Genomic DNA, 223679 nt, shown 5'->3' with positions numbered 1-223679 from the left:
TTGTCCGAATCGTACAAAGGAGATTCGCCCATGCACATCCCGATTTCCCGCGCCCGCGAGCAGCTGGGCCAGCTTGTCACCCGCGCCCAGGACCCGCGCGAGGTGATCATCCTGACCCGGCGCGGACAGGCGCTGGCGGCGCTGGTCTCGGTGGCGGAGGCCGAACGCATCTGGGACCTGACGGACAACGAACAGATCGGCTGGCGCCACCCGCTGAGCGGCATCCGGGGCTGGTGGTCGCGCGGCAAGGGCATTCCGGGGATGGAGCCGGGGCCGGACGGCACCTATGTCACCGCGCGCGAAGCGGCGTGGCAGATGCGCGAGGTGCAGATGACCCGCGCCGAGGAACGGCGCATCCTGCAGCGCGGCGGGCTGGAACCGGTGGAGGGCGGCGAGGTGATGGAGCGGGCCGAGAGCGCGTGGTGGGCACGGCTGTTCGGTCGGCCGCAACAAAAATGAGCGGTGCGCGCCCACACCGCTCATTGACCTGACAGAACCGGGATGCGTCAGCTTGCGACGCGTTCCAGCACGGTGCTGTAGGTCGTGCCGCTCCGCAGGCTGCGGAAATCGGCATAAATCTTGCCATCTTCATACCTGGCGTCGATCAACCCGTTGGCGCCGCTGATCGAGGGCGCGGTTTCGACGATGCCGATGGCGTTCGAGCCATCCATGCGGATGCTGCCGGTGGCCTGATACTCGGTCCATTCGGTATCCCCGTCACGGCGCCACTTGCTGGGCCCCCAGAAGACGTTGCCCTGCTGCTCGGCGATTTCCAGTGTCCATTCGGCCTGATTGAAACGCGGGCCCTCACCGGTGAACGCACGGTCGGGGGACACGGTGGTGTAACTTGCCGACCAGACACCGCGCAGGTCGGGGGTGGTATCGGCGATTGCAGCGGTTCCAAGGGCAAGGCTGGTGGCCAGGGCGGCGGCACCCGCAGTCATGAATTTGGTCATTTGGTTTCCTCCGTTTCAGGACCTTTCCGGTCTGGTTCAGAGGTGGGCGGTAATCACAAAAATTGCAATTAACCTAAGGGAAACTTCACTGGTCGTTAATTAAAGCTTTAGGGTTGAGGAGGAGTGGGGTGGAACCCCGTTCTATGTTTGCAGGCATGTTTTAGCGCGCCCGGAGCCCGTCCGGGCCACGCCGTTCTTGTGGATTGGCCGGGTGTCAGTCGATCGTGATACTGCCGGAAATCGTGTTGACGAACTTTTGGGTGTCCGGATCGGTGAGCGACGAAAACGTCCCTTCACCCGTTGCACTGGCCCAGTTTCCGGTGCCGCCCGAGACGGTCCAATTCCCCGTCAGCGCACCATCCGCGCCCAAGCCGGTGGCCACCCAGCTCATCACCGCCTTGTCACCCGACGCGGTTTCGAACACGCAGTTCCCGGTGCCCGAGACCCCAGCCCCATTGATCAGAACCGAACCGAAACAAGGCCCGCTCGCCCCTTCCAGCGGGTGCCCGGAGGTAACCTCGAAACTGTCATAATCGGTCTGCGTCTTCACCACGGCGTGGCCGTCCGATATGCCAAAGACCGTGTTGTTATTGACACCCATCCCCTTGGAGGTTCCGTCAAACGTCTCGGCCTGAGCCGAGAGGGTCAGGCCGCTGATCAGGACGGTGACTGCGGTCGTCAGTAAACACTTGTGCATAGTAACCTCTCGTTTCTGAGGGTCTGGCGTTGCAAGCACCTAAACAATATGGCCGCCTCAACGCGGTCCCCCCCGCAGAGAATAACACATTGTGATGTGTGCGTCTAAGCTGGGCTTCTGTCGCCGAGGGCCTGATCAGTAGAGCCGAGGGCAGCGCCGGCCCCGGGGGGGGGGGGGGGGTGAGGTCCGTCTCGGAAACTGTCCAGTAAACGATTTCAGCCGCGAACGGGCGGAGCCCCGGGGCGCAAACGCGTTTGTAACGGTTGATCAACAGAGCAGAGGGCCGCGACCGACCCGAGGGGTGGCGCAAACGCGCCGCCCCATGGGAGCGGGTCGGCGCGGCCCGGCGGTGCCGCCGGGCGGGTGGCTACAGAGTGTCAATCACCTTGGCACTTTCGCAGCCGTAGTTGAAACTGGATTTCAGTGCGTTGCAAGTTCGCCTATGCACTCTTACTTTGATCAAAACCCAGTTGATTCAAACCAATATACTTAGCTTTTGATAGGAGAAATCGTGGCGTTCAGGTTATCTTGCCCGTATTGCGGCACCAATTCAATTATGCGGGTGAAGTCTGTGCACGTAAGGCCACAGGACAGTCTCAACCAACGGAACTTTTGTTTTATGACCTGCGACAACTGCAACAACGGGTCGCTGTTGAGTTTCCATGTAAATTCAGGTTGGGCGCACGAAATCGAAGAGTTTTGGAAAGATGAAGTAGTTTTTGATCATTCGGCTTTGAGAGAGTGTACACTCTTGCCCAAAAACGAGCTATCGGTTCCCGGCTACATGCCCAACCTTCTGGAAGAGACGTATCAAGACGCTGAATTCAATTTTTCTTCAAAACGCTGGAAAGCCTCCGCCCAATTGTATTTGCAAGCACTAGAGTTTGCATGCGTTGCCGCCACTGCAGGGACTGACGAGAGCGAAGCACTAGAGGAGTCATCGCAAAAGATCGACCTTACACGCAGAATTAATGAGCTTTTCGACTCAGGAACGTTGACTCAATCAATGAAAGAATGGGCCCACCAAATCCGTGTAATTGGTCAATACCACAAACACAGGTACGTTGACGCGGATGAGGTTGAAACTAGGGAGCTAAGGGCCTTCTGTGACATGTTTATGCAATACCTTTTCACGATGCCCGGGTTGCTAAAGGCGAGGCGTGAACGATTACAGGCCAAGAAAGCATAGTTTTCAGCATAAACACAAAGAAGATCGAAGCATGTCCGACCATATTGGCTCGGCAACACTCAAGATGGACAGCCTTAGCTGTCCATTTTTAAGGCGCTAATAAACGCCTCCTGCGGGATATCCACCTTCCCGAACTGGCGCATCTTCTTCTTACCCGCCTTCTGCTTGTCCAGCAGTTTGCGTTTCCGCGTGGCGTCGCCGCCGTAACATTTGGCGGTCACGTCCTTGCGCAGGGCGGACAGGGTCTCGCGGGCGATGACCTTGCCTCCGATGGCGGCCTGGATCGGGATCTTGAACATGTGGCGCGGGATCAGGTCCTTGAGCTTTTCGCACATCGCCCGGCCCCGCATCTCGGCCCGGTCGCGGTGAACCATGGTGGAAAGCGCGTCGACCGGCTCGTCATTCACAAGGATCGACATCTTGACCAGCGCGTCCTCGCGGTAGCCGGTCATCTGGTAGTCGAACGAGGCATAGCCCTTGGTCACCGATTTCAGGCGGTCGTAGAAATCAAAAACGACCTCGTTCAGCGGCAGGTCATAGACGACCATGGCGCGGCTGCCCGCATAGGTCAGGTCCATCTGGATGCCGCGGCGGTCCTGACAAAGTTTCAGCACGTCGCCGAGATATTCGTCGGGCACCAGAATGGTCGCCTTGATGCGCGGCTCCTCAAGGTGGTCGACCTTGGAGAGGTCGGGCATGTCGGCGGGGTTGTGCAGTTCGATCACCTCGCCGTCTTTCATGTAGACGTGATAGATCACCGACGGCGCGGTGGTGATGAGCTCGATATCGTATTCGCGTTCGATGCGGTCTCGGATGACCTCAAGGTGCAAGAGACCGAGGAAGCCGCAGCGGAAGCCGAAGCCGAGCGCGGCGGAGGTTTCCATTTCGTAGGAGAAGGAGGCGTCGTTCAGCGCCAGCTTTTCGATTGCGTCGCGAAGGTCTTCGAATTCGGCGGAGTCCACCGGGAAGAGGCCGCAGAAGACCACCGGCTGCGCCGGTTTGAAGCCCGGCAGCGCCTTTTCACAGCCGTTGCGGTCATTGGTGATGGTGTCGCCGACGCGGGTGTCGCGGACCTGTTTGATCGAGGCGGTGAGAAAGCCGATCTCGCCGGGGCCAAGCTGGTCGACCACCTGCATGGCGGGACGGAACACGCCGATGCGGTCGACATGGTGCAGGGTGCCGTTCGACATGAACTTGACCCGCATGCCCTTTTTCAGCGTGCCATCCATGATGCGGACCAGAACGATGACGCCGAGATAGCTGTCATACCACGAATCCACCAGCATCGCCTTGAGCGGCGCATCAAGCGTGCCCTTGGGCGCGGGCAGGTGCGCGACGATGGCCTCGAGCGTTTCGTGGATGCCGACGCCGGTCTTGGCGCTGACCCGGATGGCGCCGGATGCGTCGATGCCGATCACGTCCTCGATCTGTTCGGCCACGCGGTCGCAGTCGGAGGCGGGCAGGTCGATCTTGTTGAGCACCGGCACGATTTCATGATCGGCGTCGATGGCCTGATAGACGTTGGCGAGCGTCTGCGCCTCGACCCCCTGGGTGCTGTCCACGACCAGCAGCGAGCCCTCGACCGCGCGCATGGAGCGGCTGACCTCATAGGCGAAGTCGACGTGACCGGGCGTGTCGATCAGGTTCAGCACATAGGCCTCGCCATTGTCGGCGGTATAGTCGATGCGGACGGTGTTGGCCTTGATGGTGATGCCACGCTCGCGCTCGATATCCATGGCGTCGAGCAGCTGTTCCTTCATGTCACGATCCTGCACCGTCCCGGTCTCCTGGATGAGCCGGTCGGCAAGGGTGGATTTGCCATGGTCGATATGGGCGACGATGGAGAAATTGCGGATATGAGCGAGGTCTGTCATGGTCCGCGTATTAGCGGGTTTTTTAAGGCGGTCAAGGTGGAGAACGACGGCGCACGGAGCCTGAGCAACGAAACGATTGATACTTGGCTGCTGAGCGCCGATGAAATCAAGCTGCGCGATGTTCTAAAGCGCAATGCCCTCAGGTCGGTGCCTGCGGCGGCGGCTGTTGCGTCCCGTCTGTCGGACGACAACAGGGTGCAACGCCTGCATGACTTTCTTTGCCTATACCTGCGCCTTCTTGTCAGCGTGGTCGGATACGAGGGCAAGGAACTGCCAAAAGTGTTGGGGCGTCGTGGCGAAGAATTCGACCGTGCCTTTAGGGAAGAGGTCGGCGCATTTGATTTTCGGTTCGGCGCGCTTGACGAGGCCGTTTCTGCAATGAGCGACGAGCGCGCGCCGGAGCCTTGCTGCCGTGCTTCAATCAGCAGATTGAACAACTACTTTCGCGGCGCGGCCAATGCCGATGGTGATCTTCGCAACCTGGCCACAGAATACCTGCACAACTCGCTTAACGACGATTTCAATTCAAACAATCCCTTCCTTCTGAAACTGTGGTTTCAGGACAACCCTCATGCATCCAAACGCGCGGCAATCTTCTTTGACATTGTCGCACGTGAATTCGGGACCGACTGGTTTCAGAACTGGTACGCCGGGTTCCTTGCCGGCAACCCCCTCGACTGGGACGCACAGCGCCGCGTCGCGCTGATTGACGATGCCGTTTGGGAGGCCGGTCCCGAAGCCGTCGCTGCCGAAATCGAACGTATCCGGGTGGAAATGGCTCTGGGCGACATCACCGGGCGTAACCGGGTCGAAATTGCAAACCGCCACGGCATTGGCGGGAACAACCCGCCGGAAGGCATTGAACAGGAACAGCTTGTGCACTCTGTCACACTGATCTGGAGTGCCGTTGAAGACCTTGAAGTTGAAGTTGCCAGAGAAAGCCCGGGCAAGGACCGGGTCGCCGCAATCCTAGAGGCACTGACGTCCGGCCTGGCGGGAGTGCTGAAATGGTGCGCATCCAAGGGTGATCTGGCGGTTGATACGGTGATCAAGTGGGGTGTTCCTGCCAGCGGCGCGGCCTATGTCGCCAAACATCCCGAAAAAATCGAGGCCCTGATCAAAGCGGTGGAGCGGTGGTTGCCCTTTCTGTCGTGACAAGTCCGGGGAGGAAGCCCTGCCTACGAACAACGCTGTTTGGTGCTTGTATGCGTCGCTTTCTGACCGAAAACGGTGCGGTTCAGAAATCGTGAATTGATTGCACGCTCCAGTTGCGTCATACTTCGCCCACGACCGAGAGGGGCGCAAGACCCGTCCGGGCAGGCAAAAACGAGGCATGAGCATGAAACAGTTCCTCTTAATCGCATTTTGTGCGGCTTCTCTGATGGCGGTGGCTCCGGTCGCGGACGCGGCGCAGATCAAGCGGGCGTGTCTGGCGTCCGACCGCACGGCCGCAACCCGGGACCGGTGCAGCTGCATCCAGCGCGTGGCCGATCAGGCCCTAACCCGCGGTGATCAGAAGACGGTGGCCAAGTGGTTTACCGATCCGCATCAGGCGCAGGAGTTGAAGATGTCGAAAACCGCACGCGACGATGCACTGTGGGATCGGTATCAGAACTTTGGCCAGATGGCGCAGGCGATCTGTAGCTAAGCCGGACGCAATCCTTGACCTGATGCACGCTGCGCCTCAGAAATGGCGCAACGACAAGGGGTGGTTGCATGGTGATCAAGGGCGTGACCCTGAGAGGGCTGGAGGTGTTCGCGGCGCTGGCGCGGACCGGCTCGGTCGCGCAGGCGGCTGAAATCACCGGGCTCAGCCAGCCTTCGGTTAGCCAGCAGCTGCGCAATCTGGAACAGGCGCTGGGCACCGATCTGGTCGATCACGGACGGCGGCCGATGCGGCTGACGCAGGCGGGGCGTGGTTTTCAGGCCCGCGCCGAGGCGATTTTGTCGGAATTGCAGCTGGCGCAAAGCGAACTGATGGTGATGGATCTGGGCCATCTGAGCACGCTGTCGATCGGGCTGATCGACGATTTCGACAATGACCTGACGCCGCGGTTGGCGACGTTGCTGGCCGACAGCCTGACCCGCAGCAAGTTCAAGCTGGTCACCCTGCCCAGTCTGGAAATTTTCGAGGCGCTGGCCTCGCAGCGGCTGCATATCGCGGTATCGGCCCATAGCGGCGAGATGCTGGAGGGGGTAGTGGAATATCCGCTGGTCAACGACCCCTTCATTCTGGTGGCTCCCAAGGGTGCGGTTTCCGAAGGGGGCGACGTGACTGGCGCGCTGGAGGATCTGCCGTTTCTGCGCTATGCCCGCGAGCAGTTGATCAGCCGCCAGATCGAAGCACAGCTGGCGCGCCACAAGCTGGAATTCGAGGAGCGGTTCGAGATCGGCTCGCATCTGGCCCTGATGGCGATGGTCGGGCGGCGGCTGGGCTGGGCGCTGACGACGCCGCTGGGTTATATGCGCGCCGAACGGTTCCACGGCGAGATCGACGCGTTCCCGGTGCCGTTCGGAGATTTCTCGCGCCGGATCTCGTTGTTTACCCGGTCTGACTGGTCCGATCAGGTGCCGCGCGACGTGGCCGAGATGATGCGCCGTCTGATGCAGGCCCATATGATCGACCCGGCGGTGGCGCGCCTGCCGTGGCTGAGCGACCGGTTGACGGTCATCCCTGGATAGGCTCAGGCGAGGTGAAGTTTCAGCCCCTCGATGGCGGTTTCGATCAGGTCGAGCGCGCCGTCGAAATCGCGGGTGTAATACGGATCGGGCACGTGGTCGGCGCCAGTTTGGGGCGCGAAATCGGTGAGCAGGCGAACGGGCGTGGCGTTGCCCGGCGGACGTAGCGTCTCGATATCGGCCATGTTGGCCGCGTCCATGCCAAGGATCAGGTCGAAGCGGTCGAAATCGGCGACGCAGAACTGGCGGGCGCGCAGGGGGCTGAGGTCGAGGTTGCGGGCGCGGGCGGCCTGTTGCATCGGACCGTAGGGTGCTTTGCCCACGTGCCATCCGGCGGTTCCGGCGCTGTCGGCGGGGATATGCGGAACGCGGGCGCGAAAGACGCCCTCGGCGGCAGGAGAGCGGCAGATATTGCCGAGGCAGACAAACAGGATTCGCTGGGTCATGATGATCCGGTTTTAGCGGCTGAGGGAGACATGGGAAAGATCGTGATACTGACCGGAGCGGGGATTTCGGCGGAAAGCGGGCTGGGCACGTTCCGCGACGAGGACGGGTTGTGGGCGCGGCACCGGATCGAGGATGTAGCCACGCCCGAGGGTTTCGCCCGCGACCCGGCGCTGGTGCATGGGTTCTATAATGCCCGCCGGGCGCAGGCGGCCCGGGCCCGGCCCAACGCCGCGCACCGGGCGCTGGCACGGCTGCAACGCGACTGGCCCGCAAAGGTGGTGATCGTCACGCAGAATGTGGACGGGTTGCACGAGGCAGGCGGTGCGGCGGACGTGATCCACATGCACGGGACATTGGCCGGGGCGCTCTGCGGGGCTTGTGGCCATCGCTGGGCCGCGCCTGATGAGATGCAGAAAGGTCACCCCTGCCCGGCCTGCGCCACCCCGTCCGCGCGCCCCGATGTGGTGTGGTTCGGCGAGATGCCCTATCGCATGGACGAAATCTATGACCATCTGGCCGGGGCATCGCTTTTTGCCGCCATCGGCACTTCGGGGCAGGTCTATCCGGCGGCCGCTTTCGTGCATGAGGCAATGGCGGCAGGCGCGCGGACAGTGGAGCTGAACCTGGAGCCGTCGGTTTCGGTATCCAGCTTCGACGAGACGCGGTTCGGCCCGGCCACCGAGATCGTTCCGGATTGGGTGGCGGAGCTGCTTGGTGAAAGGCGGCCATCTCGGTAAACCGGTCCGGGCCTTTGGAAAGGCACTCACCTGTCTTGCCGCAGGATCTTGATGACGGCCGCTGTTTCCTGCTTGCCGTAACCGGCGGCTTGCGCCCGCTTGATCCATTCGCGCATCAACGCAGGCAGTTCGGTGTTGATGCCCGCGGAAGCCGCGTGATCATAAAGACCGGCAACCGCCTCACCCGCCACGTCGACCGACGCGCCGCCGCCCGAAATTTTGTCAAACGTCCCCGCATGGATGGTCTCGGTCAAAGGGATCGCCCTGTCGCCGGGAGGCAGGATCGCGGTGAACTCTGACACGGGCACGCCTTCGGCTTCGCAGGCCAGCGCACCATGGATTGATCCGAATATGATCCCCAGCAGGCGCGACAGGAACGCAAGTTCCAGGGTCGCGGCGGCTCTGACATTGACTCCCATGTATCGCAGGTCGCCCGCGAGTATCTTCAGGTCACCCTCGCAATCTTCGAAAGACGCCTGTGATCCGGCGACCGCGATCCGTCCGGTGGGAGTTCCGATATTCCCGGGCCAGCACATGATGGTGCCATCGACATATCCCGCATCCCAGCTGTTGAATTGCCTTTGGCTGTCTTCGGATTCCTGCGGCGTGGAGGTGCCGAGTTGTATGACGTTGCGCCCGGACACCGCGCTGGAAACCCGCGGCGTTCCGAACAGGGCTTTTGTGACCGTGTAATTCATCAGGCAGACAATTGTCCGGGGACTGGCGGCGACCGCCTCGCCCAGGTCGGATGCGGCCTGTGCGCCTCGGTCCACCAGTGGCTGCGCCTTGTCGGGCGAGCGGTTCCAGACGGTTACGGCCCGTCCGGCGTCCAATAACGCACCTGCCAGCGCCGTCCCCATGGCACCCAGTCCAACAACCGTGACATCGCTTGCCATCATGAAACTCCCTATCAAACTACCCGACACCAACATGGCGACCGCTTGCGCTCACGGCGCCATGGCGGTGGACTCGCTGAAGGCCGCGCTGGCCCTAGGGCCGGTCGCTGTTGAAGATTGAGACGGCGACCTTCCAGGTGCCATCCGGCTGGCGTTTCAGGACGTTGACGAACTTGCCCTCTTCGGACGGGGTCGTGCCAGTGACGGCATAGGTTCCGATCTGGTAAGCCATATCACCCTCGACCCCGTATTCGATCAACGCATTGCTGTGGGTGCCACCGCCGGAGACCTCCATCCGTGACCGGTAGACTTCCTCAAAGGCGTCTCTGCCGCGGATCATGGGCTGGCCGGGCGCCAGCAGGACGACATCTTCAGTGAAGAACGCAGCGCAGGCGGCGGCGTCGCCCCGGTTGAAGGCGTCATTATACGCGTCATCGAAGTCTTCGAGTATCTTTTTCATATCCATGGTCAAAATCCTCGATCACCAATCCCGGCGCGCGGGCGCAAGTGCTGCGGCACCGCCATCACAACCCATCCTAGCACGAAACGGGCGGCCTTCAGGCCGGTTGAATGCAATTGCCTGAGGGCGCAACGGCAACAGGCCGGGTCCAACCCGGCCTGACGCATGGATGAGGGCCGCAGCGCGGCCTGAAGACAGGCGTTGGCGCCTGCGGTCAGCGGTTCAGATCGACAGGGATCTCGACCTCGATTTCGCCGGCGTTCTCGAATACCAGCGTGACCGGGACCATGGCGCCCTGTTCGAATGGCTGCTTGATCCCCATGAACATCACGTGATCGCCGCCACGCTCGAGGGGGTGGGTTTCGTTCGCCGGGATGGCAAAGCCCTCTTCGACATGCACCATCTGGGCCACGCCATCGTCGTTGATCCGGTGGGTATGCAGTTCGACCCGGGCGGCCACATCCGATTTCGCGTCGATCAGCCGGTCATCGGCGTCCGAATGGTTCATGATCATCATGAAGGCCGCCCCGGCCTTGGCGTTCTTGCCCGAGGAGCGGGCATAGGCGTCTTCGATCATGATCATGCCGTCGGCCAAAGCGGCACCGGCGAGGGTCAGGGTTGCGACTGCGGCGAGCAGGGTGGATTTGAGCGACATGGCGTCTCTCCTATTCATTTGATGTCTGTTTTTCAGGATGGATGCGAATTTCAGACAGCGGACGGAGGCGCACGCGCCGCAGCGTGCAAATGCAGCTGGGGCGCGCCGAGGTCTGCCGCACGCAGGGGCGCGGGGCGATCGTGCTTGGGTGCAACAGGAAGCGGCGGCTGGTCCGGCAGAACCGCCCCAAGCAGCGCCAACGCATAGTCGGGGCAAAAATGCGGCGGGCTCGCTGGCTGGCCGTCTTCGTCGAAATAGACGATCACGGGGCCTGTGCCGGTGCAGATCTCCATCTGCCCCACGGCGGCGCTCATCCCGCGCGAGGCGGCAAAGCTCTGACCGGTGAGGACCAGCAGCAGGGACAGCGCAAGCGCCAGATATGAGCGGAACAGGCGGGCCATTTCCCGCAATCTATACGTCGTGAGAAAGACCGGCTTCAAGCGCGGATCACGGGCCTGCGACAGCACAGCGCTGGAGTTTGAACCCACCCCGCATCGGCATTCGATGCCGAAATGCGGTGGAATATGGTAAGATCGTTCCATCACGGAGGATGAGATGAAACGTTTGATATCATGCCTGTCGGGCTTGGCATTCACGTTTGGCGCCAATCATGCATATGCCCAGTCAGTAGAGTATGAGCTTGGTCAGATCGTCGTGACACGCAAACCGATGATGTTCGACCTGCAGACCGCATACTGGACGCTGCTGGCCGTCAAGAACGGCGAGAGCGACGACTATCAGGGCGCGGCCGAGGTTGCACGAACCATGTCGGAGATCATGGGCGAGTTCGTCCTGTTGATGGAGCCCGGCACAGCTAGGGGAGAAGCGCCGGGAAGCCGGGCGAAACCCGAAGTCTGGAGCGACGCCGCCGGTTTCGCAGCCGCTGCCGAAGCCTTTCAAACCAGTGCCGCAGCCTTTGCCGACACCGCCGCCACCGGGGATGCAGAAGCCTACTCCGAAGCGTTCGACGACTTTACAGCCGCATGCACGGCGTGCCATGGGTTCCGACCCTCCAGCGGGGGTCCGTTTCGCTTTGCCAAGGGTGAATAGCGGCACCGGAAATACCCCGGGCTTTCAACCGCTGATATAGCGCTCCAGTTGCTCGATGACGAATTGCTGGTCGCTGATGATGCTTTTGACAAGATCGCCCATCGACACGATGCCCAGCAGCCGCCCCTGATCCATCACCGGCAGGTGGCGGATGCGCAGATCGGTCATGACAGCCATCGCTTCCTGCACGGTCTGGTCGGGCGGCGCGAAAGAGACTCTGGTGGCCATGACGTCCCCCACCCGTGTTTTCGGCGAGGATCGGCCTTTCAGGAACACTTCGCGCGCATAGTGGCGTTCGGTGAAGATGCCTGTGACCTTGCCGCCCTGCACCACAACGATGGCACCGACATTCGCGTCGGCCATCTTTTTAATGGCGTCCAGAACCGTCGCATCAGGGGGAATCGTCAGAACATCCTGACCCTTGGCGTTGAGTAATTGCTGAAGTGTCGGCATGGTCCTCTACCTCGCTCAGCAGATGGTGGCCCGATGAAAAATCATCTCCACAAACCGCGACAAACACAATGATTCAGATCAATTAATGACCATTCTTTTCAATATTATGTCTAGGCTAAAAACGAGGCTGGAATTCCCCGGTAGGTGATAGGCCTACTCCAGACCCTTCCAGAAATTCCGCCGATACTCGGCTTCGGTGGTTGTCTCGCCGCTTGCCGCCGCCTTTCGGCGGTCTTGTTCCGGCAGCAGCTCCTGCAGGTAGTCGACGCGTTTCCAGTCCGGGACGGGTGTTTCGGCACCGGGCCGTGGCACGTATTCCGAAGCAGCCGTGCGCCGGTGTCGGTGGATGTAACGGGGGCAGTTGGTGAAGATGTTTTCCAGTTCGACCTGCACCACCATCAGCGCCTCGGGATAGGTGCCGAGCAAGGGCGATGACGTCGACCCTTGCGCCCGACCGTGCAGACGCAGGCGACGGGGCTGTTCGAGATCGATGAACAGCATGCCAACCCTGGCAGTATCGGCGATGTTTCCGACCGAATAGAACATGCCGTTTCCATCATAGATCGGGAAACACAGCGTGCGATCGTCGAGGATGCGCACGAATCCGGGTGCGCCGCCCTTGTAGGAAACCGAAGGAAAACCAGTGTGATCTATGGTGGACAGGAAGAAGAAGTCGCTGGACGCGATGAACTTGCGATCCATCAGGGTCAATTCCGAGCGCATGACATTGTCGCGCAGCGCGTCGGCCAATCTTCGGGTCTCGAACCGGTCCTGCAGATGCCGGTGTGCGCTGGAATAGAACTCCGCCATGGGCCACCTCCCTTTGGGGGCGCAGCCTAGCAGATTTGTGGTTGTCCGTCGCGCTGGCAGCGCACACGCAAAAAACCCCGTACCGGCACAGGACGGGGTTTCAAAATCTGATTATCGAAAGCGATCAGGCCGAGGCTTGGGCCTTGGCGATCTCTTTTTTGACTTTCAGCGCGTTGGCGGACAGATCTTCGTCCTTGGCCTTGGCCAGGAACGCATCCAGACCGCCGCGGTGATCGACCGAGCGCAGGGCGGATGCCGAGATGCGCAGCTTGACGCCGCGGCCCAGGGTTTCCGACTGCAGGGTCACGTCGTTCAGGTTGGGCAGAAAACGACGCTTGGTTTTGTTGTTGGCATGGCTGACATTGTTGCCAGTCATCGGGCCTTTTCCGGTCAGTTCGCAACGGCGCGACATGGTTACTTCCTTTGTTTCTGGTGGCAGGGCTTGCGGCCTTCTGCCAAATCACAAGGGGCGCGGCCCGTGGGCGCGCCCGAAAACTGGTTGGATGCGTTTAGGAGGAATCGCGGGAAGGGTCAAGACAGGCGATGCGGAATCTTTGCCAAACCTCGCAAAGAGTGCATGTGCAGGTCGTATCTGCCGACGGCTGGACGCGCGGTCAAGCCTGCAACAGAGGTTTGTTGTTCCTCAGATGCCGGGCGACCAGTTGCGCCTGTTGCCGTCCGCGCGGGATGTAGCGGGCCGGGTCTGGACTGTAGCCCGTGTTCCTCAGCTCCGGGAAGATGTCGAAAATCTCGCGCCGTGCATCATGGCTCAGCGATCTGAGCGCCTCGGGCCCGGTAAAAAGGCTTTCGGTCGGGGCATCTTCGGCGAAGATGACTTCGTGCCGGTCAAAAAGCAGATGGAAATATTCGACGCTCTCAACGGCTTCATCGACGAAAATGCCCGGAAGCGCAGTCAGCTTGATCGCCGGAATCAGAACTTCGGGCGCACCGAACATGCGCATGGCGATTCGGGAGTTGACGAGCATGCGGTGCTGCCGGGACACCAGCAAATCGCGTCTCGGCAGCCCCCTGCCCAGGGTTCCCGACAGAATGCGGACGGGATACCGCTTGTGATCGACCTGCAAATCCGCCGCATCGAACCGTCTGCGGCCCGTCCAGCGGATGCGTTGCAGCCCGTTGCCTCGGGTCAGGATCAGGTCGCCGGGTTTGAGGTTTTGTACTTTGGTGGTCCCTTGTTTCGCCTGAATCCGCGTGTGCCGGGAAAAACAGGGAAAGCCGGCACCGGATTCGAAATTCGTGTAGTTGACCGTTGTCCCGGACGGCAGGGTGAACGAACCGGCGGACAAGGTATAACTGACCCCTTCCTCGACCGTGATCGTACCGAACGTGTCGTCGCTGATGACGGTGCCCACCGGCAGGTTGAGAGCGTCGTTGCCAGCCCCTCCGCGCAAGCGGCCGGTTACGTCTGTGCTGATGAAATTGAGAGTATCGTCGCCACCGCCGAGTTGAACATCGTCGACCATCGATCCCTGTATGGTGACCGTGTCGGCATCGTTCCCGGAATTGACCTGCCCAATGACGGTGCTACCCGAAATGTTGATGGTATCGGAACCGTTATCCCCACGGACGCTGCCGGAAATCGTGCTGTCGGTCACGTTTATGGTGTCGTCACCCTGCCGACCGCGCACGTTGTCGATCGGTGTCCCCTGCGGCGTACCATTCAGGGTGCCGCTGTCGTTCGTGACTTCGATGTCGTCGGGACCATTGGTCCCGTTGATGTCGGGCATGATCGGCTATTCCCGTCGCTTCAGTCAGCTCGGCGCATGACCACCCATGTCAAGCGCATTCGACATGAGCTTGCAGTCAACACAACTCATAGCTGCATCAAATCGAATGATACACGATCAGCGACAGTGATTCCACCTCAGACCCAAGGCCGCATTCAGCCTGTTGCAAGCGCAGCCAGCATCCGATCGGCGGCGGCGGACGGGCTGAGGTTTCCCTGAGCCACTTCGGCATTGAGTCGCGCCATTTCTGCCTTGGCGGCCGCGGTATCGAGACGGGACAGGAGCGCGTGGCGCACCTCCTGGTCGAACCAATAGCGTGCCTGGGCCGAGCGGTTGGCCTCCCAGTGGCCGTTTTCCTTGCGCCAGTCCGCCAGGGCCTGCATTTCGGCCCAGGCCTCCGCCAGTCCCTGTTCGGCGGCCGCCGAAACGGTGAGCGCCTTCGGATAGTGCGGCGGGTCCTGCGGGCGCTTGCGCAACAGCCGCAGCGCACCGGCATAGTCGGCGCAGGTGCGGATGGCGGTGTCTTTCAGCGCGCCGTCGGCCTTGTTGACCAGTATGAGGTCGGCCATTTCCATGATGCCGCGCTTGACGCCCTGCAATTCGTCGCCGCCTGCGGGTGCCAGCAGCAGCAAAAACAGGTCGGACATTTCCGAGACGACGGTTTCGGATTGCCCGACGCCCACGGTTTCGATCAGGATCACGTCAAAGCCTGCTCCCTCGCACAATGCCACCGCCTCGCGCGTGCGGCGGGCGACGCCACCCAGATGGGTCTGACTGGGAGAGGGTCGGATGAAGGCGTTTTTCTCGCGGCTCAGGCGCTCCATCCGTGTCTTGTCGCCCAGAATCGAGCCGCCCGAGCGCGCCGAGCTGGGGTCCACGGCCAGCACCGCAACCCGCAGCCCTTGCCCGGTCAGCAGCATGCCAAAGCTTTCGATGAAGGTGGACTTGCCGACGCCCGGCGTGCCGGACAGCCCGATGCGCAGCGCCTGACGCTGCGCGGTCGCAAGGTGTTCGAGCAATTCAGTCGCCTGCGCGCGATGATCGGGGCGTCTGCTTTCGACCAGTGTGATCGCGCGCGCAAGGGCACGGCGGTCGCCTGTCAGTACCTTGTCGCCAAGTTCTGCGATGTTCATGCGCGCTCCCCTTCCAAAATTTGCCCTAGATGACGTGGCCGGATGCGGTTTGTCCAGAGCCGTCGGGTGACGGGATTTGCCGCAGGTGCGCTGGACCTCTGCCAAGGCTTTGGCGATAAGGCGGCATGGACCGACTGCCGATAGACGACGCCCTGCCCGATCTAATTGCCGCGCTGAAGGCGCGCGGGCGGGCGGTGCTGCAGGCCCCGCCCGGCGCGGGCAAGACGACGCGGGTGCCGCTGGCGATGCTGGAGGCCGGCCTGTGTGCGGGCCGGATCGTGATGCTGGAGCCACGCAGGCTGGCGGCGCGGGCGGCTGCCGAGCGGATGGCCGAGACGCTGGGCGAGCGGGCGGGAGAGACCGTCGGATACCGGGTGCGTGGGGATGCGAAGGTGTCAAAAGCCACGCGGATCGAAGTGGTGACCGAGGGCATTCTGACCCGGATGCTGCAATCCGAGCCGGATCTGCCGGGCGTCGGCGCGGTGATTTTCGACGAGTTTCACGAACGGTCGCTGAATGCCGATCTGGGGCTGGCGCTGGCGCTGGAAGTGGCGGGTGCATTGCGGGACGACCTGATCCTGCTGGCGATGTCGGCGACATTGGATGCGGAACCGGTGGGCGCGTTGATGGATGCCCCTCTGGTGACGTCCGAGGGGCGCAGCTATCCGGTGGAGACCCGCTGGCTGGAGCGCCCACTGGGGCCGAAGGCGCGGCGGCTGGACGCGCTGGTCGATCTGGTTGTGCGGGCCGAGCGCGAGACGCGGGCGACAGGCGGCGGAATGCTGGTATTTCTTCCCGGCGAGGGCGAGATCCGGCGGGCCGAGGCGGTGCTGACGACGCGTTTGTCCGGCGACTGCGAGGTGCGGCCGCTGTTCGGGGCGATGCCCTTTGCCGCCCAGCGCGCAGCGATCGCGCCAGTTCAGACAGGGCGCAAGGTGGTGTTGGCGACATCGATTGCCGAAACCTCGCTGACGATTCCCGATATCCGGGTGGTGGTGGATATGGGACAGGCGCGCCGGGCGCGGTTCGATCCGGGCGCAGGCATGTCGCGGCTGGTGACCGAACGGGTGACGCGGGCCGAGGCGACCCAGCGGGCGGGGCGTGCGGGACGGGTGGCCGAAGGGGCTTGTTACCGGCTGTGGTCGAAGGGGGAAGAGGGTGCATTGACGGCATTTCCGCCCGCCGAGATCGAGGCGGCCGACCTGACCGGGCTGGCGCTGGAGCTTGCCTTGTGGGGCGCGGAACCGGGTGATCTGGCCTTTCTGACCCCGCCGCCAGAAGGGGCGATGGCCGAGGCGCGGGCTTTGCTGGCGATGCTGGGGGCGCTGGACGCCAAGGGCCGGATCACCGGTCATGGACGGGCGCTGGCAGCACTGCCCCTGCATCCCCGGCTGGGACATATGCTGGTCACGGCGGGGGGCGCGGCGGCCCCGCTGGCCGCTTTGATGGCCGAGCGCGATCCGCTGAAGGGCGCGCCGGCGGATCTGGGCCTGCGGCTGGAGGCGCTCAGGGATGCGAAAGCGTTTCGGCGCAACCGGCCGTTCGCGCTGAATCCGGGGGTTCTGGACCGTATCCGTGCGGAAACCGGGCGATTGCGCGGACAGGCGAAGACGCCTGAAGGGCGGATGAGCGCAGCCGCGATGGCGGCGTTGGCCTATCCCGACCGCATCGGGCAGCGGCGCAAGGGCGATGTGCCGCGCTTTGTCCTGTCGGGCGGCAAGGGCGCGGTGCTGGAGGGCGGCGATACACTGGCCGGAGCGCCCTATCTGGTGGCGATCGACACTGACGGGAACCCGCGCGAGGCGAAAATCCGGCTGGCCGCGCAGATCTCGGAGCGTGAAATCCGGGATCTGTTTGGCGATCAGACCGGCTGGGATGATGTCTGCGCCTGGTCGAAGCGCGAGCGCCGGGTGGTGGCGCGGCGGCAGGAGCGGTTCGGGGCGATCACGCTGGAGGACCGGATTTGGAAGGATGCGCCGGATGCGGCGGTGGCAGCGGCGATGCTGGACGGGGTGCGCGATCTGGGTCTGCGGCTGAACGGGGCCGCCGCGCGGCTGGCGGCGCGGGTGGAACTGGTACGGGCAAACGGCGCCGATTTGCCGGATTTTTCCGCACAAGGCTTGCTGGAAACGGTGGAAAGCTGGCTTCTCCCGATGCTTTCGGGCGTGAAAAACGCCGAGGACTGGAAGCGGTTCGACCTGCTGCCCGCGCTGCGGGCGGCGTTGAGCTGGGAGCAGATGCAGGAGCTTGACCGAAGCGCACCGGGATCGTTCGTCACACCGCTGGGACGGAAGGTACCGATTGATTATGGCGGAGCGGTTCCGGAGATTTCGGTGCGGTTGCAGGAGCTGTTCGGTCTGACGCGGCACCCTGTGGTGGGGGGAGAGCCGCTGAAGATCACGCTTTTGTCTCCGGCGCAGCGGCCCATTCAGATCACCCGCGATCTGCCGGGATTCTGGGCGGGTTCCTATGCGGATGTGCGCAAGGATATGCGGGCGCAATATCCCAAACATCCTTGGCCGGAAGATCCGACCGAGGCCGATCCGACGTTGCGGGCGAAACGGCGGGGGAGTTGAGGTTGCGTTCTTTTTCCCTACGGATGAATTCTTTCATCTAGAGGCCCGTAGACTCCGAACAGATATTTTGCTTGCTATTTCACCTTTTGTCGTTTTCCTGAGCGCATGGTGAAACTGGTTCTTTTGCACAAAGCCAATTCTATTTACGATGACGAACCCGATGTCCGATACGATTTCCCACGCACCTATCTGAAAGCAATCCAGCAGGCGATCGGGGACTGGATCATCTACTATGAACCAGTCAAGGCCGGACCCAGAGGATATTTCGCCGTCGCACAGATATCGGACGCTATTGAAAATCCTGCCGTCAAGGGGCGCTTTCTGGCGTTGATCAAACCGGGCAGCTATCTGCCATTCGATCAGGATGTCCCGCGGCTCGCTGGTGGACGCCCCTTGGAGGCGGCGCTCGCAGAACCCGACGGAACACCCAAGAAAGGCGGCTTGGTTCAGTCGGCAGTACGTGTCCTGCCGGAAGCGGAGTTTACCCATATCGTCAATCTGGGGCTACCGGAGGACTTGGAACAGATGGAAGCCGGTCGCTATGGTCACGCGCCAATCGCGTTGGAGGAGGAGGCGCAAATCTTCAGGCGGCCTGTTATCGAGCGACTGACCCGACGCAAATTTCGGGACGTGGCCTTTTCTCGCAAGGTTCGAGTTGCCTACGGGTATCGCTGCGCAATGTCGGGACTAGGATTGCGGAACGGCGGTGGACGACCCGAGGTACAGGCCGCCCATATCATTCCCGTCGAGAAGAATGGCAGTGACTCGGTTCGGAACGGCCTGGCTTTATCAGGAACATTACACTGGATGTTCGACCGGGGCCTGATCTCGGTGGCGGAAGACTGTGAGACGATCCTGATTTCGCACAACAAGGTACCTGCAGAGGTGGTTGACCGCCTGTTGCTGCCCGGGCGCAGGTTGATCCGACCTGATGATCCGCGCAACTTGCCACATCCTGAAAACCTGCGATGGCACCGGGAAAACGTGTTCGGCCAAATGGCGCCGGATGGGCCTTACCCAGTAATATGAAGGGACAGGCCGAGGATGCTGCCCGTCGCCATTGTCACTCCGATCAATGGCGTTTCAATGGTGATCTTCGGGATATTTTCAGCCGGATGAAGTGCGGATCATGTCGGCGGCTTTCTCGGCGATCATGATGACCGGAGAGGCGGTGTTGCCGCTGACGATTTTCGGCATGATCGAGGCGTCGATCACCCGCAGGCCGCCCACGCCATGGACCTTGAGGTCAGGCGCGGTAACGGCCATCGGATCGGTGCCCATCTTGCAGGTGCCGACCGGGTGAAAGATCGTGGTGGCGATATTGCCCGCCTCGCGCAGCAGCTCGTCATCAGTGGCGATTTCGGGGCCGGGCAGGAACTCTTGCGGGGCGTAGGGCCGCAACGCCCGTGCCGTCATGATCCGACGGGCCTGCTTGACGGCGGCGACGGCGACCTGTTTGTCGCGCGCGGCGCTGAGATAGTTGAGGCGGATATCGGGCTGCGGGTCGGGCTGGCTGGTGGTGATGTGGCAGTGGCCGACGCTTTCGGGGCGCAGGTTGCAGACCGAAACGGTGATCGCCGGAAAGGCATGCAGCGGGTCGCCGAGCCGGTCGGTCGAGAGCGGCTGGACGTGGTATTCCAGATCCGGTGTGGAAAGCGACGGATCGGATTTGGTAAAGAGGCCGAACTGACTGGGCGCCATGGAAAGCGGGCCGGACCGCCTGAGCGCGTATTCCACGCCGATGCCGATACGCCCCGTCAGAGAATTGGCCTTTTCGTTGAGCGTTTCGGTGTTCTGTACCTTGAACACGGTGCGGATCTGCAGGTGATCCTGTAGGTTTTCGCCCACGCCCGGAAGGTCGTGGACCGGCGCAATGCCCAGCCCGGACAGGCGGTCGGGCTGGCCAATGCCCGACAGTTCCAGCAGTTTGGGCGAATTGATGGAGCCTGCGGCCAGCAGCACCTCGGCCCGAGCGGTGACGGTCATGGGGCGGCCCCTGTGGCGGAAGGCGACGCCGGTGACACGTTTGCCGTCAAGGATCAGCCGGTCGGTCATCGCATGGGTCAGCACCCGCAGGTTGGGGCGTTTGCGGGCGGGACGCAGGAAGGCTTTGGTGGTGTTCCAGCGCATCCCGTTGCGCTGGTTCACTTCGAAGAAGCCCGAACCTTCGTTGTTGCCGGAATTGAAATCCGGGGTCGGCAGGTATCCGAATTCCATGGCCCCGTCCTGAAAGGCGCGCAGGATGTCCCAGCTGAGGCGCTGAGTGGTCACCTTCCATTCGCCCCCTGCCCCGTGCTGGTCGGTCTCGCCCTTGTGGTGATCCTCGGATTTGCGGAACCAGGGCAGCACATCGTCCCAGCCCCAGCCCACATTGCCCATCTGCCGCCAGCCGTCATAATCGGCGGCCTGCCCGCGCATGTAGATCATGCCGTTGATCGAGGTGCAGCCGCCCAGCACCTTGCCGCGGGGATAGACCAGCGACCGGCCGTTGAGGCCAGGCTCGGACGCGGTCTTCATCATCCAGTCGACGCGGGGATTGCCAATGCAATAAAGGTAACCCACCGGGATATGGACCCAGTGATAGCGGTCGTTGCCGCCCGCTTCGAGCAGCAGCACGCGGGATTTCGGATCTTCGCTGAGGCGGTTGGCCAGCACGCATCCGGCGGTGCCGCCGCCGATGATGACATAGTCATAGTCGCCTGTCAGTTGCTCGGTCATATCGCTCTCCCCTACCCGCCAGCTTGCCGATTGAGCTGGGGGATGCAATGGGTGAGGGTCGCGATCCGAGAGCTACGCGCAACAAGATTGTGAGAGCGCTGCTGTCAAAGGGCCAAATGCGCGCGCCCTATGTGCAACGCCTAGATTTGCAAGCGGGACGCAACCGGTTCGGTTACATCATGGGGGTTTTCGACGATTGCCGAGATGCTCACCCGAAGGCCCCTGACTGCGGTATCGGCGGACATGCTGGGTGCGCCAAGGTTTTGATCCATTGCAGCCACTTCCGGCAAATGCGGCAGGTGCACCCAACCGACCGGAATGTTCAGGTTCGCGGTCGCTGCGTGATGCAGTATTCCGTACATGAGATGGTTGCAGCAAAATGTACCCGCGGCATCCGAAATATCCGAAGGAATGCCAGCCTGGCGCATCGCCAGCACCATCGCCCGGATGGGCAGGGTTGACCTGTATGCTGCTGGCCCGTCCGGCGCCGTCAGTTCATCCTGCAAAAGCTTGCCAGCGTTGTCACGTAGACCGTAGCGTGCGCCGTCGTTGAGGTTTTGCGCCAGTCTCTCGACGGTGATCATCGACCGCCCACCATATTCACCCATCATCACAACCGCCATCGGTTGAATTTCGGAAATAGCCGCTTTGACGACTTCAATACACGTGAAAAAGGTATTGGGAATGATACGGGCCACGATCCTGGCGCCGCTCAGCGTTTCACCATCGAGGGCTCGTGCCACCTGTTCCGCCGGGTTGATAGGCGTTGTTCCGTAGGCTTCGAATCCGGTCAACAATATCTTTTGCATGATTTGTCCCTTTGGGATCAGCTTTGGGTGCCCTCACGATAGATCACTGCTGGAACGGGAACAATTATGGTGACCTGAATGCGTGAAAACGCATTTGGAGGTGAAGCTTCTGGTGTTTCGGAACGGCAATCTGTCGCATGAGATCAGATGTTTGCCTGGCACCTCACCCCCATTCGGCATGCGCCTTTCCCGATCGGTCAGTGCGTTCGAACCCGTGGTGGCCGAAGAAATCGCGCTGGGCCTGGATCAGGTTAGCGGTGCCGGTGGCCTGGCGGATGCTGTCGTACCAACCCAGCGCGCTCGCCAGCGCCGGGACTGGCAGGCCGGAGGTTATGGCCTGTGCCACGGTGGCGCGCAGGCCTGGCAATACGGGGGCGAGCAGGTCGGGAATGGCCGGGGCCAGGAATGCGGGGCGCTCGGGGGTTGCGCGCAGCGCCGGGGCAAGGTCGTCAAGCAGGGATGAGCGGATGATGCAGCCCGCGCGCCAGATTTCGGCGGTGCGGGCAAGATCGAGCGGCCAGCCATACTCGGAGGCGGCGGCACGCAGGATCTCGAAGCCCTGAAGATGGGCCAGCAGGCGGCCCGCATAAAGCGCTTGCGCCAGCGTGTCGGGTTCAGGAATTGACCCCTTGTCTCCTACGGGCGGCAGTTGCGTGGCGGCAGCGAGCCGGGCGGGTTTGGCCGATGACCAGGCGCGGGCACCGACGGCGGCCTCGATGGCCGGAGCGGACTGGCCCAGCTTGAGCGCCTCGATCACCGTCCAGCGCCCGGTGCCCTTCTGACCCGCCTGATCGCGGATCATGTCGACCATCGGTCGGCCCGAGAGCGGATCGGCGGTTTGCAGGACGCGGGCGGTGATCTCGACCAGGAACGAGGCCAGCGGGCCGGAATCCCAGCGCTGAAACAGCGCGCCGATGCGCGGGGCCTCCCACCCTGCCCCGTCGCGCAGCAGGCCGTAGATTTCGGCGATCATCTGCATGTCGGCATATTCGATGCCGTTATGCACGGTCTTGACGAAATGCCCGGCTCCGTCGGAGCCCAGATGCGCGATGCAGGGGTCGTTGTGGAACCTGGCGGCGATCGGTTCCAGCACCGGGCGCAGGTGACGCCAGCTGTGATCCGAACCGCCCACCATCATCGAGGGGCCGTGCCGCGCGCCTTCTTCACCGCCCGAGACGCCCATGCCGACGAAATGCAGCCCGGTGCCCTCGAGTTCGGCCGAGCGACGGCGGCTATCATTGAAATTGGCGTTACCCGCGTCGATCAGCGTGTCGCCGGGTGACAGCAGGGGGCGGAAGGCGGCGAGCATGGCATCCACCGGTGCGCCGGAAGGGATCATCAAGAGGATCAGGCGCGGGGTTTCGAGCTGCGCTACGAATTCCGGCAGGGATTGTGCGGTGCTGATCCTGTCGGCCAGCGCCCCGGCACGGGCCACGAAGGGTTCGATCCAGTCCGGTTCGCGATTGGTGACGCAGACGGGGATGCCGTGTTCGGCGAAGTTCAGGGCCAATGCGCTGCCCATCGTCCCAAGACCGTAGACCCCGATCCGTGCCTTGCCCATGCCTGTCCCCGCGCTGTTCGACCGGCGCAGAATGCGACATGGCGGAATTCGGCGCAACCCGGCTATGGCTGTGGATAAAATTCCCGCGGCCAGTTGAATCCTCCGGCTGAATTGCTAAGTAGAGCCAAATCGGATTTCACGCGCGAACAAGAAATCGGCAAAATGAACAAACGGTTACGCAAAGCCTGGGAAGAGGTCGTCCGACCTTTGGTCCGGCGCCCCAACGGGGTGCAGGTCGCGGCCCTGTGCACGCGCCCGTCCAGGCGCGGCGACGAAGTTTTGCTGATCACCAGCCGGGGATCCGGCAGGTGGATTGTACCTAAGGGCTGGCCCATCGATGGTCTCGACGGCGCGCAAAGCGCGTTGCGGGAAGCCTGGGAAGAAGCCGGGGTTCGCAAGGCCGATGTCTTGCAGGACCCGGTCGGGCAGTATTCGTATGACAAGACGCTGAACAACGGGTCGTCGCAGACCGTTCTAACCAGTGTATATCGGGTATTTGTCGACAGCATTTCCGATGACTATCCCGAAGCGCACGAGCGTGAACGGGAATGGGTGACACCGCTGGATGCCGCCAATCGCGTGAACGAGCCCGAATTGCAGGCCTTACTGCGCCAGTTGTAGGCCGTTCACGAAGGATTTGCGATGTTACCCTTGCCAGTCGGGTTGCAAGGGATTAGTCGCTGGCGCGACGTGACTCTCTCCGACGAAAGACCATGACCGAAACACCGACGCCAACCCGCTGGAAATCTCTGGACAAGGACCTCAAGCGCATTTCGCGGGTCGAGCAGGCGACAACCTATGTGTCGCGCCCACTGGTCGCGCCAGGGATCTCATTGGCCTTTATCGTTCTGGCCGGGCTTGTGGCCTCGGTGTTTTTTGGCGGCGGTGGCGGAAATTTAATCGTCATTGCCGCTGCGACTGTCGGCGCATATATGGCGATCAATATCGGCGCCAACGATGTGGCGAACAACATGGGGCCGGCGGTTGGAGCCAACGCCCTGACCATGGGTGGCGCCATCGCCATTGCCGCCATAGCCGAGAGTGCAGGTGCGCTGCTGGCGGGTGGTGACGTGGTATCGACGATTTCCAAGGGCATCATCGATCCGGCCTCGGTTCAGGACACGCAGGTCTTCATCTGGGCGATGATGGCGGCGCTGATTTCATCGGCGCTGTGGGTCAATCTGGCAACCTGGGTGGGCGCGCCGGTATCGACCACGCATTCGGTCGTGGGCGGGGTTATGGGAGCCGGTGTCGCGGCCGCGGGCCTGTCGGCGGTCAGTTGGGCGACCATGGGCAAGATTGCCGCAAGCTGGGTGATCTCGCCGGTGCTGGGCGGGGTGATTGCGGCGCTGTTTCTGGCACTGATCAAGCACAAGATCCAGTATCAGGATGACAAGATCGCCGCCGCACGGCGCTGGGTGCCGGTCCTGGTGGCGATCATGGCCGGGGCATTTGCCTCTTACCTGGCGGTCAAGGGACTGAAGAGGATCGTCAAGATCGATCTGGAATACGCCCTGCTGATCGGTCTGGTCGCGGCCTTTGCCTCCTGGATCGTGACGGTTCCGCTGGTGCGCCGGAAATCCGAAGGAATGGAGAACCGGACCAAGTCGATCAAGACCTTGTTCGGCCTGCCGCTGGTCATCTCGGCTGCGCTGCTGAGCTTTGCCCATGGCGCCAATGACGTGGCCAATGCGGTCGGCCCGCTGGCGGCCATCGTGCACGCGACCGAGTTCGGAGGATTTTCCGCCAAGGTGTCGATCCCGAGCTGGGTGATGGTGATTGGCGCGTTCGGCATTTCGTTCGGGCTGTTCCTGTTCGGACCGAAACTGATCCGCATGGTCGGCAGCCAGATCACCAAGCTGAACCCGATGCGCGCCTATTGCGTGGCGCTGTCGGCGGCTATCACGGTGATCGTCGCCAGTTGGCTGGGCCTGCCGGTGAGTTCCACCCATATCGCCGTGGGCGGTGTTTTCGGGGTGGGGTTCTATCGCGAGTGGCATTCCGAACGGCGGTCGCGCAAAACCTCCAGCCAACGCCCGGCCGAGATGCGTTTGGCGCGTGAGGAACGCCGTCGCCGCAAGCTGGTGCGCCGGTCGCATTTCATGACCATCATTGCAGCCTGGGTCATCACGGTACCTGCGGCGGCCGCAATGTCGGCCGTGGTCTTCGTGATCCTGAACGCGCTGGCGTGAACCGACCGGCGTTGTTGGAGAACCTTGTCAGCCGTGGGTCGCCACAGATCTGTCCGTTCGTCGATTGAGCGCATCCCCGAACCTTCGGCGAGCGCCCAGAGACCGGACCCTTTGACTGCAATCAGGTTATTGGGTGTTGCCGGGTAAATCTGAACTGGAAAGCTGTCCCGATTCCTCACGGTAGAAAGCGGTTGGTCAGTTTTACGGGCAATACTCGGACAGAAAGAACCTCTTCCGAGCCATCAAGCAGGGATGCCAGGGCCGGCACGGTATTGGTAAGTTTCAGGTCGTGAACGTATTCGGGTTTGTCCAGCCCGAGGATCATGTAGGAGAGTTGTTCGATCCGGAAACCGACTGGAGGGCCTTCGATGTCGTCAGGATTGGCGACTTTGCCCTGTTGTGTCGAGAAACGCGGCGTCTGAGCGGTATATGACACTTCAAAACGAAAGGTCCCGCCGTCCTGCGACATCTCCCAGTGATCTTCCACCTCAGCATGATTTTGCCCGTCGCCAGCGCGCGAAGCAGAGCGTCGGAATTCGGCGACAGTGTCTCGAGCTGCGGAACTTGGTGCGAGCGCGTCGGTGGCAAAGCGGTGAGTGTTGAAAATTCGCCACTCGACCTCATCGGAGCGACCCCATGTGAAGAGGCGGATGCTCATATACGCGGTATCCCGTCTTGGCTTTCCTTTCGGGTCCAGATCGGAACGGGTTTCGCCCAGTATGATCAGCAGATTCGCACCGGCCCAGGCACCCTTTGCCCATGGTGCAAGCGTCCAGCCTTCTGGCAGCAACGCCTGTGCTGCGCCCGGTCGCACTTTCATGTAGAGAAACACTTCCTCCGAAATGGTCGATCCCAGAGGCGTTTCAGCCTGCGCGGAATATGCGCCGGTCACAACCACCACGATCGCCACCAGAAATCTGCGAACTGTCTTCATCTCGTTTCTCCTTCCGGCCGGAGTAGGCCCGTCATACAGTACCACACTTCTGTATCTGAACGCCGCCGGTTGCCTTCATTCGAAGACTGAGGCAATTGGCCGGTTCTATTGCGCGCAATCTCCGGTCAAAGTCGGGAACCTCAGCCCACCGCGGCGATCCAGGACGGGCTGAGGCTGGGGCTTCGGTTGCCCGAACCCGAGGCGTCGCGGATCAGCGTGGCAACCCGTTCACAGATCGGGGTCGGGACGGAGTGCGCCTCGCCCAGCCGGATAATCTCGCCCTGCAGACTGTCGATCTCGGTAGGGCGTCCGGCCCTGAGGTCATAGGCCATCGAGGCGCGGGCGCTGGGGTCGATGGTCAGCATCCGGGCCGCGACCCGGGTAAAGAGCGGCGTCGGCAGGCGCAGGATATGGGGTGCCATCCAGGCGGGGACCGGCATGTGCGAGGCCACCTCGATGCGGGCGGCTTTCAGCACGGCCAGCGCCTCGGCCATCTGGTCGGCCATCAGCCGCCGCCAGTCCTGATCCAGCAACTGCTCGCGCAGGGACAGTCCGGACAGGGCGTTGAGCGCGTTGTTGAGGTTGATTACCAGCTTGCCCCACTGCACCGCCTCGATGCGGGCGGTCTCTTCGATCGGCAGGTAGGGCACCGAGAGTTTCCAGGCCAGGTCACCCGGCCCCGCCTTTATCATGATGTCGCCCGAAGTGGCCCGGCGCCAGGTCGCGGGGCCGGTGGGCACCACGTTGAACGGCACCATCGAAGCACGGACATCCCGTTTTGGCAGACGCGCCCTGAGCATCCGGGCGTTTGCGATACCGTTCTGAAAAGACAGTATCGGAGTGATCGCCAGGGCATATTGACCGATCAGCGCGGCCATCTCTTCGGTCGCGCCCCCTTTGACGGTGACGATCACGGCATCGGCCAGCGCCATGCAGGACGGATCGGTGGACAGGGTGAGACGCCGGGACGGGACGGTAAGTTTGAGCCCCGAGAAATCGGTGACGGTCAGCCCATGCTGCGCAACCCGGTCAAGGATGCGCGGCCGGCCCAGCAGCGTGACGTCATGACCGCCCGCCGCCAACAGCCCGCCGCAAAAACAGCCGATGCTGCCCGCACCCGCGATAGTTATATGCATGACCCCGGTCTCCACCCCTTCCCCGCCGCCATCATTGGACGAAACGACGGCAAGGGCAACGGGGCTGTTGAACACAAGACGGGGAAGCGATGACATCGTCGCTTCCCCAAAAGTCATGCGGGCGTGCGCGTGTCAGGCCCCCAGGCACCAGCGCATGATGGCTTTTTGCGCGTGCAGCCGGTTTTCGGCCTCGTCGAAGATGACCGAGTTGGGGCCGTCCATGACCTCGGAAGTGGCCTCTTCCTCGCGATGGGCGGGCAGGCAGTGCATGAACAGCGCGTCCGGTCCGGCGTGGGACATCAGCTCGGCATTGACCTGATAGGGGCGCAGCAGGTTGTGGCGGCGTTCCTTGGCGGATTGGGAATCGTGCATCGAGACCCAGGTATCGGCAACCACCAGATCGGCGCCTTCGACGGCCTTGAACGGGTCGCGTTCGATGTTAATTTTCGAACCCTTCCGGCGGGCGAAGCCCATGAATTCTTCCTCGGGGTCGAACTGGGCCGGGCCGGTGAAGGTCAGATCGAAGCCGAACTGGCCCGCTGCGTGCAAAAACGAGGCGCAGACATTGTTGCCGTCGCCGGTCCAGACCACCTTTTTGCCTGCGATGGGGCCGCGATGTTCCTCAAACGTCAGCACGTCGGCCATGATCTGGCAGGGGTGGGTGCGGTCCGTCAGGCCGTTGATGACGGGCACATCCGAATATTCCGCCATCTCGGTCAGGATGGTTTCGTCGAAGGTTCGGATCATGATCATGTCGACATAGCGCGACAGCACGCGGGCAGTGTCGGCAATGGTTTCGCCATGGCCCAGCTGCATGTCCTTGCCCGACAGCACCATGGTCTGCCCGCCCATCTGGCGCACGCCCACGTCGAACGACACGCGGGTGCGGGTAGAGGGTTTTTCAAAGATCAGCGCCACCATGCGGCCCTTGAGCGGCTGATCGTCATCGGGCGCGGCCTTGGGGCGACCCAGGCGCGCCTGTTTCATCGCGCCTGCCTGGTCGATCATGCCACGCAGGTCGGTGGAGTCGGTTTTATGAATGTCGAGGAAATGGTTCATCGGTTTTCGCTTTTAGCTGGGCGGGAAGTGGGGGCCGGCCCCCACACCCACGGAGAATTCGGAAAAAATGAAGATCAGGCGGAGGTCAGCGTGGTCTCGACCTGAGCGGCGGCCTTGTCCAGACGGATCATGGCCTGGGCGATGTCGTCCTCGGTGAGCGTCAGCGGTGGCAGCAGACGGATCACGTTGTCGGCGGCGGGCACAGTGATGACCAGATTGTCATAGCCCGCTTTGACCACATCCGTATTGGCCGCCTTGCATTTGATGCCGAGCATCAGGCCGACGCCGCGCACCTCTTCGAACACGTCTGGGTGTTCGGCAACCAGCCCTTCGAGTTTCTGGCGCAAAAGGCCCGCCTTGCGGTTGACGCCTTCGAGGAAAGCCGGAGTGGCGACCTGGTCGATCACCGCGCAGCCCACCGCGCAGCCCAGCGGGTTGCCGCCATATGTGGAGCCATGAGTGCCCGCTGTCATGCCCGAGGCGGCGTCTTCGGTGGCGAGCACCGCGCCCAGCGGGAAGCCGCCGCCGATGCCCTTGGCGACCATCATGATATCGGGGGTGATGCCGACCCATTCATGGGCGAAAAGCTTGCCGGTGCGCCCCACGCCGCATTGTACCTCGTCGAGGATCAGCAGCAGGCCGTGCTCGTCACAGATCTGGCGGAGCGCCCTGAGATCGGCGTCGGGGACGGGGCGGATGCCGCCTTCGCCCTGCACCGGTTCGATCAGGATGGCGGCGGTCTGGTCGGTGATGGCGTTGGTGACGCCGTCGAGATCGCCGAAGGTCAGATGCACGAAGCCGGGCAGCAGGGGGCCGAAGCCCTTGGTCATCTTCTCTGATCCGGCGGCGGCGATGCCGGCGGAGGAGCGGCCGTGGAACGAGCCGTCGAAGGTAAGGATCTCGACCCGCTCGGGCTGACCTTTGTCATAGAAATACTTCCGGGCCATCTTGACCGCCAGTTCGCAGGCCTCGGTGCCGGAATTTGTAAAGAACACCGTGTCGGCAAAGGTATGGTCGACCAGCTTGTCGGCCAGCGCCTGCTGCTGCGGAATCTGGTAAAGGTTCGAGACATGCCACAGCGCATGGGCCTGATCCGACAGCGCCTTGACCAGCGCCGGATGGGCATGGCCCAGCGCGTTCACCGCGATGCCGGCGCCCAGGTCGAGGAAACGTCGGCCATCCGCCTCGGTCAGCCAGGCGCCTTCGCCCTTCACGAATTCTAGGGGCGCGCGGTTGTAGGTCGGCAGAACGGACGGGATCATCGGATCATCCTTTTCGGTAGGTTGAACCCAAGTGAGTGTTACACGAGGGGCGGTTTCGTCAACTGATTTGGTCGGGGGTGCGCGCATTTTATCAATGCGCAAGGATCAAACGAGCCGGTTACGCGGCAAGGCGTCGGCGTCGGAGCGTGGGGATATGCGCGTGTTTGATCATGACCGCTCTATAGCGCCGGTATACGGGACTGAAAACCCTTGAAATGCCGTCAGTTCGAATTCAGCACCGGTTCAACCGGAAATGCAGCGCCTCGGTCAGCCGGAACGCCAGCGGTCGAGCTTTCCCATGCCACGGGTAAAGGCCCATGCGAGAATGCGGGGCATCCCTTTGGCGGCAAGCGCGTCGACGCAATGGGCCTGAAACTCTTCCAATGTGGCGTCGGGGTGGCGGAACGCCCCGCCGTCGTAGCAAAGGGAGCAATAGCAGGTGCTGCGGCCGCCATCGGCCTCGGACCCGCCGCCCTCGGGGTCTTTCGACAGTGGCATGCCGCAGCTTTGGCATTTGGGACCCATGATCGTTTCCTTGCATGGAATGATTGACTGGCATAGGATCAAAACCATGGAGTTGAGTCAATGGTTTTAGGATATGCGGATCGGAGAACTGGCGCGGCGCAGCGGGTTGAGCCGCGATACTTTGCGGTTCTATGAGCGGCAGGGGCTGATCCGGTCGGTGCCGGGGCCGGACGCGACCAACAGCTATCGCGACTATCCCGAGGACGCGCTGATCACGCTGGATCAGGTCGCCGATGCCCAGGCGGCGGGGATCAGCATCGCGGAACTGGTGATGCTGCTGGGGCAGCTGGAGGCCGCCGACCCGGACTCATTCGATGGCGAGGCATTCCTGCAGGAGCGGATCGAGGAGGTCGAAGCCCGGATCGTGCGCGCCGAACGGTTCCTGAGCAGCCTGAAACAGGCCAAGGCGGCGCTTGCGGCCCCGCCGGTTCGGCGCTGAGCGAAGAATTTCGCTTGCCAATCCGGCGGTTATGACGCACCGCTTTTGCCCATGTTCACCCCCAAGGCGCAAAACCCCGCACTGGCCGCCGGGTTCATCTTTGTCGCGACCGCGTTCATTGCGGCGACCACATTGCTGGCCAAGGCGCTGGGGACGGATACGCTGGGACCGCCGCTTAACCCGATGCAGATCAGCCATGGCCGGTTCCTGTTCGCCTTTGTGGTGATCGCCCTGGCGGTCGGCGTGTCGCGACCGCGCCTGACGCGGCCGCATTGGGGGCTGCATCTGGGCCGCACCAGTTTCGGCTGGGCTGGGGTGACGCTGATGTTTGCCTCGGTCGCCTATATCCCGATGGCGGACGCCACCGCGATTTCCTTTCTCAACCCGGTCTTCGGCATGATCCTGGCGATCCCGCTTTTGGGCGAGCGCATCGGCCCCTGGCGCTGGCTCGCTGCCGGTGTGGCGTTGACCGGCGCGCTGATTCTGCTGCGGCCGACCCCGGCAAGCTTTCAGCCGGCGGCCCTGCTGGCGCTGTCGGCGGCCGCGGTGATCGGGATGGAGCTGATTTTCATCAAGAAACTGGCAGGGCGCGAGATCCCTCTGCAGGTGCTGCTGATCAACAACGCGATGGGCCTGACGATCGCCACCGTCGCGGTGCTGTTCGTCTGGCAGGCGCCGACCGCCGCGCAATGGGCGGCGCTGGCCGGGGTGGGCGTTCTGATGGCCTGTGCGCAGTTCTGCTTTGTCAATGGCATGGCCCGGGCCGACGCCTCTTTCGTGGCGCCGATCAGCTATGCCACGTTGATCTTTGCCGCGCTCTACGACTTTGCCGCCTTCTCTGTGGCCCCGGATCTGGTCACGGTGACCGGGGCCGCGATCATCCTGACCAGCGCGCTGATTCTGGTATGGCGCGAAGCGCGATCCGGATAGGCCCGGCCCTGCGGCCGGGAAAATTTTTCGCTTCGCGCACGCACGCGACGCCCATGTCGCAATTGGTAATGAAGCCGCAACGCAAATCGGCAACCTGACACGGCTTGATTAGAGAGTTTACCTTATGCACGAAAAGCGCATTCCAGAGTGGGTCCGCCACGCCCCCGCCCCTTCGGTTCGCGACTTCGGCATCCTCGCCGGTCTCGAAGCCGTAGTGCGCGGCATTCTGATCTCAGTCTTTCCGCTGGCGATGTACCGGGCGCTGAGCGATGCGGCGATGGTTTCGTTTATGTATTTCCTGGTGGGGATCATGTCGCTTGTGGCCGGGTTGATGGTGCCCTTTGCCGTCCGCTTTGTCCCGCGCCGCTGGGCTTATACCGGCGGGTGTCTGATGTATATCGGAGGTGCCGGGCTGGCCACGATGGGCAGTGCCGAGGCGGTCATCGCCGCGCTGGCGCTGAACACGATGGCGGCGGTGGTGACCTTTATCTGCTTCAACGCCTATGTATTGGACTATATCGACCGGATCGAGTTGGGCAAATGCGAGACCAGCCGGATGTTCTATAGCGCGGCGGGCTGGACCGCCGGACCGATGGCCGGGGTGTTGCTGATGGAGATCTGGCCGCCCGCCCCGTTTGTCATCAGCGGCGTGGCGGCGGTCATCATGCTTGCGGTGTTCTGGGCGCTGCGGCTGGGCAATGGAAAGCTGATTACCAAGGCGCGCAGCCCGGCCCGCAACCCACTGGCCTTTCTGCCGCGCTTTTTCGCGCAGCCGAGGCTTGTCGCCGGGTATTTGTTCGCCATGATCCGGTCCTGCGGCTGGTGGATCTATGTGGTCTATCTGCCGATTTTCGCCATTCAGAATGGGCTGGGCGAGCAGTTGGGCGGTATCCTGCTGTCGCTGACCAACGCCATGCTGTTCGCCGCGCCGCTGATCCTGCGCTGGGTGCAGGGACGGTCATTGCGCAGCGCCGTCCGCATCGGTTTTCTGGCCTGCGCGGCCTGTTACGCGGGGGCGGGCGCCCTGTCGGGATGGCCCGCCGCTTCGGTCGCCGTTCTTGTCATTGGCTCGGTCTGGCTGATCGTTCTGGATATCTGTGCCGGGCTACCGTTCCTTCTGGCGGTCAAACCTTCGGAGCGCACGGAGATGTCGGCGATCTACTCCAGCTACCGGGACGTGTCCGGCATTCTGACCCCCGGCGTCGCCTCGGTGGTCTTGCTGTTCACGCCGATTGCCGGTGTCTTTGCGGCCGGCGGCGTGGCCCTGTACGGCGCATGGCGGATCGCGGCGCGGCTGCACCCCCGGCTGGGACGGCCGCGCACGTCGCCGGGGCCGGGTGTGTTGGCGAAGCCCAATACAGCCTAGGACTTGAGCCGGTATCCGGTTCTGATCATTTGCCAGGTGACACAACAAATCGCGAACGTCGCCACCGCGCAGATCGCCAATCCGACGGTTGGGGGGCTGTCGGAAACGCCGATCATCCCATAGCGCAGCCCGTCGATCAGGTAAAAGACCGGGTTTCCATGTGACAGCCGGTTGAGAACCGGCGGCAGCGCCTCGACCGAATAGAAGGTGCCGGACAGAAAGGCCAGCGGTGTGACGATGAAATTCGTGATCGCCGCCATCTGGTCGAACTTGTTGGCGAAAATCCCGGCAAACAGGCCCAGCGCCCCCATGAAGGCGCCCCCGAGTATGACAAAGGCCAATGCAACGAACGGGTGCTGTGGCACCAGACCCAGAACCAGCGCCAGCGCCACGCTGACCGCCAGGGCAATCAGCACGCCGCGGGCGATCCCCCCTGCAAGGTAGCCCAGCAATATCTCCAGCGGCGACAGGGGTGGCATAAGCGTATCGACGATATTGCCCTGCACCTTGGCGATCACCATCGAGGACGAGGTATTTGCAAAAGCGTTCTGGATCACCGTCATCATCATGATCCCCGGCGCCAGAAAGGTCAGGAACGGCACCCCCATCACATCGGGACGGCCCGGCCCGATGGCGATGTTGAAGATCAGCAGGAACAGACCGGCGGTGACCAGAGGCGCCAGTAGGGTCTGGGTCCAGACTGCAAGAAAGCGCTGCACCTCGCGCTGCGCCAGCGTATAGAGGCCCATCCAGTTGATGCGGCCAAAGCGCGCCTCGCCCCGATCCATGAAATACTGCATCATCCGCCCACCATCTGATTCGAAGACTGCTTGTAACTCGGCTCGCAGTGATTAGAATAGGGCGCGATGACGAATTCCGAAGGCGGCCGCGTTTTAGGGGGCCGCTTTCCCGCTTTTGAAAGGCAACCGATGTCCTGGACTGACGAGCGCGTAGAACTGCTCAAGAAAATGTGGGGCGAAGGCCAGTCGGCCAGCCAGATCGCCAAGGAACTGGGCGGGGTGACCCGAAACGCGGTGATCGGCAAGGTGCACCGGCTGGGCCTGTCGAACCGTGCGACCGGCGGCGCGGCGGCCAAACCGGAACCCAAGGAGAAACCGGCCCCCGCCCCCAAGGCGGAGGCCAAGCCGAAACCCGCGCCCAAAACCGAACCGGCCCGTCCGGCCCCGGCACCCGCCGCCGAGGCCAAACCGGCTGCGCCTGCGCGCCGCCAGATCATCCCGGCGGGCCAGCCGCTGCCGCCGCAGCCCTCGGCCAATGAAATCAGCCCAGAGGCACTGGCCAAGGTCAACGAGATCGAGAAAAAGGCCAAGAAGCTGACGCTGATGGAACTGACCGAGCGCACCTGCAAATGGCCGGTCGGCGATCCCGCGACCGAGGATTTCTGGTTCTGTGGCCTGCCGGTGGAACAGGGCAAACCCTATTGCGAGGCGCATGTGGGCGTCGCCTTTCAACCGATGAGCGCCCGCCGCGACCGGCGGCGCTGAACACGCGCAGGCCCTATTGTTCAAAACCACGCCGGAACCGGCGTGGTTTTTTTTTGTGTTCAAGTTCGAACTCCTGACCCCGCTGGTCCGCGCGGAGAGCTGACGGATCGATCACAGAGCGACCTGGTACTGCTGGTGCAAAAGACCGCAGGCCACGTGCTTGGTCCAAAAAAGAAAGGCCCGGCACTTAAACCGGGCCAATTCACTGCACGGAAATGCGCCTGCTCTATTTGACCGGAGCGCTAGAGGTAAAGTTCGGGATCACGCTGGTCGACGCCGCGTCGGGTTCGATACCCGGCCAGTTGTTCCCGGCCAGATCGATATTTCCGGAAATGTCCTCCTCCCAGAAACCGACGACATTTTTGGTGATGTTCAGATACAGCTTGTCGTCCACGATCCGCCACAGGTTCGGATTGCCCGGAACCTTGCCGCCACGCGATACGCCATAGGCGCAGTGGCCGTCATATTGCGGTGAGTAATATTCGGGATTGGCGAGAAACTTTTCGCGGTTCTCTTCGCTGGCGAAAGCCCAGGTCGCGCCGTTGTAGTCGGCGGTGATGGCGGCATTGCCCTTGACGCCCTCGGGCTGTTCGCTGCCGACCGCCGACTGGTTCAGGCCGCGATAGGCGACGACATCGTAGCCCGAGACGGCATAGCCGGTTCCATCGACATATTGCGGGCCGGCATAGGCCGGAAGGGCAAGAGCGGCGGTCGCGGCCAGCGCAACAAGAAGACTTTTCATCAAATGGGTCCTTTCGGGTTTCAGTGCGCCGTGTCGCGGCGTGGTTTGAATTGCGACGACAATATGTGATTTGCCGCGATATCGAAGGGGACCTCGCGCCTCTGTGAGGGGCAACGGCATTTCGTGATCCGAAACCGGAAAATGTTACAGGATTTTTAATCTGCCTGTTGGGGTGGACTTCGAAAAATGAAACATTAACTGAACGCGGGAACAGCCGGATGGCACGACAGAACTGATGAGGCGCCGAATGAGCAATCAAACCCCCTATACACCACCAAAGGTCTGGGTGTGGGAGCAGGACAATGGCGGACAATTCGCCAATATCAACCGACCCGTCGCAGGTGCGACCCATGACAAGGATCTTCCGGTCGGCAAGCACCCTTTGCAGCTTTATTCGCTGGCCACCCCGAACGGGGTGAAAGTGACGGTTATGCTCGAGGAATTGCTGGAGCTGGGACATGAGGGGGCGGAATATGACGCATGGCTGATCCAGATCGGGGATGGCGAACAGTTCGGCACGGGGTTCGTCGAGCTCAATCCGAATTCCAAGATCCCGGCGCTTCTGGACCGGTCCGGCGATGAACCTGTGAGAGTGTTCGAAAGCGGGTCGATCCTGGTCCATCTGGCCGAGAAATTCGGAGCCTTCCTGCCCGAAGGCGGCGCGGCGCGGACCGAAGTGATGAACTGGCTGTTCTGGCAGATGGGCAGCGCGCCCTATCTGGGGGGCGGCTTCGGTCATTTTTACGCTTATGCGCCTGAGAAATGGGAATACCCGATCAACCGCTTCACGATGGAGGTCAAGCGGCAACTGGACGTGCTGGACCGGGAACTGGCGGGCAAGACCTTTGTCGCGGGCGACGACTATTCAATTGCCGACATGGCGATCTGGCCCTGGTATGGGCAACTGGTTCTGGGCCGGAACTATGGCGCGGCCGAGTTCCTGGATGTGGAAAGCTATGAGAACGTGATCCGCTGGGCCAGACAGATCGACGCCCGGCCCGCCGTGAGCCGGGGCCGCATGGTCAACCGGACCTCGGGAGAGCCGAAGTTCCAACTGCGCGAACGGCACGCGGCATCGGATTTCGAAACCCGCACGCAGGACAAGCTGGAAGACGCGGCGGAGTAATGCCCGGTCGCCGGTGGGCAGGCCGCTTCGAAACGACTGACAACGCGGTTGCAGAACCGCGTTGTGGCATTTGTGGATGCGCAGCGTGCGGCATTTGCCGCCGCGCTGACAAGGCGTTTCGACACGCCTAGTTCCATTTCACCTGAGGATCGGCGGTTTCGCGGGGTCGCTGCCCGGAGCGGGGCGTTCCAAATGCGGGACCTCGGGCTGCGGCAGATCAAAACGCAGGCCTGTGTTCGACAGTTTCTCGACCGCCCCGTCATCGGCGGAGAAAAAACCGACATCCATCGTCCCGGCTTCGATTCCGGAAAACGTCAGAGCCTCGGAGGCGGCCTTGGCCAGAGCGCCCTGCGCCCCGTCCACCGCGCCGACAAAGGCCAGCAAATGCCCCCGCCTGCCGTCTTCGTGCACCGTTGCGGCCAGAAAGGCCGACTGCGCCAGACCGGCGGCGGTCGCGAGCTTGGCGTCGAGCGCTTCGATCAATGACTCCGGCAGGCCCTTCGGGGGAAAGAACCCCGTGATCCGGGCCAGCACTTCGTCCGGTGCGTGGCGGAGCGTGTCGCTGAGCCAGGCCAGCGCCTCGGCCGGGATCAGGATCGACGACGGGGCGACTTCGAGGTTCAGTCCCAGACCAATCCCCTGCCCTGCCAGCATCGACGACAGCACCCGCCCGGACAGCGCCGCGTAGGGCGCAGGACGTCCGGCGAACCGGGCCAGCCTTTCCTCCCGGTCGAACGCCAGCACGAACCGGCCATCGGCCACGTCGAAAAGCTCGGGAGAGATATTTTCGCCCTGCGCCTCTTCGGTCAGCAACAAAAACAGCTCGCTGTCGGCCAGCCGTTCGTAGAACCGCAATCGGGCCGCATCGTTTTCGGGCGCGGCCTCCATTTCCGCATGCGCGGCATCCAGGGCGGTTGATTCAGTCATTCAGAACCTCCTGCACCCGGGCGCGCAGAACCGGTAGAAGTTCCGCCTCGAACCACGGGTGTTTCTTCAGCCATCCCGTATTGCGCCAGGAGGGATGTGGCAAGGCAAACACCCGCGGCGCATGGTCCCGCCAGTTGCGTACGGTTTCGGTCACCGGGCTGCGGGCGCGTAGATGATATTTGTGGGCGTGCCCGCCGACCAGAACGGTCAGCGGCATCTCTCCCAGTTCGTCCATGACGCGGTCGTGCCAGGTGCGGCGGCAGACAGGCGGCGGCGGCAGGTCGGCATTGCGCGCATCATATCCCGGAAAGCAGAACGCCATGGGCACCACAGCAACACGGGACAGGTCATAGAAAGTATCCGCATCCAGCCCCAGCCAATCGCGCAGCCGGTCGCCCGAGGGGTCGGTGAAGGGGCGCCCCGAGGCATGGACCCGTGCGCCGGGTGCCTGGCCCGCGATCAGGATACGCGCGCCCGGCCGGAACCAGACGACCGGGCGCGGCTCATGCGCGGTCGCGGTGGCCGCAAACGCGTCGGCACACAGGCGGCAGGCGCTGATTTCCCGGGCCACGGTCGATGTCATTGCACATTCCTCTCGGTCAGGGCGACTTGTGGCAATTGCCTCCGTAATGCCGGCGGCAAGTGACCGCATGGCTCTGTTTTCGGCAGGGCGCGTCAATCGCGCGTTGATCATTTGTTTCACATTTCGACATAATGTGGCCAAGATGAAAGTGTAACCGGCACGCGGCCAACAAAGGCAATGGTCCGCTCCGAGCCAAAACGACAAGCGCCACGCGGCAGCAGACGCACGATGTTAGAGTTCGAAAATGTCAGCAAGTCCTTCTGGACCGGAACCCAGCGCAAGGTGATCCTTGACCGGGTGTCCTTTCGTGTCGAGTTGGGCAAATCGCTGGGCATCCTGGCACCGAACGGCACCGGCAAGACGACGCTGATCAACATGATGGCGGGGCTGGAAAAACCGGATGAGGGTGTTATTCGCCGCGAATGCAACATTTCGTTCCCGCTGGGTTTCATGGGCGGTGTCATCAGCCGGATCTCGGCGATGGAAAATGCGCGCTATATCGCCAAGATTTACGGGATGGATCCGGATTATGTCGAAGCCTATTGCCGATGGCTGTGCGATCTGGGAGAGTATTTCGAACAGCCCCTGGGCACTTATTCGTCGGGCATGCGGGCGCGGTTCACATTTGCGTTGATGCTGGCGCTCGATTTCGACATGTACCTGATCGACGAAGGCATGCCCGCGACGACGGACGTGGAATTCAACAGAAAGGCGGGGTCGATTCTGCAGGAACGCTTGCGTACGACGACCATTGTGATCGTGTCCCACAGCCCCGAAATTCTGGAGAAATTCGCGCATCAGGCCGCCGTGCTGCAAGACGGGCAGCTATACCAGTTTGACACCTTGGAAGAGGCCAAGCAGCTTTATGACTACCAAACCCAAGGCTAGAAAATACCGCATCCGCCGCGAACAGGCATCCGGTGCGGGAGAGGACGGGCAGACGCCCCCGCAGGACCAGACCGAGGCCGGGCAGCTTTCCCCGGCGGAACGGATTCGCCGCGCCTTGGGCCAGCAGGAGGCCGGGATGCAGGTCGGCGAAGAGCTGGAGGCCATCAAGCGCGAAGGGCTGACCGGGCGGCAGCTGCGCATGGCCCGGCGGCTGGCGCAAAAGCACAAGCTTCCCGCGGCTTCGGACTATGACGCGGTGCGCTTGCTGCGGCAAAAGGGGATCGATCCGACCGGCCGTTCCAACGTTCTCGATCTGGTGGTTACTCAAACCCCTTCGTCCGAAGATCCGCCCCGGGACCGGATACAGTTGCCGCAAACGGTGCGCCAGCGGCGCGAAACGCTGCCCTCGACCGAGCTTAGCCCGGCGCAGCGCCGCGAGATGGAAATCGGCAAGATCCAGCGCGACATCGCGCGGCGCAGACGCCGGAAGATTTTCGGCCTTATGGCCCGTCTGATGGTGTTCGTCCTGCTGCCGACGATACTGGTCGGCACCTATTTCTATCGTTACGCCACGCCGATGTTTTCGACCAAGTCCGAGTTTGTCATCCTGCAGGCTGACGGAGCACTGGGCAGCGTTGGCAGCCTGTTTGCAGGCACCCAGTTCGCCACCAGTCAGGATTCGATCTCGGTCCAGTCTTTCCTGGAATCGAAAGAGGCAATGCTGCTTTTGGATCGCGACGTCGGGTTCAAATCGCAGTTCCAGCAATCCTGGATCGACGAGATTCAGCGCCTGCCTGTGGATGCCAGCAACGAGGCGGCCTACAAGATTTACAAGCGATCGGTGAAGCTCGGCTATGACCCGACCGAGGGTGTCATCCGGATGGAAGTGATCGCCCCCGATCCGCTGGTGGCCACGGAGTATTCCGAGAAACTGATCTCGTATGCCGAAAAACGGGTGAACGACCTGTCCGAGCAAAAGCGCGATGACCAGATGAAGGACGCGCGCGACAGTTTCGAAATGGCGCAGGCCGAACGGCGCAACGCGCAGGAGGCACTGGTCCAATTGCAGCAGGAAGGTGCGATACTGGACCCGGCCAGCGTGATTGCCAGCCTGCGCGCGCGGATCGACCAGGTCGAGGTGCAGTTGCAGGACAAGGAGCTTGAACTGGCCGCATTGCTGGACAACGCGCGCCCGAACAAGGCCAAGGTCGACGGCGCCCAAGCGGATATCCAACGACTGGAGGCGGTGCTGGCATCGCTCAATGCCGAAATGCTCGACGCGTCGAACGGCGAAAATTCGCTGGCGCAGCTGAACGTACGCATCCAGATGGCGCAGGCCGATCTGGCGTCGCGCGACCTGATCCTGCAAACCGCATTGCAGCAAATGGAAACCACGCGGATCGAGGCCAACCGGCAGGTCCGCTATCTGACGGTTTTCGTAAACCCGGTTCCCAGCGACGATCCCAGCTATCCGCGAAAGTTCGAAAATACGATTTTGGCATTCCTGCTTTTTGCTGGTATCTACCTCATGATCTCGCTTACCGCGTCGATCCTTCGTGAACAGGTATCCTCGTAAGGCCCATGAAACATTTGAAAATCGCCGATCTGATGGTCGGCAACGACCTCCCGCTCACCCTTATCGCGGGCCCGTGCCAGCTTGAGACCGCCGATCACGCGCAGATGATCGCCGGAAAGATGAAAGAAGCCTGCGATGCCGCCGGCGCGCAGTATGTGTTCAAGGCCAGCTATGACAAGGCCAACCGAACCTCGCTGGGCGGCAAGCGCGGCATGGGCATCGACGCGGGCCTGAAAGTGCTGGACGATCTTCGCAAAACCATGGGCATCCCGGTGCTGACCGATGTGCATACCGAGGCGCAATGCGCCATCGCGGCAGAGGCGGCCGATATCCTGCAGATCCCGGCCTTTCTGTGCCGCCAGACCGATATGCTGCTGGCCGCGGGCAACACCGGCGCCGCGGTCAATGTCAAAAAGGGCCAGTTCCTGGCCCCTTGGGAGATGCCCAACATCGTCGAAAAGATCGAAAGCACCGGCAATACCAACATCCTGTTGACCGAGCGCGGAACCTCGTTCGGATACAACACCCTGGTGGCCGACATGCGGTCGCTGCCGCAGATGGCGCAGACGGGTTATCCGGTGGTGATGGACGCCACCCATTCGGTGCAACAGCCCGGCGGGCGCGGCGGGTCGTCCGGGGGTCAGCGCGAATTTGCGCCGGTGATGGCGCGGGCGGCGGTGTCGCTGGGCATTGGCGCAGTGTTCATTGAAACCCACCAGGACCCGGACAATGCACCATCGGACGGGCCGAACATGATTCCGCTGGATGACATGCCACGCCTGATCGAGACACTGATGCGGTTCGACAAGCTGGCCAAGGCAAACCCGATTTCAATCTGAGTTCCCGTGAAAGAGTTTCAAATGACCAAGCCCATTGCCGATGTGACCCCGAATACATGGAATTTCCTGCGCGACCCGATGATCAGGCCCACGGGTTTTCGCGAATATGACGCACGCTGGAAATACCCCGACGAGATCAACCTACCCGGCATGACGGCGCTTGGGCTGGGGCTGGGCACCCAGATGCACAAGCGCGGCGTCGCGCCGGTGATCGCTGTGGGCAACGATTACCGCGACTATTCGCTGTCGATCAAGAATGCCCTCATCCTGGGGCTGATGCAGGCCGGCATTCAGGTCAAGGACATCGGCCCCAGCCTGAGCCCCATGGCCTATTTCGCGCAGTTCCACCTGAATGTTCCGGCCGTCGCGATGGTGACGGCCAGCCACAACCCCAACGGCTGGACGGGGGTCAAGATGGGCTTTGACCGCCCCCTGACCCACGGCCCGGATGAAATGGCCGAACTGCGCGACATCGTGCTGAACGGCGAAGGCGTGGCACGCCCGGGCGGCGCTTACGAATTCGTGGAGGGGGTGAAAGAGGCCTATATCGACGATCTGGTCGGCGATTTCCGCATGTCCCGCCCGCTCAAGGTGGTCTGCGCCACCGGCAACGGCACCGCATCGGCCTTTGCGCCCGAAATATTTGAGCGCATGGGCGTCGAAGTGGTTCCCAGCCATAACCGGCTGGACTACACCTTTCCGCATTACAACCCCAATCCCGAGGCCATGGAGATGCTGCATGACATGGCCGCCACGGTAAGGGCTTCCGGCGCCGATCTGGCACTTGGCTTTGACGGTGACGGCGACCGCTGCGGCGTGGTCGACGACGAAGGCGAAGAGATTTTCGCCGACAAGGTCGGCGTGATCATGGCGCGGGACCTGTCGAAACTGCATCCCGGCGCGACGTTCGTGGCGGATGTGAAATCGACCGGTCTGTTCGCATCGGATCCCGAATTGCGGAAAAACGGTGTTCAGGCCGATTACTGGAAAACCGGTCACAGCCACATGAAACGCCGGGTCAAGGAAACCGGCGCGCTGGCCGGGTTCGAGAAATCGGGCCATTATTTCCTGGCTGAACCGGTGGGCCGCGGCTATGACTGCGGCATGCGGGTGGCGGTCGAGATTTGCAAGATGCTGGACCGCAACCCCGACAAATCCATGTCGGATCTGCGCAAGGCGCTGCCCAGAACCTGGTCCACCCCCACCATGTCGCCCTATGCCGCCGACACCGAGAAATACGACATCCTTGCCCGCCTGGTGGACAAACTGGTCGCGAAACACGATGCCGGCGAGCACTTTGCCGGGCGTGCAATCAAGGAAATCGTTACCGTGAACGGCGCGCGGGTGATTCTGGACAATGGCAGCTGGGGGCTGGTGCGGGCCTCGTCGAACACGCCGAACCTGGTGGTCGTGTGCGAAAGCAGCGAGAGCGAGGACGAGATGCGTTCGATCTTTGCCGATATCGACGCGGTGATCCGCACCGAACCGGGGGTCGGTGAGTACGACCAGACAATCTGACGCCTTTGGTTGTTTTACGAGGCTCTGCCTCGCGCTCCGGGGTATTTGACACCAGAAGGAAGCCGGTGGATAAATCCTGCTTCGGTCTGGTCCGAATTACCCCGGGGAAGGCGGCCTGCCGCGGGCGGCGCCCCCTAATCCACACCCAGCAGTTTGAGCAGCCCTTTCTGGGCCTCGCCCTTCAGCCGGTCCTTGATCAGATCCTCGACATCCTGATCTTCGGTCACGGTGGTATCGAGTTCCTCGCTCAGCTTTTGTCGTAGCTGCTCCTTCGCCTGCGCTTCGACCTCTTCGAGGTTCTTGCCGGCCGCCGCCTTGATCACCTGGCTCAGGTCCGGTCTGATTTTGGGATCGGCCCAGGGGCCCACGATCCGCACCGGCACGGCCAGCCCGGCCCCGGCATTGGCGCGCAAGGCGACCGGGGTGAACAGATAGTCAAGATCGCGCGCGCCCAGCCCGACGCGCCCCTCGCCATCGGCACGGAAATTATCGAGCTGCATCAGCAGATCTGTGTTGAACAGGTTACCCTTGTCCATCCGGTAGCTGGCGGTCAGGCTGTTGAATACGGTGGTGCCGCCCGCGCCCTTGCCCGACCCCATCAGACTGTCCAGATCGATACCCGAAATCACCCCGCGCCCCATCTCGACGCGACCCTGCCCCGAGAGCGAGCGCATGATCTGGTCCTCAGTCTCACCGACGCCCAGAAATTCCAGTTCGGCCGATGCCAGCCCCGACAGACGTTCGACGCCGCCCAGGGTCGAAAGGGCCTGCTGCACATCTATATCCTGGCCAAGAAACTTGCCCCTTACCGAAAGGCCATTGCGGTTGTTGACGATCAGCCTCCCGGTCAGTTTGCCGGAAAACAGCGTGACCGGGTTCATCTTCAGAACCGCGCGCGAACGTTCGAGGCTGAGGGTCACCCGGCTTTGCCCCACCTCCAGCCCCGGCAAGGAAATCGATTCGGCATCCAGCCGGATGTCGCCGTCTGCAAGCGCCAGAGGCGAGGCGTCGATGGGCGTCTTCGACCAACCGTCCGTGCTGCTGCCTTCCGATGCACCGCCCCTGCCTGGCTGACCCGCCGAGCCGGTTCGCGACAGATCGAGCCGCCCCGTTCGTACACGGGCCGTGACATGCGGCGGATTGCCAAGGACGATATCGGCCTTGCCGGCAAGGCTGTTCTGATCCAGATCGGCCTTGAGGTCACGCAAGGCAAGGCGGCCATCGCGGGTATAGGTCGCCTGCGCCGAAATATCCGCCACCTGCCCCAGCCCTTCGGGAAGGCTCATGCCAGGCTGACCGAGGGCCGCCAGAAATCCTGCGCTGTCAGGGGTCGTGACCCGGATCCTTCCAGACAGTTCACCCGCGATATTGGCCGTACCGGCGAAGGTGGTGCGGCCACCCGGAGCGGTCAGAACACTGTCCAATGCGGTCGCGGCGCCGGCGGCAAAGGCGGGCAGGTCCGAGAGTGCAAGATTTGCCTCGACCCCGTCCCGTTCAGCCTGAACGGCCAGCGGAGCCTTGGTTGAGGGCCAGCGGGCCGTCAGGTTCACCTTGTCAAAGTCAAAGCGGGTCGTGCCATCCTCGACGTAGATCAGCCGCGCATTGATGAGTTGCAACCTGTCCAGCGTCACTGCCTGCCGGGCAACCGATGTGCCGGATGCGCCGGATGTGCCCGACGCGGGCCGGGACGGGACCGGGCCGAAGTCCCAGTTGCCCCGCCCGTCCGCAATTTCAAGCCGCAGGACCGGATCCTTGGCCACGATCTGCCTGATCTTCACCTGCCCCGATAGCAACGAGGCGGCGTCGACTCCGACGGCCAGACCGCTGGCGCTCAGCATCGGGGCGTCCCCGGCCCACTCGGCATTGCCCAGCGTGACCGGCCCGGTCTCGACCCCCAGCACAGGCCAGAATGTCAGGCGCACATCGCCGCCCAGCACCAATTCGCGCCCGGTCTGCGCCTGTATCTTGTCGACAAGGATTTCGCCCAGTTTGTCACCCGGCATCAGCAGCAGCGCGCCGACCGTCAAAACCACCACGGCAATCAGGATGAATACGATCCGCAACAGCCAGCGCATAAGTCCGCTCCTCTTATTTGCCCACTACCTGCATATTGCAAGCCAGCCCTGCGCGCGCAACATTTGCATGGGGCGACGTTCCCCACTATATGCGCGCCATGAGCACGAACCCACCGAACCTCCGCCCCGATCTGGCGCCTGCCGCCCGCATTTCCGACGCCCCGCGCGCAGGCCAGCCGACCATCGGCATGGTGTCCCTGGGCTGCCCCAAGGCGCTGGTCGACAGCGAGCGCATCCTGACGCGGCTCAGAGCCGAAGGCTATGGCATCTCACCCGACTATTCAGGGGCCGATGCCGTGATCGTGAACACCTGCGGGTTTCTGGACAGCGCCAAGGCGGAGTCGCTGGAGGCCATCGGTGAGGCGCTGGTGGAAAACGGCAAGGTGATCGTGACGGGATGCCTGGGTGCCGAGCCCGATTACATCCGCGAGCATCACCCCCGGATTCTGGCCGTCACCGGCCCGCATCAATACGAACAGGTGCTGGATGCAGTGCATACTGCCGTGCCGCCCGACCCGGACCCGTTCGTCGATCTGCTGCCCGCATCCGGCGTCAGGCTGACTCCGCGCCACTACAGCTATCTCAAGATTTCCGAGGGCTGTAACCACAAATGCAAGTTCTGCATCATTCCCGACATGCGTGGCAAACTGGCCAGCCGCCCCGCCCATGCGGTGCTGCGCGAGGCGGAGAAACTGGTCGACAGCGGCGTGCGCGAATTGCTGGTGATTTCACAGGATACCTCGGCCTATGGGCTGGACCGAAAATACGACATCAACCCGTGGAAAGACCGAGAGGTACGCAGCCACATCACCGATCTGGCGCGCGAGCTGGGACAGTTCGACGCCTGGGTACGGCTGCACTACGTCTACCCCTACCCGCATGTGCGCGAGCTGATCCCGCTGATGGCGGATGCGGGGTGCAATGTGCTGCCCTATCTGGATATTCCGTTCCAGCATGCGCATGGGGATGTGCTGAAACGCATGGCGCGGCCTGCAGCGGCGGCAAAAACGCTGGACGAGATCGCGGCCTGGCGCGACGTGTGCCCCGACATCACGCTGCGCTCGACCTTCATCGTGGGCTATCCCGGTGAAACCGAGGCCGAGTTCCAGACGCTGCTCGACTGGATGGACGAGGCGCAACTGGATCGCGTGGGCTGTTTTCAATACGAAAACGTCGACGGCGCGCGGTCAAACGACCTGCCCGATCACGTGCCCGCCGAGGTCAAGCAGGAACGCTGGGAACGGTTCATGGAAAAGGCACAGGCGATTTCCGAGGCCAGACTGGCCGCCAAGGTGGGGCAGACCATCGAGGTGATCGTGGACGAGGTCGACGACGAGGCCGCCACCTGCCGCACCAAGGCCGACGCGCCCGAGATCGACGGGAACCTGTTCATCGATGAAGGGTTCGAGGCGTTGAAGCCGGGGGATATCGTGACGGTCGAGGTGGATGAGGCCGGGGAATATGATTTGTGGGGGCGGGTTTCGCGCTAAGGTGTTTTTCTTGTTCATAACAATCCAATGCAGGATCACGCTGCGAACCACCGTTCAGTCGATCACGACACAATGAGATTGAACACCTACCTACTCCTGCTCCGGCGTCATATTGAAACTACCGTATCGTTTGTCGGCTCCGGCGACCAGTTCCACGCAACTATACCCAACCGACGCATGTAAATCGCTGGAATGTCTAATTTCTTTCTTTATTTTTGCGACAACGTCCCATCCTCGGTCTTCGCACTCAAAAAAATAATCAAAGCTTTCACCTGTAATCTGGCCAAAATCAGGTTCGCCAGTAAGTGAGAAAAACAATATTATCAGATAAAACTTCATTTCGTTTGATTTCCTTCGCCGCCATCATCTAAATCATTGAAACAAAAAAGCTTTCGGTCTCTCACCTGGCTAGAAAGAGTTAGCGTAAGATACATGCCATCGTCCGTCAATTGGCTCGGATAAATCGCGCCTCGACCATCACTCTCTCCAATCTTCGCGAGGCCGAGCTTCCCCAAACCGTGACCCGAATTCATTGGCCTTTCGGCTCGACTCCCCCCATCTTGGACGTGATCCGCCGACCCTGAAAAGGAGGCTTTCATGTTCAGACCAGAATCACTTGCGGCGACCGGCGCGGTGGTGGCCTTGGTGGCAAACCTCTTCGCCGGCCCGGCCACCGCCCATGACCGCGACAGCAATATCGCCGGATTCATCGCGCTGGGGGCCATCGCGCTGAGCCTGCAGGACCGCAGCAAACACCGGGTGCACCGCTATTACATCGCGCCGCAGCCCAAACCCTATGTACGCAAGCCGAAAGTGCATCACAGCAAACCTTACGCGCCGCGCCGGTACAAAGGCGCCAAGCGCCGCGCCCATGGATACTATCCCTATTACGTGCCGGTACAGCGCCCCGCCCGCAGCCACAGGTTCAACCGGGGCTATCGGTATTACGGTTTCTGACCGGGGCGTTGCACGTCAAAGCAGCCCCAGCAGCACCACCGCCCAGGCCACGCCCGCCGCAATCGCGGTGAGCGCCACACCGGCGCTGGCGGCGTCCTTGGCCTGCCCCGCCAGTTCATGGTGATCGGTCGAGGTATGATCCACGGCTCGCTCGATGGCGGTGTTGAAAAGCTCTGCCGCCAGAACCAGAACACCAAGCGCCAGGATCAGCGCGCGTTCGCCCGTGGTGATCGGCAAATAGAGCGCCAAGGCGGCCGAGATCAGGTTGGCCCAGATCCAGGAGCGAAAGGAATATTCGCTGCGCCATGTGGCCCGCAGGCCGTACCAGCTCCAGACCGTCCGGTTTTTCGTATGTTCAAGGAATTGCCGCATGATCCCTCCGCGCGGCCACTTTGGCGCGAGAGATTGCCGGATGCAACGGGCAGGCTTGCCAATCGGGTCCGGCCGGGGTGAATGTGGGCCATGGCAGTGCGGTATCTTCCCACTCTCGCGGTATTGGCGCTTTGGCTGAGCGAACCGGCATGGGCGGAGGGGCCGTTCCGGCCGGACCTCGATGCGATCTGCCGGGCCGGAGAGCAGATGGCAGAGGGGTGCGAGGCGATCCGCCGGCGCGAGGGGGTGGATGCGTCGCTGCCGCCATGGAGCGCCATCGGCCGGGTGAATTTCGCCAGCACGCAGGTACGCAGCCATTGCACCGGCACATTGGTTGCCGACCGGGTCGTTCTGACGGCGGCGCATTGTCTGTTCAACCACCCCAGAAAGAGGTGGATACCGCCGCAAAGCCTGAGTTTTGCCGCCGGGTATCAGCGCGGCGCTGCCGTGGCGGTGTCAGAGGTCGAACGTTTTGTCCTGCCACCGGACATCGACACCAATGGCCGCAAATTCGAAGTTCCTATTACCTCGGACTGGGCCCTGCTGGTACTGAAGGATCCGATCGGCAGACAGGCAGGGATTCTGGCCACGGCGGATCCGATGCCGGGCAAAACTGAACCCAAGGCGTTTCTGATGGCGGGATATGCGGGGCTCAGGCCGCATGTCCTGAGCGTCGAACGGAATTGCGGTTCACCGGTGACCAGAGAGGCGTTGATGATGCAGCGCTGCGCGGCAATGTCTGGGGATTCCGGCGCGCCGTTGCTGGTCCGGATCAACGGAGAGATGAAGGTGATCGGGGTTTTGTCCAGCGTTGCCGCGAACGACCCGCCGATCAGCTTGGGGGTCCCGGTATCACAGCTTTCGCGAGCGTTGATACGTGCAACCGCAGACTGATGTTTTCAGGCAGTGACAGCGGGCGGCCCGCAAGGACCGCCCACTTTCAGATTATTGCGTGATCGGTGCGCAGACGGTTTCGCCCGCTTCGGTGGTTGCCAGCTGATAACCAGCCGAGCAGCTGGGCGCACCATGCTTGTCATAGCTGGGCTGGACATAGACCGGCGTCGGCTCTTCCTGCTGCGAGCAGGCGGTGAGAACCACAGTGATTGCACAAAGGGCCGCGAGTTTCAGTTTCATGTCCTTCAATCCTTTTTGTCGACAACTATTATTCCCAAAATATCTTTTGGGCGTGCGGGCAGGATAGAAGGCGCGTTAGCACATTGCAATCAAGGGATTCTTTTTCTTGCCGGTGCTGGCGGAAGACTGCCGTCGCCTCCCCTACCAATTCCTGGGACGACCGCTATTGTCATCCGGTGACATCAGCCAGCAAGGAGAGCCAAATGTCAGATGCGCCCCATATCGCGCAAAAAGCGCCGTTTCCGGTCGAAGTCACCGAAGGCAAGACCTATTTCTGGTGCGCCTGCGGGCAGTCCAAAAAACAACCCTTTTGCGACGGATCGCACAAGGATACCGGGTTTTCGCCGGTCAAATACACCGCCGAGGCAGACAAGAAGGTGTTTTTTTGCGGTTGCAAACATTCCGGGAAAAAGCCGCTTTGCGATGGCTCGCATTCCAAGCTCTGATCACCGCAGACGGTCCAGGGTCTCGGCATTGGCGCAGAATCCGGGCGCGGCCTGGGCGCGGCATTGCTGAGCGGCCAGCCAAAGCTCGCATTTGTCGCGACAATGGGCGGCCCGGCAGCGTGTGACCAGTTCGGCATAGCCCTGCTCGGTCATCCTGCCTTCGGCCATCGCCTCGGATAGCGACAGACCCATGCAGCGCGCGACGGACCGCGTGAGCCAGAAGTGTTTTTCAATGTCGCCAAGCGGTATCTGGGCCATCATTCATTCCCTGTCTGTTGCTGCCTCAGCGCCGCAAATCGGGCGCGGTTGGGGCAGGTTTCCGGGGCCTCGTCCACCCGCTCATGTTCGTCCATCCAATGCGGGCAGCGGTCCGCCCATGAACAGGCACGGCAGCTTGCCACCATGTCGGCCCAGTCCGTCTGGCTGAGCCGCCCTTCACGATGTGCCCCGACGATATCGCTTCCCGTCACCCGGCCCATTCGCATGACGAGGCGAAGATGGGTCATGATTTTTCCGAGCCGGGGCATGGCGGTGTCCAATGCTATGATTTCAGTTCCGCGAACAGATCCTTGTTGCGGCAATATTCCGGCACGCGGTCCAGCCGGCTCAGTTCGGCCAGAAGCTTCGTACAATGTCCGGGGTCCGGGCAGTCGCTGCATCGCATGACAACGTCGGAGATATCGTCGATGCTCAGCTTGCCCTGAATGGCGGCTTCCTGCAGATCGATACCCCGCGCGGTCGCCATCCTGTCGACCAGATCGGCATGTTTTCGGAACTTGTCTTGGTCAGACATGTCATTTCCTTTCTGTCGCGCTTGGGACAGAAATTAGCCAATACGGCTTCCGCCGCCTTTGACTCAGGTCAAGACACCGCTCCGGCGTGGTCCAAATAGGCGCGGGTGGCGTCCTGCACCCGGCGGAACCGGTCGCCGCCCAGCTTTTTGCCGCCATACCAGCGGGTCACGATGATCACGTGGTTTTCCAGCCCCGCCCGTTCCATCATCCGCAGGATCACCATGCCGGCGCCGGATTCCCCATCGTCAGCCTTGAGCGCCCCTGTGGGCAGCATAGCCGCCCAGGTATTGTGCGTGGCCCTGGCATAGGCGCGGTCGGATTTCAGCTCGGCCAGCGCGGCATCCACTTCGGCGCGGCTGGTCACGGCGGCCCCGGCGACCGCGTATTTCGAGCCGCGGTCGGTCAGAATGACGCCCAGCCGGGTAATCCCGGTCATTGCACAAGACCCATCTGCGCGGCGGTCCGGCGCACGATGTCCACGCGCTGCGCATTCGGCGGATGCGTGCCCAGGAACCGGTCGCCGGGATCGGGGATGCGGTTGAAGAAATTGACCCCGATCAGCGGATTGTAGCCCGCGTTATAGGTGATGATGGTGCCTAGCTGGTCGGCCTCAAGTTCGAACTCCTTGGAATAGCTGCGCGCGCCCACGGTCGCGCCAAGTTGCTGCGCCGCCTCGATGGCCGCCGAATTGCCACCCGTGATACCCGCCAGCTGACCAAAGATCAGTGCCCCGGTGAGCGCGTTCTGGTTCTGGCGGCCGATGTGGCCGCGGATGTGATGCGCGGCCTCGTGCCCCATGACAAAGGCCAGCTCGTCGCCGTTGCGTGCAGAACTGATCATGGAAGACGTGAAGATGATCACCGGGTTTCCCTGTTTATCAAGGGTCTGGTACGCGTTGACCGGCGCACGAGGGTTCGGATCGACCTTGATCTGGAAATCACAGCTGGCGCCTCTTGTGCGGCGCAGGCATTCGGCTCGCGCCTGCGCACCCACCGCGCGGCTGACAGCGTTGAAATCGCGCGCGGCGGCCTGGGAATGCGACGTTACCCGGCCGGGCTGCTGCGCCGGGACGGCGACAGGTTGCGCCAGGTCGCAGCCGGCCAGTGCAAGAACCAAGAGCAGAGCGAACCGCCGCATGTGGGGGCCTTTCGTATCAAAGCATCGGAGCGGCAGACTAACCCGCCATTCGGCGCTGTGCCATACCGGATATCCGGTAGGCTCGGGTTGCATATTCAACGCGTCAGCGGCAGTCTGCGCATATGTTTAGTATCGAGCATGAATTCGACTCTACCGTCATTACCCTGATCGACGAAGGCGACACGCCTTTGCAGGAAGACGTGGTTATCAACAATTTCGCGGAATGCGTGACGCTGGAGCAATACGACCCGCGCACCAAACAGATGCAGAAGATCACGCTTTCGCCGGAACAGGTGCGCGATCTTGCGGCGGCGCTGGACCTGCCCGAAGGGGTGTATCAGATTCGCGAAACGCCGTCTCAGGGATCGTAAGCAAAGGTCTTGTCGCGTGCAGTCTGCCCGCGTTTGAGCGTCAGGTGTGACGGGGCAACCCCCATTGCCGCGGCCAGCAGAGCGCGGATTGCAGTGTTGGCCTTTCCATTCTCGGGCGGCGCGGTCACCGCAACGCGCAGCACTGTGCCGTCCCAAAACACCCGGTCGCGCGCGGCCTTTGGCGTTGCCCGCACGGTAAATTCGCCACCGGGAACGGCCAGATGCGACAAATCGGGCAGATCCCTGAGCCTGGGTTTGGCCATCGCGACATCGTGCCTTTCCTGAGGATCGGGAACCCTGCGCCCCACCCCATGCACAGTGAATGTGTATTGAATGTTTGACCATGGTGCGCGGTTGATTTTGCGGGCACAGTGCCGATGCACAAGCCAGCCGCATTCAGGAATGCCGCGAGCCCGGCACTTTTACCCTTGAAACCCCGGCCCGCCTGACCGAGATACAGGGGGCTTATGTAAAAAGGCTTCACATATGACGCTGGAAAACCCCGCCGCTCTTGAGTTTCTGCTGACGCGCCGCTCACGCCCAGCCAAGACGCTGATCGCCCCGGCACCCACCCGCGCGCAGTTGCAGCCACTGCTGACCGCCGCCGCGCGCAGCCCCGATCACGGCAAGCTGGAACCGTGGCGCTTTGCGGTGATCGAAAAGGGGGCCATGCCCCGGCTGGCAGATCTGGTCGAGCAGTGCGGCAAGGCATTAGGCAAATCCCCCGAGGATATCGCCAAGGCGCGCAGCCAGTTCGATCAGGGCCATCTGGCCGTGGCCGTGGTCGAGATACGGAAACCATCGGAAAAGGTACCATGCATCGAGCAGAGCTATTCTGCCGGGGCGGTCTGCCTGTCGCTGCTCAACGCCGCGCTGGCGGCGGGTTGGGGCGCGAACTGGCTGTCAGGCTGGCCATCGCATGACCGCGAGTTCCGCGAACGCGCTCTGGGACTGGCCGAAAACGAGCGAATCGCCGGCTTCATCCATATCGCCACCCAAGGCGCGACCCCTCCGGAACGCCCCCGCCCCGATCTGGATGCCATCACCGAGTGGGTATCGGAATGATCGTCCTCAATTCGTTCTTCATGGCACTGGGACAACTGGGCGACCCGCGGTTTCGCAAGGTGCTGCTGCTGGGAGTCGGGCTGACCTTTGCCCTGCTGATCGCGGCCTATGCCGGGTTTCTGTGGCTTATCAACGCCCTGATCGGTGAACACGTGACCGTGCCGATTCTCGGAGAAGTGACCTGGCTCAACGATCTGGCCAGCGTGTCATCCTTTCTGCTGATGATGGTGCTGTCGGTGTTCCTGATGGTGCCGGTTGCCTCGGCCATCACCTCGATGTTTCTGGACGAGGTGGCGCAGGCGGTCGAGGACAGGCACTATCCCGGTCTGCCCGACGTGCCCGGGGTTCCGTTCACGGACGCATTGACCGATACGCTGAGCTTTCTGGGCGTGCTGATTGTCGCCAATATTCTGGCGCTGATCCTCTATGCGCTCTTCACCCCGCTTGCGCCGTTCATTTTCTGGGGCATGAACGGGTTCCTGCTGGGGCGGGAATATTTCACGCTGGCGGCGATGCGGCGGCTGGGGCGCGACGGCGCACGCAAGCTCAGGTCACAGCACATGCCAACGATCTGGATTGCCGGAACGCTGATGGCCATTCCGCTATCGGTGCCGCTGATCAACCTGCTGATCCCGATCCTAGGCGCGGCGACCTTTACCCATATCTATCACGGCGTGGCGGCGACCCCGAGGTAACCGCCCGCCCTTCACTCGACCGGCGGCAACCGGTTCATCCAGTCGAAATCGCGCACCGAGATCGCGCCCGTGATGATGATGCCGGCGATGATCGCCCAAAGAACGATCGCGATCCCGGTGGTGATCCACGCTTTTTTCTTCAGGTGATGTTCCTCGGGTGCGCCCGCATGGGTGCCGGGGACGATGTTGCCCAGATCGCCCTGCGTCCTGATCCGGATCGGCAGTACGATGAGAAACGTCATGAACCAGATGACGGCGAACAGGACCAGAGCGGCAGTGATCGTCATGCGGGGGCCTCCGATACGGCTGGCTCAGACCTGTTCCAGTTCGACCAGGCAGCCGTTGAAATCCTTGGGATGCAGGAACAGCACCGGTTTGCCATGCGCACCGATCTTGGGCTCGCCCGAGCCCAGCACCCGCGCGCCGGTTTCCTTGAGGTGGTCGCGGGCGGCGATGATGTCTTCGACCTCATAGCACACGTGATGGATACCACCCGAGGGGTTCTTTTCCAGAAACCCTTTGATCGGGCTGTCTTCGCCCAGCGGATAGAGCAGTTCGATCTTGGTGTTGGGCAGTTCGATGAAGACGACGGTGACGCCGTGATCGGGCTCGTCCTGCGGTGCGCCGACGCTGGCGCCCAGCGCGGTGCGGTATTGCGCCGACGCCGCTTCCAGATCCGGAACGGCAATGGCGACATGGTTCAAACGGCCGATCATTCTTATCCTCCTCGATCCATCGGGTTGCGGCGGTTATGGGGGTTGCCGCGCCCAAGGGCAAGTGCGCCAAAGCGCCCATTAACCCCGTGTTAGCCGCTTTTGTCTAGCGTCGGAGCGTCTGCTGAAAGGAGCCCCGCCATGGATGATTCAAATCCCTTTGCCGCGCCGCATCCGATGCCCGGCGCCACTCGGCCGCTGCTCGGGCTGACAATTCTGGTGGTTGAGGACAGCAGGTACACCTGCGAAGCGTTGCGGTTGATGTGCCTGCGCAGCGGTGCGCGCATCCGGCGGGCGGATTGCCTGAAATCGGCACGCCGCCACCTGCGGACCTATCGCCCTTCGGTCGTCATCGCGGATATCGGCCTGCCCGACGGCTCCGGTGTGAGCCTGATCGAGGAGGCGGCACATGCCACCCCGCGCATCGGCGTGATTCTGGGCATGTCCGGCGACGATTTTGCCGAAGGCGTGGCCATCGCCGCCGGCGCGGACGGATTTCTGGCGAAACCGCTGACGTCACTGGCGGCGTTTCAGAAGAAAATCCTGTCTCACCTGCCCCAAGACGGCCGCCCGGCGGGACTGCGGGCAGTTCAGGACGAGGCGATCTGCCCCGACCCGATGGCCTATCGGGACGACATGGCCCATATCGCGGACGTTCTGGCGGATGCCAGCGATGTCCGGGCGCTCGACTATGCCGCGCAGTTCGTGAACGGCGTCGCCCGCGCGGCGCAGGATTTGCCGCTGGCCCGCGCCGCACAGAAGGTGACGCAGGCCCGCGCGCGCGGGGAACCTTTTGCCTCATGCGCGGCGCATTTGGCCGGGCTGGTGCAAAACCGCCTTGAACAGCGCGAGGCGATCTGACGTGGCAGTGGCGGGTCTGGCTCTGTTCGGGGCGGTATATCTGGCGATTTATCAGCGCGTACGGGCGACCGCACGGGGTATTCGGCGCAATCGTCAGCGCAATCTGCGGGATGAAAGCGGGATGTTTCTCTAGCCCAGAATGGCACGACCGGTATCCGGCGCCAGCCGGGTCCCTGTCATCTGTCCGAAAACAAACGCCGCCCTTTTAGGGCGGCGTCCTGTGGGTCAGTCCTGCGGAATCACGCGCAGGCCCAGTTCCATCAACTGATCCGAGGTCGGATCGGACGGGGCCGACATCATCAGGTCTTCGGCGCGCTGGGTCATCGGGAACATGATGACCTCGCGGATGTTCACCGTATCGGCCAGCAGCATCACGATACGGTCGATGCCCGCCGCGCAGCCGCCATGCGGCGGGGCGCCGTATTGGAAGGCGTTGACCATGCCGCCGAACCGCTTGCGCACCTCGTCCTCGCCGTATCCGGCAATCTCGAAGGCCTTGAACATGATCTCGGGCTTGTGGTTCCGAATCGCGCCGGACAGGATTTCATAGCCGTTGCAGGACAGGTCGTACTGATAGCCCAGCACCTTGAGCGGGTCGCCTTGCAGCGCAGCCATGCCCCCCTGCGGCATCGAGAACGGGTTGTGTTCGAAATCGATCTTGCCGGTTTCCTCGTCCTGCTCGTAGATCGGGAAATCGACGATCCAGGCAAAGGCGAACCGGTCTTTTTCGGTCAACCCAAGATCTTCGCCGATCACATCGCGGGCCTTACCGGCGACCTTTTCAAAGGCTTTCGGCTTACCGCCCAGGAAGAAGGCCGCGTCGCCGACGCCCAGGCCAAGCTGCTGACGGATTGCCTCGGTGCGTTCTGGGCCGATATTCTTGGCGAGCGGGCCTGCAGCCTCCATGCCATCACCCTGATCGCGCCAGAAGATATAGCCCATACCGGGCAGGCCTTCTTTCTGAGCGAAGGCATTCATGCGGTCGCAGAACTTGCGCGAACCGCCGGTAGGCGCGGGAATGGCGCGGATTTCAGTGCCTTCCTGTTCCAGCAGTTTGGCGAAGATGGCAAAACCGGAGCCACGGAAATGTTCAGAGCAGTCCTGCATCTTGATCGGGTTGCGCAGGTCGGGCTTGTCGGTGCCGTACCAAAGCGCGGCATCGCGATAGGAAATCTGCGGCCAGCCCTGCCACGTATCCACCTTGCGGCCCTCACCGAATTCCTCGAACACCTCCGCCAGCACCGGCGCGATGGTGTCGAACACGTCCTGCTGCTCGACAAAGGACATCTCCATGTCGAGCTGATAGAAATCGGTCGGCGAGCGGTCGGCGCGCGGGTCTTCATCACGAAAGCACGGCGCGATCTGGAAATACTTGTCGAAACCCGAGACCATGATCAGCTGCTTGAACTGCTGCGGCGCCTGCGGCAAGGCGTAGAACTTGCCCGGATGCAGGCGCGAGGGCACCAGAAAGTCACGCGCGCCTTCGGGGCTGGAGGCGGTGATGATCGGGGTCTGGAATTCGCGGAATTTCCGGTCCCACATGCGGCGGCGCATCGAGGCCACGACGTCCGAGCGCAGAGTCATGTTGCGCTGCATCGCCTCGCGGCGCAGGTCGAGGTAGCGATAGCGCAGGCGGGTTTCCTCGGGGTATTCCTGCTCGCCGAACACCATCAGCGGCAGCTCGGCCGCCGCGCCCAGCACTTCCAGCTCGCGCACGTATACCTCGATCTCGCCGGTGGGCAGCTTGGGGTTCACCAGATCGGCGGCGCGCGCCTTGACGGTGCCGTCGATGCGGATGCACCACTCGGAACGGACCTTTTCCAGCTCGGCGAAGGCGGCGCTGTCGCCGTCGCACAGCACTTGCGTCACGCCGAAATGGTCGCGCAGGTCGATGAACAGCACGCCGCCGTGATCTCGCACCCGGTGAACCCAGCCGGACAGGCGAACGGTTTCGCCAACATTGGCGGCGGTCAGATCAGCGCAGGTGTGGCTGCGATAGGCGTGCATCGGTCATATCCCTTCGGGCGGAGAATTCGTCGCGCCGATACACCGCGATAGGACCGGGAAGTCAAGAGTTCCACGCCATAGTGACCGGGAAGTCACCCAAATGAGGTGGAAATCACGAATTTGGTGCATATTTCCAATGCTGTGATAAGGATTCCGTGTCTTCAGATTCAGAACGCCCACTCCTCGGGCGGGGAAGAGTAGGATGATGTGGCAAAGAATTTTAGATCGTGTGTTGAATAGCTTCGTCACCCGGGGCGCATTGCGGGTGACCTATCCGGACGGCAGCAGCAAGGTCTATGGCGACCAGTCCCGCCCCTGCCCGCAGTTCCAGATCCACAGCCCGGATCTGATGCGGCGTTTGTGCCAGAACCCTGAACTGGGTTTTGGCGAAGGGGTGATGGAGGGCACGCTGACCACCGAAGGCAGCAGCCTGGACGATGTTCTGAGGGTTGCGATTCGCAACCTGTCGGCGGGCAATCTGCCGGCCTTTTATCATTGGATCGAACGGGCGAAATTTTTCCTGCGCCCGATCCTGCAACGCAACTCGCTGCATCTGGCGCGACGCAACGTGGCGCATCACTATGATCTGTCCGACGACTTCTACCGGCTCATGCTGGACCCGGACATGCAATACAGCTGCGCCTATTTCGACACACCCGACCGTACGCTGGATCAGGCGCAGGCGGCGAAAAAAGCGCATATCGCACGCAAACTGCACCTCGATCCAGGTCGGCGGGTGCTGGATATCGGCTGTGGCTGGGGCGGTCTGGCGCTGACGCTGGCACGGGATTATGACGTGCATGTCACCGGCCTGACCCTGTCGCAGAACCAGCACGACACCGCGATCGCCAGGGTCGCCGAGGCCGGTCTTCAGGGCCGCGTCGACATCCGCTTGATGGACTATCGCGAATTGACCGGGCGGTTTGACCGGATCGTCTCCGTCGGGATGCTGGAGCATGTGGGCGTGCCCCATTACGATGCCTATTTCGGCAAAGTGGCCGAGTTGCTGGCGCCCGACGGCGTCGCACTGATCCACACGATCGGGCGCAACGGGCCGCCGACCAACCAGTCGCCGTGGCTCAACAAGTATATTTTCCCCGGTGGCTATGTGCCATCGCTATCCGAACTGGTGGGGCCGATTGGCCGGGCGGGTCTGTGGAATCTGGATATCGAAAGCCTGCGTCTGCACTATGCCAAAACACTGCGTTGCTGGCGGGACAGGTTCGAGGCAAATATCGATCAGGTCCGAGCGATGTATGACGAACGTTTCGTCCGCATGTGGCGTTTTTACCTGACCATCTGCATTCTGGTGTTCGAAGAGCGCGACCAGACCGTGTTCCAGTTCCAGCTTGGGCATCAGCGCGACGCGGTGCCGCTGACCCGCGACTATCTCTATCCCGGGCGCGGTCGGTTGCGGGACGCGGCCGAGTGATCAGAACGGGCGCTGGACGTTGCCGGAATAGAAATAGATACCCAGCCCCACCGCGAACAGGATGTTGCCTGCAATCGCATGCAGCAGCACGGCGTAAAAGAACGAGCCGCGTTGGCGGTAGGCCCAGGAAAACAGCAACCCGCCCGCAAACGTCATCGCCGCGACGATCCAGCTCCAATACATCAGGTGCGCAAAGGAAAATACCGACGCGTTCAGCACGTCCGACAGACGCCCGCCCGGCAGGATCGTGTGATAGCGGCGGTAGAACAGCGGACGGAACAACAATTCCTGCGGCAGCGCCGAGAGCAACGGATAGGCAAACCAGATGACGGCCAGGAATTCGGGCCGGTTGCGGAGCAGAAAAAACGCCGCTTCGGGGCGGGTCACCTGCATGACGCCAACGCAAAGGGCCGTCATCGCCACCGCAAACCCGGCAACCTCGATCCAGGAACAGTTGCGCCAGTCATACCGCAATTCGGCCCAGGCGAAATCGCGGGTGAAATGCAGCAGCAGCAGGCCCAGCGCGGTGAAGGCGAACAGGGCCGGAAACATCCAGTCCGGAGGGAACAGAACCGCGATCAGCAGGGGCGTGGCGAGGTAGAACAGACAGAACTCGGCACGCAGGCGCGTATCCGCCGCACTGTCCCTTGCAAGTGTCCGGTCGCCACTCATGCCTTTGTCAGCTCCACCTTGATCAGCCCTCGCAACGAGTTTCCCGCTAATATATGTCGGGCGTCGTTCAGATCATTCAAGGTAAGAACCGCCTCGGAAACCTTTCCGGTTTCGAGCAGTTCCTCGCGCAAGATACCCGGCAAAAGGCCGCTTGCCAGCGCCGGGGTCAAAACCCTGCCATCGGCCATCTCCGCAAAGATGTTGGTGATTGTGCCCTCGCAAAGCTCGCCACGTTCGTTGAGAAAGATCACCTCGTCAATTCCGCCGCGCAGATTGGCGCGCATTTCATCATAAAGCGCGCGGCGAGTGGTCTTGTGGCGCAGCCAGACGTCGCCGGAATCGAGCCGGGTGTCAGCCACAGCCACCCGCCAGAACGGCGGGTTTTCGGTCAGAGGACCGGTTGTCAGGTCGAACTTTCCCTTTGCATCCAGCGTCAAACGGCACCGCAGGGGAATGTCGCCAGCGGCCCCGCTCAGCCGCACCTCTGCTGCCTTGCGGTCGAACCGGATATCCAGATCCCGCGCCGTCCGCGCCATCCGTGCAAGGTGGCGGTCGCGGCGCGCAAACCCCTGACCGGGCCGGTAGCCCAGCGTTTCGATCAGGCGGAAGTCAGGCTCAGTTGGCGGGCAAAGCGGGCTTTCCACAAGGCCTCCTCGTATTCCGATGCCGCGGTGCTGTCCCAGACGACGCCACCGCCCACATTCAGCGTGGCCCGGTTGCCTTCAACCATCAGCGTGCGAATCGCCACGTTGAATTCGGACCGGCCATCGGGGGCGGCCCATCCGATGGTGCCGCAATAAATGTCGCGCGGCCAGGGTTCGAGATCGCCCAGGATTTCCATCGCGCGAATTTTGGGGGCGCCGGTGATCGAACCGCAGGGGAACAGCGCCCTGAGGATGTCCGACAGCGCCGCACCCTCGCTCAGCTGCGCCCGCACCAGCGAAACCATCTGATGCAAGGTGGCATAAGTTTCGACTTTGAACAGTTCCGGCACCCTGACCGAGCCCGGCACCGCAACCCGGCTGATATCGTTGCGCAGCAGGTCCACGATCATCAGGTTCTCGGCCCGGTTCTTTTCGTCGGTCATCAGGAAATCGCGACGGCGGGCATCCTCGGCCGGGTCGGCGCTGCGCGGCTGTGTGCCTTTCATGGGCCGCGTTTCGATCATGCCACGGGCATCGGTGCGGAAAAACAGCTCGGGCGAGCGCGACAGCAGATCGGGCAATCCGTCCTGCCGGATCAGGGCGCCGTGGCCGACCGGCTGACACTGGGCCAGCGCCGCATAGAGCGCGGCGGAGGCGCCCTCGAGTTCCAGACCGACAGGGAACGTCAGATTGGCCTGATAGATATCGCCCGCCCCGATGGCGGCGTGAACGGCGCGGAAGGCATCCCCGTAACGAGCCTCGTCCCAGCCCGGAGCAAACCGGGTGATCCCCCCTGCCGCCATGGGCAGGCCGCATTGGCCCGGGGCTTCGTAGACACCAAAGCAGATCAGCGGCAACCGCCGCCCGGCGGGCATCCGCGCGGCCAGCCGCGGCTCCAGCGCATAACCAAGCTCGTAACTGGCATATCCCGCCAGCCAGGCCCCTTGCGCCCGGGCGGCATCCAGCGCGGCAAGGGCAGCGGGCACGTCGGCGGGTCCGTCGGCGCGGATCACGCGCGACGGGCGATCGAAACACGTTCCCGGACCGGCCGGTCCCTGATCGAAACGAATATGCAAGCGCATCCCCATTTGCCGTGGGCTGCGATATAGAGGTTTCGGGAACAAACGAAAGGGGGAAAGCGGCAAATGCGCGTCAGAATCCGATCCCCCTTGAACCTTTTGGCGCGGCCCCTATAACGCACGACAATTTGGGCGCTTGGGCAGCGCCCTCCGACTCGCGCAAAATCGAAGGAACGTGGCCATGCCGAAGAGAACCGACATCCAGTCGATCATGATCATCGGGGCGGGCCCCATTGTCATTGGCCAGGCCTGCGAGTTTGACTACTCGGGTGCCCAGGCCTGCAAGGCGCTGCGCGAAGAAGGATACCGGGTCATTCTGGTGAACTCGAACCCCGCGACCATCATGACCGACCCCGGCCTGGCCGACGCCACCTATATCGAACCGATCACGCCCGAGGTTGTCGCCAAGATCATCGAGAAGGAACGCCCCGACGCCCTGCTGCCCACCATGGGCGGGCAGACCGGCCTGAACACTTCGCTGGCTCTGGAAGAAATGGGCGTACTGGAAAAATTCGGCGTCGAGATGATCGGTGCCAAACGCGACGCCATCGAAATGGCCGAGGACCGCAAACTGTTCCGCGAGGCGATGGACCGGCTGGGGCTGGAAAACCCCAAGGCGACTATCGTGACCGCGCCTAAGCGCGAAAACGGTTCCACCGATCTGGATGCAGGTGTGCAGATGGCACTGGACGAATTGGAAGAGATCGGCCTGCCCGCCATCATCCGCCCTGCCTTTACCCTGGGCGGCACCGGCGGCGGCGTGGCCTATAACCGTGAGGATTATATCCATTTTTGCCGCTCGGGCATGGATGCATCGCCGGTCAACCAGATCCTGGTCGACGAAAGCCTGCTGGGCTGGAAAGAATACGAGATGGAGGTGGTGCGCGACACTGCCGACAACGCCATCATCGTCTGTTCTATCGAAAACGTCGACCCGATGGGTGTGCATACCGGCGACTCGATCACCGTCGCCCCTGCACTGACGCTGACCGACAAGGAATACCAGATCATGCGCAACGGCTCGATTGCCGTGCTGCGCGAGATCGGTGTCGAAACCGGCGGATCGAACGTGCAATGGGCAATCAACCCCGATGATGGCCGCATGGTCGTGATCGAGATGAACCCGCGGGTGTCGCGTTCATCCGCGCTGGCGTCCAAGGCAACCGGTTTCCCGATTGCCAAGATCGCCGCCAAGCTGGCCGTGGGCTATACGCTGGACGAGTTGGACAACGACATCACCAAGGTGACCCCGGCCAGCTTTGAGCCGACCATCGACTATGTCGTCACCAAGATCCCGAAATTCGCCTTCGAGAAGTTCCCAGGGTCTGAGCCCTATCTGACCACCGCGATGAAGTCGGTGGGTGAGGCGATGTCCATCGGCCGCACCATCCACGAATCGATGCAAAAGGCGTTGGCCTCGATGGAGTCCGGCCTGACCGGCTTTGATGAGATCGAAATCCCCGGCCTGAATGTAGGTGTCTGGGACGAGGCCGACGACAAGGCTGCCGTGATCAAGGCGATCAGCCAGCAGACGCCCGACCGCCTGCGCACCATCGCGCAGGCGATGCGGCACGGCCTGTCGGATGACGAAATTCAGGCCGTCACCAAGTTCGACCCGTGGTTCCTGTCACGCATCCGCGAGATCACCGAGGCCGAACGTCAGGTGCGCAAGGACGGCCTGCCGGTGACCGAGGAAGGCATCCGCAAGCTGAAAATGCTGGGCTTCACCGATGCCCGCCTCGCCGGGCTGACTGGCACCTCCGAGCCGGAGGTCCGCAAGGCCCGCCGCGATGCCGGCGTCACCGCCGTGTTCAAACGCATCGACACCTGCGCCGCCGAGTTCGAAGCGCAGACGCCCTACATGTACTCGACCTACGAAGCCCCGATGATGGGTGAGGTTGAATGCGAGGCACGCCCGAGCGACCGCAAAAAGGTCGTCATCCTCGGCGGTGGTCCGAACCGGATCGGTCAGGGGATCGAGTTCGACTATTGCTGCTGCCACGCCTGCTATGCACTGACCGATGCGGGTTATGAAACCATCATGGTCAACTGCAACCCCGAGACGGTCTCGACCGACTACGACACCTCGGACCGCCTGTATTTCGAGCCGCTGACTTTTGAGCACGTCATGGAGATCCTGACGAAGGAACAGGAAAACGGCACTCTGCACGGTGTGATCGTCCAGTTCGGCGGTCAGACGCCGCTGAAACTGGCCAACGCGCTTGAGGCCGAGGGCATTCCGATCCTCGGCACCACACCGGATGCCATCGACCTGGCCGAAGACCGCGAACGCTTCCAGGCGCTGGTCAATGATCTGGGCCTGAAGCAACCGAAGAACGGTATCGCCTCGACCGACGAGCGGGCGTTGGAAATCGCCGAAGATATCGGCTTCCCGCTGGTGATCCGCCCATCCTACGTTCTGGGCGGTCGTGCGATGGAAATCGTCCGCGACATGGATCAGCTGAGGCGTTACATCAATGAGGCCGTGGTCGTCTCGGGCGATAGCCCCGTCCTTCTCGACAGCTATCTGGCCGGTGCGGTGGAACTGGACGTGGACGCACTGTGCGATGGCACCGATGTCCACGTCGCGGGCATCATGCAGCATATCGAAGAGGCCGGCGTGCATTCGGGCGACTCGGCCTGTTCATTGCCACCCTACTCACTGTCGAATGAGATCATCGAGCAGATCAAGGATCAGGCGTTCAAACTGGCCAAGGCGCTGAATGTTGTCGGCCTGATGAACGTTCAGTTCGCGATCAAGGATGATGAGATCTACCTGATCGAAGTGAACCCGCGCGCCTCGCGCACCGTGCCGTTTGTGGCAAAGGCCACAGACAGCGCCATTGCCTCGATCGCCGCGCGCGTGATGGCGGGCGAGAAGCTGTCGAGCTTCCCGATGCGCCCGCCCTATCAGGAAGGTCAGGACACCAAGATCGCTGACCAGATGACTCTGGCCGATCCGAACATGCCATGGTTCTCGGTCAAGGAGGCAGTGCTGCCCTTCGCCCGCTTCCCCGGCGTCGACACGATTCTGGGTCCCGAAATGCGCTCGACCGGCGAGGTGATGGGCTGGGACCGTTCCTTCCCGCGCGCCTTCCTCAAGGCGCAGATGGGGGCGGGCATGGTGCTGCCATCCTCGGGCCGCGCGTTCATCTCGATCAAGGATGCCGACAAGGGCGCGGCCATGCTGGAAGCGGCGAAAGTGCTGGTGGAACAAGGCTTTACGCTGGTCGCCACACGCGGAACGCAAAGCTGGCTGGACGGCCACGGGGTACCTTGCGAAGTCGTCAACAAGGTCTATGAGGGTCGCCCCGACGTGGTCGACATGCTCAAGGACGGGCAGGTTCAGCTGTTGATGAACACCACCGAGGGCGCGCAGGCGGTCGAGGACAGCAAGTCCATCCGCTCGATCGCGCTGTATGACAAGATCCCTTATTTCACCACCGCCGCCGCCAGCAATGCGGCGGCGCTGGCGATCAAGGCGCAGGCCGAGGGGGATGTCGAGGTGCGCAGCCTGCAAGGCTGATACTTGCCGGTTCCCGTCTCCCCCGTTGACCTTTGGCTGGCGGGGGATAATGCTGTTTGCAACGAGCAGTATAAGGAAAATCAGCCATGCGTATCATCGTGGTTTTCGCCACCCTTCTGGCTCTCGCCGCCTGCGACGTGCCGTTTGTTCCCCTGATCTGAGGCGCACAAACCGGGTGGGGGTAACTTGTGCCGGGCTGCGGACAAAGCGCCCGTCTTTCAGTGATGCACAGGTGAATTGTGCGGTTTGTACGCGATTTCACCTCCCACTTGTCCGAATTGTACCACTCCGCGGCACCGATCCGGATCAAAGATGGAGCCGTCGCCGCCGTCGCTAATTGCCGGGTGGCGGGCTGATGTCTGCGGTTACCAAAACATTTCAGAACTGAAGCAAAATTTCACTCATCCGGGGGGATTCCCTTGGGTCACTTCCCCTTGATCAGACCGTGAGGCGGCTTCATTTTGAGCCAATCCAAACCGTTCAGGACCCGCCATGTACACGCCCGCCATAACCGGAACCGGTGTCTTTACGCCCGAAAGCGTAATCACCAACGCCGAGCTTGTCGAAGCCTTCAACGCCTATGCCGATCGGCAGAACGCCGGGAATGCCGCAGCCATCGCGGCCGGACGGATGGAGCCGATGCAGCATTCGTCGGAGGAGTTCATCGTCAAGGCGTCGGGGATCGAGAACCGGTACGTGATGGACAAGGCCGGCATCCTGAACCCCGAGATCATGCACCCCACCCTGCGACAGCGCAGCGATGACGAGCCGGGCATCATGACCGAGATGGCGGTGGAGGCCTGCCGCAAGGCACTGGCGCAGGCGGGGCGCAGCGCCGGGGATGTGGATCTAGTGATCTGTGCGGCGTCGAACCACGAACGCGCCTATCCGGCGATTGCGATCGAGATACAGAACGCGCTGGGGATCAAGGGGTTCGGGTTCGACATGAACGTGGCCTGCTCCTCGGCGACCTTCGGCATTCAGGCGGCGGCGGACATGGTGCGCTCGGGCTCGGTTCGCGCGGCGCTGGTGGTCAATCCCGAGATTTGCTCGGGGCATCTGGAATGGCGCGACCGGGATTGCCATTTCATCTTTGGTGATGTGGCGACCGCGACCCTGATCGAACGCGAAGACGAAGCCAGGGGGCCACATTTCGAGATCCTGTCGACCCGCTGCGCCACCGAGTTTTCCAACAACATCCGCAACAACAACGGCTTTCTGCGCCGCTCGCGCCCCGACGGCGTCGCGGACCGGCGCGACATGCAGTTCATGCAGAACGGTCGCAAGGTGTTCAAGGAAGTGCTGCCGATGGTCAGCCAGCATATCGCCGATCACATGGCCGCCGAGGGGATCGCGAACACCGACCTGAAACGGCTGTGGCTGCATCAGGCCAACAAGACCATGAACGATTTCATCGGCAAGAAGGTTCTGGGCCGCGAACCGGAACCGGGCGAACAGCCCAATATCCTGCAGGACTATGCCAACACTTCGTCCGCCGGGTCGATCATCGCCTTTTCCAAGTATTCGGACGACTTGCAGGAAGGCGATATCGGCCTGATCTGTTCGTTCGGGGCGGGGTATTCGGTGGGATCGGTGATCGTCAAACGGCACGGGTGACGGGTTGGGTGCGGAGCCGGTTTGGGGGTGCCGGCTTTGAGCCCATTCTTGCCGTCGATTTGCGTCAAGTGTCGGTCTCTCGGAGGTGTGACCGTCATCTTAGTCCGCAAGATGAGGGCAATTTTGAAACCAGACCAAATCTCCAATAGGAACGCTGTTCAATGAAAGGCATGGAAGAAGCGATCAAAGCCATACGAGGGGCCTGACCAGGGCTAACTCACGCAATGCTCAACTCGAAATAATCGTGAGCTTCGTGTGGGTTGGTTTCCCAGGACGCAACCATCTTAAAGCCAAGTTTTTCGTACAGCCGTCTGGCAGGAACCTGACGTTCGCCAGTCATCAGCCTGACGGAGCGATACCCTTGCTCTTTAGCCAAGCCTATCACGCGTTTGCAACGGGCCGGTGCAACCCCACTGCCTCGACAATCCTTTGTGACGAACATCGATTTTAGTTCGCAGTGATCACGATCCATGCGGCGGACAGCGACCGTTCCAACGGGCCTATCGCTGAGATAGGCAATAAGCACATCACCTTGCGGAGGGCGATATTCGGTTGGGATTTTCGGTGAGCTATCAAAAAACCACGAACCTCGATAATACTCTTCAATGCGTTGAAGATCGTCACGGTTGAGGGACCTGACGGCTTCGTACAATCCTCTCATGAGATTTGCGGCATCGTCGATCTCCCTTTGCGACCGGACTTCGAGAATTTTCATGGGCCAATCTCCAAAAGTGGTCCGAATAGTCCGATAATAACACGATCCCACGGCAGCATCCTCGCCGCGCTTGAAGGTCTGGTTTGTCAGCATACCAGACACCTATCGACAAGCGCGATGGAATCAGGCGCGGCCCCGATAGCCGCCTGCAAAAGCGAAAGATCAGCCCGCTATCAGGTGCTTTCCTCTTCGAGGTGTAGTTTCATGTCGATCAGCACCTGTTGCAGCTGCACGGTTTCGCGCAGCAGGCGTTTGGCTTCGTTCACGGTGATGATGCCGTCTTCCATCGCTTCCTGGTATTCGCTCATCAGCATGGCGAACCGCTGGCTGAGCGCGATCACGTCGGAATTCACGCCGCCGGTTCTGGGCTCGTTGGTGTTGCGGCCATTGTAGGACAGGGTGATGTTCTTGAGATCGGCCAGCGCCGAGGTCACATGCGGATAGCTGGATTGCTCTTCAAGCTTGGCAACCGCGTCCACCGGCATGAAGCGGTCGGCATGTTCGGCATTGTCGGAATAGTACCTGCCCAGGGTCGCCTTGGATTTGCCGGTGATCCTGCAGGCCGCCTCGATCCCGACATCCTTGACCAGCGCCTCGGTGTGTTTCTTCAGATAGGCGCAGATATCTGCCATTTTCGCCTCGTCGAACAACTGCCTCTGCCGACCCTTTGTTGTTTCCGGGGGAAAGGGTCAGGAAATTTCCCATTTCTGAGTTTTAATTCAAATGTCATACCTTGGCTATCCCTCAGATAAGCGGGGGATTTTGTGAGTGAGTGGCGGCAGTTCCTGCTGGTAGTGAGTGTTGGCGGGGCAGAATTGATCGCCTCGCTCCGGTAAGGTCAGATGATGACCAGCGACGTCGTCGTTGCGGTTGTGGGTTGACCATCCCCGAACGAGCGTTGGCTCAGGTCCCGTTTCCGTGGCGGCGGCGTCGTATAACCTCATATCAACACGAAAACCTTTGGCCAGCAGCGCCTTGCCCCTCTCGTGCGGGCGGTCTAGACCCGGCGCATGGCCAAGCTCTATTTCAACTATTCGACCATGAACGCCGGCAAGTCGACGGTCCTGCTGCAAGCCTCGCACAACTATCGTGAACGGGGGATGAAGACCTATCTGATGACGGCGGCGGTGGATGGCCGCGCGGGTGCGGGACGAATCGCGTCGCGAATCGGGATCTCCGAGGCGGCCGATACGTTCGGCTCCGATGACGATGTCTTTGCGATGATCACGGCGCGGCTGGCCAAGGGCGAGGTGGCCTGCGTATTTGTCGACGAGGCACAGTTTCTTTCCGAAAAACAGGTTTGGCAACTGGCCCGCACAGTGGACGATCTGAAGGTGCCGGTGCTGGCCTATGGGCTGCGGGTGGATTTTCAAGGCAGGTTGTTTCCCGGCTCGGCGGCGCTGCTGGCGCTGGCAGACGAGATGCGCGAGGTGCGAACGATCTGCGAATGCGGGCGCAAGGCGACGATGGTGATCCGCCAGGATGCGGATGGCCGTCCCATAACCGAGGGCGCACAGGTGCAGATCGGCGGCAACGAAACCTATGTCTCGCTCTGCCGCAAACACTGGCGCGAGGCGGTGGGCGATCTCCCCGCCGCCTGATCCCGAGCGCGACCGCAGCCCGCCCGTGGCGGGCTGCCCGGCCCAACCGGCGGCAGCGCATCTTTGATGCGCTTGCGGCGGGCGGGAGCGCCTGTTTTCAGGTCACCGCGTTCGGCAATGCCCCACCAGCGGCAAAGGCGGCCACATTGTCCAGCGCCATGTGGCCCATGTTGCTGCGCACCTCTTCGGTCGCGGTGCCCAGATGCGGCAGCAGGGTGACGTTTTCCATCGCGCGCAGCGCCTCGGGCACCGCCGGCTCGAATTCATAGACATCAAGCCCCGCACCGCCGATCGATCCGGCATCGAGCGCCGCGATCAGGGCTGCCTCGTCCACCACCTCGCCGCGCGCGATATTGATGAGCAGGCCGGTGGGCTTCATCGCCCCAAGAATGCCCGCGTCGATCAGGTGCCGGGTCTCGGCGCCACCGGGCACCGCGACGATCAGGAAATCGACCGCTGCCGCCAATGCCGGCAGATCGGTGGCGGGTTCGGCGGGGAAGTCCAGCTGTTTCGGGCTGCGGGCGACATAGGCCACCTGCATGGCGAACCCGAAATGGCAGCGCCGCGCGATGGCCTGGCCGATCCGGCCCATGCCGACGATACCGACCCGTTTGCCTGTGACGTGGTGGCCCAGCATCTGGGTCGGGTGCCAGCCCTGCCACTGACCCGAGCGGACCAGCCGCTCGCCCTCGCCGGCGCGCCGCGCCGTCGACAAGAGAAGGGTCATGGCGATGTCGGCGGTGGCATCGGTGACCGCGCCCGGCGTGTTGGTCACGGCAATCCCCGCCGCCGTGGCCGCCCGCACGTCGATATGATTGTAGCCGACACCGAAATTGGCCAGCAATTTGCAGCGCGGCTGCGGTACAGCAGCAAAGATATCCTCCGAGAACATATCCCCCAGCGTTGGCACCACCACGTCGAAATCGGTGAGGGCGCGGCGCATTTCGTCGCGGGACAAGGGCGTGTTGCCGTCGCGGATCTCGACATCGAACTCGGCGCGGGCGCGGGCCTCGACAGCGGGCGGCATCGGGCGGGCGATCCAGAGCTTCATCAATGCATCCGTCCGCCCAGCGGCACCTTGCCGTCCGGACCGATCAGAACGATTTCACCGGTTTCATCCGGCAGCCCCAGCACCAGTACCTCGGACATGAACTTGCCGATCTGGCGGGGCGGGAAATTCACCACCGCCATGACCTGCTTGCCCACCAGTGTGGAGGGATCGTAATGCGCCGTGATTTGGGCCGAGGTCTTGCGTTCACCGATCTCGCCGCCGAAATCGATCCACATCTTGATCGCTGGTTTGCGCGCTTCGGGGAAGGGTTCGGCACGCAGGACCTCGCCCACGCGCACGTCCACTTTCAAAAAGTCGTCAAAGGAAATTTCACTCACGCGACAACTCCCTGGATCGGTCGGTAGCGGCCTTCACCGCGCGGTGCAGCAGATCGGGAAACCCCGTCTCCTCATGCATCAAAACCTCAAGCGCGGCCTGAGTGGTGCCGTTGGGTGAGGTTACATTGACCCGCAACTGCGATGGATCTTCGTCAGCGGCCATGGCCAGTGCCCCTGCCCCGGCCACGGTGGACTTGGCCAGCTGCATCGCCAGCTCATGCGGCAGGCCCTGCGCCTCGCCCGCCTTTGCCAGGGTTTCGATCAGGTGGAACACGTAGGCCGGACCGGACCCGCTGAGCCCGGTTACCGCGTCCATCTGCGCCTCATCTTCCAGCCGCACGGTCTGCCCCACTGCCGAGAGCAGGCTTTCGGCCTGTTCCATTTGTGCTTCGCTGACATGCCCGTTGCCAATGAGCGCGGTAATGCCTTGCCGGATCGCGGCGGGGGTGTTCGGCATGGCACGGACAATGGGGGTTGTTTTGCCCAGAACCGCTTCGAACGTGGCGATGGAGGTTCCGGCGGCAACCGAGACGAACAGCGTACGCCCGCCGCCCAGCGCCTTTATCGACGGCAGGGCGTCGCCCATCATCTGCGGCTTGACGGCCACCAGCACCACGGCGGGCGCTTCGGGCAATGGTGTATTGATATTGACGCCCTGCGCCCTGACCCAGTCCGAGGGATAGGGATCAATCACCCAGACCGACGAGGCCGGAAGCCCGTGCTCCAGCCATCCGGCCAGCATGGCCGACCCCATCTTACCGCAGCCCAGAAGGACCAGCCCCTGTTCCGCGATGCGCTCCATGTGCATAAGTGCCCCTCCCCGTTTTCTCAGGTTCGGGGCGCAGGTTTACGCGCGACCGTATGCCTCTGCAATGGCGACTTGCATCGCCTCGGCGGGGGTTCGGTTGCCCCATGTCACCAGCTGGATCGCCGGATAGTAGCGCTCGGCACTCAGCACGGCGGCAGTGATCATGGTGTCGATCTGCTCGGCGCTGGCCGTCTGGCCGCCCGCAAGCACCAGACCATAGCGATACACCATCAGCTTCTGACCACCCCAATAGGTAAAGGCGCCGGCCCAGCACTGATCGTTCATCGCATTGAGCAGCTCGTAAAGCTGCGGCACGCGCTCTTCCGGCGGCTCCATCTCGAACGAGCACACCATGCGCAGCGTCTCGTCAAAGCCGGACCAGGCCAGGGTAATGGAATAGGTGCGCCACTGGCCTTCGACCGCCATGGCAATCTGATCGTCGCCGATTCGATCGAAATCCCAGTCGTGGTGTTCGGCCAGATGTTCGACAATGTCGATCGGGTGAATGTCTTCTTCCAGATACTGCTCGGAAAGTGCCATGGTACACCTCGCTGATTTCTAGCGGATCGGGGCTGGCAGCGCCCCCAGCGCTAGTTGCCTGCTCTACAAACCGGGCATTCGCCCAGAGCCTGTACCAGATATGGTGCGATGTGGCTGCATATCTGACAACCCCCATTTTTGGGGATAACAGCAATAAGTTGTGGACAGACGGCAACGGCACTCAAAATATCGGCTTCCGATGCGGCTTTTTCTTGCATTGACAGCCCGGAACAGCACAATGCACCTCACCGCGCATCCCCGACGGGTTGCACGGCACGGTTGTTTGCTCCCGAAAATCCGACAGCTATGAGGATTGATCGCCCAGTTTCGCCTCAAGCGCGGCGATGCGCTGTTCCAGCGCGGCGTTTTCCTCGCGCGCTTTCTGGGCCATCGCGCGCGCCGCGTCGAATTCCTCGCGGGTGACGAAATCGCGGTCGGCAAGCCAGCGGTCCATCAGCGATTTCATCGCCGTCTCGGCCTCTTCCCGCGCGCCCTGGGCCACGCCCATGGCGTTGGTCATCAGTTGGGAAATGTCGTCCAGAATCTTGTTGCGGGTTTGCATGTCTTTACTCCCGTGTCGCGGTTGCCCCCTATATGGGTCACAAGCGCGGCAGGCTCAAGGTTGACTTGCCCCTCAAACCACGGGCAATGAGACGCACATGCAGGCAGTTATCCCTTTTCCCGACTTTTCGCCCGAACTTTTCTCGATCACGGTCTTCGGGATGGAATTCGCGCTGCGCTGGTACGCGCTGGCCTATATCGCGGGCATCCTGATTGCCTGGCGCATGGCGCTGACGGCACTGCGGCGCCCGCCCCTGTGGCCCGACCAAGTGCCCCCGATGAGCGCACGGCAGCTTGAGGATCTGCTGACCTGGATTATCCTGGGTGTCATTCTCGGCGGGCGGTTGGGATTCGTTCTGTTCTATCAGCCCTCATACTATCTGCAGAATCCGCTGGAGGTTTTGAAGATCTGGCAAGGCGGCATGGCCTTTCACGGCGGTATGCTGGGAGTGATCGCGGCGGCGTTTCTCTTTGCCAGAAAGTATCAAATCCCGACCCTGCCGCTGGCCGACCTGGTCGCCCATGCGGTGCCGCCCGGATTGTTGCTGGGGCGGTTGGCGAATTTCGTCAATGCCGAGCTGTGGGGACGGCCCAGCGATGCGCCTTGGGCGGTGATCTTTCCCGGCGAGGCGGCACAGTACTGCCCCGGGGTCGAAGGACCGTGCGCACGCCATCCGTCACAGCTTTACGAAGCCGGGCTCGAAGGTTTGCTGTTGGGCGCATTGTTGCTGTGGCTGGTTTATCGGCGCGGCGCGTTCCGGCAGCCGGGTCTGGTTCTGGGTGCCTTTCTTGCCGGATACGGGCTGTCGCGGTTTCTGGTCGAGTTCTTTCGCCAACCGGATGCGCAATTCGTCTCGGCCGGCAACCCGCTGGGACTGGCCTGGCAGATCGGCGGCTATGGGCTGACGATGGGGCAGTTCCTGTCGCTGCCGATGATCGCTTTTGGCCTGTGGTTCGTCTGGCGGGCAAGGTGGGGTCCGGCATGAGCCTGCGGGACATCCTGATCAAACGCATCCGGCAGGACGGGCCGATGACCGTTGCCGACTATATGGCCGAGTGCCTGCTGCACCCCGAGCACGGCTATTATACCACCCGCGACCCTTTTGGTGCATCGGGCGATTTCATCACCGCGCCCGAGATCAGCCAGATGTTCGGGGAACTCGTGGGGCTTGCGCTGGCGCAAAGCTGGCTGGATCAGGGCAGCCCCGCCCCGTTCACACTGGCCGAGCCTGGTCCCGGGCGCGGCACCCTGATGGCGGATATCCTGCGCACCACACGCGGCGTTCCCGGCTTTCGCGAGGCCGCCCGCGTGGTTTTGATCGAAGCGTCCCCGGCCTTGCGGGATGTTCAGGCCAATACTCTGGCTGGGATCAACCCGCGCTGGCTTGACCGGGTCGCGGACCTGCCCGACGCGCCTCTGTTTCTGGTCGCCAACGAGTTTTTCGACGCACTGCCGATTCGGCAATTCATCCGCGACGGCGAAGGCTGGCGCGAGCGGCTGGTCGGGGCGCAGGATGGCGCGCTGGCCTTTGGCCTGGGAGCACAGGCGCCGCAAGCCGCGCTGGATTGCCGGCTGGAAGACACGCGCGAGGGCGATCTGGTCGAGACATGCCCCGCCGCCGGCCCCGTGATCGCTGCCGTTGCCAGACGGATCGCGCACTACGGCGGCGCCGCACTGGTGGTCGATTATGGCGACTGGCGCTCATTGGGGGATACGTTTCAGGCCCTTCGCGCGCATGACCGCGCCGACCCGCTGGCCGATCCGGGACAGGCAGATTTGACCGCACATGTGGATTTCGAGGCGCTGGCTCAGGCCGCCCGCACGGCGGGCTGCGCGCATAGCCGGTTGACGACGCAGGGCGTGTTTCTGGAGCGTTTGGGCATAACCGCCCGAGCGCAGGCTCTTGCGCGCGGCAAGGAGGAAAAAGACCTGAATGCGCTGATTGCCGCACATCGCAGGTTGACGCACCCCGAGGAAATGGGAAACCTGTTCAAGGTAATGGCGCTTTATCCCGCGTCAGCTTCACCGCCACCCGGATTGGACCGATGACGCTGGAAATACTGACATCAGATTTGCTGGCCCCGGCCCATCACGGTTTTTTTAGCCGTCGCGGCGGCGCGTCGTCCGGCATTTTCGCCGGGCTGAACTGCGGTGTCGGTTCTTCGGATTTGAACGAAGCCGTGGCGCTGAACCGGACTCGTGTGGCCGATGCCATGCAGGTAATGGCCCCCGATCTGGTCGGCGTGCATCAGGTGCATTCCGCCGATGCAATCATCGTGACCGAACCCATGAACGCAAAACCCAGGGCCGATGCGATGGCGACGGCAGTGCCGGGACTGGTCCTGACGATCCTGACCGCCGATTGCCAACCGGTTCTGTTTGCCGATCACGGGGCCGGCGTTGTTGGTGCTGCCCATGCCGGTTGGCGCGGTGCGCTGGACGGTGTGCTGGAAGCAACGCTGGATGCAATGGAATCACTGGGCGCGCGGCGCGAAAACACTGTTGCCGTCATCGGTCCCACGATTTCGCAACGCGCCTATGAGGTGGGGCCGGAATTTCTGGACGATTTCCTGATCGAGGATGCGGGCAACACCCGTTTCTTTGCCAATGGCAACGGCGACAGGATGATGTTCGATTTACCTGCCTACGGGTTGCACCGTTTGCGGCGGGCGGGGATCGGGGCCGCCGAATGGACACGGCATTGCACCTATTCCGACCCGGACCGGTTTTTTTCCTATCGCCGGGCCACCCATGCCGGCGAGGCTGACTATGGCCGGTTGATCTCGGCGATACGACTCTGATCGATTGTGTCTGAATTAAGGCAAAGCCGCCACGATCTCGCCCAAAAAATTTCGTCTAATTCCCTGTGAATCACGTGTGAAAACATGCCTGAGCTCAAGTGGTTAAGCGGCTGACTGGTGCCGTTGAAATCAGGCACAGAAATGAAAGGAGCCCGCAACCCGCGCAAATTTGTCCTCATTTTTTCCCGGATCGGCCCTAACGGCGCCGCAAAACCTTTTCAATGTCGAGTTATCAGAATTCGACGGGTTTAAGCCCGCTGACGGAAGGGGAAGAATGAAATCCGGTTCGCGTTTTATCAGGTCGGTGATCGCCACGGCAAAAGGTCACTTGCTGCCAATGCCCTGGAAACTGAAATCGGAACATTCAAATAGCGTCGCTCCTTTATGCGAGTAAGGCTTGAAATACTGCCTGAAGGCCAAGCTGCCGGCCTTTTGGAACGTCCGTATCGGCAATTGCTCTGGGCCGATTTGGATCAGAACCGCCCATGTTTGCGGTAATCCGGGGCACGAGTGTGGTGGGTATTTTATGCCCGCTTGTTATGAGTTCTGTTTGGGGGGTCATCGTTTTGACCAAAGTTGAGCAACATTTTGCTCGCCTTTGTGGGCATTGCCGCTGGATACCCTGCGGTTTTTGCGACCGTTTCAGGACATTAAATCTGTATGCCAATACAAGGCCGTCTGAGGGGGCTGCCCAAATATGGCAGGAATGAAGGGGACGGAAGACGTATGTCTATTCCATATTCGTTAACGCGAGCGGCGCGCAATGCTGTTGAAACCTCTGCGCTGCTGCAGGACCCGGCCGCGCTGCGCGGCCAGAACCGGCCGCATTTGAGGCGGTACGAAGTCTGCACCCAATCACCAAACGGCGAGATCCTCCAGAAGCGCCACATCGCGCCTGCCCTGCCGTTGTTCGAGGATGCGTTCTGCGCCTTTTCACGCGGCTCGCTGATCGAAACCGATCAGGGGCCGATGGCCATCGAAGACCTGCTGCCGGGCGACCGCGTCATCGTTCAGGACGACAGCGCGCAGGAGGTCTTGTGGAAAGGCTCCATCACGCTGTTGCCGGGGCGCCCCGACGCGCGGGGCCGGACCCATCCGCTGACCCGGTTCATGGCCGACACGTTCGGCATTCAAAAGCCGATGTCGGGGGTCATTGCCGGACCGTCGGCGCGCATTCTCGCCACACCTGCGCATCTGCGCCAACTTTCCGGCGGTAGCCCGATGCTGACTCCGGTGCAGGAATTCGTGGACGGTATGGGCGTGGTGGAAACCATTCCGCCCACCCCGGTCGAGTTGTTCCACATCTGCCTGAAGAAACATGCGGTGATCAATGTCGACGGTGTCCAGTTCGAATCCTATCACCCCGGCATCCACGCCGTTCGCATCCTGGGACAGACCCTGCGCGAGCTTTACCTGAGCCTGTTCGATCACATTCACACGCTCAGCGATTTCGGCCCTCTGGTGTTCCCGCGCGCCGGTGACGGCGAAATCGACGCGATCACGGCCTGAGGAGAAACCTTATGCATCTGCTTCTCAGCTGGATTTTTTCACTGACCATCGCGGCATTTCTGCCGTCTTCGACCGCGCCCTCGGGCGCAGCCGCGATCAGGCGCTTCGGCTTAAGCGTTCTTCCAGGACGTCGAACGGAACGCCGGGTTCGTCCTTTGCGCCTCGAATGACAAGTGATGTCTTGACGCTGGCCACGTTCGGCGTGGTCAGCAACTCTCCGGTCAGGAATTGCTGAAAGCTGCTGAGATCGGGCGAGACGCATTTCAGAATGAAATCCACTTCACCGTTCAGCATGTGGCATTCCCGGACCAGCGGCCAGTTGCGGCAGCGTTCCTCGAAGGCGCGCAATTCGACCTCGGCCTGGCTGTCCAGACCGACCATGGCAAAGACCTGAACCTCGAACCCCAGTTCGCGGGCATTGACGTCGGCATGATAGCCGCGGATATAGCCGGCCTCTTCCAGCGTCCGCACCCGCCGCAGACAGGGCGGAGCGGAAATTCCCACACGTTTTGCGAGTTCGACGTTGGTCATGCGACCGTCTGCCTGCAATTCGGAAAGAATCTTGCGGTCAATTTCGTCCAGCCGTGTCGCGACCATGAAATGCTCCTGGGTTTTTCGGTTCTTATAACAGCGCCCCAATCGGGCGCAATATTATTTCGTGCCCACGCAACATTCATTAATCTCAAAGGCATATTTACCCCTGTCCGATGCGGCGCCGGAATCATCTTGGGGCTTTAAGAGCGGGTTCCGCGCCGCTATATCCCCCTGCGAGGACTTCAGGTTCATTCGGGCAATACAAACGGGGGCACCATGACCGAGACACGTCACACCAAGGTTCTGATCATCGGCTCGGGGCCTGCGGGCTATACCGCCGGCGTCTATGCAAGCCGCGCCATGCTGGAGCCCATTCTGGTGCAGGGGATCGAACCGGGCGGGCAACTGACCACCACGACCGATGTGGAAAACTATCCCGGTTTCACCGAGGTGCAGGGCCCGGATCTGATGATCAAGATGCAGGAACACGCCGCCGCGATGGGCTGCGAGGTCATCGGCGACATCATCACCGATCTGGACGTGTCCGGACGCCCCTTCACCGCCAAGGGCGACAACGGCACCGTCTATACGGCGGACGCGGTGATTCTGGCCACCGGGGCCCGGGCGAAATGGCTGGGCCTGCCGTCCGAGGACAAGTTCAAGGGCTTTGGCGTCTCGGCCTGCGCCACCTGTGACGGGTTTTTCTATCGCGGACAGGAAATCGTGGTGATCGGCGGCGGCAACACCGCCGTGGAAGAGGCGCTGTTCCTGACCAATTTCGCCAGCAAGGTCACCCTGGTCCACCGCCGGGATGAGTTGCGGGCGGAAAAGATTCTTCAGGACCGCCTGTTGAAGAACGAAAAGATCGAGCCGCTGTGGTTTCACACGCTGGAAGAGGTGATCGGCACCGACGCGCCGCTGGGGGTCGAAGGGGTTCGGGTCAGGAACGTGAACACCGGCGAGATCACCGAAATCCCCTGCAAGGGCGTCTTCGTGGCGATCGGCCACGCCCCCGCCAACGAACTGGTCAAGGACACGCTGGACACCCATATGGGCGGCTATGTCGTGACCAAACCGGGCACCACTGAAACATCGGTGCCCGGGGTGTTTGCCGCGGGCGATCTGACCGACCATGTCTACCGTCAGGCGGTGACCAGCGCCGGTATGGGCTGCATGGCGGCGCTCGACGCCGAGCGCTTCCTGGCCGGGCAGGACTAGGCGGATGCCGGAATTCTCCGGCCCCGGCCCGGAGAATTCTGATTCGTTCCCTGAGCAGCGTGACCGTGGCCCGGTGACAAACTCGCGAGCGGGGCTTGACCGCCCCTTCCCCGCCTCACACAGTTGACCCGGCGCAGCGGCAAACCGGAGGCGCAAGTGGCGAGTGCTCTCTGGCGGGGCGATTGGACGACACGGCTCAGGATCGTAACCGGATTGATCCTGTTCGCGTATGCGTTTTTCCACTTCGTCAATATCGGACTGGGGCTGTTCAGCCAGGATGCGATGAACGCCATGCAGGACGCGCGGCAGGTCGTTACGCGCAGTCTGCCGGGCACGATCCTGCTGTACGGATCCCTGCTGATCCATGCCGGGCTGGCGCTGGTTTCGCTGGCGCAGCGGCGCACTCTGCGCATGCCCTTTGCCGTGGCGCTGCAGGTGGTTCTGGGGTTTCTGATCCCGCTGCAATTGCTTTCGCATCTGGTACAGACCCGGCTGGCCCACGAGCTTTACAGCGTCAATGACGAGATGAGCTATGTCATCATCCTGATGTGGCCTGGCCCGGCAGTCTGGTGGCAAAGCCTGCTGCTGCTTCTGGTCTGGGTACATGGCTGTATCGGCCTGCATTTCTGGCTGCGTCTGACGCGCTGGTGGCAAAGCGCCGTGCCGTATCTGATCGGAGTGGCGGTCCTGACCCCCGCCTTTGCCCTTGCCGGCCTGCTGACCGAGGGGCGGCGGATGTCCGATTTTTTCGCGGATGACGGGCTGCGCGCCGATTTCGCCGACTATTTCAACTGGCCGGACGAGGCGGCGTTCCTGTCCCTGTTTTCGGTCAGGGACTGGGCGCATGGCGTGTTCTGGGTGGCACTGGCCCTTGCTCTTGCAATCCATTTGGGGCGCAAGCTGTGGCGGCGCAGGCATTCGGTGCGAATCCGATATGTGGACGGGCCCGAGATCCGGTCGGAAAAGGGTATGACCCTGTTGGAAATGTCGCGCGCGAACGCGGTGCCGCATACCGCCTTGTGCGGCGGCAAAGGGCGCTGCACCACCTGCAGGGTCATCGTCGAGGAAGGCGCCGACCTGCTGCACCCGCCCGGAGAGGTCGAAGCCCGCAGCCTCGCCGCCATCGACGCTCCGCCGGGAATACGGCTGGCCTGCCAGATCCGGCCGATGGAGCCCTCGACGGTGTTCCGGGTCTTTCGCCCCGAAGGCGGACGGAGCCGTGCCCATGCCAGTCAGGGGCAGGAGCGGCAACTGGCCGTGCTGTTTCTGGATATGCGCGGGTTTACCGCACGGACCACGGGCCAATTGCCCTATGACGTGGTTTTCCTGCTGAACCGGTTTTTCGACGCCATCGTGCCCGCGATCACGCAGGCGGGCGGCGTGGTGGACAAATATCTCGGCGACGGTCTGCTGGCCGTGTTCGAAACCCGGGACACCGCCAGTTCGGCCCGCGCCGGTATCCGTGCGGCCATCGGTGTCAGCCACGCATTGCAAGCGTTCAACCTGCGGCTGACGCAGGAGGAGGCCGCCGAAATCCGGATTGGGATGGGGCTGCATATCGGCACCCTCGTTCTGGGTGAAATTGGCGCCGGCGGGCATGCGCCCCGCACGATCATCGGTGACACGGTCAACGCCGCAAGCCGGCTGGAAGGGCAGACCAAGGCGCTGAAGGCCGAGTTGCTGGTCTCAGCCGAAACATTGCAGGCCGCCGGCGTCGATACCGCCGCGCTGCCGCTGCAGGAATTCCGGTTGCGCGGCGTTCCCAAGCCGCTCGCGGCCCTTCCCGTCGCGACCGCTTCCGAGTTGGAGACCCTTCCGGGACTGGCGGAACGATGACCTCAAAGCGGGGGAATTTCGCTGATTTCGGCGAACTTTCTCCCATCATCCGCTGAAAATACGCAAAAGACGTTCCAATAGGCGGTAAAACGACACACTTCGTCCTTAGTTGCGCGCAACCATCTGGACTTCGCTCCTGCAACCGGGCACATGCCGCTCAAAACCGACCGGAAACCGAAATTTCACACCCAGGCGACACGAGTATTGAAATGACAATGTTGAGCAATCTTGCCCCGATCCCCGAGCTGTATGTGTCCTATGAATCCGCCCAGAAGCTGAAGGTCGAGGCCGCCGACCTGACCAGCTGGGATCTGAGCCCGCGCCAGATCTGCGATCTGGAACTGCTGATGAACGGCGGCTTCAACCCGCTCAAAGGCTTCCTGTCGGAAGCGGATTACAACGGCGTGGTCGAAAACATGCGGCTGGCCGACGGCACATTGTGGCCGATGCCGATCACGCTGGATGTGGGCGAGGCGTTCGCCGAGAAGATCGAGCTGGGGCAGGATATCGCCCTGCGCGATCAGGAAGGTGTGATCCTCGCCACTATGACCGTGACCGATCGCTGGACCCCGAACAAGGCGAACGAAGCCGAGAAGGTATTCGGCGCCGACGACGATGCGCACCCGGCGGTGAACTATCTGCACAACGTGGCGGGCAAGGTCTATCTGGGTGGCCCCGTCACCGGCATTCAGCAACCCGTCCACTATGATTTCAAGGCCCGCCGCGACACCCCGAACGAGCTGCGCGCCTATTTCCGCAAGGTGGGCTGGCGCCGCATCGTCGCCTTCCAGACCCGGAACCCGCTGCACCGGGCGCATCAGGAACTGACCTTCCGCGCCGCAAAGGAGGCACAGGCCAACCTGCTGATCCACCCGGTCGTGGGCCTGACCAAGCCGGGCGATGTCGATCATTTCACCCGCGTGCGCTGTTATGAGGCGGTGCTGGACAAGTATCCGGCCTCGACCACCTCGATGTCGCTGCTCAATCTGGCGATGCGCATGGCCGGCCCGCGTGAGGCGGTCTGGCACGGCCTGATCCGCGCCAATCACGGCTGCACGCATTTCATCGTCGGCCGCGACCACGCAGGCCCCGGCAAGAACAGCCAGGGCGAGGATTTCTATGGCCCCTATGAAGCACAGGACCTGTTCCGCAAATACCAGGACGAGATCGGCATCGAGATGGTCGATTTCAAACACATGGTCTATGTGCAGGAACGCGCGCAATACGAACCCAACGACGAGATCAAGGACAAGGACAACGTCACCATCCTGAACATCTCGGGCACCGAACTGCGCCGCCGTCTACGCGAGGGGCTGGAGATCCCCGAATGGTTCTCGTTCCCCGAAGTGGTACAGGAACTGCGCAACCGCTTCCCGCCGCGCTCGCAGCAGGGGTTCACCGTGTTCTTCACCGGCTTCTCGGGCTCGGGCAAGTCGACCATCGCCAACGCGCTGATGGTCAAGCTGATGGAAACCGGCGACCGCCCGGTGACGCTGCTGGATGGCGACATCGTGCGCAAGAACCTCAGCTCGGAACTGGGCTTCTCGAAAGAGCACCGCGACCTGAACATCCGCCGCATCGGCTATGTCGCCAGCGAGATCACCAAGAATGGCGGCATCGCCATCTGCGCCCCGATCGCGCCCTATGCCACCACCCGCCGCGCCGTGCGCGAAGAGATCGAGGCGTTCGGCGCCTTCTGCGAAGTGCACGTTTCGACCAGCATCGAGGAATGCGAACGCCGCGACCGCAAGGGGCTCTACAAGCTGGCGCGCGAAGGCAAAATCAAGGAGTTCACCGGCATCTCCGATCCTTATGACGTGCCGGAAAACCCGGAACTGCGCGTCGAGACCGAGAATGTGGACGTCGACAACTGCGCCCATCAGGTTCTGCTCAAACTCGAAAGCATGGGCCTGATCGCAGCGAACTGATTCCGTTCCGACCAGAAAACGGCCCCCGTATTCCGGGGGCCGTTTTCCCGGTCAGGGCAATTACGCCTGCCCGCTTCTTGATGGTTAAAAATATTTCAGAGGTTGAGGGACAGCGTCCCTCATATTCAAAAAAGCGCGCCGCAGGCGCTCAGTTTTGTGACAGCTGATCGCGCAGGGCCTGCGCCACCCGGGTTTCGAAATTCCCCAGTTCGGCGGCTGTCGGCTTCATCGCCTGTACCGACGGCAGTCTGGCTTCGAAATCCTCCACCGACAGGTCTTGGACCGCGCGCCGGATGTCGTCGGCGGTTTCGCACAGGATCATACCTGCAGGATCCAGAAAGTTTTCGATATTGGGACAACCCCAATAGATCGGTACGGTGTCGCACAGGATCGCGTCGATCAGCTTTTCCGAGAAATAATTGGGTTCCCGCACATTCTCGATCACGATGGAAAAGCGATAGGGTGCAAGCCCGTCCGATTTGTGCTCGAACGGCATGTAACCGCGCCCCATGACGTCGACATCATGTCCGGTGCCCTGCACCCAGTCGATCATCTCATGGCGCAACCGGTGACCGATCAGATCCCGCTTGGCCGAGGCGATCAGTGAACAGGATTTGGTTTTCTCAACGGACAGGTCCTGCCAGTCGGGTACCATGGTCGAGCCATAGGGCAGAAACACCGCATTGGGGATGCTGTTCAGCAGCACATCGTGAAAGGTGAACACGCGAAAAAACCGCCGCCAGCTGTACCGCAGCAGCCGGTCGTGCTTGGCATGGATTGCGCTTGGTTCTCCCATCATCAGTGAGATCCGCGCCCGCGTACCCCGGCGCAGCCGGAAATGCGCCATTGTGTTGGGATACATGATCAGGTGATCGGTCGCGGACAAATCGCCGACCGTCGCGCCGTTCAGTCGTCCGGGGCATCCCAGCGGCCAGATCAGATCGGACAGCGGCAGCGCCGCCAGATCGGGGCCAAGCCTTTTGCCATAGGGCAGCAGAGCGATTGCCGGGTCGGCCATCATGCCTGCCCCTCGGGCAGATCGGCCTGCCCGCGCATCAGGACAAAACCGCTGCCCGCCACCCTGATTCCGGTCATGTCGTCCGGCTTTCCGACGCGGGTGACCGTGGCGCGGCCGGGCCGGCCCATGTCATGGCCTTGTTCGGCGACAAAGCTGTCTTTGCTCATCAGCCCGTATTTCCACAGATAGGCCGCCATCGCGCCGGTCGCCGAGCCGGTGAACGGGTCCTCCGGAGGGCTGGGCGGCGCCATCAGCAGACGGGAAAACGTGTCGCCCTGTGCAGATGCGCCCTGCAGGGTCACCAGAAACGGCTCCATCATGTCGGTACCGGAATAGCCCTGGCTTTCGGCCATGCGGCGCAGCGCGTCGATGTTCAGACGGGCCGCGCGCAGCGCCTGATGGTCGCGCAGCACGGTGATGCAGAACGGCAGGCCGGTGGACACGATCTGAGGCGGCGAAACGATCGCCTCGGGATCCAGCCCGATACCTTCAGCCACCAGTTCGGCGGGGATCATCGCGCCGAATTGCGGCGCAATCTGGGTCATCTCGATTTCGTCGCCATCCAGACGGATCGACACCAGACCCGCCCCTGTTTCCAGCGTCAGTTCGTTGCCCGCGACCAACCCGCGCGACCGCAGGGCGGCGACGGTTGCGATGGTGGGATGTCCGGCAAATGGAATCTCGCGGCTGGCCAGGAAATAGCGCACGCGGATATCGGCAATGTCGGAGGGGCCGGTGAAGGTGCATTCAACCAGCGAGGTTTCACGCACGAAAGCCAATGAGGTTTCTTCGGACAGAACCGCGCCGCCATGGACCACGGCGCATCCGTTGCCACCAAAGGGGCGGTCGGTAAAGGCGTCCACCCAGTCAAACTCGAACCAGCTCATGCGCGCTCTCCCGCTATAGTCGGTAATTTCGGCGGGAACACGGGCCCGGCCGGTCTGCATGAATCGCCGCCACAGCGGCGAATGTCACGTCAAATCGTGGCAGGCATGCCGTCTTAGTGCACCGTCACCGGTGTCAGGTCGTTCTGCCGGGCCAGCACAAAGGCCAGTTTGCGGTCGGCAACCAGCGCCAGTTGCTGGCCGTTGGAGTCATGCACCGCATAAAGGTGATCCAGATCACCGGCCTGATCCCGGATCTCCTCGGGCAGATCGGCGACATCGACGGCCTTGACATAGACAATCCGGCTGCCTTCGTCCTTGAAATCGAATGGTGTGTGCATCGCTTACCCTTTCCTGATGTTGATCGTCTGCACCACGGCTTCGGGAATGGCGCGGGTCAGATCGATATGCAGCAGTCCGTTTTCCATCACCGCCTCGCCCACCTCGACGCCATCGGCCAGCACGAACATGCGCTGGAACTGACGTGCGGCGATGCCACGGTGCAGGAACACGCGCCCCTCGCTGTCGTCGTGTTGCCGTCCCCGGATCACCAGTTGGCGATCCTCGATGGTGATCGACAGATCTTCGTCCGCGAATCCGGCCACGGCCAGCGTGATCCGATAGGAATGATCCGAGGTCTGTTCGATGTTATAGGGCGGGTAGCCTTCGTTGCCGGCCTTGGCCGAGCGTTCCAGAAGGCGTTCCAGCTGCTCGAACCCCAACAGGTGAGGATAAGAGCCAAGTGTAAGTTTCGACACGTTCTTTCGTCCTTGTTCATCAAAGCGACGGTTCGGGCGGCCCCGTTGCGGCGACCGCTCTGGTTAGAATATGGGAAGAAACGGGGATGTCCACAAGGTCTAGGCGGATTCACCATTACGCACTATTCTGTGCGCCAAGCAGAAAGAACAAGAAGCGAGTCGCCCATGAACGCGCCCACGGACCTGTCGATGAAATCCGACGACGTACTGAAGGTGGAACTGGAAGTCTTTCGCCGCCAGCACCGAGATCTGGACGAAGCCATCGAAGCGCTGGAGGACAAAGGAACGGCGGATCAGCTGACGATCAAGCGCCTGAAAAAGCAGAAACTTCGCCTCAAGGATATCATCCGGCTGATCGAGGACCGGCTGACCCCCGACATCATCGCCTGACCCGCGCATGGCGGAAGGCAGGTCGCGCCCGGACAATTCGCAATTCGGGCGCAATTCCGGTTTTTTTCATATCTGTTGGTTTGTCCTGAATCCGGACCGGATTGCGACGTGTTGCCAATTGCAACGTTGTTTCATTTGGTTATAGTGCGCGCTCTTTCAAAAGCCGGGGGTCGCAGCGGATGAGCGGTATCAAGGTAGGGATCATCATGGGCAGTCAGTCCGACTGGCCGACGATGAAGGAAGCGGCCGACATTCTGGACGAGCTGGGCATCGCCCATGAGGCCAAAATCGTCTCGGCCCATCGCACGCCTGACCGGTTGTGGGACTATGGCAGGACTGCAGCGGAGCGTGGTCTGCAGGTGATCATCGCGGGTGCGGGCGGGGCCGCGCATCTGCCGGGCATGATGGCGTCGAAAACGCGGGTGCCGGTAATCGGTGTGCCGGTTCAGACCCGGGCGCTGTCGGGGGTCGACTCGCTTTATTCCATCGTGCAGATGCCCAAGGGGTTTCCGGTCGCGACCATGGCAATAGGTTCGGCGGGCGCGGCCAATGCCGGGCTGATGGCGGCGGGCATTCTGGCGTTGCAGGACGACGCGCTGGCGCGGCGGCTTGACGACTGGCGCGCGGCGCTTTCCGCCTCGATCCCGCAAGAGCCGCAGGAATGAGCCGCATTGGCTTTATCGGCACCGGCCACATCGCGGCCCCGATGGCGCGCTTTCTGGCCGGCAAAGGCCACGAGATCACCGTGACCCGGCGCAGCGCCGAAACCTCGGCCGCGCTGGCTGAAGAATATGGCGTGCGTGTCGGCGATCCGCAGGACGTGGTCGATTGCTCGGACATCGTGTTTCTCTGCCTGCGCCCACATCTGGCGGCTGACGTGCTTGAACCGCTGCGCTTTCGGGCGGATCAGCAGATCGTTTCGGTCATGGCGGCGATTTCCGCCGCGCAACTGGCCACGATTTGCGCCCCCGCAACCGATTTCGTGCAAACGATCCCGCTGGGTTTTCTCGAAACCGGCGGCTGCCCCCTGCCCGCCTTTGGCAACGAGCATCTGCTGGCCGAGCTGTTCGAACCCGAAAATCCGGTGATCAAGGTGGCAGGCGAGGCCGAGCTCAACGCTCATTTCGCGATCTGCGCCATGGTTCCGGGCCTGCTGGATCTGATGGCGTCCGGCGCCGGGTGGCTGGCAAAGCGCACCGGTGACGCAAATGCCGCCGAATTTTACACGACACAGCTTGTTTCCGGTTTTTTGTCCGCTATGGACAAGGGCGAGGCAGGACAACTGGCCAGCGAGCGCGACGCGCTTGCCACGGATGGCACGCTGAGCCTGCAGATGACGGAAACGCTGCGCACGGGCAACGCCCATGAGGCGCTGGAAACGGCGCTCGGCGCGATTGGCGAAAGGCTGGAGAACACCAATGACTGACATGCTGCCCCCCGGCGCGACAATCGGCATTCTCGGCGGCGGGCAACTGGGCCGGATGCTGTCGGTGGCTGCCGCACGGCTGGGTTTCACCACCCATATCTACGAGCCCGGAGCCAACCCGCCCGCCGGACAGGTCTCCGACAAGGTGACAACCGCCGCTTACGAGGATGCCGACGCTCTCGCCGCCTTTGCGGCTTCGGTCGATGTCATCACCTACGAGTTCGAAAACATCCCAACGCAAGCACTGGACCTGCTAGAGGCGCATCGCCCGATCCGTCCGGGCCGCGAGGCGTTGCGTGTCAGCCAGGACCGCCTGACCGAAAAGACCTTTCTGCGCGATCTGGGTCTGCTGACTGCGCCATTTGCCGATATCACTGGGCTGGACGACCTGAACGCGGCGGTCGACAAAATCGGCACGCCTGCGATCCTGAAAACCCGCCGCTTCGGCTATGACGGCAAGGGGCAGGCGCGGCTGCGCGCGCCCGGCGATGCCGGGGCCGCGCTGGCGGATATGGCGGGGGCGCCCGCGATACTGGAGGGGTTCGTGGAATTCAGTCACGAGGTTTCGGTCATTGCGGCGCGCGGGCTGGACGGTCAGGTGGCCTGTTTCGATCCGGGCGAAAACGTGCATCGCGACGGTATCCTGCACACAACCACGGTGCCCGCGCGGCTGTCTCCGGCCCAGCGCACCGACGCTGTGCTGCTGGCCGCCAACATCCTCAACGCGCTGGACTATGTCGGCGTCATGGGCGTGGAACTGTTCGTGACGCCACAAGGCTTGATCGTCAACGAAATCGCGCCGCGCGTGCACAATTCGGGCCACTGGACCCAGAACGGCTGTGCCGTCGACCAGTTCGAGCAGCACATCCGCGCCGTGGCGGGCTGGCCGCTGGGCGACGGGCAACGCCATTCCGACGTGGTGATGGAGAACCTGATCGGCGCGGATATGGACCGGGTGCCGGATCTGGCCCGCGAGCGCGACGTGGCGATCCACCTTTACGGCAAGGCCGAGGCCAAGGCCGGGCGCAAGATGGGTCATTTCAACCGGGTCACCCGCTGATCGATACTGTGCCCAGGGCGTTTTAGCCCACAAACCGCGCCGCAATGTCGCCAGACATATAGCTGACGCGCCCTCCTGACAGGGTCGCGGCGACCCGGTGAGTGGCCGCCTCCAGGATCACCAGGTCCGCGCGTTGTCCGAGTGCCAGCGTGCCGCGATCCGTCAGGCCAAGCACGCGTGCCGGACCTTCCGAGATCAGAGTCCAGGCGGCGGCGAAATCCAGCACGCCGGTTGCCGCAAGCATCAGTGCCGCCCGGCGCGGGCTGGGATAGTGATAGTCCGAGGCCAGGGCGTCACACAGTCCCATCGCGATCAGATCCACTGCGCTGGCATTGCCATTGTGCGATCCGCCGCGCACCACGTTGGGTGCGCCCATGATCACCGGGTCGCCGGCTGCCTTGGCGGCTTCGGCGGCCGCAAGGGTTTCGGGAAATTCGGCAATGCCCACGCCGCGGCCGCGCCACAGACCACGCCCCTCGGCTGTGGCGTCGTCATGGCTGCCCATTCGCACGCCCTGTTCGGCCAGACGCGCGCAAAGCATGTCCAGCGCGGCGGGCACTTCGGCGCGTCGTGCATGCAGGCCCTGCATCAGCGCAAGATGCGACTCGGGGCTGCGCCCGGCCTTCAGCGCCTGCCCGGTCAGGCGCGGCGGTTTGCGGCCCTGCGCCAGCCGGTCATGCGGCAGATGATCGTTGAAGACGACATAGGGAATGTTCCAGTCGGCCACGTATTCCGGCAGCGTTGCATAGTCGTCCAGCAAATGGGTTTCGAATCGCAATTGCGGAATCAGGCAGGTCACCACCTGGTCCCGGGTCTGAGCGATGGCGCGAAACACCTGCGCGGCGAATTCCGGCCCGCGCAGCCCCCCTTCCCAACTGTAGAACTGGGCCAGAATGGCGGTGGTGATGCCGTTCGCCGCAAGCTCGGCTTCGGCGGCCAGCACGCCTTCGTTCATCTGTTTCATCGCGCCGCGTCGCGGCGCCAGATGCCGTTCGAACCCGTCCCCGTGCAGATCGACGATGCCGGGCAGGATCAAATAGTCCGAAAGATCGACGCAACGCCCGCGCGCGGGGGCACAGATCACGCCCTGTGCAATGCCAAGTTCCGCCCCAGCCAACCCTTCGCCCGGCAGCAGCACCTGTGCGCCGTGAAACCGCAGTTCCAGTGCCGTCATTGCGTCGGCTCCGACTTCGGCTGGGCGCAGTCCTCGCCGATACAGATATCGTCGATCACCTGGGCCACCGCTTCGGACCACGAGATATCCGGCCCGAACCGCCCATATTCGATGAAATGCAGGACCTGCGCCACCACGCGGGGATTGTTCATCATGAACGTATGAGTGACCGGCAACACGGTATGATCCGCCATGCCCTGCACCCGCGTGCTCTGGATCGAGACCTTGCCGTCATCCGGCCCATCGATCAGCGACGAAAACAGCGGATTCAGTGAATTCTTCCCGGCGATCACGCCCAGCTCGAAATTCACCGGCGGCAGCTGGCGCGGCACACTGTCCGGCCCGGTCCCCAATGCCAGACCGGCGGGGCCGTTCAGCAGGCCGAACACTTCCCAATCGCCAAGCTCATCCACCAGTTCGCTGCCCTGGTTCGGCGGCCCCAGCATGACGACGCGGCCCAGGTTTTCCGGCTTGCTGTCCTGCAGCCAATAGCGGATGAGGATGCCGCCCATCGAATGCGCCACGAAATGGGTGGTCTGGTCGCCGCATTCGGCCATCGCCGCAGGCAGAGTCTGGTTCGCAAGCTCGGGGATCGGCAGATCGGTCGAGGGGTATCCCGGCCGCACCACGTCATAGCCACGATGCCGCAACAGCTGTTCCATCACCGCAAACGAGGCCTCGGTCCGCGCCAGCCCGTGCAGCAGCACGACACATTCCGCACGCAGGGCGGCGGGCCAGAGCAGCAAAAGAAGGAGCAGCAGATACCTCATGTCAGCCAGATAAGCGCATTTGGCGCGCAGGAAAAGCCTCAGCCCGACCGACGCCGGGTCACCGCCAGCGCAATCCCGCCCAGAACCAGCACCGTGCCAGTGATCAGTTTCCAACTCAGCCCCTCGCCCAGCAGCAGAACGCCTGCCAGTATCGCGATTACCGGAACACTCAGTTGCGCTGTGGCCGCGACCGGGGCGGCCAGATTGGGCAGAACGCGATACCATAACGCATAGCCCAGACCGGATGTCACCGCCCCGGACAGGATCGCCAGCAGGTATCCCGGCAGCGCCATGCCCCAGCCGCCGCCAAGGGCAAGGATGGCCAACGCGGTCACCGGCAGGGCAATGACAAAATTCGCGCCGGTCCCGGCCAGCGCGTCCGGTTCGCTGCGACCGGCCAGCGAATAGGCACCCCAGCCGATCCCGGCGGCAATCATCAGGGCGGCGCCTTCGGGGTCCACCTGCACCGCCCCTGCGGGCCACAGAATATAGGTCAGCCCGCCAAAGGCGATCCCCGCCCCGGCCAGCTGCCGCGCGGTGGGCGGTGTGCCGGAAATGGCGGTGGCGGCGAACATGGTGATCTGCACCACTCCGAACAGGATCAGCGCGCCGACACCCGCATCCAGCGTCAGATAGGCGGCCGAAAACCCGATCATGTAAAGCGAAAGCGACCCCGCACCGACGATTCGGCGGCGCGAGCGCAGGGGCAAGCCGCCGCCTCGCAGATGCACCAGAACGGCCAGCGTGATGGCCCCCGCCAATACCCGCACCACGGCAAACCCGCCCGGTTCGCTGGCGCCAATGTCAATGGCCATGCGATTGAGGATCGAGTTGGCCGCGAAAGCGACCATGGTCAGAGCGGTCAGAAGAAACAGTCTCATCTCAACCGCATAGCGCGTTCGGGGACTCTTGGACACTTACTTTTCCACCTCCCCCGGGCGAAGCCGCACACAACACCGCATTTGAGCTTGCGATTTATCCCATCGCCAGCCGCAGGTCACAACCATTCACGACCCGCCACCGCTCAGTTCTTCAATTTCTTAAATACTCCGGCCTGAGGCTTGTCTGCAAATAAGACAAAAGAAACGGGGTCGCCCAAAGGCGACCCCGTTCAATTGGCACAAAGGCCAGGCAGATTACATCATGCCGCCCATGCCGCCCATGTCGGGCATTCCACCGCCAGCAGGCCCGTCTTTCTGCGGCTTGTCGGCCACCATCGCTTCGGTGGTGATCAGCAGGCCGGCAACCGAGGATGCATCTTCCAGAGCGGTACGGACAACTTTGGCCGGGTCGATCACGCCGAAAGCGAACATGTCGCCATATTCTTCTGTCTGCGCGTTGAAGCCGAAGGCCGGGTCTTTCGACTCGCGCACCTTACCGGCAACCACGGCACCGTCGACGCCTGCGTTCTCGGCGATCTGGCGCAGCGGCGCTTCGATGGCCTTGCGCACGATGTTGATGCCTGCGGTCTGGTCAGCGTTTTCGCCTTCCAGATCGATCAGAATCTTGCCGGCCTGAACCAGAGCGACACCGCCGCCCACGACCACGCCTTCCTGAACGGCCGCGCGGGTTGCGTTCAGAGCATCGTCCACACGGTCCTTACGCTCTTTCACTTCAACTTCGGTCATGCCGCCGACGCGGATAACAGCAACACCGCCTGCCAGTTTGGCAACGCGTTCCTGCAGCTTCTCACGGTCGTAATCCGACGAGGTTTCTTCGATCTGAGTGCGGATCTGAGCAACACGTGCTTCGATCTCGGCCTTCTCGCCAGCACCGTCGACGATGGTGGTTTCGTCTTTGGTGATTTCGATCTTCTTGGCGGTGCCCAGCATGTCCATGGTGACGGACTCGAGCTTCATGCCCAGATCTTCGCTGATGACCTGACCGCCGGTCAGGATTGCGATGTCCTGCAGCATGGCCTTGCGGCGATCGCCGAAGCCCGGTGCCTTGACAGCAGCAATTTTCAGGCCGCCGCGCAGTTTGTTGACAACCAGAGTTGCCAGCGCTTCGCCTTCGACGTCCTCGGCGATGATCAGCAGCGGTTTCTGCGACTGGATCACCTGCTCGAGCAGCGGAACCATCGGCTGCAGCGAGGACAGTTTCTTTTCGTGCAGCAGGATCATGCAGTCGTCGAGTTCTGCGATCATCTTGTCTGCGTTGGTGACGAAGTAAGGCGACAGGTAGCCACGGTCGAACTGCATACCTTCGACAACGTCGGTCTCGGTTTCCAGACCTTTGTTTTCTTCGACGGTGATGACGCCTTCGTTGCCAACCTTCTGCATCGCGTCTGCGATCTGCTGGCCGATTTCGGCTTCGCCGTTGGCCGAGATGGTGCCAACCTGAGCAACTTCTGCCGAGTCTTTGACTTCGCGCGAAGCGGCCCTGATGCCTTCAACAACCTTGGCAGTCGCCAGGTCGATGCCGCGCTTCAGGTCCATCGGGTTCAGACCGGCTGCAACCTGCTTGAGGCCTTCTTTGACGATGGCCTGTGCCAGAACGGTTGCAGTGGTGGTGCCGTCGCCGGCCTCGTCATTGGTGCGCTGGGCGACTTCTTTCACCATTTGCGCGCCCATGTTTTCGAACTTGTCTTCCAGTTCGATTTCCTTGGCAACCGAAACACCGTCCTTGGTGATGCGCGGCGCGCCGAAGGATTTGTCCAGAACCACGTTGCGGCCTTTGGGGCCCAGGGTCACTTTGACAGCATCGGCCAGGATGTTCACGCCGGCCAGCATGCGGTTGCGGGCATCGGTCGTAAATTTGACGTCCTTAGCAGCCATGTTCTTTCTCCTTGAGAAATTTGTTTGATTTAAAGCGTAGATGGGCCAGAGAAGCGCGCGGGCTTACTCGATAATCCCCATGATGTCGCTTTCTTTCATCATCAGCAGTTCTTCGCCGTTGACCTGAACTTCGGTGCCCGACCATTTGCCGAACAGGATCTTGTCGCCAGCTTTTACAGCCATCGCGATCAGTTCGCCGCTGTCCTTGCGTGCGCCTTCGCCGGTTGCAACGACTTCGCCTTCGCTGGGCTTTTCTTTTGCGCTGTCGGGAATGATCAGGCCGCCTGCGGTTTTCTCTTCGCTTTCCACGCGACGAACCAGCACACGGTCATGAAGCGGTTTCAATGCCATCTTTGCAGCTCCTTGGGCTCAAAGTTTGTTATTCCTCCCCCCGCATCTGCGGGAGCGTTAGCACTCATCAACGTCGAGTGATAACGGCGAATAGCTAGGCAGTAAAAATCGGCATGTCAACAAGTCGGCGATTTTTTTTTCGGCGGGCTGTATCGGGGCATTCCGAAATGCGAGCTTGCCTCGCGCCACGTCGGAAATAGGGTGGGAAGGGCGGCATCTCAAGTGCCGCGATGAACATGCGGGCGACGGGGGGACAGAATGCAGATAAAAGCAAACGATATCGCGCTGGAAGTCGAAGAGCACGGGCCCCGCGATGGCAAGCCCCTGATCCTGATCAGAGGACAGGGAAGCCAGCTGGCCCATTGGCCGGATGAACTGATTGGCGGCTTTGCGGACACCGGTTACCGGATGGTTCTTTTCGATAACCGCGATGTGGGCCTGTCGCAACGTTGTCCTTCCCCCGACGCCTCAAGCAGCGCGGATGCGGTTCTCGACCTGATCCGGCGGGGTGGCCCCCTGCCCAAAGCTTACGGGATCGAGGATATGGCGGCGGATGTCGTTGGCGTGATGGATGCGCTCGGGATTGCCCGGTCGCATGTTTTCGGAATTTCGATGGGGGGCGCAATCGTACAGCAGCTTTGCCTTGACCATCCCGACCGCTTGCTAAGCGCGACGATGGTCATGACCGCTTGCCGGCCGTTTGCCGAACGCACGAGCGACGGCGCTGCCGGGTTTCTGAGGCTAGCAGAAAGCCTGCTGGTGAGGCCCCGCACGCTGGAACAATATCTCGACGATCAGGTCGAGGAGCATTTCATGTGGGGCAGTCCCGGCTATCCGATGACCGAAGACGACATTCGCGCCATGGCGGCCCGCGCCTATGCCCGCGGGGTCGATGACCAGGGCATGAACCGGCAGGTCCTGGCAATCGTCAACGCGCCCGACAGGCGCAGCGCGCTGCGAGAGGTCACATTGCCCTGCCTGATAATCCACGGAACCGACGACGCCCTGATTCCGTTGGAACTGGGTGAAGAGATCGCTGCCTGCATTCCCGACAGCGAATTTCATGCCATCAAAGGTATGGGTCACATAATCACGCCTGCCTTGTCCCCTCTCATCGCGCATCTTGTCGCGGATTTCATTTCACGACGGACTGCCTGAAACCCCGAGGAGCTACAGCGCCAGCAATCGCCGCTGTACCGCATAACTTGACTGATGCAGAGCTTGACCAAACCACCCGGCTTAACGGTCACCCATCATCTTCCCAACTGTAGGCCCAGTGCCGGAGGCCGTCCCTGCCCGCCTCGGTCAGGCTGTAGACACCTTTTTCCACCTTTTCGAACCAGTCATAGTGATTGTCCCGCATGATCCGGGTTGCCGGAGGGACACCGGTCGCTGCGGCGACCGCCGCACCCTTGGTGGCACCGTGCTCGGCCAGATGGGCAGCGCAGCGCAGGGCGTCCTGACGATAGGCCGTGACAATGCCGTGACGGGTCGCGCCGCCGGAATTGGGGTCGCCCTGCAACCGATCGAATTCCCGCAGCAATCTTGCCGTGCGCTTGGCGGATTTGCGCGGCGCATAGGGTCCGGGATCGCAATGGACCTCGACGCGGCCATCAGAGCGGACCGTGATCAGGCCAAGACCCAGGCGGCGGCAGAGGCTCAGATTGTCGCGCAGGGCGCGCCGCGCCGTCTTTCCACGGGGCTTGACCACGGCAACATAGACATGATCGCTAAGCTTCAGCCGCGCCACGGCCTGATGGAACAGCGACAGCGAAAACCGCAGTTTCAACTCGACGATCACCGGCGGCTCATCCGCGCGCCGGGCGACGACATCGGCGGCGCCGACCTCGCCCTTCACCTCATATCCCTGCTGTTCGAACAAGGCCTTGATCGGGGTATAGAGATCCTGTTCGCGCTCCATGCCACATGCTTGCCTCAATCCGGCGCGGTGCGCAATTTGCATTTGCGGCCCTTCCCGGCCACGGGCCACAATGGGGCCGGAACACCGCTTCGGGAGACACTTCATGATTCGCGCGCTTTTCGCCCTGATGCTGCTGGTTTCGGCATCTGTGGCGCAGGCGCGGTGCACCGGCAGCGATTTGCGGCACCGCCTGACGCCAACCTATGAACAGCGCCTGCAACAGGAAATCCGCAAGGTACCCTTCGCCTATGGCAACCACTGGGTCGCCAGCCGCGGCGAACGGCGCATTCACGTGATCGGCACGCAGCACAACGGTGACAGCCGCATGCGGCGCGTCATGCGCAATCTGCGCCCGATCATCCGTTCTGCCGATGCGGTGTTGCTGGAGGTCACCAGGGCCGAAATGAACCGGCTGGATGACGTGCTGCGGAATAACCCCGACCTCCTCCTGATTCCGCGCGGCCCGACGCTGGCGGACATGATGTCCGCCGAGGACTGGAGCATGCTGAAACTTCGCATGCGCCCCGAAGGTCTGGAGCCCAAGGTGCTGGCGCGGCTGCAGCCATGGTACATTTCGCTGGCCCTGTCGCGCTCGGGCTGCGGCGGGCGCGGAATCGCCGCCTATGCCGGTCTGGACGAGCGCATCGAACGCATGGCCATCCGCAGCGGCGTCCCGGTGGGTTCGCTCGAACATGTCGGTGACGGTATGCGCGCCCTGTCGGGTCAGCCGGTGCGCGATCAGCTGCGCCTGCTGGAGCTGGATATCAAAAGCAGTCTGAACTATGACGATCAGGTCGTCACCCTCGGCAACGCCTATTTCGAGGAACGGCTGGCCGAAGCCATGCTGATCCAGAAATGGACGCTCTATCGCGACATCGACATCCCGCGCCGCGAGGTGACGCGCCTGTTGCAGCAATATGACCGCCTGATCCTGGTGGACCGGAATCGGTCCTGGATGCCGGTGATCCTGAACACCCGGGGACAGACGGTTGTGGTCGCGGTGGGGGCGGGGCATCTTCCGGGTCGGCACGGGGTTCTGAACCTGCTCAAAAACAGCGGCTACACCCTGACCCGCGCCGAGTTCTGAATACTACAACATGGATGGTTTCATGCGTTTTCTTCTTGCGTTTCTGATTGCCTGCCTGTCGCCGCTGGCGGGTATTGCCGCCTGCGAGGGGCGCGATCTGCGGCTGGATCTGACCCCCGTGGAACGCGCCGCGCTTGATGCGGATCTGGCGACGATCCCCTTTGCCGAGGGCAACCACTGGATAGCGCGCAAGGGCGACACGACGCTGCATCTGGTCGGAACACTCCACACCAGCGACCCGCGCATGGATGCGATTATCGAACGGCTGACACCCACATTGTCGCAAGCCGACGCGTTCTGGTTCGAAGTCAAGAAAACCGACATGGAGGCTTTCGAACGGGGACTTGCCACCGATTTCAGCCCGGTCCTGATCACCTCGGGCCCGACTCTGATCGATCTGCTGGATGAGGAAAGCTGGGCCGCGCTGTCCAAGCGGCTGGCCGAACGCGGCATCGCAAGCTGGATGGCGGCCAAGATGAAGCCGTGGTTTCTGAGCATGATGCTGGGCATCCCGCCCTGCATCGTGCAAACGCCGGGTGCGGACAGGGGCATGGACCGGCGCCTGACCGAACTGGCCGAGGCGCATGACATCCCGCAGCATTCACTGGAGCAGGTGGATGACCTGATTGCGATTTTCGAAAGCCATCCGATCGAGGAACAGGCGCAATCCATCGTCCGCATGACCGACGCTTTCGCGGCCGGTGACGACCACATGGTGACCATGGCCAACGCGTATATGGAAGAAAGACATGCCGAGATTCTGCTTGTGGCGCGGCTGCTCGGGCAAGAGACTTCCGGGATTTCGCAGGACGAATTCGACACCGAATGGGCGACCTTCGAAGATCAGCTTGTCGTGCAGCGAAACCGGAACTGGCTGACCCATATCCTGGACATTCAGGATCAGACCGCTGTGATCGCCGTGGGCGCCGGCCACCTAGCCGGGGAAGAAGGGTTGCTCCATCAGCTCGAACAGTCCGGGTATGACCTGAAACGCGCCGAATTCTGACATCTGAGTGCCGGATCAGACCAACCGTCGCATGCCGCGTTCTGCCGGGTGACAAGCCGATGCGACCGCCCTATAAGGCGCGCAAAATTCCAATTCGCAGGACGCTGACATGACCACCCAAGTTTTTGGCCACAAATCCCCCGACACCGACTCGACCGGCTCGCCCATCGTCTGGGCCTGGTACCTGAACGAGGTCAAAGGCGTCGCCGCGACCCCGGTTCTGCTGGGCGAGCCCAACACCGAGGCCGCCTTCATGCTGGAGCGCTGGAACCTCGACAAACCGGCCATCATCACCGATGTCGAAGACGGCGCGCCGGTGGTGATCGTGGACACCAATAACCCCGCCGAACTGCCCGCCAATATCAACGGTGCCGATATCCGCGCCATCATCGACCACCACAAGCTGGTCGGCGGACTGGAGACCAAGGGCCCCATCGACATCACCGTGCGCCCGCTGGCCTGCACCGCCACCATCATGATCGACCTGATGGGTGATGACGCCGCCAAAATGCCCGAGGCCATCAAGGGCGCGGCGCTGACCTGCATCCTGTCCGACACGCTGGAATTCCGTTCACCCACCACCACCGACCATGACCGCGAAGTGGCCGAGAAACTGGCGGCCGATCTGGGTCTCGACATCCCGGCCTATGCCGCCGACATGTTCGCGGCCAAATCGGATGTGTCCTCGTTCTCGGACGCTGAACTGATCCGCATGGACAGCAAGGAGTATGAGGTCGACGGCACCAAATTCCGCGTCAGCGTTCTGGAAACCACCGCGCCGGGCGTGGTGCTGGACCGCAAGGCCAGCCTGACCGGCTCGATGGCCGAAGTCGCCCAAGAAGATGGCGTCGATCAGGTGTTGCTGTTCGTGGTGGACATCCTGAACGAAGAGGCGACCCTGCTGGTTCCCAATGATCTGGTCAAGGGCGTGGCCGAGAAAAGCTTTGGCGCCACCGTCGACGGCGACGCCGTGGTTCTGCCCGGCATCATGAGCCGCAAAAAGCAGATCATTCCGAACCTCAAGGTCTGATCGCAACGCATATCCAGACAAAAGGCGCCCGGACGGGCGCCTTTTTCTTCGGGGCCAAGGATTTGCAGGAACCGAATCCCTTGGTAGTTTGGCCTTGTTGGCCCCTGTGCCATCCCGAACCAGACACCTGACATGAGCGTTCGCAAGTTCAGTACAACGCGGGATATCCTGCGATTTGAGGGCCGGGACAAGGCAGCCTACTGGCGGCGCTTTGCCATGCTGCTGACCCTGTCCGTCGTGATTGCCACGATGGGATTGCTGCGCAATTCCGGGGCCGTGGTCATTGCCGCCATGCTGGTCGCACCCCTGATGACGCCAATTCTGGGCGTGGCGGCGGCCATGGTCATGGGGTGGCTAAAACGCGCATTGGTTCTTGCCCTGACGGTCTGCGGCGCGGCGTTTCTGTGCGTTCTCTTGGCCTGGCTTCTGGTCTACGTCGCGGATGTTCCGCGTGGCGTGCTGATCCCCGATCAGGTACTCGCCCGCACCGATCCCGGGACCGAGGATCTGATCGTTGCGCTGGCCGCCGGCGTGGCGGGGGCCTATGTCCAGATCAACCGGTCGGAACTCAGCCTGCTGCCCGGTGCCGCAATTGGCGTTTCGCTTGTTCCGCCGCTCTCGGCCTCGGGCATCTTGCTGTATTTTGGCGAACCCGCCGAAGCCTATGAGGCCGGGCTGTTGTTCGCCACGAACCTTGGTGCGATTATCCTTTCGGCCTGTACGGTCTACATTATCTATGCCGCGCGTTCGGTCATTTCGGGCAAGGGCAAGCGCAAGCTGAACTTTACCGCCAGTGTTTTCGTGACCTTGGCGTTTCTGACCTTGGTAGTCATCCAATTGGGAAAATCCACCTATAATCGCTATCTGGAAACCCGCACCGAGGCGCAGGTTGCGCAGGCCATTCGCGATTGGGCCGATCCCATTTCCGTGGAAATCATCCGCATCGATGTAAACGCCCAACGCAAACAGGCCGAAGTCTGGCTGATCGTCGATCTACCCGTCGAAGCACAGTTCAAAACGTCATCGGTCGCGGACCTGCTGCCAGACAAGCTGAGAGAGACGCCCCTGGTCGATGTGCTGCACACCGAGCTGGGGCCGGGATATCTGGCCATCATCCGGTATCAGACCAGAATTGGCGCACAGATCATTCTGGGAACTGAAAATGTCCAGCAGGCGCCCGACGTCGAAGAAATCATCAACGACGACTAGGGGCAGGATCGATCCCGGATTCGCGTTGCGGGATGGTCAACCGGCAAAAGCTTTGCCATAGCTGTCAGAACTCCGATTTCAGACCCAGAGGCCCACATGACCCAAATCGTCACCTCGCTTGCCGAGATTTCCGACCGCTACAAGGCGCTGTTCGTCGACCTGTGGGGCTGTGTGCATAACGGCATCACCGCTTTTCCCGAAGCGGTCGCGGCGCTCAGGGACTATCGCGCGACGGGCGGCAAGGTGGTTCTGGTGACCAATTCACCCAAACCGCGGGCGGGCGTTGCAGTGCAGTTGGGGCATTTCAACGTGCCCGACGATTGCTATGACACCATTGCCACCAGCGGCGATTCCGCGCGTTCGGCGATGTTTCTGGGGGCTGTCGGGCACAAGGTCTATTTCATGGGAGAATGGCAGCGCGACGAGGGGTTCTTTGAGCCGTTGAAACTGCTGGACCATCCCATTCACATCGATCGCGTGCCGCTGGACGAGGCCGAAGGCATCGTCTGTTGCGGCCCGTTCGACCCGCAGGCGCATCCAGATGTGAACCGTCCCGATTTTCTCTATGCCAAGCAAAAGGGCCTGAAACTGCTCTGCGCCAACCCGGATATCGTTGTCGACCGGGGCGAGGTGCGCGAATGGTGCGCGGGCGCGTTGGCGAAGCTTTACACCGAGATGGGCGGCGAGAGCCTTTATTTCGGCAAGCCGCATCCGCCGATCTATGATCTGGCCCGCCGCAGGTTGGCCGCGCTGGGCGTCGATATCCCCGATTCCGAGATTCTCGCCATCGGCGACGGCCCCCATACCGACATCGCCGGAGGCATGGGCGAAGGCATCGATTCCCTGTTCATCACCGGCGGACTGGCCGCATCCGAGACAAAAACATCGGTCCAGCCTCACCCCGAGGCGCTAATGGATTATATTACAAAGGAAAAAATGAGCCCGACCTATTCGATCGGGCGTTTGCGCTAGCGGAAATAAGGCTTGATTTTCTGCGAGTGCGAAGTAATAAAGTTGCCAGCTACAGGCCGAAAATGACGCTTTGTTACCCGGCCACAATATCGAGAGGGCGACATGTTGGACAATCTTCCGCGCGGAACCATCTGCATCGAAGACATCGAGATGGGTATGACCCGGCACCTGCGCAAAGTGGTGACGGATGAAGATATCGAGATGTTCGCCCAGGTCTCGACCGACCGGAATCCGGTGCATCTGGACGATGACTATGCCCGCGACACGATTTTCGAGGGGCGCATCGCCCATGGCATGCTCACGGCGGGCCTGATCTCGGCGGTGATCGGCGAGCAACTGCCGGGCCACGGCACTGTCTATATGGGGCAGACCCTGAAATTTCTCGCTCCCGTGCGCCCCGGCGACATGGTTTATGCCGAGGTCAAGGTGGTTGACATCGACATCGGCAAGCGCCGGGTAAAGCTGGATTGCCACTGTGCGGTCGACGGCAAGAAGGTGCTGGTCGGCGAGGCCATGGTGCTGGCCCCGTCGCGCAAATTCGACTGAACCACAAGATTTGGCGAAAGCCTGCAAGTAAGATACAGTTTTCCTGTCGTTACTGCGGACAGGAGAAGACATGCAGCGCAGGCTGGCTACGATACTGGTCGGCGATATCGTCGGCTCCACACGCCAGATGGAGCAGGACGAAGAGCGTGCCATTCGCAGTTTTTCGGATCGGCTCGCGGTGGTTTCCGAAACCGTAGACCGGCATGATGGTCGGGTTTTCAACCAAGCCGGCGATGCCGTTCTGGCCGAGTTTCAGAGTCCTGTGAACGCGTTGCGGGCGGCGATGGCTGCGCGTGGCGCGATCAACGCAGCACAAAAATCGACCGTTTCGGACATGCGGTTTGGCCTGCATCTGGCGGATGTTGTCGATGTCGGCGGAGATTTACGCGGCGATGGCGTGAATATCGCGGCCCGCATTCAATCTGCGGCCGATCCCGGCGCAATTGACACTAGCCAAAGCCTGTTCGATCAGGTCCGTCGCAACTCGCCCTGTGTGTTCGACGATCTGGGTGAGCGTCGGTTCAAAGGTATTTCAGAACCGATCCACGTGTTTCGCGTCCGGGAAGAAATCGTTCGTTTCCGGGGCCGGGCCAGCGAGCAGTTCAAATTGGGTGTACACACGAAACGTCCGCATTCGATTGCGGTTCTGCCCCTGCTCTCGGCGAGTTCCGCCGATACCGACCAATATACGCTTGCCGACGGGCTGACCGAGGATCTGATCCTCGATCTTGGGCGAATGAAGCAGTTGTTCGTGGTATCGGCCACCGCCTCGATGGGCCTTTCCAATCGGGATCCTATAGCGGCGGGCCATCAGTTGGGCGTCCGGTTCATATTGACCGGCTCCATACGGTCTTTGGGGTCGAAGCTGCGACTGAACCTCAACCTTGTCGAAACGGAGAACGGACAGGTTCTTTGGACCGACCGCATCCAGCGCCCCTTCGATGAATTCGTCGAAATGATGGAAGAGATTACTGCCCGTGTAACCGCAACCGTAACAGGGCGCGTTCTGGAAGCTGATACCCAGACTGCCCGCCGGCGACCGGCAGGTTCTCTGACCGCCTACGAATACTACCTGCGGGGGCTGGACTATCACCGACGAGCAGGTGTCACCGAACAGAACGTTCACAAGGCGTTGCATTGGTTTGAGAAGGCTATCGATATCGACCCGAATTTTGCCAGGGCTCAGGCGATGTGGGTGTGTTCGGCATCCGGGTTGCCCGACTATGACTGGGACGACGGGCGGCGGCGTACTGAACGGGCTCTGGAACTCGACCCCAACGATCCTGAAGCCAATCGCATCATGGGCTCGATCCTGATGTTGGAGCACAAGTTCGACGCCTCGCGCCCCTATCACCGCAAGGCAATCCAACTGGCCCCAAACGACGCATATGTCATTGGCCGATGCGCTGCGTTTCACAATTTTGCAGGCGAGCCCGACACCGCATTGTCGCTGCTCGACCGCGCCGGAACGCTTGACCCATTCCTGCCCCCGTGGATTTCCGAAGAACGGATTGCGGCGCTGTATCATCTGAAAAGGTATGACGACGTTCTGAATGCCGCCCGCAATCTGCCATTTCAGACGCGGCGGAGCTTGCTGTACAAAGCTGCCTCAAGGATCGCCATGGGCGACATCCCGCAAGCCCGCGCGAACGTGGCCGAAGCGATGGGGCATGATGCCGAACTGACTGTCGAATTTGTTCGTTTCAATGAATGCTACCAGGATCGCAGCACAGCGCAGACGCTAATAGATCGGTTGCAGCAGGCAGGATTGCCGTCTTAAATTGTCGGGTGATCCGCGCCGCGAAGACATACTATTTTTTGCGTGACTTCGCCCGCCCTTTCAGCGCTCCGGATTCCAGAATGATCTCGGAAACCAGGTGTTCGCGCCGATAGGCCATCACGTGCACGCCGGATACGCCCGCAATTTCCTTAATCTGCTGGATCAGTTCGATACAGATTTTCTTGCCCTCGACGGCAGGTTTCTCGGCCTTTTCCATCCGCTCGATAAGGGGGTCCGGGATATGTATGCCGGGCACGTTCGACCGCATCCAGCGCGCGGCCTTGGCCGAGGCGACCGGGCCCACGCCAGCGATGATATAGACCTGTTTGTCCAGCCCTTCGTCACGCACCCGCGCCATGAATTTCTCGAACAGCGGAATATCGTAGATATAGTTGGTCTGGATGTACTCGGCCCCCGCCTCGATCTTTTTCGCCAGACGGTTGGGGCGCCAGTCATAGGGCGGGATACAGGGGTTTTCGGCCGCGCCCAGGAACAGTTGCGGCGGGCGGGTGATCTTGCGCCCGGACAGGAACTTGCCCTGGTCACGCATGGTCCGGATGGTGCGCAGCAATGTGAGCGAATCAAAATCGAAGACTGGTTTCGCCCCCGGCTGATCGCCCGTGCCGACCCCATCACCGGTCAGGCACAGCACATTGCTGACCCCCAGCGCCGCCGCGCCCAGCACGTCGCCCTGAATGGCGATCCGGTTCCGGTCGCGGCAGGAAATCTGGTAGACCGGCGAATAGCCCGCCCGCGTCAGCAAGGCGCATATTCCGATCGAGGACATGTGACAGTTCGCCCCCGAGGCGTCGGTTGCGTTGATCGCGTCCGCCACCTCGCCCAGCGGCTGGGCCGCCTGATACACATCCTCGGGGTCGGCGCTGTCGGGCGGGTTCAGTTCCGCCGTCACCGCGAACCGGCCCGAACGCAAGACCCGCTCCAGGCGACTGTGCGAGACATAGCCTTCGGGTGTGGGAACATAGCCGGACGGCTCGACATCCTTGCCAGACGCTGCACTCATTTTCCGTCTCCCTGATGCGTTGTCGCGCGCGGTGGTTCCTTGGCCAGCGGAGCCGAGGACGGCTCGTTCCTGCGCGCCTCGGGAAAGGCCTGCGCCAGGGTCAGGCGCGCGGCGTCGCGGGCCTCGCGCCGTTTGGAGGCGATCTCGCGGCTGACCCGCAGCCACGACGACGATCCTTTCAGGGTGTGCTCTACCGGCGGCAGCACCTGCTTGATCTTTTCCGGGCCGTGGCGCATCCGGCTCGACCCGTCCCAGGCCAGCGCCCAGACGCATTTCATCTCGGGTTTCACCTCGCAATACGCTCCCGGCCTGACCCCGCCGCACGGCCCGTTTCGCAGTTGCTTGGGACAATTCATCGGACAGGACATGCCAGTCGAGGACAACACGCATTGGCCGCACATCTTGCAGTCAAAAAGCAGCGTCTTTACGCCTTTCTCGACCAGCGCAATTGGGCGTTCGACGCGGTTATAGCCGATCCTGACGAACACCGGGTCAAGCGCGACCATCCCTTGTTCGACGCGCTTGTAGACCCACTCGAAGAATCGGGCATGACGAATAGCGAAAAGGCGCACTCTGTACATGAGGCCCTACCTCCGGACAGGCCCGTCAACAACAGGGACCGGAACTCAAATACCTTTATCTGACGGGCGGTTACATCAACCGGAGTTCCAGTCTACACCCCGAGTTTTTCGCGGATCAAGACATAGATACGACAATGCACCTTCCGCGCACGACAGCGGCGGGCGCGGATGCCGTTCCGGGTTGCCATGGGAGACGTGCGAATGCGGTGTACACGAATCGGGAACTCATGCTTGAACATGGCCCGATGTCCCGCTACGCAGGCGCTCATGCGGATCATTCGGGATTACCAGTTCGTCGAGGATCAGGATCGCGGCGCCAGCGTCGCGATCGGGAATTTCGACGGCGTTCATATCGGCCACCGGTCAGTGATCGAGCTTGCCCGCGACGCCGCCCCCAACGCGCCGCTGGGCGTGCTGACATTCGAACCGCACCCGCGCGAGTTCTTTGCCCCCGACAGCCCTCCGTTCCGCCTGATGCGTGGCAATACCCGTGCCCACCGGCTGGAAAAGCTGGGGGTCAAAAAGCTGTATGAACTGCCATTCAACGCCGCGCTGGCCGGGTTGACGCCCGAGGAGTTCGCCCGCGGCGTCATCTGCGAAGGTCTGGGATTGGCGCATGTGGTCGTCGGCGCGGATTTCTGTTTCGGCAAGGGCCGCAGCGGTGACGCCGGGGACATGGTGCGTTTTGGCCGCGAGATGGGGTTTGGCGTGACTGTCGCGCCGCTGATGGAACGCTCGGACAATGTGGTGTCATCGACCGCGATCCGCACCGCCCTGACCGAGGGCCGCCCCCGCGACGCTGCCACCATGCTGGGCCACTGGCACCGGATCGAGGGCGAGGTCGTCGGCGGCGAACAGCGTGGGCGCGAACTGGGCTTTCCCACCGCAAACATGTCGATCGAAGGTCTGCACCAGCCAAAATTCGGCGTTTATGCCGTGCTGGTGGACGTTCTGGACGGCCCGCACGAGGGCAGCTATCACGGCGCGGCCTCGGTCGGCACCCGCCCGATGTTCCGGGGCGAGCAGCCCAATATCGAAACCTTCCTGTTCGATTTCTCGGGCGATCTTTATGGGGCCACACTGTCGGTGGGTTTGGTCGACTATCTGCGCCCCGAGATGACCTTTGAAGGGCTCGACGCGCTGATTGCGCAGATGGACACCGATTGCACCAAAGCCCGCGGCATTCTGGCGGCGCTATGAACAGGGACCCCATCGACCGCACCGGCCTTGCCCCGCGTTTCTGGGAACGCACGCCGCTGCGCAAGCTGAACCCGCAGGAATGGGAGGCGCTGTGCGACGGCTGCGGCAAATGCTGCCTCAACAAGCTGGAAGACGAGGACAGCGGCGAGGTGGCGCTAACCTGCGTCGCCTGCCGCCTGCTTGATGACGAAACCTGTCGCTGCACCCAATACGATATCCGCCACCAGTTCGTGCCCGAATGCATCGTGATGCGCCCGGACAATATCGACACCCATGCCTATTGGCTGCCGGCAACCTGCGCCTACCGCCTGCTTTGGGAAGGCAAACCGCTTTATGACTGGCACCCGCTGATCTCGGGCACCCCCGACAGTGTGCACGAGGCCGGCGTGTCGGTGCGCTATAAGACCGTCTCGGAATTCGAGACGCCCGAGGAAGAGTGGGAAGACCACATAATCGAGGAACCGACCTGATGTATTTCGCCTCCGACAACTCCGGCCCCGCACATCCCGAGGTCCTGCAGGCGCTGACGGACGCTAATCAGGGCTATGCCATGGCCTATGGCGCGGATGCGCTGATGAACGAGGTGCGCGATCACATCCGGGGCATCTTCGAGGCCCCCGGTGCAGCGGTCTATCTGGTGGCGACCGGCACGGCGGCCAATGTGCTGGCCCTGGCCACGCTGTCAAAGCCGTGGGAAACCGTGTTCTGCTCGCCCGTCGCGCATATCCACGAAGACGAATGCAACGCGCCCGAATTCTACAGCGGCGCCAAGCTGACCCTCGTTCCTGGCGGCGACAGGATGACACCCGAAGCCCTGCGCCGTGCAATCGCGGGTGAAGAGACGCGGGGCGTGCACGGACCGCAGCGCGGACCAGTGTCGATCACCCAGGTCACCGAACGTGGATCCGTCTATTCGGTGGACGAAGTGCAGGCGCTGTGCGCGGTGGCCCGAGAGTATGGCCTGCCGGTGCATATGGACGGCGCGCGTTTTGCCAATGCGCTGGTGGCGCTCAACTGCTCGCCCGCCGAAATGACATGGAAGGCGGGCGTCGACGCCGTCAGTTTCGGCGGCACCAAGAATGGCTGCATGGGGGTCGAGGCGGTTGTGTTTTTCGACGAAAGCAAAGCCTGGGAATTCGAACTGCGTCGCAAGCGCGGGGCGCATCTGTTCTCCAAGCACCGCTTTCTGTCGGCTCAGATGGCGGCCTATCTCAAGGACGACCTGTGGCTTCGCTCGGCGCGTCGGGCCAACGCCAATTGCGCCCGGCTGGCCGAGGGTCTGCGCGCGGCGGGGGCCGCGTTCCTGCACGAACCGCAGGCCAATATGATCTTTGCCAGCTTCCCCCGCAGCACCCACAAACGCCTGCATGACGCGGGCGCGGTCTATCACCTGTGGGGCGCAGAGCTTGAGGGGGCGGACGATGCCGAGGCGCTGGCCTGCCGTCTGGTTTGCGACTGGTCGATCGACGACCGGCAAATCGACCAGTTCCTGGCACTTCTCGCCTGATCAGATACGCGCCCAGAAGGCCGCAATCCGCTGCGCCGTCTGCTGCGGGTGCGTGATCGGCACCATGTGCCCTGCCCCGCCGATCACCTCGCTGACGGCGTCGGGCAACCGGCGCGCCAGCCCGTCATTGATGGTGGCGATCACCGGATGCGTCAGCGATCCCCGCAACAGCAGCACGGGCATCGCGGCGCGGTCCGGAACGCCCGGCTGCAACAGGCCTGCGCGGTCCCGGAACAGGGCTTCATCGACCTTCGGCACCACGTGAAAGCCGCGGATCATCGCCGCCCGTGTGCTTTCGGGCAAGTCGGGCCAGCGCGGGCTGTCATCGGTGCTCCACATCCGGTTGAACAGCCGCGCCGCCAGCGCCTCTTCCCCTGCCGCCAGCGCATCCATATAGGGTTTGGCATCCTCGTCGTGCCGTTCGATCAGCCCGGGTGCATCCTGAACGGCGACGGCAAAGAAAACCGGCTCGATCAGCACTGCACTGCGCACGAGATCGGGGCGTTCGACGGCCAGACGCAGGGCCACCGTCGCCCCGAAGGAATGGCCGATCAGGTCCATCGGCGCACTCAGTTGCGTCTCGGCAATCTCGACGATCCGGTCCTGAAAATCGCCCTCTTCGTCCCAGTCCGGGCTGCGGCCATGCGACAGCATGTCGGGGGCGGCAAATGTCGCCTGCCCCCCGAGGTACCCCGCCAGCCCCCGCCACGCGCCGGAATGGGCGATGGTGCAATGCAGCGCGAGAACCTGGCGCGGACCCTGCCCCAGCATGCGCAGATGGAATGCCTGACGCAGCGTGGCGTGATCTCTCACCCCTTCATCTCCGCCAGATGGGCGTCGAGATCCTCCAGCCGGTCCTGCCCCCAGAACCGCTGCCCGTCGGACGTGATATAGAACGGCGCACCAAAGACGCCGCGATCGACCGCCTCTTCCAGATTGGCGGCATAAGTCTCGGCCCCGGTCAGCAACCCGCTATCTGCAAGCCCGGGATCGAACCCGGCCTTTTCCAGACAGTCGCGGATCACCTCGTCCTGGGCGATGTCCCTGTCCTCGGCCCAGCAGGCCCGCACAAACGAATGGCACAGCTTGCCCACATCACCGGACCCGTCCCTTACCGCCGCAACGATCGCGTAAGAGGACGGCGCGGCATTGGTCGGCCAATGCGCGGGCTGCAGGTTGAATTCCATGTTCAGCTTCTTTGCCTGCCGCACCAGTTCCTGCGCCCGGTATTCGATACGCGATATATGACGGTCCTTGGGCGGCGTGCCCCCCGTCCGGCCGAACAGGGCGACAATGTCCATCGGTTTATAGTCGATGGTCGCGCCGTGCCTGGCCGCTATCTCCTCCAGCCGTTGGCCCGCCAGATAGGTATAGGGCGACAGTGTCGCAAAAAAGTAGTCGATATCGGCCATGTTCACTTTCTCCGTTTCGGAACCTTTGCGGGACGGTAAGCCCATGTTAAGCGGTGTCAACATCACGAATCTGTCACTTAGCCTGTCGCTGCCCCGGGGATCACGAACAATGCCGACACTCAACGAACCCAAGCTCATCGCTGGGAACGCCAACCTTCCGCTGGCCGAAACCATCGCACGCCGCATGAGCCTGCATCGCGGCGTTGACCAGGGTCTGGTCGATGCGCGCGTCGAGCGGTTCAACGACGGTGAAATCTTTGTCGAGGTCTTCGAGAACGTCCGCGGCGAGGATATGTTCATCATCCAGCCGACCTCGAACCCGGCCAATGACAACCTGATGGAACTGCTGATCATCGCCGACGCGCTGCGCCGTTCGTCGGCGGCGCGGATCACCGCCGTGATCCCCTATTTCGGCTATGCCCGCCAGGACCGCCGCACCAAGGCGCGCACTCCGATCTCGTCGAAACTGGTCGCCAACATGATCACCGGCGCCGGGATCGAGCGGGTTCTGACCATGGACCTGCACGCAGCCCAGATCCAGGGCTTCTTCGACATCCCCGTCGACAACCTTTACGCCTCACCGATCTTTGCGCTTGACGTCAAACACCAGTTCAAGGACCAGATGGCCGATCTGATGGTGGTCTCGCCGGACGTGGGCGGCGTTGCCCGCGCGCGCGAATTGGCCAAACGGATCAACGCGCCGCTTTCGATCGTCGACAAGCGCCGCGAGAAACCGGGCGAAATTGCCGAAATGACGGTGATCGGCGACGTCAAGGACAAGATCTGTCTGATCGTGGACGACATCTGCGATACCGCCGGAACACTCTGCAAGGCGGCTCAGGTGCTTCTCGACAACGGCGCCAAAGAGGTCCATTCCTACATCACCCACGGCGTCATGAGCGGCCCTGCGGTCGAGCGCGTGACCAACTCGGTCATGAAATCGCTGGTCATCACCGACTCGATTCAGCCCACCGACGCGATACGGAATGCAGCCAACATCCGCGTGGTACCGACCGCGCCGCTGCTGACCCAGGCCATCCTGAACATCTGGAACGGCACCAGCGTGTCCTCGCTTTTCGAGGACAAGACTCTGATCCCGATCTACGAATCGCTGTACCGCACCGCGTAATCCGACAGAGCGCCTGCGGCGCACTCTGGTTCCGGAGGGAGGGACGCTGTCCCCCCCTCCCACCGGCAAGGGCGCCAACGCCCCTCCGAGCATGCGCAAGCGCGACCGGTGTACATTTTGTGGCAAGCCGTGACCCCGAACCAGACCGGGCTGCCGGATCTACGAAATATTCCAGTCATCCTCATTGGGGATTTCACCAATGGCCATCCAGGACACGCGAATTCGCGCGATGCGCGTGTCGGACCAGGTTCGAAAGACGGCCTCGAACCCCTCGTGGGTGATATTCTCGGGTGCCACCTCGGCGCGCAGAGCCGAGGAATTGTCCACATCCCAAAGCGACACGTTCATCTGAACCGCCGGCGGTGAGTGGAAGATTTTTCTGAAACGTACCGCCCGACGGCGTTCGCGCGGACCCGTTCCGGTCCACATCTCGCCACCGTTTTCGAATTCCGAGAAAAGCACCGCTTCGCCCTGCTCAATTCCAACCGGATGCGAACAAAAACTCTTCATGAAACCATCACATTCTTTGAATCACTGCACCGTAGGGCATCGCCCAGGGCAAATCATTCAAAAAAATACGGCCCCGTTATGACGGGGCCGTGCCGGAAATCGTTTAGATTTCGATCTACAGGCTCATATGGGTGCCCAGGGCCTCCATGTCGGCCAGCAGCTTGGCTGCGTCGTCGACGATGGTGTTGTCGCCCTGTTCCTTGGCCGCCTCATGCGAGGCGCGGGCCTCGGCGATCAGGTCGTCCAGATTGGCGCGGGTCACTTCCGACACCGGAATGGCCTTTTCGGCCAGCACCGACATCGCATCCCCGTTGATCTGGGCGAACCCGCCGGTCACCATGTATTCGCTGGTGCCTTCGGGTGCCTCGACCTTGAGGATGCCCGGGCGCAGCGTGGTGATCGTGGGGGCATGATCGGGCATCGCCGTCATGTCCCCGTCCGCGCCGGGGATCAGGACCGCGCTCACCTGAAGCGAAGCAAGGCTCCGCTCCGGGCTGACGAGATCGAATTGCATCGTGTTTGCCATCAGGGATACTCCTTAGGCAGCCGCCGCGGCCATCTTCTCGGCTTTGGCGATCACTTCGTTGATACCGCCGACCATCAGGAAGGCCGCCTCGGGCAGGTGATCGTATTCACCGGCCACAACCGCTTTGAACGACGAGATGGTTTCTTCCAGCGGAACCTGAACGCCAGGCGAACCGGTGAAAACTTCCGCCACGTCGAACGGCTGGCTGAGGAAACGCTCGATCTTACGGGCGCGGGCCACGGTCAGCTTGTCCTCTTCCGACAGTTCGTCCATGCCAAGGATGGCGATGATGTCCTGCAGCGACTTGTAGCGCTGGAGGATCTGCTGAACGTCGGTCGCAACCTTGTAGTGCTCTTCACCGACGATGGCCGGGTCGAGCAGACGCGAGGTCGAGTCGAGCGGGTCAACGGCGGGGTAGATACCCTTTTCCGAGATCGCCCGGTTGAGAACGGTGGTCGCGTCGAGGTGCGCAAACGAGGTTGCCGGCGCAGGGTCGGTCAGGTCGTCCGCAGGCACGTAGATCGCCTGCACCGAGGTGATCGAGCCGGCTTTGGTCGAGGTGATGCGTTCCTGCAGCGCGCCCATGTCGGTGGCCAGCGTCGGCTGATAGCCCACCGCCGAAGGAATACGGCCCAGCAGGGCCGACACTTCGGAACCCGCCTGCGTGAAGCGGAAGATGTTGTCGACGAAGAACAGAACGTCGGTGCCCGACTGGTCGCGGAACTGTTCCGCCAGGGTCAGACCGGTCAGAGCAACACGTGCACGTGCGCCCGGAGGTTCGTTCATCTGACCGTAAACCAGGGCCACCTGGCTTTCCGACAGGTTGTCCGGCTTGATCACGTTCGATTCGATCATCTCGTGGTACAGGTCGTTCCCTTCACGGGTCCGTTCACCAACACCCGCGAACACCGAAAAGCCCGAGTGCACTTTTGCGATGTTGTTGATCAGTTCCATGATCAGAACGGTTTTACCAACGCCGGCGCCGCCGAACAGGCCGATCTTACCGCCCTTGGCGTAAGGGGCCAGCAGGTCAACAACCTTGATGCCGGTGACCAGAACTTCCGACTCGGTCGACTGTTCTGCAAAGGTCGGTGCAGGCTGGTGGATGGCACGGGATTCAGTTGCCTCAACCGGGCCTTTTTCGTCGATGGGTTCGCCAACAACGTTCAGGATGCGGCCCAGGGTGGCGTTACCAACCGGAACCGAGATCGGTGCGCCGGTATCGCTCACTTTTTCGCCACGGACCAGACCTTCGGTCGCGTCCATCGCGATGGTGCGGACAGTGTTTTCGCCCAGGTGCTGAGCAACTTCCAGCACCAGGCGCTTGCCGTTGTTGGTGGTTTCCAGCGCGTTCAGAATTTCAGGCAGCGCGTCATCGAACTGCACGTCAACGACGGCCCCGATGATCTGTGTGACTTTGCCTTTTGCATTCGCCATGTTTCGTCTCCGGTTTGTCTCTACAGCGCTTCGGCGCCGGAAATAATTTCAATCAGCTCGTTGGTGATCACGGCCTGACGCGAACGGTTGAACTGGATCGTCAGCTTGTCGATCATCTCACCCGCGTTGCGCGTCGCGTTGTCCATCGCGGACATCCGCGCACCCTGTTCCGAGGCTCCGTTTTCGAGCAGGGCCGAGAAGATCGCGGTCGCGACCCCCTTGGGCAGCAGGTCGGCCAGAATAGCCTCTTCGCTGGGCTCGTAATCGAAGATGGCACCGCCGTCGTCACCCTCGGTCTCTTCGAAAGAGGCGGGGATGACCTGCTGTGCCGTCGGGATCTGGGTCACGACGTTGACGAACTTCGAGTAGAAGATCGTGGCAACATCGAACTCAGCCCCGTCAAAGCGGGACAGGACGTTCTTGGCGATGTCTTGCGCGTTGGAATACCCCAGACGCTTGACCTCGCTCAGGTCGATATGTCCAACGAACAGATCGCCAAAATCACGCTTGAGCGCGTCGCGGCCTTTCTTGCCGACGGTCAGGATCTTGACCGTCTTGCCTTTCAGGCGCAGCTCGTCCGCCTTTTGACGGGCCAGCTTGGCGATGTTCGAATTGAAGCCGCCACACAGGCCGCGTTCAGCTGTCATCACAACCAGCAGATGGACATCATCACTGCCCGTACCACGGAGCAGCTTGGGGGCGCTGTCGCTGCCCCCGACCGAAGCCGCCAGCCCCGCCATCACGGCATTGAACCGCTCGGCATAGGGGCGCGAGGCTTCGGCAGATTCCTGGGCGCGGCGCAGTTTGGCAGCCGCGACCATCTGCATGGCCTTGGTGATCTTGCGGGTCGATTTGACCGACTCGATCCTGTTTTTAAGGTCCTTCAGACTAGGCATCGGAACCTCCTATCAAGCGAAGGTCGCGGCGTATTCGTCGATCGCTGCCTTGATCCTGTCGGACGCGTCACCTTTGATCTTCGGGTCTTCGTCGGTGATCCACTTCAGCAGGTCGGCATGCTTGCCGCGCAGATGCGCCAGCAGGCCGGCCTCGTAGCGGCCAACATCAGATACGTTGATCTTGTCGAGATAGCCGTTGGTGCCCGCGAAGATGACGCAGACGATTTCCGCGTTGGTCAGCGGCGAGTATTGCGGCTGTTTCATCAGCTCGGTCAGACGCGCACCACGGTTCAGCAACTGCTGGGTTGCGGCGTCGAGGTCGGAACCGAACTGCGCGAAGGCCGCCATTTCGCGGTACTGAGCCAGTTCCAGCTTAACCGGACCAGCGACCGATTTCATCGCGTTGGTCTGAGCCGAGGAGCCCACACGCGAAACCGACAGACCGGTGTTCACAGCAGGACGGATGCCTTGGTAGAACAGTTCGGTTTCCAGGAAGATCTGGCCGTCGGTGATCGAGATCACGTTGGTCGGAATAAACGCCGAAACGTCACCACCCTGGGTTTCGATTACCGGCAGAGCGGTCAGCGAGCCTGCACCGAAATCTTCGTTCAGCTTCGCCGAACGCTCCAGCAGGCGGGAGTGGAGATAGAAAACGTCGCCCGGATAGGCTTCGCGTCCGGGCGGACGGCGCAGCAGCAGGGACATCTGACGATAGGACACAGCCTGTTTCGACAGGTCATCATAGATGATCAGAGCGTGGCGGCCGTTGTCACGGAAGTACTCGGCCATCGCGGTCGCGGCGTAGGGTGCCAGGAACTGCATCGGCGCCGGGTCGGACGCGGTAGCGGCCACGACGATCGAGTAATCAATCGCGCCGGATTCTTCCAGTTTCTTCACCAGCTGCGCAACGGTCGAACGCTTCTGACCAACCGCCACGTAAACGCAGTACAGTTTCTTCGACTCGTCGTCGCCCGCTGCGTCATTGTAAACTTTCTGGTTCAGAATGGTGTCCAGAGCCACGGCGGTTTTACCGGTCTGGCGGTCACCAATGATCAGTTCCCGCTGGCCACGGCCGATCGGGATCATCGCGTCAACCGATTTCAGGCCGGTTGCCATCGGCTCGTGCACCGATTTACGCGGGATGATACCCGGCGCCTTGACGTCGGCCACACCGCGCTTGGAAGCGTTGATCGGGCCCTTGCCGTCGATCGGGTTGCCCAGACCGTCCACGACGCGGCCCAGCAGTTCGTCACCGATCGGAACGTCCACGATCGAGTTGGTGCGCTTGACGGTGTCGCCTTCTTTGATGTCCCGGTCGGAACCGAAGATCACGACGCCGACGTTGTCGCTTTCCAGGTTCAGCGCCATACCCATGATGCCGCCCGGGAACTCGACCATTTCACCGGCCTGCACATTGTCCAGGCCATACACACGGGCAATCCCGTCGCCGACGCTCAACACGCGGCCAATCTCGGCCACTTCTGCTTCCTGACCAAAATTCTTGATCTGGTCCTTCAGGATTGCAGAAATCTCTGCAGCTTGGATTCCCATTTATCCGACCTCTTTCATTGCATTCTGTAGGGAGTTCAGCTTCGAACGGATCGAACTGTCGATCATCTTCGAGCCCACTTTAACGACAAGACCGCCAATGAGGCTTTCATCGACGGTCGCATTGATAGTCACGGTCTTGCCCACATTCGCGCTCAGCGTCTTGGACAGTTTTTCCATCTGGGTCTTGGTCAGCGCCTTGGCCGATGCGACATCGGCAGTCACTTCGCCACGCTCGTCCGCCAGCATGTCACGCAGCACCTGCACCAGCTGCGGCACAACGAACAGGCGACGCTTCTGCGCCATCAGGCCCAGCGTGTTGCGCAGCACGGTGCTCAGCCCCATCTTGTCGGCAATCGCGGTAATCGCAGCTTCCTGTTCGGCGCGCGAAATCAGCGGCGACCCGATCAGGCCACGCAGTTCGGCGCTGTCGCCCAGGGCGGTTGCCAGATCATTGATGCCGGATTCCAGACCCGCAAGGTCATTGTTCTCTTTGGCGATCTCAAAAATCGCAGTGGCATAGCGCTCGGCGATGCCTGCGGAAATCGAAGCTGGTTCGGACACGTCCACCCTTCCGATACTTTTGGCCCCGAATTCGCGCATCTGCGGCTACCCCGGGGGCGTGAAGAAACCCCGCCAGGACAGGCAGGGCATCAAAATCACCGGGGATGTAGCAGAGCGGTTGCAACCTCGCAATATACTATAGCGGTAACAAAGTTATCCACAAAGTGTTTGATTTCAACGCATTAGGAAAACTGCGACCCTTTTGCGCCCCCGAACGACTTGAAAAATGTTACCAAGTTGCAGGTTTTTGCGATTCCTGTGACGTAATTTCCACAAAAACGGGCGCAATCAACCAAAACACCCCGCCGCCCGCAGCGGCTGCGCTCAGGCAGGTTTGAGCAAACCGTCCAGCGCCTTGATCGGACGCCGAACGGCGTCTTTGGTGACGCTGCCCTTGGGCGGATGCACCTGTTTGCTGACCTCGACCATCAAAACCCCACCCGCCATGATCGTGGGCAGGCGCTGGCCGGTCTTTTCGATAAGGCTCGCCGATTTCAGCCAGAACCGCCGGTAGGACGGGGGCAGATACAGCGCCGAACAATGGTTTTCCGGCAGAAACTGATGAATCTTCAGCTGCGTCTCCAACTGCCCCAGCGAATAGGGCCGGCCATAGCCGAACGGCGTCTTGTCCGAGCGCGACCAGAACCCGGCCCGGTTCGGAACGATGAACATCGCCTTGCCGCCCGGCCCCAGCACCCGCCAGCATTCCTCCAACAGATCGTTCGGCCGTTCCGAGGTTTCCAGCCCGTGCATGACCACCAGCTTGTCCACCCGCCCGGTGTCGATGGGCCACAGCGTTTCCTCGCACAGGACCGACACGTTCGGTTGTCCCGCGGGCCATGGCATCACCCCCTGTGGCCCCGGCATCAGGCCGGTCACGCGCCGCGCGTCACCCAGATAAGGGCGCAGAAGCGGCACCGCGAATCCGAACCCGGCCACGGTCTGTCCCTTCGCCTCGGGCCACAGTTCCAGCAGGCGACCACGGATCGCGGCCTGCGCCGCACGCCCCAGCGTGCTGCGGTAATAGAAATTCCTCAGATCCTGAACGTCGAGATGCATTGCAGACACCTGCTCGATCGGCTTAGTTGGGCGCAGTCTAGCAATGAAAGGGCAAAAGGCCATGCCTCTTGAGATCGTCACCGTTCCCTGCCTCAGCGACAACTATGCCTTTCTCGCGCATGATGAAGTCAGCGGTGAGACCGCGCTGATCGACGCGCCCGAGGCCGCCCCCATCCTTGCGGAACTGGATGCACGCGGCTGGCGGCTCAGCCATGTGCTGCTGACCCACCACCATTTCGACCATGTCGAGGGGCTGGCCGAAATCCTCGCCCGACATTCCGCGACGGTGATCGGCGCGGCGGCGGATGCCCACCGCCTGCCGCCACTTGATGTTCAGGTGGCCGAAGGCGACACGATCAGCATCGGCGGTGAGCCGGTGCATGTGGTGGACGTGTCCGGCCACACGGTCGGCCACATCGCCTTTCACATGCCTGCCAGCGGCGCGGTCTTCACCGCCGACAGCCTGATGGCGCTGGGATGCGGGCGGCTGTTCGAAGGCACGGCACCACAGATGTGGGCCTCGCTCAGCAAGCTGGCTGCATTGCCCGAGGAAACAATCGTCTGCTCCGGCCACGAATATACACAAGCCAACGGGCGCTTCGCCGAAACCATCGAACCGGAAAACCCCGCCCTGCAGCAGCGGATCGCCGACATCGCCCGCGCCCGCGCCGCCGGAGAGCCCACCGTGCCGTCGTCGCTGGCACTGGAGAAAGCCACCAACCCCTTTCTGCGCGCAGCAGAATCCGGTATTCAGGCCAACCTTGGCATGACCGGCGCCGACCCCGCCGATGTCTTTGCCGAAATTCGCGCCCGCAAAGACAGATTCTAGCCACAAAATGCGGTGTTCACGAACACGGTCACAGGAAATGTGACTGTCAAGAGCAAGAAAACCCTTGAAGCCGGGCCATGTTCAACCAAACTCTAATAGTATGAGGACATGGTTGAGCAGGGGGTTCGGCCGCAACTCGCACCCCCGGTTTTCGACCCAAGTACAGAGGAGCACCCACGTGCCTTCATTCTCGAGCACATTGGAACAAGCCATTCACGCGGCCCTTGCGGCGGCGAATGAAAGGCGGCATGAATTCGCAACGCTGGAACATCTGCTTCTGGCGCTGCTGGAAGAACCTGACGCTGTTCGGGTGATGAAGGCGTGCAGCGTCAACCTGGACGAGTTGCGCGGCACTCTGGTCGAATTCATCGACGAAGACCTCTCGAACCTCGTAACCGATATCGACGGCTCCGAAGCGGTGCCGACCGCCGCCTTCCAGCGGGTGATCCAACGCGCCGCGATCCATGTGCAAAGCTCGGGCCGGACCGAGGTAACCGGGGCCAATGTTCTGGTGGCCATCTTCGCCGAACGCGAAAGCAATGCCGCCTATTTCCTGCAGGAACAGGACATGACCCGCTATGACGCGGTGAATTTCATTGCGCACGGCGTCGCCAAGGACCCTGCCTATGGTGAAAACCGCCCCGTGACCGGCGCCGAACAGCCCGAGGATGAGGCGCAGGCGGCCACCCCGGGCACCGATGCCGAGCAAAAGGAAAGCGCGCTGGGCAAATACTGCGTCGATCTCAACGCCAAGGCGCGCGCCGGCGATGTCGACCCGCTGATCGGACGTGCCGACGAGGTCGAGCGCTGCATCCAGGTGCTCTGCCGCCGCCGCAAAAACAACCCGCTTCTGGTGGGCGACCCCGGTGTTGGCAAAACCGCCATCGCCGAAGGGCTGGCCTATAAGATCGTGCAGGGCGAGGCCCCCGAAGTTCTGGCCCATACCACCATCTATGCACTCGACATGGGCGCGCTTCTGGCCGGTACCCGCTATCGCGGCGATTTCGAGGAACGGCTCAAGGCCGTGGTGACCGAGTTGGAAGAACACCCTGACGCGGTGCTGTTCATCGACGAGATTCACACCGTGATCGGCGCCGGCGCCACCTCGGGTGGCGCGATGGATGCCTCGAACCTGCTGAAACCCGCGCTTCAGGGCGGCAAGCTGCGCACCATGGGCTCGACCACTTACAAGGAATTCCGTCAGCATTTCGAAAAGGACCGCGCGCTGAGCCGCCGCTTCCAGAAGATCGACGTGAACGAGCCTTCGGTCGAGGACAGCGTCAAGATCCTGCGCGGCCTCAAGCCCTATTTCGAACAGCATCACGACATCAAATACACTGCGGACGCGATCAAGACGGCGGTGGAACTGTCGGCGCGCTACATCAACGACCGCAAACTGCCCGACAAGGCCATCGACGTCATCGACGAGGCCGGTGCCGCGCAGCATCTGGTGGCGGAAAGCAAGCGCCGCAAGACCATCGGCGTGAAAGAGATCGAGGCGGTGGTCGCCAAGATCGCCCGCATCCCGCCCAAGAACGTCACCAAGGACGATGCCGAGGTCCTGAAAGATCTCGAAGCCTCGCTCAAGCGGGTGGTGTTTGGTCAGGATCAGGCCATCGAGGCGCTGTCCAGCGCCATCAAACTGGCCCGTGCCGGTCTGCGCGAACCGGAGAAACCCATCGGCAACTACCTGTTCGCGGGCCCCACCGGCGTCGGCAAAACCGAGGTGGCCAAACAGCTGGCGGACACGCTGGGCGTGGAACTTCTGCGCTTCGATATGTCGGAATACATGGAGAAACATGCGGTTTCCCGCCTTATCGGCGCGCCTCCGGGTTATGTCGGGTTCGATCAGGGCGGTCTGCTGACCGACGGCGTCGACCAGCATCCGCATTGCGTGCTGCTGCTCGATGAGATCGAAAAGGCGCATCCGGATGTGTTCAATATCCTGTTGCAGGTGATGGACCACGGCGAGTTGACCGATCACAACGGCCGCACGGTGAATTTCCGCAACGTGGTGCTGATCATGACCTCGAACGCGGGTGCAAAGGAACAGGCGCAGGCTGCCATCGGCTTTGGCCGCGACCGGCGCGAGGGCGAGGATACCGCCGCCATCGAACGGATGTTCAGCCCCGAATTCCGCAACCGTCTGGATGCGGTGATCTCCTTTGCGCCGCTGCCGAAAGAGGTCATCCTGCAGGTGGTCGAAAAATTCGTCCTCCAGCTCGAGGCGCAACTGCTGGATCGCGGTGTGTCCATTGAACTGACGCCCAAGGCCGCCGAATGGATCGCCGACAGGGGCTATGACGACAAGATGGGCGCCCGCCCGCTGGGCCGTGTCATTCAGGAACACATCAAGAAACCGCTGGCCGAAGAGTTGCTGTTCGGCAAACTCTCCAAGGGCGGCGTGGTCCGTGTGTCGGTCAAGAAGGGCGAGCTTGATCTCCAGATGGTTGGCCCCGGCCAGCCGCGTATCTCGGGCGACAAGCCTCCGTTGCTGACCGCCGACTGATGCGGGCGCGACTGGTCGCGCTGGCACTCGCCGCCACCCCAGCGGCGGGTGAACCTGTTCTGCGCCTGCCGGTGGAGTGCGACCTAGGCGAAACCTGTTATATCCAGCAATTCGTCGACCGGGACCCGGGGCCCGATGCACGCGATTTCCGGTGCGGCACGCTCAGCTATGACGGCCACAAGGGCACTGATTTTGGCCTGCCTTCGTTGGCGGCGATGAATGCGGGGGTCAACGTTCTGGCCGCCGCCGGTGGCACGGTACGCGCCACCCGCGACGGGATGGCGGACCGCCGCTACGATGCCGCGACACCTGCCACGGTCGAGGGCCGAGAATGCGGCAATGGCGTGCTTGTAGCGCATGGTGACGGGTGGGAAACCCAGTATTGCCACATGAAACGCGGCTCGATCCGGGTGCGAACCGGCGACACGGTCAAGCCGGGCGACGTCCTGGGGCAGGTCGGGCTTTCCGGCAAAACCGAATTCCCCCATCTGCACCTGTCCGTTCGCCGCGATGGTCAGGTCGTCGACCCATTCGCTGCCGGCGGCCCGGCGCAATGCGGAGAACCCGGCGAAACCCTCTGGCAAACGCCGATCCCCTATGTGCCCGGCGCGCTGATCTCGGCCGGGTTTTCCGACCATGTCCCCGCCTACGAGGCTATTCAGGCAGGAACCGCCGCGCAAATCTCCGTCCCCGACAGTGCCGGCGGGCTGGTCGTGTTCGGCTATGCTTATGGCGGGCTGGCGGGTGATGTGATGCGGCTGACAATCCGGGGACCCGGCGGCCAGATCGTCGATCACGAAGCGGCGCTGGAAAAAAACCAGGCCCGGTTCTTCCGCGCCGCCGGGCGCAGGCTCACCCTTCCGCGCTGGCCTGCTGGCGAGTATGCCGGCACGGTCGAAATGCGCCGCAACGGCAAGGTGATCAGCACCAAAACCGTCCGACTTGAAATACCCTGAGCAGTTTACTTTTCGGTCAGCTTCAACTCAATCCGGCGGTTCTTGGCGCGCGCTTCGGGGCTGTCGGCGCTGTCAACCGGCTGAAACTCCCCAAACCCGTTTGCCGACAGCCGCTGAGGCGGAAGCCCCAGCGCCTCGACCATGAACCGCACCACCGACAGGGCCCGCGCCTGGCTGAGTTCCCAGTTGTCCCGGTACCGGCCGGTGCCCGACAGCGGCAGGTTGTCGGTATGGCCATCCACCCGGATCACCCAGTTCAGCTCTTCCGGAATGTCCCGCGCCACGCTGCGCAGGATATTGGCGACCTTCGCAACTTCGATCTGCCCCTCGATCGACAGATCCGCCGAAGCCGGATCAAACAGCACCTCGGACGAGAACACGAAACGGTCGCCTTCGATCCGCACGCCTTCCTGATTTCCCAGAACCTCGCGCAACCGGCCAAAGAATTCCGAGCGGTACCGCTCCAGATCCTCTGCACGCGCCACCAGCCCCTCGTTCCGCGCCTCCAACCGCTTGCGCTCTGCCTCTTCCAGCAACCGCCGCTTGCGTTCCTCGGAGGCCGCGCGCGCCAGCGCCGCGTTCAGGTCCTGCCCCAGCGTCTGCAACTGTACCTCGGCCGCCGCGTTGCGATCCTCATAATCGTCCAGGAGCGCCTGCAGCGAGCCCAGTTGATTGCGCAGCGCCGCCACCTGCTGGTTCAGCAGGGCGGTCTGGCGCTGGGCCTCCGCCGATGCCGCCTGTTCGGCGGAAAGCGCCTGATACGCCTGCGCCAGCATGGCGGCCCGTTCATTGGCCAGATTGCCCTGGATGCGGGCCGTATCCTCGGCTTCGGTCTGTGCGCTCAACGCCGCGTTCAGTCGGGCCTGCATTTCCTCGGCCGACACCGCTTCGCCCAACTCCTGCTCCAACTGCTTTTTGGCAGCCTCTACGGCGGCAAGCAGGGTCAGCGTATCCTCGGCCTCCTGCCGCTGTTTTTCCAGCGCCAGCGTCATCGCGGTCAGCTCCGCATCCGCATTCTGCAACCGCTCGCGCAACACCTGCGCCGCCGCGGCCTCGGACAGCTTGTCGGCCTCTTCCTGGCTCAGTTTCTGTTCCAGCGCCGCGATCTGTTCGGCATTCTCTTCGCCCGACCGCTCCAACTCGGCGATCAGCGCCTCCAGCGCCTCGCGTCGGGCCGCGGCCAGACGTGCCGCCTCGGTCTGTGCATCGACTTCCTGGCGGCTTTGCGCCAGTGCCAGGTTCAGAGCCTCCTGCGCCGACAGCAGATCCGCGCGCTCGGTTTCCAAAGCCTGAATGTCGCCCAGCGCCCGCTCCTGATCCGCAAGCAGTGCCGCCACCTGCGCCTCGAAGGCGGTGATTCTGGTCTGCGCCTGATCCAGCGCCGCCGTCTGACGGTCGCGCTCGGCGGTCAGCGTGCCGATCAGCGCCTGCGCCTGCGACAGATCATCCTCGGCTTCGGTCAGCGTCGCGCTCAGCGCGCCCAGCCGCGCCTGCAACCGGCTGGTCTGCCGCTCTTCCAGCCCCAGTGCCTCGGCCAGCGCCGCCACCTCATTGGACAACGCGCTCAGCTCGTCTTCCTGCCCCGAGATCGTCTCACGCAGCACGAACTGCACCACCATGAAAATGGTCAGAACAAAGGTCAGCACCATCAGCAGCCCGGTCATCGCATCCACGAAACCGGGCCAGACCGAGCCCTGGAAACGATGGCCGGTGCGGCGTGACAGGGCCATGGCTTATTCCCCGTCCGGCGCGGCGGGTTGCGCCCGCAGCGTTCCGCGCGACAGCGACAGCGCCTTGACCACCAGTTCGATATCCTTGCGCAGCTCCATCAAACTCTCCTGACGGCCCGCCGAAATCTCTTCGAGGATGCGCAGCAACTGAACATCCATCGACCGCAGGCGCATCCGGCTTTCGGCATCCAGCCCCTCGCCGTCGCTCTTTTCGCGCAGATGATCCAGCAGCGCCTCCTGCCCCAGCGCCACCCGACCCAACGCCCCGGTCACGTTCTCGGTGTCGGCCTGCCGCTGGTTCATCTCGCCGATCGCATCCACCAGCCGCCCCAGCTTGTCGGACACCGCAGCATGGCCCTCTTCGTTGGCCTGAAACATGTCCTGCAGCGTATCCATCTGCTGCGACATCGCATCGAGGATCGGGGCCATCAGCGCCAGTTCCGCACCACCCTCGTCGCCCGAGGCAAAGCCGACGCGGGTGATCGTGGACAGCCACTCCTCCAGTTCGCGATAGAACCGGTTCTGCCCATGCCCTGCAAATAGCTCCAGAAGCCCCACGATCAACGATCCGGCCAGACCCAGCAGGGACGAGCCGAACGCAACGCCCATACCGCCCAGCTGCGCCTCGAGCCCGGTCATCAGCCGGTTGAAAACGGCCAGCCCCTCTTCGCCCTCCTGCGGGTTGAGGCTGCGGATCGTGTCCACCACCGCGGGAACCGTGGTCGCAAGACCAAAGAACGTCCCCAGCAGGCCCAGATAGATCAGGACGTTGGTGATGTATCGGGTGATCTCGCGCTCTTCCTCGATGCGCTCGGCCACCGAATCGAGGATCGACCGGGTCGAGGTCGAACTGATCTGCGACCGCGCCCCGCGCGAGCGCAGCAGCGACGCCAGCGGCGCCAGCAGTTGCGGCGGCGCGGTACCATCCGTCTCGATCCCGCCCGCGAACCGCTCGATCCAGCGAACCGATCCCATCAGCTGGAAAACCTGATAGAAACAAGCCAGAACGCCGATCACAAAGACCAGCAGAATGAAGCCGTTGAGATAGGGGTTGGCCTCGAATACCGGCATAACCCTCGGCAAGGCCACGAATACGCCAAACCCTGAAAGCCCGATCACGATCAGCATCATGAGGATCTGTCGGAACGGTTGCGAGAACTGGGGTCTCGCCTCGCGTTGTGCCTGCGCCATGCGCCTTGTTCCCGGTTTCTTCTGCTCTTGGCCGAACCTAGCGAAATTCCGCCGGTGAAGCCATGGAATTATGGCATCAGATTTCGGACGCGGTCAGAAAGCCACTCCAGATCCGGATCGCGCAATCCGATTTCGGTCAGGTGCGTGGTGGTGTTGAACAGATATTCGGGGTTCGGCCCCCGCCCGCCAACGGCCCGCGCGATGATGTGCGCCTGTTCTTCCAACGGCATGCCGCCGCAATACTGCACATGATGCGGATCGATCACATAGGTCACCGCGTTCACCACGTCGCCGCAATCCAGATGCACATCCAGCATCCGCTCCAGATAGGCGGACGAGATCAGCTCCCGCTCGCGCAGTTCGTCCAGCGTGCGCTCTTCGTGGCCCGCCTCGACCGCCAGCGCCAACCCCTTGCAATGGGCGTCCTCCACCTCGTCCAGGGCCAGAACCAGACCGGGGTTTTCCTCGGTGCCGCGATGATGGATCGAACTCATGCAGAACGACCGGGCATAGCCGTGCAGCGTCGCAAGCTCGCTGCGCGCCACCGGAAAACCGGGATTCCACAACAGTGATCCGTATCCGAATACCCACATCGTCATCGCTCTGGCCCTCGCCTGTTTGCGCCTATAAACATCAAAACCAGCGCAGGAAAAAGGGCCATTTTATGATCCGGCTGGTTCGTTTCTTCATTCTCGCGGCGCTGCTTTGGTCAGGCTACTGGTTCGTTGCGGGTTACGGCCTGCGCACGGCCATCTCGGGCTGGTTCGACCAGCGCCGGCAACTGGGTTGGCAGGCGGATTTTTCCGATGTCGCGACAACCGGTTTTCCGTTCCGTCACATCACCCGCCTGGACAACCCCGCGCTGGCCGATCCGGTCACCGGCACCGCGTGGCACGCCGACCGGATCGACATCGCCAGCCCGGCGATCTGGCCCGGCCGCCAGACCCTCCGCTTCGCCAACACGCCACAGCGGTTCTCCTATCTCGACCAGACCGCGATCGTCACGGCGCAACAAATGCAGGCCGAACTGCACCTGCAACCCGGTACGGCGCTGGTTCTGGAGCGGCTGGCCCTGACCTCCGGCCCGTGGTCGATCTCGCAAGAGGGCAAGGCACTGGCCGGGGCCGCCGATCTGACCCTCGTGATGGAACAGACTAATCAGCCCGAAACCTATGCGCTTGCCGCATCCGCCAACGGTTTCTCGCCGGGCGAGGGGCTGCGGTCGCTCCTGCGCTCATCCCGGTCCCTGCCCCATGCTTTCGAGACCCTGCAACTCGACATGCTCGCCCGGTTCGACAAACCTTGGGACCGCACCGCTTTGGAAGAGCGCCGCCCGCAGCCGGTCTTTATCGATCTCGCCTTGGCGGAACTGAAATGGGGCGCGCTGCGCCTTTTCGCGACAGGAGAACTGGATATCGACGCCCAAGGCATTCCAACCGGCCAGATCGCAATCAAGGCCGAGAACTGGCAGGACATGGTGGCGATGGCCAATGCCTCGGGTGCTTTACCCGATCAGGCAGTCGGCCCGGTGAACAACGTCCTTGGCATGCTGGCGGGGCTCAGCGGCAATCCGAACGCGCTGGATGTGGAACTGGGCTTCCGCGATGGCTTTGTCACCCTGGGTCCGGTGCCATTGGGCCCGGCACCGCGCGTTTTCCTGCGCTGAGCGCTTCAGCGGCAGTACGGCCCGCTGCGATGACGCGCCGTGTCCAGATGAAAATGGTCGCGGTGATAGCCGTCCGATCCCGGCCCCAGCACCGTCCCGAAAGGTCCGCACGCATCCTTCCGTATTCTGCGCAAAAGTGTCAGCGACTGCCCCCGCTTCCACCCTTCCAGCACGGTCAGCACTTCGCCATCCATCATCTTGAAGGCCGAAATGTCGATGGCCCGCCCCCTGCCGTGTTCCGATATTTTTGCGCCCTTGCGGTTGTTCCGCGTCCGGCAGGCGTAATGCGCCGCAACCTTCAGTTCGACCACCGGCCCCCGGCGGCGGAATGTCGGTTTGACCGAACGCTCCACCCACGTGTTCAACGCCTCGGCGGTGCTGCAATCCATGATCGCGGGCTGGCTCAGCGTCACGCCCGAAACCGACTTGACCTTCACGGCATCCTTGATCCCGCAGCCATTGACCTTGTTGGGCACCTTCCCGATGTCTTCGCCCTGAATATCGATGTTCCCGCAGACCGACCCCTTGCGCAGGCGGCGCTTCTTGAAGAACGCCTGCTGTTCCACGGCCTTAGGCCGCTTATAGGGAAACAAAGAGACATCCGGCCCAAAAAACGGCAGGTCGACGGGCCGTGCGGCCACCGCCATGACCTGCGGTGATACGGGCCGCGGCACCGGGCGCATCCCGGTCATATCCGCAACGATGGCAATGGTATCCTCGGCAACGGCACTCGCCGCCTCGACCAGGGCGGCCTCTGACACGATGCGCGATTTGGGGATCAGCGAGGTCTTGGGCGGGTTGGCCATCGAAACCGGCGCGACAAGCGCCAAAGCCACGAAAGCCAGAACTCCACCCGAACGCATCATGATCTGCTCTGTCCCCTGCCGAAATCCGGGGCGTCCGTATCCTGCCCCGCGTCGATGATTCCCCGCCGAATTGCTCTTGTGCGAGTGAAATAGTCGAAAAGATGCTCGCCGTCACCTGTTCTGATCGCCCGTTGCAGCGCGAACAGCTCTTCGGTGAACCGTCCGAGGATTTCCAGCGTTGCATCCTTGTTGGTCAGAAAAACGTCGCGCCACATGGTCGGGTCCGAGGCGGCGATGCGGGTAAAGTCGCGGAAACCGGCAGCCGAATACTTGATCACCTCGCTATCGGTCACCCGGCGCAGGTCGTCCGCAACGCCGACCATCGTATAGGCGATCAGGTGCGGCGCGTGGCTGGTCACCGCCAGCACAAGGTCGTGGTGATCTGCATCCATCTCGTCCACGTTCGACCCCATGCCCTCCCACAGCGCGCGCAGTTTCGCCACCGCCTGCGGGTCGCTTCCCTCGACCGGAACCAGCAGGCACCAGCGGTTGTCGAACAGTTCGGCAAAGCCCGCCTCGGGTCCCGAATGCTCGGTTCCCGCCAGCGGGTGGGCTGGTACAAAATGCACACCAGGGGGGATGAAAGGCTGTACGGATTGTACAACATGGCGCTTGACCGAACCGACATCCGTCACCGTCGCCCCCGGCCTGAGCGCCGGCGCAATCTCCGCGGCCACCGGACCCATGGCGCCAACCGGCACACAAAGCACGACCAGATCAGCCCCTTCGACCGCCTCGCGCGCGCTGTCGCAGACCCGGTCGCACAAACCGATCCGCCGCGCGGTCTCGCGGGTTTCTTCCGAGCGGGCATAGCCCGTCACCTCGCCCGCCAGCCCGGCGCGCTTGATTGCCCAATACATCGACGACGCAATAAGCCCAAGGCCAATCAGCGCCACACGGTCGTAAACCTGACTCATGCCGCACCTCCTTTGAACGCGGAGATTGCGGTGGCGACCCTACGGCAGGCCGCCTCGTCCCCGACGGTGATCCGCAACGCCTCGGGCAGGCCATAGCCCGCCACACGGCGCACGATCAGGCCCTGACTTTGCAGATAGGCATCACATGCCTCGGCCTCGTCGCGGCTGCCAAAGCGGGCCAAGATGAAATTGGTGCAGGACGGGTCCGACGGCACCCCGACCGCAGCCAGTTCTTCGGCCAGCCAGGTCCGCCATCTGGCGTTTTCAGCCTGACAGAATTCGACATAGTCCCGATCCCGCACCGCAGCCTCCGCCGCGTCCAGCGCCGTTGAGGACAGGTTGAAAGGCTGGCGCAGACGGTTGAGGACGTCAATGATCTCCTGAGGCGCATAGCCCCAGCCGACCCGCATGCCGCCGAGGCCGTAAATCTTTGAGAACGTGCGCGTCATGATGACGTTACTGCGGCCTTCGACGATGGAAACACCACCGTCGAATCCGCCCACGAACTCGGTATAGGCCCCATCCAGAACCAGAACGACATGCTCTGGCAGACCATCCGCCAGCCGCGCCACCTCGGCCTCGGGGATCATGGTCGAGGTCGGATTGCCGGGATTGGTCAGGAACACCACACGTGTCCTGTCGGTGCAGGCAGACAGGATCGCGTCCACATCCACCCGGCGCTCACGTTCCGGCACCCGAACCGGAACCGCGCCCGCCATCCGCGCCAGAATGGGGTACATGGAAAACCCGTGTTCGGTATAGATGACCTCGTCACCCACCCCGGCATAAGCCTGCACCACGAATTGCAGCACCTCGTCGGAGCCGACGCCACAGACGATCCGCTCGGGGTCCAGCCCATGCACCTCGCCGATCGCGGCCCGCAATTCGGCGTGATCGGTGCTGGGATAGCGATGCAGGCGCGCCGCGCTGTTTTGCACCGCCTCGATCGCCTTGGGGCTGGGGCCAAACGGGTTCTCGTTCGAACTGAGCTTTATGACATCGGCCACACCTTCGACATGGGATTTGCCGCCCTGATACAGGGCAATATCCATGATGCCGGGCTGCGGAGTGATCTTGTTCATGCGGGGCGCTCCTTGATTGCGCCCCTCATACCGATGTCATGCCCCTGAGAAAAGCCGCAAAACCCTCATGCGGCCTTGAAGCGCGCCGTGGTCGGATCGGCGCTGTAGAAAGGCACATAGTCTTCGGTGCTGCGAGACAACTCGTTTACGCTATCGATGATGAACTGAACTGTATCCTCCGACATAAGGTAGGAGAAATTCAGCCGCACCCAGCCGGGTTTCTTCAGTTCCTCGCCTGCGGCCAGAGAGGCATGCAGGACCTCGGACTCGCCCTTGCCAATCCCCAAAAGGCGGTGTGCATAAGGCCCGGCGCAGGCGCAGCCGCCACGCGCCTGAATGCCGTAAATGTCGCTGAGCATTCGGGTGAACAGTTGCTGGTGCACCGGATTGCCCACCTTGTCCTGCACGAGGAAGGAAAAGATCGGCAGCCGGTGCGCTTTGTCCACCCCCAGCAGGTTGAGATGCGGATTGTCCCGCCACCCTTCCAGCGCCATGCGGTTGAACTGCGCTTCGCGCCGGGCAATCTCCTCCGTCCCGACCACATCCTTGACGACAAAGGCCAGCGCCGCGCGGATGTCGCCGATCACGTTGGGCGTTCCGGCCTCTTCCCGCGTGGCCAGATCGGTGCTGTAGTCATGCCGCCAGGGAGACACGAACGACACCGTGCCGCCGCCCGGCCAGCTGGGGCAGGCGCGTTTCACGGCGCCCTTGTTGACGATCAGAACGCCCGAGGCACCCGGCCCGCCGGGAAACTTGTGGGGCGAGACGACGATGGCATCCTTGCGCGCATCCTCCGGCCCCATATCCATCGGCAGATAGGGGCCGCCACCGGCATAGTCCCAGACGGCCAGCGCACCGTGCTTTTTCAATAGGCGCGTCACCGGATCCGGATCGGTGATGATCCCCGTCACGTTCGACGCCGCCGAAAACGATCCGACAAGCAGATCGGAACAGGCATGTTCGACCAGCGCCGCTTCAAGCGCCTCCAGATCCGGGCCGCCTTCGGGCGCTTCCGGGATTTCGACAACCTTGGCCTTGCTTTCCCGCCACGGCAGGATGTTCGAGTGATGCTCGTACGGCCCGATCATGACAACCGGCTGGTCAGCCTCCCCCAGTCCGAATAGGCTGACCAGCCGGTTTAGCCCTGCGGTGGCGCCCGACCCGGTGAAAATCACCGCGTCTTCTCCCCTTGCGCCAACGACGCGGGCGATCTCGGCGCGCGCGTCGCGGCGCAGCCGGGTGATGTAGGACCCGCAATAGGAAGCCTCGGTATGGCTGTTGGCATAGAATGGCAGCACATGCCCGGCCACGTAATCCTCGACCTGACGCAGCGCGCGGCCCGAGGCGACGTAGTCGGCGTAAACCAACGGGACATCGCCCTGAAGACCCGGGATCAGAATGTTCTCGCCGATCAAACCGTCCCCGAGGGTGTCGTTCCGAACGGCGGCTTCAATGGTTGCGCGAAACATGGAAAGGGTCATGGGAAAGGCTCCTTGATGCCCATTCAATATGATCCGCTAATGATGCAAAATCCTCACATTTTTCTGATTGAAAATTGTAAATTTTGTGTCATATGATCGAGAATGGGAGAAAAAATCGATATTTTTGACCGCCGTATTCTCATCGAACTGCAAAAGGATGCCTCCCTGTCGCAACGGGATCTGGCGGATCGCGTGGGACTGTCGCAAAACGCCTGTTGGCGGCGCCTGAAGGCATTGGGAGAAAGCGGGGTTCTTAAAGGGTCTACCGCCCGGATTGCGCGGGAAATGCTGGGGCTGAACCTTGTGGTCTTCGTCATGCTGCGCACACGGCATCATTCGGCGGAGTGGCTGCAGGCCTTTCGTCGCCACGTCCTGACCATTCCCGAGGTTGTGGATTTCCACCGCATCGGCGGCGACTATGACTATCAACTCAAGGTGGTGACGCAGGATATGACGTCATATGACAGGGTCTATCAGCGCCTGATCGAAAAAGTCGAACTGGACAGCGTCACCAGCTATTTCGCGATGGAAGCGATTGCCGAAGGGCGCCCATTGCCGCTGTGATCAGAGCAACCCCCATCAGCGGGTCAGAATGATCGTCTCCCATTTCACGTCAGAGGGCGCTGCGACCATGTGAGTCGAATACGATACACTGTGCAGGCAACAAAAATGCGGCGGCTTCCTTCTCGTTGACTTGCTGTTTGGGCCGGATGAGTCTCTACCAAATTGGAAGGAGTTCGGAAAAACATGGGCCCAATCATCAAATTCGGATCGACCACTTTGGTCGCCGCATTCTTGTCGTTCACGACTTGTTCAGCCTCGGCGGGGGAATGGGTGGTTGGCCTGGGGCCTGATGATTTCATGGACAGTGACGGCGACAACGCAATTGCCGCTCTGATCGAACTGCACTCCGATCCTTTTGTGCAAAGACGCGCTTATGACCTGTCATGGATGGGGTCGCTGATGGTGGATACCACCCACGATATCTTTGCCGGAGTTGGCGTCCATGCCGTGTTGCATTTCGGTGCAGAGCGTTTCTTTTTCGAAGGAAGCTTTGCCGTGGGTGCGTATTCTCAGGGAGGAGACTCCCCGCCTCGCAAGGAAACGGATACATTTCAATACCGAACGTCTGTGGGAGCAGGCACCCGCCTCTCTGAAAACAGCAGGATTTCTCTAACTGTCGATCACTTGTTCAATTCGGAATTCAGGAATTATGAACCCGGCAGCGAGACAGTATTGCTGCGTTATTCAAGACAATTCTGACAAGTGTCTGTACGGCAGCGTTGCGTGATTCAGATAATTCCCAAAGTGCAATAGCACTTGCTGCAATCCGAAATTCAGGCCTGAACTGTCGCTCGTAAAAAAAAATGGCCGCGCAAATGCGCAGCCATTCCGGGAAATCTGGCGAAGTGAAAAATTAGTTCTTCGCGTAGAATTCGACGACCAGGTTCGGTTCCATAACCACCGGATACGGCACATCACCCAGGCCCGGGGTGCGCACGAAAGTGGCAGTCATTTTCGAATGATCGGCATCGAGATAGTCCGGCACGTCACGTTCGGACAGCGAAACGGCCTCCAGAACGACGGCAAGCTGCTTGGAACGGTCGCGAACTTCGATCACGTCGCCTTCCTTGACGCGGTAGCTGGGAATGTTGACCCGCTTGCCGTTCACCTTGACGTGGCCGTGGTTCACGAACTGACGCGCAGCGAAGACGGTCGGCACGAACTTGGCGCGATAAACGACGGCGTCCAGACGACGCTCCAGCAGACCGACCAGATTTTCACCGGTGTCGCCTTTGACACGCTCGGCTTCGGCGTAGATGCGGCGGAACTGCTTCTCGGTCAGGTCGCCATAGTAGCCTTTCAGCTTCTGCTTGGCGCGCAGCTGCAGGCCAAAGTCCGACAGTTTGCCCTTGCGGCGCTGGCCGTGCTGGCCGGGGCCGTATTCGCGGCGGTTGACCGGGGATTTCGGACGACCCCAGATGTTTTCGCCCATCCGGCGGTCGATTTTGTACTTGGCAGACGTGCGTTTGGTCACGGCTGATCTCCTTCGTTTTGGTCGAGGCCCAGACGGGCCACTATGAAGGGCGTTGTCCTCTTGGGTTTTCCCATGACAGGCATCCCCTTGCGGGGGCCACCAACACCAATGAAGCCGCGCTTATATCCACCTTTGCAGGGGAGTCAACAGATCAGCGGCGATTTTTGACAGTCCGGAGAATTGCGCCGCCTCAACCTTGCGCCACACGTTTCCGTATCCAGATGACTTCGGCGCCTTCGACCGCCTGCGTATCGGCACGAACAGCACTGGCGAGCCTGCCGTCACCGTGTCCGATGTCGAGCGCTTCGGGCAAGGCCGGTTCATCCGCCAGACCTGACACGGTTTCCTGCATTACCCACAGCTCGGTTTCACGCGGCGGCATCACTCCCTCGAACACCAAAAGCGGATACTCGTGCACATCAAGGCGGATCACTTTGGCCGAATAGGATTTCGCACCATTGGTCACGGTGAACTGTGCCGGAAAGATGCGCCGCGCCCGAACCGCGTGCAGCACATCGAAGCTCAGACTCGGGCGCACCAGAGACGCGCTGCGTGTGGCGGCTTCAGCAGAAGTTTGACCGCACCTGCCGGATGCGGACCCGTCGTCGAGCCTGTCAATCCGGCCTGCCTGACCGCGCCATGACCACGCCACGCCCTGTCCCATCGCAGAAACCGGCGCAGCCTCCAGCCCGTCCAGTTCCGTTTGCGACCAGGAAATGACAAAAGTCCCCTGCTCTCGCCTGCTCATCCGCCCGTATACCCGATCATTCATTATTGGTACTTATTTATCCGCAGGACATTATCAGGTGGAACCAGCCAAGAAAAGGTATTTCGCGGCGCATTGTCCACTATACCTCGTGTATGTCGCGCCTCGGCCACTTGAAACGCATGACACCGGTTGCTACCAAAACCCCGATGACACCGGACCCGGCCACCCCCCGTATTGTTGCCTTTACCTGCCTGCGGGATGATGGATCATATATTCTTGAGTGGGTAGCACATCATCTGGCCTGTGGATTTGACCATTTCGTGATCTTCACGCATGACTGCACCGACCGAAGCCCGGATCTGCTGGACGCCCTGTCGGCGGCAGGCATCGTGACCCATGCCCCGTTTCAGCACACGCAAAAAGTCACCGCGCAGTGGCAGGCGCTGAGGCTGGCGGCGGAACATCCCGCCATTCTTGCCGCCGAATGGGTGTTGTTCTTTGATTGCGACGAATTCCTGTGGCTTCCCGAAACCTGTCCCGGCCTCGACCAGCTGATCCGGATGTTCGGGGACCGCTCCGGCCTGTTCGACGCGCTGGCGATCCCGTGGCGGTTTTTCGGTTCCGGCGGCATCGCCAGCCGGGAAGCCGGCCTGACGCCGGCCCGGTTTCTGTCCGCCGCACCTGCGGATCTGCATTTCCCGCTGGGTCATCTGTTCAAGTCCCTTTTCCGGCCCGCGCGTTTCGAAAAACTGGGAGTGCACCGACCCAAACACGGCGATGGGCGAGATGGGCCAATATGGCTGGGACCGGACGGCGCCCGCCTGCCGGTAGGGTTTACCCGGCAACAGGCCCAAATCAGCCTTTACGGGACGGCCTGCGGCCCCGAGTTGATCGGGCTGAACCACTACTCGCTGCGCTCACTCGACGAGTTTCTCGTCAAGCAACGGCGTGGGCTGCCCAACCACATGAACAAGCCCATCGGGCTGGACTATTGGGTCGAACGGAACTGGAACACGGTGCATGAACCGCGCATTCTGCCGATGCTCGACGCGACACGGGACAGGCTGGCCGATCTGCTTGCACTTCGGGATGTTCGAATGCTCCACGAACAATGCCTGTCGGACTATGAGGCCCGGCTGGCCGACGCAAATGCGGAAATCGACACGCTGCGGCTGGGCTGGCAAATCGGTTTGCTGGCTGAAAACACCCCGCCTTCCGCCCAAGCCGCAGCCCGGTATATCCGCAATCAGATCAGGGCCAGATCCGACCCTACCTGATCACTGTGCATCGCATTCCGGCTCTGTCATACTGTGAGCGGGCACCTTTCCGGTTCCGGCAACCAGCGGAGTGAGGCATTTCATGACACGGTTCGTTACATTCCTGATCCTGTGCCTTGCCGCGACCGGCGCGCTGGCCCAGATTGCCCCATCTGCCACCGAGATCGCAGATTACCAGGGGCTGCACCGGGCCGCGCATGAAGGGGACGTTGCCGAAATCATGCGCCTTGCCGCTGCGGGAAACGATCTGAACGCCCGTGACCGCCGCGGTCGGACCCCCGCCCACGTGGCCGCCTATGCATCACAAGACGATGCTTTGCGCAGCCTTGCGCAGGCCGGCGCAGACATGAACGCGCTGGAGGGGCAGGCCTATGACATCGTGACGATCGCGGCGGTGGCGAATGATCCGGAACTGATGTCTGTGGCCATCGCGCTTGGCAACGATCCGGGTCTGACCACCAGCCCCTATGACGGCACGGCGCTGATCGCCGCCGCGCATCTGGGCCATGTCGAGGTCGTCCGCCGCCTGATTCAGGCCGGCGCGCCTCTGGATCACGTCAACAACCTCGACTGGACCGCCATGATCGAAGCGGTGGTTCTGGGAGATGGCGGGCCAGACCATCAGGAGGTCCTGCGCCTGCTGCTCGACGCGGGCGCGGATCGTTCGATCCCCGATGGCAATGGCGCCACGCCGCTCGATCTGGCGCGGGCGCGGGGGTATGCCGAAATGATTGCGCTGCTTGAAGTGCCCGAATGACGCCAGCCGCCGGTCATCCGGGCTGATAAAGGATATCGACAAACTGTGCAAAGAACGGCGGATCATGGCGCGCCTGATGGATCGCTGGCAATGAAAACGCCATCCGGCCCTTGCCAGAAATAGGATTGCCGGTCGGTGCTCATGGGATGGCCCTAAATCTTTTCCTGTGAATGTCTTCTCAGTTCCGCCCGCGCGACCTGACAACGATGCACCGCATCCGGCCCGTTGGCCAGCCGCAGGCTGCGGACATGGCTCCAGGCGTTTGCCAGCGGCGTGTCCTGGCTGACGCCCTGGCCGCCGAACATCTGCACCGCCTCGTCGATGACCTTGAGCGCGACGCGCTTGAGATCCAAGACCGCGCCGTGTGCGGACCGGTCTGTCCGCCGCAGGGCTGTATCTGGCGCGGGCTGGCAATCCAGAGCCCGTATTCGACTAAATCGTGCGCAGCAGCAGCCCGCTGGCAATAACGGCGATCAACAGACCTGCAACAAGTTCGATTGTCGGGGCCAGAACCTGCGCAAAGCTGGTGGCCGAGGCCAATAGCCCTCTGCGCAGACCAAACGAGGTCCAGCCGACCAGAGTCGTCACTGTCGCTGTACCCAGCGCCATGGCAAAAGCACCGGCGATTCCCACAATCGCGATTCCCATCTGCCAAGTCAGGATCAGTACGAACAACGCCCCGGTGCAGGGACGCGCAGCTATCCCAGCAATCAACAGGCCAGCTTCTTTCCAATTCCCGATCTGTGCCACTTCTTCCGCGGTTGGACCGTGCCGGTGTCCGCAATCCGAGCAAACCCCGTGGTCATGATCGTGATCGTGGTGGCGATACGCTTCCGTCTGATCGATCCGATACCGTCTGGCGAAACTGCGCAAGGCCCGGAACACCAGCCATAGTCCGATTGCGGCGATGGCCCCATAGCTTACGGGCGCCATAATTTGTTCGGTCGCACCAACCAGACTGTCCCGCGACATCTGGAACACCAAAACCCCCGCATAGACCAGCACAACTGCGGTGACAGCTTGACCAAGGCTGGACAGCACGCTAATCGCCGACAGTCGCCAAATGGCCACGTTGCGCCCCAGCCCGTACCCTCCGATCAGGACTTTGCCATGGCCGGGGCCTATCGCGTGAAAAAACCCATATGCAAAGCAGACGGTCAAAAGGGTGGCCACGGCCTCAAGCTGTTCTGCGCGTGCGGCACGCAGGGATCGAGCGATCAGATTCTGGAACTCTCGCTGTTCTCCGGCTGCCCACGCAGCGAGGCTGTCAAACCCGCCGCTGCCCCAGAACCACAGCAGCAAACCGAACGACAAGGCGACGGGGATAATCAGGTATCTGGACATGAAACGCGGATCTCTGTGGCAAAGCTTTCGCCGACCAGCGGGATGTCGTTCTCCTCCAGATCATAGTCGGCATCGAGCGTCAGAAGAAACGCCCGCATCTGAGCAAGCTGGCCATCAATATCGGGATCGATCCTTTCGATCCGGCACGACAGATCGCTTGTTACGGTCACGGCGCGCGTTACCTCGTAAGCTGTGTAGTAGGTTTCATCGAAAACCTTGGCCGACAGAGCAGTCGCCGCGATCGGATCGCCCTCGACCGCCCTCAGATGGGTCGTGACGATGCGGCCATTCTCTGTATTGGCAGTGGGCTCCATCGGACCGGAAAGGGGAATGGTCCGACCATCTGCGCGCACAACCAGATCACCGTTATACCCGTCAATCCACTGCGCATCGAACCCGGCCAGAAGCACCTGTTCGTTTTCGCTTAAAGCACCGTCGCCATCCTGATCCATTTTCCTGTCCTCAAGCTCGAACAGGGAATACAGCTCGTCATAGGCCCAGGTCACTCGAACATGGGTCAGATTGCCTGCATCATCGACGATGAACTCTAGCCCCGTGTCGATAAACACGTGGGGGTGGGCCACGACCGGGATCGGCAGGCAGATGGCAAAAAGTGTCAGGAACCAGCGCATGGGCAAAAAATAGGGTTCTGACCACGCAGCGACAATGCACTATTGAGACGGCGCGCAGAAATTGGCCAACCGCTTAGCTCGGTTGGAACAAAACAAGCGTCTGTAGTGCCGTGGCAACGGGGCCTTTCGTGTCAAAAAGCACCGCCTGCGCCAGGCCGATCCCGTTGTCGTGCCAGTGCGACACGGTTTCCGAGGCCAGCCAATCCGTCTCCGGTTCTCGGTGGATATGCACGCTGAGGTCGGTGTTCATGAACCCCATCTCGCTGGGCGGGCAGTTCCACGAAATTCCGTTGCCGCAATCGGCCAGCGGACACAGAGACTGGATCGGCGACTGCACTTCGCCCTCCAGCAATGACGGCGCGCGCATCCAGATCGTCTTGGGACCGGGTTCGTGCGACTGACCGGGCGGATATAGGATATCGACAAACTGTGCAAAGAACGGCAGATCATGGCGCGCCTGTTGGATCGGGAACGGCCCCGGGCGGGCCGCGGTGAAATCCGGGGCGGCAACCGGCGCGGTCGGCACCGAACCCATATCCTTGCGCACCAGATGCATCGTGCTGGCCCGGACGCAAAGCGTGCCCTCCAGATCGCTGACACTGACCCGTGTGGTCGCCAGCGTGCGTGTGTGCCGCACCGTTTCGGCATCGACCCTCAGACCTGTCAGCGGCAGCGGGCGCAGCACGTCCAGCGTCAGCCGCGTCAGCATCTTGTCCGGCCCCACCTCGCGCTCGGCGGCACGGGCGACCAGCCCGGTGACCGGACCGGCATGGCAGTGATCGGCCGACCACGGCCCGCGCGTGGGATCGTTGGCAATGAAAACGCCATCCGGCCCTTGCCGGAAATAGGATCGCCGGTCGGTGTTCATGGGAAGACCCTAGATCTTTTCCTGTGTGTGTTTTCTCAGTTCCGCCCGCGCGACCTGACGGCGATGCACCGCATCCGGCCCGTCGGCCAGCCGCAGGCTGCGGACATGGGTCCAGGCGGTTGCCAGCGGCGTGTCCTGGCTGACGCCCTGGCCGCCGAACATCTGCACCGCCTCGTCGATGACCTTGAGCGCGACGCGCGGGGCGACGACCTTGATCTGGCTGATCCAGGGTGCCGCCGCCCGCGCATCGCCCTGATCCATATACCACGCGGCCTTGAGGCACAGCAGGCGGGCCATCTCGATCTCCATCCGGCACTCGGCGATGATGTCGTAATTGGCGCCCAGCTGCGCCAGTTTCCTGCCAAACGCCTCGCGCTGCATCGACCGCTTGCACATCCGTTCCAGCGCGATCTCGGCCTGACCGATGGCGCGCATGCAGTGATGAATGCGGCCCGGCCCCAGACGGCCCTGCGCGATCTCAAAGCCGCGCCCCTCGCCCAGCAGGATATTTTCGGCGGGCACGCGCACATCCGTGAACCGGATGTGCATGTGGCCGTGCGGGGCGTCGTCGTGGCCGTAGACCTCCATCGGGCGCAGCACCTCGATACCCGGCGTGTCGGCGGGCACCACGATCATCGACTGGCGCTTGTGCTTGGGCAGCTCCTCACCGCCCGTCCTGACCATCACGATATAGACCTTGCAGCGCGGATCGCCCGCGCCCGACGACCACCATTTCTCGCCGTTCAGAACGTAATCGTCCCCGTCCCGCACGCAAGACATCGCGATATTGGTCGCGTCCGAGCTGGCCACGTCCGGCTCGGTCATCAGATAGGCCGAGCGGATCTCGCCCTCCAGCAGCGGTTTCAGCCACTCGTCCTTCATCTTCTGGGACCCGTAGCGCTCGAACACCTCCATGTTGCCGGTATCCGGGGCCGAACAGTTGAACACCTCGGCCCCCAGGGGCGTCTTGCCCATCTCTTCCGCGAAATAGGCGTATTCCACGGTGGTCAGACCGAATCCCTTGTCGCTGTCGGTCAGCCAGAAATTCCACAGCCCCTGGGCCTTGGCCTTGGCCTTCAGCCCCTCAAGGATCTCCGCCTGCCGCTCGGTATATTGCCAGCGGTCGCCCTTGCCGATCTCGGCCTGGTATTCCTCTTCCAGCGGCATGATCTCGTTGCGCACCATATCGGCGACGCGCGCCAGCAGCTCGCGGTTTTCCTCGCGCATGGCGAATGTCATGTTCATGAACCTGTCTCCTCCCACGGCCGCGCTGGCCACTGCCCTGACTGCAAGGATGGCGCAGCCGCGCGGATAAAGTCCAGTTGCGTGACGGGACGTCACACGGTGGAACATGCGAGGGCGGAGTTGCCGGCAGCCGCCAACGGGCCCCGGCGCGAAACCGGGGCCCGTTCGGAAGCGGCAGGACAACCCCACCGCCAGAGCCTGAATGCCGCAATAGCTGACTTAACTGATAAAGTCCTTATAGCCCGCTTCGTCCATGTAATCGTCCATCGGCGACAGGTCAGAAGCCTTGATCTTGAAAAACCACGCATCCCCCATCGCGTCCTCGTTGACCAGACCGGGATTGTCGGCCAGCGCCTCATTCACCTCGACGATCTCGCCATCAAGCGGCGCCAGAATGTCCGAGGCGGCCTTGACCGATTCGATCACCACGATCTCGTCATCCTTGGTGACCTCGATGCCGACCTCGGGCAGTTCGACAAACACCACATCGCCAAGCTGCTCGGCCGCATGGGCGGTGATGCCTACCGTCACCAGATCACCGTCGGCATCCAGCCATTCATGTTCTTCGGTAAATTTCATGTCCCTTGTTCCTCTGGACTGCTTTTTATCCTCTGGCACCGCCCCTTGCCCGAAACGCTGCCCTGTCTGCCTTGAATAAAAGATTCGCGCCGCACGTCAAAACCCATTCGCACTCTGCACATGCAATCTTGCGTTTCAGGGCGTCAGAACCCAGTTGCCACTGGCATCCAGGCAACGCCGGGTGCGGATCTCGCGCGGGGCATCCGCGCCGCCGGGGGTAAAGACATATTGCAGATGCGCACAATTGTCGCGCATCTCGCGCACCCGCACCGTACCGTTCGCGCCGGTGGCTTCATTGGCCCATGCCGCCTCCTGCCCGGTTGACGGTCTGCCACCAGCAAACAGAGAATTCGCTGCCGCCCCCATGATCTCGAAATCCGCGGGGCTGAGCCCCAGTTCGGCGACCATCCGCGACAGGGATTTCGCCTGCGCTGCCGGCGCAGCAAGCGCCAACGACACGGCGACGAGAGCCGGACAAATCCATTTTTTCATAACTGACTCACACATGATTTCCAGTTGTCCTCGAGGATATCCCGCACCTGCGGCGATGTCCAAGCCCCGCGCGGAAAACTTCAAACAATCCCGAAGAAGCCTATCCGCCCACCGGCAGACTTCCCGGACAAGATCGGCTTTTGACCGACCACGCCATGTCCACCAAAGCCCACGCGGCCATCCCCAAGGGCACGATGCGCGATATCGTCACCTTCGAGCCGGACGGCATTACCCCCTTTGCCGAACCCCATGTGATGGAGCACAGGCTCTACGCACTTGAGGGCAAGGCCGTCTGTCGCCTCAACCAGGACTGGGTCGGGGTCGAGGCGGGTGACTACATGTGGCGGCGCGCCATCTGCCCTCAAACCTCTTACGCGGGCGGTACGGACCGGTTCCGTTATCTTCTCTACAAAGACGTCAACCGCCATATGCCCCTGTCGCTGACGCAGCGCCAAGACCGGGGAATGGGCCAGGCCCGAGCCTCCGCACAGACTTGACCCATTGGGCGCCGCACGCGATCCTGAAACAATGGAGCGACCCAGAACTCAATACGCAAAGGCCGGCGACATTCACATCGCCTATCAGGTCTTCGGTGACGGGCCGATCGACCTGCTCTGGGCGCAAGGCTGGGCAACCCATATCGAATATGCGTGGGAAAGCCCCGACTATGCACGCTTTCTGACCAAGATCAGCCGGTTCGCGCGGGTCATCTTCTTCGACAAAAGGGGCGTGGGTATGTCGGACAGGGATGTCGGCTATCCCACGCTGGAAGAGAGGTCGCAGGATATCAACGCGGTACTGGATGCGGTTGGCACCGATAGGGTGGCGATTTTCGGCATGTCCGAGGGCGGAGCAATCTCCTGCGTCTTCGCTGCCACCTATCCCGAGCGCGTCAGCCACTTGATCTTTTTCGGCTGCCGCGCGCGTTATAAATGGGCACCGGATTACCCGCACGGACTGAAGCCCGACGCGGTGACGGCGGCAATAGAACATTTCGCCGATTATGCCAACGGTCAGCTATTGGGCATTGATGGCGCGCCCAGTATTGCCGGTGATCCGGCGGCGCAACGTTGGCTCGACACCTATTTTCGCTATGCTGCAAGCCCCCGTGCCCTCCGAAAACTTTCGGAAATGAATTATGAAATAGATATTCGCGGTGTACTTTCCCCCATCCGGGCACCAACGCTGGTGCTGCACCGCGAAAACGAGAACTGGTGCGATCTGAACAACGCGAAATATCTGGCAGACCATATCAAAGGCGCGGAATTGCATGTTTTGCCGGGCGAAGATCACATCGCCTGGTATGGCGATCAGGATCGGTTGGTCACTGAAATCCGGGCGTTTGTGACCGGTGAAACGGCTTCGATCACACCTGAAAGAAAGCTGCTGACGCTTGTATTTCTGGATCTGGTGGATTCAACGGAACATCTGTCGCGGATGGGCGACGAGCGCTGGCGCAGCATTCTGGAACAGTTCGATCAAACCGTGCAGCGCCGGGTCGAGGCATTTGGCGGCACCAGGATCAAGCAAACGGGTGACGGATACTTGTTGTCGTTCCGAGGACCGACAAGCGCATTGGATTGCGCTCTCGCCCTGCGCCGGGACGTGACCGGGCTGGGCCTGGAAAGCCGGATAGGCGTGCATACGGGAGAGTGCGAAGTTCGGGGGCAGGACCTGAGCGGTGTCGCCGTGCATTTGGCCGCAAGGTTCATGGGCGAAGGGAAGCCGGATGAAATTCTGGCCTCCCAGACGGTCAAGGACCTGACACTTGGGTCGGAACACAGGTTTCATGATCTGGGGCAACGAGAGCTTCGCGGCACGCCCGGCGAATGGAACCTTTTCGCGCTGACCGAATAGCCTTGCGGCAATTGCATACAGCCAGATCGGAAATTGCCGCAATTCGGCACATGGCACTGCGTCTGTCGCTCTCGGCACGGCTCAGCGCCATTTGCCTGCCCGCCGGGACTTCTCAAATGCTCCGTAATTTGCTCAAATCACAGGCAAAGCACAATTTGCCGGGAGTCTTATCATGAAAGCACGTATTACATTCGCGGTGCTGGCCGCTGCCACTGCCGTCACCCTGTTCGCAACCCCGCCCGCCATCGCCAAAGACGAGGCCACCACCGTCCATGTCATGAGCCGAACCTGGGCCGTCACCCAGGTCTCGGACGAGCCGGTGATCTATCGCGCCACGCGGGACAACAACAACCTCAACCCGTTCGGCCCGCCGCCGCGCCTGCGCACGGTTCAGGCCATGGCGGCCATCCGGGCGGCGACCGGATGCCAGGCGATCTATTCCAGCATGTACCAGAACATCTCGGGCCAGTTCTTTTCCCAGGTCAGCTGCAACTGATCCTGCCCGCGCAGGGGCATTGAGGTCGCTCGACGCTCCTGCCATAGCTTGCCCCATGAGACTTGCGATCAACGGATTCGGCCGCATCGGCCGCACGATCCTGCGGCAGTTATTGGCGCTGCCGCACGGATCGGGACTGGAACTGGTGCTGATCAACGATATCGCGCCGCTGGAAACCTGTGCCTATCTGTTCAAGTACGACAGCACCTTCGGCCCCTATCCGGGTACCGTTCTGGAAGGCAACGAAGCTCTGGTGATTGACGGGCGCGCGATTCCGATGACCCACAGCGACGATCTGGCCCGGGTGGATCTGTCGGGCGTCGACGTGCTGCTGGATTGCACTGGCATCGCGCGCACATCGGATGTCGCGGCGCGTGGCCTGACCGCGGGGGCCGGCAAGGTGCTGATCTCCGGCCCGTCGCCTGCTGCCGAAGTGACCGTCGTTCTGGGCGCCAACGAAGATCAACTGGGCAATGCCCGGATCGTGTCGAACGCGTCCTGCACCACCAATGGCCTTGCGCCGCTGGTCCGGGTGATCGACGGAATCGCGGGCATCGCCTCGGCGCATATGACCACGATCCACTGCTATACCAACAGCCAGCCGATGGTGGATGCGCCACGCGGCGATCTGGCGCGGTCGCGGGCCGGTGCGCTGTCGATGGTGCCGACCACCTCCAGCGCGACACATCTGGTCGACGCGGTGCTGCCGCATCTGGCCGGCCGCATCTCGGGCGCCGCCGTGCGGGTGCCCACAGCCAGCGTCTCGGCGGTCGATCTGGTGGCGCGGCTGGAACGCGGCATGAACGCCCCGGCCTTCGGCACGGCCCTGCGCAAAGCGGTGGATGCCTCTGCGGTTCTGGGATGGACCGACATGCCGCTGGTCTCCTCCGACCTGCGCGCGCGCCCCGAGTCACTGGTCATTGCCGGCCCCGAAACCCGGATGATCGGTGACGATCAGGTGCGCGTGTTCGGCTGGTACGACAACGAATGGGGGTTTTCGGCCCGCATGCTCGACGTCGCCCGACTGATGGCGCCCGACTGAACCTGGCACAACCGCAGCACGCGGGCCTGCCCGCGTGCTGCCCGGCCCAACTCTTCACCGCCCGCATCTGTGATGCGGCGGGGAAAGGCGGGAGCCCAACCGGCCCGGCAAACTGTCCAACACGCAACCGGCCATGCCGCCAGAGGTTTCCTCGGCCGCCTCATCCGCCAGGTCTTCGGGCAAAACCAGATTCAGCACCATGACGATCAGCGCCGCGGGCAACAGCCCGCACAGGATCAGGAACAGCGCCCCGATGATCACCAGATGGCGGGTACGCCCCAGGCGGCGTACTGGATGCCGACCTTGACCCGCGCCAGACCGATCATCGTCACAACAAGCCCCGTTACCAAAGGTTGCAGCGCAAAACGGATCTTGCCGACTACCGCGCCCGGACAGGCATGGAACAGCCCGCCGACGGTGACACCGCCAAACAACGCGCCCAGCGCATCGACGCCCTTGCCCGCGACCAGCGGATCATGATCGGCAGAAACGCAAAGCTGGTGCCCTGCACGATCGGCAGCGCCGCACCGACCGGCCCGCCGGCAATCACCTGCAACAGGGCGGCGACCCCTGCAAACAGCTTCGACATCTGGATCAGATACGGCAACTCCGGAAAATCCTGAGGGTTCGAGGCGAACGTCGCCAGCACGTGTTGAATGCCCTGCGGCACCGCCTTGTGCGGCGCGGGCGTGAAATTCGGATCTCGGTGTCGCTCCGGCGTTCCTATGAAGTATCGGCCATGATTTCCCTGTCCTCCCTTCGGATCTCATGGGGGTCTTGCCGCTTCTTGCCCGGCGGCTGCATATTTCCGGTCACGATCTCGCAAGGATCGTCGAACCGGAATTCCTCAAGATTGGTACCGTCACCGATCCGGTTCACCACCGCGAACAGGTCCGGCCCGTTGAGTGGCGTCAGCACCCAATGCCAGATGCCGCGATAAAAACTCGCCGCCTGCCCTGCCTGGGTAATGAAAGCGCGGGGGCGGCCCGGCCTGCCGCCCTCATCCGCCCCATCGCCTCCAGCACCGTCGCCGCTCCGGGATAGAACGCCCAGCCCGGCTCATAGTCCCGGACAAAGGTACGAATATTATCGAGACAGGACATCTTTTCGGAGATTTTTGATAAATATTGGCACCATACGGGAATTCAAGTTAATCCACACTTGCCTGGTCTGGCATCAGAGAACCGGAGAATTTGGCATGTACGACGACGTCGCGTTCTTGGACGGGGCCGCCTTTGCCGTGCGCTGGCTGCACGTGATCACCGCCATCGCCTGGATCGGATCGTCCTTCTATTTCATTGCCCTGGACCTGGGCCTGCGCAAGGCGAGGAATGGCAGGTGCATGGCCGCGGTTTCTTTCACATCCGCAAGTTCCCGGTGGCGCCCGAACGGATACCCGAGCACCTGACCTGGTTCAGATGGGAAAGCTATTCCACCTGACTCAGCGGCGCTGCTGATGCTGCATTTTGGGGCGTTTACCGCCACGATCATGACCGCCAACGTGTTCTTCATCATCATGCCGAACCAGCGCATCGTGGTGGATAACCGGAAAAACGGGCGCACCACCGATCCGAAACACGGCAAGATCGCCAAGCTGCGCTCGATCCACAACAACTATCTGACGCTGCCGGTCGTGTTCCTGACGCTCAGCAACCGCTATCCGCTGGCATTTGCCACCGAGTACAACCGGATCGTCGCCGCGCTCGTGTTTACGATGGGTGTCACCATTCAGCATTATTTCAACACCACTCACGCCCGCGTCGGCAACCCGACCTGGACATGGCTCGTCACAGCGCTGCCGGGGCTGATTGCCCGGACGGCGGTGCGACGGGCAGCGCTTCGGACCGCCCCGCGCTCGAAACTGCTTTTCATCGCGGCCTTCAGATGATCTAACTGGCATGATCACGGCCGCGCGAGACGGTCATGGTTGGAACTTCAGGCGGGATTTTGCAGTCGAGGGCCAGGCTCTATGAATTTTGTTGGACCGTGGAACGCCCTGACGGGCGTGCTGCTTGCGATCTTTGTGGCAGCAAATCCCGGTCTTGCGCATGCGCTGGAAACCTCTCTGACGGCTCCGGGCGCCTCGAAAGAGCTGCGCGAGCGGATCGAAGAAACCTCATCCGTCCTGACCGCCGAGGCGCGCGGGCTGGATACCCCGATCGAACTGTTGTCGGCGGCCCTGTCCGACTATCGTACCGTGGTGCAGATCCTTTATGACGAGGGGTATTTCAGCCCGGTTGTGAATATCCGTCTGGACGGCCGCGAAGCGGCGGATATGGACCCGCTGAACACACCCGCCCAGATCAACCGGATCGACATCGCGGTGCAGACCGGCCCGACCTTCCGGTTCGGAACCGCCACCATAAGCCCGCTTGCGGCTGGCACGGTGCTGCCCGAGGAATACCGCCCCGGCGGCACGGCGACGACGGGTGTCATTCAGGAGGCCACCTCGGGCGGTTTGCGCGAGTGGGAAAATCAGGGTCACGCCAAGGCCGAGGTGGGCAACCAGAGGATCACCGCCCGCCACGCCCAGGCCCGGATCGATTCCGAAATCACCCTGATCCCCGGACCGAAACTGAGTTTCGGCAGGATGTTCATCAAAGGCGACAGCGACGTACAACCCGAAGCGATCGAAAAAATCGCCGGGTTCCCCTCGGGTGAGGTCTATTCGCCCGCGCAGGTGCAGAAGATCGGCACCCGCCTGCGGCGCACCGGCGCTTTCAGCGTGGTATCGCTGCAAGAAGCCGAAAACCCCAATCCCGACGGAACCCTCGACTTCGGCGCCACGTTCGAGGACATGCCCAAGCGGCGCTTTACCTTCGGGGTCGAGGTGTCGTCGAATCAGGGGCTGGACGTCAGCACCACATGGATCCACCGCAATCTCTTTGGCAATGCTGAAAGGTTCCGGTTCGAAGCCTCGGTGCGCAATATCGGCGGCACCGAGGACATCGACGGGCGGATCGGAATGCGCCTGGACGAACCGGCGCGGCTGGGCCCGGATGACAGCACCTTCTACACCGCCCAGCTGGAGCGGCGGAACCGAACCCACTATAACGAGACACTTGGTCAGCTCGGCTATGGTGTGCGGCGCACGTTTTCGGACCGGCTCTATGCCGAGGCCTGGCTGGGGTTGCAGTATTCCGACGCGGACGACGCCTATGGCGATGGCCGCAAGTTCCGCTACATCATCCTGCCCTTCCGGTCCGAATGGGATCAGCGCGACAGCAGGGTCAGCGCCACCAAAGGCTTCTATCTGGATGCGCAGCTGATGCCGTTCGTCGGGTTTTCCGGCGCGGAATCCGGGATGCGGATCTATACCGATGGCCGCGGATACTGGGATCTGGGAACCGGCGGCGCGCTGGTGCTGGCGGGCCGGGTGCAGATCGGTTCGGTCATGGGGCCGTCCGCCGACGCGGTGACACCCGATTTCCTGTTCTTCTCCGGCGGCGCGGGCACCGTACGCGGCCAGCCCTTCGAAAGTCTCGGCATCCCGGTCAACGGCGAGGTTGCGGGCGGGCGCTCGTTTCTGGGTCTGTCCGCCGAGGTGCGCGGACGTGTGACCGAAAACCTGTCGCTGGTCGGATTCTACGATTTCGGCGCGGTGGACAGCAACGCCTTTGCCACCGGCAACACCGCCTCTCATTCGGGCGCGGGGCTTGGTATACGTTATGACATCGGCGGCTTTGGCCCGCTCAGATTCGATCTGGCCTATCCGGTTTCGGGCGTTACCGGGGACGGTCTTCAATTCTATATCGGGATCGGACAGGCGTTTTGAGACACCGGCTGACATATCCTCTTGTTGTCGCCTGCGCTTTCGCTACGGCCTCTACCCTTGTCTGGGCACAGGCGCAGGACCAGGAAGAGGACGAGGGCGGCCTGCTGGTCGGCTTCCTGCAGGACACACTGTCCACCGATTCCCGCTATATCAAGGTGCGCGGGCTTGAGGGTGCACTCAGTTCCAAGGCAACGATCCAGCAGATCACGGTGGCCGATGACGACGGCGTCTGGCTGACCATCGACAATGCGGTGCTCGACTGGAACCGGCTGGCGCTGCTGCGGGGCCGTTTTTCGGTCAATGAACTTACCGCAGAGGAAATCAGCGTCGCCCGCACGCCCGAACCCGTCCCCCCCGACCCGGAGCTGCCGACGCCCGAGGCGCAGCCGTTCCAGCTGCCGGAACTGCCGGTTTCGGTCGAGATCGGCAAGATCGGTATCGACAAGCTGGCACTGGGAGAGCCGCTGCTCGGGCTGGCCGCCGATCTGTCGCTGGCCGGGGCGCTGTCGCTGGCGGATGGCGAACTGGACACCAGTCTCGACATCAAACGGCTGGACCGGCCCGGAGATACGATCAGCCTGACGGCCAGCTTCCAGAACGAAAACAGCGTCATCGGGCTGGACCTCAGGATTGTCGAGGATCAGGGCGGGCTGATCTCGAGCGTGTTGAAAATTCCCGGTGAACCGCCGCTGCTGGTCACCGCCAAGGGCAACGGGCCAGTGACGGATTTCACCGCCGATCTGGGCCTGACCAGCGACGACACCCAGCGGATCGCGGGGCAGGTCCGGCTGCGCGGCGTGAACGCGCCGCAAAGCGAAGAGGCGGCTGATGAAGGTGCGGGCATCCGCTTTACCGCCGATCTCGGCGGCGATGTCACGCCGTTGCTGGCCGAAGAATTCGACCCGTTCTTCGGCACTGAAACCCGCCTCTACGTGGACGGGCGCACCGGACCCGAAGGCGCGCTCGACATCCCGGAATTCGAACTGACGACCGAGGCGCTGCGCATGTCCGGCGAACTCAGCCTGGCCGCGGGCGGCAAGCTGAACAAGGTCGCGCTGCAGGGCCGCATCACTCCGCCCGGAGACCAGCCTGTTGTCCTGCCGGTCGCCGAACCGCGCACGACGCTGGACGCGGCGCAGCTTTCCCTGCTGTTCGACAAGGCCAACGGCAACCTCTGGGATCTCAGCCTGACCGCCCGCGATCTGGCTACGCCCGATCTGCGACTGGGCCACACCCGCCTGACTGCGCAGGGCACCCTGAGCCAGGGCGACACGCCCGAGCTCGACGGCGATCTTCAGGCCCTGCTCGACGGTGTGAATTTCTCGGACCCGGCGCTGCAGGACGCGGTCGGCAGCCGCATCACGCTCGACGGACTCTTCGCCCTGACCGGCGAGCAGACCCTGCGACTTTCGAATTTCGAACTGTTCGGATCCGATTACACCCTGTCCGCGGATACCGTCATCGACGGGTTGAATTCCGGCTTCGCGATGGACGGCTCGGCGGCGGTGACCGCGTCCGACCTGTCCCGGTTCTCGGGTCTGGCCAAGATGGATCTTGCCGGCGAGGTCGCCGCCCGCTTGACCGGTAAGGGCTCGCCTCTTGGGGGCAGTTTCGACGGCCAGCTCGACATTCAGGGCCGCAACCTCGCCACCGGGCGCGCGGATATCGACCCTTTGATCACGGGCGACACGGCCATCACGCTGGACGCGGTACGCGACGGTCAGGGGCTGACCATCCGCAAGGCCACCCTGGACGGCACCGCGCTGACGGCGGAAGCGGCGGCGAAGGTCACACAACCCGGCGGCAAGCTGACGCTTGACGGCAACGCCAGCGTCAGCGCCCCGGATCTGTCGGTATTCTCGGCGCTGGCCAAGATGGATCTGGGCGGCAGTATCGACGCCTCTGTCACTGGCACGGGCAGGCCCGAGACGCTGGAATTCGACGGTCAGGCCGAGATATCCGGGCAAGACCTGAAAACCGGGCTGGCCGAGATCGACCCGATCATTGCCGGACCGGCGCAGATCTCGCTCGACGCCGCCCGCTCGGACGACCAGATCGTCATCCGCAAGGCGGTGGTGAATGCCAACGCTCTGGATGCCGATATCGTGGCGACGATCACCGACCCGACCGGGGCCATTTCGGTCGAGGGGAAGGCCAGGCTGAATGCCCCCGACCTGTCGGTCTTTTCCGACCTCGCCAAGCTTGATCTGGGCGGTTCCGTCACCGCCGACGCCCAGGGAAGCGCTACGGTGCAATCCCGGCTCTTCGACCTGAAATTCGATCTCGACGCCGACGATCTGAAAACTGGCATCGCACAGGCCGACGGGCTGATTCAGGGGCATACGGCGCTGACCGTGGACGCCTCGCGCGACGCCCAGGGTCTGAACATCCGCAACTTCGATTTGACTGGCACCGCGCTCACCGCACAGGCCCGCGGCGATCTGCGCGAGGAAAACGGCAGCCTGACGCTGTCCGCCGCGCTGGACGACCTGTCCCGGATCTCGAAAACGATCTCCGGCCCGCTGAGCCTGAATGGTGACGTGGTCCCGACCGGGCAAGGGATCAAGGGCGATATCCGCCTGACCGGGCCGGACAGCTCTTATGCCAACCTTGTCGGCGTCGCGGATACCGGCGGCGATGCCGATTTCGACTTCGAGGCACAGCTGGACCGGATGGAACGGTTCCTGCCCGAGTTTCCGGGATCTGCCACAGCCAAGGGACACGCCAAACGCCAGAACGGCATCTGGACGGTCGACGCCAACGCCTCCGGCCCCGCCAATATCGAAACCACGATCGCGGGCACATTTGACGAAGGCGCCGGCACGGCCGACATGACCGCCACCGGCGGTATCAATATCGGTATCGCCAATAAATTTATCACTCCCAACAAGATCGCGGGTTCCGCCCGGTATGACCTGGCGCTCAAGGGCAAGCCGGGCCTCGACGCGCTGTCGGGCAATATCTCGACCTCGGGTGTGACCTTCGCCATTCCCGCCGCCGGTCAGACACTTACCAATATCGGCGGCACCGTCAGCCTCGCCAACAGCCGCGCAACCCTGGCACTGAACGGCAACGGGCGCAATGGCGGCGGCTTCTCCATTTCCGGGCCGGTGGCGCTGACGCCTCCTTTCGACGGGCAGATCACTACCGCGATCAACCAGCTCGTGCTGACCGATCAGTTGCTCTATGAGACCGTCCTCAACGGCCAGATCGTGATGTCGGGGCCGCTGGCAGGCAACAGTTCGCTGGCCGGTCAGATCGAGTTCGGAGAGACCAACATCAACCTCGCCGCCGCCTCGGGCGCGGTCGGCGCCGCCCCGATACCGCCGATGAAGCATAGCGGGGAATCGGCGCAGGTCTATGCCACGCTGGAGCGCGCCAACCTGCTCGACACGGGAAACGGCAATGACAAGAGTTCGCGCATCGCGCTGGATGTCAACCTGCTCGCGCCCAACCGCGTTTTCGTGCGCGGGCGCGGCGTGAACGCGGAACTCGGTGGTAAGATCCATGTCGGCGGCACCACGGCCAAAATCGTTCCTTCCGGCCAGATCGAACTGATCCGGGGAACATTCGACATTCTTACAAGACGGCTGAACCTGACCAAGGGCCTGGTCACCCTTCAGGGCAACCTGACCCCCTATCTGGAATTTGCCTCGACAACGACCACCTCGGACGGAACCGCCACCATCGAAATCACCGGACCGCTGAACGCGCCCAAGATCGACGTTTACGCCGACCCGGAACGCCCTGCCGAAGAAGCGCTGGCGATGCTGCTTTTCGGCAACGAGTTCTCACAACTCTCACCCTTTGTCGTCGCTCAGATGGCCGCCTCGCTGGCGCAGCTCAGCGGTGCCGGCGGCGACGCAACCAAGGGCATCCGCGAAAAAACCGGGTTAAGCAATGTCGAGGTCGGCGCCGCCTCGGGCGGCGGCGGCCTGCTGGGGGCGGGCGGGTATCTGGGAGAGAACCTCTATACCGACTTCACCGTTAACACCCAGGGCGACACCGAGGTGAACCTGAACCTCGACGTCACCGACAATTTCACCGTCCGCGGCACGGTGGACAGCAATGGCGATACCGGGATCGGGATATTTTTCGAACGGGATTACTAAGCCTTCCCCGTCATATTCAAGAATGTGACACAGGACTTATACCTCAGCGATACAATCCGTTGGCACAGTCGCGGGCATGACCGTTCGGGAGACGACAATGATCATCGAAATCGCGCGCGACGAAACCGGGTATGTCGTGACCCTGCCCGGATCGGACAGGACCCCGCCGTGGTCCGTCCGGTTCGCAATGCTTCAGGACGCCTGCGAACTGGCGGATACCTGCCTCGACTGGTTCGCGGCCAGCGCCATCGTGCTGTGCCCGGACGCCACGTCAGAGGGCAGAGGCCCGCAGGTCGCCGCGGAAACCGCCACGGCCTTCGATCTGGTCGCCTGACCTTGACAGCGGCTTGACCCGGTCCAGGTGGCATGCAGGATTGCCGCACAACCGGACCGAGCTGCCATGACCTTCACCACCCGCCCCGAGATCGCCGGAACCTTCGGCGTCGTCACATCGACCCACTGGATCGCTTCGGCGGTGGGCATGCGGATACTGGAACGCGGCGGCAACGCCTTTGACGCCGCCGCCGCGACCGGGTTCACCCTGCATGTGGTCGAGCCGCATCTAAACGGCCCGCTGGGCGACATGCCGATGCTGATCAAACCGGCGGGCGATGCCGCGCCCACGATGGTCTGCGGTCAGGGCACCGCCCCGGCCCGCGCCACCATCGGCCATTACCGCGACGAAGGGCTGCGGCGCATTCCGGGCTCGGGCCTGCTGGCGACCGTGATCCCCGGCGCCTTCGACGCCTGGATGCTGATGCTGCGCGACCATGGATCGCTACCGCTGCGCGAGATACTGGAACCCGCTATCCACTATGCCGCCCAGGGCCACCCCGCCCTGCCGCGTGTGGCCCATACAATCGCCGATCTCGCCGGGTTCTTCCGCGACGAGTGGCCGACCTCGTATGACACATGGCTGCCCGGCGGCACCGCCCCGCAACCGGGCGCGCTGATGCGCAACCCGCAACTGGCCGCCACGTGGGAGCGGCTGCTGCACGAGGCCGAATCCGTACCGGAGCGCGCGGCGCAGATCGAAGCCGCGCGAGCGGCCTTCTACAAGGGCTTCGTGGCCGAGGCCATCGACCGCTACCTGCGCGACGCCTGCGTCATGGACGCCGCCGGGGCCCGCCGCAAAGGGGTGCTGACCGGTGCGGACATGGCCGGCTGGAAGGCCAGCTATGAAATACCGATGGCAGGCACATACGATGGCTGGACCATCTGGAAAGGCGGGCCGTGGACACAAGGCCCGACCCTGCTGCAATCGCTGAACCTGCTGGCCGGTTTCGACCTGGATAGCGCCGGTGAGGCCGAATTCGCGCATCTCGTCACCGAGGCGATGAAACTCGGCTTTGCCGACCGCGAGGCGTATTACGGCGACCCCGATCACACCGCCCTGCCGCTGGATCAGCTGCTTTCCGACGAATACGCGGACGACCGGCGCGCCCTGATCGGCGACACCGCTTCGACCCGGCAGCGCCCCGGCCACCTGCCGGGGTTCGAGGCGTGGGCCGAGGCCGCCATCACCCGCGCCGCCGAGACCCACATGTCCGGGACCGATATCGGAGCGGGCGAGCCGACCATGGCGCATCTCACCGAAAAGCGCGGCGACACGGTGCATCTCGATGTGATCGACCGCTGGGGCAACATGGTCTCGGCCACGCCCTCGGGCGGCTGGCTGCAATCCTCGCCGGTGGTGCCGGGGCTGGGCATGCCGCTCAACACCCGAGCACAGATGTTCTGGCTGGACGAGGGGCTGCCCAGCTCGCTCGCTCCGGGCCGCCGCCCGCGCACGACGCTGTCGCCCTCGATGGCGCGCCGCCCGGACGGCACGGAGCTCGCCTTCGGCACCCCCGGCGGCGACCAGCAGGATCAATGGCAGCTGATCTTCCTGCTGCGTCTGATCCACCGGGACATGAACCTGCAACAGGCGATCGACGCGCCGCTGTTTCACACCGAACATTTCCAAAGCTCGTTCTACCCGCGCAACGCCCGCCCCGGCCATCTGATGGCCGAGCCCGCACTGGGCGAGGCCACCATCGCCGACCTGCGTGCCCGCGGCCACAAAATCGAGGTCGCCGCGCCCTGGACCGTCGGCCGCCTGACTGCCGCCTCGCGCGCCCCGGACGGTATGCTCAGGGCCGCCGCCACACCCCGGCTGATGCAGGCTTATGCCATCGGGCGCTGAGCACCGTCATCTGCGCCGAATGCCGATGGGCTGACCAATCTGCGGCGCGGACTCCGGCCCTTTGTGATCCTCGACCATCCGCGCCAGCCGCGCGGCAGCCCAGCCCGGATAGGCACAGGACCGCCCGGTCCGGTGACTGACATTGATGAACAGCCCCTCCTGCGTGGCGCAAAGCGCGTCACCCGCTTCCGAGAACATCTGCATGAAATAATGTCCCCGCTTGGCATCCGCATCGAGCAACCGGAAGCGGAAGTAAAACCGCTCGCCCTCGCGCACCTCACGCAGGAATTGCAGATGCGACTGGATCATGTAAGGCCCCTCGCCCATGGCCTCGACCTGAACGCCGCCCAGTCCCAAATGGGCAACCATTACCTCTTCCAGCGCCTCGTCGAAGGCGACCCCGTAATAGCCCACATTCATGTGGCCGTTATAGTCGATCCACTCGGGCTTGACTGCGAACCCCCGCACCTCGACCGGCGCAGGATAGGGACCGTCATGGCCCGATGGCGGAGTATTTTTCGATGGCATGGCCCGTTCCCCTGTTCCTCGAAAATCCCGACCGCCCGCGTGAACCCTGCGGTCGTGCCCCTGATCTTGCAGGGAAAGCCGGAAGAATCCCGCGCTTTGAACAGAGCCGGTCGCAGCACCACCTGTCAACCGGCGCGGCTGGATCGCGTCTCCCCCCGAGGTGTTTTGGAAAAGATGAAATGCGGGACGGCCCGGGCAAACAAAAAGGGCGGCCCCCGAAAGGACCGCCCGTCAAACGGCGGAAATAGGAGGAGAGTTATTCCGCCGCGACTGCCTCGGCCTTTTCGACCCGGATCGCCGAGAACTTGAACTCGGGGATCTTGCCATAGGGGTCGATGGCCGGGTTGGTCAGGATGTTTGCCGCGGCCTCGACATAGGCGAAGGGGATGAACACCATGTCCTCGGCAATTGCCCGGTCAGCGCGGACCATGATCTCGATGGACCCGCGCCGGGTGGTCAGGCGCACCGTCTCGCCCGGCTCGATCCCCATCAGTTTCAGCGTGCGGGGGTTCATCGAACAGTTCGCTTCCGGTTCGACCGCATCCAGAACCCGCGACCGGCGGGTCATCGAGCCGGTGTGCCAATGCTCCAGCTGACGCCCCGTGGTGGCGATCATCGGGTATTCGTCATCCGGCGCCTCGTCCGGCGGGATCACGCTGGCGGGTGTGAACCGTGCGCGGCCCTCGGGGCGCGGGAAGCCGTCGCCGAACACGATGGCCTGACCCGGATCGGTCTCGCTGAGCGACGGATAGGTGATGGTTTCGGTCTTCAGACGCTCCCAGGTGATGTTGTCGAGCGACTTCATCGTCAGTTTCATCTCGTCGAAAACCTGCGACACGTCGGTGTAGTCCCAGTTCAACCCGATCCGCTGCGCCAGTTCGACGGTGATTTTCCAGTCCTCGCGCGCCTCGCCCGGCGGCGGCACCGCAGGGCGTACCCGTTGCACCTGACGGTTGGTGTTGGACACCGTGCCGTTCTTTTCGTAAAGCGCCGAGGCGGGCAGAATGATGTCGGCATAGTTCGCCGTTTCGGTCAGGAAGATATCCTGCACGATCATCAGGTCCAGCTTGGCCAGCGCCTCGCGAGCGTGCCCTGCATCGGGGTCGGACATGGCCGGGTTTTCGCCCTGAATGTACATGCCCCGGATCTTGCCCGCATAGGCGTGATCGATGATCTCGGTCACGGTCAGACCCTTCTCGTTCGAGAAGTCATCCGAGTTCCAGACCTCGTTGAACCTGGCGCGGATGCCATCGTCCGTTACGGTCTGATAATCCGGCAGGAACATCGGGATCAGACCCGCGTCCGACGCGCCCTGCACGTTGTTCTGGCCCCGCAGCGGGTGCAGACCCGCGCCGGGCTTGCCGACGTTGCCGGTCATCAGAGCGAGGCTGATCAGGCAACGCGAGTTGTCGGTGCCGTGGATATGCTGACTGACGCCCATACCCCAGAAGATCAGGCCTGCCTTGGCATTCGCAAAGATGCGGGCGACGCGGCGCAGCTGATCCGGTTCGATGCCACAAATTTTGGACATCTTTTCGGGGGTGAAGGCGCGCAGGTGCTCCTTCTCGGCCTCCCAGTTCTCGGTCCAGCGGTGGATATACTGGCTGTCATACAGCTCTTCTTCGACGATCACGTTCATGATCGCGTTCAGCATCGAGACATCCGCGCCCGGACGGAACTGCAGCATCTCGGTTGCGAACTTGCGCATGCCGACGCCGCGCGGGTCCATCACAATCAGCTTGCCGCCACGCTTGGCGAATTGCTTGAAATAAGTAGCCGCAACCGGGTGGTTCTCAATCGGGTTCGAGCCGATGATGATCGCCACATCCGCATTTTCGATCTCGTTGAAGGTCGCGGTCACCGCGCCCGAGCCCACATTCTCGATCAGCGCCGCCACGGATGAGGCGTGGCACAGGCGGGTGCAGTGGTCGACGTTGTTGTGCCTGAAACCCTGTCGGATGAACTTCTGGAACAGATAGGCTTCTTCGTTGGTGCATTTGGCCGAGCCAAAGCCCGCAACGCTGCGTGGATCTTCGTCGCGCAAGGCTTTGAGCTTTGTGGCGGCCAGATCCATCGCCTCTTCCCAGGTCGCTTCGCGGAAATGAGTAGACAGATTGCCCGGATCGACGTTCAGGCCTTTTTCAGGCGCATCCTCGCGCCGGATCAGCGGTTTGGTCAGGCGGTGCGGGTGGTGGATGTAGTCAAAGCCAAAGCGGCCTTTGACACACAGGCGGCCCTCGTTTGCGGGGCCGTTGATGCCCTCGACATACTTGACCTTGCCGTCCTTGACCTTCAGCGAGACCTTGCAGCCCACGCCGCAGAACGGGCAGACGCTTTCGGTCTCAGAATCGTAATCCTTGCTGTCGCCCTGCTGCTTGTCATCCAGCACGGTGGCGGGCATCAGCGCGCCGGTCGGGCAGGCCTGAACGCATTCGCCACAAGCCACACAGGTCGAGGCCCCCATCGGATCGTTCTGGTCGAACACCACCTGAGCGGTATGGCCGCGACCGGCCATACCGATCACGTCATTCACCTGCACATCGCGGCAGGCGCGGACACAGAGGTTGCAGTTGATGCAGGCGTCCAGATTGACGCGCATCGCTACGTGGCTGTCATCCAGCAGCGGAATTTTCTCCGGCTCCTTCGCCGGGAAACGGCTGTCGCTGACATCGTTCAGCTTGGCCATGTCCCAGAAATGACTGGAGGCGTCGTGCGGCTGCTCGGGCTGGTCCGCCACCAGCAGTTCCATGACCATCGCGCGCGATTTCTCGGCACGGTCGGTGTCGGTCTTGACCACCATCCCCTCGGCTGCAGGACGGATGCACGAAGCGACCAGCGTGCGCTCGCCCTCCACCTCGACCATGCAGGCGCGGCAGTTGCCGTCGGGTTTATAACCCGGCGCCGGCTTGTGGCACAGATGCGGGATGATCAGGCCACGGCCATTGGCCGCGTCCCAGATCGTTGTGCCTTCGGGCACTGTGACGTCATCGCCGTTCAGGTTGAAGGTGACGGTCTTGGTTGGGCTTGCATCAAGCATGGCTGTCTCCCTCAGATTTCGTCAGCGAAATGTTTCATGACCAGGCGGATCGGGTTCGGGGCCGCCTGCCCCAGACCGCAGATCGAGGCATCGCCCATGACCTGACACAGGTCTTCCAGCAGGTCCTGATCCCACTTTTCGGCCTGCATCAGCTTGACCGCCTTTTCACAACCTGCCCGGCAGGGGGTGCACTGTCCGCAGCTTTCATCCTCGAAGAACCGCAGCATGTTCAGCGCCGCATCGCGCGCGGTGTCCCGGTCGGAGAGGACCACCACCGCCGCCGACCCGATGAAGGTGCCCAGCGGCTGCAATGTGTCAAAGTCGAGCGGGACATCGTCGATGTTCGAAGGGAGAAGACCCGACGACGGCCCGCCCGGTTGATACGCCTTGAACACATGGCCCTCAGCCATGCCCCCGGCGGCATCAATCACGTCAAGAATGGTCGAACCCGCGGGCAGCAGGTAGACCCCCGGCTTTGCAACACGGCCCGAGACCGAATAGCTGCGCAGGCCCTTGCGGCCATTCTTTTCAACCGAATTCAGGACCTCCGGCCCCTCCCGGCAGACCTTGGCGACCCAATGGAGCGTCTCGACATTGTGCACGAGCGTCGGGCGATTAAAGACCCCAACCTGCGCCACGAACGGAGGACGGTGACGCGGCAGGCCCTTCTTGCCCTCGATCGATTCGATCATCGCGGATTCTTCACCGCAGATATACGCACCGGCACCCCGACGCAGGTCAATGTAACCCTTGGCGACAATGCCAGCGCCTTCCAGCTCGGCAATCTCGCGGCCCAGGATTTCCAGAACCGCCGGGTATTCGTCACGCATGTAGATAAAGCAGGTCTCGGCCTCGACCGCCCAGGCGGCGATCAGCATACCCTCCAGGAAGACATGCGGTGTACGCTCCAGATAGTAACGGTCCTTGAACGTACCTGGCTCGCCCTCGTCCCCGTTCACGGCCAGATAGCGCGGACCTTCATTCATGCGAACAAAGCCCCATTTCTTACCGGACGGGAAGCCGGCACCGCCCAGACCGCGCAGGCCCGAGGCCAGGACATCTTCCTGCACCTTCTCCCAATTGCCGCCCTCGCGCAGTTCTTTCAGCTTGGCATAACCGCCGTTTGCCTCGTAGGCGGCAAAGGCTTCGTAGTCGGGCAGATGGGCGTGGGTATCACCCGCCGCGATGGCAGCGTTCACCTTTTCGGGGGTCGCATGATCGATATGATTGTGACCGATCTCCAGCACCGGAGCCGTGTCGCAGCGGCCCATGCAGGGCGCGCGGACAACGCGGACCTCTGCCGGGTCCAGCCCATCTTCCAGAGCCTTCTGCAATTGCTGGGCACCGGCCATCTCGCAGGAGAGAGAATCGCAAACCCGGATGGTCAGCGCGGGCGGAGGGGTCTCACCCTCTTTCACCACGTCAAAATGAGCATAGAAGGTGGCGGTCTCGTAAATCTCGGCCTGCCCGATCCGCATCTCGACCGCCAGCGCGGCGATGTGGTCGGCGCTGATATGGCCGTGCTCGTCCTGAATCAAATGCAGGAATTCGATCAGCAGGTCGCGGCGGCGCGGGCGGTCGCCCAGCAGGCGCGCAATCTCGGCCTGACCCTCATCCGTGAACTGCCGGCCTTTGGGCGTGTGCCGCCCCTTGCCTTTACCTGACTTCCAGACGCCCTTTGGTGCGCCTGATGGCTTGGTATCTAATGGTGCCATGATGCCCTCCGATTCAGGCCCCGTGTCTCATCAGACTAGCATATCGTCAAATAGCAAAACTCAATCGCACGATAACGACAGATTATCACCGCAATGAGGTCAACACACGCCGCAGCGCCGCCACCGTTGGCAGTTCCGGATCGCGTTGCAGGGTCGCCAGACAGATCGGTTTGGACACGTCCGGCTCGATCAGCGGCAACGCCCGTGTTCCCTCGGGGTCGCCCAGTGCCCGGATCAGCACCCGCGGCACTACCGCCGCCGCCAGCCCTTCGCGCGCCATAACCATGGCGGCGGTGAAGCCGCTGGTCTCGGCCACCACGCGCGGGTGCAGGCCCAGTTCGGCAAAGATGCGGTCCAGAATGCGGCGGTTCTGCATCTGCGGCTCCAGCAGGCACAGTGGAAACTCGGCCACCCGCGCCCAGGGGATCGGGCCGGTCTCATCGGTCATATGCGCTGGCACGAGCAAGACATAGCCTTCTTCATACAGCGGCTGCACATGCCGCAGATCGGTGCCGATACTGTCGCCATAGGTGATGCCGGCGTCGATGGTGCCATCGTCCAGCCCCTGCTGGATCGCGGTCGAGGACATCGAATCGATCCTCGCCACGATCTTGGGATGCGCCTGATGCAGCCTGCGCACCAGCCGCCCGGTAAAGGCCAGAGCCGTCGGGATCACGCCCAGAATCAGGGAACCCGAAATCTCGCCCCGGATCGAGGCGACCTCCTGTTCCAGCGCCTTGGTGTCGCCCAGAATGCGGCGGGCACGGCGCACGATCATCTCACCCTCGTCCGTCAGGCCCTGAAACCGGTTGGCGCGGCGCACGATGGTGATGCCCAGCCTCTCCTCCAGATTGCGGATGCGCATCGAAAAAGCAGGCTGAGAAATGCCGCAATCCTCGGCCGCCTTGGCAAAATGACGATGCCGCGCAAGGGCGCTGAGCAGCTGCAGGTCTCGCAATTCGATCACGGATGGGCCTCGGGGGTTGCGTTCGGTGCACTAGCATAGCGTTGCTGAGCCCGAACGAAAGCCTTTCCCAAAGCCGCGACAAATGCCGCCGCGCCGACCCAAATCGCTGGGAAATGGCAATAAATGCCCGAAAATGATACGATGACAGTAATCGGGGGGTAATCGATGACACGCAGGTATTTTCTTTCGGCAATGGCGGTTCTGACCCTGTTCCTGTCTTCTGCCTGGGCCAACAAGACCGATCCGGCTGCCGATCTTCTGTTGCAGTACCGGACCATCGTCAAACTTGAACACGACTCGCGCCACCTGTACCACCTGCAATCCCAGGCGCTCATTGCGGTGCATGGCGGCTGGGTCACACCGTTGACCGAGGAAGGATCGGAACTGGATTCGCTGTCCGGCGTTCCCAAGCAGATCGTTCAGGTCGACCTGAACCAGTTGAAGGCCCGCATCCGGCGCGGTGAGTTTTCTCCGGAATTCGCCTCCGAACTCCAGCCCATCATCGTGGACCTGGAAGAGGCCATAGCGTTGTGCCTGCTGATCGCCGACCTGCTCAAATCCGGGCAAGACCTGCAGGCCAACGAGGTCTATCGCACCCGGTCCCTGCCGCAGTTCGAAAAGATCTGGCGCCAGACCTATACCCTGACGCGCGATACCGAGCGCCGGTTTTAAACCGAGGATCCGCCGAGATCTGCCAGCGCAGCCTTTCTGGCTGAACGACGAACCGGCCCCCATATAAGCAGTTCCGCACCTTCCGCGGACGTCGTATGATCGAACGATGAAGGGGAGAACAAGGTGACGCGCCGGCTTGCAGCGATCATGATTGCGGATGTGGTGGGATTCTCCGCGCTGATGGAGAGTGATGAAACCGGCACGTTCACCGCCCTCAAACAGCATCGCACAAACCATTTCGATCCTCAGATCATCCAGCGAAACGGCCGCATCGTCAAACTTGTCGGCGACGGGTTCCTGGCCGAGTTCGCCTCGGTCGTGGACGCCGTGGAATGCGCCCTTGCGATCCAGCAGGGCCTGTCCGGCAGCGGCAACACATTCGCGCTCCGCATCGGCATCAACCTCGGGGACGTCATTGTCGACGGCGACGACATCTATGGCGACGGCGTCAACGTGGCGGCCCGGCTGGAAAACCTGTCGGACCCCGGCAGCATCTGCATCTCCGGCCCCGCTCATGACATGGTCGTGGGCAAGGTCGACTGCACCTTCCGGGATCTCGGTCTCAGACAGCTGAAAAATATCGCCAAACCGGTTCGCGTGTTCCAGATCCCGACCGAGGCAGGGACCGAAGCCGCCCCACCAATCCCGGAACCACGGCACAGCCCGCCAGAACGGTATTCCATCGCCGTGCTGCCTTTCTCGAACATGAGCGGCGACAGTGAACAGGAATACTTCTCGGACGGCATTACTGAAGACATCATCACCGACCTGTCCAAGATCTCGCGGCTGTTTGTGGCCGCCCGCAACTCGACCTTCGCCTACAAGGGCCGTCCGGTGAACATCCGACAGATCAGCGCCGACCTCGATGTCATGTTCATCCTCGAAGGCAGCGTGCGCAAATCCGGCAACCGGGTCCGGGTGACCGCGCAGCTGATCGACGGCCGCACCGGCGGTCACATGTGGGCGGAACGCTATGACCGGGAACTGACGGACGTGTTCGAGGTGCAGGACGAAATCACCCGCAGCATCGTCGACTCCCTGAAAATCGTTCTTGCTCCGAAAGAGCAAAAAGCCATCAAACGCGTGCCCACGCGCAATCTTCAGGCCTATGACTGTTATCTGCGTGGCCGTCAGCAGATGCACAGCATGAGCCGCGACAACCTTGAAACCGCCCGCAAGCTGTTTCTCAAGGCGGTGGAACTTGACCCCGGATACGCAATCGCACTGACCGGCCTGTCCGACTGCGATGCGACATACTATCATTACTATTCGTCCGAGCCTGACATCCTCGACACGGCCGAAGACAACAGCCGCCGCGCACTTGCGGTCGCGCCGGGCATGGCCGAGGCCCACGCCTCGCTGGCGTTCGTGTTGATGCTCAAGGACGACGCCAAAGGCGCAATCCGCGAATTCAACACCGCCCTTGAAATCGACCCGATGCTGTACGAGGCATTTTGGAACTTTGGCATGTTCCACCTTATCCACGAAGACTTCGAGTCAGCAGCGAACATGTACCACAAGGCATCCAAGGTTCGTGGCGACGATCTACAATCCAAGATGATGCTTATGACCCTGTGGAAGGAGCTTGGTCAGACAGACAAAATGCTGGCGCTCGCGCATGAGACGTTTTCGATCGCTAGCCGGTTGTACGAATATGACGACCGCAATGTGCACGCCGCCTATGTCGGTGCATTCGCCCTGATCCATCTCGACGAACGCGACCGGGCACTGGACTGGCTGCAGAAGGCTGTCGATGTCGCCCCGGCCGATCCACGCTCGACCTACAACATCGCCTGCGCCTACTCGATGCTTGGGGATCGCGACAACGCCCTCAGGTTTCTCGAAAGGTCGATCATGGAGGGCAGGCCGATCCGGATGATGAAGTGGGCCACCGAAGATCCCGATTTGGCGCCATTGCGTGAAGACCCCCGATTCAACGATCTGATGGAGATATGGCGCGAGCGTTAGAGCCTGCCGGATCAGCAATCGTGACGGGTGGTATCCCGCCACCATTGACTCGAATCGCATTCCCTCAATATCATTCGTATACAAGCAAGAATGGTCAGCCGGGAAGGGGCAGCTGTTTGAGGTATCTCGCACCAACCGAACTCAGCGAAGCGCTTGACACACTGGCCGCCGGAGGGGCCAGGATCGTCGCGGGTGGCACCGATTTCTATCCGTCCAAACCGCACGGTGCCGTGCAGACCGATCTGCTCGACATTACCCGCATCGGGGGCCTGCGTGGCATCCGGCGCGAAGACGGCCACTGGCGCATTGGCGCGGCGACACGGTGGAGCGATCTGACCCGCGCGCAACTGCCCCCGGCCTTTGCCGGGTTGCAGGCCGCCGCGCGCGAGGTGGGCAGCATCCAGATCCAGAACGCCGGAACCATCGCGGGAAACCTGTGCAACGCCTCCCCCGCCGCTGACGGTGTGCCGCCGCTGCTGACGCTCGACACGCAGGTTGAGATCACCTCGATGGCGGCAACCCGCACTTTACCCCTGGCCGAGTTCATCACCGGTGTCCGCACCACCGCGCTTGATCCGGGCGAGATGGTGACGGCGCTGCATATCTCCGCACCACCGGACCATGCCGTCGGCAGTTTCGAAAAACTCGGCGCGCGCCGCTATCTGGTGATCTCAATCGCCATGACCGCCGCCCTGATCGCATTGGACGATGACAACAGAATTGCCGAGGCCCGTATCGCCGTCGGAGCCTGCTCGCCGGTGGCGCAGCGGCTGACCGAACTGGAACGCGACATGATCGGCAAGACCATCGCCGAGGTGGATGTGCGCGACACCCATCTCGCCCCGCTCACCCCGATCGACGACATTCGCGGCAGCGCCGCCTATCGCGCCGATGCGGTGGCCGAACAGATACTGCGCGCAATTCACAACGCCGGAGGGGCCGATGGACTGGCGGGTTGACGATGAACTGATCCAGTTCCGCTTGAACGGCGAAGCGGTCGCCATCCGCCCCCGGCTGGGCGAGCGCCTGTCGGAAACGCTGCGCGAGCGGCTGTCGGCCCGCGACGTCAAGATCGGCTGCAACGCCGGCGATTGCGGTGCCTGCACCGTTCTGATTGACGGCGAGGCGGTCTGCGCCTGCCTGACCCCCACGCATCAAGCGGCGGGCCAGACGGTCGAAACCCTTGCCGGGCTGGCGCAGAACGAGCCGGTGACGCAAAGGCTGGCCGAAAGTTTCCATGCCCATGGCGCGGCGCAATGCGGCATCTGCACGCCGGGCATGATGGTTTCGGCCACCGCCCTGCTGCGCCGCGACCTGCGCCCGGAAGAAGACGAGGTCAAGGACGCGCTTGGCGGCGTTCTGTGCCGCTGCACCGGCTATCGCAAGATCATCGAGGCGGTGGTACAGGCCTATCGCGAACCGGCCCTGCCCGACCCCGAGAACACCCATGTCGGCGCACCCATACCGCGCCTCGACGGGGTGCCCAAGATCGCGGGAACCGAATCCTTCGGTGACGACGTCGCCCCGGCGGGCACGCTGGAGTTGTTGCTGATCCGCTCCCCCTATCACCGCGCCGCCTTCGAACTGGGCGACATGGGCGCGCTTGCCGCCAACCCGGGCATCACGGCGATCCTGACTGCGGCGGACGTGCCGGGCCGCAACCTCTTCGGCACCATCCCCGGTTTTGTCGATCAACCCGTCTTCGCCACTGGCGAGACCCGGTTCCGGGGCGAAGCCGTGGCCGCCATCGTCGGCACACCCGACGCCATCGCCGCCTTCGATCCGCAGAGCTTCCCGGTCACCTGGACCGAACTGCCCGCCACCACGGGCATGGCCGAGGCGATGGCCGACGACGCCCCACCGCTGCACCCCGACCGCGCGGGCAATGTCATGACTTCGGGCTTCGTCAGGCATGGCGACGCCGAGGCCGCGCTGGCCCGCGCCGATATCGTGGTCGAGGGCCGCTTTCGCTCGGGCTTTGTCGAACACGCCTATATCGAGCCCGAGGCCGGATTTGCTCGGGTCGTGGACGGGCGCGTGCATGTCCACGCCTGTACCCAGGCCCCGGTGATGGATCTCGACAGCCTCGCCGACATCCTCGCCATGGACCGCGACCGGATCCGCATCGTTCCCACCGCCACCGGCGGCGGGTTCGGCGCCAAGCTCGATATCTCGGTGCAGCCCTACCTCGCCATCGCGGCCCTCAAGACCGGCCAGCCGGTACGCCTGACCTATTCCCGCACCGAGTCGATGCAATCGACCACCAAACGCCACCCCTCCGACATGCGTCTGAGCATCGGCGCGACAAGAGACGGCAAACTGTGTGGCATGACCTTTGATGGTCTCTTCAACACCGGCGCCTATTCCAGCTGGGGCCCGACCGTGGCCAACCGCGTCCCCGTCCACGCCTCCGGCCCCTATCGCTTCACCGACTACCGGGCCGAGGCCAAGGGCATCCACACCCACTGCCCGCCCTCGGGCGCGTTCCGAGGCTTTGGTGTGCCGCAATCGGCGCTGGCGCAGGAAAGCCTGTTCGATGAACTGGCCGACCAACTTGGTATCGACCGGCTCGAATTCCGCATCTCCAACGCGCTTGACAACGGCATGCCCACGATCTGCGGTCAGGTCTTCGATCAGGGCGTCGGCATCCGCCCCTGCCTTGAGGCGCTGCGGCCCGCATGGAAAAGCGAACGTGAACAGGCCACCGCCTTCAATGCCGAAAATGAAACACTCAAACGGGGCGTCGGCGTCGCTGCCGGATGGTATGGCTGCGGCAACACCTCGCTGCCCAACCCCTCGACCATCAAGGGCGGCATTCGCGCCGACGGCTCGCTGGTGCTGCATCAGGGCGCGGCGGATATCGGTCAGGGCGCGAACACCGTCATCGCCCAGATCTTCGCCACCGCCCTCGGCCTGCCCACCACACAACTGATCCTGATCGGCCCCGATACCGACGTGACCCCGGATGCGGGCAAGACCTCGGCCTCGCGCCAGACCTATGTCACCGGGAAGGCCGCGCAACTGGCGGGCGAGGCATTGCGCGCTGAGATCCTGTCGCGCGTCAACGCCAGCCCCGAGGCGGAACTGACCCTCACCGGCTCTGCGCTGGAAATCACCGATGGCGACCAGAGCCACCAGATAGACCTCGCCCCCCTGCCCGTAGACGACCAGGGTTATGTCCTACGGGCCGAGGAAACCTATGACCCGCCGACCAGACCGCTCGACGAAAACGGTCAGGGCATTCCCTACGCCCAGTTCGGCTATGCCGCTCATCTGGCGGTCATCGAGGTCGACACACGGCTCGGCACCGTCAGGCCGCTGCGCTTCATCGCCGCCCACGACGTGGGCCGCGCCATCAACCCCATGCTGGTCGAAGGCCAGGTCGAAGGCGGCATCGCACAAGGCCTGGGCATGGCGCTGATGGAGGAATATATCCCGGGCCGCACCGAGAACCTGCACGACTATCTGATCCCGACCATCGGCGACATCCCCCCGATCGAAACCCTGATCATCGAAGAACCCGACGCGCACGGCCCTTACGGCGCCAAGGGGCTTGGCGAGCACGCCCTGATCCCCACCGCCCCGGCGATATTCAACGCCATCAAGGACGCCTGCGGGGTGCGCCTCTATCAGGGACCAGCCACGCCCTCGCGCCTGCGGGCCGCATTGAAAGACCACGCCAATGGCCACTGAACGTATCAAGCCCGAGAAAATCCGCTGCGACGCCTGCCCTGTACTCTGCTATATCGCCGAAGGCCGCTCTGGCGCCTGCGACCGCTATGCCAACCACGGCGGCGCGCTGGTCCGGCTTGACGCGCTGACGGTGATCGAACACACCGACCAGAAACTGGTGCCCTTCATGGCCGACAAGCCGCACGGCGACTGGAACGGCGATATCCTGCAGGGCCACCGCCCCTTTGTCACCGCCGTCGGCGCTGGCACCACCTATCCCGACTACAAGCCCGCCCCCTTCATCGTCAGCCAGGAGGTCGAGGGCGTCGACATGGTTACCGTCGTGACCGAAGGCATCTTTTCCTATTGCGGCGTCAAGGTGAAGATCGACACCGACCGCCATATCGGCCACGAACGCGACGTGGTGCGGGTCGATGGTGAACCCATCGGCCATGTGATGACCTCGGAATACGGCTCCAAGATGCTGTCGCTCGGCGGGGTCGAACACCTCACGGGCGGCTCCAAGAAAGAGGGCCGCGTGACCTGCGACGCGCTACTGAAACTGTGCAACCGCGAGGCGGTCGAGATGGTGATCGGCGAGCCGGGGCACGAGACAACCGTGATCATTCAGGCAGGCCAGGCCCCCATCATCAACGGGGTCGAGGAAAAGCTGATGCGCGTCGGCTGCGGTTCCGCCGCCATCGGCATGTTCGCCAAACAGTGGATGGGCCATGTGGACGACGTCGTCGTCGTCGACGATCACATCACCGGTGTGCTCAGCGAACATCAGGCGGGCAAGATGCTGGATGTACCGCCCACCGGCATCCGCATCAAGGGCCGCCGCTCAACCCCGGGGCGATACTTTCAGGTGGCCGAACCCGGCACCGGCTGGGGCGGCACCGACATCACCGACCCGCTGGTGATTCTGGGTGAGTTCAAGCCCGAGGTCGCATGGCCCGGCCTGCGGCTGCTGATGGTCTCGACCACGGGCGAACAATATGCCTATTTCGAACTGGATGACGCGCTTTCCCCAAAGCCCGCGCAAATCCCCGAGGTGCTGAAAGATTCGGCCGATCTCATTGCCGAAAACTGCGAACCCTCGGTCTGTTCGGTTCTGTTCATGGGCGGCGCGGGCGGGTCGCTGCGTGCGGGCGTCACCGAAAACCCGGTGCGGCTGACCAAATCGGTCAAGGACGCGCTGGCCTTCGTCACCTGCGGCGGGGCCGAAAGCTATGTCTGGCCCGGCGGTGGCATCACGGTGATGGTCGATGTACTGGACATGCCAACGCAATCCTTCGGCTATGTGCCGACGCCCGCGCTGGTCGCCCCCATCGAATTCACCATGCGCATCAGCGACTATGCCGCGCTTGGCGGGCACATGGGCGAGGTCACGCCTGTCGACCAGGTGGTCTCGGACAACGCCCGCAAACTTCCCCCAGACGAACGCCAGCCCGATCCGACCGACCGCAAGCATTTCCGGTGGGCGCGCTGACATGGGGCCGTCCGCCGCCATACTCCCCTGCGGAACCCGCCTGCATCTGCAGCACGGCCCCATCGACCTGATCATCGGCGCCGACGGCGAACGCCCCCGCGCCTTTGACGCCGCCCGCGCCCGGTTCGACACGATCCTGCAGGAACTGGTGGACGAGTTGGAAACGCTGCGCGCGCCCATGACGCCGGACGCACCGATGCCGGCGGGCTCGACCGCGCGCCGGATGGACCGGGCCATCCGCCCGCACACCGCCAGTTTCGTCACCTGCATGGCCGCCGTTGCAGGCGCCGTCGCCGACGAGGTTCTGACCACAATGACACAGGCCGCCGCCCTGCGCCGTGCCTATGTGAACAACGGCGGCGACATTGCGCTTCATCTGAGCGAGGGTGAAAGTTTTTCGATGGCGATGCAGGATCTGCACGGGCGCGACCTCGGTCGCATCACCGTTAACGCCTCGGACGAGATCGGAGGGCTCGCCACCTCGGGCCTCGGCGGGCGCAGTCTTTCCCTTGGTTTCGCCGACAGCGTCACCGTTCTCGCCCGCAACGCGGCGGCGGCGGATGTAGCCGCCACGCTCATCGCCAACGCAGTAGACCTGCCCGGCCATCCGGCGATCCGGCGCGTTCCGGCGAATGAGGTGCAGGCCGGCAGCGATCTGGGCAACCTGCCGGTGGTGACAGGATGCGGCGCCCTGAATGAAAACGAGATCTTTCGAGCGGTACAAAACGGACAAGAGGTGGCTGAGAACATGTACAAGACGAACAAAATACGCGCCGCGCATCTGACTTTGCGCGACCGGTCGAGTCAGGTGGGATGCACCGACCTGATGACCGCGCCTCGACCGGAGAGGTTGGAACATGCCTGAGGTTGTGCTGCGAAAAACCGTGTCTTCGCTGGAAGAAATCTATCACGAAGGCGGCCCCGTCAGCGACAAACCGCAGCGTCGCGCTTCGGTCCTGGCGATTATCGCAAACCCGTTCGCAGGGCGTTATGTGACCGAGATTCAAGGGTTTATGGAAGATCTCAAGCCCCTGGGGCTGGACATGGCGCAAAAGCTGATCGACATGCTGGGCGGGCCTGAAAACGTCGAAGGCTACGGCAAGGGCTCGCTCATCGGCGAAGGTGGAGAGCTGGAGCACGGCGCACTGTGGCATGCACCAGGCGGATACGCCATGCGCCAGCTTCTGGGCAAGGCCAATGCAATCGTGCCTTCTTCCAAGAAAGTCAGCGGGTTAGGCACGCGCCTCGACGTGCCGATCACCCATATCAATGCTGCCTATGTGCGCAGCCATTTCGACAGTATGGAGGTCGGTTGCAACGACGCACCCCGCGCCGACGAGATGGCTTTTGCGCTGGTGATGACGACCGGCCCGCGCATCCATTCCCGCTCGGGCGGATTGGAAGCCTGGCAAATCAAGGGAGAGGATGGGCTGAGATGACCAAGATTCGCAAGATCGCCGTGAATGTCGAGGAAACCCATATCGAGGCGGGTCGCGGCATTACCCCGCCCACCCGCAAGGCCGTCGCCGTCGCGGTGATCGAAAACCCCTGTGCCGGACGTTACGTGGAAGACCTGAGCGAGTTGATGGAAACCGGCGCGGAACTGGGTGAACTGCTGGGCCGCCGTTGTGTCGAGGCGCTAGGGATTACTCCGCAACAGGCTGAAAGTTACGGGAAATCTGCAATGGTCGGCGAGAATGGCGAGTTGGAACACGCTGCCGCGATCCTGCATCCCAAGCTGGGCGCGCCGCTGCGCAAAGAGGTCGAGAAGGGCGCGGCGTTGGTGCCTTCGTCCAAGAAGATGGGCAGTCCCGGGCAGGTGCTGGACGTGCCGCTGGGGCACAAGGACGCCGCTTATGTCCGCAGCCATTTCGACGGTATCGAGGTGCGCCTGAATGATGCGCCCCGCGCGGGTGAGATCATGGTTGCGGTCGCCGTCACCGACAGCGGCCGTCCCCTGCCACGCGTCGGCGGGTTGACGGCGAAGGAGGCCGAGGGAAAGGACGGCTTGAGGTAAACAATTATTAAGACTGATAAAACTTCGGATTCGGCGACCGTCACAGCAAACGGTCGCTATCACGAATAGCTGACATGGCAAAAACGACACGGCATATGTTCTGGACGAAAAGGTCGGCTATTTGCTGCGTCTGGCCAGCCAGCGGCCCGCCGCGACCCTTCAGGCCCATACGATCGCGGGGCTGACCGAGGCCGAACCTGATCCCGCCGACAAGCGCCGGACGCAGATCCCACCGTCGCCCGCCGGTGCGGACCTGGTCGCGCATGCTCGAGGTGGGCCGCGGGATTACCACCGAAACGCTGGCCCCGCTCAGTACATCCGAACAGCGCAGCCTGAACAGGCTGGTGCACAAGATCACCTGAGCGCCACGATACGACCTGCGGCAGCCGGGTTGCTGGCGGCGTGTCGCGGCTGCGCTCGGACCGTACCACGCCATTGATGATGATCATGCCCACACCCGGTAGATTGCCCAGTTGCATCGATTCAAGAATGGTTTTGCCGGGCGCGTGCTGCGCCTGATCCATCAGTACGAAATCGGCGAAATAGCCGCGTTCGATCAGGCCAGTGTCCAGCTCGCGCTGGCGGGCGGTATTGCCATTGGCAAACAGAATGCGATTTCGGCCGGGATATCGCCCAGCAGTATGGCACCAGCATCGGTCATCTCCTTGAAGTTTTGCTCGACCATACCGAGTTCGATCACCGTCGCGCCGGTATGGACCTTGACTCCGGAGGGGCGGAAATTTTCGTACCAGCGCTGTGCCGCAATCGCCATCGCCTTGAGGCCACCCCGGCTCATGCACTTAGCCCGCCGAGATCGGCGTCGTCACTCCGCCATGCAGGGTCGATTCGAACCAATGAAGCTGTTGCTGGCGCGGGGTATTGTCGCCCACGACCGGGTGCACATGACTGTCGATCAGGCCCCGGGGGGCAGTGTCACGCCATGGGCATCGATTTCGGTGTCGACCCCTTCGGTATCGAGATCCGCTTCATACCCTCAGTCGGCGATCTTGCCGTCGACCGCTATCAGACAATCATCGTCATAGATCGGGTGCTCCATCTTGCCGGACAGAATGAGGCCGATATTTCTGATGTCGAGCTTGGCAGGCATCGCTTCCTCCCTGACGATAGCTGGCGTTTGTTAGCATACCAATAGATTTGGGGCCTGCGTCAAGCATAGTGTTGATTTGGCGCACCTCGAAACGTCCGGCACAATTGTCCGTAATTCGAACTTGAGTGCGCCATCGGGCCGCAGGAGAAACACCCCAAGGCTTGCCGATAGTCAGACTTCACAGCGACACCGGAAAAATCCCACCGGCAAAGGCTGCAACAATTGGTGCGGTCAAAGCGAAGCCCGAACGTAAGTGCTCGCTGAGCCCCACTTTTAGTCCATGCGACGTTTTCCAGGCGTCGAAATCGAGCCGTTCTCCGCCCTCAGAATATTGGTCTGCCTTATCGGTCAGGGTCTTGACCCAGCCATCCAAGATCAGGGCGACGGGCAAGTAAAAACTGAGAAGCAGCAAGGAAAAATAGGTTCCGGTGAACAGCGACGAGGCCAACACCACCGACCCGTAGGCCGCCCTGTGTGAATCAGTGACCATCGGAAGCGGCCAGTGCATCCAACTGGTTGCAAAAAGCATTCCGAACGTCAGTACCAAGCTGGACAGGTATAGCTGATGCCGCATCTGAAGCATGTTTTTGGCCAGCCGCGCAGCTTCCTGTTCTAGGTCGTCGGCCTCGCAGGTGTCGAGGCACAGGATCATTCCAACGATCAGTGCACCCACCGCTAGACCGGCAAGCGCGGTGACAATGTCCAACACGCGATTGAACAAGGAAATGACCGGTACTTCGCCGCACCGCCCGAGCAGCCAATTGTCATCCGGTTCCAGACACGCTGGCAGCGTGCCTCGCGACAAGGCTGTTTCGAAAAACGCGGCACCAAGGCGGTAGTAGGCCCGTGGCGTGTCAGGCGACATGTTTTGCTGAATGGGTGAAATGATGGCCAACAAGAATATCACGAAAACCGTGCCCACGGCCAACATCCTTGTCTCTCTCGCTGTCGGGCGAGCCAGGTTGCGGACCAGTATTGACACGGCAAGCACTGCGAGGGACGCGAAGAACCAAGAAGTGGCGAGGAATCTGAATCGCCCTACTCCCTCCAGCCAAGGGCGGTCGTCCTGCAGGATATTCGACGGCACGTTCAAATCGGTGGCCATCAACTGACCGGTGATCAGCTTGTTGATCAAAAAGATGCACACCGGCACCAACGCTATGAAAAAATAGCGCGGCTTTACTCGCCTGGGGGTCACTGCCGACCTCATAATCTGATCCGAAGTCACATTTGAGTATCTAGCACAGATCTGCCCGGAGCGCATTGGTTTGTGTCCCAATCGCTGTCGTTAGACAGTGTGCGTCAGGGCCAAGAACTACCCATTCCACTTTGCGCAATGCCCTTTGGCCAATCATCGACGCGGCATCCCGGCTACCGTACCAAGCAACCCTTCCGCAACCCGCCGCGCGTAGGTGAATTGTGGCGGAAGTGTCCGTCAGATTCTTGTCTAGGTATTGAACAGGAAGTGCATTACATCGCCATCCTTGACGGTGTATCCCTTGCCCTCGGCCCGCATCTTGCCCGCATCCTTGGCCCCGTTTTCGCCGTTGCAGGTGATATAGTCGTCAAAAGCGATGGTTTCGGCGCGGATGAAACCCTTTTCGAAATCGCCGTGAATGACACCTGCGGCCTGCGGCGCGGCGGTGCCTTTGCGGATGGTCCAGGCGCGCGCCTCTTTCGGGCCGACAGTGAAATAAGTTTCCAGCCTCAGCAGGTCGTATCCGGCGCGGATCAGACGGTCGAGGCCCGGCTCGGACAGGCCCATTTCCGACAGGAACATCTCGGCCTCATCCGGTTCCAGCAGGCTGATCTCTTCCTCGATCTTGGCCGAGATAATCACATGCGCGTTTCCCTGCGCAGCCGCCATGTCGGCCACCGACTGCGAATAGGCATTGCCCTCGGCGGCCTCTTCCTCGGAGACGTTGCAGACATAAAGCACCGGTTTGGTGGTCAGCAATTGCAGCATTTTCCACGCCTTGGCGTCCTCGTCGCTGACCTCAACGAGACGCGCGGGTTTGCCGTCTTCCAGCATCGCCTGTGCAGTGGCGAGCAAGCGGTCCTGCTGTTGTGCTTCCTTGTCGTTGCCCTTGAGCTTGCGCACCAGATTGGCGCGGCGCTTTTCGATGCTTTCCAGATCCGCCAGCATCAGTTCGGTTTCGATGGTTTCGGCATCGGCCACCGGATCGACGCGGCCATCCACATGGGTCACATCGCCATCTTCGAAACAGCGCAGCACATGGGCAATCGCGTCGGTCTCGCGGATATTGGCCAGAAACTGGTTGCCCAGCCCTTCGCCCTTCGATGCGCCTTTCACCAGACCGGCGATATCGACAAAGGTTATCCGGGTCGGGATGATCTGGCGCGACTTTGCAATCGCCGCCAGCTTTTCCAGGCGGTCGTCCGGTACCGCCACGTCGCCAACATTGGGTTCGATGGTGCAAAACGGGAAGTTTGCCGCCTGCGCCGCCGCCGTTTTCGTCAACGCGTTGAACAGGGTCGACTTGCCCACATTCGGCAGCCCCACAATTCCCATTTTAAAGCCCATCACGGCCTCCTGATGCCATTCGACGGGCGCTTTTAGGCGGGTCGCGGCCAAGACGCAAGCTGACATCTCGCAATAGCGGAGCGAAACGGTTTTGACAGTGCAACACATGGAGAAGACATTGTGCGTTTTTGAACATTGAAATTGATCCGGTCTAATAACCAGTTAACCTCGGACCCGGTAACAAGTTTCGGAACACACTGATGAAATCACTGATCGCTTCACTAATGCTCATTACCGGTGCGGGCGCGGTACAGGCACAATCGCTGATCTTTGGTGCCGGATACGCGGATTTTTCCGACAGCCAATCTCAGGACCAAGGGCTCGTGTCGCTGGAATATCAACACAAACCCTTTCATCAGGCCACGCATTTCGGTGCGGGCTGGGGAGGTGCGGTTTCGGTTCACGACAACGGCGATGTACACATTGGTGTGGGCCTCTATGGGATTTATGACTTCGACAGTAATTGGTTTCTCGAAGGCAGCGTGATGCCCGGCTTTTTCTCGGAGTCCGATGAGCTGAACGAACTGGGAGGGGAGTTCCAGATACGCAGCCTGTTCGCGGTCGGCTATCGGTTTGACAGCGGCAACCGGTTGTCGCTGGCCATCACGCACAAATCCAACGCCAGCACCAACGACTTCAATCCCGGCGTCAATGCCGCGCTGATCCGGTTTCACAAATCTTTCTAGGTGTCCCGGGCCGTGGCGGGATTGATTTTCCCGTCAAGTTTCTGCACATCAGGCCGAAACCCGAGTGCAAGGACTTCCGATGACCCGTATCGACGCCAAATTCGCTGCCCTGAAAGCCGACGGCAAGAAAGCCTTTGTTGCCTATATCATGGCGGGTGACCCCGACTATGAAACCTCGCTGGAATTGGTCAGAGGCCTGCCGGGCGCCGGCGTCGACGTGATCGAGTTGGGCCTGCCCTTTACTGATCCGATGGCGGATGGACCGACCATTCAGGCAGCAGGCCAGCGGGCGTTGGACGGCGGCATGACGCTGGACAAGACCCTGGAACTGGCGCGCAGCTTTCGCGAATCCGACGATACCACGCCGATCGTTCTGATGGGTTATTACAACCCCATCTACAGCTGTGGCGTCGACGCGTTTCTGGAAAAGGCCAAGGCCGCCGGAATCGATGGGCTGATCGTCGTAGACCTGCCGCCCGAGGAAGATGAGGAACTTTGCATTCCGGCGCAAAAGGCCGGTCTGAACTTCATCCGCCTCGCGACACCTACCACCGATGAAAAGCGTCTGCCGCGAGTGCTGCAGAACACATCCGGTTTCGTCTATTACGTCTCGATCACCGGTATCACCGGCGCGGCCGAGGCCGAAGCGGGCGATGTCGGCCCCGAAGTGGCCCGGATCAAGGCGGCTACCGATCTGCCCGTTATTGTCGGCTTTGGCATCAACACACCCGAAAAATCACGCGCGATCGCGACTGTGGCCGACGGGGCGGTTGTCGGCTCGGCCATCGTCGGCCAGATCGGCACCGGCAAACCGGTGGCTGAAGTGCTGGAGTTTGTCGGATCGCTGGCCGACGGGGCGCATTCGGTCTGACCCCGTTTCGGCCTCCTTGAGGTCATTTCCTGCGCCGGCGCCCTGATCGGGTGTCCGTTTTTCGTCGCGCCAATCGGTGCGGCATTGCTCCGCATGCGGGCATATTGCAAGCAGGTCGCAAGATTGGTAAAAACATTTTACCGCTTTTCGGAGGCCGGATTGATGCCTGTCATCACCAACATCGAAGACCTCAAACGCATCTATGAACGGCGCGTGCCGCGCATGTTCTATGACTATGCCGAAAGCGGCAGCTGGACCGAGCAGACCTTTCGCGAAAACAGCTCGGATTTCGAACAGATCCGGCTGCGTCAACGAGTGGCGGTCGATATGTCGGGCCGCTCCACCGCGTCGCAGATGATCGGGCAGGATGTGGCGATGCCTGTCGCCCTGGCCCCGGTGGGCCTGACCGGCATGCAGCATGCCGACGGCGAGATAAAGGCCGCCCGGGCAGCGGAGGAGTTCGGCGTGCCCTTTACCCTGTCCACCATGTCGATCAACTCGATCGAGGATGTGGCCGAAAGCACCTCGAATCCTTTTTGGTTCCAGCTTTATACGATGAAGGACGAAGACTTTATCCGCCGTCTGATCCAGCGGGCCAAGGATGCCGGCTGCACGGCGCTCGTGATCACGCTGGACCTGCAAATCCAGGGTCAGCGCCATAAGGATCTGAAAAACGGCCTGTCGGCGCCGCCAAAGCTGACCGCCAAGACCATCGCGAACCTGATGACCAAATGGGCCTGGGGGATCGAAATGCTGGGCGCGACACGCCGCGAGTTCGGCAATGTCGTGGGCCACGTGCAGGGAATTTCCGACGCCTCGTCGCTGGGTGCGTGGACGGCGGAACAGTTCGACCCGAGTCTCGACTGGGGCAAGGTCGAAAAACTGATGGAACAATGGGGCGGAAAAGTAATCCTGAAAGGCATCCTGGATGCCCATGACGCCAGGATGGCCGCAAAGCTTGGGGCTGACGCCATCGTCGTGTCGAACCATGGCGGGCGGCAACTGGACGGCGCGCTGAGTTCGATCCGGGTGCTGCCCGAGATCATGGATGCAGTCGGTGGCGATATCGAGGTTCACCTCGACAGCGGCATTCGCTCGGGGCAGGACGTGCTCAAGGCGCTGGCGCTGGGGGCCAGCGGAACGTATATCGGGCGTGCCTTTGTCTATGGTCTGGGTGCGATGGGCCAAAAGGGGGTGACCACTGCGCTGGAAGTCATCCACAAGGAACTGGACACCACAATTGCGCTGTGCGGCGAGAAATCCGTATCCGCGCTCGGGCGCCACAACCTGCTGGTCCCCGAGGATTTCGGAGGTCGTTGGCAGACGTGACGGGATGGTGCGCCGGTCACGATTTTGACAATCCGGACAAACCGCAGGATAGTCGCCAAAAATCCACAAGGCCGCCTGTCCTGCAAGTCTATCTGAAACAGAACCTCGCGTTTCTCGCGGTGCCGAAAACCGGTACGACCGCCATCGAGGCGGCGCTCAGACCGCATGCAGACATTGTCTTTGCGAATCTGCGCAAACATACAACTGCCGCGCAGTTTCAAAACTGTGTCGCGCCGTTTCTTCACCGCTTTGGCGGAGCCCGGCCCGAAATCGTAGCGGTGATGCGCCATCCGGTCGAATACCTCCGAAGCTGGTATCGCTACCGGTCTCGCTTGACGGACCCCGAAAACCCCAGAACCCTCGGGAACGTCAGCTTCGATGCCTTCGCAAGCGGCGTCACGCAAAACCCGCAACCCGCCTTTGCCGCGATCCGCAGCCAGACCCACTATCTGATGCTCAAGGATGAAAGCATCCCCATCCACCACTTGTTCGACTATGACGAGCATGACCGGATTCAGGCGTTTTTCTCTGAGCGGTTTCAGGAGGATTTCGAATTTCCCATCCGCAACGTCTCGCCCTATGTCCCGACGCCGTTGTCGGAGGAGGTCGAACAGAATCTGCGCACAGTTCAAGCCCGGGATTTCGAACTGTTCGAGCGGCTGCGGGAGGCCGGGGGATATTTGCGCCCCCTGGGGTGAACTTGCCCCCAAATCTGCGGCTTGCGATACGATTCGCCCTTTTCAAACCGCCCAATCCGCTGTATGGGCAGCGCTTCACGCGGGGTGACAGCCTTGGAGGCACCCTGCCCTAACATTGGAGATTTATCATGGCTGGTGAGATTCCTGATCTCGAAGCTCTGGAACGGACGGGGACAGGCAAGGGCGCCGCTCGTCAGGCACGCCGCGACGGCATGGTTCCGGGCATTGTGTTTGGTGGCGACAAAGAGCCCCTGCCGATCAACATCCCGTTCAACAAGCTGTTGAAGATGCTGAAAGCGGGCCGCTTCAAATCGACCCTGTTCAACCTGAAGGTCGAAGGCCACGACGACGTGCGCGTGATTTGCCGCGACGTTCAGCGCGACGTTGTCAAGGATCTGCCGACGCATCTCGACCTGATGCGCCTGCGCCGGACCACCAAGATCAACCTGTTCATCCCGGTTGAGTTCATCAACGAAGGCGAGGCACCCGGCATCAAAAAGGGCGGCGTTCTGACCGTTGTCCGCCCCGAAGTCGAACTGGTCTGCACCGCCGGTGACATCCCGGAAAAGATCACCGTCGATCTGACCGGCCTGAACATCAACGACGTCGTCACCATTTCGTCCGTCGACCTGCCTGACGGCACCAAGCCGACCATCGACCGTGACTTCGTGATCGCCAACGTCTCGGCACCTACGGGTCTGTCGACGGAAGATGATGAAGAAGAAGAAGAAGTCGCAGCCGATGAAGTTGAAGTAATCGGCGCCGAAGAATAATTCCGGACACGATGTTCCGGAGTTTGAAACGGGGTTCCTTCGGGGCCCCGTTTTTCGTTTCACAGGTACCAATTCGAGAAATTGATTGTGAAATGTGATAGGCTCGCGGTCAGTGGCGGAATCTCACAGCCAATTGACCATCAGTATTTCTTTGGAGCCAGTGATCATGACCCATTCAATCAGATTTTCTGCGGCCGTATTTGTAGCCATTGGCGGCCTGACACACAGCGGGGCAGGATTTGCGCAGGTTCAGGATACTTTGCCCAGCAAAGAAGAGGTCGCGCAGCGGTTCACCCGGGACCATTTTTCTCCTTATGCCGGTCGGGATTTTCCGACCCGACCCTACTGGGGCGATACGCATCTGCATACCGAAGTGTCCGTGGATGCGGGCACAATGACCCGTTTGAGTCAGGAAGACGCCTTTAGATTCGCGCGGGGCGAGCAGGTCACGACCACCCACGGGCTTCAGGCCAAACTTTCGCGGCCTCTGGATTGGCTGGTGATCTCGGACCACGCCGAGATGTACGGTTTGATGCCGCAACTGTTGGGTGGCGATCCGAATGTCCTGTCCACGAAACAGGGCAGAATCTGGTACGATGCACTGACCAGCGGCGATAACGATGTGGTTTTCGCCACCGCGATGGAAATCGTCGCGTCGCTGTCCGGCGACGAACCGCCCATCGACAACCCGACAGCCATCAAGGACGCTTGGCAAGCCTATACCTCCCTGGCCGATGACTATAATGAGCCGGGCGTCTTTACCGCGCTCATCGGGTATGAATGGACTTCTGAAGGTGGCGACAATATCCATCGCAACGTGATTTTCCGCGACGGTGCCGACAAGGCCGGTCAGGTGCTGCCGTTCTCGCAATTCGACAGCAAGAACCCCGAAGATTTGTGGGCCCATCTGGCAGATTACGAAAACCGGACGGGCGCCGACGTGCTGGCCATCCCGCACAACGGAAACCTTTCGAACGGACGCCTGTTTTCCGTTTCGAACTTTGATGGATCGCCATTGACCGAGGAGCTTGCGGCGCTGCGCGCGCGTTTCGAGCCGGTCATCGAAACAACACAGATCAAAGGCGACAGCGAGGCGCATCCCTTCCTCAGCCCGGATGACGAGTTTGCGGATTTCGATACCTGGGATGCATCGAACCTGAACGGGACCGAGGCCAAGACCAAAGACATGCTTCAGTACGAATACTCGCGCGAGGCCCTGAAAACCGGCCTGATGCTTGAGGAACAGTTGGGCGTCAATCCATATAAGGTCGGGCAGATCGGTTCCTCGGACGCTCATACCGGGATGGCGGCCGTCGAAGAGGACAACTTTTTCGGCAAGCACTCAGGCGTTGAGCCCGAGCCGGGCCGCTGGGAACATCTGGTGATCGAAGCCCCTGATCCGGAGTTCTCGATTTACGGCTGGAAACAGGCTTCTGGCGGTTATGCCGCCGTCTGGGCGACTGAAAACACGCGCGAAGCGATTTTTGACGCGCTGGAACGCCGCGAGGTTTATGGCACCACCGGATCTCGCATCATGGTCAGGTTTTTCGGAGGATGGGATTTCACCGAAGACGACGCACTTTCCCGTCTGCCTGCCGATCTGGGATATGCCAAGGGCGTACCGATGGGTGCGGACCTGCCCGCCAGAAACGGCGATGGGGCGCCCAATTTTCTGATTGCGGCGCTCAAGGATCCCTACAGCGGCAACCTGGACCGGGTGCAGGTCATCAAGGGATGGCTGAACGCGGACGGGACGCGCGGCGAAAAAGTCTATGACGTGGCCTGGGGCGGTGACCGCACACCCGGAGCGGACGGCAAGCTGCCCCCGGTCGGCAACACCGTGGATATCGAGAATGCGACCTGGACCAATAGCATCGGCGCACCCGAACTGATCTCCTATTGGCAGGATCCCGATTTCGATCCGTCCCAGCGGGCGTTCTATTATGTCCGGGTAATCGAAATTCCCACACCGCGCTGGACCGCGTACGAAGCCAAAAGATTCGGTGTCCAAATGGACTCCGAAGTGCCGATGACGACGACCGAACGCGCCTATACCTCGCCCATATGGTACACGCCGGGGAACTGACATGCCTGTTGCTTATTCTCGGTATGGCGCGGGTGGATTTCCCCGCCGTTTCCGGGCATGACAAGGCCAGTCAGACCATCGCGCGCGGAGCTACGTTATGAAACTTTTTGTCGGGCTGGGAAATCCGGGTCAGAAATATGCCCGGAACCGCCACAATATCGGTTTCATGGCCGTGGACCGCATTGCCGGGGATTATGGTTTTGGGCCCTGGAAATCGAAGTTTCAGGGTCAGATCGCCGAGGGGCGGCTGGGTTCCGAAAAGGTCATTCTGATCAAACCCGAAACCTTCATGAACCGCTCCGGTCAGTCGGTCGGCGAGGCCATGCGATTCTACAAGCTGGAATCGACGGATGTGACCGTGTTGCATGACGAACTGGACCTTGCCCCCGGCAAAGTCCGCGTCAAGGCAGGCGGCGGACATGCCGGTCACAATGGGTTGCGTTCGATCCACGATCATATCGGGGCCGCTTACGACCGGGTCCGGCTGGGCATCGGGCACCCGGGTCGCAAGGAACTGGTTTCGGGCTATGTCCTGCACGATTTCGCCAAGGCAGATCAGGACTGGCTGGAGGAGGTTCTGCGCGGCGTATCGGACGGCGCGCCCTATCTGGCAAGCGGAGAAGGCGGAAAGTTCATGAATGCGGTGTCCCTGCGCACTGCACCGCCCCGATCGTCAACGACGCCCAAGACCAGGGCCGATGCACCGAAACAAGCCGAACCACCCACCGAAAGGCAGGCCGAAGCGTTGTCTCCGATGCAGAGGCTGTTGAACAAATTCAAATAAATTTTACCCTGCTTCCGCGCAATAGTAATTGCCTCCTGCCTTGAGAAGCGTTGCAATAGCTGCCCGAGAGAGGATTCGAAATGCGCAGTTTGGCGCGATGGCTGGGCCGCATTTTGCTGGCGCTCATTCTGGCGGCGGCGGTTGTGGGCTTTTGGAAACGGGAAGAAATTCAGCGGCTCATGGCCGTGAATTCACTGTTTTCCGAGGATAGGATCGTCGACAATTTCTCTCACATGGATGCCGCCTTTCTGACGGCCCCCTTGTCACGTGGAAACGGACCTACAGCCGAGTTGCCTCCTGGGCCGGCCTATGAACTACCTGAGGGGGCGGATGCCTGGATTGACGAACGGGCCGTCACCTCGTTGCTGGTGTTGCATGATGGCGAAGTGCGTTTTGAAGAATACTATCTTGGCACCGGCCCCGAGGATCGCCGCATTTCCTGGTCCATCGCCAAAAGCTATCTGTCAGCACTGTTCGGTATTCTGCTGGATGAGGGCGCGATTGACTCGATCGACGATCCGGTCACGAAATATGCGCCCGGCCTGATCGGCACGGCCTATGATGGGGCGACGATCCGCAATGTTCTGAACATGGCCAGCGGCGTCACGTTTGACGAGGATTATCTGGACAACAGCTCGGACATCAACAGGATGGGACGTGTCGTGGCCTTGGGCGGCACATTAGACGATTTCACCGTCAGCTTCACCGAGCGCTTTGCGGAACCGGGCGAGGTCTGGCAATACGTGTCCATCGACACCCATGTCATCGGCATGGTGATCCGGGGCGCGACGGGGCGCAGCGTCGCCGAGCTGATGGCGGAAAAGATCGTCGCCCCGCTGGGCCTGGACCAGGACGGGTATTACATCACGGATGGTGTTGGCACTGCCTTTGTCCTAGGCGGGCTGAATTTCACCACACGCGATTTCGCGCGGTTCGGTCTGATGATCCTGCGAAAGGGGAACTTCAACGGCCAACAGATCGTGCCAGCCGATTGGGTCAAAAAGTCGACCGCCGCGACAGCGCCCACAGCGCCCGGAGAAATGGGGTACGGATATCAGTGGAGGATCCCGGTGGGGGCGCAAGACGGCGAGTTTTTCGGGCGCGGAGTATATGGGCAATATCTCTATATCGATCAGGCCCGCGATGTCGTAATCGTCGCCACCGGAGCCGACCGCAAGTTCCGCGAAACGGGCGTGAATGCAAAGAATATCGAAATGTTCCGCAAGATCGCTCAAAGCCTGTAAACTGGGGGCATGATAAAAAGCGACAGCATCAACGTTCTCGACGGCCATCTGGCCCCCTGCTCGGCAAACCCGCTCACGGGGTTCTTCAGGGACGGCGCCTGCAATACCTGCGCCGAAGATCACGGCAGCCACACGGTTTGCGCGGTGATGACCGCCGAGTTTCTGGCCTATTCCAAATATGTCGGAAACGACCTGAGCACGCCCCGGCCCGAGTTTCACTTTCCCGGGTTGAAACCGGGTGACCGGTGGTGCCTGTGCGCTGCGCGGTTCCTGCAGGCCCATGACGAAGGATGCGCGCCCAAGGTCAATCTGGAGGCCACGCATAAGCGCGCGCTGGAAATCGTGCCCTTGCGGATTCTGATTCAGCACCGCGCACCGGCACAGTAAGGAAAATGGGCCGGCCCGGCGTCAACCGGATCGGCCCGTCTTGTTCCGGGGATCACTCCCGCAGGTTCACAAGGCCGGTCAGCAGACCTTCGGTGCCGTTGTGGACCGTCAGCCGTTCGACCTTGCCCGCGATGGTTTCCAGCGCCTCAAGTTCCTTGAGCCGCAGCATCACCGGGTTTTCCGCCATCACCTTGGCGGTGTTCAGCAGCGACCGCGTGGCGTTGGTTTCCTCCCGCCGCCGGATCACGTTGGCCTCGGCCTGTTTTTCGGCCGCGACCACGGCAGTCAGGATTTCCCGCATCTCGCCGGGCAGAATCACGTCTTTCAGCGCGATCTCGCCCACCTCGATGCCGATCCCGGCCATCTGAACCCGCACCCGTTCCGCCGCCTCGGCGTCAACGGCCACTTTCTCGGCCAGCAGCCGGTCAAGCGTCAGCGCGCCCAGCGTTTTCCGGAAGGCCAGTTGCAGCGCCCGGTGCAGAGCCTGGTCGAAATCCTTGACCGCCCCCACCGCCTTGACAGGATCGATAACCCGGAAATCGGCGCTGAGGTTGATCCGGATCGTGACCCGGTCTTTGGTCAGAATCTCCTGCCCGGTCACCTCGTGGGTCCGCTGCCGCAGGTCGATCTGTTTGACCAATACCGACCGTCCCACGTTCCAGAAGGCATGTGCCCCCGGGGCGAGTTGCCCGTTCAGAACGCCATCGACAATCAACAATCCGGTATGCCCCTCAGCCACCTCGACCCGCGTCAGGATCGTGCCCAGCCCGGTCCGCACCAACCGCTGCATCACCGATTTCGGCACATCCAGCGACTTGGACAGAGTATGGGTTTCGCTGGCCCACGGCCCCGCATCGTTCCAGACGACTGTCCGGGTTTCAGGCGGCATTGCCCGAACCGGTTTGCCATCCCGCGACAGGATCACAACCTCGTCCGGACCTGCCCGAAACTCGGTCAGATGCGCGGCGGCCAGGTTGGGCCGGTTCCGCATCAGCGAATGCTCGTAGGGTGACACGAAAAAGAGTTGCTCCAGATCGTGCCGCTCGATCAGTACATCCTTGCGCGGCAGCCGGTGTTTCCCAGCCCCCAGGATTGCATCGAACATCCCGTTGCGCAGCACCAGCACCCGCTGCGTTTCGGTCAGGGTCAGCCGCCGGTGACCGGTCAACCGGTCGATCAGATCTTGGATCAGTGTCATAGTTTCAACTCCTTTTCGTCTCGCCTATCGTCGTCGCAAAAGCGAACTCCTTTTTCGTGTTTACAAAGGGTTGCACCCGGTATGGGTGGCAGGTGTGAGGCCTTCCTTCGAAGGCGGGAAGATCCGGACGCCCCTCCGCGCCATGGCCACCGGCGGGAAGCGTGGAGAGAGGGGCACGGAACAGATACGCCGCCGGACCACCTGAATTGGCCTTGCGGGGTATCGGCGCGGCGACACCGTCATCCACCCTCCGGCCCATGACCAGAGCAGCGAAGGCTCCTGCCCGCCGGGCACAGCCCGGCAGCGCGCGGCGCCCGCCCTGCTGGGAGACGCCCGGACCCATGTGATTTGGACCGCTTTCGCGGGCCGGCTTAATTGGCCGGTGCTGACCTGACAGCGTTTTGTCAAATGGCGGGATTCGAACCCGCTCCCCATCGATTCGCAGTCGATTGCTCTACCCAATGAGCTACATTTGCGGCTTTGGAAGGAATCGAACCTTCGCGCACGGACAAGAAATCCGTTGCTCTGACCTGTTGAGCTACAAAGCAAACCAATCCCCGGTTTCGGCCCTGGCATACGGGTCTGGCAGCGCCGCCCGCACCGGGAGAGTGATCACCTCTGCCCGTTAGGGTCCTATCCGTCTTGATCGGTGAAAGGGGGTTTAGGCCAAAGCTCGGGATTCGCTCAATAAATTTTTGATAGCGCTAAAATACCCTGTGTTCTGCGCGCAACAAAATTACCCCCTTGCGCAATATTCGAAAAGAAACAGGGGAAAACAAGAGTGGCGCGGTCCGTTTGCCCGCGCCACCCTTGGCAGAAATTTCAAAAACCGTCCGGTCGATCAATCGGCGTCACGGCCCTCGGTATCGGACATATCAAAACCCAGATATTTGGCGACGGTGAAGATGTCCTTGTCGCCCCTGCCGCACATATTCATGCAGATAAGGTGATCCTTCGGCAGATCGGGCGCAATCTTGATCACGTGACCCAAAGCGTGGCTGGGTTCGAGCGCGGGAATGATGCCCTCGGTGGCGCAGCAAAGCTGGAACGCATCCAGCGCCTCTTTGTCGGTGATCGAAACATATTGGGCGCGGCCCACCTCGTGCAGCCAGGAATGTTCGGGCCCGATTCCGGGATAGTCGAGACCCGCCGAAATTGAATAGCCTTCCAGGATCTGACCGTCGTCATCCTGCAGCAGATAGGTGCGGTTGCCGTGCAGAACACCCGGGCGGCCGCCGGTCAGCGAGGCGCAATGCTCCATCTTTTCGTTGACGCCCTTACCGCCAGCCTCGACACCGATGATGTTGACGGATTTATCGTCGAGGAAGGGGTAGAACAGGCCCATCGCATTCGACCCCCCGCCGATGGCGGCAATGATCGTGTCGGGCAGGCGGCCCTCGGCCCTGTGCATCTGCTCCTTGGCTTCCTTGCCGATGATCGACTGGAAATCGCGCACCATCGCCGGATAGGGATGCGGGCCGGCTACGGTTCCGATGCAATAGAACGTGTCGCGCACATTGGTCACCCAATCGCGCAGCGCGTCGTTCATTGCGTCCTTCAGCGTCCCCCGGCCCGAGGTCACCGGGATCACTTCGGCACCCAAAAGGCGCATCCGGAATACGTTCGGAGCCTGACGCTGCACGTCATGGGCCCCCATATAGACCACGCATTTCAGGCCGAACTTGGCGCAGACGGTCGCGGTGGCCACGCCATGCTGCCCGGCCCCGGTCTCGGCGATGATCCGGGTCTTGCCCATCCGACGCGCCAGAATGATCTGGCCCAGCACGTTGTTGATCTTGTGCGCACCGGTGTGGTTCAGTTCGTCGCGCTTCAGATAGATTTTCGCCCCACCCAAATGCTCGGTCAGGCGCTCGGCAAAATAGAGCGGTGAAGGCCTGCCGACATAATTCGCCCAAAGATCGTCCATCTCGGCCCAGAAGGTGGGATCGTCCTTGGCCTTTTCGTATTCCTCCTCCAGCGACAGGATCAGCGGCATCAGGGTTTCGCTGACGAACCGCCCGCCAAAAATACCGAAGCGGCCATTTTCGTCCGGACCGGACATGAAGGAATTGAAAAGATCATTTGCCATGCGTCGCGCCCTCTGTTGGGTTTTACCTGTCCTAGTGCGCCAACGCGGCGAGGGCAAGCCAAGGCATTTCGAAATGCCTTGGAAATCGCGGTTTGAGAACCGTGTTCAAAGCCGCTTGCAAGCGGCTCGGATAAGGGCTTTCGAAAGACCTTGTCGGCGCAGGATTCGGGTTGGATTGTCGTTGCAGAAAATCACAAAATGGCGGCCATTTTCCACAGCCTGAAATCTGCGCCGCATCGCTTCTGCCAATCCAAAGACCTGCGAAAGCCAGACCCCAGGGGTCAGATGTTCGAGTAGCCTGGACATGCCATACCGTTGCGCAGTCTGGTTAAATCCGGGTTAGCGATGGGCCGCTTCGACGAACGCGCGGATGCGCTCTGCATCTTTGATGCCCGGAGCTGATTCGACGCCGGAAGAAACATCAACCTGCCGCGCCCCCGTCATCCGCACCGCCTCGCCCACATTGTCCGGCGACAGCCCGCCTGCCAGCATCCAGGGCCGCCGCCAATACTTGCGCCCCGCCAGTAACCGCCAATCGAACGCCAGACCGTTGCCACCGGGCAAAACCGCATTCTTGGGAGGTTTGGCATCGATCAGCAACTGGTCCGCCACATCGGAATAGAGATCGATCTGCGTCAGATCCGCTTCGTCCGCAATGCCCACGGCTTTCATGACCGGCAGACCATATCTGGCTTTGACCTGCGCCACCCTCTCGGGGCTTTCCTTGCCGTGCAGCTGCAACATGTCGAGCGGTACGGCCTCAGTGATCCGGTCCAGTTCCTCATCCGAAGCATTGACGGTCAATGCCACCTTGGCCACGCCGGCCGGTACGTCTGCCGCGAGCCGGGCCGCAGTTTGAACATCCAGATGACGCGGAGATTTCTGGAAAAACACGAACCCGACATAGCGCGCACCAGCCGCAACCGCCGCCTGCACGTGCTCAGGCGCGGTGAGGCCGCAGATTTTCACACTGACTTGGTCGGACATGAATGAGCTTTAACCGGTCTCATCCAACAGGGCCAGAACTTCGTCCTTGCCTTCATTCTTCTGTTTCTTGAGCTTTGAGACCTCGCGCTCAAGCTTGCGCACTTCGCGATGTTTCACATCGGCCTGGCGGCGATGCTTGTGCTCCCGCAGCCATTCCCAGATGAATCCGATCACCAGCCCGGCAATGACCCCACCCAGAACCACAAGAAACAGAGGCAGGGACACAGAATAGTTGAAGCCCAGAAGATCAGCCAGATCGTCAGGCATCAGTTTCAAGTCCACAGAGGCCCGATTGGCCAGCGACACAGAGACCAGTATGATCCCGAGTGCGGCCAGAAAGGCATAGCGAATGTAACGCATCATGTGTTCAGGCTTTTCCGTTCAATCGATCCCGCAGCAGCTTGCCGGTCTTGAAAAACGGCACATGCTTTTCTTCCACTTGCACAGTTTCACCGGTTCTGGGATTGCGACCAATCCGCGCGTCCCGCTTTTTGACCGAAAACGCGCCAAAACCACGCAGCTCGACCCGGTCGCCGCGCGCCATGGCGTCGGTAACTTCATCGAATATGGTATTCACGATCCGCTCCACATCCCGCTGATAGAGATGCGGATTTTCATCGGCGATTTTCTGAATCAATTCGGAACGGATCATTCGGACTACCCTCCCAGGCCACGGGTTGTTCTGTTCTATTAGGTTGGGAGTATAGGAAAAAATCCGGGTCGGGGGAACGTAAACTCTTTGCCCGGTTGCCTTATTTTGGCATCCCGGAACGCGATTTTTTGCCATCGACACGGAATTTCCCGCCGAATCCCCGGACATCGGGCCTTTGCACTTGCAGAAACCGAACCTATTGATTCGCAACAAAAACGGCCCCGCGCAAACACGCGGGGCCGATATTTGTTCAGCGCAAGGCGCAGATGGTTCAGTCGCCGGATTTCAGCGCCGCACCCAGGATATCGCCCAGCGACGCGCCCGAGTCGGACGAACCGTACTGTTCCACGGCCTCTTTCTCTTCGGCGATTTCACGCGCCTTGATCGACAGACCCAGACGGCGGGTCTTGCTGTCGACATTGGTGACGCGAACATCAACCTTGTCACCGGTCGAGAAACGCTCGGGGCGCTGCTCGGAACGGTCGCGCGACAGGTCCGAACGGCGAATGAAGGATTTCATGCCTTCGTATTCCACCTCGATGCCGCCATCCTCGATCGCGGTCACTTCGACGGTGATGACCGAACCACGCTTCACGCCACCCACGGCTTCGGCGAACTTGTCGCCGCCCAGGGCTTTGATCGACAGCGAGATACGCTCTTTCTCGACGTCAACTTCCGAGACGACCGCCTGAACGACGTCGCCCTTGCGGTAGTTCTGGATCGCATCCTCGCCACGCTCGTCCCAGCTGAGGTCGCTGAGGTGAACCATGCCGTCGATGTCGCCATCGAGGCCAATGAACAGGCCGAACTCGGTGATGTTCTTGACTTCGCCTTCGACCTGTGTGCCCTCGGGGTGGGTTTCCGCAAAAACTTCCCACGGGTTGCGCATGGTCTGCTTGAGGCCCAGGGACACGCGGCGCTTGGCACCGTCGATTTCCAGAACCATGACGTCGACTTCCTGGCTGGTCGAAACGATCTTGCCGGGGTGGACGTTTTTCTTGGTCCAGGACATCTCGGACACGTGCACCAGACCTTCGACACCGGCTTCCAGCTCGACGAACGCGCCGTAATCGGTGATGTTGGTGACGCGGCCTTTGTGCACCGAACCCAGCGGGTATTTGGCGCCGACCAGATCCCACGGATCTTCCTGCAGCTGCTTCATGCCCAGGCTGATGCGGTGGGTTTCCTTGTTGATCTTGATGACCTGAACCTTGATGGTTTCGCCGATCGACAGGATCTCGGACGGGTGGTTCACACGGCGCCATGCCATGTCGGTGACGTGCAGCAGGCCGTCAACGCCGCCCAGGTCAACGAATGCACCGTATTCGGTGATGTTCTTGACCACGCCGTCGACATTGTCGCCCTCGGCCAGCTTGCCGATGACCTCGGCGCGCTGTTCAGCACGCGATTCTTCCAGGATGGCGCGGCGCGAGACAACGATGTTGCCGCGGCGGCGGTCCATTTTCAGGATCTGGAACGGCTGCTTCAGACCCATCAGCGGACCAGCGTCGCGCACAGGGCGGACATCAACCTGCGAGCCGGGCAGGAACGCAACTGCGCCACCCAGATCGACGGTGAAACCACCTTTGACGCGGCCAAAGATTGCACCTTCGACGCGCTGGTCGTCGGCATATGCTTTTTCCAGACGGTCCCATGCCTCTTCACGGCGGGCCATCTCGCGCGAGATGACGGCTTCGCCGCGGGCGTTTTCGGCGGCGCGCAGGTAGACTTCGACCTCGTCGCCAACAGCGATTTCAGGGGCTTCGCCGGGATTTGCGAATTCTTTCAGCTCAACGCGGCCTTCCATTTTGTAGCCTACGTCGATGATGGCCTGGCCCGCTTCGATCGCGATGACCTTGCCTTTGACAACGGAACCCTCTTCGGGCGTGTCCATTTCGAAGCTTTCGTTCAGGAGGGCTTCGAATTCCTCCATGGTTGCATTGGCCATGTGGCGTTGTTTTCCTTTTTTCATCGATTTTTCTGGCCGAGCGGTTGTCTCCGCCGGTCTTGGAGTTGGTCAGGCGACCCGGGTTCGTGCCATAAAACAAAGAGGGCCGGTAGTGCCCGACCCTGCTCGTCTCTTTTTTATATGGCCCAAATCGCCTTGTTGACCGGGGTTCTATACGGTTTTCGTCCAAGTGGCGCAAGCGCCAATGCCGCCTGGGACAAAAATCATTGGACACCGGCCATCCCGATGTATCCTGCACGAAGGAGGATTGACCGCATGACCGTTTACAAAAGCCCATTTTCAGATATCGATCTGTCAGACCAGACAATCACGCAAAAAGTCTTTTCGGGCATCGACCCGAAGGCCACAGTTCTGATCGACGGCCCGAGCGGGCGCAAGATTTCCGGCGACGAATTGATCGCGGGCGTGAAATCTCTGGCGGGCGGTCTTCACGCGCGGGGTCTTGGGCCGGGCAAAAGCGTGGCGCTGATGGCCCCCAACATGCCCGAATATTGCACCGCCTATCACGCTGTTTGCTGGGCGGGCGGCACCGCGACGACGATCAATCCGACTTACACCGCTCCCGAGGTTCGGCATCAGCTCAACGACGCTAGTTCGGAGCTTCTGATAACGGTTGCGCCTTTTGCCGACATGGCGAAAGAGGCCATCGAAGGCACCGGCGTGAAGGAAATTGTGGTGATCGGCGACGCCCCGGACGGGACGACGCCGCTTTCCAGCCTGCTGGGTCCACCCCTGCCCGAGCAGGTGCCCGTGGATCTGGACGAGCATGTCGCGACGCTGCCCTATTCGTCGGGCACGACGGGGCTGCCCAAGGGGGTCATGCTGACCCATCGTAACCTTGTGGTGAATGTCGATCAGATGCTGCAGAATATCGAGCCGGATAAAGGGGAAACGGCGGTCGCCTTTCTGCCCTTCTTTCACATCTACGGCTTGCAGGTCATGATGAATCTGTACCTGGCGGCAGGTGCGTGCGTCATCACCATGCCGCGCTTCGATCTGGAAATGTATCTGGAACTCTGCTCCAGGTTCAGAACGCCGCGTCTGTGGGTCGTGCCTCCCGTCGCGCTGGCGCTGGCGGCGCATCCATTGGTCGACAAGTATGATCTGAGCTTTCTGAAGCAAGTGAACTCCGCCGCTGCACCTCTGGGGGCGGACACATCCGACTCCCTCGCCAAGCGGCTCGGGACGCAAGCGACGCAGGCTTATGGCATGACGGAACTGTCCCCCGCCAGCCACGCGTCTCCGGGCGGCAAAGGCAAACCGGGTGCCTCCGGGGTCACTGTGCCCAGCACCGAATGCCGGATCGTCGACCCTGAAACCCTGCAGGACATGCCGCGAGGCGAGGATGGCGAGTTGTGGGTGCGAGGCCCGCAAGTGATGAAGGGATACCTCAATCGTCCGGAGGCAACCGCCGAATGCATTACCGAAGATGGCTGGTTGCGAACCGGTGATATCGCTCATTTCGACGAGGAAGGGTTTCTGTATGTCACCGATCGGTTGAAGGAGTTGATCAAGTACAATGGATTTCAGGTCGCCCCGGCGGAAATCGAAGCGCAACTGATCACGCATCCGGCAATCGCCGATGCCGCCGTGATCGGAAAACCTGACACCGAGGCCGGAGAGGTGCCGATGGCCTTCGTGGTTCCGGCCCCCGATTCCGTTGTGCCGCCGCTGCGAGATATTCAGGATTTCCTTGCTGAACGTCTGGCTCACTACAAACAGGTGCAAGTAATGGAAACGACCGATGCCATTCCGAAATCCGCTTCGGGCAAAATTCTTCGGCGTTTTCTGCGTGACGAGTTGGCCCGGAAGTGAGAAAGCCGCAACCGGACAGCCATGCAGATTCACGGATGAAGGGCAGTGCCATGACACAATCACCGAACTTTCTGGTCATCATCTCGGACGAACATCGCAAGGATGCGATGGGCTGCGCCGGGCATCCCATCGTGCAGACGCCCAATCTGGATGCGCTGGCCGCGCGGGGAACATTGTTCGAGGCGGCCTATACCCCGTCGCCCATGTGCGTGCCAACGCGCGCCGCGTTGGCCACCGGCGACTGGGTGCATCGCACCGGGCACTGGGACAGCGCCACCCCCTATGACGGAACCCCCCGCAGCTGGATGCGACAGTTGCGCGACGCGGGGCGCGAGGTGGTCTCGATCGGCAAGCTGCATTTCCGCTCGGACGAGGATGACAATGGGTTTTCCCGCGAAATTCTGCCAATGCACGTGGTCGGCGGCGTCGGCTGGGCCGTCGGACTGCTGCGCGAGAACCCGCCACCTTACGATTCGGCCGCAGAACTGGCTGCGGATGTTGGCGTCGGCGCAAGCACTTATACCGACTATGACCGCGATATCACTGCCGCGGCGGAAAAATGGCTGACCGACCCCAGACGAAAGGAACAGCCCTGGGCCGCCTTCGTGTCGCTGGTCAGCCCTCATTACCCCCTGACCTGCCCCGAGGCGTGGTACGCGCTTTACGATCCGGCGAAGATGGACCTGCCGGTGGGCTATGGCGAGGGCCTGCCGGATCATGAAGAGCTGCGCAACATCGCGGAATTCTTCAACTATGACGACTATTTCGATGAGCAAAAGATGCGCGAGGCCAAGGCAGCCTACTATGGCCTGACCTCGTTCATGGACGATTGCGTGGGCCGCGTGGTGCGCGCGCTTGAGGAAAGCGGGCAGTTTGACAACACCGTGGTGCTCTATGTCTCGGATCACGGCGACATGATGGGGGACCAAGGGTTCTGGACCAAGCAGGTGATGTATGAGGCCAGCGCCGGCGTGCCGATGATCGCCGCCGGGCCGGGCGTGCCCGAGGGTCATCGGGTGAGCACATGCACCAACCTTACCGACATCGCCGCCACCGCGCGCGAGGTCTGCGGCGTGGCGGATGACGCGGGAAATACCGATCAGCCCGGCAAATCCCTGCGTGGTATCGCCAATGCGCCTGACGACGCGAACAGGACCGGGTTCAGCGAATATCATGACGGCGGATCAAAGACCGGCACGTTCATGGTGCGCTGGGGACGGTGGAAATACGTGCACTATGTCGGCCTCCCGCCGCAGCTTTTTGATCTGGAAGTCGATCCGCATGAACAGGTGAACCGCGCCATGGACGGGGTGAACGATCCGGAAATCCGCGCCGCCCTCAGCGAAGGCGAACGCCGGTTGCGTGTTATCTGCGATCCGGATGAGGTCAACGCGCGCGCCTTTGCCGATCAACGCCGCAAGATCGAGGAACTCGGCGGCGACGAGGCGTGCCGCACCGCCTTTGTTTTCAACCACACGCCGACGCCCGGCGAACAGGACAAGATGCGCGAAGGGTCCGCGCTTTAGGTCAGAGCGCCTCGCCCTTCTTCAGCAACTCCTCGATCAGGGCGCGCTGCAGATCATTGCTGTCGCCGCCGCCGAACTGCGCCGCGCCCCCGGAGTAGAGCGTGCCATAAGTCTTGGCGACGTTGACCGTTTGCCCCAGACCGGAAATGAACTGGTCTTTCTGCAGCGGAGACAACGGGTGAATGAACACCGCCCACAGGGTTCCGTTGGCGATGGCATAACGCGCATCAAGAGCACTGTCGAAATTGGCCTGCATCATGCGGCGCATGTCTTCCGGTGATACTTCCGCCGCGTTCCGGATCGGCACCATGGCGCGCATTCGATCCGCATTGGTATCGGTAATGACCAGAACCGGAACCTCCGAGACCATCATCCGGAACCCGGGACCCTGCGGTTTTGCATCCGGGTCCAGGGCGAATATGATCCGGCCCAGCTCTTCATAGGTCATTGGCGGTTCTGCTTCCGGTGCGGTTTCCTGCGCGGCGCAGAAGCTGGCAAGGCTCATCAGGACAAGGGCAAGACGGATCATTCGGGAACTCCGGGGCTGTTCAACCCCAGTCTAGGTCGGCTTGCCCCGCCAGACGATTCAAAGCTTGGTGATCCGGTGCGAGGAGGAGGCGTCCGAAATTCTGAACGAACTGCAAGATGATGCGGCCGATCTGCGATAACGCGTTCTCCAACTTGTTCCTACCTTCTGTGTACCGGCCCAAAGCGGTCCGGCGACACACTCAAGAACAAGGAAAACTTCAAATGAAATCGCTCGTACTTACCGCCCTGATCGCCGCCCTGCCCCTTGCAGCCGCGCCCGCATTTGCCGCTGACGAAATCAACGTTTCGAACGGTATTTCAGCCGGCGGCGCACCACTTGCGGCACATGGTGTGGATCTGGTCGCGCTGGTTACCAGCGGCAACCCGGTCGAAGGCTTTGCCAATCATTCCGCCACATATGACGGCGCGTCCTACTATTTCGCGTCCAAAGAAAACCTCGATGCCTTCCAGGCAAATCCGACCGCCTATCTGCCGCAGCATGGCGGGTTCTGCTCGTACGGGGTATCGGTGGGCAAGAAATTCGACGGCGATCCGGATCAATATGTGCTGGCCGACGGCAAGCTGTTTTTGTTCCTGAACACGGCGACGCGCGCGAAGTTCCTCGAAGACATCGCCGCCACGACCAAAACCGCCGACAATCAATGGGCACAGATCAAACACGTCGCTGTGGGCGAGCTGTAATCCCTCATGCGCCGGGATGTGCTCCACCTATCCTGGCAACCGCCCGCGAGAGGTCAGCCTTTCGCGGGTATTTTTTCGTCGATCACCGCGATGGCGTGGTCAAGCGCCTCCTGGATGCTCAACTCGGACGTGTCCAGCAGCACCGCATCTTCGGCGGGTTTCATCGGCGCTTCGCTACGCCCCATGTCGCGGGCATCGCGCTCCTTCACATCCGCCAGAACCTGTTCGCGTGTCACATCCGCGCCCTTGCCCGAAAGCTCAAGATACCGGCGTTCGGCCCGCACCTCGGGGCTGGCGGTGACATAAAGCTTCACCTCTGCCTCCGGGCAGATCACGGTACCGATGTCCCGCCCATCCAGAACCGCGCCGCCCCGACGCCGGGCAAATGCGCGCTGAAAATCGACCAGGGCGGCGCGCACTTCGGGCATTACGGCAACCTTTGAAGCCGCCTGCGCCACATCGGCGGTGCGCAGGTCGTCACGGCGCAGATCCTCGGGGCGCAACGTTTGCGCCGCCTTTACAGCGGTTTCACCCGCCAGAACCCGCCGCCCGACAGCCCGGTACAGCAGCCCGGTATCGAGATGCGCAAATTCAAAGCGCGCCGCAACGCCCTTGGAGATCGTCCCCTTACCCGCCGCCGCGGGACCGTCGATGGCGACGGTAAAGCTCATGTCCGCTCCAGCTTTGCGCCCAGCCCGGCCATCAGCGGCTCGAAAATCGGGAAGGATGTGGCGATCGGGCCGCCATCATCGACCGAGACCGGTTTTTGCGCGCCCATGCCCATCACCATGAAGGACATTGCGATACGGTGATCCAGGAAGCTTTCGCACATGCCTCCGCCGGGCACTCGGCCAATGCCCAGACCCTCGACGGTCCACCAGTCGTCGCCCTCGTCCACCGTTACGCCATTGGCACGGAGGCCGCGCGCCATGGCGTCGATGCGGTCGCTTTCCTTGACGCGCAATTCCCTGACACCGCCCATCATCGTTGTTCCGGTGGCATTGGCCGCCACCACCGACAGAACCGGATATTCGTCGATCATCGAGGCCGCGCGTTCGGGCGGGACGGTGATGCCTTTCATGTCGGGAGAATAGCGCGCGCGCAGGTCCGCCACCGGCTCGCCGCCCTCTTCCCGCTGGTTCTCAAAGGTCAGGTCGGCGCCCATTTCCTGCAGAGTGAAATAGAGGCCGGCTCGGGTCGGGTTGAGCCCGATATTCGGCACCAGCACATCCGATCCCGGTGTGATCAGCGCAGCGCACACCGGGAACGCCGCACTTGACGGATCACGCGGCACCGCGATGACCTGCGGTTTCAACTCGGGCTGCCCCGTCAGGGTGATGACACGGCCGTCGTCCGTATCCTCAACCGTGATCTCAGCCCCGAACCCCGTCAGCATCCGTTCCGAATGGTCGCGGGTGGCCTCTTTCTCGATCACCACCGTCTTGCCCGGCGCGTTGAGTCCGGCCAGCAGAACCGCGGATTTGACCTGCGCCGATGGCATCGGAACTTCATAGCGCACGGGCACGGGGGCGGCAGCGCCGACAAGGGTCATCGGCAAACGCCCGCCCTCGCGACCAACAGCACGCGTTCCGAAAAGCGCTAAAGGATCGGTGACCCGCGCCATGGGCCGACCGTTCAGGCTGGCATCTCCAGTGAATGTCACGGTGATCGGGCAGGTCGCCATCGCGCCCATGATCAGTCGCACTCCGGTGCCGGAATTACCGCAATCGATCACCTGATCCGGTTCGGCAAACCCGCCGACACCCACGCCATGCACCGACCAGTTGCCGTCGCCATGATTGACCACTTCGGCACCGAAAGCGCGCATCGCCTTGGCGGTATCCAGCACGTCCTCGCCTTCCAGCAGCCCCGAAATCCGGGTCTCGCCCACCGCCATCGCGCCCAGGATCAGCGACCGGTGCGAAATCGACTTGTCGCCGGGCACCTCGGCCGTGCCGGTCAGCGGGCCGCAGGGATGCGAGGTCATCGGGATGGGCGTGCCGTGTCCGGACATGGGGGCTCCTTTTGCGCTATCACTCCATGCCGATTAGCGAATTGGCGTCATCGGGTCCAGCGGCAATCATGTCTTGCGGCGGAAGGTCAGGTAATGCGGCACCCGTCCCTCGCGCAGCGCCTTTTGCTCGTAGCGCGTGGAAATCCAGTCGTCCCAGGGCTTGCGCCAATCCGCGGGCCGTTCGGCCAGCCATTCGAAACCAGCCTTTGGCACTTCCTCCAGTGTCTGCCGCACATAATCTGGGATATCGGTAGCGACCCGGAAAATCGCGCCGGGTTTCAGTGCGCGCGCCAGCGGCTGCAAATGTTCTTGCGTGACAAACCGGCGGCGGTGATGCCGCTTCTTTGGCCAAGGATCGGGATAAAGCAGGAAGGCGCGCGCGATGCATTGATCCGGCAAAACATCGAACAGATCGCGCGCGTCACCGGGGTGCACTGCCAGATTGGATACGTCGGCACGGCGGATCTTACCCAGGAGCATCGCAACGCCGTTGATGAACGGCTCGGCGCCAATGATACCGATATCCGGGTTTTGCTGGGCCTGATGCACCAGGTGCTCACCACCACCAAATCCGACCTCAAGCCAGACCGGCTTGCCGCCGAACAGAGCTTCCAGGTCAAGGGGTAGTCGTTCGGGATTGCTGTCCCAATCCACCGCCCCGGGAGCGAGCGAGGACAGGTCCTCGTTCAGATAGGCTTTTTGGCTGGGCTTCAGGGTCTTACCCTTGAAGCGGCCATAAAAGTTGCGGCGTGGGCGTTGCGGTTGGTCGGTGCTCATGCAGGAGGCCCATAGATGTTTGAGGCCAAAGAGGCAAGGCGGCGCCCAGTCTGGCCCGAAGAAGCCCTTACCGGTCCCGCGTGCTCAATTCATATTCCAGTTCCTGCAGCACGTCTCCGCAACGGGATTCGAATGCCGCGATATCCTCCGAAGACATTTCATCGAGATATGCACCAGATACCCCGCGCCGAACGAACATCGCATCCTTCGGCCAGACCTTATTGTCCCAGCCTTGCTTCTTTTCGCGCTTCTGCATCCGGGAAAAGGATGAGCTGGATATGATCTGCTCCAACCGGTCGTCATCGCAATTGACTCCCAGGAAGGCGGCAACGCGGCGCAGCTGCGGTACAGGATCACTCAAAAGATCTTCGTAGCGAACCGTCAGAATCTCGGCGCCGTGCGGGTTTGCTGTCCAGCTTTTTGTATGTTCCCGCCAGTTCGCATAGATCTTGTCGTTCTCGTTCATCAGTTCAGCCATGGTGCCGGTATAACCCAAGGCCTTCCGATAGTGCCAATATGACACAAGTGCATCCCGCCCATCCCGGACCAAGTGAATGACACGCCGGAACTGCGGTTGCGGCATATGATGCGATTTGAAAGTCATGGTGTCGGACATGACCACGCCAAAACGGCGCTGGTGCAGATCCGGAACCAGCGTCTGTATCAGACGATCCGGGGCGTTTGAGCTGTCCACGCCATATTGCAGCCCTGCGGCAAGGCATTGCATCCACGTATTACCGGATTTCGGCCAGGCAGCGATCACTACATCAGTGTCGCGAACCGCATCTGCGTCAAAACGCGCCAGCCCGTATTCTCGGAAGGATTTGGCAAAGAGCCAACCTTTTGCTTGCCTCAATTGCCTTCTCAAGCCCATGAGTTCCGTTCCCTTTCCCGAAAACCCCGTAACGCACCGATTAGTGATGATCGCCCGGCCAGAGCTGCGAGTTGCAACCCGTTTTTTCAAGGTATGAGACGCGCCCCAACCTCGGTTTGAACCATTTGTCGCACGTGCTGGGCAGTTCATCTGCTGCATCTGCCCAAACAAAAAACGGGCGGTTCCGGGAACCGCCCGTTCATTTTTGACTTTAGGCTAGATCGCCTTCTTCAGCGCATCCACCAGATCAGTACGCTCCCAGCTGAAACCGCCATCGGCCTCGGGGTCGCGGCCAAAGTGACCGTAAGCGGCGGTGCGCTGGAAGATCGGTTTGTTCAAACCCAGGTGCTCGCGGATGCCGCGCGGGGTAAGATCCATCACCTTATCCACGGCTTTTTCAATCGCCGCCGGATCGACTTCGCCAGTGCCATGGGTGTCGGCATAGATCGACAGCGGCTTTGAGACGCCGATGGCATAGCTCAACTGGATCGTGCAGCGCTCGGCCATGCCTGCGGCGACCACGTTCTTGGCCAGATAACGCGCCGCATATGCGGCAGAGCGATCCACCTTGGTCGGGTCCTTGCCCGAGAACGCGCCGCCGCCATGCGGGGCAGCTCCACCATAGGTATCCACGATAATCTTGCGCCCGGTAAGGCCCGCGTCACCATCCGGCCCGCCAATCACAAACTTGCCGGTCGGATTGACGTGCCAATCGGTTGCACCGTTCAACCAACCGTCGGGAAGGATTTCGGTAATGTAGGGCTCGACGATTTCGCGGATATCGTCCGACGTCAATGTGTCGTCCAGATGCTGGGTCGAAAGCACCAGCGAACTGACACCTACCGGCTTGCCGTCTCGATAGATGACAGACAGCTGCGATTTCGCGTCCGGCCCCAGCACAGGTTCAGTGCCATTTTTGCGCACTTCGGCCAGTCGGCGCAGGATCGCATGCGAAAACTGGATCGGGGCCGGCATCAGCGCCGAAGTTTCGTTGGTGGCGTATCCGAACATGATACCCTGGTCGCCCGCGCCTTCGTCCTTGTTGTCCGAGGCATTCACGCCCTGAGCGATATGCGCCGACTGTTCGTGCAGCAGGTTGGTGATCTCGCAGGTGTTCCAGTGGAATTTGTCCTGCTCATAGCCGATATCTTTGATACAGGCGCGCGCGATCTCGTCGATACGGCCCATATAGTCATGCAGCTTTTCCTGATCCGACAGACCGACCTCGCCTCCGATCACTACGCGGTTCGTAGTCGCAAAGGTTTCGCACGCCACGCGCGCTTCGGGTTCTTCGTTCAAAAAAGCATCAAGTACGGCATCCGAAATGCGGTCGCAGACCTTGTCGGGGTGCCCTTCGGAAACCGATTCCGAAGTAAAAGTGTAGTTCTGTCGGGACATGAAGGTGCTCCATTAAAACAATAGCTCTGTCACGCCAGGAAGCCGTTGTGACAGACGAACATCAGATACGCGCCGATGCGGCCGCGGTCAATCGGTTTTCCGCTTGTGCAGCATTTCCAGGAAAAAAATCAGCAAAACAAGCACAAAAGACAGGAAAACGAACAGACTGTCGCCGGTCCGGGAATAAAAGGTCGGTGTCAGCGGAGCAGCCAGTTCGGCATCGACATTGCCCGCCGCGTCCAATGGCAAAAAGGCCGTCACCCGCCCCAGCGGATCGATCATCGCCGAGATGCCGGTATTCGCCGATCTGACCATCGGCAGCCCCTGCTCGATCGCGCGCATTCTTGCCTGCGCAAGATGCTGATAGGGGCCGGACCGCGTGCCGAACCACGCGTCATTGGTGATCTGCAAAAGAAGCGCGGGACGTTCTGAAACGGCAAGTATGTCCTGCGGAAACACCGCCTCATAACAGATCAGGGGCAAGGCCGGGCCAAGTGTACCCAAAGACAGCAGCGCAGCCCCCGGCCCGGAACTGAAGCCCTGCCCCGTCGTGGCGGCAAAACCGTAGATCCCGAACCGCGCCATCAGATCGCCAAAAGGCACGTACTCGCCGAACGGGACCAGATGGTGCTTATCATAAACGCCGGTCAGTGCACCGGTTCCGTCAAGGACGACCATCGAATTATAGATACGCAGGTTTTCGCTGCGCTGAATGCCCAGCACGACCGGTACCCCCCCGGCCGCATCCGCGATAAGGCGCAACGTCGGATCGGCATTTTCCAGCCAGACCGGAACCGAGGTTTCCGGCCAGACGACAAGGTCCGGTTTTGGTTCGGCCGCGGTGAACTCGATCTGGCGGTTGAAAAAGGTGGGGGCGTAGGCCGGGTCCCATTTCTGGTGCTGCGGTGCGTTGGGTTGATTGATGCGTACGGTTTGCCCGGTCGAAACGATCGCCGGCCGCGTTCCGGCATAAACGAACGCAACAACCGCAAAAACTGTAAGCGGCGCCACGTATCCCAACAGGGCGCGGCCCGAAAAGCGGGAACCGAACACGAGCGCGGACGGCAGCGTGACCGCAAGGGTGAGCGCTCCCAATCCGTTGGGGCCGACAAGCGACAAAAGCTGAGCGACCGGTGTATCCACCCAGATCTGCGCCAGCCCGGCCCAGGGAAACCCGGTGAAAAGGTATCCTCGCGCGAACTCTCCGATCGAGAGATAAAGCACCAGCGACCAGACGCGCCGACGTGCGGACAAAGCCGGGCGCATGGCGAACCAGAACGCCGGCGCCCAGAACAGGGCCATACCGCCGGCCATCAGTATCAGCGCAAACGGTGCCATCCAGGCATAGCGCTCGGCATCCACAAAGAACGGCTCGACGATCCACATCAGAGCATGGGCGAAATAGCCGCTGGCAAACAACCACCCCAACAGGGCGGCCTGGCCTTTGGTCCGCACCGACAAAAACAGCACGGACATCGCGGCAAGTGAGATCAATGTGGCGACCCAATACCCGAATGGCGCCAGCCCAAAAGCTGCGACCGCCCCCAACCCGGCGGCCAGCACATAGCGCAGCCAGATCGGCCAGCGGGTAAGTTGGATCATGCGGCGCGGTCCGGCAGCATTACGCGCAACCGCTTGATCCTGCGCGGATCAGCGTCGAGCACCTCGAATTCCGGACCTTCGGGGTGAATGACCACCTCGCCCCGCGCCGGAACCCGACCCGACAACATGAAAACCAGCCCGCCGAGGGTGTCGATTTCCTCTTCGTCCACATCCTCGTGGCTGGTCAGCGACTGCCCGATCTCGGCCTCGAAATCCTCAAGCGGTACTTTCGCCTGAACGACATAGCAGCCCGGTTTTTCCTTGACCCAAAGCTGGTCTTCGTCGGCATCGTGCTCGTCGGCGATTTCGCCAACCACCTGTTCGATCAGGTCTTCGATAGTGACCAGACCGTCAACACCGCCATATTCGTCAATGACCAGAGCCATGTGCCGGCGTTCCGTCTGCATTTTGGTCAGCAGAACGCCGATCGGCATCGAAGGTGGGACGAACAGCAATTGCCGCAGCATCCTGGTCAGGTCGAACCCGACCGAATTGCCGTTGAACCCATGGGTCAGGGCGAAATCCTTGAGGTGAACGAATCCAAGCGGCGTGTCCAGCGTGCCCTCATAGACCGGTATCCGGGTCATGCCGCTGTCGCGGAATATCTGCACCAGTTCCTCTTTCGGAATCGTGCTGGGCACCGAGACGATTTCCGCCGTCGGAATCGCCACATCCTCGACCCGCATGCGGCGAAGATTGATCATACCACGAGGTTGCACACTTGGTGACGCCTGCCCGTTCATCTGCGGGTCATCGGCAATTTCACCGGAAGAGAAGACATCAATGATGCGGGAGAAAAACCCGGACTTCTCTTCGTTCATGTCATCGCCGTTCTCGGGCTGCGCGCCTTGCGCCGCCATAGAACTGCCGTCTGTATCGCCCATTTTCCTGTTCCAATTGATCAGGCCGCAAAGCCCTTACTACTCAGTATATGGGTTATCCACACCCATTTTGCCAAGTATTTCGATCTCAAGACCTTCCATCAAAGTGGCATCGGGGTCACTTACATGGTCATACCCAAGCAGGTGAAGCACGCCATGAACCACCAGATGGGTAACGTGATCGTCAAAGGATTTCCCGGCGCCCCGAGCCTCACGCGCGCAAGTGTCATACGAGATGGCGATATCGCCCAGAGCAATTTCGCCGCTGAAATCGGGGCCAGGAGCGGCAGGTTCCATCCCCGGCGTATCCGCGGCCAGATCCTCGGCCGGCCAGCTCAGTACGTTGGTTGCGTCCTGCTTGTCGCGGAAACTGGCATTCAATTTCCGAATCCGGCCATCATCGCATCCCAGCAGGCTGACCTCACACCTTTCGGGATCAAGCCCCACATGCATCAGCACAGCCGTGACCGCGCGGCTGCCCACGTCAACGAGATTGTCCCAGCGCGGATCCTCCAATGTGATTTCAATCGTCAAACCTGCCCCCTGGCTGCACAAAGCACCGTGATCCGCGCGGCCAAACACATACCCTGATCAGGACTTCGCCTCGCGTCCGGTATCGGCTTCATATGCTTCGATAATGGCGGCGACAAGCGGATGGCGAACGACATCCTTGGACGTGAAATAGTTGAAACCGATCTTGGGAATGGTTTTCAGCAGGCGTTCCGCATCCGCCAGCCCAGACGGCACTCCTCGGGGCAGATCGACCTGAGACCTGTCGCCGGTAATGACCATGCGACTGCCTTCGCCCAGACGGGTGAGAAACATTTTCATCTGCATGGTCGTGGCGTTCTGCGCCTCATCCAGCACCACGAACGCGTTCGAAAGGGTGCGTCCGCGCATGAACGCGAGCGGCGCGATTTCGATCCGCTTTTCTTCCATCAGCTTGGCCAGTTGCTTGCCCGGCAGAAAATCGTTCAGCGCATCGTAAAGCGGCTGCATATAGGGATCGACCTTGTCCTTCATGTCGCCGGGCAGATAGCCCAGTTTCTCGCCCGCCTCGACGGCGGGGCGGCTGAGGATGATGCGGTCGACATGGCCGCCGATGAACATCGACACGCCGACGGCCACCGCCAGATAGGTCTTGCCGGTGCCCGCCGGGCCGATTCCGAAGGCCAGTTCATTGTTGAAAAGGGATTGCACATACGCCTTTTGCGCGTCGGTGCGGGGCTCGACCAGCTTTTTGCGCGTCTTGATCTCGACCGAGCCGCCGTTGAACATCTCAAGCTGGTCACCGTCACGCACGCCGGTTCCCGTCTCGGACCCGCCCATGCGCAACTCTCGGTCTACATCCGCCGCCTCGACCGAGCGGCCCGCCTGCAACCTGTCATAGAGCGCCTCCAGCACTTCGACCGCCCGTTTCTGAGCCTCTTCCTCGCCAATGATGGCAAGCTGATTGCCGCGGCGGAGGATCTGGATCGACAGCGTTCGCTCGATCTCGGCCAGGTTGCGGTCATATTCACCGCACAGGTCAATCAACAATCTGTTGTCTGGAAATTCAACAAGCACCTCGTGCGGGGGCATGTCATCTTGCGGTGGGGTCAGGGCACCGATGGCCAATAGGTTCTCCTGTCTTGGCATTTGATTTGAGCGTAGCCAGATTGCTTGCGGCAGTGCAAGCACCGACAGTAAAAATTTGCCCGGTTCACAGTATTACCGGTGGCCCCAGTGATCGCTCAGATCAAGGGTGGAAACGGTCAATCGCCCCGGATTGCAATCAGAACGCATAATTCAGGCCAACCCGAAGATTGCCATAGCCGGGCGTGGCCACCGTCGAAGATCCCGAAGAATCGAACAACTGCTGCGAATTGAACCGCGTGTATTCGTATTCCAATGTGACACGTACGTTTTCCGAAACGATTCGCTCCAACCCAAGTCCCAGCGTGTACCCGTCGTAATCCGAACGATCCGACAGCGCGATCGTGTCACCGCCAGCGGTTCCGAAAACCGAATAGTCGATATCGCCACGGGCGTAGCCGAGAATCCCATAGAACTGAGTGTTTCCGGATGTGTTGGTGATACCGCTTTTCAGCCGAAGAGACAGGGTATTGTTGACGTCCACGGACGCCTGATGGGAATTCGTACTCAACGAGTCGCCGATATTGCCCGCGTCATAGCCGAGCTCAATTCCGTAAACGTAGTATCGGCTTCCCAAAGCTATGTTGTTTCGCCAACCGATCCGCAGCCCGTAATTGAACCCACCCGGGCTCAGGTCACCTATGCTGGCAACCAATACGCCGCTCGGATCGCGTTGGCCCACCTCGTCAGAACTACCGTACGCATAGCCCAGCGCGCCGCCGGCGTAAAACCCCTGCCATGTGGCAAGGCGCCTGGCCGGTTCGATGACCTCGGGCTCCTCGTAAGGGGCTTCGACGTTCCCGGCGGCAACCATTTTTCCGGTCAGTGCCGGAATGCCAAAAATCGGCATCAATGCCAAAATTTTGCAGATCAGCGGCTTGTGCAACCGTTTCACATTCTGCTCCTCCCTCGTACCAACTCCCATAGGAGCTTCACAAAAAATCCGCCCTTTCAGGCCGGTTTAACCCTCCGGCCAAATTGCGTTGCTCGGACGATCTAAGCCACAAACAGGTTGCGGCAAAATGAATCAATCCCGGCAATTTGCCAATAGCCCGTTGTTTCGGGCGCTATCCCGATTTTGCCCGATCAGGATTGTTTCAGTTCCCCCGCAAGCGAGTTCGCCCCCGACGCGGTAATCCGCACACGCCGCAGGTCACCCGGATGAACCTGTGCGTGATCCACGTGAACCGCGTGCAGATATTCTGATTTTCCAACCATTTGCCCGGCCAGCCGGCCAGGCTTTTCGAACAGGACATGGACGTCCCGCCCGACCATACCATCCTGCACCGAACGCTGGTGCCTGGTGATCAGCGCCTGCAGGCGTTGCAGGCGATCATCCGCCTCAGTTGCCGGCACCTGCGGGCGTTCCGCCGCCGGAGTGCCTGGTCGAGTGGAATATTTGAACGAATAGGCGTAGCCGTATTTGACCTCCTCGACCAGATCGAGCGTGGCCTGAAAATCTTCTTCGGTTTCCTCCGGGAAGCCGACGATGAAATCCCCCGACATCAGGATATCGGGCCGGGCGGCGCGAATGCGTTCGATCAGCCGCAGATAGCTTTCCGCCGTGTGGCTGCGATTCATCCGTTTGAGAATCTTGTCCGACCCCGACTGCACAGGCAGATGCAGATAGGGCATCAGCTTGTCGCAGGTGCCGTGCGCCTCGATCAGGTCATCACCCATATCGTTGGGGTGCGAGGTGGTAAACCGAATGCGCTCCAGCCCGTCGACCTTGTTCAGTTCCCAGATCAGGCCCGCCAGCGTCATGTCCCCATTCGGACCCGCGCCGTGATAGGCGTTGACGTTCTGCCCCAGCAGCGTGATCTCGCGCACGCCGCGTTCGACCAGATCCCGGGCCTCACGCAGGATGCGGTCCGCGGGCCGGCTGACCTCGGCGCCGCGGGTATAGGGCACCACGCAAAAGGCGCAGAACTTGTCGCAGCCCTCCTGTACGGTCAGAAAGGCCGTCGGCCCGCGTTTGCCCTTCGGACGGCCCTTGAGTTTTTCGAACTTGTCCTCTTCGGGAAAGTCGGTGTCCAGCGCCTTTTCGCCCTCGCGGGTCTTCGCCTCCATCTCGGGCAGGCGATGATAGCTTTGCGGCCCCACCACCAGATCGACCAGCGGTTGGCGGCGCATGATCTCTTCGCCTTCGGCCTGCGCGACACAGCCGGCGACACCGATTTTCAGATCGGGTTTCTCGGCCTTCAACCCCTTGAACCGGCCCAGTTCGGAATAGACCTTTTCGGCGGCCTTTTCCCGGATATGGCAGGTGTTCAGCAGGATCATGTCCGCGTCATCGGCAGATTTCGTCTCGACATAGCCCTGCCCGCCCAGCGCTTCGGCCATGCGTTCGCTGTCATAGACATTCATCTGACAGCCATAGGTCTTGATAAACAGCTTTTTCGGTTCGGACATGAGGCGGGCCTTTGCATTCGCGGGATCGACGCCGTCTATACGGAACGGGCGCGGCTTGCAATGCGGGCGCATTTACCCGAATTTGACGGCAATTGCCAGCAGAGCAGGACAAGGGCACCGCATGCAGTATCCCTCACTCGACAGCTTTCTGAGCTCGGTCGCGAACTCGTCGGTCAAAGGACCGGTCGCGATGATCTTTGCCGAAGATGACGTCGAACTGACCGGTACTTTGCTGCACCATCTGAAACTCGGGTTCAAAACCGTGATTGCCCTGATGCCTGACGAATTCGAACTGCCCCGGGATCTTGAAGAGCGCGTGCACCGGGTCACATATGCCAGCAGGCCCCGGCAATTGGTCTTTGCGGCGGTCAACCGGATCATCGGCGCATTACCGGATGTCTGGCTCTATTACTGCTACAACGCCGAATATCTGTTCTATCCATTCTGCGAAACGCGCAGCGTGGCCGAGATGCTGGCCTTCCACGCCGAGGAACGCCGCAACGCGATGCTGACCTATGTGATAGACCTCTATGCCGAGGATCTGGAGGCCTGCCCCACGGCGGTTTCGCCCGAAGCCGCGCTGCTGGACAAATCCGGGTATTTTGCGCAAGCGCGAACAGATCCGGCGACCGGACATCCCCTCGAAAGGCAACTGGATTTTTCAGGCGGCCTGCGCTGGCGGTTCGACGAGTTCATTCCCAAGGAAAGCCGGAGAATGGACCGCATCGCGCTGTTCCGGTCGAAACCCGGACTTGAGCTGCATTCCAACCACACGTTCGACGATCCGGAATACAATACCTATTCCTGTCCCTGGCATCACAACCTCACTGCGGCGATCTGTTCCTTTCGCGCGGCAAAGGCGCTGAAACGCAATCCGGTTTCGGGGGCGCATATCCGGACTTTCAAATGGCGCAATTCGGTTCCGTTCGAGTGGAACTCGGGACAGTTGCTGGATCTGGGATTGATGGAACCGGGACAGTGGTTCTGAGGCGCGGGCAAGCCAACGCGCCTGCAAACACTCGGCTTCAGCGCCTGTAGAGAACCGGAAACCAATCCTCGCGAAGGCGCTGGCCCGGCTGCATGTCATGCCCCGGATACGGCGGTGAGGTGCGGCCCGGGCGCTCGACATAACGTGCATCGTCCCCAACCAGACGCAGGGAAAACGCGCGGCGGCGCGACGCCGACGTGTTGCCGCGCGCGCCGTGCAGAATGCGATAGTTGAACGCCACCGCGTCGCCCGGCTGCATCTCGAATTCGACGATCTTCATGCCTTCGGCCTCGGGGTCGGGGATCGGCATGTACTGGCCTTCGTCCGGGAAGTAGCCCTCTTCCGAGACCCAGCGGGTCGGCAGAACCTCTTTCTCCCACAGATGTGAACCCGCGACACAACGCAGCGTCGCCTCTTTCACCGGGTCGAGCGGTGACCAGAAGCTGATGGTTTGCCGCCCTTCGACAAAGTAATACGGCCCGTCCTGATGCCAGGGTGTCGCCATCGAGGTTCCCGGTTCCTTGACCAGCACATGATCGTGAAACATCTGCACGGAACCGGATGCCATCAGATCCGCCGCCACCTCGGCCACCGGTGAGGTTTCGATGACTTCACGAAACTGCGGAATTCGGCCCCAGTTGCAATAGTCGTCAAAGAACCGGCCCGATTCACCGTCTTTCCTGTTTTCCGAGGCATAGGGGCCGGGGTCGGACATGTTCGCTTCGATCCCCGCGCGCAGGGCGTCGACATGATCGGCGAACAATCCGCGCACAAGGACGACGCCGTCCCGCTGGTAGGTGTCGATCATATCCGGCGTTACCAGGGGATGGGGCATGGGAATCTCCGTCATACTGTCAGTGCCGAGATATGCGCATGTTTGAAACCCCTGTTCAAATCATATCTTCAAAACTAATAAATAACCTCATGTTATTCATTTCGCTCCGCCAGTATGAATATGTCTGCGCCATCGGCCGCCATGGCAGCCTGTCTGCGGCGGCCGATCACCTCAACGTATCGCAACCGGCCCTGTCTGCAGCGCTCGCGCGAATCGAGCAGCATCTGGGCTATCCCCTTTTCATCCGCAAACGCGGCTCGGCCATGACCGTGACTCCGCAAGGCCGCAGTTTTATCGACGAGGCGGACAGCCTGCTGGCGCACGCGGCCCGGTTGCAGGATCCCTCGCATCCACGAACACCGGCCAAGCGGCTGCGTCTGGGTTGTTTTGTCGATCTTGCGCCTTTTCTGCTGGCCCCGGCCCTGCATTGCTTGCGCGCCTGTCTGCCGGACGTCGAGGTGACTTATCGGGCCGATGGATTCGAAGCCCTGATCACGGCGCTTCTCAAGGGTCAGATCGACCTCGCGTTGACCTACGATCTTGGAATGGACGCCGGATTTTCACGGCAGGTTCTGTATGACAGCCGCCCCAACGCGCTGATTCCGCCGGATCACCCGCTTGCGTCAGAAGGGGCCGTCACCATGGCCCAGGTGACCGAGCACCCGCTGATCCTGTCCGAAGAAGGTCTTTCGGCGCAGCATGTTCTGGAGTTGTTCAAACGCAAGGGCCTGACCCCGCTGGTCGCGCATCGGGCCGCCTCGCTGGAAATTCTCCGCAGCCTGGCCGCGCATGGCGAAGGCATCGGCATCAGCTACACAAACCCCGTCGGCGGCATCAGCTATGACGGCAAACCCATCATCAGCCTGCCTCTGAGCGATCCCGAAGCGTCCGAAGCGGTCGTCATGGCGCGTCACGGCACCGGCCCTGCCGGTTCACAAATCGACGCGGCCCAGACTGCTTTGACACGCCTGTTCGGAAAACTCTGATCAGCCTTTGCGGCGCAGGCGGATAACGACATCCACAGAGGCGATTTCAACCCCTTCGGGTGCTTCCGGCAGGCGCTGAATCACCAGTTGATCCGAGGGCGCGTCGCTCAGGCGGCTTTCATCTTCCCAGAAGAAATGGGGGTGATCGTGAGTATTGGTGTCGAAATAGCTTTTCGACCCGTCCACCGTGATTTCCTGCAGCACGCCCGCGTCGCAGAACGCCCGCAGGGTGTTATAGACCGTGGCAAGCGAAACCGCGGCGCCGGTCGTTTTTGCCGCCTCGAACAGGCTTTCAGCCGTCACGTGCCGGTGTTTGCCGTCGCCCACCAGAAGCTCGGCCAGAGCGACGCGCTGCCGCGTCGGTCGGAGACCGGCATTGGCCAACCAATCGGTGGCGATGTCCTGGCTGTCTGGCGTCATGATTTCGATACCCGCTTGTGTTTGAGAGTATATATAAGTCTCGCCCGGACGGAATTTCAAATGAAATTCATTCGCAAACAAGACCGATCCCCGGGAACTTGCGACGCACCCGCTCTTGCAGGACCTTGCGCGCGGGTGCTAGAGGGGGCCTGATACGACGGACAATACCATGGCAGGAGAGGCGGCAGTATGGCCCAATTCCCGAGCAGCTTTGACAAGGACGATCTGCTGAAGTGCGCCCGAGGCGAGTTATTCGGCCCCGGCAACGCCCAGCTGCCCGCCCCGCCGATGCTGATGATGGACCGGATCACCGACATCTCGGGCGATGGCGGTGCGCATGGCAAGGGCCATGTGGTGGCCGAATTCGACATTACCCCTGACTTGTGGTTCTTTGACTGCCACTTTCCCGGCAACCCGATCATGCCCGGCTGTCTGGGTCTGGACGGGCTGTGGCAACTGACCGGCTTCAACCTGGGCTGGCGTGGCTGGCAGGGGCGCGGAATGGCCGTGGGTGTGGGCGAGGTTAAACTGACTGGCATGGTGCGTCCGGACCGCAAGATGCTGACCTATAAAATTGATTTCAAAAAGGCGATCCAGACCCGCCGCCTGACCATGGGCGTGGCAGATGGTATCGTCGAAGCAGACGGCGAAATGATTTACGACGTCAAAGACATGAAAGTCGTTCTGTCCGAAGCCTGAGCCGGACCGGTCTGAAATAAGGAGCACGCACATGCGTCGAGTAGTTGTCACCGGTCTGGGGGTTGTCTCCTCCATCGGGAACAATGCCGAAGAGGTTCTGGCCTCACTCAAGGTCGGAAAGTCCGGCATCGTGGCCAATGAACAAATGGTCGAACATGGCTTTCGCAGCCAGATCGCCGGAACGCTCAAGATCGACGTGGCCGAGCATGTGGACAAACGCACCCTACGGTTTATGGGGCCGGGTGCGGCTTACGCTCATATTGCAATGACACAGGCGATTGCTGACTCCGGCCTGACTGAGGATCAGGTTGTGAACCCGCGCACCGGTCTTGTGGCAGGGTCGGGCGGGCCGTCCACCAGCGCGATGCTGACGGCACACCAAACCGTGCTGAAATCCGGCGCAACCAAGCGGATTGGGCCGTTCGCGGTACCGAAATGCATGTGCTCGACGATTTCCGCCAATCTTGCGACCGCCTTCAAGATCAAGGGCATCAACTACTCGATCACCTCGGCTTGCTCGACCTCGCTGCACTGCATCGGCAACGCAGCAGAACAGATCATGCTGGGCAAGCAGGACGTGATGTTCGCAGGTGGTGGCGAGGAACTGGACTGGACCCTGTCCTGCCTGTTCGACGCGATGGGCGCGATGTCCTCGAAATACAACGACACGCCCGAACGCGCCTCGCGCGCTTTCGACCAGGACCGCGACGGTTTCGTGATTTCCGGCGGCGGCGGCATCGTCGTGCTGGAAGAGCTGGAGCATGCTCTGGCCCGCGGCGCCAAGATTTATGCTGAAGTGACCGGCTATGCCGCCACCTCGGACGGTCATGACATGGTGGCTCCGTCCGGCGAAGGCGGCGAGCGCGCGATGCGTCTGGCACTGGGCACCCTGCCTGAAGGCCGCAAGGTCGACTATATCAACGCCCACGGCACCTCGACGCCGGTCGGCGATGTGGGCGAGGTTGAAGCCGTGCGCCGGATCTTTGGCGAGGGCAACGTGCCCCCGATTTCCTCGACCAAATCGATGACAGGCCACGCACAGGGCGCTGCGGGTGCGCTTGAGGCAATCTTTTGCCTGCTGATGCTGGACAATGACTTTATTACTCCGTCGATTAACGTCGACACGCTAGCCGAAGGCATCCTGCCCGGTGAAATTGCAACTCAAGTGGTTGAAAACGCAGGCTTGGACAGTGTCATGACCAACAGCTTCGGCTTTGGCGGCACGAACGGGTCCATGGTTCTGTCGAAATATAACGGGTGAATGTGATGTCGGATCTTCTCAAGGGTAAACGCGGCCTGATCATGGGCGTGGCCAATGACCGCTCGATCGCGTGGGGCATCGCCAAAGCCATGCACGATGCGGGCGCGGAACTTGCATTCACCTATCAGGGCGAAGCATTCGGAAAGCGGCTGGAACCGCTGGCGCAGAGCGTCGGCAGCGATTTCATGGTCGATGCCGATGTCACCGACGACGAGTCACTGGACCGCGCCTTTGAGGAACTGGGCGCGCGCTGGCCGACGATTGATTTCGTGGTTCACGCCATCGCCTATTCGGACAAATCCGAACTGACGGGCCGGTTCCTGAACACCACACGGGCGAATTTCAAACATTCGATGGATGTCTCGGCCTATTCCTTCATCGAGGTGGCCCGCCGCGCCCATCCGCTGATGAAGGACAATGGCGGCTCGTTGCTAACGCTGACCTATCAGGGCTCGAACCGGGTGGTGCCGAACTACAACGTCATGGGCGTCGCCAAGGCGGCGCTGGAATCGGCGACCCGCTATCTGGCTAACGATCTGGGCCCCGACGGTATCCGCGTCAACGCAATCTCGCCCGGGCCGATGAAAACCCTGGCCGGGGCGGCCATCGGCGGCGCGCGCAGGACCTATAAATTCTGCGACCAGAACGCGCCGATGCGCTCGAACGCGACGCTTGAAGCGGTGGGCGGTACGGCCGTGTACCTGACATCTGATGCCGGGACCTGCACCTCGGGCGAAATCATCCGAGTCGATGGCGGCTTTCACGTTCTTGGAATGCCGCAGCCCGACTTCATGTGACCTGAACTTTCCCTGCGCCCGCCCAGTTTTGACCACACTTGGGGCGCAGGAATTCGGGCATGAGTAAAATAGACCTGATCCTTGCCGCCGCCGCACAACGCGAAAAGGCGCGAAACCAGCCCGAACCGCCGGTGCGGCGTTCAGGCGATCTGATACGTTTGCTGCTGGTGTGCCTGTGTTTTTCGCTCGCGGCGCTGGTGATCCTGTCTCAGCCCCAAACACAGGCCATGATGGGAATAGCAGTGGCCTCAAACTAGGCCACTTGCTTTTCGGGGTGAGGCGCCGGGGCACTTCCCGACGAATCAGGCCGGTCACTTACGTCAGTTGACCGACACGATCTCGATATCGAAAATAAGATCCTGCCCGGCCAGCGGGTGATTTGCATCCAGTGTTACGGTTGCCTCATCGACCTCGACCACCGTCACCGGCAGGGCCTGGCCGTCCGGCGTCTGCATCTGCAACTGGGTGCCGATATCAAGCGGGATGTCGTCGGGAATGCCTTCGCGCGGAATCGATTGCCGCATCGCCGGGTTAATCGGGCCATAGGCTTCGACGCAGACCACCTCGACCTTTTTCTTTTCGCCGACCGTCATGCCGGGCAAGGCTTTGTCCAGCCCTGCGATGACCTGCCCCGACCCCACTTCGAATTGCAGCGGATCGCGGCCTTCGGAACTGTCGAACGTTTTCCCGTCCAGCAGCGTGCCAGTATAGTGGATGCGCACCGTATCGCCTTGTTTGATTTCGGTCATGGTGTCTCCGGTCGGTTGGGTTTGAGTTGAACAGCCCACCCTAATGCCTGTCACACCATTGTAAACCCGCCCCTCTTTCGCGCCCTGATTTCCTGTGCAAATCTGCGCGCCAAGAGGGAGGACCACATGCCAATCACCACCTGCGTTTTCGACGCCTATGGAACCTTGTTCGACGTGGCCGCTGCGGCGCGTCTGGCCGCCGCCGAACCCGAACACGCGCAGCTCAGCGACAAATGGCCGGAATTGGCCAATCACTGGCGGCTGAAGCAGTTGCAATATTCCTGGCTGCGGGCGGTCACCGGCGCCCATGCCGATTTCTGGGACGTGACGCAGGACGGGCTGGACTGGGCACTCGAAGCCGTTGCGCTCGACGGTGATCCCGGTCTCCGCCAGCGCCTGCTGGATCTGTACTGGCAGTTGCAGGCCTTTCCCGAAGTCCCGGCAATGCTGCGGGCGTTGAAGGAGGCGGGGATGCAAACGGCCATCCTGTCCAACGGCTCTCCTGCGATGTTGGACGGTGCGGTGCAATCCGCTGGTATCGGTGAGGTTCTGGATGACGTGTTGTCGGTGGAAAGCGTGGGCATCTTCAAACCCGATGCCCGCGTCTATGAGCTGGTGACCAAACGGTTCGACTGCGCGCGGGACGAGGTTCTGTTCGTCAGTTCGAATGGCTGGGACGCAGCGGCGGCCAGCGGTTTTGGATTTGTCGCCGCATGGGTCAACCGCGCCGCCGAACCGGTGGACCGCTTGCCGTGGCGGCCTGCGCATGTACTGTCCGACCTGACCGCGATTCCCGACCTGGCAGGAGCCTGATGGCGCAATTCACCACAAGCGACGGCAAACGGATCTATTTTGAGGACAACGGCACAGGCAAACCGCTGGTTTGCCTTGCCGGGCTGACCCGTTCCAGCCGCGATTTCTCGTTCCTTGCGCCGCATCTGCCCGACCTGCGCCTGATCGCGATGGACTATCGTGGCCGGGGGCAGTCGGATCGCGACCCGGAATATCTGAACTACAACGTCAATCGTGAGGGGCAGGACGTTGTCGAGTTGCTTGATCATCTCGGCCTCGGCAAGGTCACCGTTCTGGGCACGTCACGCGGCGGTTTGATTGCCATGGTTCTTGCGACCGGCTATCGCGACCGGCTTGCGGGCGTGATCCTGAACGATGTGGGACCAGTGGTGGAGGCAGCGGGAATCGCCCGGATCTTCGAATATGTCGGCAAACCGCCCGCGTTTCGAACGCACGAGCAGGCTGCGCAGGTTCTGAAAGACGCGATGGAGCCGCAATTTCCCGGCGTCCCCCTTGCAGTTTGGCGGCAACAGGCCGAGAATCAATATCTTGCGACACCGGATGGCCTTGCCCTGCGCTATGACGCAAAACTGCGTCAGGCATTGTTGGAACAGGCCGCAACCGGCGCGCCGCCCGATCTCTGGCCCCTGTTCGAGGCGCTGAAAGGCATTCCGACCGGCGTGATCCGCGGCGCGAATTCCGACATCCTCAGCCGGGACACCCTGACCGAGATGCACGGGCGTCACCCGGGTCTCGTCTCTGCTGAAATTCCCGACCGGGGCCACGCACCCTTTCTGGACGAGCCGCAATCCCTCGCCGTCATTCGCAGCATTCTGGAGGCCGCATGAGCACTCTGTCCCTAATCGAAGCCGCCGCCGGGCGGCTGAAAGGCCATGCAAGACGGACGCCCTTGCTGGAATCTCCGTTCCTTGACGACCTTGCCGGGCGGCGGGTTCTGATCAAGCCGGAATGCCTGCAACATACCGGCAGCTTCAAGTTTCGCGGCGCGTGGTCGGCGATCTCGGCGCTTGATCCGAATACGCGCAAACGCGGGGTCATCGCCTTTTCCTCGGGCAATCACGCGCAGGGCGTGGCGATGGCCGCGACCGGGCACGGGGTAAGCTCGGTCATTGTCATGCCGTCGGATGCGCCGCATCTCAAGATCGAGAATACCCGCGCACTGGGGGCCGAGGTGGTCTTGTATGACCGGGCGACGGAAAGCCGCGAGGATATCGGGTCGGCACTGTCACAAGAGCGCGGCCTGACTCTGATCCGTCCCTATGACGAACCGCAAGTGATCGCCGGTCAGGGCACGGTTGGGCTGGAGATTGCCGAACAGGCCGCCGCGCATGGCGTTCACAAGGCCGATGTACTGGTCTGTTGCGGCGGCGGCGGGCTGACCTCAGGGATCGCGCTGGCGCTGGAAGCGCACGCGCCCGGCCTGCGCGCGCGGCCATGCGAGCCCGAGGGATTCGATGATGTGAAACACTCGCTGGCGGCGGGCAGGATCGAAAGGAATATCCGGAGCTCGGGCAATATCTGCGACGCCATCCTGACGCCGGAACCGGGGCAGATCACCTTTCCGATCCTCAAGCGCCTGTGCGGTCCGGGCCTGAGCGTCAGCGAGGCCGAGGCCATGCAGGCCATGGCGATTGCCTTTCTGCGCCTCAAGATCGTCCTTGAACCCGGCGGCGCCGTCGCCCTGGCATCGGCCCTGTTCCGACGGGACGAGATTGAAGGAGACGCCGCAATCGTTGTCGCCTCGGGTGGCAATGTCGATCCGGTGCTGTTTGCCAATGCTCTGGCAGAGAAGCCCTGACATCGGGACCGAAACGCCAATCCAAGGCTTGGATCGCGCGACGATCCTGTCCTATACCTTCACGGGCCGGAAAATGAACCGCCACGGGGAAACCGCATGAATATCGCCGATCTGGGCCACGTTCAGCTTCACTATCGCATAGACGGAGATCCCGATGGCGCGCCGGTGGTCTTTGCCAATTCGCTGGGCACCGACCTGCGCCTTTGGGATGCGGTGCTGCCCCTGCTGCCCCGGGGATTGAAGTTCATCCGCTACGACAAACGCGGCCACGGCCTGTCATCCGCCCCCCCCGCCCCCTATTCCATGGGCGCGCTGGTGCGCGACGCCGAAGCTCTGCTGGATCTGCTTGAGATCCGCGATTGCGTCTTTGTCGGCCTCTCCATCGGCGGGATGATCGCGCAGGGTCTGGCGGTCAAGCGGATGGACCAGATCCGCGCGTTGGTGCTGTCCAACACCGCCGCCAAGATCGGCACCGCCGAGATGTGGAACCAGCGTATCGCGGCCGTTCGTGAGGGCGGGATCGAAGCCTTGGCTGACAGCATCATGGAACGCTGGTTTTCCAGAGATTTCCGCGCCACTCCGGAACTCGCGTTGTGGCGCAACATGCTGGTGCGGCAACCGGACGAAGGTTATGCGGGATGCAGCGCGGCGATCTCGGGCACCGATTTCTATACCCCCACCAGTGGATTGCGCCTGCCGACACTGGGTATCGCCGGCAGCGAGGACGGATCCACGCCGCCCGATCTGGTGCGCGAAACCGTCGATCTGATCCCCGGCTCGAAATTCAAGCTCATCCGCAAGGCCGGGCACCTGCCATGCGTTGAAAAGCCCGATGAATACGCCGCTGTTCTGGCCGATTTCCTGCACAGCATCGGACATGGCCAAGGGGACGGCAATGGCTGATTTTCTTCTGGTTCACGGATCGTGTCACGGGGCATGGTGCTGGCGCGATCTGATTCCGGAACTCACCGCGCTGGGGCATTCGGCCCGGGCCATCGACATGCCCGGCCACGGAAAAGACCGGACGCCCATCGCCGAAGTCACACTCGATTGCTGCCGAGACGCCATCCTTTCGGCCGCGACCCCGGACACTGTCGTCGTCGGGCATTCCTGGGGCGGTTATCCGATTTCGGCAGCCGCCGAGGCCGCCCCGGACAGGATGCGCGCATTGATATATCTTTGCGCCTATGTGCCCGTCTCCGGCCTGACCATGGCCCAGATGCGCAGGCAGGCTACCCGACAGCCCCTTGTCGCCTCCGTCCTGAAATCGCCGGACGGCCTGTCCTATACGGTCGCGCCGGATCAGATCAGGCCGCTGTTCTATCACGATTGCCCCGATCACATCGTCGCGTTCGCGGCGCAGCGCCTGTGCCCGCAAGCGATAAGACCGCAGGAAACGCCCCTTGCACTTGGCGATGGCTTTGCCAACATGCCCAAAGCCTATATCCGGGCAACCGATGACAGAACGGTGCCGACCGAATATCAGGCCGAAATGTGTCGCGACTTCGCGCCGGACATGAAATTCACCATCGATAGCTCCCATTCGCCGTTCTTTTCGCACCCGCAGGAATTGGCGCTGATGTTGTCGCAAATCGAAAGCAAGTTCTGATGGCCGCCTCCGTTTTCGACAGCTCGCTGTTTTCCAGACTTTTCCCTTCGGGCGATGTCGGCCGCCTGTTCACCGACAGCGCCGAGTTGCGCGCCATGCTTCTGGTCGAGGGGATGCTGGCCAAGGTGCAAGGCGATCAGGGGATCATCCCAGCGGAAAGCGCACAGGCCATCGCCCGCGCCGCGATGGAAGTTCAGCTTGATCCCGGCGCGTTGGCCGCCGCAACCGGCGAGAACGGAGTCAGCGTGCCCGCCCTGGTCGCCGCCTTTCGGGCCGAGATGCAGGCCCCCGAACACGCCGCCTATGTGCATTGGGGCGCGACCTCGCAGGATATCATCGACACCGGGCTTATGCTGCGGCTGCGGCAGGCTCTGGCGGCGGTCGAAAGCGATTTGAAGGGTATTCTCGGCCATCTGGCCCGGCTGGCCCGTGACCATGCCCACCTGCCGATGCCGGCGCGCACCTACGGGCAACACGCAACCCCGACCAGTTTCGGCGCGGTGGCGGCGTCGTGGGGATGGCCTCTTTTGGGGTTGCTGCAAGAGGTGCCGGGGCTGAGGCGGGATTGCCTGCTTGTTTCTCTGTCCGGCGCGGCGGGCACCAGTGGCGCGTTGGGGCCGCAGGCCGCGCAAACCCGCGCAGAGCTGGCCGGGTTGCTGAACCTGCAAGACCCGGGCCGAAGCTGGCACACCGACCGGACACCCGTTCTGCGTCTGGGCGACTGGTTCACGCGGCTCACTCTGGCCTTGGGCAAGATCGGAGAGGACGCCATCGAACTGACCCAGACCGGCATAGCCGAGGTTGCTCTGGGCGGCGGCGGCTCTTCCTCGACCATGCCGCAGAAACAGAACCCGGTGGCCCCGTCGGTTCTGGTGGCTCTGGCCCGCCAGCAGACCGGGTTGATGAGCGCGTTGCAAGGGGCCGCGATGCATCACCACCAGCGTGACGGTGCGGCCTGGTTCACCGAATGGATGTGTCTGCCGCAGATCGTTTTGGGGGCGGGTTCCGCCGCGCAGACCGGACTGTCTCTGGTTCAGGGGCTGGCCCCCGAACCCGGCGCCATGCGTGCGGCGCTGGCGGGAAACCTGGGGATGATCCACGCCGAAGCGCTGAGTTTCGCGCTGGCCGAACATCTGCCGCGCCCCAAAGCGCAGGCCGTCACCAAGGAGCTGTGCCGGGAAGCTGCAAAGACCGGGGTACCGCTGAGCGAGGTCGTTGCCCGGGCCTGGCCGCAACTGGACATCAAAAAGTTGTTCGATCCCGGACAGCAGTTGGGACAGGCCCCGGCCGAAGCCGAACTCTTCGCGGACGATGTGACGGCGCGACTGAACGCTTGACCGATCGCCTGCGCAACTCAAGACGCAGGATTTTCGCGCGGACCGCCTGGTCAGCTTTTTGCCCATGGCGCGCATCATGGCATATGAGCGACGCGAATTTGCCGGTTTCCATCTTGCACACGGCGTTTTCGCAGGTCACCGTGCCCGACAAGCAAGGGGGAGGAGACCATGCAAACCATCAAGGCGGCGGTGTGCCGCGAATTCAACAAACCGCTCGTCATCGAAGACATCCGGATCGCCCCGCCCGGTATGGGCGAGGTCGAGGTGACACTGGATGCGGTGGCGATCTGTCATTCCGACATCACCTATGCCAGCGGGGCCTGGGGCGGGTTCCTGCCCGCGGTCTATGGCCATGAGGCGGCGGGTGTCATCACTGCTGTCGGAGACGCGGCCGGAGATTTCAAGGTCGGCGATTCGGTTGTGGCCACGCTGATCCGCGCCTGCGGCTCGTGCCCGTCCTGCGCCGGTGGCAAGCCGACGATCTGCGAAACCCCCTATGACACGGTCAACGGGCCGTTGAGAACGGCAGATGGCGGGCCGTTGGAACAGGCGATGGCCTGCGGCGCTTTTGCCGAAAAGGTGGTCGTAAGCCACCGTCAGATCGTGCGTATCCCCGAAACCATGGCCAAGGATGTGGCCAGCCTGCTCAGCTGCGGTGTGATCACCGGGGTTGGGGCCGCCGTCAACGCCGCCGGGCTGCGCCCGGGTCAGGATGTGGTGGTGATCGGTGCGGGCGGCGTCGGGCTGAATGCGATTCAGGGCGCACGGATCGCGGGCGCGCGGCGGATCGTGGCCGTCGACATGACCGAGGAAAAGCTGGAAATCGCCAAGGAATTCGGCGCCACTCACGGAGTTCTGGCCACTCTGGATGAGCCGTGGAAAGCAGCCTACAAGGCGCTTGGCGGGCGCGGCGCGGACGCGGTGCTGATCACCGTCGGCGCGATACCGGCTTATGATCAGGCGCCGCGCTATCTGGGGCGCGGCGGCAAGGCGATCATGATCGGGATGCCTCATTCGGGGGCGCAGGCCAGCTACGAGCCGGTGATCCTCGCCGCGATCGGTCAGGGCCTGATCGGCTCCAAGATGGGCGACGTAGTCATCCAGCGCGACATTCCGTGGATGATCGACCTCTATCAGCAGGGGCGGCTGAAGCTGGACGAACTGATTTCGGGCCGCTGGCCGCTGGAGCAGATCAACGAGGCAATCGCCGACACCAGAACCGGAAGCGCCAAGCGCAACGTTATTGTGTTCGACCGGGGCGCGATGGGGTGAAAGCCCATTTTGCGGAGGAAAGCGCATGAAGCTGCAAGATCTCGATGTGATCATCACCGCGCCGCCCGCGCCCGGCTGGGGCGGACGCTATTGGATACTGGTCAAGGTGACCACGGATACCGGCATCACCGGCTGGGGCGAATGCTATGCCTCGTCCGTGGGGCCGGAGGCGATGAAACATGTGATCCGCGACGTATTCGACCGCCACATGGCGGGCGAAAACCCCGAAAACATCGAGTTGATGTTTCGTCGCGCCTATTCCAGCGGCTTTACCCAGCGCCCCGACCTGACCGTCATGGGCGCGTTCTCGGGGCTTGAGATCGCCTGCTGGGACATTCTGGGCAAGGATCGGGGCCGTCCAGTGCATGCTCTGATCGGCGGACGGATGAATGACCGCATCCGTGCCTATACCTATCTCTACCCGCTGCCGCAGCATAACCTGACCGATTTCTGGACCTCTCCGGAACAGGCAGCGGAATGTGCCGCCGAAATGGTCCGGCGCGGCTATACGGCGGTCAAGTTCGACCCGGCGGGCCCTTACACGAACCGGGGCGGCCACATGCCCGCAATGAGCGATATTGCCATGTCGGTCGCCTTCTGCAAGGCGATCCGCGAGGCAGTGGGCGACAAGGCGGATCTGCTGTTCGGCACCCACGGACAGTTCAACACCGCAGGCGCGATCCGTCTGGGTCAGGCGCTGGAACCCTATTCGCCGCTCTGGTTCGAAGAACCCACACCCCCCGACAATATCGAGGACATGGCGCGCGTCGCCCGCAACGTGCGCATTCCGGTCGCGACCGGAGAACGGATGACCACCAAAGCCGAGTTCGGCGCGGTCCTGCGGGCGGGCGCCGCAGAGATCCTGCAACCGGCCCTGGGCCGGGCCGGCGGAATCTGGGAGATGAAAAAGGTCGCGGCGATGGCCGAAATCTTCAATGCGCAGATGGCCCCTCACCTCTATGCCGGACCAATCGAATGGGCGGCCAATATCCATCTGGCGGCCTCGATCCCCAATATTCTGTTGCTGGAGAGTATCGAGACCCCATTTCACGAAAATTTGATAAAGGGATCGATCCGCGTCGAATTAGGCTATGTTACGCCGCCCGATGCGCCCGGTTTGGGCATCGACGTAGACGAAGACTTGGCGCGCGCGCATCCTTATACCGGGGATGGGCTGCATCTGCAGATGCAGGAAGAGCCATGCGACTATGTCAACGGGAATGCGTTTCAGGGCGGGGCACCAGCGCAGGACGCATGAGATTGCATGCCACGTCGCCGCGTTGTATTTAACAAGAAAAGGAAACCGAGCGACAGTGATAGTTCAGACCTCTTCAAATCAGGGCCTTCACCACGAGGCGGCAATCGACATGAAGCAAAGCGCGGCAGATGCCGCGGGCTTTCTCAAGACGCTCGCTCACGAAGGCCGGCTGATGATCCTCTGCCATCTGGGCGACGGGGAAAAGTCGGTTGGAGAACTGGAAAACCTTCTCGGCATCCGTCAGGCCGCCGTCAGCCAGATGCTGGCCCGGCTGCGAGAAGAGGGGCTGGTGTCGACGCGGCGCGACGGAAAGACGATTTACTATTCCCTCAGCGATGGCAACACCGCGCGGGTTATCGAATTGCTGTACGAATTGTTCTGTCAGCCGTGATGTTCCGGCCCGCCCGTCAGTTCGAAACGTAACCCGCTACCACCTGCAACAGCTTGAATGCCGTTGCCGCATCGTTTTCGACCACGGCGAGAAATTCCTCTTCACCGATCCGCAGGCAGGTCAGATCGGTTTCGGCCACCATGCTGAGCGCACGCGGCTCCTTGCGGATCAGGCCAAGCTCTCCGACCAGCGTGCCGGGGCCGACGCGCGTGATCAATTGATCGGCGCCCGTTTTCTGCGGCAGATAAAGACCCGCCTCGCCCTCGATGATCATATAGGCGCCATCGGTCGGATCGTCGTCCTTCAGGAAAACGACCTCTTCTGCCTTGGCCTCGAACCAGCGCGCACCAAAGGCGAGCAGGCGCAACTGCCGCCGGTCGAGTTCGGAAAATAGCGGCGTCTGCTCCAATGCCCTCAGCTTTCGCACCAGATCGGCCGAGGCGGCGCCATCCTCTTCGACATCCATCGGTGCCTCCTCGCTGATGATTCTGCCCTGCCGGATCTCGATGTGCAAATCGAACGCCTCGGGCGAATTGAAATGGTCGTTGATGTAGATCACCGTGGTGTCCGGCAACAGTTCGCGCAGGTTCTTGTACACCGAAACCTGTGTCTCCATGTCGTAGCTCGCCAGGGCGCTGTTCAGAACCAGAATATCCGGCCTCTTGATCGCCGCCCGGGTAAAGGCCAGAGGTTCGGCAAAAGCTGCGGGCAGGTTCTGGCCTCCAAGGGTCACCTGCATGTCATAGATCAGTTCGACCACCAGGGGGCGCGCACCGTTTTCAGACAACACCCGGGTGATCAGTTTGCGCAACTCGTCCGTACGGGCGCCGCCCACCTGGCTGACCTTGCCGAACATGGCGTTTTCCAGCACGGTCAAGCCGGGTGCGAACTGATCCCCCCGCAGAGGCACGAAGACATCGCGCAGGCTTTCCAGCAGTTTGTCGGAATGGCTGTGGCGCAATTCAAGAATCCGGGTCTTGAGTTGCTGCGAAAAGGCAGGCCCGATCTGCTCCGCCGAAATACGGAACGGAACCGCCAGAAGGCTGGCCAATTCCGTATCGTTCAGCGCCTGCGCCCCCGCGCTGCGTGTCTTTTCAACCAGATCCAGTGCGGTTTCATAAGTGTTCACTTCCAGCCCCAGCTTTCGGAACAGGGGATGGTCGGTGCCGTCCAACCCAAAGATCTGACGCAACATGTCGATCACATCGCGGGTCAGGTCGACCAGAATCTCGTCCAGTCCCAGATTCCGCAACTGCGCCAGAAACACGGTTTGCCGCGCCAGCAACTCCTGCGTGACGGGAACGCGCGGCGTCGCGAACAAAAGGTTCTCAGCAACCGGCAAGGCGGGGTTATAGGCGTTCCGTTCAAAGATATAGGCCTGCTGGTCCAGTCCGGCCTTGCAGATTTCCTGCTTTACGATCGGTCGCAATTCGACCAGCTTTTCCGCCAGCTCCGGGTGCGCGCCCTGTTCAAAAATCTGATCCGCGCCGCGCCGGAACAAGGCGCCGCCCGATCCCATGCCTTCGATCAGACGCAGCCACCATGCGCGCAGACTCGCCTCGTCCTCGAAACCGGCCAGTGCCGGGTCGAGCCATTCCGCATGGAAGGGATCGGCGCTGTTGCCCGCCCGCAGCGTTTCGGCGAAGTCTGGCCCCTCCGGCGCGGCACCGATCGGCTGAAACCGCATCGGCATCATCACATTGTCGCCGAACGTGCCCTGAAACATCACCGGGCGCGAACTGGCATAGCCGATCCGGGCCGCCACATCCATCTGGTGCACAGCCGAAAGATCATTTTCGCCGATCATGACCTTGCCCGATCCCGGCAGCACTTCACGGGTGAACAATTCGCTCAGCGCCAGACGGTCTTCCTCGCTGGGAGCCGAGATGCCGATCACACCCGCCCCCGGCAACACCGCGTTCAGATCATCCAGAACATGGTTGCCATCCGCATCCCGCACCGAGACATGATCCAGCACGATATCGCCATTCAGGCGCACTCTTTCTTTCGGCTCGCCTTCGAACAACGCCTCGTCGGTCATACCGGCGGGGGCGAACCGTTCGATTACAACTTCCCATCTCAGGCCCATATCCTGCGTTTGGTTGTAATAGGCCAAAAGCTCTTTCCACGGGCTGGACAGATCCTTGTAGGCCGCCAGCGCCGCCACCAGCGCGCCCAGCGACACCTGGCCCCGCAACACCAGAAAACCGCCCACGGAATAGAACAGGAACGGGGTTAGCTGCGAAATGAAGTTGTTGAGAAACTTCATAAAGAACTTTTTCTGGTAGATATCGAACCGGATGCCGAACAGCCGCCCCAGTTGATCCGAGACCATGGCCCGCCGATACCGCCAGCCCGCGTTCCCGCGCAAGGTCGATGCACCGGCCGCGTTCTCGCCGATCTGGGCGGCCAGCACGCGCACCTCCTGTATGCGCTTCTTGTTGAGCAGATTGATCTGGCGCTGCAACTTCGGGATCAGCCAGGCCTGAAGCGGAATCAGCGCGATGGCCGCCAGCCCGAACCAAAAGCTTTGCAGGAACAGAAATGACAGGATGGTCAGCATCTGCCCCGCCTGCAGCACCGGCTGGCTGATCGCATCGCCCATCAGCCCGCCCATCGGCTCGCTTTCGGCGGTGACCATCGAGACCAGCTCACCCTGGCTCACGCGTTCGAAATACGGTTGCGGAAACCGCAAAATCCGGCTGATGAGCTGGTAGCGGAACCGCCTCAGCATTCGCTCACTCAACACGCCTTTCATCGTGTTGATCCGCATCTTCATCAGGCCATGCGCCAGTACCGAAAGCAGAAACGCAAAGCACAGGATCATCAGAAACGTCGTCTGATCAAAGCTGAATCCAAGGAACTCCACGGTTGAGCTGGCCGCGCCAATTGCGTCGTTGATAATCCGCTTGGGCAATTCAAGCGTCAGATAAAGCAGCGGAAACAACGTGGACGTCACGGCCAGCAAAATCAGCTGGTCCCGTTTCGAGTATTTCCAGATGAAACGAAATAGCGTGCGTTCGATGGGTCTTGCCCCCGATGACTGACCTTTTGAAACCACCCGTTGAAACGGTCGCCAACCGTTACAAATTCAGGCTATCGCAACCAAACCCCGCAACGCAAATGGAATCCCCCCAAATCAATACACGCGCAATTTGTAGCGAGAGTGTTTGCGCGATTCGTATTAACGTCCTAAGCTTGGATTCAGATCGATATTGGGAGGACTGCCTTGCCTGAAATGATTGGCACGGTACTAGTGTTGCTCTGCCTATTGCAGATTAAGCATATGTTTGCCGATTATTACCTTCAAACCGCCAAAATGCTGGCGGGGCGTGCTGAGTATTTTCATTCGGGCCGTGCGCAACATGCAGGTGTGCACGCAATTCTGTCTGCGGTCATTTTTCTGGTTCTTGGCGCACCGGTGCTTTTCGTGCTCATAATTGTCGCGCTGGAATGGTTCATCCATTTCAACATCGATTTCGCCAAAGCCTACTACTCGGCCAAGAAAGAACTGCAACCCACTCAGGCCGCCTTCTGGCGCGCGGCGGGTCTGGATCAGTGCATGCACAATCTGACCTATATCGCCATGGCCTGGGCATGGGTTGTCTGGGCCTACTGAGGCCCGGTGGCTAAATCCGCACCGGTTTGTTGCGCTTGATCGTGCGCAGCACGACGTTGGTTTGCGCGCTGGCCACTGCGGGCAGCCGAAACAGAAACCCCTCCAGAAACTCGTTGTATTCGGTAAGATCGGCACAAAGCACCCGCAGGTGATAATCTGCCTGCCCCGTCGTGGCATAACATTCCTGCACTTCGGCGCTGTTCTCGACCGCGCGAATGAACTCGACAATCCTGTCCGGGTCGTGCCGCGTCAGGTGCACATGCACGATTGCTTCGAAGGACAGCCCCATTGCCGACGGGTTCACGACAGCACCATAGCGTTCGATGATCCCGGCCTCTTCCAGCATCCGCACCCGCCGCCAGAGCGCGGACGCGGACATGCCCACCGCCTCGGCCAACTCGGCATTCGAGATTCGGCTGTCCTTCTGCAGCATCGTTAGAATGCGGCTGTCTCTTTCATCAAGATGAACAGAAATGGTCATTCCCTCCACACTTCATATTTGTTTCGGATAGTTCTACCACCATTTAGCCGATGAACAACAAAATCTGGATCAATTTTTCGCCGTAACCGGGATAGAATTTCAGAAACGCGCGACAATTGACAGGACACTCCAATGACCCGCCATACCTCCGGCTTCGAAACCTATCAGTTGGAAGATCGCTATTCCCTGACGCAAGGCCGCGTCTTTCTGACCGGTACCCAGGCCCTCGTCCGGATCATGATGGATCAGGCCCGCCGGGATCGACAGACAGGGCTGAACACCGCCGGCTTCGTTTCGGGTTATCGCGGCTCACCGCTTGGCGCGCTGGATCTTGAGCTGTGGCGCGCCAGAGAAAGGCTGACGCAAGACCGCATCACCTTCATGCCCGCCGTCAACGAGGATCTGGGCGCGACGGCGGTGCTGGGCGCGCAGCAGGCCTCACTCGACCCGCAATGCGAGGTCGAGGGCGTGTTTTCCATGTGGTACGGCAAGGGCCCCGGCGTCGACCGCTCGGGTGACGCGCTGAAACACGGCAACGCCTATGGCTCGGCCCCGAAAGGGGGTGTGCTGGTCGTGGCGGGCGACGACCACGGCTGCGTCAGTTCTTCGATGCCGCATCAGTCCGATGTGGCCTTCATGGCTTGGTTCATGCCGACGCTGAATCCGGCCTCGGTCGGGGAATATCTGGAATTCGGCGAATACGGGCTGGCGCTGTCGCGCTTTTCCGGCACCTGGGTGGGGTTCAAGGCCGTCAGCGAAACCGTCGAAAGCGCCCGCTCGGTCGAACTGCGCCCGGACCGGCAATTCACCCTGCCCGAGATCGAGTTGCCGCCGAACGGGCTGCACGTGCGCTCCGCCGACCTGCCATCCCCCGAGATCGAAACCCGCATTCAGGCCAAGCTACGGGCCGTGCGCGCCTTTGCTGAGGCCAATCCCATCGACCGGCGCATCTATGATCTCGACAAGGCAAAATTCGGCTTCGTCACCACCGGCAAGGGCCATCTGGACCTGATGGAGGCGC

General features: G+C 61.9%; 222 protein-coding genes, 1 tRNA gene, 6 pseudogenes and 1 riboswitch (1 of these 230 only partly in view). Of the genes and pseudogenes, 109 read left to right on the top strand and 120 right to left on the bottom strand.

Features of this window, described 5'->3' with window-relative positions:
* Entirely contained in the window at nt 1-459 is a 459-nt protein-coding gene (locus tag ACR0AO_RS01930) for a type II toxin-antitoxin system Phd/YefM family antitoxin (protein WP_480599223.1), read from the top strand.
* A 47-nt stretch (nt 460-506) separates the two neighbouring features.
* Here ACR0AO_RS01930 and ACR0AO_RS01925 read toward each other — a convergent pair whose 3' ends face one another.
* Complete coding sequence (locus tag ACR0AO_RS01925; protein WP_480599220.1) at nt 507-956, bottom strand: hypothetical protein; 450 nt, start codon at nt 954-956, stop codon at nt 507-509.
* 214 nt (nt 957-1170) lie between these two features.
* On the bottom strand, nt 1171-1653 hold the full coding sequence (locus ACR0AO_RS01920) for a hypothetical protein (protein WP_480599217.1): 483 nt from the start codon (nt 1651-1653) through the stop codon (nt 1171-1173).
* Nucleotides 1654-2272: 619 nt separating this feature from the next.
* Between ACR0AO_RS01920 and ACR0AO_RS01915 the strand changes: the two genes are divergently transcribed.
* Nucleotides 2273-2842, top strand: coding sequence for a DUF4145 domain-containing protein (locus tag ACR0AO_RS01915; RefSeq protein WP_480599215.1), 570 nt, complete (start codon nt 2273-2275; stop codon nt 2840-2842).
* Between the two features lie 74 nt (nt 2843-2916).
* On the opposite strand, the gene lepA is transcribed toward ACR0AO_RS01915, so the two are convergent.
* Entirely contained in the window at nt 2917-4716 is a 1800-nt protein-coding gene (lepA, locus tag ACR0AO_RS01910; RefSeq protein ID WP_480599212.1) for a translation elongation factor 4, read from the bottom strand.
* Here lepA and ACR0AO_RS01905 point away from each other — a divergent pair.
* From ACR0AO_RS01905 to ACR0AO_RS01895, 3 genes are all read left to right on the top strand, one after another.
* Entirely contained in the window at nt 4663-5871 is a 1209-nt protein-coding gene (locus ACR0AO_RS01905; protein ID WP_480600880.1) for a hypothetical protein, read from the top strand. The two genes, lepA and ACR0AO_RS01905, sit on opposite strands and share 54 nt — an antisense overlap.
* 184 nt (nt 5872-6055) lie before the next feature.
* Nucleotides 6056-6364 (top strand): hypothetical protein, encoded by a 309-nt coding sequence (locus tag ACR0AO_RS01900; RefSeq protein ID WP_480599209.1) that lies wholly within the window; start codon nt 6056-6058, stop codon nt 6362-6364.
* Nucleotides 6365-6432: 68 nt separating this feature from the next.
* Nucleotides 6433-7398 (top strand): LysR family transcriptional regulator, encoded by a 966-nt coding sequence (locus ACR0AO_RS01895; RefSeq protein ID WP_480599206.1) that lies wholly within the window; start codon nt 6433-6435, stop codon nt 7396-7398.
* Between the two features lie 2 nt (nt 7399-7400).
* On the opposite strand, the gene ACR0AO_RS01890 is transcribed toward ACR0AO_RS01895, so the two are convergent.
* Complete coding sequence (locus ACR0AO_RS01890) at nt 7401-7841, bottom strand: low molecular weight protein-tyrosine-phosphatase (RefSeq protein ID WP_480599203.1); 441 nt, start codon at nt 7839-7841, stop codon at nt 7401-7403.
* 30 nt (nt 7842-7871) lie between these two features.
* Here ACR0AO_RS01890 and ACR0AO_RS01885 point away from each other — a divergent pair, with 30 nt between their 5' ends.
* A complete protein-coding gene (locus tag ACR0AO_RS01885; RefSeq protein ID WP_480599200.1) occupies nt 7872-8579 on the top strand; it encodes an NAD-dependent deacylase in 708 nt (235 codons plus the stop codon).
* Nucleotides 8580-8605: 26 nt separating this feature from the next.
* On the opposite strand, the gene ACR0AO_RS01880 is transcribed toward ACR0AO_RS01885, so the two are convergent.
* The 4 genes from ACR0AO_RS01880 to ACR0AO_RS01865 all read right to left on the bottom strand — a co-directional run bounded on the left by ACR0AO_RS01880 (nt 8606) and on the right by ACR0AO_RS01865 (nt 10991).
* Entirely contained in the window at nt 8606-9475 is an 870-nt protein-coding gene (locus tag ACR0AO_RS01880; protein WP_480599198.1) for an NAD(P)-dependent oxidoreductase, read from the bottom strand.
* A 94-nt stretch (nt 9476-9569) separates the two neighbouring features.
* Complete coding sequence (locus ACR0AO_RS01875) at nt 9570-9941, bottom strand: YybH family protein (protein ID WP_480599196.1); 372 nt, start codon at nt 9939-9941, stop codon at nt 9570-9572.
* Nucleotides 9942-10149: 208 nt separating this feature from the next.
* A complete protein-coding gene (locus tag ACR0AO_RS01870) occupies nt 10150-10590 on the bottom strand; it encodes a copper chaperone PCu(A)C (RefSeq protein WP_480599192.1) in 441 nt (146 codons plus the stop codon).
* A gap of 50 nt (nt 10591-10640) precedes the next feature.
* Nucleotides 10641-10991 carry a hypothetical protein gene (locus tag ACR0AO_RS01865; protein ID WP_480599190.1) on the bottom strand — a complete coding sequence of 117 codons (351 nt, stop codon included), beginning with the start codon at nt 10989-10991 and terminating at the stop codon, nt 10641-10643.
* A 154-nt stretch (nt 10992-11145) separates the two neighbouring features.
* On the opposite strand from ACR0AO_RS01865, the gene ACR0AO_RS01860 reads away from it, so the two are divergent.
* On the top strand, nt 11146-11640 hold the full coding sequence (locus ACR0AO_RS01860) for a cytochrome c (protein WP_480599188.1): 495 nt from the start codon (nt 11146-11148) through the stop codon (nt 11638-11640).
* Between the two features lie 24 nt (nt 11641-11664).
* On the opposite strand, the gene ACR0AO_RS01855 is transcribed toward ACR0AO_RS01860, so the two are convergent.
* The 5 genes from ACR0AO_RS01855 to meaB form a co-directional block, all read right to left on the bottom strand.
* Nucleotides 11665-12093 carry a CBS domain-containing protein gene (locus tag ACR0AO_RS01855; protein ID WP_480599186.1) on the bottom strand — a complete coding sequence of 143 codons (429 nt, stop codon included), beginning with the start codon at nt 12091-12093 and terminating at the stop codon, nt 11665-11667.
* A 153-nt stretch (nt 12094-12246) separates the two neighbouring features.
* A complete protein-coding gene (locus ACR0AO_RS01850; protein ID WP_480599184.1) occupies nt 12247-12903 on the bottom strand; it encodes a pyridoxamine 5'-phosphate oxidase family protein in 657 nt (218 codons plus the stop codon).
* Between the two features lie 124 nt (nt 12904-13027).
* Nucleotides 13028-13315 (bottom strand): 50S ribosomal protein L28, encoded by a 288-nt coding sequence (rpmB, locus tag ACR0AO_RS01845; protein WP_480599182.1) that lies wholly within the window; start codon nt 13313-13315, stop codon nt 13028-13030.
* 202 nt (nt 13316-13517) lie between these two features.
* A complete protein-coding gene (locus ACR0AO_RS01840; protein WP_480599180.1) occupies nt 13518-14651 on the bottom strand; it encodes a Hint domain-containing protein in 1134 nt (377 codons plus the stop codon).
* 155 nt (nt 14652-14806) lie between these two features.
* The gene (gene meaB / locus ACR0AO_RS01835; protein ID WP_480599178.1) at nt 14807-15784 is read right to left on the bottom strand and encodes a methylmalonyl Co-A mutase-associated GTPase MeaB; all 978 of its coding nucleotides are present in this window, start codon (nt 15782-15784) and stop codon (nt 14807-14809) included.
* Nucleotides 15785-15909: 125 nt separating this feature from the next.
* Between meaB and hrpB the strand changes: the two genes are divergently transcribed.
* Nucleotides 15910-18360 (top strand): ATP-dependent helicase HrpB, encoded by a 2451-nt coding sequence (hrpB, locus tag ACR0AO_RS01830; RefSeq protein WP_480599176.1) that lies wholly within the window; start codon nt 15910-15912, stop codon nt 18358-18360.
* 105 nt (nt 18361-18465) lie between these two features.
* Nucleotides 18466-19389 carry an HNH endonuclease gene (locus tag ACR0AO_RS01825; protein WP_480599174.1) on the top strand — a complete coding sequence of 308 codons (924 nt, stop codon included), beginning with the start codon at nt 18466-18468 and terminating at the stop codon, nt 19387-19389.
* Between the two features lie 78 nt (nt 19390-19467).
* Here the strand turns inward: ACR0AO_RS01825 and ACR0AO_RS01820 are convergent, their stop codons facing one another.
* The 3 genes from ACR0AO_RS01820 to gndA form a co-directional block, all read right to left on the bottom strand.
* On the bottom strand, nt 19468-21078 hold the full coding sequence (locus ACR0AO_RS01820) for a GMC family oxidoreductase (protein WP_480599172.1): 1611 nt from the start codon (nt 21076-21078) through the stop codon (nt 19468-19470).
* A gap of 140 nt (nt 21079-21218) precedes the next feature.
* Entirely contained in the window at nt 21219-21887 is a 669-nt protein-coding gene (pcp, locus tag ACR0AO_RS01815; RefSeq protein ID WP_480599170.1) for a pyroglutamyl-peptidase I, read from the bottom strand.
* A 163-nt stretch (nt 21888-22050) separates the two neighbouring features.
* A complete protein-coding gene (gndA, locus tag ACR0AO_RS01810) occupies nt 22051-23448 on the bottom strand; it encodes an NADP-dependent phosphogluconate dehydrogenase (RefSeq protein WP_480599168.1) in 1398 nt (465 codons plus the stop codon).
* Nucleotides 23449-23610: 162 nt separating this feature from the next.
* On the opposite strand from gndA, the gene ACR0AO_RS01805 reads away from it, so the two are divergent.
* Nucleotides 23611-24069 (top strand): NUDIX hydrolase, encoded by a 459-nt coding sequence (locus ACR0AO_RS01805; protein WP_480599166.1) that lies wholly within the window; start codon nt 23611-23613, stop codon nt 24067-24069.
* 92 nt (nt 24070-24161) lie between these two features.
* The gene (locus tag ACR0AO_RS01800; RefSeq protein WP_480599164.1) at nt 24162-25640 is read left to right on the top strand and encodes an inorganic phosphate transporter; all 1479 of its coding nucleotides are present in this window, start codon (nt 24162-24164) and stop codon (nt 25638-25640) included.
* Between the two features lie 175 nt (nt 25641-25815).
* Here the strand turns inward: ACR0AO_RS01800 and ACR0AO_RS01795 are convergent, their stop codons facing one another.
* The 5 genes from ACR0AO_RS01795 to ACR0AO_RS01775 all read right to left on the bottom strand — a co-directional run bounded on the left by ACR0AO_RS01795 (nt 25816) and on the right by ACR0AO_RS01775 (nt 30556).
* Nucleotides 25816-26574, bottom strand: coding sequence for a hypothetical protein (locus ACR0AO_RS01795; protein ID WP_480599162.1), 759 nt, complete (start codon nt 26572-26574; stop codon nt 25816-25818).
* Nucleotides 26575-26714: 140 nt separating this feature from the next.
* Nucleotides 26715-27806 (bottom strand): 2-dehydropantoate 2-reductase, encoded by a 1092-nt coding sequence (locus tag ACR0AO_RS01790; RefSeq protein WP_480599160.1) that lies wholly within the window; start codon nt 27804-27806, stop codon nt 26715-26717.
* Between the two features lie 36 nt (nt 27807-27842).
* A complete protein-coding gene (gene argF, locus ACR0AO_RS01785) occupies nt 27843-28769 on the bottom strand; it encodes an ornithine carbamoyltransferase (protein ID WP_480599158.1) in 927 nt (308 codons plus the stop codon).
* A gap of 74 nt (nt 28770-28843) precedes the next feature.
* The gene (locus ACR0AO_RS01780; RefSeq protein ID WP_480599155.1) at nt 28844-30031 is read right to left on the bottom strand and encodes an acetylornithine transaminase; all 1188 of its coding nucleotides are present in this window, start codon (nt 30029-30031) and stop codon (nt 28844-28846) included.
* A 267-nt stretch (nt 30032-30298) separates the two neighbouring features.
* Nucleotides 30299-30556 carry a zinc ribbon domain-containing protein gene (locus ACR0AO_RS01775; protein WP_480599153.1) on the bottom strand — a complete coding sequence of 86 codons (258 nt, stop codon included), beginning with the start codon at nt 30554-30556 and terminating at the stop codon, nt 30299-30301.
* 73 nt (nt 30557-30629) lie between these two features.
* Between ACR0AO_RS01775 and ACR0AO_RS01770 the strand changes: the two genes are divergently transcribed.
* The 3 genes from ACR0AO_RS01770 (at nt 30630) to ACR0AO_RS01760 (ending at nt 33291) form a co-directional block, all read left to right on the top strand.
* Nucleotides 30630-30995: a MerR family transcriptional regulator gene (locus ACR0AO_RS01770; protein ID WP_480599151.1), complete on the top strand. Its 366-nt coding sequence runs from the start codon at nt 30630-30632 to the stop codon at nt 30993-30995.
* A 51-nt stretch (nt 30996-31046) separates the two neighbouring features.
* Nucleotides 31047-31925, top strand: a complete 879-nt coding sequence (locus ACR0AO_RS01765; protein ID WP_480599149.1) for a DMT family transporter — start codon at nt 31047-31049, stop codon at nt 31923-31925.
* 124 nt (nt 31926-32049) lie between these two features.
* A complete protein-coding gene (locus ACR0AO_RS01760) occupies nt 32050-33291 on the top strand; it encodes an MFS transporter (protein WP_480599147.1) in 1242 nt (413 codons plus the stop codon).
* Here the strand turns inward: ACR0AO_RS01760 and ACR0AO_RS01755 are convergent.
* Nucleotides 33288-34094, bottom strand: coding sequence for an ABC transporter permease (locus ACR0AO_RS01755; RefSeq protein ID WP_480599145.1), 807 nt, complete (start codon nt 34092-34094; stop codon nt 33288-33290). The two genes, ACR0AO_RS01760 and ACR0AO_RS01755, sit on opposite strands and share 4 nt — an antisense overlap.
* A 126-nt stretch (nt 34095-34220) precedes the next feature.
* On the opposite strand from ACR0AO_RS01755, the gene ACR0AO_RS01750 reads away from it, so the two are divergent.
* A complete protein-coding gene (locus tag ACR0AO_RS01750; protein WP_480599143.1) occupies nt 34221-34796 on the top strand; it encodes a GcrA family cell cycle regulator in 576 nt (191 codons plus the stop codon).
* 226 nt (nt 34797-35022) lie between these two features.
* Here ACR0AO_RS01750 and ACR0AO_RS01745 read toward each other — a convergent pair whose 3' ends face one another.
* A complete protein-coding gene (locus ACR0AO_RS01745) occupies nt 35023-35538 on the bottom strand; it encodes a YHS domain-containing (seleno)protein (protein WP_480599141.1) in 516 nt (171 codons plus the stop codon).
* Between the two features lie 247 nt (nt 35539-35785).
* On the opposite strand from ACR0AO_RS01745, the gene yghU reads away from it, so the two are divergent.
* Complete coding sequence (yghU, locus tag ACR0AO_RS01740; RefSeq protein WP_480599138.1) at nt 35786-36664, top strand: glutathione-dependent disulfide-bond oxidoreductase; 879 nt, start codon at nt 35786-35788, stop codon at nt 36662-36664.
* Nucleotides 36665-36802: 138 nt separating this feature from the next.
* Here the strand turns inward: yghU and ACR0AO_RS01735 are convergent, their stop codons facing one another.
* Both ACR0AO_RS01735 and ACR0AO_RS01730 read right to left on the bottom strand, forming a co-directional pair.
* A complete protein-coding gene (locus ACR0AO_RS01735) occupies nt 36803-37591 on the bottom strand; it encodes an SseB family protein (protein WP_480599134.1) in 789 nt (262 codons plus the stop codon).
* Nucleotides 37584-38174: a uracil-DNA glycosylase family protein gene (locus ACR0AO_RS01730; protein ID WP_480599131.1), complete on the bottom strand. Its 591-nt coding sequence runs from the start codon at nt 38172-38174 to the stop codon at nt 37584-37586. Before ACR0AO_RS01730 ends, ACR0AO_RS01735 begins: the two co-directional genes overlap by 8 nt.
* Nucleotides 38175-38402: 228 nt before the next feature.
* On the opposite strand from ACR0AO_RS01730, the gene ACR0AO_RS01725 reads away from it, so the two are divergent.
* The 4 genes from ACR0AO_RS01725 to ACR0AO_RS01710 are packed head-to-tail and all read left to right on the top strand — an operon-like array spanning nt 38403 to nt 42995.
* Nucleotides 38403-39062: an ABC transporter ATP-binding protein gene (locus ACR0AO_RS01725; protein ID WP_480599129.1), complete on the top strand. Its 660-nt coding sequence runs from the start codon at nt 38403-38405 to the stop codon at nt 39060-39062.
* Nucleotides 39040-40638: a KpsE/RkpR family capsule polysaccharide export protein gene (locus ACR0AO_RS01720; RefSeq protein ID WP_480599127.1), complete on the top strand. Its 1599-nt coding sequence runs from the start codon at nt 39040-39042 to the stop codon at nt 40636-40638. The genes ACR0AO_RS01725 and ACR0AO_RS01720 overlap by 23 nt, the downstream gene beginning before the upstream one ends.
* Nucleotides 40639-40643: 5 nt before the next feature.
* A complete protein-coding gene (gene kdsA, locus ACR0AO_RS01715; RefSeq protein ID WP_480599125.1) occupies nt 40644-41477 on the top strand; it encodes a 3-deoxy-8-phosphooctulonate synthase in 834 nt (277 codons plus the stop codon).
* 21 nt (nt 41478-41498) lie between these two features.
* Entirely contained in the window at nt 41499-42995 is a 1497-nt protein-coding gene (locus ACR0AO_RS01710; RefSeq protein WP_480599123.1) for a phosphomannomutase/phosphoglucomutase, read from the top strand.
* Between the two features lie 134 nt (nt 42996-43129).
* On the opposite strand, the gene ACR0AO_RS01705 is transcribed toward ACR0AO_RS01710, so the two are convergent.
* Entirely contained in the window at nt 43130-45070 is a 1941-nt protein-coding gene (locus ACR0AO_RS01705) for an AsmA family protein (protein ID WP_480599121.1), read from the bottom strand.
* Nucleotides 45071-45168: 98 nt separating this feature from the next.
* On the opposite strand from ACR0AO_RS01705, the gene rimO reads away from it, so the two are divergent.
* Nucleotides 45169-46560, top strand: a complete 1392-nt coding sequence (gene rimO, locus ACR0AO_RS01700) for a 30S ribosomal protein S12 methylthiotransferase RimO (RefSeq protein ID WP_480599119.1) — start codon at nt 45169-45171, stop codon at nt 46558-46560.
* A 90-nt stretch (nt 46561-46650) separates the two neighbouring features.
* Here the strand turns inward: rimO and ACR0AO_RS01695 are convergent, their stop codons facing one another.
* Nucleotides 46651-46899, bottom strand: a complete 249-nt coding sequence (locus tag ACR0AO_RS01695) for a hypothetical protein (protein WP_480599117.1) — start codon at nt 46897-46899, stop codon at nt 46651-46653.
* Nucleotides 46900-47157: 258 nt separating this feature from the next.
* On the opposite strand from ACR0AO_RS01695, the gene ACR0AO_RS01690 reads away from it, so the two are divergent.
* The gene (locus tag ACR0AO_RS01690) at nt 47158-47517 is read left to right on the top strand and encodes a hypothetical protein (protein WP_480599115.1); all 360 of its coding nucleotides are present in this window, start codon (nt 47158-47160) and stop codon (nt 47515-47517) included.
* A gap of 15 nt (nt 47518-47532) precedes the next feature.
* Here ACR0AO_RS01690 and ACR0AO_RS01685 read toward each other — a convergent pair whose 3' ends face one another.
* Entirely contained in the window at nt 47533-47889 is a 357-nt protein-coding gene (locus tag ACR0AO_RS01685; RefSeq protein ID WP_480599113.1) for a diacylglycerol kinase, read from the bottom strand.
* Nucleotides 47890-47979: 90 nt separating this feature from the next.
* On the opposite strand from ACR0AO_RS01685, the gene ACR0AO_RS01680 reads away from it, so the two are divergent.
* The gene (locus ACR0AO_RS01680) at nt 47980-48783 is read left to right on the top strand and encodes a trypsin-like serine peptidase (protein WP_480599111.1); all 804 of its coding nucleotides are present in this window, start codon (nt 47980-47982) and stop codon (nt 48781-48783) included.
* A gap of 51 nt (nt 48784-48834) precedes the next feature.
* On the opposite strand, the gene ACR0AO_RS01675 is transcribed toward ACR0AO_RS01680, so the two are convergent.
* Nucleotides 48835-49023 carry a hypothetical protein gene (locus tag ACR0AO_RS01675; RefSeq protein WP_480599108.1) on the bottom strand — a complete coding sequence of 63 codons (189 nt, stop codon included), beginning with the start codon at nt 49021-49023 and terminating at the stop codon, nt 48835-48837.
* A gap of 203 nt (nt 49024-49226) precedes the next feature.
* Here ACR0AO_RS01675 and ACR0AO_RS01670 point away from each other — a divergent pair, with 203 nt between their 5' ends.
* Complete coding sequence (locus tag ACR0AO_RS01670) at nt 49227-49469, top strand: CDGSH iron-sulfur domain-containing protein (RefSeq protein ID WP_480599106.1); 243 nt, start codon at nt 49227-49229, stop codon at nt 49467-49469.
* Here ACR0AO_RS01670 and ACR0AO_RS01665 read toward each other — a convergent pair whose 3' ends face one another.
* From ACR0AO_RS01665 to ACR0AO_RS01645, 5 genes are all read right to left on the bottom strand, one after another.
* A complete protein-coding gene (locus ACR0AO_RS01665) occupies nt 49470-49727 on the bottom strand; it encodes a DUF6455 family protein (protein ID WP_480599103.1) in 258 nt (85 codons plus the stop codon).
* Nucleotides 49727-49996, bottom strand: coding sequence for a DUF6455 family protein (locus ACR0AO_RS01660; protein WP_480599101.1), 270 nt, complete (start codon nt 49994-49996; stop codon nt 49727-49729). Before ACR0AO_RS01660 ends, ACR0AO_RS01665 begins: the two co-directional genes overlap by 1 nt.
* A gap of 14 nt (nt 49997-50010) precedes the next feature.
* On the bottom strand, nt 50011-50262 hold the full coding sequence (locus ACR0AO_RS01655) for a DUF6455 family protein (RefSeq protein WP_480599099.1): 252 nt from the start codon (nt 50260-50262) through the stop codon (nt 50011-50013).
* Between the two features lie 68 nt (nt 50263-50330).
* Nucleotides 50331-50699 (bottom strand): YigZ family protein, encoded by a 369-nt coding sequence (locus ACR0AO_RS01650; RefSeq protein WP_480599097.1) that lies wholly within the window; start codon nt 50697-50699, stop codon nt 50331-50333.
* Entirely contained in the window at nt 50696-51400 is a 705-nt protein-coding gene (locus ACR0AO_RS01645) for a M48 family metalloprotease (protein WP_480599095.1), read from the bottom strand. Before ACR0AO_RS01645 ends, ACR0AO_RS01650 begins: the two co-directional genes overlap by 4 nt.
* 122 nt (nt 51401-51522) lie before the next feature.
* Between ACR0AO_RS01645 and ACR0AO_RS01640 the strand changes: the two genes are divergently transcribed.
* The gene (locus ACR0AO_RS01640) at nt 51523-51771 is read left to right on the top strand and encodes a hypothetical protein (protein ID WP_480599093.1); all 249 of its coding nucleotides are present in this window, start codon (nt 51523-51525) and stop codon (nt 51769-51771) included.
* Here the strand turns inward: ACR0AO_RS01640 and ACR0AO_RS01635 are convergent.
* Complete coding sequence (locus ACR0AO_RS01635; protein ID WP_480599091.1) at nt 51759-52034, bottom strand: DUF167 domain-containing protein; 276 nt, start codon at nt 52032-52034, stop codon at nt 51759-51761. The two genes, ACR0AO_RS01640 and ACR0AO_RS01635, sit on opposite strands and share 13 nt — an antisense overlap.
* Before the next feature lie 223 nt (nt 52035-52257).
* Between ACR0AO_RS01635 and ACR0AO_RS01630 the strand changes: the two genes are divergently transcribed.
* The gene (locus tag ACR0AO_RS01630) at nt 52258-52836 is read left to right on the top strand and encodes a nitroreductase family protein (protein WP_480599089.1); all 579 of its coding nucleotides are present in this window, start codon (nt 52258-52260) and stop codon (nt 52834-52836) included.
* Complete coding sequence (locus ACR0AO_RS01625; RefSeq protein WP_480599087.1) at nt 52833-53531, top strand: EI24 domain-containing protein; 699 nt, start codon at nt 52833-52835, stop codon at nt 53529-53531. The genes ACR0AO_RS01630 and ACR0AO_RS01625 overlap by 4 nt, the downstream gene beginning before the upstream one ends.
* An 11-nt stretch (nt 53532-53542) precedes the next feature.
* Here the strand turns inward: ACR0AO_RS01625 and ACR0AO_RS01620 are convergent, their stop codons facing one another.
* On the bottom strand, nt 53543-53818 hold the full coding sequence (locus ACR0AO_RS01620; RefSeq protein WP_480599085.1) for a DUF1467 family protein: 276 nt from the start codon (nt 53816-53818) through the stop codon (nt 53543-53545).
* Between the two features lie 24 nt (nt 53819-53842).
* Nucleotides 53843-54247, bottom strand: a complete 405-nt coding sequence (gene mce / locus ACR0AO_RS01615; RefSeq protein ID WP_480599083.1) for a methylmalonyl-CoA epimerase — start codon at nt 54245-54247, stop codon at nt 53843-53845.
* A 138-nt stretch (nt 54248-54385) separates the two neighbouring features.
* Between mce and ACR0AO_RS01610 the strand changes: the two genes are divergently transcribed.
* Nucleotides 54386-55105, top strand: a complete 720-nt coding sequence (locus ACR0AO_RS01610; RefSeq protein WP_480599080.1) for a response regulator — start codon at nt 54386-54388, stop codon at nt 55103-55105.
* A 225-nt stretch (nt 55106-55330) separates the two neighbouring features.
* Here the strand turns inward: ACR0AO_RS01610 and aspS are convergent, their stop codons facing one another.
* Nucleotides 55331-57112 (bottom strand): aspartate--tRNA ligase, encoded by a 1782-nt coding sequence (aspS, locus tag ACR0AO_RS01605; protein WP_480599076.1) that lies wholly within the window; start codon nt 57110-57112, stop codon nt 55331-55333.
* A 229-nt stretch (nt 57113-57341) separates the two neighbouring features.
* Between aspS and ACR0AO_RS01600 the strand changes: the two genes are divergently transcribed.
* On the top strand, nt 57342-58544 hold the full coding sequence (locus ACR0AO_RS01600; protein WP_480600816.1) for a class I SAM-dependent methyltransferase: 1203 nt from the start codon (nt 57342-57344) through the stop codon (nt 58542-58544).
* On the opposite strand, the gene ACR0AO_RS01595 is transcribed toward ACR0AO_RS01600, so the two are convergent.
* From ACR0AO_RS01595 to ACR0AO_RS01585, 3 genes are read right to left on the bottom strand one after another with little or no spacing between them, the layout of a single operon-like run.
* Nucleotides 58545-59216: a CPBP family intramembrane glutamic endopeptidase gene (locus tag ACR0AO_RS01595; RefSeq protein WP_480599074.1), complete on the bottom strand. Its 672-nt coding sequence runs from the start codon at nt 59214-59216 to the stop codon at nt 58545-58547.
* Nucleotides 59213-59860, bottom strand: coding sequence for an aminotransferase class IV family protein (locus tag ACR0AO_RS01590; RefSeq protein WP_480599071.1), 648 nt, complete (start codon nt 59858-59860; stop codon nt 59213-59215). Before ACR0AO_RS01590 ends, ACR0AO_RS01595 begins: the two co-directional genes overlap by 4 nt.
* On the bottom strand, nt 59815-60942 hold the full coding sequence (locus ACR0AO_RS01585; RefSeq protein WP_480599068.1) for an aminodeoxychorismate synthase component I: 1128 nt from the start codon (nt 60940-60942) through the stop codon (nt 59815-59817). Before ACR0AO_RS01585 ends, ACR0AO_RS01590 begins: the two co-directional genes overlap by 46 nt.
* A 178-nt stretch (nt 60943-61120) precedes the next feature.
* Between ACR0AO_RS01585 and carB the strand changes: the two genes are divergently transcribed.
* Nucleotides 61121-64465, top strand: a complete 3345-nt coding sequence (carB, locus tag ACR0AO_RS01580; RefSeq protein ID WP_480599065.1) for a carbamoyl-phosphate synthase large subunit — start codon at nt 61121-61123, stop codon at nt 64463-64465.
* Nucleotides 64466-64957: 492 nt separating this feature from the next.
* The gene (locus ACR0AO_RS01575; protein ID WP_480599063.1) at nt 64958-66082 is read left to right on the top strand and encodes a beta-ketoacyl-ACP synthase III; all 1125 of its coding nucleotides are present in this window, start codon (nt 64958-64960) and stop codon (nt 66080-66082) included.
* Between the two features lie 217 nt (nt 66083-66299).
* On the opposite strand, the gene ACR0AO_RS01570 is transcribed toward ACR0AO_RS01575, so the two are convergent.
* Complete coding sequence (locus tag ACR0AO_RS01570; protein ID WP_480599060.1) at nt 66300-66797, bottom strand: GNAT family N-acetyltransferase; 498 nt, start codon at nt 66795-66797, stop codon at nt 66300-66302.
* 173 nt (nt 66798-66970) lie between these two features.
* On the bottom strand, nt 66971-67429 hold the full coding sequence (locus ACR0AO_RS01565; protein WP_480599058.1) for a hypothetical protein: 459 nt from the start codon (nt 67427-67429) through the stop codon (nt 66971-66973).
* Nucleotides 67430-67807: 378 nt separating this feature from the next.
* Between ACR0AO_RS01565 and ACR0AO_RS01560 the strand changes: the two genes are divergently transcribed.
* Nucleotides 67808-68398 carry a thymidine kinase gene (locus ACR0AO_RS01560; RefSeq protein WP_480599056.1) on the top strand — a complete coding sequence of 197 codons (591 nt, stop codon included), beginning with the start codon at nt 67808-67810 and terminating at the stop codon, nt 68396-68398.
* Between the two features lie 97 nt (nt 68399-68495).
* On the opposite strand, the gene ACR0AO_RS01555 is transcribed toward ACR0AO_RS01560, so the two are convergent.
* The 5 genes from ACR0AO_RS01555 to ACR0AO_RS01535 form a co-directional block, all read right to left on the bottom strand.
* Nucleotides 68496-69449 (bottom strand): 2-hydroxyacid dehydrogenase, encoded by a 954-nt coding sequence (locus ACR0AO_RS01555; protein ID WP_480599054.1) that lies wholly within the window; start codon nt 69447-69449, stop codon nt 68496-68498.
* Nucleotides 69449-69787, bottom strand: a complete 339-nt coding sequence (locus ACR0AO_RS01550; RefSeq protein WP_480599052.1) for a tRNA-binding protein — start codon at nt 69785-69787, stop codon at nt 69449-69451. The genes ACR0AO_RS01555 and ACR0AO_RS01550 overlap by 1 nt, the downstream gene beginning before the upstream one ends.
* Nucleotides 69780-70595 (bottom strand): pyrroline-5-carboxylate reductase, encoded by an 816-nt coding sequence (gene proC, locus ACR0AO_RS01545; protein WP_480599050.1) that lies wholly within the window; start codon nt 70593-70595, stop codon nt 69780-69782. Before proC ends, ACR0AO_RS01550 begins: the two co-directional genes overlap by 8 nt.
* Nucleotides 70596-70634: 39 nt before the next feature.
* On the bottom strand, nt 70635-71135 hold the full coding sequence (locus ACR0AO_RS01540) for a type III secretion system chaperone family protein (RefSeq protein WP_480599048.1): 501 nt from the start codon (nt 71133-71135) through the stop codon (nt 70635-70637).
* A 304-nt stretch (nt 71136-71439) separates the two neighbouring features.
* Nucleotides 71440-71697, bottom strand: a complete 258-nt coding sequence (locus ACR0AO_RS01535; RefSeq protein WP_480599046.1) for an accessory factor UbiK family protein — start codon at nt 71695-71697, stop codon at nt 71440-71442.
* A 97-nt stretch (nt 71698-71794) separates the two neighbouring features.
* Between ACR0AO_RS01535 and lgt the strand changes: the two genes are divergently transcribed.
* The 4 genes from lgt (at nt 71795) to ACR0AO_RS01515 (ending at nt 76007) form a co-directional block, all read left to right on the top strand.
* Nucleotides 71795-72682: a prolipoprotein diacylglyceryl transferase gene (gene lgt / locus ACR0AO_RS01530; RefSeq protein WP_480599044.1), complete on the top strand. Its 888-nt coding sequence runs from the start codon at nt 71795-71797 to the stop codon at nt 72680-72682.
* Nucleotides 72679-73746, top strand: coding sequence for a class I SAM-dependent methyltransferase (locus ACR0AO_RS01525; protein ID WP_480599041.1), 1068 nt, complete (start codon nt 72679-72681; stop codon nt 73744-73746). The genes lgt and ACR0AO_RS01525 overlap by 4 nt, the downstream gene beginning before the upstream one ends.
* Nucleotides 73743-74498 carry a peptidoglycan editing factor PgeF gene (gene pgeF / locus ACR0AO_RS01520; RefSeq protein ID WP_480599039.1) on the top strand — a complete coding sequence of 252 codons (756 nt, stop codon included), beginning with the start codon at nt 73743-73745 and terminating at the stop codon, nt 74496-74498. The genes ACR0AO_RS01525 and pgeF overlap by 4 nt, the downstream gene beginning before the upstream one ends.
* A 726-nt stretch (nt 74499-75224) precedes the next feature.
* Nucleotides 75225-76007: a Hint domain-containing protein gene (locus ACR0AO_RS01515; protein WP_480599037.1), complete on the top strand. Its 783-nt coding sequence runs from the start codon at nt 75225-75227 to the stop codon at nt 76005-76007.
* Between the two features lie 96 nt (nt 76008-76103).
* On the opposite strand, the gene ACR0AO_RS01510 is transcribed toward ACR0AO_RS01515, so the two are convergent.
* Complete coding sequence (locus ACR0AO_RS01510; RefSeq protein WP_480599035.1) at nt 76104-76604, bottom strand: Lrp/AsnC family transcriptional regulator; 501 nt, start codon at nt 76602-76604, stop codon at nt 76104-76106.
* A gap of 213 nt (nt 76605-76817) precedes the next feature.
* Here ACR0AO_RS01510 and trxB point away from each other — a divergent pair, with 213 nt between their 5' ends.
* The 3 genes from trxB to ACR0AO_RS01495 all read left to right on the top strand — a co-directional run bounded on the left by trxB (nt 76818) and on the right by ACR0AO_RS01495 (nt 81523).
* Nucleotides 76818-77759: a thioredoxin-disulfide reductase gene (gene trxB, locus ACR0AO_RS01505; RefSeq protein ID WP_480599033.1), complete on the top strand. Its 942-nt coding sequence runs from the start codon at nt 76818-76820 to the stop codon at nt 77757-77759.
* A 156-nt stretch (nt 77760-77915) separates the two neighbouring features.
* The gene (locus ACR0AO_RS01500) at nt 77916-79595 is read left to right on the top strand and encodes an adenylate/guanylate cyclase domain-containing protein (protein ID WP_480599031.1); all 1680 of its coding nucleotides are present in this window, start codon (nt 77916-77918) and stop codon (nt 79593-79595) included.
* 209 nt (nt 79596-79804) lie between these two features.
* Nucleotides 79805-81523, top strand: a complete 1719-nt coding sequence (locus tag ACR0AO_RS01495; protein ID WP_480599029.1) for a bifunctional sulfate adenylyltransferase/adenylylsulfate kinase — start codon at nt 79805-79807, stop codon at nt 81521-81523.
* Between the two features lie 148 nt (nt 81524-81671).
* Here the strand turns inward: ACR0AO_RS01495 and ACR0AO_RS01490 are convergent, their stop codons facing one another.
* From ACR0AO_RS01490 to ACR0AO_RS01475, 4 genes are all read right to left on the bottom strand, one after another.
* Nucleotides 81672-82541, bottom strand: a complete 870-nt coding sequence (locus ACR0AO_RS01490; RefSeq protein ID WP_480599027.1) for a glycosyltransferase family 10 domain-containing protein — start codon at nt 82539-82541, stop codon at nt 81672-81674.
* The gene (locus ACR0AO_RS01485; RefSeq protein WP_480599025.1) at nt 82541-83428 is read right to left on the bottom strand and encodes a PhzF family phenazine biosynthesis protein; all 888 of its coding nucleotides are present in this window, start codon (nt 83426-83428) and stop codon (nt 82541-82543) included. The genes ACR0AO_RS01490 and ACR0AO_RS01485 overlap by 1 nt, the downstream gene beginning before the upstream one ends.
* A 113-nt stretch (nt 83429-83541) precedes the next feature.
* Entirely contained in the window at nt 83542-83766 is a 225-nt protein-coding gene (locus tag ACR0AO_RS01480) for a DUF1150 family protein (RefSeq protein ID WP_480599023.1), read from the bottom strand.
* Nucleotides 83767-83769: 3 nt separating this feature from the next.
* A complete protein-coding gene (locus ACR0AO_RS01475) occupies nt 83770-84183 on the bottom strand; it encodes an Hsp20 family protein (protein WP_480599021.1) in 414 nt (137 codons plus the stop codon).
* A 165-nt stretch (nt 84184-84348) separates the two neighbouring features.
* On the opposite strand from ACR0AO_RS01475, the gene ACR0AO_RS01470 reads away from it, so the two are divergent.
* The 4 genes and pseudogenes from ACR0AO_RS01470 (at nt 84349) to ACR0AO_RS01455 (ending at nt 87059) form a co-directional block, all read left to right on the top strand.
* On the top strand, nt 84349-84573 hold the full coding sequence (locus tag ACR0AO_RS01470; RefSeq protein ID WP_480599019.1) for a YdcH family protein: 225 nt from the start codon (nt 84349-84351) through the stop codon (nt 84571-84573).
* A 179-nt stretch (nt 84574-84752) separates the two neighbouring features.
* Nucleotides 84753-85238: a 5-(carboxyamino)imidazole ribonucleotide mutase gene (purE, locus tag ACR0AO_RS01465; protein WP_480599017.1), complete on the top strand. Its 486-nt coding sequence runs from the start codon at nt 84753-84755 to the stop codon at nt 85236-85238.
* Nucleotides 85235-85492 (top strand): annotated as a pseudogene (locus tag ACR0AO_RS01460) (NAD(P)-binding domain-containing protein); the annotation flags it as partial. The gene purE and the pseudogene ACR0AO_RS01460, both read left to right, overlap by 4 nt.
* Before the next feature lie 499 nt (nt 85493-85991).
* Nucleotides 85992-87059, top strand: a complete 1068-nt coding sequence (locus tag ACR0AO_RS01455) for a 5-(carboxyamino)imidazole ribonucleotide synthase (protein WP_480599015.1) — start codon at nt 85992-85994, stop codon at nt 87057-87059.
* A 22-nt stretch (nt 87060-87081) separates the two neighbouring features.
* On the opposite strand, the gene ACR0AO_RS01450 is transcribed toward ACR0AO_RS01455, so the two are convergent.
* From ACR0AO_RS01450 to groES, 5 genes are all read right to left on the bottom strand, one after another.
* Nucleotides 87082-88233, bottom strand: a complete 1152-nt coding sequence (locus ACR0AO_RS01450; protein ID WP_480599013.1) for an alpha-D-ribose 1-methylphosphonate 5-triphosphate diphosphatase — start codon at nt 88231-88233, stop codon at nt 87082-87084.
* Nucleotides 88230-89003, bottom strand: a complete 774-nt coding sequence (locus tag ACR0AO_RS01445) for an alpha/beta fold hydrolase (RefSeq protein ID WP_480599011.1) — start codon at nt 89001-89003, stop codon at nt 88230-88232. Before ACR0AO_RS01445 ends, ACR0AO_RS01450 begins: the two co-directional genes overlap by 4 nt.
* Nucleotides 89004-89041: 38 nt before the next feature.
* Nucleotides 89042-89884, bottom strand: a complete 843-nt coding sequence (locus ACR0AO_RS01440) for a DMT family transporter (protein WP_480599009.1) — start codon at nt 89882-89884, stop codon at nt 89042-89044.
* A gap of 255 nt (nt 89885-90139) precedes the next feature.
* Complete coding sequence (groL, locus tag ACR0AO_RS01435; RefSeq protein WP_480599007.1) at nt 90140-91780, bottom strand: chaperonin GroEL; 1641 nt, start codon at nt 91778-91780, stop codon at nt 90140-90142.
* 63 nt (nt 91781-91843) lie between these two features.
* Nucleotides 91844-92131 carry a co-chaperone GroES gene (groES, locus tag ACR0AO_RS01430; protein ID WP_010441779.1) on the bottom strand — a complete coding sequence of 96 codons (288 nt, stop codon included), beginning with the start codon at nt 92129-92131 and terminating at the stop codon, nt 91844-91846.
* 258 nt (nt 92132-92389) lie between these two features.
* On the opposite strand from groES, the gene ACR0AO_RS01425 reads away from it, so the two are divergent.
* Nucleotides 92390-93289: an alpha/beta fold hydrolase gene (locus ACR0AO_RS01425; protein ID WP_480599005.1), complete on the top strand. Its 900-nt coding sequence runs from the start codon at nt 92390-92392 to the stop codon at nt 93287-93289.
* Nucleotides 93290-93377: 88 nt separating this feature from the next.
* On the opposite strand, the gene ACR0AO_RS01420 is transcribed toward ACR0AO_RS01425, so the two are convergent.
* Complete coding sequence (locus ACR0AO_RS01420; RefSeq protein ID WP_480600813.1) at nt 93378-94052, bottom strand: DUF2161 domain-containing phosphodiesterase; 675 nt, start codon at nt 94050-94052, stop codon at nt 93378-93380.
* A 103-nt stretch (nt 94053-94155) separates the two neighbouring features.
* Between ACR0AO_RS01420 and ACR0AO_RS01415 the strand changes: the two genes are divergently transcribed.
* From ACR0AO_RS01415 to ACR0AO_RS01385, 7 genes are all read left to right on the top strand, one after another.
* Nucleotides 94156-95139 carry a TraB/GumN family protein gene (locus ACR0AO_RS01415; RefSeq protein ID WP_480599003.1) on the top strand — a complete coding sequence of 328 codons (984 nt, stop codon included), beginning with the start codon at nt 94156-94158 and terminating at the stop codon, nt 95137-95139.
* Between the two features lie 22 nt (nt 95140-95161).
* Nucleotides 95162-96145: a TraB/GumN family protein gene (locus tag ACR0AO_RS01410; protein ID WP_480599001.1), complete on the top strand. Its 984-nt coding sequence runs from the start codon at nt 95162-95164 to the stop codon at nt 96143-96145.
* Nucleotides 96146-96254: 109 nt separating this feature from the next.
* The gene (locus tag ACR0AO_RS01405; protein ID WP_480598996.1) at nt 96255-97175 is read left to right on the top strand and encodes a manganese-dependent inorganic pyrophosphatase; all 921 of its coding nucleotides are present in this window, start codon (nt 96255-96257) and stop codon (nt 97173-97175) included.
* 132 nt (nt 97176-97307) lie between these two features.
* Nucleotides 97308-98384 carry a DUF389 domain-containing protein gene (locus tag ACR0AO_RS01400; protein ID WP_480598994.1) on the top strand — a complete coding sequence of 359 codons (1077 nt, stop codon included), beginning with the start codon at nt 97308-97310 and terminating at the stop codon, nt 98382-98384.
* A 96-nt stretch (nt 98385-98480) separates the two neighbouring features.
* Nucleotides 98481-99356: a TIGR01459 family HAD-type hydrolase gene (locus ACR0AO_RS01395; protein ID WP_480598992.1), complete on the top strand. Its 876-nt coding sequence runs from the start codon at nt 98481-98483 to the stop codon at nt 99354-99356.
* 102 nt (nt 99357-99458) lie between these two features.
* Nucleotides 99459-99902, top strand: coding sequence for a MaoC family dehydratase (locus tag ACR0AO_RS01390; protein ID WP_480598990.1), 444 nt, complete (start codon nt 99459-99461; stop codon nt 99900-99902).
* Nucleotides 99903-99972: 70 nt separating this feature from the next.
* A complete protein-coding gene (locus ACR0AO_RS01385; RefSeq protein WP_480598988.1) occupies nt 99973-101682 on the top strand; it encodes an adenylate/guanylate cyclase domain-containing protein in 1710 nt (569 codons plus the stop codon).
* A gap of 31 nt (nt 101683-101713) precedes the next feature.
* On the opposite strand, the gene ACR0AO_RS01380 is transcribed toward ACR0AO_RS01385, so the two are convergent.
* Together ACR0AO_RS01380 and ACR0AO_RS01375 are read right to left on the bottom strand one after the other, a co-directional pair.
* On the bottom strand, nt 101714-102703 hold the full coding sequence (locus tag ACR0AO_RS01380) for a methylenetetrahydrofolate reductase (protein ID WP_480598986.1): 990 nt from the start codon (nt 102701-102703) through the stop codon (nt 101714-101716).
* Nucleotides 102700-103284: a methylenetetrahydrofolate reductase C-terminal domain-containing protein gene (locus tag ACR0AO_RS01375; RefSeq protein WP_480598984.1), complete on the bottom strand. Its 585-nt coding sequence runs from the start codon at nt 103282-103284 to the stop codon at nt 102700-102702. Before ACR0AO_RS01375 ends, ACR0AO_RS01380 begins: the two co-directional genes overlap by 4 nt.
* Before the next feature lie 267 nt (nt 103285-103551).
* Here ACR0AO_RS01375 and ACR0AO_RS01370 point away from each other — a divergent pair, with 267 nt between their 5' ends.
* From ACR0AO_RS01370 to ACR0AO_RS01360, 3 genes are read left to right on the top strand one after another with little or no spacing between them, the layout of a single operon-like run.
* Nucleotides 103552-104484 carry a bifunctional riboflavin kinase/FAD synthetase gene (locus ACR0AO_RS01370; protein WP_480598981.1) on the top strand — a complete coding sequence of 311 codons (933 nt, stop codon included), beginning with the start codon at nt 103552-103554 and terminating at the stop codon, nt 104482-104484.
* On the top strand, nt 104481-104954 hold the full coding sequence (locus tag ACR0AO_RS01365; RefSeq protein ID WP_480598978.1) for a YcgN family cysteine cluster protein: 474 nt from the start codon (nt 104481-104483) through the stop codon (nt 104952-104954). The genes ACR0AO_RS01370 and ACR0AO_RS01365 overlap by 4 nt, the downstream gene beginning before the upstream one ends.
* Entirely contained in the window at nt 104954-105991 is a 1038-nt protein-coding gene (locus tag ACR0AO_RS01360; protein WP_480598976.1) for a threonine aldolase family protein, read from the top strand. Before ACR0AO_RS01365 ends, ACR0AO_RS01360 begins: the two co-directional genes overlap by 1 nt.
* On the opposite strand, the gene ACR0AO_RS01355 is transcribed toward ACR0AO_RS01360, so the two are convergent.
* Both ACR0AO_RS01355 and ACR0AO_RS01350 read right to left on the bottom strand, forming a co-directional pair.
* Nucleotides 105992-106804, bottom strand: a complete 813-nt coding sequence (locus ACR0AO_RS01355) for an alpha/beta fold hydrolase (RefSeq protein ID WP_480598974.1) — start codon at nt 106802-106804, stop codon at nt 105992-105994. It abuts the gene before it with no gap.
* A complete protein-coding gene (locus tag ACR0AO_RS01350) occupies nt 106801-107403 on the bottom strand; it encodes a DsbA family protein (protein WP_480598971.1) in 603 nt (200 codons plus the stop codon). The genes ACR0AO_RS01355 and ACR0AO_RS01350 overlap by 4 nt, the downstream gene beginning before the upstream one ends.
* A gap of 109 nt (nt 107404-107512) precedes the next feature.
* Here ACR0AO_RS01350 and ACR0AO_RS01345 point away from each other — a divergent pair, with 109 nt between their 5' ends.
* Nucleotides 107513-108532, top strand: coding sequence for a ribose-phosphate pyrophosphokinase (locus ACR0AO_RS01345; RefSeq protein WP_480598968.1), 1020 nt, complete (start codon nt 107513-107515; stop codon nt 108530-108532).
* A gap of 159 nt (nt 108533-108691) precedes the next feature.
* On the opposite strand, the gene ACR0AO_RS01340 is transcribed toward ACR0AO_RS01345, so the two are convergent.
* The 7 genes from ACR0AO_RS01340 to ACR0AO_RS01310 form a co-directional block, all read right to left on the bottom strand.
* Nucleotides 108692-109042 (bottom strand): H-type lectin domain-containing protein, encoded by a 351-nt coding sequence (locus tag ACR0AO_RS01340; RefSeq protein WP_480598965.1) that lies wholly within the window; start codon nt 109040-109042, stop codon nt 108692-108694.
* Nucleotides 109043-109157: 115 nt separating this feature from the next.
* Nucleotides 109158-109568, bottom strand: a complete 411-nt coding sequence (locus ACR0AO_RS01335) for a F0F1 ATP synthase subunit epsilon (RefSeq protein ID WP_480598963.1) — start codon at nt 109566-109568, stop codon at nt 109158-109160.
* A gap of 12 nt (nt 109569-109580) precedes the next feature.
* Nucleotides 109581-111005, bottom strand: coding sequence for a F0F1 ATP synthase subunit beta (gene atpD / locus ACR0AO_RS01330; RefSeq protein WP_480598961.1), 1425 nt, complete (start codon nt 111003-111005; stop codon nt 109581-109583).
* Between the two features lie 20 nt (nt 111006-111025).
* Complete coding sequence (locus ACR0AO_RS01325) at nt 111026-111901, bottom strand: F0F1 ATP synthase subunit gamma (RefSeq protein WP_480598959.1); 876 nt, start codon at nt 111899-111901, stop codon at nt 111026-111028.
* A gap of 12 nt (nt 111902-111913) precedes the next feature.
* Nucleotides 111914-113452, bottom strand: a complete 1539-nt coding sequence (gene atpA, locus ACR0AO_RS01320; RefSeq protein ID WP_480598957.1) for a F0F1 ATP synthase subunit alpha — start codon at nt 113450-113452, stop codon at nt 111914-111916.
* A complete protein-coding gene (locus ACR0AO_RS01315; protein ID WP_480598955.1) occupies nt 113453-114013 on the bottom strand; it encodes a F0F1 ATP synthase subunit delta in 561 nt (186 codons plus the stop codon). It abuts the gene before it with no gap.
* Nucleotides 114014-114337: 324 nt separating this feature from the next.
* A complete protein-coding gene (locus tag ACR0AO_RS01310) occupies nt 114338-115072 on the bottom strand; it encodes a class I SAM-dependent methyltransferase (RefSeq protein ID WP_480598953.1) in 735 nt (244 codons plus the stop codon).
* A 43-nt stretch (nt 115073-115115) separates the two neighbouring features.
* Between ACR0AO_RS01310 and gloB the strand changes: the two genes are divergently transcribed.
* The 3 genes from gloB to ACR0AO_RS01295 all read left to right on the top strand — a co-directional run bounded on the left by gloB (nt 115116) and on the right by ACR0AO_RS01295 (nt 119366).
* On the top strand, nt 115116-115901 hold the full coding sequence (gene gloB, locus ACR0AO_RS01305) for a hydroxyacylglutathione hydrolase (RefSeq protein WP_480598951.1): 786 nt from the start codon (nt 115116-115118) through the stop codon (nt 115899-115901).
* Between the two features lie 178 nt (nt 115902-116079).
* The gene (gene clpA / locus ACR0AO_RS01300; RefSeq protein ID WP_480598949.1) at nt 116080-118410 is read left to right on the top strand and encodes an ATP-dependent Clp protease ATP-binding subunit ClpA; all 2331 of its coding nucleotides are present in this window, start codon (nt 116080-116082) and stop codon (nt 118408-118410) included.
* The gene (locus tag ACR0AO_RS01295; RefSeq protein WP_480598947.1) at nt 118410-119366 is read left to right on the top strand and encodes a M23 family metallopeptidase; all 957 of its coding nucleotides are present in this window, start codon (nt 118410-118412) and stop codon (nt 119364-119366) included. The genes clpA and ACR0AO_RS01295 overlap by 1 nt, the downstream gene beginning before the upstream one ends.
* Nucleotides 119367-119371: 5 nt before the next feature.
* On the opposite strand, the gene ACR0AO_RS01290 is transcribed toward ACR0AO_RS01295, so the two are convergent.
* The 3 genes from ACR0AO_RS01290 to ACR0AO_RS01280 form a co-directional block, all read right to left on the bottom strand.
* Nucleotides 119372-121096 carry a peptidoglycan -binding protein gene (locus ACR0AO_RS01290; RefSeq protein ID WP_480598945.1) on the bottom strand — a complete coding sequence of 575 codons (1725 nt, stop codon included), beginning with the start codon at nt 121094-121096 and terminating at the stop codon, nt 119372-119374.
* A gap of 3 nt (nt 121097-121099) precedes the next feature.
* The gene (locus tag ACR0AO_RS01285; protein WP_480598943.1) at nt 121100-122287 is read right to left on the bottom strand and encodes a biopolymer transporter ExbB; all 1188 of its coding nucleotides are present in this window, start codon (nt 122285-122287) and stop codon (nt 121100-121102) included.
* A gap of 68 nt (nt 122288-122355) precedes the next feature.
* Nucleotides 122356-122886 carry a gamma-glutamylcyclotransferase gene (locus tag ACR0AO_RS01280; protein ID WP_480598941.1) on the bottom strand — a complete coding sequence of 177 codons (531 nt, stop codon included), beginning with the start codon at nt 122884-122886 and terminating at the stop codon, nt 122356-122358.
* Nucleotides 122887-122951: 65 nt separating this feature from the next.
* Here ACR0AO_RS01280 and ACR0AO_RS01275 point away from each other — a divergent pair, with 65 nt between their 5' ends.
* Nucleotides 122952-123953: a DUF2125 domain-containing protein gene (locus ACR0AO_RS01275; RefSeq protein ID WP_480598939.1), complete on the top strand. Its 1002-nt coding sequence runs from the start codon at nt 122952-122954 to the stop codon at nt 123951-123953.
* Nucleotides 123954-123958: 5 nt separating this feature from the next.
* Here the strand turns inward: ACR0AO_RS01275 and ACR0AO_RS01270 are convergent, their stop codons facing one another.
* The 4 genes from ACR0AO_RS01270 to ACR0AO_RS01255 all read right to left on the bottom strand — a co-directional run bounded on the left by ACR0AO_RS01270 (nt 123959) and on the right by ACR0AO_RS01255 (nt 128299).
* Nucleotides 123959-124819, bottom strand: coding sequence for an extensin-like domain-containing protein (locus ACR0AO_RS01270; RefSeq protein ID WP_480598937.1), 861 nt, complete (start codon nt 124817-124819; stop codon nt 123959-123961).
* Complete coding sequence (locus tag ACR0AO_RS01265) at nt 124816-125736, bottom strand: prephenate/arogenate dehydrogenase family protein (protein WP_480598935.1); 921 nt, start codon at nt 125734-125736, stop codon at nt 124816-124818. The genes ACR0AO_RS01270 and ACR0AO_RS01265 overlap by 4 nt, the downstream gene beginning before the upstream one ends.
* Entirely contained in the window at nt 125733-126818 is a 1086-nt protein-coding gene (hisC, locus tag ACR0AO_RS01260; RefSeq protein ID WP_480598933.1) for a histidinol-phosphate transaminase, read from the bottom strand. The genes ACR0AO_RS01265 and hisC overlap by 4 nt, the downstream gene beginning before the upstream one ends.
* Nucleotides 126819-126883: 65 nt before the next feature.
* Nucleotides 126884-128299, bottom strand: a complete 1416-nt coding sequence (locus tag ACR0AO_RS01255; RefSeq protein WP_480598931.1) for an aminotransferase class V-fold PLP-dependent enzyme — start codon at nt 128297-128299, stop codon at nt 126884-126886.
* Nucleotides 128300-128401: 102 nt separating this feature from the next.
* On the opposite strand from ACR0AO_RS01255, the gene ACR0AO_RS01250 reads away from it, so the two are divergent.
* Nucleotides 128402-128863 (top strand): Lrp/AsnC family transcriptional regulator, encoded by a 462-nt coding sequence (locus ACR0AO_RS01250; protein ID WP_480598929.1) that lies wholly within the window; start codon nt 128402-128404, stop codon nt 128861-128863.
* A gap of 183 nt (nt 128864-129046) precedes the next feature.
* A complete protein-coding gene (locus tag ACR0AO_RS01245; protein WP_480598927.1) occupies nt 129047-129562 on the top strand; it encodes an acyloxyacyl hydrolase in 516 nt (171 codons plus the stop codon).
* A gap of 154 nt (nt 129563-129716) precedes the next feature.
* Here ACR0AO_RS01245 and rpsD read toward each other — a convergent pair whose 3' ends face one another.
* Nucleotides 129717-130337, bottom strand: coding sequence for a 30S ribosomal protein S4 (rpsD, locus tag ACR0AO_RS01240; protein ID WP_480598925.1), 621 nt, complete (start codon nt 130335-130337; stop codon nt 129717-129719).
* 190 nt (nt 130338-130527) lie between these two features.
* Nucleotides 130528-131109, bottom strand: a complete 582-nt coding sequence (locus ACR0AO_RS01235) for a hypothetical protein (protein ID WP_480598923.1) — start codon at nt 131107-131109, stop codon at nt 130528-130530.
* Between the two features lie 116 nt (nt 131110-131225).
* Here ACR0AO_RS01235 and ACR0AO_RS01230 point away from each other — a divergent pair, with 116 nt between their 5' ends.
* Together ACR0AO_RS01230 and ACR0AO_RS01225 are read left to right on the top strand one after the other, a co-directional pair.
* Complete coding sequence (locus ACR0AO_RS01230; protein ID WP_480598921.1) at nt 131226-132323, top strand: glycosyltransferase family 2 protein; 1098 nt, start codon at nt 131226-131228, stop codon at nt 132321-132323.
* A gap of 82 nt (nt 132324-132405) precedes the next feature.
* Nucleotides 132406-133080 (top strand): ankyrin repeat domain-containing protein, encoded by a 675-nt coding sequence (locus tag ACR0AO_RS01225; protein WP_480598919.1) that lies wholly within the window; start codon nt 132406-132408, stop codon nt 133078-133080.
* 152 nt (nt 133081-133232) lie between these two features.
* On the opposite strand, the pseudogene ACR0AO_RS01220 reads toward ACR0AO_RS01225, so the two are convergent.
* The 7 genes and pseudogenes from ACR0AO_RS01220 to ACR0AO_RS01190 all read right to left on the bottom strand — a co-directional run.
* Nucleotides 133233-133421 (bottom strand): annotated as a pseudogene (locus ACR0AO_RS01220) (acyl-CoA dehydrogenase family protein); the annotation flags it as partial.
* A gap of 91 nt (nt 133422-133512) precedes the next feature.
* The gene (locus ACR0AO_RS01215) at nt 133513-134424 is read right to left on the bottom strand and encodes a nickel/cobalt transporter (protein ID WP_480598917.1); all 912 of its coding nucleotides are present in this window, start codon (nt 134422-134424) and stop codon (nt 133513-133515) included.
* Entirely contained in the window at nt 134409-135056 is a 648-nt protein-coding gene (locus ACR0AO_RS01210) for a DUF1007 family protein (RefSeq protein ID WP_480598914.1), read from the bottom strand. The genes ACR0AO_RS01215 and ACR0AO_RS01210 overlap by 16 nt, the downstream gene beginning before the upstream one ends.
* A gap of 73 nt (nt 135057-135129) precedes the next feature.
* Nucleotides 135130-135924: a thioesterase family protein gene (locus ACR0AO_RS01205; RefSeq protein WP_480598912.1), complete on the bottom strand. Its 795-nt coding sequence runs from the start codon at nt 135922-135924 to the stop codon at nt 135130-135132.
* Between the two features lie 9 nt (nt 135925-135933).
* Entirely contained in the window at nt 135934-137169 is a 1236-nt protein-coding gene (locus ACR0AO_RS01200; RefSeq protein WP_480598910.1) for an acyl-CoA dehydrogenase family protein, read from the bottom strand.
* A 219-nt stretch (nt 137170-137388) separates the two neighbouring features.
* The gene (gene gcvH / locus ACR0AO_RS01195) at nt 137389-137748 is read right to left on the bottom strand and encodes a glycine cleavage system protein GcvH (protein WP_480598908.1); all 360 of its coding nucleotides are present in this window, start codon (nt 137746-137748) and stop codon (nt 137389-137391) included.
* 135 nt (nt 137749-137883) lie between these two features.
* The gene (locus tag ACR0AO_RS01190; RefSeq protein WP_480598906.1) at nt 137884-138240 is read right to left on the bottom strand and encodes a hypothetical protein; all 357 of its coding nucleotides are present in this window, start codon (nt 138238-138240) and stop codon (nt 137884-137886) included.
* A 203-nt stretch (nt 138241-138443) separates the two neighbouring features.
* Here ACR0AO_RS01190 and ACR0AO_RS01185 point away from each other — a divergent pair.
* The 4 genes and pseudogenes from ACR0AO_RS01185 to ACR0AO_RS01170 all read left to right on the top strand — a co-directional run.
* Nucleotides 138444-138737 (top strand): annotated as a pseudogene (locus tag ACR0AO_RS01185) ((S)-ureidoglycine aminohydrolase); the annotation flags it as partial.
* A gap of 31 nt (nt 138738-138768) precedes the next feature.
* Nucleotides 138769-140097: an adenylate/guanylate cyclase domain-containing protein gene (locus tag ACR0AO_RS01180; protein ID WP_480598904.1), complete on the top strand. Its 1329-nt coding sequence runs from the start codon at nt 138769-138771 to the stop codon at nt 140095-140097.
* Between the two features lie 172 nt (nt 140098-140269).
* The gene (locus ACR0AO_RS01175; RefSeq protein ID WP_480598902.1) at nt 140270-140593 is read left to right on the top strand and encodes a hypothetical protein; all 324 of its coding nucleotides are present in this window, start codon (nt 140270-140272) and stop codon (nt 140591-140593) included.
* Nucleotides 140594-140648: 55 nt separating this feature from the next.
* The gene (locus ACR0AO_RS01170) at nt 140649-141635 is read left to right on the top strand and encodes a type I glyceraldehyde-3-phosphate dehydrogenase (RefSeq protein ID WP_480598900.1); all 987 of its coding nucleotides are present in this window, start codon (nt 140649-140651) and stop codon (nt 141633-141635) included.
* Between the two features lie 54 nt (nt 141636-141689).
* Here ACR0AO_RS01170 and ACR0AO_RS01165 read toward each other — a convergent pair whose 3' ends face one another.
* The 3 genes and pseudogenes from ACR0AO_RS01165 to ACR0AO_RS01155 form a co-directional block, all read right to left on the bottom strand.
* A complete protein-coding gene (locus ACR0AO_RS01165) occupies nt 141690-141896 on the bottom strand; it encodes a hypothetical protein (protein WP_480598898.1) in 207 nt (68 codons plus the stop codon).
* 2 nt (nt 141897-141898) lie between these two features.
* Nucleotides 141899-142362, bottom strand: a pseudogene (locus ACR0AO_RS01160) (solute carrier family 23 protein); the annotation flags it as partial.
* Nucleotides 142359-142688 carry an ureidoglycolate lyase gene (locus ACR0AO_RS01155; protein WP_480600811.1) on the bottom strand — a complete coding sequence of 110 codons (330 nt, stop codon included), beginning with the start codon at nt 142686-142688 and terminating at the stop codon, nt 142359-142361. The gene ACR0AO_RS01155 and the pseudogene ACR0AO_RS01160, both read right to left, overlap by 4 nt.
* Before the next feature lie 145 nt (nt 142689-142833).
* On the opposite strand from ACR0AO_RS01155, the pseudogene ACR0AO_RS01150 reads away from it, so the two are divergent.
* The 5 genes and pseudogenes from ACR0AO_RS01150 to ACR0AO_RS01130 form a co-directional block, all read left to right on the top strand.
* A pseudogene (locus tag ACR0AO_RS01150) lies at nt 142834-143433 on the top strand (urate hydroxylase PuuD); the annotation flags it as partial.
* Nucleotides 143434-143604: 171 nt separating this feature from the next.
* Complete coding sequence (locus ACR0AO_RS01145) at nt 143605-145410, top strand: autotransporter assembly complex protein TamA (RefSeq protein WP_480598896.1); 1806 nt, start codon at nt 143605-143607, stop codon at nt 145408-145410.
* A complete protein-coding gene (locus tag ACR0AO_RS01140; protein ID WP_480598894.1) occupies nt 145407-149522 on the top strand; it encodes a translocation/assembly module TamB domain-containing protein in 4116 nt (1371 codons plus the stop codon). The genes ACR0AO_RS01145 and ACR0AO_RS01140 overlap by 4 nt, the downstream gene beginning before the upstream one ends.
* Before the next feature lie 97 nt (nt 149523-149619).
* Nucleotides 149620-149856 carry a hypothetical protein gene (locus ACR0AO_RS01135; RefSeq protein ID WP_480598892.1) on the top strand — a complete coding sequence of 79 codons (237 nt, stop codon included), beginning with the start codon at nt 149620-149622 and terminating at the stop codon, nt 149854-149856.
* A 66-nt stretch (nt 149857-149922) separates the two neighbouring features.
* Nucleotides 149923-151707 (top strand): gamma-glutamyltransferase family protein, encoded by a 1785-nt coding sequence (locus ACR0AO_RS01130; RefSeq protein WP_480598890.1) that lies wholly within the window; start codon nt 149923-149925, stop codon nt 151705-151707.
* A gap of 6 nt (nt 151708-151713) precedes the next feature.
* On the opposite strand, the gene ACR0AO_RS01125 is transcribed toward ACR0AO_RS01130, so the two are convergent.
* From ACR0AO_RS01125 to ACR0AO_RS01110, 4 genes are all read right to left on the bottom strand, one after another.
* Complete coding sequence (locus ACR0AO_RS01125) at nt 151714-152235, bottom strand: thioesterase family protein (protein ID WP_480598888.1); 522 nt, start codon at nt 152233-152235, stop codon at nt 151714-151716.
* A gap of 256 nt (nt 152236-152491) precedes the next feature.
* Complete coding sequence (gene fdhF, locus ACR0AO_RS01120; RefSeq protein WP_480598886.1) at nt 152492-155272, bottom strand: formate dehydrogenase subunit alpha; 2781 nt, start codon at nt 155270-155272, stop codon at nt 152492-152494.
* A gap of 11 nt (nt 155273-155283) precedes the next feature.
* A complete protein-coding gene (locus tag ACR0AO_RS01115; protein ID WP_480598884.1) occupies nt 155284-156987 on the bottom strand; it encodes an NAD(P)H-dependent oxidoreductase subunit E in 1704 nt (567 codons plus the stop codon).
* A gap of 85 nt (nt 156988-157072) precedes the next feature.
* On the bottom strand, nt 157073-157954 hold the full coding sequence (locus tag ACR0AO_RS01110) for a LysR family transcriptional regulator (RefSeq protein ID WP_480598882.1): 882 nt from the start codon (nt 157952-157954) through the stop codon (nt 157073-157075).
* Nucleotides 157955-158119: 165 nt separating this feature from the next.
* Here ACR0AO_RS01110 and ACR0AO_RS01105 point away from each other — a divergent pair, with 165 nt between their 5' ends.
* From ACR0AO_RS01105 to ACR0AO_RS01070, 8 genes are all read left to right on the top strand, one after another.
* Nucleotides 158120-158626 carry a hypothetical protein gene (locus tag ACR0AO_RS01105; protein ID WP_480598880.1) on the top strand — a complete coding sequence of 169 codons (507 nt, stop codon included), beginning with the start codon at nt 158120-158122 and terminating at the stop codon, nt 158624-158626.
* 123 nt (nt 158627-158749) lie between these two features.
* The gene (locus ACR0AO_RS01100) at nt 158750-160594 is read left to right on the top strand and encodes a TPR end-of-group domain-containing protein (protein WP_480598878.1); all 1845 of its coding nucleotides are present in this window, start codon (nt 158750-158752) and stop codon (nt 160592-160594) included.
* 116 nt (nt 160595-160710) lie between these two features.
* The gene (locus tag ACR0AO_RS01095) at nt 160711-161553 is read left to right on the top strand and encodes an FAD binding domain-containing protein (RefSeq protein WP_480598876.1); all 843 of its coding nucleotides are present in this window, start codon (nt 160711-160713) and stop codon (nt 161551-161553) included.
* Nucleotides 161537-164287 (top strand): molybdopterin-dependent oxidoreductase, encoded by a 2751-nt coding sequence (locus tag ACR0AO_RS01090; protein ID WP_480598874.1) that lies wholly within the window; start codon nt 161537-161539, stop codon nt 164285-164287. The genes ACR0AO_RS01095 and ACR0AO_RS01090 overlap by 17 nt, the downstream gene beginning before the upstream one ends.
* Nucleotides 164277-165758 carry a 6-hydroxynicotinate reductase gene (locus ACR0AO_RS01085; RefSeq protein ID WP_480598872.1) on the top strand — a complete coding sequence of 494 codons (1482 nt, stop codon included), beginning with the start codon at nt 164277-164279 and terminating at the stop codon, nt 165756-165758. Before ACR0AO_RS01090 ends, ACR0AO_RS01085 begins: the two co-directional genes overlap by 11 nt.
* A 1-nt stretch (nt 165759) precedes the next feature.
* The gene (locus ACR0AO_RS01080) at nt 165760-166623 is read left to right on the top strand and encodes a UPF0280 family protein (RefSeq protein WP_480598870.1); all 864 of its coding nucleotides are present in this window, start codon (nt 165760-165762) and stop codon (nt 166621-166623) included.
* Entirely contained in the window at nt 166616-167197 is a 582-nt protein-coding gene (locus tag ACR0AO_RS01075) for an amino acid synthesis family protein (RefSeq protein WP_480598868.1), read from the top strand. Before ACR0AO_RS01080 ends, ACR0AO_RS01075 begins: the two co-directional genes overlap by 8 nt.
* The gene (locus tag ACR0AO_RS01070) at nt 167194-167775 is read left to right on the top strand and encodes an amino acid synthesis family protein (RefSeq protein WP_480598866.1); all 582 of its coding nucleotides are present in this window, start codon (nt 167194-167196) and stop codon (nt 167773-167775) included. The genes ACR0AO_RS01075 and ACR0AO_RS01070 overlap by 4 nt, the downstream gene beginning before the upstream one ends.
* A gap of 371 nt (nt 167776-168146) precedes the next feature.
* Here ACR0AO_RS01070 and ACR0AO_RS01065 read toward each other — a convergent pair.
* The 3 genes and pseudogenes from ACR0AO_RS01065 to ychF form a co-directional block, all read right to left on the bottom strand.
* Nucleotides 168147-168883 (bottom strand): annotated as a pseudogene (locus ACR0AO_RS01065) (amidohydrolase family protein); the annotation flags it as partial.
* Nucleotides 168884-169061: 178 nt separating this feature from the next.
* Nucleotides 169062-170081, bottom strand: coding sequence for a hypothetical protein (locus ACR0AO_RS01060; protein WP_480598864.1), 1020 nt, complete (start codon nt 170079-170081; stop codon nt 169062-169064).
* Between the two features lie 249 nt (nt 170082-170330).
* Nucleotides 170331-171428: a redox-regulated ATPase YchF gene (ychF, locus tag ACR0AO_RS01055; protein ID WP_480598862.1), complete on the bottom strand. Its 1098-nt coding sequence runs from the start codon at nt 171426-171428 to the stop codon at nt 170331-170333.
* A gap of 200 nt (nt 171429-171628) precedes the next feature.
* Here ychF and ACR0AO_RS01050 point away from each other — a divergent pair, with 200 nt between their 5' ends.
* The 9 genes from ACR0AO_RS01050 to ACR0AO_RS01010 all read left to right on the top strand — a co-directional run bounded on the left by ACR0AO_RS01050 (nt 171629) and on the right by ACR0AO_RS01010 (nt 180286).
* Nucleotides 171629-172114: an acyloxyacyl hydrolase gene (locus ACR0AO_RS01050; protein WP_480598860.1), complete on the top strand. Its 486-nt coding sequence runs from the start codon at nt 171629-171631 to the stop codon at nt 172112-172114.
* Nucleotides 172115-172193: 79 nt separating this feature from the next.
* Nucleotides 172194-172985: a tryptophan synthase subunit alpha gene (trpA, locus tag ACR0AO_RS01045; protein ID WP_480598858.1), complete on the top strand. Its 792-nt coding sequence runs from the start codon at nt 172194-172196 to the stop codon at nt 172983-172985.
* A 162-nt stretch (nt 172986-173147) separates the two neighbouring features.
* Nucleotides 173148-174314 carry an alpha-hydroxy acid oxidase gene (locus ACR0AO_RS01040; RefSeq protein WP_480598856.1) on the top strand — a complete coding sequence of 389 codons (1167 nt, stop codon included), beginning with the start codon at nt 173148-173150 and terminating at the stop codon, nt 174312-174314.
* Nucleotides 174311-175012, top strand: coding sequence for a hypothetical protein (locus tag ACR0AO_RS01035; RefSeq protein ID WP_480600808.1), 702 nt, complete (start codon nt 174311-174313; stop codon nt 175010-175012). The genes ACR0AO_RS01040 and ACR0AO_RS01035 overlap by 4 nt, the downstream gene beginning before the upstream one ends.
* Nucleotides 175013-175140: 128 nt before the next feature.
* Nucleotides 175141-175785 (top strand): 50S ribosomal protein L25/general stress protein Ctc, encoded by a 645-nt coding sequence (locus ACR0AO_RS01030; protein WP_480598854.1) that lies wholly within the window; start codon nt 175141-175143, stop codon nt 175783-175785.
* 166 nt (nt 175786-175951) lie between these two features.
* On the top strand, nt 175952-177871 hold the full coding sequence (locus tag ACR0AO_RS01025; RefSeq protein WP_480598852.1) for a DUF3604 domain-containing protein: 1920 nt from the start codon (nt 175952-175954) through the stop codon (nt 177869-177871).
* Nucleotides 177872-177968: 97 nt separating this feature from the next.
* A complete protein-coding gene (pth, locus tag ACR0AO_RS01020; RefSeq protein WP_480598850.1) occupies nt 177969-178655 on the top strand; it encodes an aminoacyl-tRNA hydrolase in 687 nt (228 codons plus the stop codon).
* Nucleotides 178656-178735: 80 nt separating this feature from the next.
* The gene (locus tag ACR0AO_RS01015; protein ID WP_480598848.1) at nt 178736-179899 is read left to right on the top strand and encodes a serine hydrolase domain-containing protein; all 1164 of its coding nucleotides are present in this window, start codon (nt 178736-178738) and stop codon (nt 179897-179899) included.
* Between the two features lie 9 nt (nt 179900-179908).
* Complete coding sequence (locus tag ACR0AO_RS01010) at nt 179909-180286, top strand: DUF2237 family protein (protein ID WP_480598845.1); 378 nt, start codon at nt 179909-179911, stop codon at nt 180284-180286.
* Between the two features lie 52 nt (nt 180287-180338).
* On the opposite strand, the gene ACR0AO_RS01005 is transcribed toward ACR0AO_RS01010, so the two are convergent.
* The 7 genes from ACR0AO_RS01005 to rpsA all read right to left on the bottom strand — a co-directional run bounded on the left by ACR0AO_RS01005 (nt 180339) and on the right by rpsA (nt 187184).
* Entirely contained in the window at nt 180339-181484 is a 1146-nt protein-coding gene (locus tag ACR0AO_RS01005) for a slipin family protein (RefSeq protein ID WP_480598842.1), read from the bottom strand.
* Nucleotides 181485-181886: 402 nt separating this feature from the next.
* Nucleotides 181887-181960 (bottom strand) — tRNA-Arg (locus tag ACR0AO_RS01000).
* A gap of 365 nt (nt 181961-182325) precedes the next feature.
* Nucleotides 182326-183573 (bottom strand): tryptophan synthase subunit beta, encoded by a 1248-nt coding sequence (gene trpB, locus ACR0AO_RS00995; RefSeq protein ID WP_480598840.1) that lies wholly within the window; start codon nt 183571-183573, stop codon nt 182326-182328.
* A gap of 339 nt (nt 183574-183912) precedes the next feature.
* Complete coding sequence (locus tag ACR0AO_RS00990; protein WP_480598838.1) at nt 183913-184560, bottom strand: phosphoribosylanthranilate isomerase; 648 nt, start codon at nt 184558-184560, stop codon at nt 183913-183915.
* Nucleotides 184561-184569: 9 nt separating this feature from the next.
* Complete coding sequence (locus tag ACR0AO_RS00985; RefSeq protein WP_480600805.1) at nt 184570-184920, bottom strand: lipopolysaccharide assembly protein LapA domain-containing protein; 351 nt, start codon at nt 184918-184920, stop codon at nt 184570-184572.
* 7 nt (nt 184921-184927) lie between these two features.
* Nucleotides 184928-185212 (bottom strand): integration host factor subunit beta, encoded by a 285-nt coding sequence (gene ihfB / locus ACR0AO_RS00980; protein WP_480598836.1) that lies wholly within the window; start codon nt 185210-185212, stop codon nt 184928-184930.
* A gap of 271 nt (nt 185213-185483) precedes the next feature.
* The gene (gene rpsA / locus ACR0AO_RS00975; RefSeq protein ID WP_480598834.1) at nt 185484-187184 is read right to left on the bottom strand and encodes a 30S ribosomal protein S1; all 1701 of its coding nucleotides are present in this window, start codon (nt 187182-187184) and stop codon (nt 185484-185486) included.
* 252 nt (nt 187185-187436) lie between these two features.
* Here rpsA and ACR0AO_RS00970 point away from each other — a divergent pair, with 252 nt between their 5' ends.
* Nucleotides 187437-188996, top strand: coding sequence for an AMP-binding protein (locus ACR0AO_RS00970; RefSeq protein ID WP_480598832.1), 1560 nt, complete (start codon nt 187437-187439; stop codon nt 188994-188996).
* A gap of 50 nt (nt 188997-189046) precedes the next feature.
* Nucleotides 189047-190522, top strand: a complete 1476-nt coding sequence (locus ACR0AO_RS00965) for a sulfatase family protein (protein WP_480598829.1) — start codon at nt 189047-189049, stop codon at nt 190520-190522.
* A 1-nt stretch (nt 190523) separates the two neighbouring features.
* On the opposite strand, the gene ACR0AO_RS00960 is transcribed toward ACR0AO_RS00965, so the two are convergent.
* The gene (locus ACR0AO_RS00960) at nt 190524-191051 is read right to left on the bottom strand and encodes a hypothetical protein (RefSeq protein ID WP_480598824.1); all 528 of its coding nucleotides are present in this window, start codon (nt 191049-191051) and stop codon (nt 190524-190526) included.
* A gap of 221 nt (nt 191052-191272) precedes the next feature.
* Here ACR0AO_RS00960 and ACR0AO_RS00955 point away from each other — a divergent pair, with 221 nt between their 5' ends.
* Entirely contained in the window at nt 191273-191752 is a 480-nt protein-coding gene (locus ACR0AO_RS00955; protein WP_480598822.1) for a YHS domain-containing (seleno)protein, read from the top strand.
* 53 nt (nt 191753-191805) lie between these two features.
* Here ACR0AO_RS00955 and cmk read toward each other — a convergent pair whose 3' ends face one another.
* The 11 genes from cmk to miaB all read right to left on the bottom strand — a co-directional run bounded on the left by cmk (nt 191806) and on the right by miaB (nt 203345).
* A complete protein-coding gene (cmk, locus tag ACR0AO_RS00950; RefSeq protein WP_480598820.1) occupies nt 191806-192423 on the bottom strand; it encodes a (d)CMP kinase in 618 nt (205 codons plus the stop codon).
* On the bottom strand, nt 192420-193766 hold the full coding sequence (aroA, locus tag ACR0AO_RS00945) for a 3-phosphoshikimate 1-carboxyvinyltransferase (protein WP_480598818.1): 1347 nt from the start codon (nt 193764-193766) through the stop codon (nt 192420-192422). Before aroA ends, cmk begins: the two co-directional genes overlap by 4 nt.
* A 66-nt stretch (nt 193767-193832) precedes the next feature.
* A complete protein-coding gene (trmB, locus tag ACR0AO_RS00940) occupies nt 193833-194543 on the bottom strand; it encodes a tRNA (guanosine(46)-N7)-methyltransferase TrmB (RefSeq protein ID WP_480598816.1) in 711 nt (236 codons plus the stop codon).
* 67 nt (nt 194544-194610) lie between these two features.
* Entirely contained in the window at nt 194611-195399 is a 789-nt protein-coding gene (locus ACR0AO_RS00935; protein WP_480598814.1) for a sulfotransferase domain-containing protein, read from the bottom strand.
* 234 nt (nt 195400-195633) lie between these two features.
* Nucleotides 195634-196815: a methionine adenosyltransferase gene (gene metK / locus ACR0AO_RS00930; protein ID WP_480598812.1), complete on the bottom strand. Its 1182-nt coding sequence runs from the start codon at nt 196813-196815 to the stop codon at nt 195634-195636.
* Between the two features lie 5 nt (nt 196816-196820).
* Nucleotides 196821-196872: riboswitch (SAM-SAH riboswitch) on the bottom strand.
* Nucleotides 196873-196902: 30 nt separating this feature from the next.
* Nucleotides 196903-198417: an apolipoprotein N-acyltransferase gene (gene lnt, locus ACR0AO_RS00925; protein WP_480598809.1), complete on the bottom strand. Its 1515-nt coding sequence runs from the start codon at nt 198415-198417 to the stop codon at nt 196903-196905.
* Nucleotides 198414-199301, bottom strand: a complete 888-nt coding sequence (locus tag ACR0AO_RS00920) for a hemolysin family protein (RefSeq protein WP_480598807.1) — start codon at nt 199299-199301, stop codon at nt 198414-198416. Before ACR0AO_RS00920 ends, lnt begins: the two co-directional genes overlap by 4 nt.
* A gap of 36 nt (nt 199302-199337) precedes the next feature.
* Entirely contained in the window at nt 199338-199832 is a 495-nt protein-coding gene (ybeY, locus tag ACR0AO_RS00915) for an rRNA maturation RNase YbeY (RefSeq protein WP_480598804.1), read from the bottom strand.
* Between the two features lie 57 nt (nt 199833-199889).
* Entirely contained in the window at nt 199890-200915 is a 1026-nt protein-coding gene (locus tag ACR0AO_RS00910) for a PhoH family protein (RefSeq protein WP_480598802.1), read from the bottom strand.
* A 157-nt stretch (nt 200916-201072) separates the two neighbouring features.
* Complete coding sequence (locus tag ACR0AO_RS00905) at nt 201073-201828, bottom strand: outer membrane protein (RefSeq protein ID WP_480598799.1); 756 nt, start codon at nt 201826-201828, stop codon at nt 201073-201075.
* A 191-nt stretch (nt 201829-202019) separates the two neighbouring features.
* Nucleotides 202020-203345, bottom strand: coding sequence for a tRNA (N6-isopentenyl adenosine(37)-C2)-methylthiotransferase MiaB (miaB, locus tag ACR0AO_RS00900; RefSeq protein ID WP_480598797.1), 1326 nt, complete (start codon nt 203343-203345; stop codon nt 202020-202022).
* Nucleotides 203346-203466: 121 nt separating this feature from the next.
* On the opposite strand from miaB, the gene ACR0AO_RS00895 reads away from it, so the two are divergent.
* Nucleotides 203467-204333, top strand: coding sequence for a hypothetical protein (locus ACR0AO_RS00895; protein ID WP_480598795.1), 867 nt, complete (start codon nt 203467-203469; stop codon nt 204331-204333).
* Nucleotides 204334-204370: 37 nt separating this feature from the next.
* On the opposite strand, the gene ACR0AO_RS00890 is transcribed toward ACR0AO_RS00895, so the two are convergent.
* On the bottom strand, nt 204371-205168 hold the full coding sequence (locus tag ACR0AO_RS00890) for a phytanoyl-CoA dioxygenase family protein (RefSeq protein WP_480598794.1): 798 nt from the start codon (nt 205166-205168) through the stop codon (nt 204371-204373).
* 89 nt (nt 205169-205257) lie between these two features.
* Between ACR0AO_RS00890 and ACR0AO_RS00885 the strand changes: the two genes are divergently transcribed.
* A complete protein-coding gene (locus ACR0AO_RS00885) occupies nt 205258-206154 on the top strand; it encodes a LysR family transcriptional regulator (protein WP_480598792.1) in 897 nt (298 codons plus the stop codon).
* Here the strand turns inward: ACR0AO_RS00885 and irrA are convergent, their stop codons facing one another.
* Nucleotides 206155-206574, bottom strand: coding sequence for an iron response transcriptional regulator IrrA (gene irrA / locus ACR0AO_RS00880; protein ID WP_480598790.1), 420 nt, complete (start codon nt 206572-206574; stop codon nt 206155-206157).
* A 189-nt stretch (nt 206575-206763) separates the two neighbouring features.
* Between irrA and fabA the strand changes: the two genes are divergently transcribed.
* Genes fabA through ACR0AO_RS00860 form a run of 4 tightly spaced genes read left to right on the top strand, consistent with a single transcriptional unit; the run spans nt 206764 to nt 209588 of the window.
* The gene (gene fabA / locus ACR0AO_RS00875) at nt 206764-207273 is read left to right on the top strand and encodes a bifunctional 3-hydroxydecanoyl-ACP dehydratase/trans-2-decenoyl-ACP isomerase (protein ID WP_480598788.1); all 510 of its coding nucleotides are present in this window, start codon (nt 206764-206766) and stop codon (nt 207271-207273) included.
* A gap of 31 nt (nt 207274-207304) precedes the next feature.
* A complete protein-coding gene (fabB, locus tag ACR0AO_RS00870; protein ID WP_480598786.1) occupies nt 207305-208534 on the top strand; it encodes a beta-ketoacyl-ACP synthase I in 1230 nt (409 codons plus the stop codon).
* A gap of 5 nt (nt 208535-208539) precedes the next feature.
* Complete coding sequence (locus ACR0AO_RS00865; RefSeq protein ID WP_480598784.1) at nt 208540-209331, top strand: enoyl-ACP reductase FabI; 792 nt, start codon at nt 208540-208542, stop codon at nt 209329-209331.
* 59 nt (nt 209332-209390) lie between these two features.
* Nucleotides 209391-209588: a hypothetical protein gene (locus tag ACR0AO_RS00860; protein ID WP_480598781.1), complete on the top strand. Its 198-nt coding sequence runs from the start codon at nt 209391-209393 to the stop codon at nt 209586-209588.
* 63 nt (nt 209589-209651) lie between these two features.
* Here ACR0AO_RS00860 and ACR0AO_RS00855 read toward each other — a convergent pair whose 3' ends face one another.
* Nucleotides 209652-210080 carry an FKBP-type peptidyl-prolyl cis-trans isomerase gene (locus ACR0AO_RS00855; RefSeq protein WP_480598778.1) on the bottom strand — a complete coding sequence of 143 codons (429 nt, stop codon included), beginning with the start codon at nt 210078-210080 and terminating at the stop codon, nt 209652-209654.
* Between the two features lie 126 nt (nt 210081-210206).
* On the opposite strand from ACR0AO_RS00855, the gene ACR0AO_RS00850 reads away from it, so the two are divergent.
* The 9 genes from ACR0AO_RS00850 to ACR0AO_RS00810 all read left to right on the top strand — a co-directional run bounded on the left by ACR0AO_RS00850 (nt 210207) and on the right by ACR0AO_RS00810 (nt 218558).
* Nucleotides 210207-210893 (top strand): haloacid dehalogenase type II, encoded by a 687-nt coding sequence (locus ACR0AO_RS00850; protein WP_480598776.1) that lies wholly within the window; start codon nt 210207-210209, stop codon nt 210891-210893.
* Entirely contained in the window at nt 210893-211720 is an 828-nt protein-coding gene (locus ACR0AO_RS00845; RefSeq protein WP_480598774.1) for an alpha/beta fold hydrolase, read from the top strand. Before ACR0AO_RS00850 ends, ACR0AO_RS00845 begins: the two co-directional genes overlap by 1 nt.
* A complete protein-coding gene (locus ACR0AO_RS00840; protein ID WP_480598771.1) occupies nt 211717-212691 on the top strand; it encodes a threonine ammonia-lyase in 975 nt (324 codons plus the stop codon). Before ACR0AO_RS00845 ends, ACR0AO_RS00840 begins: the two co-directional genes overlap by 4 nt.
* A 96-nt stretch (nt 212692-212787) precedes the next feature.
* Entirely contained in the window at nt 212788-213594 is an 807-nt protein-coding gene (gene pcaD / locus ACR0AO_RS00835) for a 3-oxoadipate enol-lactonase (RefSeq protein WP_480598768.1), read from the top strand.
* Nucleotides 213587-214300: an alpha/beta fold hydrolase gene (locus ACR0AO_RS00830; RefSeq protein ID WP_480598765.1), complete on the top strand. Its 714-nt coding sequence runs from the start codon at nt 213587-213589 to the stop codon at nt 214298-214300. Before pcaD ends, ACR0AO_RS00830 begins: the two co-directional genes overlap by 8 nt.
* Nucleotides 214300-215637, top strand: coding sequence for a class-II fumarase/aspartase family protein (locus tag ACR0AO_RS00825; protein ID WP_480598763.1), 1338 nt, complete (start codon nt 214300-214302; stop codon nt 215635-215637). Before ACR0AO_RS00830 ends, ACR0AO_RS00825 begins: the two co-directional genes overlap by 1 nt.
* Nucleotides 215638-215805: 168 nt before the next feature.
* Nucleotides 215806-216909, top strand: a complete 1104-nt coding sequence (locus ACR0AO_RS00820) for a Zn-dependent alcohol dehydrogenase (RefSeq protein WP_480598761.1) — start codon at nt 215806-215808, stop codon at nt 216907-216909.
* A 25-nt stretch (nt 216910-216934) separates the two neighbouring features.
* Entirely contained in the window at nt 216935-218167 is a 1233-nt protein-coding gene (locus ACR0AO_RS00815) for a mandelate racemase/muconate lactonizing enzyme family protein (protein WP_480598759.1), read from the top strand.
* Nucleotides 218168-218276: 109 nt separating this feature from the next.
* The gene (locus tag ACR0AO_RS00810) at nt 218277-218558 is read left to right on the top strand and encodes an ArsR/SmtB family transcription factor (protein WP_480600802.1); all 282 of its coding nucleotides are present in this window, start codon (nt 218277-218279) and stop codon (nt 218556-218558) included.
* A 16-nt stretch (nt 218559-218574) separates the two neighbouring features.
* Here the strand turns inward: ACR0AO_RS00810 and ACR0AO_RS00805 are convergent, their stop codons facing one another.
* Complete coding sequence (locus ACR0AO_RS00805) at nt 218575-221619, bottom strand: cyclic nucleotide-binding domain-containing protein (protein ID WP_480598756.1); 3045 nt, start codon at nt 221617-221619, stop codon at nt 218575-218577.
* A gap of 168 nt (nt 221620-221787) precedes the next feature.
* On the opposite strand from ACR0AO_RS00805, the gene ACR0AO_RS00800 reads away from it, so the two are divergent.
* Nucleotides 221788-222177, top strand: coding sequence for a DUF3307 domain-containing protein (locus ACR0AO_RS00800; RefSeq protein WP_480598753.1), 390 nt, complete (start codon nt 221788-221790; stop codon nt 222175-222177).
* Between the two features lie 10 nt (nt 222178-222187).
* On the opposite strand, the gene ACR0AO_RS00795 is transcribed toward ACR0AO_RS00800, so the two are convergent.
* Complete coding sequence (locus ACR0AO_RS00795) at nt 222188-222658, bottom strand: Lrp/AsnC family transcriptional regulator (RefSeq protein ID WP_480598751.1); 471 nt, start codon at nt 222656-222658, stop codon at nt 222188-222190.
* Nucleotides 222659-222790: 132 nt separating this feature from the next.
* Between ACR0AO_RS00795 and ACR0AO_RS00790 the strand changes: the two genes are divergently transcribed.
* Nucleotides 222791-223679, top strand: the start of a protein-coding gene (locus ACR0AO_RS00790) for an indolepyruvate ferredoxin oxidoreductase family protein (protein WP_480598749.1). The gene runs 2525 nt beyond the window's last position; 889 of the gene's 3414 nt are visible here — the first part of the coding sequence; the start codon lies at nt 222791-222793; its stop codon lies off the right edge, out of view.

It is taken from the genome of Ruegeria sp. AF8, from assembly GCF_056541825.1.
Note: the sequence above shows the minus strand (reverse complement) of the source record. Positions and strands in the feature narration are given on the sequence as shown.

Bases quoted from the DNA above. Each gene is read 5' to 3' on its own strand.
- rimO (WP_480599119.1), top strand. From the start codon at position 45,169: ATGAGCACGAACCCACCGAACCTCCGCCCCGATCTGGCGCCTGCCGCC.
- rpsA (WP_480598834.1), bottom strand. From the start codon at position 187,184: ATGAAAAAAGGAAAACAACGCCACATGGCCAATGCAACCATGGAGGAA.
- ACR0AO_RS01535 (WP_480599046.1), bottom strand. From the start codon at position 71,697: ATGCAAACCCGCAACAAGATTCTGGACGACATTTCCCAACTGATGACC.
- atpA (WP_480598957.1), bottom strand. From the start codon at position 113,452: ATGGGAATCCAAGCTGCAGAGATTTCTGCAATCCTGAAGGACCAGATC.
- ACR0AO_RS01515 (WP_480599037.1), top strand. From the start codon at position 75,225: ATGTCTATTCCATATTCGTTAACGCGAGCGGCGCGCAATGCTGTTGAA.
- ACR0AO_RS00920 (WP_480598807.1), bottom strand. From the start codon at position 199,301: ATGGGCGATACAGACGGCAGTTCTATGGCGGCGCAAGGCGCGCAGCCC.
- mce (WP_480599083.1), bottom strand. From the start codon at position 54,247: ATGATCGGCCGTTTGAACCATGTCGCCATTGCCGTTCCGGATCTGGAA.
- ACR0AO_RS01210 (WP_480598914.1), bottom strand. From the start codon at position 135,056: ATGCGCTGGTTCCTGACACTTTTTGCCATCTGCCTGCCGATCCCGGTC.
- ACR0AO_RS01640 (WP_480599093.1), top strand. From the start codon at position 51,523: ATGTTTAGTATCGAGCATGAATTCGACTCTACCGTCATTACCCTGATC.
- ACR0AO_RS01170 (WP_480598900.1), top strand. From the start codon at position 140,649: ATGAGACTTGCGATCAACGGATTCGGCCGCATCGGCCGCACGATCCTG.
- ACR0AO_RS01915 (WP_480599215.1), top strand. From the start codon at position 2,273: ATGACCTGCGACAACTGCAACAACGGGTCGCTGTTGAGTTTCCATGTA.
- ACR0AO_RS01385 (WP_480598988.1), top strand. From the start codon at position 99,973: ATGCAGCGCAGGCTGGCTACGATACTGGTCGGCGATATCGTCGGCTCC.
- metK (WP_480598812.1), bottom strand. From the start codon at position 196,815: ATGTCCCGACAGAACTACACTTTTACTTCGGAATCGGTTTCCGAAGGG.
- ACR0AO_RS01275 (WP_480598939.1), top strand. From the start codon at position 122,952: ATGATCCGGCTGGTTCGTTTCTTCATTCTCGCGGCGCTGCTTTGGTCA.
- ACR0AO_RS01405 (WP_480598996.1), top strand. From the start codon at position 96,255: ATGACCACCCAAGTTTTTGGCCACAAATCCCCCGACACCGACTCGACC.
- ACR0AO_RS01635 (WP_480599091.1), bottom strand. From the start codon at position 52,034: ATGGCCAAACCCAGGCTCAGGGATCTGCCCGATTTGTCGCATCTGGCC.
- ACR0AO_RS00865 (WP_480598784.1), top strand. From the start codon at position 208,540: ATGTCGGATCTTCTCAAGGGTAAACGCGGCCTGATCATGGGCGTGGCC.
- ACR0AO_RS01805 (WP_480599166.1), top strand. From the start codon at position 23,611: ATGAACAAACGGTTACGCAAAGCCTGGGAAGAGGTCGTCCGACCTTTG.
- atpD (WP_480598961.1), bottom strand. From the start codon at position 111,005: ATGGCGAATGCAAAAGGCAAAGTCACACAGATCATCGGGGCCGTCGTT.
- ACR0AO_RS00795 (WP_480598751.1), bottom strand. From the start codon at position 222,658: ATGACCATTTCTGTTCATCTTGATGAAAGAGACAGCCGCATTCTAACG.
- ACR0AO_RS01560 (WP_480599056.1), top strand. From the start codon at position 67,808: ATGGCCAAGCTCTATTTCAACTATTCGACCATGAACGCCGGCAAGTCG.
- ACR0AO_RS01395 (WP_480598992.1), top strand. From the start codon at position 98,481: ATGACCCAAATCGTCACCTCGCTTGCCGAGATTTCCGACCGCTACAAG.
- ACR0AO_RS01895 (WP_480599206.1), top strand. From the start codon at position 6,433: ATGGTGATCAAGGGCGTGACCCTGAGAGGGCTGGAGGTGTTCGCGGCG.
- ACR0AO_RS01085 (WP_480598872.1), top strand. From the start codon at position 164,277: ATGGCCACTGAACGTATCAAGCCCGAGAAAATCCGCTGCGACGCCTGC.
- ACR0AO_RS01725 (WP_480599129.1), top strand. From the start codon at position 38,403: ATGTTAGAGTTCGAAAATGTCAGCAAGTCCTTCTGGACCGGAACCCAG.
- ACR0AO_RS01375 (WP_480598984.1), bottom strand. From the start codon at position 103,284: ATGTACAGAGTGCGCCTTTTCGCTATTCGTCATGCCCGATTCTTCGAG.
- hrpB (WP_480599176.1), top strand. From the start codon at position 15,910: ATGGACCGACTGCCGATAGACGACGCCCTGCCCGATCTAATTGCCGCG.
- pcp (WP_480599170.1), bottom strand. From the start codon at position 21,887: ATGCAAAAGATATTGTTGACCGGATTCGAAGCCTACGGAACAACGCCT.
- ACR0AO_RS01485 (WP_480599025.1), bottom strand. From the start codon at position 83,428: ATGAGCTGGTTCGAGTTTGACTGGGTGGACGCCTTTACCGACCGCCCC.
- ACR0AO_RS01860 (WP_480599188.1), top strand. From the start codon at position 11,146: ATGAAACGTTTGATATCATGCCTGTCGGGCTTGGCATTCACGTTTGGC.
- ACR0AO_RS01145 (WP_480598896.1), top strand. From the start codon at position 143,605: ATGAATTTTGTTGGACCGTGGAACGCCCTGACGGGCGTGCTGCTTGCG.
- ACR0AO_RS01135 (WP_480598892.1), top strand. From the start codon at position 149,620: ATGATCATCGAAATCGCGCGCGACGAAACCGGGTATGTCGTGACCCTG.
- gcvH (WP_480598908.1), bottom strand. From the start codon at position 137,748: ATGAAATTTACCGAAGAACATGAATGGCTGGATGCCGACGGTGATCTG.
- ihfB (WP_480598836.1), bottom strand. From the start codon at position 185,212: ATGATCCGTTCCGAATTGATTCAGAAAATCGCCGATGAAAATCCGCAT.
- ACR0AO_RS01080 (WP_480598870.1), top strand. From the start codon at position 165,760: ATGGGGCCGTCCGCCGCCATACTCCCCTGCGGAACCCGCCTGCATCTG.
- ACR0AO_RS01525 (WP_480599041.1), top strand. From the start codon at position 72,679: ATGAGCCTGCGGGACATCCTGATCAAACGCATCCGGCAGGACGGGCCG.
- ACR0AO_RS00990 (WP_480598838.1), bottom strand. From the start codon at position 184,560: ATGTCCGACCAAGTCAGTGTGAAAATCTGCGGCCTCACCGCGCCTGAG.
- trpB (WP_480598840.1), bottom strand. From the start codon at position 183,573: ATGGCAAATGATCTTTTCAATTCCTTCATGTCCGGTCCGGACGAAAAT.
- ACR0AO_RS01690 (WP_480599115.1), top strand. From the start codon at position 47,158: ATGTTCAGACCAGAATCACTTGCGGCGACCGGCGCGGTGGTGGCCTTG.
- ACR0AO_RS01380 (WP_480598986.1), bottom strand. From the start codon at position 102,703: ATGAGTGCAGCGTCTGGCAAGGATGTCGAGCCGTCCGGCTATGTTCCC.
- ACR0AO_RS01005 (WP_480598842.1), bottom strand. From the start codon at position 181,484: ATGACACTGATCCAAGATCTGATCGACCGGTTGACCGGTCACCGGCGG.
- aroA (WP_480598818.1), bottom strand. From the start codon at position 193,766: ATGTCCGGACACGGCACGCCCATCCCGATGACCTCGCATCCCTGCGGC.
- groL (WP_480599007.1), bottom strand. From the start codon at position 91,780: ATGGCTGCTAAGGACGTCAAATTTACGACCGATGCCCGCAACCGCATG.
- ACR0AO_RS01850 (WP_480599184.1), bottom strand. From the start codon at position 12,903: ATGGCGGAGTTCTATTCCAGCGCACACCGGCATCTGCAGGACCGGTTC.
- ACR0AO_RS01400 (WP_480598994.1), top strand. From the start codon at position 97,308: ATGAGCGTTCGCAAGTTCAGTACAACGCGGGATATCCTGCGATTTGAG.
- ACR0AO_RS01015 (WP_480598848.1), top strand. From the start codon at position 178,736: ATGCGCAGTTTGGCGCGATGGCTGGGCCGCATTTTGCTGGCGCTCATT.
- ACR0AO_RS01610 (WP_480599080.1), top strand. From the start codon at position 54,386: ATGGATGATTCAAATCCCTTTGCCGCGCCGCATCCGATGCCCGGCGCC.
- ACR0AO_RS01790 (WP_480599160.1), bottom strand. From the start codon at position 27,806: ATGTCATCGCTTCCCCGTCTTGTGTTCAACAGCCCCGTTGCCCTTGCC.
- ACR0AO_RS01415 (WP_480599003.1), top strand. From the start codon at position 94,156: ATGATTCGCGCGCTTTTCGCCCTGATGCTGCTGGTTTCGGCATCTGTG.
- ACR0AO_RS01655 (WP_480599099.1), bottom strand. From the start codon at position 50,262: ATGTCTGACCAAGACAAGTTCCGAAAACATGCCGATCTGGTCGACAGG.
- ACR0AO_RS01585 (WP_480599068.1), bottom strand. From the start codon at position 60,942: ATGCGCTTGCATATTCGTTTCGATCAGGGACCGGCCGGTCCGGGAACG.
- ACR0AO_RS01420 (WP_480600813.1), bottom strand. From the start codon at position 94,052: ATGGAGCGCGAACAGGATCTCTATACCCCGATCAAGGCCTTGTTCGAA.
- ACR0AO_RS01750 (WP_480599143.1), top strand. From the start codon at position 34,221: ATGTCCTGGACTGACGAGCGCGTAGAACTGCTCAAGAAAATGTGGGGC.
- ACR0AO_RS01735 (WP_480599134.1), bottom strand. From the start codon at position 37,591: ATGACTGAATCAACCGCCCTGGATGCCGCGCATGCGGAAATGGAGGCC.
- ACR0AO_RS01105 (WP_480598880.1), top strand. From the start codon at position 158,120: ATGACACGCAGGTATTTTCTTTCGGCAATGGCGGTTCTGACCCTGTTC.
- ACR0AO_RS01840 (WP_480599180.1), bottom strand. From the start codon at position 14,651: ATGCCCGACATCAACGGGACCAATGGTCCCGACGACATCGAAGTCACG.
- ACR0AO_RS01865 (WP_480599190.1), bottom strand. From the start codon at position 10,991: ATGGCCCGCCTGTTCCGCTCATATCTGGCGCTTGCGCTGTCCCTGCTG.
- groES (WP_010441779.1), bottom strand. From the start codon at position 92,131: ATGGCATTGAAACCGCTTCATGACCGTGTGCTGGTTCGTCGCGTGGAA.
- ACR0AO_RS01325 (WP_480598959.1), bottom strand. From the start codon at position 111,901: ATGCCTAGTCTGAAGGACCTTAAAAACAGGATCGAGTCGGTCAAATCG.
- ACR0AO_RS01280 (WP_480598941.1), bottom strand. From the start codon at position 122,886: ATGACGATGTGGGTATTCGGATACGGATCACTGTTGTGGAATCCCGGT.
- trpA (WP_480598858.1), top strand. From the start codon at position 172,194: ATGACCCGTATCGACGCCAAATTCGCTGCCCTGAAAGCCGACGGCAAG.
- ACR0AO_RS01555 (WP_480599054.1), bottom strand. From the start codon at position 69,449: ATGAAGCTCTGGATCGCCCGCCCGATGCCGCCCGCTGTCGAGGCCCGC.
- ACR0AO_RS00985 (WP_480600805.1), bottom strand. From the start codon at position 184,920: ATGCGTTACATTCGCTATGCCTTTCTGGCCGCACTCGGGATCATACTG.
- ACR0AO_RS01795 (WP_480599162.1), bottom strand. From the start codon at position 26,574: ATGAAGACAGTTCGCAGATTTCTGGTGGCGATCGTGGTGGTTGTGACC.
- ACR0AO_RS01050 (WP_480598860.1), top strand. From the start codon at position 171,629: ATGAAATCACTGATCGCTTCACTAATGCTCATTACCGGTGCGGGCGCG.
- ACR0AO_RS01490 (WP_480599027.1), bottom strand. From the start codon at position 82,541: ATGGCCGACCCGGCAATCGCTCTGCTGCCCTATGGCAAAAGGCTTGGC.
- lepA (WP_480599212.1), bottom strand. From the start codon at position 4,716: ATGACAGACCTCGCTCATATCCGCAATTTCTCCATCGTCGCCCATATC.
- ACR0AO_RS01010 (WP_480598845.1), top strand. From the start codon at position 179,909: ATGATAAAAAGCGACAGCATCAACGTTCTCGACGGCCATCTGGCCCCC.
- ACR0AO_RS01570 (WP_480599060.1), bottom strand. From the start codon at position 66,797: ATGAAAATTCTCGAAGTCCGGTCGCAAAGGGAGATCGACGATGCCGCA.
- ACR0AO_RS01650 (WP_480599097.1), bottom strand. From the start codon at position 50,699: ATGACCGGGATTACCCGGCTGGGCGTCATTCTGACCGACCGCGGCTCG.
- proC (WP_480599050.1), bottom strand. From the start codon at position 70,595: ATGCACATGGAGCGCATCGCGGAACAGGGGCTGGTCCTTCTGGGCTGC.
- ACR0AO_RS01090 (WP_480598874.1), top strand. From the start codon at position 161,537: ATGGACTGGCGGGTTGACGATGAACTGATCCAGTTCCGCTTGAACGGC.
- ACR0AO_RS01510 (WP_480599035.1), bottom strand. From the start codon at position 76,604: ATGGTCGCGACACGGCTGGACGAAATTGACCGCAAGATTCTTTCCGAA.
- ACR0AO_RS01175 (WP_480598902.1), top strand. From the start codon at position 140,270: ATGAAAGCACGTATTACATTCGCGGTGCTGGCCGCTGCCACTGCCGTC.
- ACR0AO_RS01025 (WP_480598852.1), top strand. From the start codon at position 175,952: ATGACCCATTCAATCAGATTTTCTGCGGCCGTATTTGTAGCCATTGGC.
- ACR0AO_RS00825 (WP_480598763.1), top strand. From the start codon at position 214,300: ATGGCCGCCTCCGTTTTCGACAGCTCGCTGTTTTCCAGACTTTTCCCT.
- ACR0AO_RS00830 (WP_480598765.1), top strand. From the start codon at position 213,587: ATGGCTGATTTTCTTCTGGTTCACGGATCGTGTCACGGGGCATGGTGC.
- ACR0AO_RS01250 (WP_480598929.1), top strand. From the start codon at position 128,402: ATGGGAGAAAAAATCGATATTTTTGACCGCCGTATTCTCATCGAACTG.
- ACR0AO_RS01900 (WP_480599209.1), top strand. From the start codon at position 6,056: ATGAAACAGTTCCTCTTAATCGCATTTTGTGCGGCTTCTCTGATGGCG.
- ACR0AO_RS01925 (WP_480599220.1), bottom strand. From the start codon at position 956: ATGACCAAATTCATGACTGCGGGTGCCGCCGCCCTGGCCACCAGCCTT.
- ACR0AO_RS01625 (WP_480599087.1), top strand. From the start codon at position 52,833: ATGATCGTCCTCAATTCGTTCTTCATGGCACTGGGACAACTGGGCGAC.
- ACR0AO_RS01205 (WP_480598912.1), bottom strand. From the start codon at position 135,924: ATGAACACCGACCGGCGATCCTATTTCCGGCAAGGGCCGGATGGCGTT.
- cmk (WP_480598820.1), bottom strand. From the start codon at position 192,423: ATGAGCTTTACCGTCGCCATCGACGGTCCCGCGGCGGCGGGTAAGGGG.
- pcaD (WP_480598768.1), top strand. From the start codon at position 212,788: ATGAATATCGCCGATCTGGGCCACGTTCAGCTTCACTATCGCATAGAC.
- ACR0AO_RS01645 (WP_480599095.1), bottom strand. From the start codon at position 51,400: ATGCGGCGGTTCGCTCTGCTCTTGGTTCTTGCACTGGCCGGCTGCGAC.
- ACR0AO_RS01875 (WP_480599196.1), bottom strand. From the start codon at position 9,941: ATGGATATGAAAAAGATACTCGAAGACTTCGATGACGCGTATAATGAC.
- ACR0AO_RS00890 (WP_480598794.1), bottom strand. From the start codon at position 205,168: ATGCCCCATCCCCTGGTAACGCCGGATATGATCGACACCTACCAGCGG.
- ACR0AO_RS01190 (WP_480598906.1), bottom strand. From the start codon at position 138,240: ATGAAAAAATGGATTTGTCCGGCTCTCGTCGCCGTGTCGTTGGCGCTT.
- ACR0AO_RS01200 (WP_480598910.1), bottom strand. From the start codon at position 137,169: ATGAACATGACATTCGCCATGCGCGAGGAAAACCGCGAGCTGCTGGCG.
- ACR0AO_RS01730 (WP_480599131.1), bottom strand. From the start codon at position 38,174: ATGACATCGACCGTGGCCCGGGAAATCAGCGCCTGCCGCCTGTGTGCC.
- ACR0AO_RS01360 (WP_480598976.1), top strand. From the start codon at position 104,954: ATGTATTTCGCCTCCGACAACTCCGGCCCCGCACATCCCGAGGTCCTG.
- ACR0AO_RS01390 (WP_480598990.1), top strand. From the start codon at position 99,459: ATGTTGGACAATCTTCCGCGCGGAACCATCTGCATCGAAGACATCGAG.
- ACR0AO_RS00860 (WP_480598781.1), top strand. From the start codon at position 209,391: ATGAGTAAAATAGACCTGATCCTTGCCGCCGCCGCACAACGCGAAAAG.
- ACR0AO_RS01440 (WP_480599009.1), bottom strand. From the start codon at position 89,884: ATGAGACTGTTTCTTCTGACCGCTCTGACCATGGTCGCTTTCGCGGCC.
- ACR0AO_RS01340 (WP_480598965.1), bottom strand. From the start codon at position 109,042: ATGAAGAGTTTTTGTTCGCATCCGGTTGGAATTGAGCAGGGCGAAGCG.
- ychF (WP_480598862.1), bottom strand. From the start codon at position 171,428: ATGGGCTTTAAAATGGGAATTGTGGGGCTGCCGAATGTGGGCAAGTCG.
- ACR0AO_RS01075 (WP_480598868.1), top strand. From the start codon at position 166,616: ATGCCTGAGGTTGTGCTGCGAAAAACCGTGTCTTCGCTGGAAGAAATC.
- argF (WP_480599158.1), bottom strand. From the start codon at position 28,769: ATGAACCATTTCCTCGACATTCATAAAACCGACTCCACCGACCTGCGT.
- ACR0AO_RS00850 (WP_480598776.1), top strand. From the start codon at position 210,207: ATGCCAATCACCACCTGCGTTTTCGACGCCTATGGAACCTTGTTCGAC.
- ACR0AO_RS01825 (WP_480599174.1), top strand. From the start codon at position 18,466: ATGGTGAAACTGGTTCTTTTGCACAAAGCCAATTCTATTTACGATGAC.
- ACR0AO_RS01820 (WP_480599172.1), bottom strand. From the start codon at position 21,078: ATGACCGAGCAACTGACAGGCGACTATGACTATGTCATCATCGGCGGC.
- ACR0AO_RS01595 (WP_480599074.1), bottom strand. From the start codon at position 59,216: ATGAGTGGCGACCGGACACTTGCAAGGGACAGTGCGGCGGATACGCGC.
- ACR0AO_RS01885 (WP_480599200.1), top strand. From the start codon at position 7,872: ATGGGAAAGATCGTGATACTGACCGGAGCGGGGATTTCGGCGGAAAGC.
- ACR0AO_RS01780 (WP_480599155.1), bottom strand. From the start codon at position 30,031: ATGATCCCGTCCGTTCTGCCGACCTACAACCGCGCGCCCCTAGAATTC.
- fabB (WP_480598786.1), top strand. From the start codon at position 207,305: ATGCGTCGAGTAGTTGTCACCGGTCTGGGGGTTGTCTCCTCCATCGGG.
- irrA (WP_480598790.1), bottom strand. From the start codon at position 206,574: ATGACGCCAGACAGCCAGGACATCGCCACCGATTGGTTGGCCAATGCC.
- ACR0AO_RS01290 (WP_480598945.1), bottom strand. From the start codon at position 121,096: ATGGCCCTGTCACGCCGCACCGGCCATCGTTTCCAGGGCTCGGTCTGG.
- ACR0AO_RS00840 (WP_480598771.1), top strand. From the start codon at position 211,717: ATGAGCACTCTGTCCCTAATCGAAGCCGCCGCCGGGCGGCTGAAAGGC.
- ACR0AO_RS01235 (WP_480598923.1), bottom strand. From the start codon at position 131,109: ATGAATGATCGGGTATACGGGCGGATGAGCAGGCGAGAGCAGGGGACT.
- fabA (WP_480598788.1), top strand. From the start codon at position 206,764: ATGGCCCAATTCCCGAGCAGCTTTGACAAGGACGATCTGCTGAAGTGC.
- ACR0AO_RS00845 (WP_480598774.1), top strand. From the start codon at position 210,893: ATGGCGCAATTCACCACAAGCGACGGCAAACGGATCTATTTTGAGGAC.
- ACR0AO_RS01905 (WP_480600880.1), top strand. From the start codon at position 4,663: ATGGTCGATATGGGCGACGATGGAGAAATTGCGGATATGAGCGAGGTC.
- ACR0AO_RS01710 (WP_480599123.1), top strand. From the start codon at position 41,499: ATGACCAAGCCCATTGCCGATGTGACCCCGAATACATGGAATTTCCTG.
- ACR0AO_RS01270 (WP_480598937.1), bottom strand. From the start codon at position 124,819: ATGATGCGTTCGGGTGGAGTTCTGGCTTTCGTGGCTTTGGCGCTTGTC.
- ACR0AO_RS01660 (WP_480599101.1), bottom strand. From the start codon at position 49,996: ATGCCCCGGCTCGGAAAAATCATGACCCATCTTCGCCTCGTCATGCGA.
- ACR0AO_RS01870 (WP_480599192.1), bottom strand. From the start codon at position 10,590: ATGTCGCTCAAATCCACCCTGCTCGCCGCAGTCGCAACCCTGACCCTC.
- kdsA (WP_480599125.1), top strand. From the start codon at position 40,644: ATGAAACATTTGAAAATCGCCGATCTGATGGTCGGCAACGACCTCCCG.
- ACR0AO_RS01705 (WP_480599121.1), bottom strand. From the start codon at position 45,070: ATGCGCTGGCTGTTGCGGATCGTATTCATCCTGATTGCCGTGGTGGTT.
- hisC (WP_480598933.1), bottom strand. From the start codon at position 126,818: ATGAACAAGATCACTCCGCAGCCCGGCATCATGGATATTGCCCTGTAT.
- ACR0AO_RS01425 (WP_480599005.1), top strand. From the start codon at position 92,390: ATGCAGATAAAAGCAAACGATATCGCGCTGGAAGTCGAAGAGCACGGG.
- ACR0AO_RS01345 (WP_480598968.1), top strand. From the start codon at position 107,513: ATGCCGACACTCAACGAACCCAAGCTCATCGCTGGGAACGCCAACCTT.
- ACR0AO_RS01310 (WP_480598953.1), bottom strand. From the start codon at position 115,072: ATGCATCTCGACGTTCAGGATCTGAGGAATTTCTATTACCGCAGCACG.
- ACR0AO_RS00895 (WP_480598795.1), top strand. From the start codon at position 203,467: ATGCAGTATCCCTCACTCGACAGCTTTCTGAGCTCGGTCGCGAACTCG.
- ACR0AO_RS01130 (WP_480598890.1), top strand. From the start codon at position 149,923: ATGACCTTCACCACCCGCCCCGAGATCGCCGGAACCTTCGGCGTCGTC.
- ACR0AO_RS01620 (WP_480599085.1), bottom strand. From the start codon at position 53,818: ATGACGATCACTGCCGCTCTGGTCCTGTTCGCCGTCATCTGGTTCATG.
- trmB (WP_480598816.1), bottom strand. From the start codon at position 194,543: ATGAGCACCGACCAACCGCAACGCCCACGCCGCAACTTTTATGGCCGC.
- ACR0AO_RS00970 (WP_480598832.1), top strand. From the start codon at position 187,437: ATGACCGTTTACAAAAGCCCATTTTCAGATATCGATCTGTCAGACCAG.
- ACR0AO_RS01245 (WP_480598927.1), top strand. From the start codon at position 129,047: ATGGGCCCAATCATCAAATTCGGATCGACCACTTTGGTCGCCGCATTC.
- ACR0AO_RS01760 (WP_480599147.1), top strand. From the start codon at position 32,050: ATGCACGAAAAGCGCATTCCAGAGTGGGTCCGCCACGCCCCCGCCCCT.
- ACR0AO_RS01350 (WP_480598971.1), bottom strand. From the start codon at position 107,403: ATGGCCGATATCGACTACTTTTTTGCGACACTGTCGCCCTATACCTAT.
- ACR0AO_RS01450 (WP_480599013.1), bottom strand. From the start codon at position 88,233: ATGACGGCACTGGAACTGCGGTTTCACGGCGCACAGGTGCTGCTGCCG.
- ACR0AO_RS01880 (WP_480599198.1), bottom strand. From the start codon at position 9,475: ATGGCAAGCGATGTCACGGTTGTTGGACTGGGTGCCATGGGGACGGCG.
- gloB (WP_480598951.1), top strand. From the start codon at position 115,116: ATGAAAGGGCAAAAGGCCATGCCTCTTGAGATCGTCACCGTTCCCTGC.
- ACR0AO_RS01365 (WP_480598978.1), top strand. From the start codon at position 104,481: ATGAACAGGGACCCCATCGACCGCACCGGCCTTGCCCCGCGTTTCTGG.
- meaB (WP_480599178.1), bottom strand. From the start codon at position 15,784: ATGAACATCGCAGAACTTGGCGACAAGGTACTGACAGGCGACCGCCGT.
- ACR0AO_RS00960 (WP_480598824.1), bottom strand. From the start codon at position 191,051: ATGATCCGTCTTGCCCTTGTCCTGATGAGCCTTGCCAGCTTCTGCGCC.
- miaB (WP_480598797.1), bottom strand. From the start codon at position 203,345: ATGTCCGAACCGAAAAAGCTGTTTATCAAGACCTATGGCTGTCAGATG.
- ACR0AO_RS01670 (WP_480599106.1), top strand. From the start codon at position 49,227: ATGTCAGATGCGCCCCATATCGCGCAAAAAGCGCCGTTTCCGGTCGAA.
- ACR0AO_RS01070 (WP_480598866.1), top strand. From the start codon at position 167,194: ATGACCAAGATTCGCAAGATCGCCGTGAATGTCGAGGAAACCCATATC.
- yghU (WP_480599138.1), top strand. From the start codon at position 35,786: ATGAGCAATCAAACCCCCTATACACCACCAAAGGTCTGGGTGTGGGAG.
- ACR0AO_RS01630 (WP_480599089.1), top strand. From the start codon at position 52,258: ATGACGCTGGAAAACCCCGCCGCTCTTGAGTTTCTGCTGACGCGCCGC.
- ACR0AO_RS01665 (WP_480599103.1), bottom strand. From the start codon at position 49,727: ATGGCCCAGATACCGCTTGGCGACATTGAAAAACACTTCTGGCTCACG.
- ACR0AO_RS01255 (WP_480598931.1), bottom strand. From the start codon at position 128,299: ATGACCCTTTCCATGTTTCGCGCAACCATTGAAGCCGCCGTTCGGAAC.
- ACR0AO_RS01180 (WP_480598904.1), top strand. From the start codon at position 138,769: ATGGAGCGACCCAGAACTCAATACGCAAAGGCCGGCGACATTCACATC.
- ACR0AO_RS00885 (WP_480598792.1), top strand. From the start codon at position 205,258: ATGTTATTCATTTCGCTCCGCCAGTATGAATATGTCTGCGCCATCGGC.
- ACR0AO_RS01455 (WP_480599015.1), top strand. From the start codon at position 85,992: ATGACTGACATGCTGCCCCCCGGCGCGACAATCGGCATTCTCGGCGGC.
- ACR0AO_RS01040 (WP_480598856.1), top strand. From the start codon at position 173,148: ATGCCTGTCATCACCAACATCGAAGACCTCAAACGCATCTATGAACGG.
- lgt (WP_480599044.1), top strand. From the start codon at position 71,795: ATGCAGGCAGTTATCCCTTTTCCCGACTTTTCGCCCGAACTTTTCTCG.
- ACR0AO_RS01890 (WP_480599203.1), bottom strand. From the start codon at position 7,841: ATGACCCAGCGAATCCTGTTTGTCTGCCTCGGCAATATCTGCCGCTCT.
- ACR0AO_RS01855 (WP_480599186.1), bottom strand. From the start codon at position 12,093: ATGCCGACACTTCAGCAATTACTCAACGCCAAGGGTCAGGATGTTCTG.
- ACR0AO_RS01575 (WP_480599063.1), top strand. From the start codon at position 64,958: ATGTACACGCCCGCCATAACCGGAACCGGTGTCTTTACGCCCGAAAGC.
- ACR0AO_RS01695 (WP_480599117.1), bottom strand. From the start codon at position 46,899: ATGAAGTTTTATCTGATAATATTGTTTTTCTCACTTACTGGCGAACCT.
- ACR0AO_RS01775 (WP_480599153.1), bottom strand. From the start codon at position 30,556: ATGGGTCCCAAATGCCAAAGCTGCGGCATGCCACTGTCGAAAGACCCC.
- ACR0AO_RS01495 (WP_480599029.1), top strand. From the start codon at position 79,805: ATGACAATGTTGAGCAATCTTGCCCCGATCCCCGAGCTGTATGTGTCC.
- ACR0AO_RS01215 (WP_480598917.1), bottom strand. From the start codon at position 134,424: ATGTCCAGATACCTGATTATCCCCGTCGCCTTGTCGTTCGGTTTGCTG.
- aspS (WP_480599076.1), bottom strand. From the start codon at position 57,112: ATGCACGCCTATCGCAGCCACACCTGCGCTGATCTGACCGCCGCCAAT.
- ACR0AO_RS01295 (WP_480598947.1), top strand. From the start codon at position 118,410: ATGCGGGCGCGACTGGTCGCGCTGGCACTCGCCGCCACCCCAGCGGCG.
- ACR0AO_RS01230 (WP_480598921.1), top strand. From the start codon at position 131,226: ATGACACCGGTTGCTACCAAAACCCCGATGACACCGGACCCGGCCACC.
- ACR0AO_RS01540 (WP_480599048.1), bottom strand. From the start codon at position 71,135: ATGGCACTTTCCGAGCAGTATCTGGAAGAAGACATTCACCCGATCGAC.
- ACR0AO_RS01920 (WP_480599217.1), bottom strand. From the start codon at position 1,653: ATGCACAAGTGTTTACTGACGACCGCAGTCACCGTCCTGATCAGCGGC.
- ACR0AO_RS01480 (WP_480599023.1), bottom strand. From the start codon at position 83,766: ATGCACACACCATTCGATTTCAAGGACGAAGGCAGCCGGATTGTCTAT.
- trxB (WP_480599033.1), top strand. From the start codon at position 76,818: ATGACCGAGACACGTCACACCAAGGTTCTGATCATCGGCTCGGGGCCT.
- ACR0AO_RS01685 (WP_480599113.1), bottom strand. From the start codon at position 47,889: ATGCGGCAATTCCTTGAACATACGAAAAACCGGACGGTCTGGAGCTGG.
- rpmB (WP_480599182.1), bottom strand. From the start codon at position 13,315: ATGTCGCGCCGTTGCGAACTGACCGGAAAAGGCCCGATGACTGGCAAC.
- pth (WP_480598850.1), top strand. From the start codon at position 177,969: ATGAAACTTTTTGTCGGGCTGGGAAATCCGGGTCAGAAATATGCCCGG.
- ACR0AO_RS01370 (WP_480598981.1), top strand. From the start codon at position 103,552: ATGCGGATCATTCGGGATTACCAGTTCGTCGAGGATCAGGATCGCGGC.
- ACR0AO_RS01755 (WP_480599145.1), bottom strand. From the start codon at position 34,094: ATGATGCAGTATTTCATGGATCGGGGCGAGGCGCGCTTTGGCCGCATC.
- carB (WP_480599065.1), top strand. From the start codon at position 61,121: ATGCCGAAGAGAACCGACATCCAGTCGATCATGATCATCGGGGCGGGC.
- ACR0AO_RS01125 (WP_480598888.1), bottom strand. From the start codon at position 152,235: ATGCCATCGAAAAATACTCCGCCATCGGGCCATGACGGTCCCTATCCT.
- ACR0AO_RS01285 (WP_480598943.1), bottom strand. From the start codon at position 122,287: ATGGCGCAGGCACAACGCGAGGCGAGACCCCAGTTCTCGCAACCGTTC.
- ACR0AO_RS01335 (WP_480598963.1), bottom strand. From the start codon at position 109,568: ATGGCAAACACGATGCAATTCGATCTCGTCAGCCCGGAGCGGAGCCTT.
- ACR0AO_RS01565 (WP_480599058.1), bottom strand. From the start codon at position 67,429: ATGGCAGATATCTGCGCCTATCTGAAGAAACACACCGAGGCGCTGGTC.
- purE (WP_480599017.1), top strand. From the start codon at position 84,753: ATGAGCGGTATCAAGGTAGGGATCATCATGGGCAGTCAGTCCGACTGG.
- ACR0AO_RS01445 (WP_480599011.1), bottom strand. From the start codon at position 89,003: ATGAGGTATCTGCTGCTCCTTCTTTTGCTGCTCTGGCCCGCCGCCCTG.
- ACR0AO_RS00815 (WP_480598759.1), top strand. From the start codon at position 216,935: ATGAAGCTGCAAGATCTCGATGTGATCATCACCGCGCCGCCCGCGCCC.
- ACR0AO_RS01765 (WP_480599149.1), top strand. From the start codon at position 31,047: ATGTTCACCCCCAAGGCGCAAAACCCCGCACTGGCCGCCGGGTTCATC.
- ACR0AO_RS00855 (WP_480598778.1), bottom strand. From the start codon at position 210,080: ATGACCGAAATCAAACAAGGCGATACGGTGCGCATCCACTATACTGGC.
- ACR0AO_RS00810 (WP_480600802.1), top strand. From the start codon at position 218,277: ATGAAGCAAAGCGCGGCAGATGCCGCGGGCTTTCTCAAGACGCTCGCT.
- ACR0AO_RS01720 (WP_480599127.1), top strand. From the start codon at position 39,040: ATGACTACCAAACCCAAGGCTAGAAAATACCGCATCCGCCGCGAACAG.
- ACR0AO_RS00955 (WP_480598822.1), top strand. From the start codon at position 191,273: ATGAAATCGCTCGTACTTACCGCCCTGATCGCCGCCCTGCCCCTTGCA.
- ACR0AO_RS01675 (WP_480599108.1), bottom strand. From the start codon at position 49,023: ATGAAACTGAAACTCGCGGCCCTTTGTGCAATCACTGTGGTTCTCACC.
- ACR0AO_RS00820 (WP_480598761.1), top strand. From the start codon at position 215,806: ATGCAAACCATCAAGGCGGCGGTGTGCCGCGAATTCAACAAACCGCTC.
- ACR0AO_RS01225 (WP_480598919.1), top strand. From the start codon at position 132,406: ATGACACGGTTCGTTACATTCCTGATCCTGTGCCTTGCCGCGACCGGC.
- gndA (WP_480599168.1), bottom strand. From the start codon at position 23,448: ATGGGCAAGGCACGGATCGGGGTCTACGGTCTTGGGACGATGGGCAGC.
- ACR0AO_RS01680 (WP_480599111.1), top strand. From the start codon at position 47,980: ATGGCAGTGCGGTATCTTCCCACTCTCGCGGTATTGGCGCTTTGGCTG.
- ACR0AO_RS01115 (WP_480598884.1), bottom strand. From the start codon at position 156,987: ATGGCACCATTAGATACCAAGCCATCAGGCGCACCAAAGGGCGTCTGG.
- ACR0AO_RS01770 (WP_480599151.1), top strand. From the start codon at position 30,630: ATGCGGATCGGAGAACTGGCGCGGCGCAGCGGGTTGAGCCGCGATACT.
- ACR0AO_RS01470 (WP_480599019.1), top strand. From the start codon at position 84,349: ATGAACGCGCCCACGGACCTGTCGATGAAATCCGACGACGTACTGAAG.
- ACR0AO_RS01745 (WP_480599141.1), bottom strand. From the start codon at position 35,538: ATGAAAAGTCTTCTTGTTGCGCTGGCCGCGACCGCCGCTCTTGCCCTT.
- ACR0AO_RS01800 (WP_480599164.1), top strand. From the start codon at position 24,162: ATGACCGAAACACCGACGCCAACCCGCTGGAAATCTCTGGACAAGGAC.
- ACR0AO_RS00965 (WP_480598829.1), top strand. From the start codon at position 189,047: ATGACACAATCACCGAACTTTCTGGTCATCATCTCGGACGAACATCGC.
- ACR0AO_RS01410 (WP_480599001.1), top strand. From the start codon at position 95,162: ATGCGTTTTCTTCTTGCGTTTCTGATTGCCTGCCTGTCGCCGCTGGCG.
- ACR0AO_RS01265 (WP_480598935.1), bottom strand. From the start codon at position 125,736: ATGAGTCAGGTTTACGACCGTGTGGCGCTGATTGGCCTTGGGCTTATT.
- lnt (WP_480598809.1), bottom strand. From the start codon at position 198,417: ATGATCCAACTTACCCGCTGGCCGATCTGGCTGCGCTATGTGCTGGCC.
- fdhF (WP_480598886.1), bottom strand. From the start codon at position 155,272: ATGCTTGATGCAAGCCCAACCAAGACCGTCACCTTCAACCTGAACGGC.
- ACR0AO_RS01030 (WP_480598854.1), top strand. From the start codon at position 175,141: ATGGCTGGTGAGATTCCTGATCTCGAAGCTCTGGAACGGACGGGGACA.
- pgeF (WP_480599039.1), top strand. From the start codon at position 73,743: ATGACGCTGGAAATACTGACATCAGATTTGCTGGCCCCGGCCCATCAC.